Here is a 230,686-nt window from a genome sequence, read left to right on the forward strand (position 1 = left end):
GATGCCATATCTGAAATCTCTTGTATCGAGACCGTGATTTTCTCTAGTGCAGCCGTCGCATCATTGGCATCCTCCACACTCGATGACGCAAGATCACGACTTCTTGTCATAGACTCAACCGCTTCCGTACTGTTTTGCTGCAGACTTTCAATCATGTCTCTGATTTCAACCGTAGAGCTATGTGTGCGCTGTGAAAGCACTCGAACTTCATCGGCAACGACTGCAAAACCTCTCCCTTGCTCTCCAGCCCTTGCTGCTTCGATCGCTGCATTGAGAGCCAATAGATTAGTTTGCTCAGATATATTGCTTATGGTGGATATGATGGTATTGATGTCTTGTGCATTTTTCGCCAGATCGCCTACGGTTTTCGCCGCGTTATCAAGCTGTTGTGCAAGGTTAGTGATGGAGTCTTGGTTCCGCTCAATGACGCGCTTGCCTTCGTCACAGTGTTCTGTCGAACTCAATGCTGAGTTGGCTGTTTGTCTAGCGTTTGTCGCTACCTCTTCTGCCGCTGCGGACATTTCGTGAACGGCGGTCGCTATTTGTGAAACCTCATTTTGCTGCGCTGTGAGTGCATCACTTAGTTGAACGGCTAAATTGGTACTGACTTCGGATTGGCTACCTAGATTTTGCGATGATCCGGCAATACCATGGACTATCTCTTGCAGTTTACTGATGAATGCATTGACCTGGCTTGCCAATTGACCAATTTCATCCTTGGTTTTGACCTCGATGCGTTTGGTTAAATCGCCGTTCCCTTCGGCAAGGTCTTTCATGGACTCCGTTAGGCGTGTTAGAGGTAAAAGAGCTCGTTTCACAATTACGAGAGCGATCGTTGCAATGATTAACACTTGGATAATGCCCATGATGATGGACTGAGTGATTAGCTTGCTGTGAGCTGCGAACGCATGCTCTTTGTCGATTAAAACAGTGTAAAACCAGTCTGTATTCGCCACTCTTTTCGAAGTTAATAATACTTCTCTATTCGCGACTGTCGCTTCGACAAGTTCGTTGCTGCGCGCCAGTTCTTCTATTTTTTCTGCTGTGAGAGCAGGGGTAATGTTGTCAATGCTCTTCAATGTTAGGTTGTGATCTTGATGGGCTACGATCATTCCATTGCTATTGGTAATGAATGCCATAACCCCTTCTTCTTTTAGGTCAACAGCGTTGTTTACTAAAGAACTTATTTCCACATCGGCAGCGAGAACACCAGACGCTCCACCTACTGAAAAAGCTTTTGCAATCGTCACTACGAGTTGGTTTGATGATGCATCAATATACGGTTGTGTTAAGTGTGCCGTGCTCTTTTTCTTAGCGTCTATGTACCAAGGTCGCGTTCTAGGGTTGAAGCCTTCGGGTACATCAACCTTAGCGCCGAGTAGGTATCGACCATCATCTACGGCGGCATAGACGACTCTGAATTGGCCCGCTTTTGTGGTGATCGCCAAATAGGATTCTTCATTGTTCGGGTGCTTAAAAGCTTCGGTAGAAATGACGGCAATATTTATTTTATCGCTTATCCATTGCTCCATCCGGTTGGTATTGCTTTCTAAGACCGTATTGGCGTATTGATTTATTGAACGCGTTGTTTCTTCGGATATTTGATTGCCGGTAATGCTTGTCTGCATAGTCGTCATAATGGCGATTACCAGAATGAACGCGAAGGTGAGTTTTGCTTTTATTGATAGATCTGCCATGTGCCTCTGCTCGATATTTGTCATTGTGCTTAAATATACAAGACGACATTCTATTAAAGTGTGACTGATTAGTTGAATGCTTGAATGTCTAGATATTTGAATATTTGAAGAGTGATATCAGATGGGTGATGCTTGCCAGAGAAATCCATGGGTACACTATTTAAACGTTAGATAAGTAACCTTGAGTACCACATGAACAATGGTTTGTCCGGTAGGAAAGGCAACCTACCGGACAGCGCAGCATAGTATTATCACTATACTGCGACATTAGCTCCCCTATTCAAAGAACTTGAAGAACGGGGAAATAACCAACAATAGACCAAAGATAAGCACGCACTGAGCTTGCAGTCCTTTGAATTTATGAAGTTTCTGCACTCGGTAAACGAGATAGCATGGGATTAAGCACGATACAATCCCGTAGAGTGGACTAGCAATGTGGAAGAAGATAACCACAGAGAAGCCTAGCGATACCCAGAAAGTCAGTAGGAGAACGATAAATACATAGACGCTCACACCGAGCACCTTGTGGTTGATTCGCTCTTCTGGAATAAATCGCTGGATGATATTGACCAAAATACCTTTCACCGCTTCTTGGAAACCTAAGTAGATACCAAAGAATGCTGTAACCACCGCCGATACGTTCAACAGTACCGTCATAATGTGGACTAGCTCACCAGGAATAACTTTTGCTGCCATAGCAAGGGCGGAGATATTAAGGTTAAATGCCTCAAGTGCTTGTTCGTAGGTAATTGAAAGTGAGAATGAAAATGAGAAAAACAGGATAATACTTATTAGTGTAATATAAGCAATACGATGGACACGAATAGCTTTATAAGTAGCAATTTCCTTGTTCTCTTCTCTTTTTCTGTAGGCAATATTCATTGGGTTCAATATCTGAATAAATACCGCAGAGAAAAATGCAAATGGTATAGTTAACAATACGTCACGAGCAAAGTCACCAATTCCAGGGAATGCCTTAATGTTATTAAAGTCCCAATGAGGAATCATAATAACGCCAAGAAGTACAATAATGCTGACTTTAACCACTACTAATGGACCAGAAACTTTAAATAGTAGTTGCTCACCTCTGGATGCAACAAATATTAAAGCAGTCAGGACAATTAATGTGTAAGCGACGGAATCAGATAAGACGCTATCTGTTACCCCAAAAGTGTTTAAATAAGAGGCGCTATCATAAATAATTGCTGTGGAATAAATAAACATGCCATGAACAAGCATGATGAAATACAGTATCCCAAGCATCATCCCCCAGTTTTTCCCAAGATACTGGGAGATAATATTCGAGTAGTCCTCGCATATATCACTTTCGGATAACGTTTTCATGTATAAATTTTGCAACATGTAGGTCGCAGGGTAGGCAATTAAGAAAGCTGCAACAAAAACCCAGAGCCCTTTTAGCCCTATTTGCACTGGCACAACTACTGTGCCGGCACCAATAGCCATACCGATATTTAAGAGTATCCAGCCTAGGTCATAGGTGGTCAGGGGTGTTTTTTTGTATTGATGTTTATCTATTTCGTTTGTAGCTGTAATCGTGGACATGAACTACTCCGTATAAACAATATTAAAAAATTGTCTTTTTTATTTTTAGTATCCAGTTGTACCCCTATCAGGGACGAAATTCAGTAGTGTACCTACATCTGAATACACTAATAGGGGTACATGATTCAAAGTTAGAAAATAGCCTTTTTAAATGCTTGATCAAGGTCAGCAATAATATCTTCTGCATCTTCAAGACCGACAGAGATACGGATTAATCCGTCAGGAATGCCGGCTGCCATTCTTTGTTCTGGAGACATTGGAGAGTGAGTCATCGACGCTGGGTGTTGAATCAATGTTTCAGTGTCACCAAGACTTACGGCTAGTAAACAAAGCTCAACCGAATTCATGATGGTTTGACCTTCTTGTACTCCGCCATTGATTTCAAAACTGATCACGCCACCAAAATCTGACATCTGTTTTTTCGCCAATTCATGGCTTGGATGTGAAGGCAGACCAGGGTAGTTAACCTTTGTAACTGCTGGATGCTGTTCTAAGAACTCAGCAACTTTCATTGCATTTGAACAGTGACGATCCATACGTACTGCTAGTGTCTTCAAGCCGCGCAAGGTTAGCCATGCGTTGAACGGGCTGATAACGCCGCCAGTAATGTCTTTTACACCAACAAAGCGAGCTTGATTGATGAAATCTTGCTTACCAACAATGACACCAGCAACAACATCGCCGTGACCGTTGATGTATTTGGTTAAGCTGTGTACTACGATGTCAGCACCCAATTTTAGAGGGTTTTGGCAGTAAGGTGACATAAAGGTATTGTCAACCACCAACAAGGCACCATTGTCATGAGCTAGTTGAGCACATGCTTCAACATCCATAACTGCTAGTGTTGGGTTAGCCGGGGTCTCAATGTAAATAATTTTGGTATTTGGTTTAATTGCTTCTTTAATATTGTCGACATTTGATGCGTCAACGAAATCAACGTCAATACCAAATTTTGGCAGGCTGTGTGATAACAAAGCATGAGTACAGCCATAGATTGCGCCTGAAGAAACAATGTGATCGCCTTGTCCACATAGAGTCAATAGAGTAGTAGAAATAGCAGAAATGCCTGATGCGGTCGCAAGTGCAGCTTCACCACCTTCTAACACTGCAAGCTTTTCTTCTAATGCTGCTTGAGTCGGGTTGCCGATACGAGTGTAGATATAGCCAGGCTCTTCAAGTGCGAATCGTGCAGCACCTTGTTGAGCGCTTTCAAAAACAAACGTAGAAGTTTGAGTGATAGGGGTAGCAAGTGCACCAGTCGTTTCATCAGGGTGTTGACCAGCGTGGATGATTTTAGTGTTGTAGCCTTTATTTTGTAGGTTCATAGTTTTGTTTCCTATTAGTATATTAGTTTCTTAATTTCTTAATTAAATAAGTTATTATTCATCCATAATATAGCAAGGGGTGTGCCAACTTTTAAGTTATTGATTTGTAAGGGTTTGCGTTATTTTTTCTGTAAATATTAGCACCAAAAGTGGAAATAAAGTTGACAGGCTCTATCGAAAGAATGAGCTACATCACAATAAGGATTAGAGAGGGGGTTATTGCAAAATTTGACGGTGATCGAGTTTTACTGCTGCTTGCCGGTTAATGCTATTTGTCCACTGGATCGTTGGCATTAAATAGCCATAAAGGGTGTTGAATTTAGCAAAATTGATCGAGGGAATAGATGGCATGGAGTCTGTTATTGAATTGATGAAGCTGTCTTGATACACCGTGCTCAATAATAAGGTTATTGCTTTTGCCATAATGCCTACAGTAAGAGCGTATTTATAAGCTTCCTGAAAACTGCTACAGACAGGCTGATATCAATAGTAAACTCCAAAGTTTACTTTAGGTGGTTGACAAGATATTATGCCGATTATCTAAGTGAGAGTGCCTAAACTAATAACAATCCCTACCCGCCTCACTAAATACAGTGGTGCTTCATCACATTGATGAAGCTTGTATTAATCGTGGTCGATATTCCCCAGCCGATACCATTCACTGGGTGGAATTTGTGATCGCCACGCTCAACGAAAATAACTAATGAAATTACGTTCTTTGCTGCTTGCAACATCTTGTTTTTTTGCCGGTGCGGTAAATGCTGAGTCTTTTTCTTTACCCATTTGGAAAGAAGAAGCAGAGGCGCTGGGTTATGAGTTGCCAAAAGCGTTTGGTCTCAATTTAAGTTACATGAGTATGGAGCAAGGCATTGATGTTGAATCTATTGCTCTAAAAGGACTAAAGATTCCTGGTCTGAAGTTGGGTATGGAAGCTGAGCCGGGGAAACAAGTAACAGATGTAATGACTTTACGTGCCGATGTGTGGTTGTTTCCATTCCTCAATCTCTATGGTTTGGTGGGGAAATTGGATGGGTACTCAGAAACCGATGTGAATGTTAGCGCCAAACTAGGTTTTATTGGACCATTCACAGGCAAGATTGAGAACTTTCGCCTTGATCTCGACGGTGAGATTAAAGGCGCGGGTTTCGTTCTAGCGGGTGGTCATGAGCAGTGGTTTGGCTTAGTTGATGCCAGTTACACTCAAACTGAATTGACGGTCGTTGATGGTTCAATTGATGCCATTGTAGTCTCTCCTCGAGTGGGTTATGACTTCCATCGCAATGGCGTGCCGCTAAGGCTCTGGGTTGGGGCTATGTATCAAAGTGTTGAGCAAGAGCTTTCCGGTTCGATTGTTGACTTGGGATTGCCTCCTGCACTGAGTGGTTTGCTATCAGACGATGCCCGATTCGAAGTTAAACAAAGCTTAACTTCTGAATGGAATACCCTTGTGGGTATGCAGTACGAAATTAATAAAGATTGGTATTTGCTAGGTGAAATGGGCTTTGGTGAGCGTGAAAGCCTGTTCTTCTCTATTGATCGTCGTTTCTAAGGAGCTGTAACGATGAAATGGAAAAGTCCTGCAGTTGTGGCTGCACTACTCATATCTCCAACGGCACTCGCCCAAGAAGCGCCGTCGGGTTGGATGGACAATTTGTTAACTCAGTTGGGTTCAAGCGAAACTGTCGATGAATCCAAGTTGATCGATTGGGGTGTATTGCCGGGACCATTCGTGAATCCTGAGCAGGGCTTTGGTATTGGAGTCGCCGCCGTTGGTCTTTATACGCCGTATGATTGGCAAAAAGGCGATCCCTATTCAACGCTTACCGTCACTTCGTATGGGTCAACATCAGGCTCTTATGGACTTGGGGTGAATAACCGTACTTACCTAAATAGTGACAAAATACGCTTATTGGGTGAGGCGTGGATCAGCCACACACCAGGCTATTACTGGGGAATAGGTTCTGCTGCCGCGGAGAGTGAGCACAATAAAGTGCAGTATGAAGCACAGCGGTTACAGTTTAATCCGAAGATTGCTGTTGAAGTATTGCCAGATACCTATCTGAAATTTGGCTGGCAATGGCAATCTTATAGTGAAGTGAAGGGTGTAGATGGCGATAGAGTGCCATCTGAGATGCAAGATGCGACGGCAAGCGGCTCAGTTGTGGGTTTCGAGTACGATACGCGAGATTTTGAACCTAACCCAATGCAAGGTCAGTTTATTGATATTGAATGGGTAGCCAACCGAGAAAGTGTTGGCAGTGACAGCAACTATGACAATGTGGTCGCTAACATTCGGCATTATCAACCTTGGTCTAACAGCACCATCATCGCGATGGAAATATATTCACAATCGATTATTGGTGAGGCACCGTGGTTTGATTATGCTCAATTGGGTGACGACCAGCGCATGCGTGGTTATTACCAAGGGCAGTATCGCGATAAGCATCAACTTTCCACTCAAATTGAAATCCGTCATAGCCTATCTCATCGACACGGTGTGGTGGCATGGCTAGGTACAGGTAACGTGGCGCCTAGTTACGGTGAACTGTTTGAAAGTGATTGGTTACCGACAGTTGGGGTTGGTTATCGCTTCGCATTTAAAGCACGTATTAACGTGCGAGTTGATTTAGGTGTGGGTAAAGAGAGCACCGGTTTTTACTTCCAGATTAACGAAGCATTCTAGAGGTGCAGAGTGAAAAAGGCAGCACTGGTAATTCTGAGTTTGATGAGTGGGGTGGTGTATTCGCAGTCACTGAAAGCCCCTGTAGGTGTTAGACCATGCTGTGCATTTGGCATGGATTTAAAGGCGCAACTGGGGAGTGTCCCCGTGCCTTTTTTCTCAATTGAAAATGTCTTAGATGCCAATGGCTTGGGCGCTCATCATTACAACGATGGTAGTGAGTCCGTCTCTGGCAGTTTATTTGGCTTTAATGATGAAGCGAATGGCATTGTCTTTACCAGCAAAGGTGGCTTTATTGACACCGCCCATGTGCGCGACACGGCTGATTATACTTACTATCTTTTCCAGTTAAATCGTCAAAATCTAGGGACGAATACCGCAATAGAGTTGCCCGCAGAGCTTCGTATTCGCCGAGTTCAGTGGTTGGAAAATGATCAGCAACTGACTGAAGCTGAGCGGATACAGCGCAGTGCCAAATCCGCCGCTTTTACTGCTTATCGAATGGCGCAATGGCATGAAATAGCGCAATGGTTTGGCATGGTTTCTGTCAGTGGTTTTAAAGAGTATGCCTCGGCGTTTTCCTCTGAAGATCTCTATTCAAATATGCTCGGAGCCTTGCTTGCAGAGGCTATTTTGTTAGAACAACCTGATATATGCCAAGAGGGCTTTTCTAAAGCAATGGATGTATCTTTCCAACAAGCGCTCGATCAGTTAGAGGTTCAGCCACAAGCAGTAGCGCGAGCGAAGATGACACAATTGGATGGAAAATGGTGGGATAGCAGTCGTCGATTACCAGACAAATGGGTGGTGTTATTTCGTGACTATCATTTAGCGTTAAAACTAACGCCGCATTTTCCTGATTCAACGGCGATGCTAAGTATTGATGACCACTTTCTCAACCAGCAGAGTATTGAAGCTTGGGTAAGGTTAGAGCTTCACGCGGGCGATCAAGAGCGTTCATTTGCTAATCTGCCTGAGCCGCTAAGATCACTGCCAGTTTGGCGCGCTCAAGAGTTTCAACGACTAGCGGATTTTGCCCAAGCGTGGGATAAACGCACTCATCCTCACAATTAAAGCCCCCTTTTACTGGCATCAAGAAAAAGCCCTTAGCGTTAAACTAAGGGCTATTGAGAGTCCTACCGCGGTTTAAATCAATACCAATGTTCAAACTCAGCAATGCGCTTTTTACCTCTAAGCAGCAAAAAGTTTAAGAATCGACTCGGACTGGTGGTGATCACTAACTCAGGATCGATATCGTATTTATTGAGTAGTTCAACCGCGTGCCCAAGGTTAGCAATATCTTCACAGAAGTGGGCATCTGAACCTGTGGTGAAATAGACACCGATCTCTTTGCCAATTCGTACGATTTCATCGCAGTTAATATCACTGCCGATACGACTTCTTCCAGTTAAAGACGAATTGTTCACTTCAATGGCGACATTATGTTGTTTAGCGCAGCGCAATACCGTTTCGATATTGAACTTAAAATTTGGGTTACCTAAATGACCAAGTGCATCCACTTTGCCGCTTTTGATCACGTTAACGAGCGCTTCAGTGTGTTCTGCTTCAGTGCTTGGTTTAAAGACGGGCTCGTGGAAACTTGCCATTATCCAATCCAAATACTGATGAGATTCATCAAAAAGGTCGATTTCACCTTCGGTGTTTAGCGTATTCGCTTCCACACCACGAATAATGCCCACTTCGCTGATAAAACGTGGCAGGACAATTTGATTGTGGAAGAACCAGTAATGGGGCGCGCCGGGCATTTTAGGCGCGTGATCAGTGGTGCAAAGAAGTTTAAGCCCTTTACGTTGAGCTGCGGTCGCGTTTTCAATAATGGTGCTATAGGCATGCCCACTAGCAAGAGTATGGGTGTGAGTATCAACCACGATTTCCATCTTTCCCTCCGGAAAATGCAAGGCAACTGATCAAAATGGATGAGCAGACGTCGCTATAGCTCGCTATCAGTTGCTGAGAATAACTGATGAAATAATGTCCGTATTTTGCGACTTAACCTACACAGTTGCAAGCCATTCCCTTGATTCAAAAGAGGTCAATTGTTGAGGTGATCTATTCCTCTTTTAATTGACTTTCGATGGAGAAATTACCAGCGGATATTTTTGCTATCCAGCAGTGGAAAAAATTCTTACACTCGCGCCGTCTTTTTCGAACTGAGTTCGTCTTAGTAGAAAAGACGTCGATCAATATTGTGTGAATTGAACTAATGAAAAATACCCCAGAAGCTTTGGAACTCATAACTCCATTATTACCGCAGCAGGTGATTGAAGATGCCTGTGAGTGGGCGATTATGCATGGTGTGGCTTTTAAGCAAGCAGATAATAGCGCGAGGCACTGCCCTTTTAGTGTGGCACCAACAACGATCAAACGACCGATGTATCAGCATTTATTGAAGGTAACGCCACTGATCGCCAAATTAGTCAGTGAAGTGTCGGAAGATCATCGCTTCTTACAGCATTCATTGAATAAGATGTCGCAGGCTGATCCGTTTTTTAGTTTGTTAATGGCAATGCATAAACAAGTTCATGGGGATGATGAACAGAGATTGAAACCCGTTCGTCAGCCATTGTTATTGATGCGTACGGATTTTATGGATGACCGAGATCTTGGCGCAAAGGTGATTGAATTTAACGGCATTGCTGCGGGCATGGCTCCGTTTGGGCAGCGCGCGACTCAGCTGCATAGTTATTTGAAAGAGCAGTGGAGTGAGTATTATCAGCAATGGTCAGTTGAGCAAGCTGCAATACCAGCGGATAACCTAGGTATGGAGCAATTGGCTGTTGGTATTGCCACTGCGGCGAATAAGGTAAAACAACAGTTTGTTGATGGTGGCAAAGCGACATTTTTGATGGTGGTTCAGCCAAATGAAGACAACGTGTATGACCAGCACCTTTTAGAAGTTGAACTGCAAAGGTTAGGTATACGCACGGTAAGACGTACTTTTGCACAACTTAGTCATCAGCTTTCTAGTGGCAGCAATCAACGCCTTATGCTTGATGGTGTTGGTGCTATTGATGCGGTGTACTTACGCGCTGGTTATCAATATTCAGATTACTGCGCACCAGAGCTTAACGAAGCGGTTTGTTGCCATACATTGAGCCAAACTCGGGTATTTATAGAGCAACACTACGTTGCTATGAATGCGACTATTAGCCAGCAACTCGCAACCAGTAAAACGATGCAGATGGTCTTAACCATGTTGCCTGCGAAAGAGTACCTACGCTGGGGGCTTTCTCTTAAAGAAGCGGAGTTGGTGAAAAGCGTTTTGGCGGAAATGAAGCCTGTAAATGCTAACACGATTGAGTGGTTTAACCGTGAAGCTAATAAACGTGGCTGGGTATTAAAAAATCAAGGTGAGGGTGGCGGTCACTGCATTTTTGGTGAGGAAATCAGTGAAAAACTGCAAACGTTAGAGCCACAACAATACGATGCTTGGGCATTGATGCAGCGTTTGTATCCACATGAGCGAGAAAAGCCAACGGTAGCGATACGTGATGGGAAGCAAACCATAGTAGAAGATTTGATCAGTGAAGTCGGTCTGTTTACTGCTCATTACCAAGGTCAGCCGGTTACTGACTACGCTGGCTATGCAGGGTATTTGATTCGTAGTAAGCCTGCGAGTGAGAATGAAGGCGGCATCCACAGTGGCAAAGGTATACTAGATTCGCTGGTGCTGGTGGACTAGCGCGCGATACAAAAAACAATAAAAAGCCGAGTATTCGATTGTTAAATTAGAAGTGATCTCGGCTTTTTAGTATCTGCAAGTTATGTCAGAGAATTCAGGCTAAAGAGGGCGCGCGTCGCTCAATGATCCATGCGCGAATGTGGTCATACGCGTAGTTAAATACAAAGGCATAAATGGTGATAAAAATAGTGACGCCAACGTCCATGATTAACGCTTCCCACAAGCTTACGTTCAATATGTAGGCCATAACAGGAACGGTAACAAACAGTAAACCGGCTTCAAATAAAATGACGTGATTCACTCGTGTCATTAATGAACGTTTTTCTTTTTTCCCCGGTACAAACTTATCAAACACCCAGTTGAAAATAATATTCCAAATCATAGCGATAGTGGCAATGACTATCATTGTTCCTGATAGGTGGCTGACGTTGTGATCGGTAAAAGTGGCTAAGCCAATAATGGACAGTGATACCGCTAATACCTCAAAAGTGATGGCGTGAAATAGCCGTTCTAATCGACTCACAAACTTCCCCAGTTAATTGTTGTGTTGATTTTAGAGGCGGCGATTATGCGGATCTTAGAAGATAAAGAAAGTTAACAGCCATCACGTATCGTGATACCTTGCGCGTGTCCTTATCCGCTTGATAGCAACTATGTACAGTTTTGAGCAACTAAAAATCTTTACCACCGTGTGTGAATGCGGTTCGTTTTCAGCGGCAGCGCGTAAATTAGGTCGAGCCCAATCCGGTGTCAGTCAGTCTATTGCTAACCTTGAGTTGGCGATCAACCAAGAGTTGTTTACCCGAGATAAGAATCTCCCCAAATTAACGACAACGGGTCAGGCTTTGTTACCCATTGCAAAGTCTATTCTTAACCAGCAGCACTATTTTGACCAAAAGGTCGAATCGTTGGATAAATCGGTTGAGAATGAACTGTGTATTGCCATTGATGAATGCTTAGTCAGCGACGACTTACTGGTTGTGCTCTCTACTTTGGCTGAACAGTTTCCAGTGACCAATTTTGAGGTTATTACCGCTTCAACTTTTGATGTTGAAGAGCTCGTTCGTCTCAATAAAGCCCATGTCGGGATCATTTTTGCGGATGGTGAATTAAGAGAAGATATGGACTTTTTTACGCTTGGGCAGGTGCGGTTTTTGAACGTGGCATCGCCAGAGCATCCGTTAGCAATTTTAAACGTGGTGCGAGATACCGATCTGAAAGCGTACCGCCAAATTGTACATCGCAGTGCAACGCAAAAAGAACTGTGGTTTAGCTATGGCATTAGCTCAAAGTTTTGGTATGCCAACAGCCATCAAATGTTGGCAAAGTTAGCCTGTCAAAATATTGGGTGGGGGTTGATTCCAGATCAAATGGCGATGCCGTTAATCGAGCAAGGCAAGTTAGTACAACTGCCGGTTGCCCACGAGAAAGATGGTTGGCTTACCACGACAGGGTGCCTAGTTTCGCGTAGCCATTCCGCCGGTCCTGTGTTGGAAAGCCTATTGGAAGCGCTGCAAACAAGCCATTGATTTGCTAGCGTTATGGTTTAACGTCGCCCATAACATTGTTCATGGTGGGCGACGTAAAGCCGCGTGTTTGGGTTACTTAATCACCCCACAAACTACGCGTGGACCGCCGCCGCCAAGTGGCGCTGGGTGGTCTGAGTGGTTATCGCCACCGGCGTGAATCATTAAAGCACGACCATCGAGATCAGCGAGTTTTACTCTTGGTGCTAATACTGCTTGGCTCGCTGTACCATCAGCGTCGACAAACAGTGCTGGTAAATCTCCTAAGTGATTGTCATTACTCCATGGCATGCCATGCTTACCCGTATTTTCAGGGTCATAGTGCCCGCCAGCAGCGCCGCCAAGTACGTTTTTTTCGCCCTTCTTAGCGCTATCACATGAGGGATTTGTGTGAATATGAAACCCATGCAATCCGCTACTCAATCCTTTGAGTTGTGGGGTAAAAACAGTCCCATATTCGTTGGCTGTAATCGTTACTACACCAGCGGAGTTACCGCTGGCAAGGTCAATCATTTCTACTTTTAATTCGTCTGCTGCAACACAGCTTGAAGCCATACATACCGCTGCTATTAGTAATTTTTGTTTCATCGCTCTTTCCTTAGTTGATCGTCTATGCGTTACCAATGCATTTGCTAAGTATGGTGAGAAATGAATCTGCTGCCTGAGAATTGCCCCTTTTTCTCACTTATGAACTGACTCGTTCGCAGGCTTGCGTTCAATGAGTTTGTCATCTAATAAAAATAACCGTTGACCTGTCTATAGCTCTACAGTTTACGATATACCTAATTTCAAGCGATAGTTTCAATAGATCGTTTCAAGTGATCGTTTCAAATGAGTCGCTTGGCATTTTGTTTTTAAAGGGAGTCGTCATGTATCGAATATCGGAATTAGCTGAAGCGCTTGGCTTATCGCGTACGACATTGCTCTATTACGAGAAACTCGGTTTGATTTGCGGCGAGCGATTGAATAATGGCTACCGCAGTTACAGCGATATGGATTTGCAGCGCTTGCGACTCATACAACAACTGCAAAGTGGTGGATTAACGCTAAAAGAGTGCAAGGCTTGTCTTGAGGCCAAAGTAGAGAGGTCGTTGTTGGTTGAGCGGCTTGATCAGCTTGATCAAGAGATCGCGCAGAAACAGCAATCGCGTGATTTGTTGGCAGCACTATTGGGTGAAAAATCACTCAATGATTGGCATGAAATGTTAGATAGAGTTGCGCCAGATGCCCATATTGATTGGTTAATCAAACAAGGTTTTAGTGAGACTGACGCACAGAGATTACGGTGGTTATCTAAAGATATGAATACTCATGATGCCTACATGGCTGACTTTTATCGCATCTTCGATGTGCTCGAAAGGCGTGGTCCAGGTAGTGAAGCAGATACATTAGCGGCATTGGCAAAAGTGCCTCATGACGCGCGCAACATTCTAGAAATTGGCTGTGGATTAGGGATTGCAACTCGACTGTTAGCCGATCAGAGCAATGCACAGATCATTGCGATCGACAACGATGAAGACACCATTAAAGAGCTACAAGTGAACAATCAAGCTTATGCCGATAAAGTTCATTTTGAATGTGCCAGCATGACAGATTTGCCTTATGCCGCTAAGACGTTTGATTTGATTTGGTCGGAAGGCAGCGCTTATATCATGGGCGTGAATAACGCCTTTAAACAGTGGCGCTCATTATTGAGCGATGACGGAGTGCTGGTATTGAGTGATTTGGTTTGGACCACCAGTGAACCGAACGAAGTCAATCGAGCCTTTTGGGGTAGTGAATACCCCGATATGACTACCGTGGAGGCGCGTATAGCGCAAGCCAAAGCGGCAGGGTATCAAGTGATTGATACTTTCCCGATTAGTGACGATGCATGGGAGGCGTATTACCGTCCTCTTGCCGAGCAAGTCGCAGCGCTAAAAGAAGAGATGGTTAACTCACAAGCGATAAAAGATATCGAGCGAGAACTGCATGCGTATCAGCAGCGTGACCAGCAATTCGATTACCAAATGTTTATTTTAATCAAGGCTTAAGCAGTCGTTTAAGCAAAAAGTAAGAGTAGGAAATGATAAATAACATGAAATATTCCATTGTAGATTTATCTCAAAAAGACGCAATTAAAGCATTGTTTCTTAACACCTTTACCGAGTCGGAAAGTGTTGAGGAAGGTCAAATGGTTGGCAATCTAGCTTATGAGTTAGTGGATACAACTGCCAGTGATGATCTTTTAATTGTTGCCGCAAGCCAAGATGAAATTATGGTTGGGTGTGTCATTTTCAGTAAATTCACATTCACTGAAAACACGGTGAGCGCTTATATTCTGTCGCCAGCAGCGGTAGCTACGGCATCGCAAGGTCAAGGTGTGGGACAGCAGTTAATTCAATTTGGTTTAGACACGCTAAAACAAAACGGTGTTGAACTTGTTGTGACTTATGGCGACCCAAACTTCTATGCCAAAGTGGGATTTGCACAAATTACGGAAGATCAAGTTAAAGCGCCATTAGTATTAAGCTACCCTTTTGGATGGTTAGGTCAAAAACTGGATGGTTCTGAATTGGTTGCGATTGCGGGTGAAACAGCGTGTGTGGCAGCCCTTGATCATCAGAAATACTGGTAATACTTGCAGCGGGGTACCAAACCCTTGAAGAGTAGTGATTATTACGCATATTAATGTGACTAAAAATGAGTTAAGGATGGATAGATTCCATCCTTTTTTTATGCCTACGAGGCAAAGTGAAATTGACTTAAATCAAGCAAGTGACCGATCGATTTTTTGGTGGTTTTGTAAACAAAAAGTAACAACGCGCCGTTGAGTGTAGTAATGGTAGGGTGTTTAAATATTAATCAATTTTAACATCGATTATTACCATCAGCTCTATCGATTTTTTACATTTTAACCAGTTTAACGTTTGCTTTAGTTTGGCTTCCAGAGCGTTTCAAGTAAGAAAAACGCCACGTTAGTGAGGTTTGTTGAATCTCTGAGAGAGGAAGTCTCAATGAAAACCATAGTAGCAGTTTGTGTATTGTCGGCTCTTTCGTTTGGCGCGTATGCAGAACGTCAAAACCAAGAACCTATTAAAGTAATCGAGCCTATAACTGGCTTAGATGCTAAGAAAGTAGAACTGGGAAAAACCTTATGGTTTGAACCACGCCTTTCGGCATCAAACACCATTTCATGTAACTCTTGCCATAATATTGCCAAAGGTGGGGTTGATAACTTACCAACCTCAATTGGTCACAAGTGGGCGATTGGTCCTATCAACTCACCAACGGTATTTAACTCCGATCTCAACTTTGTTCAGTTTTGGAATGGACGAGCAAAAGATCTACAAGAGCAAGCCGCAGGGCCGATTGCTAACCCATTAGAGATGGCATTTACCCATGATCTTGCCATAGATACGCTTCAGTCTATCCCTCAATATCGTCAGTGGTTTAAAGACTCTTATGGTGTTGAAACCATTACGATTGATGAAGTAACTGACGCAATAGCGATCTTTGAGAAAACACTTCGTACCCCGAACGCTCCTTTTGATAAGTGGTTGAAAGGGGATGACACTGCGTTAACTGTCGCGCAAGTTGAAGGGTATAAACTGTTCAAAGATAAAGGATGTACCGCGTGTCATGCCGGTCCACTTGCTGGTGGACAGATGTACCAGAAAATGGGTTTGGTTAAGCCATTTGCCACCGATAACCCAGACATTGGGCGAAAAGCGATTACTGGCAATGATTTCGATAAGTTTGTCTTTAAAGTGCCAACACTGCGTAATATTGACCTGACTTATCCGTACTTCCATGACGGCTCAGTGTGGGATCTCGAAGAAGCCGTATCGATGATGGCAGATTTACAACTTGGGCAAAAACTCAGCAAAGAAGAGTCGGCGAAAATTACCGAGTTCTTACGCTCGTTAACCGGTGACTTGCCTGAAGTGACACTGCCTCACTTGCCGCCATCCAGTGTGGAAACGGCAAGACCCAATATTTAACGCGGTTAGATAGCCACACACCTTTAGATAACTATTCAACTTAAGGTCGTGGGGTTTACGAAGGAGCTCAATGAGCTCCTTTTTTTATCGAAAGTTAAACAGCTCGCTATGGAAGTTAGCAAGATTAAAGCGCTCACTTTTAAGTTGGTTCTTCAACGCCTCTCCAAACCCCGTTGGTCCGCAGAACCAAATGCTGGCGTTACTCAAGTCGCCTTTATGTTGCTTAATCTCATTGATAGTGAGAAAACTCACTAAGCGGTTATCGACCACATGGAACTCAATATTGGCTTGTGTTGCGGCTTGCTCAAATTCTCGAATCAAAGTTGGTGATGGCGCTTGGGTGCAGTAGTAAAAAGTCACTGGTGCATGTTCATTGCTTAACTTTAACTCCGCTAGACGGGCTTTGAAGGCTGCACAACCAATTCCCCCTGCGATCCATATCTGCTGTTTATTATCATCAAACTGAAAGTCACCATAAGGACCTTCGATTTCGACTGCGTCACCGACATTGAGCTGTTGGTGAAGGGTAGCGGTGAAGTCACCCAGTGCTTTGATGGTGAACTCAACCAACGACGCTTGGCTTGAAGAGGTGATGGTAAACGGGTGCGGCTCCTCTCCTGCGACTTTCAAAAAGGCAAACTGCCCAGCTTTATGTCCTTGCCAGCGTGGAAGATTGATTTGAACTTTAGTGGTTTGATTAAGCTCATCATACTCAATGCTTTTCACACTACCTTGGAAGGTTCTGCACTTACCAATCAGCCCCAAAAGACTCATAGCGGCGCTGATCACGCCAGCGATGGCTAAACACACGACCACAGGTGTGATTAAGTTATCCCAATAAGCGGGTTTAATCAGAACAACTGAATGATATGCGATCACCACAAAGATGAGTGCCATCAGTTTATGGGTAATACGAAATCGTTTGTACTTGATTGGTGCAAATAGGGCGATGAGTGTGAGTGCGATAAATAGGTACAGGCTTAACTCTCCCACGGATTCTGCACCACCTCGTAGGCTCATGACGATGGCTTGCAAAGAGTCCGCATCAAACTGAGGACGATTACGTCCAGCACGCTCTAGTATGCCAAGTTCAACCAACTTTTTCGGTACAATTGCTAGCAACCAATGCACTGCGCCAATCACGACACCATAGATTGCCGTCCATTTATGCAACCGATAGGATTTGTCGAGCCCAGCGGTGAGTCTTTCAATAAATGGTAGACGTAGTGCCAGTAACATTGTCACTGTTAACAGTAGTAGCGAGATGACGCCTGTCGCTTGGATGAGCGCACTGCGCCACTGCATGAAGTTGATGTAGCTAAAAAGGTTAGGCTCAGCGAGTAGCCAAATAAAGCTGCAAGCTGCCACCAAAAGTAAAATGTAACGATAGAGTCGGTTCATGGGTAAGCTCCTATAGAGCTTATACTTTACTCGCTGCTATGTAAGCTGCGGTCAAGGTAAGTAAAGCAGTGTAAAGGTGTTGTGCTTATCAAATGGAATTGACGTGTAACTTAATGACAAACAGACGATTCACACCGATGATAATCCGCGGCGAATTGCGATTTTTAGCTCGCATTCGTATTCAATTCGCATGCTGTTGCACGTAAAAAAGTGATCGTAATCAGATTATGATTATTTCAGGGCGCAGCGAAAGTGGTAAATAGGCAAGGTAAACGATTGCATGCCGAAATGGCATATTTAAATGTAAATAACATGATCGTTTGTTGTTTGTATTTGGGGTGCGAACTCAGCTTGAAATGATCTGATAATTACGTCGCACTTTCATTGTTACAATTCGCTTACCTTAATTACTATGTAATTTATCACTAACGTGCGCTAGTCACAGTTTTTGCCTGATGCAACAGTGAGTCATTGTATTGAGACTTACCATTCCCTCATCGATTCACCTTAACCCTACACATAACTAATACATAGCTAAAAGGATTGATGAAGATGAAAAAGGTCTTACTGAAAGCGGCAGCTTTAACGCTAGCGCTAAGCGCTGCAGGCGTACAAGCTAAAGATTATGAAATCGTCAACGTTGTCAAAGTATCTGGTATTCCTTGGTTTAACCAAATGAACAAAGGTATTGAGCAAGCTGCAACAGATTTCGGCGTTAACGCCCGCCAGCTTGGTCCTTCTACACCAGATCCAGCGCAACAAGTGAAAATCATTGAAGATTTAATCGCAAAAGGTGTGGATGCGATTACAGTAGTACCAAACGATGTAACGGTACTTGAGCCTGTGTTCAAGAAAGCTCGTGAGAAAGGCATCATTGTACTGACGCACGAATCTCCAGATGGTCATGGTGCAGATTGGGATATCGAAACGATTGATAACCAAGCGTACGCGAAAGCGACCATGGATGAGCTAGCGAAAAACATGGACGAGAAAGGCGGCTATGCCGTTTATGTTGGCTCGCTAACCGTACCACTACATAACAACTGGGCAAACCTTGCAATTGATTACCAAAAGAACACTTACCCAGATATGTATGAAGTGACAAGCCGTATGCCAGTTGCTGAAAGTATCGATCAATCTTACGCTGCGACCAATGACTTGATGAAAGCGCACTCAGATATGGCGGGTATCGTTTCTTACGGTTCACTAGGCGGTATTGGTGCGGGTGAAGCCATCAAGAAAAAACGTGCAAAAGATAAGATCAGCGTGGTTGGTATTATGATGCCAAGCCAAGCTGCACCTTACCTAATGCGCGGCGAAATTGACAAAGGCTTCCTATGGAACCCAGCAGATGCAGGCTACGCGATGGTTGCGGTAGCGAAGCAAATGCTTGAAGGTCAAGACGTCACTAAAGGTGTGAATGTTAAAGGTTTAGGTGATGCGGAAATTGATACTGAAAGCCGTGTTATCAAGTTCAACAAGATCCTTGAAGTTGATAAAACTAATGCTCGTGAGCTAGGTTTCTAAACAACGGTTCTGATCTCGTTCTAATTTGGGGCGGTGCAATGCCGCCCCCTGACTTCTGGAAATTCTCATGTCTGGTACTCCTTTTATTACACTCAAGCAAGTGTCAAAACACTTTGGCTCTGTGAAAGCACTGGATGGCATTAACCTCACTTTTAACCAAGGCGAAGTTCACTGTTTAGCCGGTAAGAACGGCTGTGGTAAAAGCACGCTATTTAAAGTGATCTCTGGTGTTCATGCTCCTGAGAAAGGTGCAGAAATCATTCTTGGTGGCAAAAGCTACCCTCGTTTAAACCCACAACAATCAATTGAGCACGGCATTCAGGTTATCTATCAAGATCTTTCGCTATTTCCCAACCTGACCGTTGCTGAAAACATTGCCATTCAAGATCATGTTGAATGGACGAAAGGGCTGGTCCAACAAAAACGCATCGAAGAGATCGCAATTAAAGCGATGGCGAAAGTGGGTGTGACATTGCCCCTAACCAAGCGTGTTGAGCAGCTTTCCATTGCAGAATGCCAATTAGTGGCGATATGCCGCGCTATGGCATCCGATGCCAAATTGATGATCATGGATGAGCCGACGGCATCACTGACTCGAACTGAAGTGAATCACTTAATCGAAGTGGTTGCTGATCTGAAATCAAAAGGCGTTACCGTGGTGTTTGTTAGCCACAAATTGGATGAAGTGATGGAGATCTCTGATCGCATTACAGTTATCCGCGATGGTCGCACCGTCGGCACCTATCAAGCCGATGAAGTTGATAGCGACGAGCTGGCATTTTTAATGACAGGGCAGCGTTTTGAGTTTACTCCGCTGGCACCTTATCAACAGCAAGGCGACGTAAAGCTAGAAGTTAAAAACCTGACCAAGCAAGGTCAGTTTAGTGATATTTCTTTCTCTGTACGCAAAGGCGAGATTGTTTCAATTACCGGTTTATTGGGTGCAGGGCGAACAGAATTGTGTATGGCATTGTTTGGTATGACCAAACCAGACAGTGGTGAGATCTTGGTCAACAACCAAGTGACTTCATTTTCCTCCAACCGTGATGCGATTGCCCAAGGTATTGGTTATGTCTCTGAAGACCGTATGTCGACAGGTCTGGTGATGGAACAAGCCATTCAAGACAACATTACCGCTTCCGTTCTAACGCGATTGAAAAAGCCATCAGGCTTGTTAGATCACCTTAAAGCTAACAAATTGGTGGCGACATTGATTTCGTCACTGTCGATCAAAGTTGCGGATCCAAAATTGCCAGTCACCAGCCTTTCTGGTGGTAACGCGCAGCGTATTTCGATTGCTAAGTGGATTGCCGCTGAACCTGAAGTGTTGATCCTTGATTCACCAACGGTAGGGGTTGATGTTGCCAACAAAGAGGCAATTTACAACATCGCCAAAGATCTCGCCGCACAAGGCATTGCCATCATCATGGTTAGCGATGAGATCCCAGAAGTGTTTTATAACAGTCACCGTGTGATTGTGATGAAAGAAGGACGTTTTACTCATGACTTCCAGCCAACTCACTCTTCAGAGCAAGAAATTATGGAGGCCGTCAATGCTTAATAAATTCAGTTGTTCTTTGTCTGCATTCGCAAAGCGACACGAGTTTTATCTTTCGATGATGATTGTTCTGATTGTAGGGGTATTGGCGTTCACATCAGAAGACTTTCTTACCTTAGGTAACATCTTCGATATGTCGGTTAGCTCGGCAATTCTCGGCATCATGGCGTGTGGTCTGTTTGTGGTGCTGATTGCTGGTGGGATTGATATTTCATTCCCAGCGACGGCAGCAATAGCGCAATACGTAGCCGCCACTTACATACTCAGTGTTGGTGGTAATTTTATGATTGCTTTTGGTATCGCCACTGTGGTCGGCATACTGCTTGGTATGATTAACGCGACATTAGTGTACAAACTGAAAGTGCCGGCAATCATCATTACTATCTCAACGCTAAACCTGTTTTTCGGCTTGCTGATTTACTTTAGCAATGGTGAGTGGCTGTATGGCTTCCCTGATTGGTTTATGGATGGGGTAGAGCTATTTACCTTCACTGGCAGTGATGGTTATGACTATGGCTTATCGCTGCCGATTCTAACGCTGTTTGCCATGATTGCGCTGACCTCGTTTTTGATGTCGAAAACACGTTTAGGTCGTCAGATCTACGCCGTTGGCGGTAACGCTGATGCCGCTAGCCGCATTGGTATTAACCTGTTTGGCATCAACCTATTTGTCTATGGCTACATGGGCGCATTAGCAGGCATTGCTTCGGTTGTGCAAACACAAATTACTCAGTCGGTTGCACCGAACTCTTTGATGGGTTTCGAGCTGACGGTATTAGCGGCAGTGGTATTAGGTGGCACCAGTATGACAGGGGGCAAAGGTACCTTGTTTGGTGTGGTGTTGGGTGTGATTTTACTGGCGATTGTCAAAAACGGTCTAACGCTACTGGGCGTGCCTTCATACTGGCACACGGTTGTGACTGGCTTGATCATTGTTTGCAGTATCAGCATGACCGCGATTAACGAGAAAAAACAAGCGGCGCAGGGGGCATAATGGAACAGGTACTTAATAGTTTGAAACTGCCTACCGACAAGAACATTCGTTATTTGTTGGTGATCTTAGTCGGCATTTTAGCCGTGATGGGATTCTCGAGCGGTCAGGCATTCTTCTCTATCGACAACTTACAGTCAATGTCATCACAAATGCCGCTACTGGGCTTATTAGCTTTAGCAATGGCAGTGTGTATGTTGACTGGCGGGATTAACCTCTCAATCATTGCCACCACGAACGCTTGTGGTTTGGTGATGGCGAGCATTATCACTATCGCGCCAGATAGTTCGGCAATGTTAGTGATGGCACTAGCGGGTGGTTTGGTTACTGCGGTGGTTATTGGGCTGCTTAATGGCGCGTTAATCGCTTATGTGGGCGTCTCTCCAATTCTTGCCACGCTAGGTATGATGACATTAATCAACGGTCTGAACGTGTTGATTTCTGGTGGTAGTGTTATCTCTGGTTTCCCAGAGGCGATTCTGGTTCTGGGCAACGGCTCACTGCTAGGCATTCCTATGCCGCTTATCTTGTTTGTTGGCTTTGCCATTGCGCTATGGGCACTACTAGAGCACACCAGCCTAGGTCGCACTATTTACTTGATGGGTTCCAATGAGAAGGCAACGCGCTTCTCCGGTATTAACACGCAAAAAGCCACGCTGTATGTCTACATTATCTCTTCAATGCTTTGTTGGGTTGCCGCGATTGTGATGATGGCGAAGTTTAACTCAGCCAAAGCGGGCTATGGCGAATCTTACTTGCTGATTGCGATTCTTGCGTCAGTGCTGGGCGGCATAAACCCTGATGGTGGCTTCGGGCGAATCGTTGGGATTGGATTAGCGCTGATTGTGTTACAGACCTTAGAAAGTGGTCTTAACTTGCTGGGAGTGAGCAGCTATCTCACTATGGCACTATGGGGTGCCATCTTGATCCTATTTATCTTCTTACAAAAAAATAAGGCTTAACGGGGTAGTATATGAGTATTTATTTTATCGGCGTTGATGTAGGTAGTGGCAGCGCACGTGCTGGGGTATTTGATGCTCTTGGGCGTAAAGTAGGCGAAGCCAAACGCGATACATTGATGTTTAAACCTCAAGCTGATTTCGTTGAGCAATCTTCAGATAACATTTGGCAGTGTGTTTGCCTTGCGGTAAAAGATGCCGTTTCACAAGCCAATATTGACCCTATTCAAGTTAAAGGCATCGGTTTTGATGCGACTTGTTCGTTGGTGGTTCTGGATAGAAACGGACAGCCACTCACCGTGAGCCCAACAGGGCGCAGTGAGCAAAATATCGTGATGTGGATGGATCACCGCGCGATTGATCAAGCGGATCGCATCAATAAAACTGAGCACCCTGTATTGGCGTATGTGGGTAACCGTATTTCCCCTGAAATGCAGACACCTAAGCTGTTGTGGTTAAAGCAGAACATGCCAAATACTTGGTCTAAAGCGGGCTACTTCTTTGACTTGCCTGATTTTCTGACTTGGAAAGCGACCTTTGATGCCAGCCGTTCACTTTGTTCAACCGTATGTAAGTGGACATACCTTGGTCATGAAAACAAATGGGATAAGAGCTTCTTTACCCTGATTGGTTTAGAAGACTTGCTAGAAGACAACGCCAAAACCATTGGTGACCGTATTCTTCCAATGGGGCAACCTGTGGGTGATGGTTTAACGGTTCATGCGGCAGACGATTTGGGCTTAATGCCGGGAACCGCAGTCGGTACCTCTATCATTGATGCGCACGCAGGTGGCATTGGTGTGTTAGGCGCTGCGGGTATGAGCGGAGAAAAAGCGGATTTCAATAAACGTTTGGCGCTGATTGGGGGGACTTCTTCTTGCCACATGGCGGCATCAAAAACGGCGCGTTTTATTGATGGTGTTTGGGGGGCTTATTACGGTGCCATGATCCCAGACTATTGGCTCAATGAAGGGGGTCAGTCGGCGACTGGTGCGTTGATCGACCATATCATCACTTCTCATCCTCTCTATGAAAGTGCCAAAGAGCAAGCGAGCAAGCTTGGGCAAACGGTGTATGAACTGCTAAACAATCGACTGTTGCAGTTGGCAGGCAGCAAAGAAGACATCGCATTTTTGACCAAAGATATTCACGTATTGCCTTACTTCCATGGCAACCGCTCGCCACGCGCTAACGCGCACTTAACCGGTACGATGACTGGGCTGAAAATGTCGAAAACCATGGATGATATGGCGCTGCAGTACTTAGCCACCATTCAAGGTATCGCCCTGGGTACGCGCCACATCATTGAAGTAATGAACGATGCGGGTTATGAAATTGATACCATCATGGCGTGTGGCGGCGGCACTAAGAATACGGTCTTCTTGCAAGAGCACGCCAATGCGACAAGCTGTGTGATTGTCTTACCTGAAGAGAGCGAAGCGGTGATCTTAGGCTCAGCAATGTTAGGCTCTGTAGCTGCTGGTTTCTACAGTGATATCCCTGATGCGATGAATGCCATGAGCCGCATCAGTAAGAGCGTGATGCCGCAAACCGAGAAGATTAAACATTTCTACGATGCGAAGTACAAAATCTTCCACAAGATGTACCAAGACGATGTTGAATACAAACGCCTGATGAAAGAGTTTTAACCTTGCTGTTTTGCTAACAGAATACAATCCACCCAAAGGCCTCAAATGAGGCCTTTGTTATTTTTCTCTTCATACTGTCTTCTCTGGAGGCCGTAATCGTTAGGATTTATTACTCGATAATTTCTATGCCAATATAGAGGTGAATTGAAATCATCGTTATTATCAATATCGCTTACGTGATTACCTCGTTAACACTATGCGCACCAACAATAAGTAGCTAAGTGAGGCTAATAGCAATGGCAAATATTGAATTTACGGTCGGTGATCTTGAAGACAAACTACAATCAGAATTGAGTGCAGGTTTTGAATCTCATAGTCAGAAACAAGTGGCTCCGCCGTACCATAAAGAGCGATTAAACTGGACGGTTAAAGATGACAGCGGCACCCTTATTGCTGCTCTTACTGCCGATTTATTGTGGGAATGGCTTTATATCGATGAGCTTTGGGTAGATGAAAGCTGCCGTGGCACAGGAATGGGTAAGCAATTAATGGCGAAAGCGGAAGAGTACGCTAGAGCGCAAAATTTATCAGGCTTATGGTTATGGACTCAGAGTTGGCAAGCGCCTGTATTCTACCAGCGTTTGGGATTTGAAGAGTTTACTCGTTTGGATAACTTCCCAACCGGGCATAGCCGAATTGGGTTGCGAAAATACCTGACTGAAATTGCATAGCAAATAGTGCAATTGGCATCACGCCTCTTGTTGTGAGGCGCTGATTTACGTTTTTGGTATTAGAGAATTTGGCACTCTTTCTCTTTGGTGATTTTAAAAGAAAATGAGTGCCATTAACGAATGAAGAATTAATCTTTTGTAGTCAAAGAGGCACCTTGGGTTTTAATCACCTCTTGATACCAGTAGAAGCTCTTCTTACGCATACGTGTTAAGTCACCGTTACCTTGATTGTCTCGGTCAACGTGGATAAAACCGTAGCGTTTGCTCATTTCTGCGGTAGAGTTTGCCACTAAGTCGATTGGTCCCCATGTGGTGTACCCCATCAGTTCTACGCCATCTTCAATCGCTTCGCGAGCTTGTACCAAATGGTCGTTCAAGTAAGAGATGCGGTAATCATCAATAATTTCGCCTTCAGCGGTGACTTCATCACGCGCTCCTAAGCCATTTTCAACAATAAATAGCGGCTTTTGGTAACGATCGTGCAGGAAGTTTAGCAAAATGCGCAGACCTTTCGGGTCAATCAACCAGCCCCATTGGCTCTTCTCAAGGTATGGGTTAGGGACACCTGCAACAATATTCCCCACTTCTTTTTCTTGCTCGCGCGCACTGGCACAGCCAGAAGCGTAGTAACTGAATGAGATAAAATCGACACTTGCTGCTGCTAGTGTTTCAACATCGCCTGGCTCCATTTCAACAGTGATGTTGTTATCACGGAAGTAACGCAGCATATAACCTGGGTAGCGCCCACGTGTTTGCACATCACCAAAGAATAGCCATTGATTGTTCTCGTGCATGGCTGCAATCACATCATCAGGGTGGCAAGTGTGTGGATAAGACAATGCGCCCAGCAGCATGTTACCAATCTTTGCATCAGGAATGATGTCATGACATAGCTGCACAGTTTGTGCACTGGCGACTAGCTGGTGGTGAATTGCTTGGAAAATGGCTTGTTCGCAGGCGTCTTCTTGTAAGCCGACACCCGTAAATGGCGCGTGCAGTGACATATTGATTTCATTGAAGGTCAGCCAAAGTTTGACGCTGTCTTTATAACGTTCAAACACGGTGCGAGCATAACGGGTAAAAAACTCAATTAGCTTGCGGCTGCCCCAGCCATTATAGTTCTCAACCAATGCATACGGCATTTCATAATGTGACAGCGTCACGAATGGTGTAATGTTATGTGCTGCTAACTCGGCGAAAATTTTATCGTAGTACTCTAGACCAGCTTGGTTTGGCTCTAGTTCATCGCCATTGGGGAAAATACGCGTCCATGCGATGGATAAGCGTAAACAGGTAAAGCCCATCTCTTTGAAGAGCGCAATATCTTCTGGGTAGCGGTGATAAAAATCGATGGCTAAATCTTTGATGCCTGGCGTGCGCTCTTCGCGAGTTTGATGCGGGCTTAAGATGCCGTTAGGCAACATATCAGAGGTTGATAACCCTTTGCCGTCTGTCGTATATGCCCCTTCTACTTGGTTGGCGGCAATAGCGCCGCCCCATAAAAAATCGTTTGGAAATGTTTTATTAGTCATTTGGAATTCCCGATTGGTTTTTAGCGAAAGTTACTGTGATTGTTCGTTGCGCTTTTCTTCAATACACTGAGCATAGCTGTTGGCTTTTAAGCCGTAGATCACTTGAACGTGGTGTTGGTCAATTCTCACCACACCAATGGCTCCACCTTGTTTTAGCGCTTTTTCATCAAGTAATGAAAGATCATTAAGCTCCAATCTCAATCGAGTCGCGCATGCTCCACAATCTTTAATATTGTGAAGTCCCCCCAACGCATGAATGATGGTTTCAACCTCCTGATCAAGATCAGGGTTTACACGCGTAAGTGCAGCAAATAAGCGGCGTAGCAAATTGAACATCTTGTCTTCTTCGTATTTATCTTTGAATCGTATTTGATTATGCGCCTCCTGCTGGTTAGATACAGTGCAAAATTGTGAGAAAGTGAGCTAGGGAGAAAATTGCTGTAACGACTGCTTATCTTGCGAACGCTTTGTTTACAAAGTATCAGGCAAGTTGGTTGTTCAAAACGGCGCTATAGTGTGATTAACCCCCTTGATGATATCGATAAAATGCTCGTGTTGAATTTTGCGATAGCAGGCTAATTAACTGTAATAAAATAGCTTTATTCTCTTGGTAATAATTTGCAGCCAGAACGGCACTGTAATGTTTGGCGTCGAGCCAGTAATAAGGATAGATATGTTTAAAACTAAGTTAGCACTATTGATTGGTTGCTTGTCTTTTGGCGTCAATGCCGCTGGGTTTGAAGCGGTTACGTTAGGAAGTAAAGGCGGCATCCAAGATGGCAACTTGACTGCCTTTATGCTTAAGAGCGATCAAGACTCAAACTACGTTTTGCTTGATGCGGGCTCGGTAGTGAATGGCTTAATTGTGGCTGACAAAGAGGGTGCGTTTGCTGATATTAAGCTACCTACTGAATCACCTTATACAAAGGTGGGCTATTTACTGAAAGAGAAAGTAAAAGGCTATTTTATTAGCCATGCGCACCTTGATCACGTTGCGGGGATGATCATCAGCTCTCCAGATGACAGCAACAAACCTATCTATGCCTTAGCGGCAACCAATGATGCCTTGATGAGTAACTACTTCAACTGGTCAGCATGGCCAAACTTCGGTAACGAAGGCAACGGTTTTAAACTCAACAAATACACCTATAACGATCTCGCGCCATCCCAATGGCATGCAGTAGCAGAGACAAGCATGCAGGTTATGGCTATGCCTCTAGCCCACTCAGGCGGTCAATCTACGGCATTTATTGTAAAAGACAGTGAAGGGGATGTGTTTGCTTATCTTGGTGATACAGGACCTGATGCAGTTGAGAAAAGTGATGCACTGGGTAACGTGTGGAAGACACTTGCGCCATTTGTGAAGCAAGGTCAGCTAAAAGGTATGGTGATTGAAGTGTCTTATACCAATGAAACGCCAGATAAAGCGTTGTTTGGGCACTTAACACCAAATTGGCTGATTAAAGAACTGACCGCATTAGAAACCCTAGCGGGCAAAGGCAGTTTAGATGATCTCGATGTTGTCGTAAGCCATATTAAATACAGCCTAAAGAAAGGCGAAGATCCACAAGTAGTGATTGAGCGTCAATTGGAGGCATCGAATACCTTAGGGGTTAATTTCTTGTTCCCAGAGCAAGGTGATACTCTAAACTTCTAACCATGCTTTTGGTTTGCGTTTTTTAGGCCCTGCGATTTCGCGGGGCTTTTGCTTGTGGTAGCGATTGTTTGTATTGCTTCAGTCACTCTTGAATTGGCAATACTGTTTTGGTGACATTCCCGTCCATTTCTTGAATATTCTATTAAAGTGCGCTTGATCGGAAAAGCCACAGACAAACCCTACCTCTGCAAAGCTCAAATATTCACTCATTAATAAATGGCTCGCATGATGAACTCTTACTTCCTGCAAGATTGCAGCAAACTTTGCGTTGTTAGCGTTGAGATAGCGTTGCATGCTTCGCGTGGATAGTGCCATAAATTTCGCGGTGTTGAGCATATTCGCTTCCAACAATCCTACGCTGTATATTGCTCGTTTGGTTTTATCAATGATGCCATCCGTAGATAAAGAGTCACTCTTGGGTATATCTTGAAGGGGGGGAGTTTTCGATGGAGGACTGTATGGGGACCAATGAACATACCACTCGCCAGTGGGCTCTATAGGCTCACAAGTTGTAAGGTCTGGATAGCTAAAAATTGGTTGTTGATTGCTCTCATTTGAACTAAGCGTTACGCGAGAACCTGTTATGTGATTTATTAGCCCGCATATCACACCTAAAATTGCCAAATCTTCCTCAACGGTTGGCATCGGATGTTTTCTAGATTTATGTGATATTCGTGCGAATGTTGGTTTTACGTCGCACTCGATATAGTGATTGCTGTGAATATACCTCTCAAGCCTTTGCCACTTTTTTAGAAACGAGTGGGGAGTACTCTGAGAAAGAAGTGCTTTACCGGTTGGAGTATCAACAAAGCCATCAATACCGACACTGCTTTTTAACAACGTCGTAAGCCCATAGTGAGTGCTAACAAATGAAACAAATTCCCGCTTTGTCTCTAAGGAGATGTGCACTTTATCATTAGAGTTAGTGGGAGAGCGTTGGGGAAGTGATAGCTTGTTTAAACCTGCCAACAGAATGTCCAACATGGTTCTACTTGCAAAGCCGGCGTTTCGATTTATTTCAGACATTTCTTCGCAGGTCCCTGAGAATGCTATCTAACTATCCCTCTCGTTGAAGTCAGCCGCTGCTCGTTGTAACTGCGTTTGCTTCTGAGAAATAGACTTAACGATTTTGCTACCAATCCATGGCAGTTTGACTAACCATTTTGGCGAACGAGAGACGACAAATACGACGCCACCAAACCATAGCAGTTTACCTAAAAATACGGTCACTACCACTAAGTAACTAGAAATGCCCGATAACAAGCTCAAAATGACCATACTTCGCGGGGGAGTAGGTAATAAAGACATGGCAGCCAGCGCGTATAGCCCATATTGGTTTGTGTAACCTTTTAGCGTCTCCCAGCTCTGGTAGGAACTCGACTCCTCTGCTGGAATCGCACTTTGTAGATAACTATCAAGCAAGGTAGAGATTAAGACTAAAATACTCGCGCCCATCGCCGCAGCAACAGCAAACATCAATGCAATAATCCATGCCTTTTTGGGATGAAGCCAAGCCAGTAAAATGACAGATGTTTGCGTAGGAAGGGCTGGTACAAAAAAATCACCGATAGAAATGCCAGCTAGAACATATACGGCTTTGGGCTTTCTTCCTTTTTTCATCACCCAATTGAGAACTCGATTTGTCACCGTTTGCTTTTGCTGCATTTCAATCACTCCTTTACACTTTCAGCATGATATTTTCGATAAAATTTGGTAAGACTCGCCTTGCTTGCATGACCAATTTCATCTTTCCTACATGGATTTCCTTTCTGCCGTTTAGTGCACCTTGAATAATTTCATCTGCGGCTTGTTCTGCGGATATTTTTCCTTTTCCACGTCCTTGAGTCATATCGGTATCGACTAACGGAAGTATCGCTTCACATACGTTTATGTCGCTGCCTTCGCGTTGTATTTGACCATTAAACGACTTACAAAATGCCCGTAAGCCTGCTTTATTGGCACAATAAATAGGGGAGCTTTGTTTTGGCGCAATTGCCAGCCCCGAGGTGACGTAAACCCAAGTACCTTTAGTACTTTCTACGTTACTAAACAAAAACTGCGTTAATTCAATGGGAGCGTTGAAGTTAATTTGGGTTTCGATTGCTACGCTTAAATCATCTTCAACGGGATCAAATAAGTTTCTCGCTTGTTGTACACCTGCGTTATGAATCACCATATCTAATGGTTCGGTGTTAATTGCTTCAGCCAGTTTCGCTATGCTTTTACTATCGGATAAGTCACAACAAATCCAACGAACGTTAGGGAAGTTGAGTTTTGCGGCACTAACCGATTTATCACTGCTTCCCGTTGAAATTACTGAATAGCCAAGAGAGTTACATTTAGAGACAAGGGCTTTACCTACACCTCGCGTGCCTCCGGTAATTAACACGGTTTTAGACATTGGCATACTCCTTGATAACAGATAAATCCATCGGGGTATCGAACGTTGCCAACCCGAGGTATTCGACATATTTCCCTTTACGGTTTCTATCTCGAGGCTCCAAAAGACCGTCTATTTTTTCCAGGTCGTGTGTTTCAGTGTTGAAGTGAAAATCGGTAGAACCAAATAGCATTTTCCAAAACCACTTTTTTGGCGTAACACTAATAACAAGTTTGTCTTTGAAATTTCGTTTTTGTAACGTTACTCCCGTATGGGCTTGCACTTTTAAAACGGTGTAGTCCAGTTCGACTTTTGTGCCGTTCATCAGTGCATCCCAATGTTTGGTAATTTCAAAAGGTACGCTTAGCAACGTGCATGGTGACGTAATGAAATTGAGGTTTTTCTCTTTTTCTCTATATTTGGTTTTATAACTGTTTAGTCTAGCATTGCCATGGTTGCTGTTTACTTGCAAACAACCTTCTTCACTCAAATCAGGATGATTCATAGAAGCAAATTGAAGACCATTTTTAGGGCACCACAACACTTCTTCTATGGCTATCTTGCGTTTGCCCGTTCCTTGCCAAATTCGCTTGGCTTTGAGAAAACCATTGTCTAACTTCTCTATGGTTAGACTGTATTCAAATAGCAACCTTGGATTAATGTGACGATTATTGGTCACTTCTGCATTGGCTTGTCCAATTTGAACCGCATTATTTTTTTCCATTTTTCCTCCTCACATCAGTCAGGTGTAATGTAGCGAGGATTAAACCGAAACTATTGAATATTTACGCCAATTGCCTTTATTCATAAGCCGTAATGGCAGGGAAGTAATCGCACTGGTTTCCCCTATATTTATTGAGGCTTGCGATAGATCTCTGGTTTCAACGAGTTTAAATGAGCCAGAACTTTTCGAGTAAAAGGCAAGATAGATCTATTCATCCATATGGCTTGTCTATGCGAAGAATGATAAGTTGATAATAATTATCATTGCTAATTGGTCCTATTATGGAAAAACCACTTTTAACAAGAACGGTCTATTTGCACTTAATTGTATCAGCGCTATTGAATAACCATTTAAAGGAGATCCAAGGCAATGTTGACGCTGAGGAGTTCGATGATTTTCGTCGAGTGACAGGAAAAATAATGGGGGAAATCTATACAAGCGTTTTAGCTAAAATTTGGAGTGAGCATAAAGAGCTTAACCCCACGCTCATGGGCGGTGACTTTGAGGTGGACAATAGTGTTCAAGAGAGAGCGATAGTCTTTGTTGAAGAGCTTTTAAATCATTTAGATGACTCTATCGGTCAGTGAGGTTGTCTATTGCGTCGCGACTCAGTAATGGTTGTCAGAACTTTGCTTTAATTGTGAGACTAAGGCACAGATTGCGAGTAAATAATGTGAAGACGAGGACATTGTTAAATATTTGCCAAAGCTAGAATGCTTCTGATTCATAACATGATGAGGAAGGATTATGTCTGGTTTTGGTCAGCATTTATTAATTGATGGCGCTGAGATTTACTACCAAGTGTCAGGCAATCCTGATGGTCAACCGTTAGTGATGTTACACGGCGGTTTGGGCAGTAGTGAAGATCTCGATGGGTTATTACGTTTTATACCGGAGTTATTTAAAGTTATCCGCATTGACTTGCGTGGTCATGGGCGCTCAACGTTAGGTGAACTACCGTTGAGTTACACTCGTTATCAACAAGATGTTGAAGCGATTCTCGATCATCTACAAGTCTACAAGTTTCATCTATTCGGCTTTAGCGACGGAGGCACGGTAGGTTACCGACTCGCGTCCATTTATGATTGCCGAATTTTGAGCTTAACGACATTAGGTGCGCAATGGCGCCTAGAGTATGACGACCCTTCGATTGAAATATATGAAAGTCTAACGGCTGAGTTTTGGCAGCAAGAGTTTGAAGAAGAAGTTGCTCGTTATCTAGAGATCAACCCAGAACCAGATTTTAATCTACTAGTTAATGAGGTGAAAGAGCTGTGGTTAGACACGTTAGATAGCGGTTATCCAGATGAACTGGTCGAAAAGATCAATTGTTCAACATTGATCATGCGCGGTGATAAAGACTTTTTATTCTCTCTATCAGAAGCTAAAGCGTTAACGGACAGAATTCCAGAATGTGAATTTTTGAACGTCCCTTTCTCTGAACATGAAGCGCATAAAGAGTACCCTGAAATTGTTGGTGAAGCTCTGCGACGTTTTCTACAGATCAATCATTAATGCTCAAACTTAGACGTAATAAAAAACCTCGCAATAGCGAGGTTTTTTATTACCGTAAGGGAAAGAAAATGGTTAAACGCGGTAGCGATCAATCTCCTCCTTTAAGGTTTCAGCTAAGTTCGCCAGCTCTAAGGTTGCCTCACCACTTTGTTCTGCACCGTCTGCAGTTTGGTTGGCTATCTCGCTGATTGATGAGATATTCGCGTTGATATCTTCGGTTACTAGGCTTTGCTCTTCTGCAGCAGTCGCAATTTGGGTATTCATCGCGGAAATTTGGTCAACACTGGCTTTGATCTGACCTAAAGCGATACCTGCTTCTTGAGCTTTTTCAACGGTTAGTGTTGCGCTCTCTGCTCCTTTTTCAAGTCTTAGTGTTGAATCTTTACTGCCGTCTTGTAGCCGTTGTATTGTGCCCATGATTTCTTTCGTTGAGGCTTGAGTACGGCTGGCAAGGGTTCTAACTTCATCAGCCACCACAGCAAACCCGCGACCCTGTTCACCAGCGCGCGCAGCCTCAATAGCGGCATTGAGCGCCAGCAAGTTTGTCTGCTCTGATATATCTTGAATCACATCCACCACCGCACCAATATCTTCAGAGTGCTTAGCTAAAGAGTGCATTGCTTCAACGGATTCTTGTAGGTCAGTTGAAAGATTTTCAATCATCTGAATACTTTCGCCCACAACGAGTTGCCCACTTGCTGCCGCCGCATCAGCTTGTTCTGATGCTTCCGCTGCTGAAGATGCGCTTTGGGCAACTTCGTGTACCGTGGCTGTAAACTCATTAATTGCTGCCGCAACTTGAGTGGTTTGCTCTTGCTGGCTAATAATATTTTGTCTTGCTTGAGTCGCAACAACAGAGTTCTCTTCTGACGCGCGAGCTAATTGGCTAATTGATTCTCGATTGGTTTGTATTACGTGCTGGAAGTCTTGCACAATGCGGTTTACCGAGTGTGCTATATGGGCAAACTCATCACTGCCTGATAGGTCGACTCGTTGAGTTAAATCCCCTTGTGCAATCTTCTCTGCACTATATTGAAGTAATTCGACGGCGTGGTTGACTCTACGCACAATGATCACCGCCACTGTGGTAATAGCGAAGAGTGAAAAGGCGGCAATCCCACTAAATACAATGATAAAGAGTTGGGTGTTTTGCTCGGCTAGGTCGAAGGTCTCTTTTCCTTCTTGTCGCTGCAAGTTTAAGAACGCTTCAGTGTGTTGGTAAGTTTGCGCAAATAGTGGATTGATCTCTTTAAGTAGTATCAGGTTCGCTTTACTGAAGTCCTGTTTTTGCAGCTCGGCAATAGCTGGGTTAAACCCTCGCTCGGTAATACTATCCAGCGTATTTGCAAGATTGTTCACCACCTCGGATTCTTGTTGATTAAGTGGTGATGCCATTAATTCTTCATCGACAATTCTATGTAAGTCGTTGAGAGAAGACTGTATTTGATTGATGTGGAATTGAATTGGATGATCGTGCATTTGAGCAAATTTTGAGGCAGGATCATGTTGGAATGCTAATAAGAGTGCACTGCGAGCGTTGCCTAACTCATCAAGGATGCGGCCTGTGCGAATGGTATGTTGCATACCTTGTTTATAAAGATCTTCTATGTAAGCCGAGCTGGTTTGCATTCCGGAGATCCCTTTGTACCCCAAGACCGCAAAAGCTACCGCCATAAATAGCACACAGATCTTTAATCGAATGCTGACGCTTTCTAGTTTAGACAACAAGCTAATAGATTGATTAGGTGGATTATCGTTATTCATGTTCACCTCATTTTATAACCGTGTTTTTTTAATATAAATGAGATGTGATAAAAACTCTCGATGTGAAATTGATGTGAATCAATATTTAAATTGATATGAAATTATTTGTAGTGAAAGTGTTATAAATATCTCTTTTATAAGAAAGAATATTGGAAAAACTTCGTAAAAAGTGGATAGACCAATGACTTAACGCTGCTGGCTTATCAATTAAGGGGGCGAAAATAGGTACCAATTGAAATCATGTTCTTAAAAAAAGCACCACTTATGTGGTGCTTTTTTGCGTTAATGAGCGGAGAAAGAGTTATTCCTCTGTGTGCTGCTCTTGCATGGCTTCAAAGCGTTTATTGCCATGTAGAGACTCAAAATCTTTTTCGTTAGCGATAAGGTCTCTGGTTGATGGGCTAACTTCAATCGCTCTCGCCAAATCATCAATCGCTTGCTCTTCAATGCCTAATCTTGCATAAGCACAGGCTCGCTGATAGAGGGCTGGTCCATTGGTTTCGTCTAAATCTAGTACGCGGTTACACAAGCTCAGCGCCCAGTTATATTCATTCGCCTCCATGGCGGCATCTGCTTTGTAGGTTAATGCTTCTAAATCGCCAGGTCGGATATGTAGAATTTCATCGTAAACCGCAATTTTTTGTTCTGGTGTTTGCACGCTTTGAGAGCGCAACCAAAGGTTATGGACTTCATTGATGATCTCAATTTCTTTGTTGTTCTCGCTAATGATGCGTGTTTTACGTTTTAGATCGCGTTCGAGGGCAACAAATTTTTCCTCGTATTCCAGTGCAATACCTTCTAAACGTTGGTCGGCCATCTCTTTGGTTTTGATTTTTAGCTCACGCAGAGACTGCCAGCCAACGAAGGCTATCAACGAGGCGACGCCAGCAATGATGTAGAAAAAGTAAGTCACCGTGACGTTGGCATAGTTCAAAGATTTATCGGCGACAGCAAGCTCACGGTCGGTAATATCAATCACTAACCTTCGTTCTAAATCTTGTTGTGATTCACGTAGCGACTTCAGTTCATCAAGGATGTAACGTTCCATCAGTGGGCGATCCAGTAAGTCAGATTCAGAGTATTTTTCTTCGGCAAAAGTTGAGAAACTAACGGCGGTAAGGAGGATCAACAAAAGTGAAGTGATAGAGCGCATTTGGCTTCCTTACTGTAAAAAATTTGTAGAAATTTATGGTTCTTTTTCACAGTAGCAGATCGCCTAACGATAACGCAAAGTACAAAGGGCTATTTAACTGATAAATTTACAGTTAGTTTAAATTTTCATCAGAGTAAATAGCGTTGTGAAAACTGTTTTGCTGGAATAGGGCGACTGAATAAGTACCCTTGAAGATAAGAGTAGTTATTTTGACAAAGTAACTCTTTTTGGTACTCCTCTTCTATCCCTTCTGCCACGACTGCGAGCCCAAGCTTTTCACAAATAGCCGCGGTTGCTTGGATAATCGCGAGTCCGCCTTCTTGGCTTGATTGTACGAAACTCTTGTCTAGCTTAACGACATCAATTGGCAGTTGTTGCAGTACGGATAATGATGAGTACCCGGTGCCGAAATCGTCGAGATAGATTTTGACACCAATCTGTGAAAGCTCACTAAGCCATTGCTTAACCTCTTCCATTTTGTACACCATGCATGACTCTGTCAGTTCTATTGCTATTTGTGAAGGCTTCACTTGATAGCGTTCAATTAGCTGCGCAAGACGGGTGCTAAATCCACTGTGTAATTGAATACGTGAGACGTTGATGCTCACGACAAACTCTTGATCATCACGAATTTGCCATTGGCTTAATTGCTCTAATGCGTGTTGGATAACCCAATCACCTAACGCCACAATTTGCCCTGAGTCTTCGGCAATGGGAATAAACTCCGCAGGGGGAATATTACCAAGCGTGTCATCGTGCCAACGCAGTAATGCTTCTGCTCCATACAGCTTGCCGCTCTGACAACAAAAAATGGGTTGGTAGTGCAAGCTGAACTGATCGGACTCTAAAGCTGTGGAGAGGTAGTGACGAATTTGTGATTTGCGACTGATCGCTTGGGCTAAATCGCTCGTGAAAACTTGGTAGCGGTTTTTACCTTGTTTCTTGGCTTTATGCATTGCGTAACCGGCATACTGAATCAAGGTTTCGACCGGCAATGGCTCTTGCGAATTGAAGGTCGTGCTCCCCAAACTGGCATTGACTGACACGGTAATGCCACTGCGTAATTGATAGGGCGCACGCAATAGCTGATTAATGTTCGCCAGTTTTTCGCACAGCGATTCTTGTACCGGTAGTAATGCTACAAACTCATCACCGCCAAAACGCGCCAACGCCAGAGCCTCAGGTAATGATTGCTGCAACCGACGTGCAACAGCAATTAATAATGTATCTCCCTGACCATGACCATAGGTATCGTTGATCATCTTAAATCCATCAAGATCGATAAACACCAAATGAAAACTGTGTTGGGTTTGCGTCCATGAGTTTGCTTGAGTGAGTAGCCCTCGGCGGTTATATAGTTCGGTTAAACAGTCATGGTTGGCCTCAAACTGTGCGGCGAGTATTTGTTTTTTCTGTTGGCTTATGTCGGTTAATTGCAGTAGCAACTGGTTTTTGTTTTTTACCCAATTGGCGATGATACGAAAATTGTAAGATTGGTCATTGATCGTTAAGTTGGTTTCTTTTTCAACTTCACCACGAACTTGTGCTTCGGTTAACCATTTGTCTGCCCGCTGTGGACTGCCTGTCAATGTGGATAGATGCGTCAGAGCGATAGGATAGAATTGCTGAAAGGCGTCGTTGGCGCTGAGTAGATAACCGGATTGATCAAAGAGTAGCGAAAGGTTAGACCCATCAGAAAAAGCCAGATTGCTGCGTAAATACGACTCTTCTGATAAGGCATGAACGAGCATGGCCAGTCGCCCTTCTTCGAGTTCGACACCTGAGAAATCACATAGGACACGCTTATGTATTTGCTTTGGGGTGATATTCCACCATTTACGAAAACACTCACCTAGCTCGAACTGTTTTCGGTAGGTGTCTAATGTAGTTTTGACCGCCTGTGACATGCCAGTTTTAAGATCGCGATTAAGCAACTCTGTGAGGGTTTCAGCTTCCCATAATAAAAGTGCGGCGGAGTTAGCCCAAAAAATACTTTGTTGGTCAAAATCATAAATCCAAATGGGGGTATGAATTTGTTCCAAAGCTTCAAACTGTTCCATCGTTACTCTCTATTTATGGCGAATGCCTACCGACTGCGTATGCTATTTAGCCAAGTGATTGGGTTCAATCTGAAATTCTGTAAAAGAGTAAAATGTCTCAATGGTGAGAAAGTTTGCCGAGCAGAGAGAATCTATATTGCGGTGAAGTATTGAATGGATTAAATGGAAAAGACCCTGAAATAGCAGGGTCTTAAGGTTATATGTTTGTCATGTCACTGTGTTTAGCTAGCTTACAGTACCTGTAGGACGTCTTCCATTGGTAGGCGGGCTTTCGGTTTGCCGTAGTTATAGTCTTCACCGTCTTGGTGGTAGCCGATTGCCAAAGCAACCTCACACACATACCCATCAAGTTCTTCTTTGAACAACTCACCAATCAGTTCAGGGTCGATACCTTCCATTGGTGTCGAATCAATACCAAGGCGAGCAAGAACATGCAGAGTGTTGCCGAGTGCTAGGTAAGTTTGCGAACGAGTCCAGTTACCGTTAAAGCCGTTTTCATCGGTGTTTGCTTCTGCGAACGAGTAGGCACCATCAAGCATGTTGTTATACATTTCTGCAGGAAGGTGACCAGAAGTCACTTCAGCATCCACGACTTTTTTGTATAGGTCTTTGGTGTAGTGTGGATTGTAAGCAAACAGTATGGTGTGTGACGCTTCTTTAGCATGAGGTTGGTTAAACTGATGCTTGTTGGCAAACGTATCATGAAAGCGTTGCTTAGCTTCGTCACTCTCAACCACAATAAATTTCCAAGGCTGTGAGTTGATTGAAGACGCTGATAGACGAATCGCTTGGTACAGCACATCAAGATCAGCTTGTGGGATACGTTTGTTAGCATCGTAGCGTTTTGCAGTGTAACGTGATTGTAAGTCAGCAATAATTGGATGTGTCATAGTCGTACCCTACTTAAATTCTATTCTTGTCGGCGGTTGCCGTGTCTACGAAGGGCATAATAGGGTTTTACTTCGGTGTGAAAAACCATCTCGCAATTGAAACATTATCAAAAAAATATTGATAATAGATCCGGTAGTGGGCTTATTCTGTCTCAGATATTAGTGATAAAAGGTCACCTAACATGATGACCTTTATAATGCATAACGCTTGGTTTGAATCAAAAAGCAGTTTTTTGTTTCGTTTACTGATTAGTGTCCCATCAGTTTTACTAATTTCTCGGCGGTGCTGACCGCTTGCTTTCGATTGGCAATGTTGAGTTTTTGGTACAAGTTGCGGATATGGGTTTTAATCGTCGTGCCTGCTACATCAAGCTCATGGGCGATTTGTTCGTTGGACAAGCCAGAATAAATCAAACCAAGCACTTGCCATTCACGCTGAGTTAGCGGGCTGTTACGTACCAGCTCTGGTATTTGGGGGTGGTGCACGAGTTGTTTAATGAAGTTCTCATCAAAGTGGGCTGAGCGAGTTCGATGAGTGGTGGTGATGGATTTGAGTAGCTGATTGGCACGAAAGCGAGTGAGTTCATCAAGCTCTGATTGAAATTCCGCACTTTGCAGTATCGGGGCGAGTTCATCGATATTGTAAAGATAATCCCCCAAGATTGCGGTTTGATTGGTGAGCATCAATGCTGTTTTCAAAGTTTGTTGAGCAATCGGTGAAGTCTGAGTCTGAATCGCCATTACCGATTGCATAATTGCATTTCGACTTGTATCAGCAATCAATTGATGGCTGGTTGCATCATCTTGTAACCGTTGCAGCGTTTGCGTGGCTTGTTGATATTGCCCCAAATAAAGTTGGGCACGGCAAATATTTCGCCATTGCATTTGCGAAAAGTGGTTACAAGCCTGTTCCGGTTGGGAGGCACCTTCCAACCAGAGTTGAATCGCGCTGTTGTTTTGTTTCGCTTGCCAATAAAGCAGTTGAGCAAGATAAGCGTGTGCGCACCAATCAATATGATAACTGGATTGAGCCAGTAGACATTCCACCTCGGCAATATACTTTGCTGTTCTGTCGACCTCTCCCCGGCAAAGTGCAATACGCGCTAACAAGGCGTAGCTATGTAATTGCAACGGCTCGCTTTGAAGGTTGAGTAGTTTTAGCGCTTGGTTCGCGCAAGCTTCTGCATCATCTAACCGGTTCCAACTAAAGAACAGTTGTGCTCGAATACGCAGTAAAAACTCATGCAAAGGGAGATGGTTGAGTTGTTGATCGTCGATCAATTTAAACCCACTTTCTTGAACATCAAATGCCGCTTGTAAATAGCCCTTAGCGGTCAGGATTTCGCTTTGTTGTAATATCGCCCACAGCGCATGCTGATGAACTTGATATTGGCGCGCCAATTTTTCGGTTTGCTGCATTAATGGCAGAGCGCGATCCAAATGCCCCAATACATGATTGACCTCCCCAATCACGGAAGTGGCAACAATGCGGCTATGGTAAGCCATACCATCAACTTGGCTTAATGCCAATTCGGCAAATTCTAGTGCTTGTAATGGCTGGTTTTTACTGATGGCGACTTGCGCTTTTAGCGCATTGAATTCCCCTTGTTCGCTATTGGTAAGCGCGACGTTAGCGTTTTCTGATTGCCACAGAATCTTATCGACATCTTGGTGGCGATGTTGGCTCTGAGCTAGCCAAGCGTGCAAGAGGCAAAGCGTTGGCTGCTGGAAAATGGTCTCGTCAGACAGTGTCGATAATGCGGCTTGTAAGCTGGCAGAGTCACCACTGTTAAATAGCGCCCAACCATGCTGGCATAAAATGTGAGCGGTTAACGCCTCATCGCGAGCGTGCTTGGCATGCCACAGTGCTTGGTGGGTATTGGACTGCTGTAACCATGCGTTGGCGGCTAATTGATGAAGCTCAGTGTGCTGGTGAGGTAAACGGGCATCGCGCTCATGGCTTAAGAATTCGGCAAATAGGCTGTGAAAACGAAACCAGTTGTAAACGCCAGGGATAGGGAAAATGAATAATCCATAGCGTTGTAATGACTCTATCTTACTCTGTGCATCGTTACGCTGTGTTACGACGCCTGCAATGGTGTGGTTAAATCGTTCGAGTACCGAGCATTGCAGCAAAAATTCTTGTGTATCGTTATCTAGCGCAGTAAAGACCTCCTCGATTAAATAGTCCCAGAGATGCGCTTGGTTTAATGGCTGAGTAGGTTGGTTGAAATCGTTGCCTGCCAGTGCTTGGTAACGCGTTTGCCAAGCAATCAGTTCAAGTGCCGATGGCCAGCCTTCAACATATTGATATAAACGCTCAATTTCATCGTTGTCGAGAGGTTGTTCAATGCGTTGTTGGAAAAATGTGGCGGCTTCATCTGCATCAAAAGCCAGTAGCCCTTGATCTATTTCTGTAATAAGACCGCGTACACGAAGGTTGGCAATTCCAAGCGGGAGAACTGAGCGACTGGTGATCACTAAGGTTAAATGGCTTGGTTGATGCTTTAGAAAATAGTGGATGGCTTGATGAATACCATCATCTTCAATGTGATGGTAATCGTCCAGTACCAGATAGCTTTGTTTATTGCTGTTGCTGATCTGTTTGAGTGCTTCGGTTAGCACGCTCATCATCGATGAGAAGGGTTGCTGCTGCGCGAGCTTGAGCGCCTCTTGGCATGCTTGCCCCGTTGCGTTGTTGAGTGCGGCGATAAAATAACAACAAAAGCGTGCTGGGTCGTTGTCGTTGCTATCGATGTTGTACCAGCCGAGGTTGGGTTTTTCTTGTAGCCATTGCGTGGCAACTGTTGTTTTACCATAGCCAGCCGGTGCTCGTAACAATACTAACTTTTGTCTCTCTGTCGCCGCTAATAAATGTGCAATTCGTGGGCGTTCAATAGCAGAAAGTGAAAACGTAGGGCAACTGAGTTTTGAAGGAATCCACATCCTGTTTGTATCCTTGTGCTCACAATGACAATAAGCTCACCGATAAACGTCAGCTTGTCCAATATCGCTCATGGTAAGTGAGAAGCGTGCTTCTGTGGATGAGGATGAGTCATATCTATGTTGATCTCACGCTCTTGAGCTGTCTACGCCTTAAAAATGTGATAGCAATCAATTTTATGCGTGTGTTGTGCAGGAAAATCCGCTTATTAGGTCGAATCGTTTCAATCTTCGTCTGCTCTCAGCCAGCAAAGTGTGATCTATTTTGCATAATTCAATTTATCACACGACAAGTTTGCTAGATATGTCGCCGAGATTGAGGTACGTCGTTGCGAGCTGATTGTGATCACTGTCGTTAAAGATGTACCTGAAAACCAAAGATAACTCGATCTGCGTCACGCATTTAGGGGGTAGGGGCAATCTACGCCTCTGTATCTCATCCTGTTAGAGGCTGAAGTAGGAGGATGCGTTGTTGCTGATGTCTTTGCACGATAGCCAATAGGGTAACTAGAAGAGATTTCATCGATGAAACCGACACAGCAAATTCAATTCGATAAAGCATCATTTCAAACCAGTGTTAAAAAGCACCTCAGCTCAACTTACGCCACCACGATAGAGAAAGCATCAAGCCGAGCTTGGTACTTGGCGATGGGGCGAGCATTAGCCGAATTAACGACTTTTGATCTATTGGAAACTGAACAAGATGAAAGGATCCGTAACGCCAAGAGTGTTAACTATTTATCTTTAGAGTTTTTGATTGGGCGCCTTACCGGTAATAACCTGATTAGTATTGGTCTGTATGAAGAAGTCACACAGGCAATGGGAGAGCTTGGTCAGAGCTTAACCGATCTACTTGAAGAAGAGCGAGACCCTTCACTCGGTAACGGTGGCTTAGGTCGACTGGCCGCGTGTTTTATGGATTCGCTGGCAGCGCAAGAGTTTCCTACTGTGGGCTACGGCTTGCACTATGAGTACGGGTTATTCAAGCAATCCTTTGAACAAGGGCATCAAAAAGAGGCGCCTGATGCATGGTGTGGTGTTGAAGGTTACCCATGGGAAATTGCCAGACCGGATCTCGCGCAAGAGATAGGTTTTTATGGGCATGTTGAAGTAGTCCAAGATAACGGTCGTGAGCTGCGTCGCTGGGTGCCAGGTATGGTTGTGAAAGCGATGCCTTGGGACATTCCAATCGTCGGTTATCAAAGTAATACCGTTTATCCTTTAAGACTTTGGGAATGCCAAGCCATCGCGCCTTTCTCATTGGAAAGCTTTAATAATGGTAACTATTTTGAAGCGCAGCACGCGCTGATTGATGCTGGTAACATCACCAAAGTTCTCTACCCAAATGATAACCATGAGAAAGGCAAAACACTGCGTCTGATGCAGCAGTATTTCCACAGTGCGGCCTCGGTGCGAGATATTTTGCGTCGCCATGAAGAGGCTGGACATACATTGGCATCGTTACCGAAGTACGAAACTATTCAACTTAACGACACGCACCCCACTATCGCTATTCCAGAGTTAATGCGCATTTTTGTTGATGAAAAAGGCATGGGTTGGGATGAAGCTTGGGTCATCTGTTCTAAGACGTTTGCCTATACCAATCACACCTTATTGCCTGAAGCGTTAGAAACGTGGAGTGAATCATTGATCCAGCGTTTGCTTCCTCGTCATATGGAAATCATTTATCAAATTAACCACCTGTTCTTAAAAGAAGTTCGTGCGAAATGGCCAGGTGATGTGTCTAAGCAGCGTAAGCTTTCCATCATTCAAGAAGGTTTCCACCGTATGGTGCGCATGGCGAACTTGTGTGTGGTTGGTTCATACGCGGTGAATGGTGTGGCAGCGCTGCACTCTGATTTGGTTAAGCGCGATTTGTTCCCAGAGTTCCATGAGTTATATCCAACTCGATTGCACAACGTCACCAATGGTGTGACACCTCGTCGCTGGTTGAAATTCTGTAATCCGGGTTTGAGCCAACTTATTACCGACAAAATTGGTAAGCAGTGGGCAGCCGATTTAGATCAACTCGAAGCGATTTCTCAGTTTGCGGATGATACGGAATTTCAGCAGCAGTTTATGGCGGTGAAAAAAGCCAATAAGCAACGTCTAGCCGATTGGGTACAAGACAATATGAATATCGAATTGGATACCAATGCGATATTTGACGTGCAAATTAAACGTCTGCATGAATATAAGCGTCAACACTTGAACATGTTGCACATCTTGTCGCTTTATCATCGTTTGCTCAATGACGCTGATTTTGACATGGTGCCAAGGGTGTTTATTTTTGCCGCTAAAGCTGCGCCGGGCTATCACTTAGCTAAAGAGATCATTTATGCGATCAACAAGATCGCTGAAAAGGTTAATAACGATCCCCGCATCAACAACAAACTCAAAGTCGTTTTCCTACCGGATTACCGCGTTAGTATGGCGGAGATCATCATTCCAGCGGCGGATGTGTCAGAGCAAATCTCAACCGCGGGTAAAGAAGCATCAGGCACGGGTAACATGAAAATGGCGCTCAATGGCGCACTGACCATAGGTACGATGGACGGCGCTAACGTTGAAATTCGTGAAGAAGTCGGAGATGAGAATATCTACATCTTTGGCTTAGAAGTGGATGAAGTTGAACGCTTACATGCGTCAGGTTACAACCCATACTTGTACTACAATGCCGACCCACTGCTAAAAGCCTCGCTTGAACTACTGGTGGGTGATGAGTTTACGCCGGGTGAAGTCGGTAAATTAAGATCGACATACGACAGCTTGCTAGACGGTGGTGACCCATATCTGGTGTTGGCTGATTTCGCCGCTTATGTGGAAGCGCATGAAGCGATTGACGCTCAGTATCGTGACCAACAAGGTTGGGCGAAGAAAGCCATTTTGAACACCGCGTTAGTGGGTAAGTTCAGTTCTGATCGAAGCATTCGAGATTACGTTAACAATATTTGGCAGCTAGAAAGCGTTAAGCGTTAATGTGAGCAGACCACTCATCCGGTGCTTGTCGCACTTGTTGGTGGTCTGAATCTACAACCGAGCCGAGTTTTCGGAGAGGGTTATGATAAATCAAACAGTATTAAAACAGGCTGCTGACGTTGCCAATATTGCTGATTCTTACATCAGCGCTTGGGGTGATGAAGCCAAGGTAGAGCAAGAGAGTATTCTGCATATACTCGCGTCATTAGGTTACAACACTGACAGTGATGAAGCGCTGCTGGCGAGTGCAGATAAGAAAGCGAAGCGTGATGTGCTTGCCCCAGTATTCGTATTGCGAGATGGTCAGCCAAATGAGATTGCATTGAATATTGGTGCGAGCATTCGAGAGAGTGATTTTAATTGGTCAATTCTTACCGAGCAGGGTGAGACAATCTCAGGATTAGTCACGGGAAACGTTGCGCGTGATGAGCGCCAAGAGGGTGGGGCTCTTGTGGTGGCACTGCCGAGTGATTTACCTTGGGGTTATCATCAATTATCGATTGAGAGAAAAAGGCGCAAAACACCGTATCGCGCTGGTTTGATTGTTACGCCGCAAACTTGCTTTAAGCAACCCGCGATGGAGCAGGGCAAGAAGATGTGGGGTCCAAGCATTCAGCTTTATACTCTTAAAAGTAGCCACAACTGGGGTATCGGAGATTTTGGTGATCTTAAGCAGCTGGTGGCGGAAATTGCTTCTCGCGGTGGTGACTTTGTTGGGCTTAACCCTATTCACTCATTGTTTCCAGCTAACCCAGAAGCGGCAAGCCCTTACAGCCCGTCTTCTCGTCGTTGGTTGAATATTCTATATATTGATGTGTGCTCTGTACCTGAGTTTGCTTTAAGCGCGGATGCGCAGCAAATAGTGGGTAGTGCTGAGTTTCAACAAAGGCTACAAAGTGCACGTGATGCCCATTGGGTTAACTACAGTGAAGTTGCCGCGCTTAAATTAAGTGTGCTACCGCTGTTGTTCCAAGAGTTTAAAGCCCGCCATTTGGATTGTGATAGTGAGCGCGCAAAGCAGTTTTTAGAATTTGTTGAGCAAGGTGGTGAAAGCTTGCTTCATCAGGCGGCTTTTGATGCATTGCATGCACAGTTGTATCAACAAGACTCATCCATGTGGGGTTGGCCGGTATTCCCTGAGGAGTACCGTAAGTTCAGTAACCAAGCGGTACAACAGTTTATAGCCAAGCAACGTGACCAAGTTCATCTGTATATGTATTTACAATGGATTGCTGATTGCCAAGTCAATGAAGCTCAAGTGCTTGCTGACAGTAAAGGTATGGCATTGGGTTTGTACCGAGATCTCGCCGTGGGCGTGGCGGACTCGGGTGCAGAAACCTGGGCTGACGAAGGCAATTTAGTACAAGATGTCAGTATTGGTGCACCGCCAGATATATTGGGTCCGCTTGGTCAAAACTGGGGGCTGCCACCACTTAACCCAGAAACACTACAAGCAACTGGTTATGACGCTTATATCAAGTTGTTGCGCGCCAACATGCAACATTGTGGCGCTTTGCGAATTGACCACGTTTTGGGTCTGCTGCGTTTGTGGTGGATTCCGAAAGGCGAGAACGCAACCCGTGGGGCATACGTTTACTACGCTGTCGATGAGATGCTGGCAATTTTGGCGTTAGAGTCACACCGTCATCAGTGCAGTGTGATCGGCGAGGATTTAGGTACCGTACCTGATGAAATCGTGGATAAATTGCGTGACGCTGGTGTTCACTCATACAAGGTATTCTTCTTCGAGACATCCAAGCAAGATGGTGGTTATTTGTCACCCGCGCACTACGCTAGCCAATCAATGGCAGCTTTATGTACCCATGATATGCCAACACTAAGAGGCTTCTGGCATTGCGATGATTTAAAAATGGGTAAAGAGCTGGGTTTGTACCCCAATGAAGAGCAATTGCTTGGTTTGTTTGATGATCGATTAAAGAGCAAACAAGGTATTTTGAACTCAGTGGCTTGGCATGGACTGCTTCCTGAAGGCGTTGGGCAAGATGCTTCATTGGTGCCTATGGATGCCTACCTAGCTGAAGCTTTGCAACTGCATGTTGCGGCTGGGTCATCCACCTTACTTAGTGTTCAGTTAGAAGATTGGTTAGAGATGGATCAACCGGTCAATATTCCGGGTACCGTCAATGAATACCCGAACTGGCGACGTAAGTTGTCTATGGATCTAGAGCATTTGTTTGGCTTAGATGCGGTGAATCGTATTGCCGACAGCTTGTCACAAATGAGGAGTAAAGCGTCATCGTGCTGAGTTTGCGCTACTGCACTTTGCCGTGAGCGCCATTCACGTTTGGTTTCGATTGCAGATTCATTACAACTAATGGATAGATAAGAAAAACTTTGATCTGTTCACTCACGAGCAGACTCAATTTAGATAGTATGTATATACTTGGGCATCGAAAGATGCTCAAGTGTATCAATATATTTTGACTCGCTGGACGGAATGACCATAGGCGAGTTTTTGCTTGTTAGTGTAGAGCTAGCGTTTGACTAGCAAGATGAAAGTTAGGTTAGGGAGAGAATAACTTGAACACCACTGTTGAAAAAAGAGCACAGGCTTATAACCAGCTTTCCGACGCTTCGTTTGCTGACCCATTTTCTTTCATTGGTCCTTATCTTGATCCTCAACACGGCTCATTAAGAGTGTGGATGCCGGGGGCGGATAAAGTTGAATTGTTGCTAGAGGGGGAATCGCCAATCCCTTTGACGCGTGAAGTTGAGGGCGGCTTTGTATTGGCTCAAAAGCGAGATTTACGCTATAGCCATTACCAGTTAGCCGTGGATTGGGCTGGGGTTGAGCAAACGATCGATGACCCATACCAATACCATACGATTTACGCGGAATACGATGATCTGCACACCCCTAAAAATATGTATCGTCATATGGGGGCGCAGTTCATTACCTTGGAGCGAGACGGAAAGTTAATTTCTGGCGTGCGCTTTCTCGTTTACGCACCACATGCTAGCGCTTGTAGCCTGATTGCTGATTTCAACCATTGGGACGGTCGACGTACGCCAATGCAGCGCTTAGATTACGGTATTTGGGGTATTTTCATTCCCAATTTAACCGAAGGTGTGCGTTACAAATTTGAGATGAAAGGCCCTAACGGTGAAAGCCTTGCGCACAAAGCCGATCCTTGGGGAAGCTTTGCCGAGCAACACCCATCCTTCTCATCGGTAACTTACGACCATGCTCGTTACCAATGGAAAGATTGCCAGTGGCAGCGACGAGCACTGAGCGATAAACGAAAACAAGCATTGTCCTTTTATGAATTGCACGCGGGCTCATGGCGACGAGATGAGCACGGACAATTTCTTAACTATCGTGACTTAGCTGAGCAACTGGTGCCTTATCTCGTTGATATGGGTTATACCCATGTTGAGTTGATGCCAGTTTCAGAGCACCCGTTTTATGGCTCATGGGGTTATCAACCTATCGGCTTATTTGCGCCAACCAGCCGTTTTGGTACGCCAGACGATTTTAAATATTTTGTTGATGTTTGCCACCAAGCTGGTATTGGTGTGGTCCTTGATTGGGTTCCGGCTCATTTCCCTTCGGATGACCATGGTCTTGCTAATTTTGATGGTACACCGTTATATCATGATCCTGATCCTCGCCGTGGTTGGCATCAAGATTGGAACTCTTACATCTATGATATGAGCCGCGAGCACGTGCGACGCTTCTTGGTATCGAATGCATTATATTGGTTTGATCTGTTCCATATAGATGGCATTCGCGTCGATGCGGTCGCTTCAATGCTCTACCTTGATTATTCACGTAGTCACGACCAATGGGTTCCAAATGTGGATGGCGGCAATGAAAATTACGATGCCATTGCGACGTTGAAGTGGATGAACGAAGAAGTGTACAAATACTTCCCTAATGCGATGACTATTGCGGAAGAATCCACGGCGTTTCCTGGTGTTTCAGCCCCGACTTATTTGGGCGGATTAGGTTTTGGCTTTAAATGGAATATGGGTTGGATGCATGACAGCCTGTCATACATAAAAGAAGATCCAGTTCATCGAAAATACCACCACGATACCATCACTTTCCCACTAATTTACGCCCACAGCGAAAACTATGTATTGTCACTGTCGCACGATGAAGTGGTGTACGGTAAAGGTTCCATTCACAACAAGATGCCGGGTGATGAGTGGCAGCAAACCGCGAATCTTAGAGCTTATTATGGCTATATGTATGGCCAGCCGGGCAAGAAGCTAAACTTTATGGGCGCTGAGTTGGGGCAAACCGCCGAATGGAACCATGACGATCAATTGCAATGGTTCTTACTGCAGTTTGAAAGGCATCAAGGTATTCAAAATCTCACTCGAGATTTGAATATGCTTTATCAGCAGCAACGAGCGCTGCATGAATTAGATTGTGATCCAAGCGGGTTTGAATGGCGCTTACAAGATGATGCTAATACCAGCATTTTAGCGCACGAGCGTATTAGCGAAGCGGGTGAGCGTATATTGGTCGTCAGCAATTTTACCCCTGTACCGCATAGCCATTTTCATCTTGGAGTTCCCCATGCTGGGCGTTATCAGCTGTTGCTGAACACCGATGCATCGAAATATGGTGGCAGTGAATTCAATGTGCTTGAGCACATAGATACGACGGCAACTGAGAGCCAAGGTTTAGCGCAGTCTTTAATGATGAGTCTACCGCCTCTGGCGACCTTATTTTACAAACTGAGTTAACGCCTCCCTTGTTATAGACAGAAGCTATTAACCTTAATGCCCCGCTTAACATAGTGGGGCATTTTTCTATTGCTTTCGCCATTTTCTCCTACACTGATGAAAAGGAGAAAAAACTATGATTACAGCACTTTATGCCTCTTTACTGGCACTGTTGATGATGTGGTTAGCCGTGCAAGTGATCAAGCAGCGGCACAAAAGCCGAGTTGCCTACGCCGATGGCGGGATTGATGAGCTTAAAATTGCCCGCAGCGCGCAAGGCAATGCGGCTGAATACATTCCTATCACTTTAATTCTATTAGCCCTGATAGAGCATAACGGCGCGAATGTTCTGTTGATTCATGGCTTAGGAATACTTTTCCTTGTCGGTCGAGTGATCCACGCCAAAGCTATACTCGCGGAAAATATAAAGGGGCGCGTAACTGGCATGAAACTCACGTTTGCGGTGATGTTTGCGCTGGTGGTACTTAACCTAATTTACCTACCGTTTGATAAGTTATGGTAGCGATGAAACGTTATTGGCCACCAGCATGGTTGCTGGTGTTAATTGGTTTAGTGCTCAATATATTGGCGATCTTGATGTCGAGTGTTGTTCTCGAAGATCTAGGCTCGAAAATGACGACTCTCAATGAGCGCAAACAAGACAACCTCTATTCGATTCAGTTGGCGTGGAATCGAGTCGAAACCCTAGAGCGAAAGAAGGAGTTCACGCTACTTTATTTGCAGCAGAACAATGTGCAAGATGAACGGCTGAAGGCATTAGATGTTGAGATAGGACAGCAATTAGCGGATTGGGTCGCAGCGCCTATTCCCGAGCTTGTTGCGGAAAACATAGCGCAGATTACCGGGTTGATTGAAAGCGCACAGCAAACACTGCGAAAACAGATAGACGACTTCTACTTGAACAACTTAACCATCAATGAGCAATTGGTTGGACTGAACGAAACCATTGCTTGGTACCGAAATATCAGCTTATTCTTACAAGTCTTTGGTTTGGCATTGATATTGGCGAGAGATTTAGAAGGTATACCAGTGGCTAAATGACTTACTGATAATGCAGCAAATAACTGAATTCCTATAATTGGGTCTAGGTAGTACAGCACCTGCATATTGAGGTGCTGTTATTATTAAGGGGAGTCAGTCTATTTCCAAGAAGTAGGATACTCAGGTAACTCTTGAGTTTTTTTATACGCTTTAGCGCGAATCTCTCGCTCTTTGGCAATCACTTCTTCTTTAGTACCAGAGATCCAGAATTGGATGAGCATAACACCAGCAGATGTCATATCACTCTCGGTCAGAACATCATTAGCTTGGCGAGTATGGCGAACGTAATCAATTTCACCCTGAGTATAGAGTTGTTCGATTAAGTCGTAGTCTAGAATATCTCCTGCGCGTCCAATTTCTTTTGCTGTCATAAGTACGATTAACGTGTATTTTCCAGCTTGACCGTTGCTCCATTTATTCCATGGCGTTTCATCGGTAATTGGCAAACCTGCAGCAAGTTTTAGATTATCGCCGAATAGGTTATTGCCAAACGAAAGCTCGTAATTGTAGTGATAGCTATGAGCTGCGCGAGGATTGATTTCAACAAACGCAATGTCACCATCAGGCATGATCCAGAACTCAATATTAAAGAACTGATTCACATACCCAAGCTCAACCAGACGACCCATATAGTCATCAACCCAGCTTCCGACTTGTTTTGCGACTTCAGGTCCAACTGAAATAGTGGGTGTGATATAGCCCAATGCTTGGTGATTATGGAAGTAAACTTCTTCGGTTAGGGCGTAGTGAACAACATTCCCTTCCCCATCAATATAGCCTTCATAGCAGTACTCAATCGCTTTAGTCATATCGACATAGTGTTCTGCAATGAAAGGAGGGATTATTTCAGGTAGATCGGCTTTATCAATACCATTCATAAAGTGAGAGTAATTGTCAGCAATGCCCTGTTGCAAGGCGGAATCTGCACGGTACTCATCAAGAATAGTAAATAGCTTCTCTTTACTATCAATTTTAAAAACGCCACGACCTAAAGATAGCGAGGTATTCTTTAACATGAATGGCCATTCTTTAATCTTGTCAGCAATTTCTTGGTTGGTTTCGGTAAGAGGATCAACCCAATCAAAATAGTTTGGGTTCGACTCTAACGTACGCATAAGGTACTTATTCATGCAGTAGAGAAATGCAAGACGCGAAGGCGCTTTCTGTCCTAGCCCTTCATTAATCAAAATATGACTGAATGCATCTTTTTGCGCAAACCCACCGACACTTTGAATATTTTCAGACTTACACTGCGCAATACTCTTTGCAATATCGCTTTCCCAGTTTTTTGGATCCAAAACAGTAATATCGGCAAATGACTTCATCTCCTCTAACGCATCTTTCATATATGGTTGTGGAGACAAAAAACCAAATTTAGGCTTATGCATAGTAATATCACCTCTATTTTCTGATTATAATTCGCGCAGCAATATACCATGCCGAAATAGAAATAATGGCTCGAGAAGCGAGTGTTATTGAGTATTTTGTAAAAATGAGATGATCGACGGAAGTAGCAAACCATGCACAGAGTCAAAACGCAGTTAATGGGTCATGCTTAGGGGCTTGATTCTTTGTAGAAAATAGCACCGCGGGAAGTTACCCCCCCGCGGTTAGAGTGGCTTGTTATTATCTAAACAGCCATCGGTTCAGTGGGGTTTTCTCGATGCCTTTGACAAGCAGTAGTGTGAGTAGGATGGTGCCTGATAATACTGCGGCATCTTTCGCAGGTCCTGTTAGTTGCAGTGCGCCAGTAACATTCATCATCACAATGATGATCGGCAGGTGTGCAACGTAGATTGGCAGTACCGATTTAGATAGGTTAGAAACCCATGGGGAGTTGCCAAGGTTTGGCTTTGCCAGTAGGAAAAGAAAGACACCGGTTCCCCAAAGCATCGTGCCGAACAGAAAGTCGTTGGAATTGAATGATTGCTCATACTCGACCAGCAAATAGGCTTCAGTAAAGTGTAGCGCCATACCAACTAACGCCATCAATGCGCCCTGCAATGCGGTTGCTTGAATATTCTTCTGGCGGATCATAAAGCCAATCGTAAACATCAAGGTACTGAAAAATGGTCCGTTGCGGGTAAAGAACGGTGTCCAAAGCTCAGTGATGTTTTGGTAGCTACCGGCTAACACGCCATAGACATACAGCACTATCGCGATTGGCAGCAGCAAGCGAACTTTATCTGCTTTGATCAGTACCGCGCTGATCAGCGCCGCAAACATTAATGCAGGAATAAACCATAAGTGTACTAAGCCGCCTTCAAGCATGGAATTAATCGGTGCTTGTGCTAAGTAACCCCAGTAGCCACTGCGTTCTACCAAGTAGCCTTCAGTCACTACGGTTTGCAAATTAAATGGCATTAGTAGGCAAATTACGCTCCAAACTAGGAACACGCGTATTAGTGGAGCGCAGTAGCTATTCAGTGTTTCCATTGGTGCGGCTGTTAACTTCGGTTGGATCAAATAACCGGAGATTAAGAAGAATAACGGCACGGCAAAACGGGTTGACTGGTTGAATATCAAACCGACCCATGGCGTATCTTGATAGAGAAAATAAGTGAGGAACATCTGGCAGTGCATTGCAACAACAACGAAAATTGCAATAAGACGCCCGAGTTCAATGCTGGTAATTTTTTGGGTTTGCATAACGACAACTTTAAATAATCAAATCGAGCCCAACCTAGCAGGAAAACGTTTAAATTCAATGGATATACGTCAATACACCAGGCAATTTTAAGCAAAATTTATTTATTTCGAGACGCAAATCAAGCTTGTAACTGGTCGGATCTTTGTCAAATTGATTGAAAAATAGAACGTTCGTGCTAAAACTTATGTAGTGTTCACTAATGGTAGTGCTATGAGTAAAGGGCGATTAACTCGTGAAGCCATATTAGCCACGGCATTTGAGCTTGCGAGTAAAAATGGTTTAGAGAGTTTGACGATAGGCGAATTGGCCAAGCAGTGCAGTATGTCTAAAAGTGGTCTGTTCGCTCATTTTAACTCTAAAGAGAACTTACAGCTGTCGGTGCTTGGACATGCTAATCATGTCTTTGCCGAGCGAGTGATAGAGCCCGCACGCAGTTTAGGTGATGAAAACATCATCGATAAATTCAAAGCTCTGTTGGACCACTGGTTGGGCTGGAATCATTCTTTCCAAGGTAGCTGCATGTTTTTAGATGCATGGAAAGAAACCAGCAGCAGTGAGCAAACCCTTATTCAGCAGCAGTTAAAAGCCACCATTTTAAAGTGGATTGATTACTTAACGATTCAATTACGTAAAGGGCGAGACAACCAACAATTCAGAGCCGATCTTGATTGTGAGCAAGCCGCTTTTGAACTTTATGGTCTTTACCTTAGTGCGCATCTGTTTTACTCACTACGTGGCGAACAGGCAAGTCAGGCGCATTTTTGGCAAGGAGTTGATCGCTTATTAGCGGATTGGACGACACCTTAATTTAATGGGTGAATGGCGACAATGTTATTCACTTTTTTTGCCAATTAAAAAGCACGGTCGTTCGTTTTTAGGGACCTTTATTTAGCGTCGCCATCGAACAGGCTGAGAAACAGACATAACCAATATGCAATCCGAGTTAAACAGGATATGTGTACCCTAAGGACAGGTACTATGAGTGAGAAGATTTATTTTAACACCTCGAACAAGTTCAGTTTTAAACGCAGCTTGATCAATATTTCTACCCGATTGCACCACACCATCGCACCTAAGCATGCTGAGAAGACCGCACGCAGTTTGCTGCTAACGCCAGTACGAACTCAGCCCAAAAACAGTCAGCCTCACGAGGTTATCAAAGGGAGTGTGGCATCAAAAGAGGGTAACTTAACCACTTATTCATTAGGTGCTGGTCCTGTATGGGTATTGACGCATGGTTGGTCAGGTACTGCGAGCCAATATTTTCCTTTGATGGAGCACATTGCGAGTCGAGGGTACACCGCTTTGGCTTATGACCACCCAGGGCACGGAGAGAGTGAAGGGGTTTATGGTCATATTCCGGCATTCGTGGCTGGCTTGGAAGCGATATTAGATAGTGTCGATGACGTCGCGGGTTTAGTGGGGCACAGTATGGGCACAGCTTCTGCTATTGAGTGCCACCATGCCAAACTAGCAGACAAACCGCTATTGCTGATTGCACCAGTATTGGATTACCTAGATAACCTATTTAGTAGCGTTGCTCGCTCAGGGTATTCAATGCGTTTGTTCAATGCTGTTGTCAAAGAGTTAGAAGATCACTATCGATACCCTATTCAATCGGTTGATCCCTACAATAAGTTGAAACTTCGTCAATCGCCAACCATCATTGTTCACGATGAAGCCGATAAATTTACTAAGTATTCGGTTTCACAAAGGGCGGCACAAGAGATGGAAAATGTGACGCTGGTTACAACTCATGGGCAAGGTCATGGGCGCGTTATGAAGTGCGATCAAGTGATGGATAGTTTTGATAAGTTAATAGATAAATCAAATTCTTAACATCTATAACCATTATTTTGAAGTGGTTAACAAATTCGCAAAACAAAATATTTCCTTAGAGGGTTATGTGGGATCATTTGCTATGCCTAAAGGCCCTCATAAGGAAAATAACAATGAATAGAAATGATAGTGTCCCCTTGCCCAACAATACCCGGGAGTGGTTAATCAACCGAAACAGCCTAATAATCCTCGCAGACGTTGCGTTGTTTATAACTCTCTACTTTACCCTACCTTTTGATCCTCAAGTGGTGCTGGGGATCAGCATGCTGGTTTTTGTTGCCATTCTTTGGCTTACCGAGGCTTTGCATGTCACGGTGACGGCTATCCTCGTACCCATTATGGCGGTGTTGTTTGGTGTGTTTAATACTCAAACAGCATTGAACAATTTCGCCAACTCAATAATTTTCTTATTCCTTGGTGGGTTTGCCTTAGCGGCAGCAATGCATCGACAAGGGCTTGATAAAGTTATCGCAGACAAAGTGTTGATCATTGCCAAAGGCAAAATGAGTGTAGCGGTATTCATGCTGTTTGGTGTGACGGCAATGCTCTCAATGTGGATCAGTAACACAGCTACCACGGCAATGATGTTGCCTTTGGTCTTAGGTGTTCTGAGTAAAGTAAATGAAGAAAGTGGCCATAAAACGTATGTATTTGTGCTACTGGGTATTGCTTACAGTGCCAGCCTTGGCGGTATTGCGACTATCGTTGGTAGCCCGCCAAACGCGATTGCTGCTGCTGAAGTGGGGCTCACTTTTACTGAATGGATGAGTTTTGGTTTGCCGACTGCGGCGATTCTATTGCCTTTAGCCATTGTGGTGTTATACGCCGTATTGAAACCCGATCTTCAAGGTGAGTTCGAACTTAACCATGAACCTGTTCAATGGGATAAAGGTAAAGTCGTTACATTGGCTATTTTTGCGGCGACAGTGTTCTTCTGGATTTTCAGTAAGCCAATTAATGCCATGCTGGGCGGTTACGCTAAGTTTGATACCATTGTTGCACTTGCGGCGATTGTCGCGGTTAACTTTGCTCGAGTCGTACACTGGAAAGACATTGAGAAAACGGCTGACTGGGGCGTATTGCTATTGTTTGGTGGCGGTATCTGTTTGAGTAATGTGCTCAAAGCGACGGGGACGAGTGTCTTCCTCGCGAATGGATTGAGTGATTTAATTGCTCACCTTGGCATTTTCTTTATCATCGCAGTGATTGCTGTATTTGTGGTGTTCTTAACGGAATTTGCCAGTAATACCGCCAGTGCCGCGCTACTGATACCCGTCTTTGCGACCGTGGCAGAAGCCTTTGGCATGTCGCCAGTAATTTTATCTGTGCTGATTGCCGTGGCTGCGTCGTGTGCCTTTATGCTTCCCGTAGCAACCCCGCCGAACGCAATAGTGTTTGGCTCAGGGCATGTGAAACAAAGCGAAATGATGCGTGTCGGCTTGGTGCTTAACGTTGTCTGTATTGGTGCGCTGACGATGATCGCAATGGTGTTGTGGGCATAGTTCCAACGCCACTAAGTTAGCCATCTGAAAACGCCCAGTTCATGTATTGAGAACTGGGCGTTTTGCTATCTGACCACTCGAGAAATGACCTTACTTAAGCGCTCGCTTGCCAAGCCATGACAATTTCATCGTGCTGGGTGTGTTCACAAACCCTACGTTCGATCTCTTGAAAACCTTGTTTTAGGTAAAACTGATGGGCGCGCTGATTTTCTGCGTATACCGCGAGTTGTAATGGGTTATGTAGTTGTTTCAGGCTGTCGAGTAATTGCTGACCAATACCTTGAGATTGTGCGTTTGGCGATACAAACAATGCAGGAATAAAGCCTTGGTAATAGGCAATAAAGCCTAAGATACAATCACCTTGCTCGTAGACCCAAGTGTTACTGTTGGGCAAGTAGATGTCATGCATCGCTTGTTTTTGGCTATACCAAAACTCTTGAGGGATAAAGTCGTGGGCGAGCACTGAAGTGCAATACCAAAGTTCGACAACTTGGTTAAGATCCTCTGCGCGTAATGGACGAATCATAATGTTCTGTTTACCTCGATAATTCGATAAGGCAGGGTTCGCTGAATTCCAAGTGCTCACACGCCTGCCAAATAATGACATGGGTGAAAGCACCTATTGCTCAAGTGAACTCGGGTTTACTCGTTCGTGTTAGAATGGTTACACGCGTTCACTTGGCGACTCCTTGGACTCTCAAGTGAGGTGAATATACAAGCAATGGCATGGTGGGGCAATGCCTACCGCTATGGATGGCGTTGATTGACGCGCAAAGTGAGGGATGGCGATAAGAGTGTGGTATCTTTAGTGGATACACGACTCAGAAGAACCTAATAATGAGTAGCGATATTCAAAGCACGATTGCCAGCTTCACATCGATAGAACAAGCTTTGGACTATTTTGAGATTGGCTACGATAGCCAATTTATTAATCAGTACCGAATAGAGTTGGTGAAGCGTTTTAATGGCTATCTAATTTTAGAAAAGCCTCAAGACTGGTTTGCTGCGCGCCGCGCATTAAAAAATGCTTACTGCAAAATTCAGCGTTCGCGTTTAGATAAGACGACTCGACAAGCGTGTCGTGGCTGTACGACGTGTCAAAGAAGATAGGTGTGGCAATAGCCTAAGCTAGAGCCACAAACCGAATTGGTATTTACTTCTCAGCGGCAATCACTGAAATCTCAACCAACAATTCTTCACGCGCCATACTTGCTTCAACACAAGCGCGCGCTGGTGCGTGACCTTCAGGAACCCATGCATCCCAAACCGCGTTCATTTCAGCAAAGTCTTTCATGTCTTTGATGTAGATGGTTGCTGACAGCATATGCTCACGTGAGCTACCTGCTTGCTCAAGCAGAGTGTCAACCTTGTCTAGCATGGTTTGAGTTTGTTCAGTAATACCGGTGTTCGCATCAGCAGCAACTTGACCACATAAGTAGATAGTACCGTTGTGTTTTACGATACGGCTCATACGTTGTTTGGTTTCTTGACGTTCAATCATTGTTAACTCTACTTCTTGATGGAGGTTATTCAGGCGGTAGGTTAATGAAATCCAAAATCTAATTCGAGTAGCTTATAGCGAAGAGGTGATCTCAACGTTGATATTGAAATTCCGACGTTGAATCAGATTGACATGTTTACGACAAAATGCGCACACAAGCCGGAGTGATGTTGGATAGAAATAAAAAAGCCCGTCATCGAGAGCGGCTCAATGACGGGCTAAATTTTGTGCGAATTTGTTTATTCAGCAGACTTTTTAGATGCCCAAACGTACAGCAGTTCGAGTGCAACAGTGGCACCGGCAAGCGCTGTCATATCAGCATGGTCATAAGCGGGAGACACTTCAACCACATCCATACCCACCACATTCATACCTGCAAAACCGCGTAGGATTTTAAGTACTTTGTCTGAGTTCAAACCACCACAGACTGGTGTGCCAGTGCCTGGTGCGAAAGCGGGGTCTAAACAATCAATATCAAACGTTACGTAAACCGGTTTATCACCGACAATGCTGCGCACTTTTTCAACAATATCGTTTGCCGACATGTCGTTTGCTTCCATCGCATTGATAACGTTAAAACCGTGATCTTGCTGCTCATATTCGGTACGAATACCGATTTGCACGGAATGCTTAGGCGAGATCAGACCTTCTTTTGGCGCATGGTAGAACATGGTGCCATGGTCGTACGCACTGCCATTTGCATAAGTATCCGTGTGTGCGTCAAAGTGAATCAACGCCATTTCACCGTGATGCTTAGCGTAAGCTCGTAGGATTGGCAGTGTGATGAAGTGATCACCACCTAGTGCCATCAGTGTTTTGCCATTTTTTAGTATTTCACCCGCCGCTTTTTCTAAACGGTAAGTAAAATCTTCTGCGTCACCACAGTCAAAGACGAGATCGCCAGCATCGATTACTTTAGCTCGGTCGAATACGTTGAAATCCCATGGGAATTTTTTTCCTTCCCATGCAAGGTTCACAGACGCACGACGAATTGCATCCGGTCCCATACGCGCACCAGGACGACCAGAAGTGGCCATATCTAGCGGCACACCCAGCACAACCACATCTGCATCACTGCCGATTGGGTTGCGTAGGTAAGGACGACGCATAAAACTCATCGAGTTCGAGTAAAGTGAATAATCAGTTTTGTTAAACAAATCATTCATTCAAAAATCCTCTAAGTAGGTGTACCCACACAGACCTTGTTCCAGTTCTTGCAGTACCTGTTGTTGTTCTTTTTGGTCAACCCGTTTGTTGACGAGCTCGCGATAATGCTCTCGAATGTTGTCTACGTCAATGTGTACGTAACGTAGCATGTCTTCAACAGAGTCGCCTTCATCGATTCGCTCAATAATGGCTTCACCTTGCTCGTTCACTGTTACTACAGCGCTGTGGGTGTCGCCAAACAGGTTGTGCATGTCACCAAGAATCTCTTGATAAGCGCCGACTAAGAAGAAGCCCATTAAGTATGGCTTGTCAGTGCTCCAAGCTGGAACAGGCAGCGTTGTTTCAATACCTTGACCTTCAACATACTGCTCAATGGCACCATCAGAGTCACAAGTGATATCAAGCATCACCGCGCGGCGATCTTCCAACTCGTCCAAGCCAGATAGAGGCAGAACAGGGAAAACTTGGTCAATACCCCATGCGTCAGGTAGTGACTGGAACAGTGAGAAGTTTACAAAGAACTTATCCGCTAAACGTTCGTTTAGCTCATCCAAAATTGGGCGGTGGAAACGGTTCTTGTTGCTCATTGCTCGGCTTAAGTCAAAGTAGATGCGTAGAGACATCTGCTCAGCCCATGCACGTTGCTGTAGGTTCAATACGCCGGTGGCAAACTGTGAGTGCACTTCAGCAAGGTCAGCTTGCGTATCGTTGTAGATTTCAATCAGTGCGCGAGCGTCGCTGCCATCAAGCAAGTTTTGCCAGTTGCGCCACATATTTTGCAATAGCGTTGGAGCATCGCTCTCTAGAGTCTCAATATTCTCTGGCTGATATGTCTCTGTACCGATAACGTTAGTGATCAGCATGGCATGGTGCGCGGTTAATGAGCGACCTGATTCAGAGATAATAACAGGCATTGGTTGACCGTACGCTTGGCAAACGTCACCAACGGTACTCACGATATTGCGTGCATACTCAATCAAGCCATAGTTCATTGAGTTCGACGATTGGCTACGCGTACCGTCGTAATCCACGGCAAGACCACCGCCAATATCGAAGAAGTCGATTTTGGCGCCCATCTCACGCAGTTCGCAGTAGAAGCGCGCAGATTCATTGACACCATTTCGGATATCGCGAATGTTGGCCATTTGGGAACCAAGATGGAAATGCACCAACTGCATCGCATCAAGTTGGTCTTCTTTCTTGAGGCGATCGATCACTGTGAGCACTTGTGATGCGGATAAACCGAACTTCGATTTTTCACCGCCACTGGCTTGCCATTTTCCGGCACCTTGTGAGGCAAGGCGAATACGAAGACCTAAACGGGGTTTCACGCCAAGGCTTTTCGCTTCTTTTAATACCAGATCAAGCTCAGACAGTTTTTCGAGAACGATGAAGACTTTATGACCAAGCTTTTCACCGATCAGTGCAAGACGGATGTATTCACGGTCTTTGTATCCGTTACAGACGATCACTGAACTCGCTTTTTGGGCCAGACCAAGTACCGCGAGTAGCTCGGGCTTACTGCCGGCTTCCAGGCCTAACTGCTTGGTTTCAAGGCTTGCTTGGCTGGCGAGGATCTCATCAACGACTTCTTTTTGCTGGTTTACTTTGATTGGATAAACCAACAAATATTTGTTCGGGTATTGGTACTCATCGATGGCTTGATTAAACGCATCACAAATTCCGTGCACACGTTGGTGCAGTATTTGAGGAAAGCGAACAAGCACAGGCAGGTTCAACTGCTTTTGTTCGAGTTGAGCAACAATGTTACTTAAAGGGATTTGGTGCGCTTTGTCATGGGTAGGGGATACATACACTTCACCTTGGTCATCGATGCCATAGAAACCTTGGCTCCAGTAGTGAACGTTGTAATCCGCGCGCACGCGGTCTAATTTGGATGTTTTTTCCACATCTATTCTCACGAAAATAGAGAGAAGAAAATGAATCAGATTGAGCTGATATCACACCTGACACGGGAACGTGTCCGCGCGCATTAACGGACAAATAGCACACAGAGTAAAACAAATAAATTTTGTTGTTTCGATTATGTTTTGTTGTTCAAAAAACAATCAAAATCAGAAGGGTTTTTGGGGCATTAAATCAGCCCTTTCTAAGACTAGGACGGAAAGGCTGTTGAACAAAAAAGAGGTTTGAGTGACGGCTTGAACGGGTAGGTAATTTATTGATAGAAGTAGCAAAAACAAAAACGCCCCCAAAGAGTAGGGGGCGTTTTAATGATTAGTCTTCTTCAACTAAGCTAGAATCATCAACGTAATCATCAGTTGCTTCCGGCTTGTTTCGACCGTTTAAGGTATGAAAACGTTTACGACCACGAGCTAACTGGACGTACTTTAGCCAAACGCGTTCTAGCTTGGTTTTTGCTTTACCTGGGTTCTCAATTACTTTGACGAAATGCTTCTCTTCAGCATTCTGCGGAGATAGTTCGCCATTCTCTAGACCAAGCATAGTGTCGCCGAAAATGGTTAGGATCTCTTCTTCTGCAAGAGTAAAGTCACCAGATTTAGCAAAACCACGTGGGAATTTAGTGTTGTCGTAAAAGCGTTTTTTGCCATGACGGAATTCAGTGTCAGACATTTCGATTAACCTCAAATGGTATGTTTTGGACGAAGACCAGTGCTATTGAGCCGCTAAATGCCAGTTCGCCCTAATCAGCATTGGTATATGGCGAAAATTAGGCGTAAAGTTGGAAAAAGAAAAACAAATTATTTCTATCGTTGCCATTAAATTATATTGTTAAATCCATGTAACACTTTGCGCATTCTCCCTTTATTTGTGGTGGATTTCCCTGTTAATCTTGCAGCGCTATTTTCTGAGGTATAACAATGGACGTAAAAGTCTTTAGAACGTTTTTAGAGTTGGCAAAAGTGCGCCATTTCGGTCGCGCTGCTGAAAATCTATATATAACCCAAGCTGCGGTAAGTGCACGAATCAAACAATTAGAAAGTCATTTTGACACTCAGCTATTTATTCGTGACCGTAACAACATAAAACTCACTTCGGCTGGAGAGAGATTAGTTAGTTATGCCGAAGTCATGGTGACGACATTGCAGCAAGCAAAGCTTGAGCTCTCTCTTGAGAGCGGCAAAAAACTACAACTGACAATGGGTGGTACCCCTAACGTATGGGACGCATACCTACAAAACTGCTTGATTGCGACCACTGAAGCCTTTGATGGTTATGGTTTTATTGCTGAAGTGATGGGCAGAGAAGCGTTAATACGTAGTTTGCAAGAACGTACGCTAGACATGTCGTTTGCTTTTGATCAGATTAAAGCGGATGAGCTTAACTGCAAAAAAGTGGCGGATGTAGTGCTGATGCTGGTATCGACAGAATTGCATTCTGTTGAGGATGTCTTTGCCGACAAGTACGTCTACGTAGATTGGGGGACGAAGTTTGTTTCTGAGCATGCTGAACGTCATGCAAAAATCCCGGCACCTTACTTAAGAACGTCTACTGCGCGCATCGCGCTCGACTTTATTCTTGAGAAAGGCGGCAGTGCGTACTTACCAGCTTCATTGGTGGAACCATTCTTAGCGTCTGGTCAGCTACACAAAGTCGCTGGCGTAGAAGATTGGTGTCGTCCTATCTACTTGAGTTATCGCAAAGCGAGCAGCGCGGTAGATGCTATTAAACAAGTTGAAGAACTGGTAAAAAGTATCGACCCTGTAACGGCGTATAGCATTAAGCAAGCTGCAGAAGCGTAATCGAAACCGATACAAACTTAATACAAATAAACCATCTCTAGTATTTGAGGTGGTTTTTTTATGCCTTCTTTATTTTACTGCGTGGTCTTTGAAACCATGGCTGATGAATAAAAAAACGGAATGGGCATGTGCCGCATTCCGTTAAGACTAAGGACTGAAATTTGAAAGCAGGGATTAGTCTAAAAATTAAATCAGTTCAACCAGCTCTTTAAGTGCTTGATCTCGGCTAGTTTGTGCGGGTTCATCACCCATGTTAAGTGCTTCAGCGTAAACATAATTCACATCGGTAATGCCGATAAAACCAAGCATGGTGCTCACATAACTCTCAATCGAGTTACGAGGGCTATCTTTATGCATGCCGCCTCGAGTGGTCACCACCGTCACTTTTTTATTCTCAATCAAACCGACCGGACCATTTTCTGTGTAGGTAAAAGTTACGCCAGCGCGGGCGATAATATCGAACCAGTTTTTAAGCTGAGTCGGTACCATAAAGTTGTACATCGGTGCTGCAATGATGATTTGATCAGCGGCTTTTAGTTCATCGATCAGTTGGTTAGACAGGTCAAGAATCGCCTTAAGTTCCGGCGCTAGGTCATCTCCATTACTACGCAGTGCAGTCGCCACATTCATATCCAAAACAGGGATAGGGTTGATGGCCAAATCACGTTCTATCAGGTTTGACTTCCCTGCTAAAGCAGCATCAATCAGTTGGTTAGATTGAGAATATTCGCCAAGAATGCTTGATTTAAGTACTAAGGTTGTCATGTGGATGCTCCAAATTTTTGAACTTGTCGTTAATTTATGTAACGTAGTTTAAGTGACGATTGAACGTTAAAAAATCCGTTAGCTTAGATGAAGGTATTCAAAAAATTTGAACAAGATGAATACCTTCACCAAATCTAAGGTTTGTTTGTCGTAAAAAACAGTGCGTACAGAGCTGGAATAACAAACAACATTCAGCTTCCCCCCACATTAATTGAAATATTACGGGCGTACTGACCGTCGAGTTGCGTGAGCAATTGGTTAGAGAGTTCGACAGGGCTCACACTATCGTCGCTGATTTGAGCTGTCACCGTCACCTCGCGCTCGCCATCGTAATGTTTAATTAGTCGAGGCGCTTCAATGTTTTCAACGGTAGCTAAGCGGCTAAGTGGTACATGTCTGCCATCAAGGGTGTAGATTTTTGTGGTATTGAGCGTTTTAAGCGCCCGAAAGTTCTTGTCCAAAATCAGACGTATATCGACTTCTTGATCGCCAAGCCAAGTGGATGTCACCGTATCACCTTTAAACGCAACCAGTGATTTGCAAGAGCGGCTCGTTGTGGGCGAAGAGCTGGATATCAGTACTTTTGAACGAAAAACCGCAGCAAACGTGACGCTAAATTCACATCTAGTTCCAGAGACTACTATCAATATGCCTCCGGCTGTATCGGCGATGATCTTAAACAATTTATTGAGCAATGCGGTGCGGTTTACTCAGCAAGGGCATATTGATGTGTCGGTTTCTACTAACACGATACGTATTGTCGATACTGGTGTGGAGTATTCCACTCAGACAGAATCGGAACATGGGCTCGGCTTACTGATTGTGGAGCGCTTGTGCAACGGCTACGGCTGGTCAGTCTCTATCGGTGATAATCCTCACCGCACAGGTTGCTTGGTCGAGTTAACACGCTAAAGGCTCATTAGGCTTTCAATAGACTCTTCAAGGGAGAGGTTTTTATACGAGCTGATCCCTTTGCCATCTGTGGTATCAATAAACACACTCTCAATATTTGACGGACCATGGTATTCAATAATACCCAGAGATTGTTCAACGGTTTTACAAATGAGAGTTGATTCGTCGCTCAGCGTGATGGTGCAAGAATGTAAGTTCATAGCCAACGTCCTTTTGTATGTTATGTTTTTCACTCTAATGTAGGGATCCATCCCCTAAACAAAGCTAGTCAACGTTTTTTCAATAAGCAATACGGTTTAGAAAATTTGACACAAACCTATTCTTTAGTATTAAGTTCCGAAAATGGCGAATATAACCTCCTAATCACGTTACACTGAAGATAAGTATCGAGTAAGGAGGTGATATGTCACCGACACCTGAGCAGTATCAACTTGCTCGGCAGGCGCGGGATGCCCGTTTTGATGGGCGATTTTTTGTTGCCGTGAAGACCACTAAAATATTTTGCCGACCTATTTGCCCTGCCAACCTCCCAAAGGAGGAGAATGTCGAATATTTTACCGATGCAGCATTAGCCTTGCAGGCTGGTTATCGTCCATGTTTGCGTTGTCGCCCTGACAGTGCACCAAATTCTTGGGCGTGGCGAGGTACTCAAACCACCTATGAACGGGCGATGAGGTTTATTGAGCAGGGGGAATTACAACGTACTTCACTCGTGCAGTTATCGGAACGTCTAGGAATTAGTGACCGTTATCTTCGTCAGTTGTTTGAAAAGAATTTAGGTATGTCACCTAAGCAGTACGATTTGTATCACAAGTTAATGTTTGCAAAACAGTTACTGCATTCTAGTAGCATGAGTATGACTGATATCGGTTTTGCAAGCGGCTTTAATAGTACTCGTCGCTTTAATGATGCTTTTAAAAAAGCGCTAAATTTAACCCCAAGTGAGCTTAAACGAGACGCGAGTAGTGTAATGAATCATCAACTTATTGAACTCAGCTACCGAGGTGGCTATGACTGGCAATACACACTCGATTTTTATCGTTTAAGATCGATAAAAGGGTTAGAGATCATCGATGACAATAGTTACCAAAGATATGTCTCGATTGATGATACTCAAGCGTGGTTTAAAGTTGTATTTGGAACTAAGCCAAATAAAGTCTTACTGGAGTTTGAGCTTGAGGATGTCTCACAACTGAAGAAGCTTGTTGTGCAAGTGAGAAGGATGTTCGACCTTGATGTGGATATTGAATTTGTTGAGCAGCATCTAGAAGCGATACAGCCTGGTGTAGTGATTCGCTCTGGGATTCGAATGCCGGGAGTATGGAGCGCATGGGAGGCTGGCGTGCGTGCAATATTAGGGCAGCAAGTCTCAATAAAAGCGGCGATAAATCAGCTCAATTTGCTCGTTTCGACACTGCAAGGCGAGAATGTCAGTCATTTCCCGACACCACAAGAGTTAGTCAATACTGATTTGAGCTTTTTGAAAATGCCGCAAAGTCGTAAAGAAACGCTGAGACGCTTTGCACAGTTGATCGCCTCAGAGCCTGAAGCGGACTTTGCGCAGTGGCTGGCGTTAAAAGGTATTGGTCCTTGGACTATTAACTATGCAGCGTTGCGTGGTCTCTCTGAACCAGACCGCTTTTTAGAGGGGGATTTGGTGGTGAAAAAAGCACGGCAACACTTTACTCAGTTGACGGCGCAAAATGTGTCGCCATTTGGCAGTTACGCCACTTTTCATTTATGGAGTCATGCGGGATGAAACGCTTTTCTATTATCGACACCCCACTTGGAAAAATGACTTTGCAAGCGAATGATGTTGGCTTGCTTGGTGCTTGGTTTGAAACGCAAACTACTCAACCTGAGTATTTAGGCGAGCGCGATGATCAATTTGAAATACTCATGGCGGCGAAAGTACAGCTAGACGAGTATTTCAACGGTATTCGTGACCGATTTGATTTACCGCTGGCTGCCATAGGAACCCCATTTCAAACTCAAGTGTGGCAGGCGTTGACGACCATTCCGTTTGGTGAAACTTGGACTTATCAGCAACTGGCTGACGCCATTAACAATCCAAAAGCAGTACGTGCGGTCGGCTTAGCCAATGGCAAAAACCCGATTTCAGTGATTGTGCCTTGCCATAGAGTGATTGGCAAAAATGGTAAGTTAACTGGTTATGCTGGCGGTGTAGAGCGTAAAGCGGCTCTGCTGAAACTAGAGAATATCGATATTCAATGAGTTAAAGTTAGCTTTCTTTGGTCGTTGGATGATAGTCCGCGGGATTAAAAAGGGGTTGTTTGGGCATAAAATAGCCACATGCTTCACGGGTAGCGAGGGTGGGCTGCTGCCATGCCCCACAAAGATCTTTTTCGTTCTCACGCGCGCGAGTAAATTGACGGCAATGCCCACACTTAAACACATTTGAATCCTTTCAATGTCTATGAGCAGAAAGTGTAATGGCACTAGCCGCGAATTGATTTGATCTATGTTGTTAACTCAGCGTATTGCTCGAACATTGTGAGGTAAGAGTGATGTTCCAGATCTTGTTCGCCTAAACCAAAATTAGCCGCCAGAGATTGCAGCTCTGAGCGATATTGCTCAAGCGCACCTTCGTTATCGGTCATGATGGCAAATTCGGCGAAATCACCAATCCCTGCGAGGTGGTCAAGTGTGATATGGAACTGGTTAACAAAGTAGATGCTGCGCACTTTTCGGGTGGTTAACCTGACTTGATAACCCATGTTTTCCAACATACTTTTTGCGCTGTCGGACTTGGTAATATCCGTTGCTTCACAGCGGTCTGCTTCTGGACCTTTAACTATCCATAGCTTAATCCCTGAAGGTTCCATCTCTCGTATCGAAACAGTCTTGTTCTGCTGCTTTAAGCTCAGGTCCGGCGTATCAAAATACCAATCGGTTTCTGAGTTATCTTCCAACATCACTTGATGCTCAATCGTGTTAAGGACGCGTAAAAACGCGTCCTTACAGCTCACTCGATATTTGAGTTCGACTTCGTACTTGCCTTTAAAGTGTTCGTGGCTCATTAAGCTTCGTTATCACTGCGTTTGTGTTTTGGCACGTAGTTTAAGATTGAAATCGGTACAGGTTTGCGTGGCGCAAAACCTTCAACTTCACGGCGTTCGATCAGGTGACCCAGTCGGCTTTCAATCATGCATAGGTTTTTGAAGTTATCTTTCGATACAAATGAGATCGCTTCACCGCTTGCATCCGCACGACCAGTACGACCGATACGGTGTACATATTCGTCAGCAGGGAAAGGAAGATCGTAGTTGATCACACGTGTTAAGCCGTGAATATCAATACCACGCGCACCGACACCAGTGGCGATCATGTATTTGATTTTGCCTGCTTTGAAGTCTTCCAATAGTTGTGAACGAATCGCTTGGCTACGACCACTGTGGAAAGCTTCTGCCATGATGCCGCGTTTTTCTAGCTGTTGAGCCAGTTTTGCTGCGCCATGTTTAGTTTCAATAAAGATCAGTGCTTGATCCCAATCGTTCTCTTTTATCAGGTGGCTCAATAGCGATGATTTCATATCTTTATCAACGGTAATCAGCCATTGTTCGATGTTCTTTTTCGAAGCTTGGTTTGCCGCAATTGAGATCTCGTATGGGTTGTGAACCGCTGTTTTAGCCAGATCGCGCACTTTGTTTGAGAGTGTAGCCGAGAACAGCAAGTGCTGAATATCAGTTGGGAGGCGATCTAGGATCTTATTGATGTCTTCAATAAAGCCCATATCTAACATGCGGTCTGCTTCATCAAGCACAAGCACTTCAACTTCTTCGAAGTGAACGGCATGCTTGCCATATAGGTCCAGCAAACGACCTGGGGTTGCTACAAGCACGTCGACACCGTCGATCAACGCTTGCTTCTGCGGTTTTTCATCCACACCACCGTAAATTGCCAGTGACGTCAATTTTAGGTTTTGGCTGTAGTGACGTACTTTCTCTTCAACTTGAATCGCAAGTTCACGAGTTGGCGCTAAAATAAGAGCACGAATGCGCTTTTTACGCTGAGTTTCACCTTGGCTAAGCTTTTCTAGAATTGGCAACACAAAACCGGCAGTTTTACCTGTACCTGTTTGCGCTGCGGCAAGTAGGTCTTGCCCTTGTAGAATCACAGGAATGGCTTGAGTTTGGATATTAGTCGGCTTGGTGTAACCAAGCTGGTCAATCGCGTCTGTGATAGGTTGGCTTAAGCCGAGTTTTGCAAATGGCATGGGTTTACTCTGTATTGAAAAGGCGCAGGAGCTGAGATGACAGCTCCTTATATTATGCAGAGTTTACCATGAAGTTGGTCTACATGAAGCGCTAGCTGTTTTCTTTGTTGTATTTGTCCTTCATCCCTTTGGATTTGTCGGGGCGTTTATCTTTCATCATCTCTTGTTTATTGTGCTGTTTGTCTTTCATTTTGTCCTTCAATTCGTCACATTTTCCGTGTTGTTGTCCTTGTTCAGAGCAGTGATAATCTAAGTCATTTTTGCCTTTGTTTTTCTTTACACGATCTTTGTTTTCTTTCATTAATTGCTGCTGTTTATCCATCATTTTATCTTTGGATTCGTCAAGCATTTTGGGGTTATGTTTTGCATGGTTATCGGCGTGTGCCAAAGGGGAAAGAAGCAACAGACTCAGTAGCGCAATAAATGTGGGAATTCGATTCATAGCTGACCTCTTAGAATTACACAGGTCTATTGAGTATTGTCGAAGTTAGCGGTTTTGTCCTGATTAAGCTGGGAGGGTAGCTGCTGGCTAGGTAAATACTAACCAGCAGAATCATAGATTAGAGCGGGATACGTCTAAAATAGACCGTTATTAAGCCATAGGTGAGTCATGATACTTGCGGCGTAGCCTAAACCAATGACTGGTGCCCATTTTAAATGCCCAAAGAAGGTATATTTGCCGTGAGCAGCGCCCATTAGTGCAACCCCCGCAGCGGAACCAATAGAGAGTAGGCTACCACCCACACCGGCGGTTAAAGTCACCAATAGCCAGTTGCCCATCGACATTTCAGGTTGCATGGTCAATACGGCAAACATCACTGGGATGTTATCGACGATGGCGGAAAGAATCCCCACCATGACATTGGCCCAAACTGGATCCCATTGGTAATACATGATCTCAGATACCATGTTTAGGTAGCCAATTAAGCTCAGCCCGCCAACACACATCACGACCCCGTAGAAGAACAGCAGTGTATCCCACTCGGCATGAGAGACTCGGCGGAATACATCAAATGGTACCACGGAACCTAAGCGCTTGAGAGCAAGATCATCTCGGTTGGCAATGGCTACTTGGGCTTTACGGGCTAACGAACGCTTAAGCGTAATGCGCAGGAAAAAGCCAAAGAATTGAAGATAAGCTAAGCCCATCATCATGCCGATTACTGGTGGGAAATGCAGTACCGCATGGAAGGCAACGGCTGTTGCAATAGTCAAAATAAACAGTCCAACAATACGCAAAGCGCCACGTTTCAGCTCAACGTGAACATGTGCCACATTGGGTTTCGCGTTAGGTATGAACATCGACATTATGACCGCTGGCACAATGTAACTGACTACCGAAGGCGTAAATAACGGCATAAATTCAGAGAATGAAACATGCCCCGCTTGCCATACCATCAATGTCGTAATATCGCCAAACGGGCTAAATGCACCGCCGGCGTTGGCTGCTACAACGATGTTAATACAGGCAAGGTTGATAAAGCGCGTATTATCCCCACCGACTTTCATTACAACGGCACACATCAATAACGCCGTGGTTAGGTTATCTGCGATTGGGGAAATAAAGAAAGCGAGTATACCAGTAAGCCAAAACAACGCTTTGAAGTTGAAGCCTTTACCTACCATCCATGCTTGTAGGGCATCAAATAATCTGCGTTCTTCCATCGCGCTGATGTAGGTCATTGCGACAAGGAGGAAGAGTAATAGCTCAGCATACTCAAGTAAGTTGTGCTCGAGGGCAACTTTCGCTATGTCGATTTGCCCTTGCTGGGAATAAACATACCCGACCATTGCCCAGATTATCCCGGCTGCGAGCAGCACGGGTTTGGACTTACGTAATTGCAGATACTCTTCGAGCATTACTAAGGTGTAAGCAAGACCAAAGATAAGTAGAGCAGCGTAGCCGACAGTAGAATGGGTAAGATCGAGAGGGGTGACATCGCTGCTAGCCGCAAAAGCGGAATAGGGCAAAAATATTAGACCGAAAAAAATGGCCCATAGACTTTTCATTACTTCAACTCCTTGAAAATTTGAAAAATTAAAAATTGTTCCAGCGCTCAAACCCAAGATTATTGATGCAGTCTCACTGCTTGCTGCACGCGTATTATTATCGGTCAGTCTGATTAAGCATTGTTATTTAGGCATTAATGGGTTCGACGCGAATTAAGAAACTGGCGACATTCTAGAGACCTTTTACAAATTTGTTTGTGAGGTAGGTGGAATAAGACTGAATCATTCTGATTATTAACAAATGTTAACAATTATATGAATATTTGTGATGTGCAATGTTATTGGCTGTGAGTGGAGCTATAAGCTATTTATGCTACTTATCACAAAATAAGATTCTAATTTGTATTGAGTGAGCAGATTTAGTGTCGTATTGATGCGGATCAGATTTCTAGCACGGGAATTACCACAAAATCCGTGAGAATTACAAATCTACGCTGAAATTGAAGTGCTTTTATAGAATAAGTTAACAGCAGAAGATGTGTAGCAGTCATGGTCTATTTATAATAATAAGGTGTAAAAATGTCTGGTTCTAACCAAATTGAACGAAAGGTGACGTGGGGGGGCTACGTTGCGTTGGCTTTTGCTGTCGTGTTTTTCTCGGGCTTAATGCAATCTAGTGAGTGGTATGGCGTGTTTGATTTCACCACGCTAAATGGCTCATTCGGTAAAGTCGCTCATGGTGTACAGGAAACTGCCGAGGGTGTTGAAGCGGTAACGACATCATTCCGTGGTAAAGGTGGTAGTGGTGCTCGTGATGGTTTCATTTTTGCATTGACTCTAATTCCAACCGTGATGTTTGCTCTAGGTGTGATTAATGTTCTTGAGCATTACGGTGCTCTTGATGCGGCGCGTAAACTGCTTTCTCCTCTTCTTCGTCCGCTAATGGGTATTCCTGGTAGTTCAGGTCTTGCACTTATTGCATCACTACAAAGTACTGATGCCGGTGCGGCTATGACACGTCAGTTAAAAGATGAAGGTCGTTTAACTAAGCGTGAAACTGACGTATTCACAATGTTCCAGTTCACCGCAGGTGCTGCAATTGTTAACTTCTTCTCGTCAGGTGCAGTGCTATTCACTTTAACACTGGCTGATGGTTCCCTAGCCGTGTCATCTTCAATTGGTCTGGCTGTTGCTGTGATGTTCTTCTTTAAGTTTGTGGGCGCTAACTTATTCCGCGTTTACTTAAATATCACCGAAGGTAAAGAAGACAAAAACGAAGAACAAGGTTTACAACAGGAGACGGCAAAATGAGCGAAGTTAAAGCGAAAAAACCTATGGTGACAGACATTTTCGTTGAAGGTGCGAAGAAAGGTTGGGTCATTGCAACGACTTCTACAGTACCGAACGTATTGATGGCGTTTGTTATCATCAAAGCATTGCAAATTACGGGTGCTCTTGATCTTATGGGTACTGTTTTTGCCCCAATCATGGCGGTATTTGGTCTTCCTGGTGAAGCAGCAGCAGTATTGATCGGCGCGTGGATGTCGATGGGTGGTGCGGTTGGTGTGGTTATCACTCTATTTGACCAAGGCATTCTAAACGGCGCTCACATTGCTATTCTTGCTCCTGCTATTTACCTAATGGGCTCTCAAGTACAGTACATGGGTCGTATCATGGGTCCTATCGGCACAGAAGGTCGTTACCTTCCGGTGATGATCGCTATTTCTGTACTAAATGCGTTTGGTGCAATGCTAGTTATGAACCTTTTTGTGTAAGGACAGGCGATGAACTTTTCACTTAACGAATATCTAGAAGAGCTGCGTCCACTGATTGATGTGGATTGCGGCACTTACACTCTAGAAGGCATTGAATACATTGCTGCCCAGTTTGAAGCAAAATTTTCGCAAATGCCGGGTTGGACAGTTAAGCGTGTTGACTGTGGTAAAGCGGGTGTTGGTTTAGAGATCCGTAACAAGCCAGAAGCGGACGTGATTGATGTGATGCTGATTGGTCATATGGATACCGTTTTCCCTGTTGGAACCGCAGCTGCACGTCCAATGACAACGGACGCCGATAAAGCATACGGTCCGGGTGTATCAGATATGAAGTCTGGCTTGCTAAACATTGTTTACACTATGCGCAATCTGGACCAAGCGGTTCTTGATAAGCTGTCTATTTGCATTTGTATGAACCCAGACGAAGAAACAGGCTCACTTGATTCTGTGGATTGGATTCAATCAGTGGCAAAAGATGCACGTAATGTTTTAGTAGCAGAAGCGGCGCGCGCTGATGGTGGTTTAGTTAAAGCTCGTAAAGGTTTAGCTGGCTACAAGCTTTGCTTTAAAGGCATTGCTGCGCATGCGGGCAATGATCCTGAGAATGGTCGCAGTGCGATTACTGAAATGGCAAACTGGATTCTTGCTATTAATGCAATGACCAACTTTGAGTCTGGTACAACGCTAAATGTTGGTGTGGTTTCTGGTGGTGCGGGTGCCAATATTGTTCCTGAATATGCTCAAGCGGTAGTTGATGTACGCTTCTGGAACAATGACGAGTATGACGAAGTCGATGCTAAGTTGAAAGCGATGCTGGAAACGCCGTTCGTTGACGGTGTGACCATTGAGCTAGAGCGTGAAGCTTATAAACCATCGATGGTAGCAAATGAGCAAACTCAAGCCTTGATGAGCTTGGTTGAAGAGTCAGCGGCTGAGCTTGATATTGCGATCAACTGGAAAGAAGTGGGTGGCGGTTCAGACGCTAACAACACCGCGATTTTGGGTGTACCAACGCTTGATGGTTTTGGTCCTATTGGTGCGGGATTCCACAGTGATCAAGAGTACCTACAATTGGATTCAATTGAGCCCCGTATCCGTATGTTGATACGTGTGCTTGAGAAAATCGCGCAATAAAATTTAGTCACAGTTCCCCTTAATATCAGATCCCCAGACTTAGGTTTGGGGATTTTTTTTATCTGTAAATACAGAAAATCACGAGTTTAACCGTGGATGAATGCAGAGCCCTAAATGATCATCGTAAAGCGGAGTTATTTTGGAGAACTCTTTAGAATTATGACGCTAAGTACCCCAGGCATGCCCGGGAGAATTTACGAACTAAAAGGAAGCGAATTTATCTGTGATGAAGCACTGCACTTTACAGTATGCAACATGTTTTTTATGGCGATTCTCATGTATAAGACTAACCAGCGTATTAATTAATAGCATGTAATTTAATCATTTGGCTAAGTTTATGAATTTTATAAAGAAGGCAATTTCGATTTTTTCAGCAGTTTTTTTAATACTGCTGACTCTATATGTTTTATCTGATGAATATGGGGTTGAGTCCACACGCAACGAAAATGCGTTGCCAACATCGCTAGAGCGCTACTTGCCTATTTTGCTTCAACATCGTGCCACGGAAGCGATTCAAGAACTGCCGACCTATTTATCTGAGCCTGATTTACAGGCTTGGCTCGCTTCCAGTCATCGCGAGACTCGTTTGTTGAGTCATTGGATACTTGCAAATGAGGCTCTGAGGCAGAGCGAGTTTGAACGAGCGGAAGAGCATGCCCTTAGCGCTGTGAGTTTATTAAATGATGAGACTTCTATCGAATTGAGAGCAAAGCTTTATTTCAATTTGAGTTTAGCGCAAATAAAGCAGAATAAGGTTGAGGCATCGACTAATAGTTTTGAACAAGTTGCGTCTTTATTTGAAAAATATAATGGCTCGCACAATGAAATTTTTATCACCTATTTTATGAAACGTGCCTTTGAGTTGTCACATCAAGAAAGTAGTAGCGATGAATTGGTGATCTTTTGGGAAGATATATACCAGAAGGCATCGGCAATAGAATATCAAAGGATTGATGACATTTACTATTATCTTGGTACTGCCTATTGGAATGCTCGTCAGTTTGTAAAAGGGACTAACCTAAAAGTGAAGGCTATTGAAGTCAGCTTAGAGCGCAATGATGATGATCAAATACAGTTTATGATGACCGATGTTGGCATTGATTATTTGTTTAATGGTAACTATCACCAAGCGATAAAACAATTCAATAAAGTTATTGAATACAATCAAAAAAGCGATAAAGAAAACCCTGAAAGATTGCACTATATACTAATCAAACTGTATGCGGCATATACTGAAGCTGGCGATATTTTTAAAGCTGGCGAAGTCCTTATCGAGGCTGAAACACAACTCAAGAAAATAGAAACTCCTAGCGTTCAGCAGCATTACCAAACTTATCTTTATGCAATGCAAGCTGACTATGCACGACGCATTGGTGATGCTGGCGAAGCACTGCGACTAATAAAACTCGCTAAGGAAAGGCACGAAGGGGAGTACCACGCGAGGGTATATCAGTTTGATGTCACATTAGACATGATTTTTGGGGATGTCTATTATCTCAGACAAGATTTTGATGAAGCGGTTAAATATCATCAATCAGCAGAGAGCAAAATTATAATTCGTGATTTGTATTATTTGGAAGCCAGTATTCATCGTAAACTTTACCAAGATTATCTAGCTCAGAAAAAATTAGCGTTGGCGTTACGACACTTAGAAGAAGAGAGTAAATTACAGCGTCAGCAGAAGTTGGATATAAACGAACAATATTCGCAATACATCTATAGTCAGTTTGAAAGTAAGAAGCAACAGGGTCGTATCGCTGAGTTAGAATATAGTACAGAGCGTTCAAAATGGATGTTCACCTTTTTGGCGGTTGTTCTGTTAACTCTTATCCTTTTTGTTTGGATGCTAAAGTCAAAAAATAGAAAGATTACTCAGTTAAACGCTTTGTTGACGACCTTGAGTACAACGGATGGTCTTACATCAATATCAAATCGTAGGGCATTCGATGAATATCTTAGAGTATGGAATTCGCCGCCAATATCCATTCAGATGCGAGCAATATTCATGCTCGATATTGATAGCTTTAAGAGATATAACGATTTCTATGGGCATGCGGCTGGTGATCATGTCATTAAGGCTGTCGCTAAGGCCATTAAGGAGCAGTGTCGACAACATGATTTTGTTGCGCGTTATGGTGGTGAAGAGTTTGTCGTATTGATGAGTGACACTACTCCGGAAATGGCTTTGGCGTTGGCGAGTCAAATTCAAACATCCATTGATGCGCTTAATATGCCTCATGCCAAATCTGCAATTAGTCACAAGGTGACTTTGAGTATAGGTGTTTTGACTTGTCCAAAAGGCGTCGATAGTGATGCTCATGAGCTGATGAAACTTACAGATAGTGCTCTGTACCAAGCAAAATCACAGGGACGAAATCAAATCTGTCATATTCCGTATGATGTATAGATATTAAACTGATTTCCACTGCATCAGACTAAACCCCCAGACTTAGGTTTGGGGATTTTTTTATCTGTCGACAAAGTCTCAGCACCAAATATGATGATGTCACTTATTGCATGATTTACTGCATCATACATGGAAACAACCAGCGTTAATTTTGTGTTCATCTTAGCTGTTTTACTATGTGAGATATAAAGCTATCTCTCAATTCCCATCTCGTGCGAGAAAGGGGGATTAGAGAGTGATTACGTATCATGAGGAGCTAACGATGACTTCGTTAATTCAAAATAATGCCGCTGTATTAAGCACAATTTCTCAGCCAAACCTAGAGGCAGAGTTAACGCAATTAGAAGCGGCGCCAGATGAGCGAACCTTTTGGCGTAAGATGACCCAGTCAGCCAAGAAAGTGGGTGAAGATATAGCGGTTATGGGGATCAAGTCTTGGTTAGCCGTTGTCGACTCCAATACATCAGTTCGTCATAAAGCCGTTCTTGGTGGTGCATTGGCGTACTTTGTTTTGCCAACCGACATGGTGCCAGATGTGATGGCAGGTGTGGGCTTTACTGATGATATGGCGGCACTAACTCTAGCGGCAAACTCAGTTGGTAGTGCCATTACCGAGCAGCATGAACAAAAAGCGCGTGAGAAGTGGCACTCGATGACAGAGTAATGATTAGCAGATTTGTCGAAGGCTAAAATAAAAATCCACCTTATCAAAGGTGGATTTTTATTTAATGAACAAGCAGGCTAGGTGAGTACCTTAAGCATCAGCGCGCTTTAGATGCACTTCTTCTTCCGCCACTCCAGCTTCAGGATCATTAAACTTGGCTTCGTCTAGCGCACCTTCAGATTTTGCGACAATAATAGTGACAGCGCTGTCGCCAGTGATGTTCACGGCAGTTCGAATCATATCCAACAGTCGGTCTACACCCATAATAAGTGCAATACCTTCAAGAGGGAGCCCTACTTGGTTAAGAACCATGGCTAACATCACCAATCCAACTCCCGGAACACCGGCAGTGCCAATAGAGGCAAGCGTCGCTGTCATGATCACCATCAGGTAATCCGTCATGGTTAGATCTATGTTGAATGCTTGAGCAATAAAGGCCGTCGCGACGCCTTGCATGATCGCCGTGCCATCCATGTTCACTGTTGCCCCAAGTGGAACAGTGAATGATGAGATGCGGTTATCAACCCCCATGCGATGTTTGGCTGTTTCCATCGTTACTGGAATTGTTGCATTAGAGGAAGCGGTTGAGAAGGCGAACATAATCGCATCTTCCATTTTGCGTAGGAAGGTAATTGGGCTTAGACCTGTAAAGCCTTTCAACATCACGCTGTAGGTGACCAAACCATGTAGGAGCAGTGTCCCTGCCAGCACTAAGAAGTACTCTGCTAAGTTAATGATGGCGCCCAGACCGATGTCGGTAAAGAGTTTTGCCATTAAGAAGAACACGCCAAATGGTGCGAGATTCATCAAAATAGCAACCAACTTCATGATCACTTCGTTAAGATCGGCGAAGAAATCGGCAATGCGTTCGCCCGGTTTACCTGCCGCACTTATTGCAACACCGAACAGCACCGCAAATACAATCACTTGCAGTGTCTTCCCTTCAGCCATCGCACTTATTGGATTGGTCGGGAACATATCTATGATCACTTGACCTAAAGAGGGAGCTTGCGCTGAGCTAAATGTTCCAGCGGCGGTTAGGTCTGCGCCTGCACCTGGTTGGAATAGAGTACCCATGGTGAGCGCGAGTGTGATCGCGACTGCCGTGGTTGTGATATAGAAAGCAAGGGTTTTGCCGCCCATACGACCTAAGGTGGAAAGGTCTTTGAGAGAGCTGGTTCCGCAAACTAGTGAAACGAACACTAGTGGCACAACAAGCATCTTTAAGCTGGCAACGAAAATTTTACCGCCAACTTCAAATAATCCATTTACTACGTATTCGTCAACAAATCCATTATCTGCAAATAAGGCTCTAATCGCAAAGCCTGTCAAGATACCCGCTACCATGCCTAGAATGACACGACCGGTTAGCGACATCGGTTTCTTGGTATTCATTTTGAACACTCCTTATAGTGATTGCCCATCAATGGACAGGGGCGGGAGATTAGCAGTGGATTTGCCGGATCAAAAAGTAAAATGGTTAGATTTGAGTTGCTAACGTGATCTAAATCACGCTTAAAGTGTGATTCATTGTAGAGATATGTGTATTTATATTGATAAATTCATCAAAATCATGTGTATATATGCTTATTGTGATGTGTTTTGTTGCCCTTATTTTTTCAATTCGTTGCCTGCTTTGAGCTATTAGAGGCGAATTAACATCAATTAGGTTGGGTCGATGACGTTGGAGTGAGGTTATAGTGCTGGTATATAAATACCTGTCGCTCTCATGTGGAATTCTATTTTGCTAGAGTTCCATGTCTAATTTGGAAATTTGTCGCTACAATACGCTCACGCCAAGAAAGAGAGATTAAGATGAAAATTTGGGTTGATGCGGATGCTTGTCCGGTTGTAATTCGTGACATTTTGTATAGAGCTGCGCAGCGTACTGGAGTAGAGGTAACGTTAGTTGCCAATCAATTTATTCGCACGCCAGCGGCGAGCAATATCACCATGGTTCAAGTTGAGGCTGGTTTTGATGTCGCAGACAATGAAATTGTTAGACGCTCTCAAACCGGGGATTTGGTCATTACCAGTGATATTCCACTTGCAGATGAAGTGATCACCAAAGGTGGGCATGCGCTTAGCTCTCGCGGCGAGTTGTTTACCAAAGAGAACATAAAATCGCGTCTAAATATTCGTGATTTTATGGAAACGATGCGTAGCAGTGGTATCCAAACCGGTGGACCAGCGCCTTTGAATCAAAACGATCGTCAACAGTTCGCTAACCAACTAGATAAATGGCTAGTGCAATGGCAACGATCTCAAAAGTAATATTCATTTTACTACATCGATCAATTTTCTAATTCAATCAAAACGTTATGGTGACCAGCTTGTCCAATAAGAGCTGTCACCATGAGTACCATCGCAACAAACCAATCTGAGTTATATCACGCCATACACGATAATTTCGCCAAACTGTTAGCTGACTATCAACGCATTTCAGCAGAGATGTCCCGTGATTGCGGGGTTGAAGGTCATATTAAAAACACCAAGATTTCTGCATCTGATACGCTGGCATACTTGATTGGTTGGGGGCAACTGGTTTTACAGTGGCATCATTATCGTAGCCAAGGTTTGCATGTTGATATGCCTAAAACCGGTTTCAAATGGAACCAACTTGGTATGCTGGCGCTGCATTTCTATCGTCAATATCGAACTTGGCAATACAAAGACTTATTGGCTGAGTGGGAGAAGACAACGACGCAGATTTTGCACTTGGTTGGCTCACTTGATGATGAAACTCTGTATGGAAAAAGTTGGTACGATAAATGGACGCTAGGACGGATGATTCAGTTCAATAGCGCCTCGCCGATGAGAAGCACACGCACCAAAGTTCGCCGCTTTATGCGCCAACAGCAAATTATTTGAGAATAAGTCACATTTCGTTTTAAATGTCGTAGCGACGTCCTTCCGTTGGATCTATTCTTCGCCAATTAGAATAAAAAACAAGCAATGTGGCATCTTGTAATTTGCAATTCCAAGGAGCGTGAAATGGAAAATAAGTGGGAAGAGTTCGCCAAAAATTTTGAAGACAACAATAACTACGTCGTTGGAATTAAAGATATTAATCGAGTGAAGCAGCGCTTAGAGCAGCACAGTAAACTCGGATCTTTGCTTGAGCTTGGTTGTGGCAATGGGACTTATACCGCCAGTTTAATAGATGCCGCGAAAAGCATTGTGGCAACGGATTTGTCTCAACCTATGCTGGAAGTGACCAAAATACGTTTTGAGCATGAACCGAAAGTGTTGGTGGAACAAGCCGATTGTTTTTCTCTTCGTTATAAAGACGCCAGTTTTGATACGGTATTTATGGCCAACCTGTTACATGTCATTCCGCAACCGCTCAATGCATTACAAGAGTGCATGCGTGTACTTAAACCCGGAGGTCAGCTGATTGTCGTCAGTTTTACCCTGCATGACATGAGCTTTTGTAATAAGTTGGCGCTAAAATACCGCTATCTTCGTAAATATGGCGCGAAATCTGGCAATAGTACGTTGATGACTCCTGTGCTCGCTCATGAATTGGCCGCCAGCGCCGGATTCCAAAACGTCACTACAGAGATGCTAGGCAAAAGAGTCAAGGCTGTGTATCTAAATGGTAGCAAAGGAGAACGAGTATAGATTCTTTTCTTTTTCGAAACTGCCTGAGTAGTACTACTGTACCAAAAATATGAAATAGGCTAGAATTTGGCACTATTTATCTTGTACTTGGCTGATTGGTTTGTATGAGTGTTGTTCAATGAACGGCGTGTAACTTAATCTATTGCTGTGAATATTTAGTTTGTGGTTTACAGGTGTTGGATAGTCGTTGGTTGATTTCTGCTAGTTTTTTAAGTTGTATGTATGTTACTAAAAGTTAAATCATTTTTCTTTGAAAATAAAATTATAGCGATATCGATTTTTTTGTTTTCATTTTTAATAACCACTTCTGAGATTTTAATAAGAGACTATTATGGTATCGCTCAATTACCAAATGTGATAGTTCCATTTTTCTATAATTTATTACTTGGTGTAATTCTGCTTACGGCCAGTTCATCGATTGTAGCACTAATTTATGTGATTTTTATTGTTACAATATTTGCTATTCAATATTCAAATATTGGTTATTTTGGATATTGGATTTCGCCAATGGATATTTGGCTTTTGTTTGAAAAAATGACGGAAGTTGTTCAAGCTGGCGTTAGTGTTATAAGTCATAGTTATGTTGTTTTGGCTATGATATTTTTAGTTTCTTCTTCAACAATTTTGATGCTTGTTCTGAGGCGGATATTACACAATAAATATAAATCAGTTAGTGTTATCGGATTGGTAGTATTACTATTTTATCCAGTAAAAATGACTATCGATAAAGACGTCGAACTGGGTCGTCTACCAAAAATATCCCATTCAGTTGTAAAGACATCAATTTATACGATGGGTTATTTTGTTGGACACACTTTTCCTGAAGAAGTATTAGGTCTTTCTTCTGTACCTTCGGTCAAGCGTGACGAGCCAATAAAATTGAGAGATCCAATATCAGATAATATTATATTGTTGATGGGAGAAAGTTTATCTTCTTCATTTATGAGCGTTTATGGCTTTCAAAAGCCGACAACTCCATGGCTGGAACAACAAAAGCAGCAAGGAAAAGGTTTTTTTAGTGAGGGGTTTTCTGGGGGGCTGTTTACTGATGTCAGTGTACCATATTTTTTTAATATGATCGAAAAACCGAACGCTTTGCAACAAATATCTAGCGGAGATACTAATATTTTCCGTCTCGCGAAGGAGCAGGGGTATGAAACATATTTTTACTCGAGTCAGATGAGTTCAGGTTTGGCATTGGTTTCTTCATTAGGGACATCTTGGATTGATCATTATGCAGATGCAGAATCTATAACAGGAGATAGGAATAAAGCTGTAGATGACAGTCAGTTGATCACATGGTTGAAGGAAGTAAACACTGGATCTAAGAAATTCATTGTGTTAAACCCTAGTGGTTCTCATGAGCCTTATATACTTAGGTCTCCCCAGGAAATGAAAGTATTTGGTCAAGACTCAATTCAGAACGAATATTATAACAGTGTTTACTACACAGATTATTTGATACGAGAATTACAGCGTGAGACTTCATTATTTCCTGGTTCGTGGACATTTATTCTTACATCAGATCATGGACAAAATATAACGGGACGTACAGCAGGTAAAGGTAGTTTTGATTTTGTCAGCAATTATTTGGTTCCAATATATATTGATTCAAATAGTGAGGAAGTTATGCATCTTACACGTTCAAGATTAGGGTCATGTAACATCAGTTTTCAAGTACAGCTATCTTCTTTAGTTGCTGAGTTCATAGGTTATGAAAACGAATTTACTAGTTGTGATCAGGGTTTTGTCTCTGGTAAACGTCGCACGGGTAATTCTGGTTATATGCAGCTAACAAAAGAAACAGATGGCAGTGGATACAATTCAAAAATGATTTTCCATTAGAATCTGATGCGCTAACGGCTTACAGACAAAAAATGCACACTTTTTGGTGTGTATTTTTTTGTCTCAACGAGTACCTATAGGGTTAGACGCTTTTTTTCATAGAAAGCACATCACGCAAGTTGAGCGCCATTAGTGTGAGATTGACTGCGCCAGCGATCAACTCGATTGCTTGAATCGTGTAAAACGTGCTGCCAAAGTCACCTTGGCTGGAAAGTGAATTTAAATACAGTGCGGCAGGTAGCAAAATCACTAAACCGTTAATGGCAATGATCGGCATGCGTTTTTTCTTTCTGCCAATAGGACCGACGCCCATTTTAGCGTGAGGTGCCATCTTAGCGCCCGTTGCACCGGTAATTGCCATTAGAGGAATTAATCCCCAAACTGCGTATGAAATGACGCTCTTTACCGTCGCCACAGCTTGTTGACTGGCAAACAATTCACTGATCAATGTCGAGGTGAAAAAGCATGCGATGGTTAAAAAAGCGAGTATTGCGCAGGTGCGATGTACAACTTTAATGGTCTTTTTCATCATCTTTACTCCTGATTACCAGCGTGAACGGTAGTTTCTGTGGCAACTACGACAGGTGTCTTGTGCGGAATCGATAGCCTCTTCAGCCATTGATGGGTTTTGTTGTTCGCTTGCTTGGTACAATTCAATAAAGCCTTGATCCATTTTAGTCATTAATTGTTGGAACTGTTCAGGGTCTTGCCAGATTTTTTCGCTGGCTTTGCTACCAGTTTGGCTACCTTCAGGGAAACTGTGTTTTAGCGTCTCACTTGCCGATTGCAGCTTCGTAGCAATTGCTGTTAGTTCGCTCCAGTTGGTCTCTTTACCGTCGAGCGTATCTTCTGCCTTCTCGAGTTGTTGCTCAATATTGCTAAAGGCTTGTTGACGGCTTTCAATAATCGTAGAGCTGTTATTCGCCCACGCAAAGCAAGGCAATAGAAGACCCAATAAGTAAAGTTTGTTTTTCATTGTATTCATTCTCTGATCATGTGATTTGTAATTAATTTACACAACAATAGTTGCGTGCGCAATGGTTGTTGTGTAAATTAATTTAAGAACAAAGAGGAGACGTCGATGGAATGAGTCTTAACTTATTGAATTTGGCTTATTTGTAGGTAGAGAATGAAAGTTAAAGTTTGGGATATTGCTACACGTGTTTATCACTGGGTACAGGCTGCACTGTTTATCGCACTGCTAATGAGTGGCAATTCAGGCAGTGGTCCCCATGTGCAATTAGGTCTAGCCTTATTCGTGTTGGTGATATGGCGCTTGATGTGGGGAATCATTGGTAGTGAGACGAGCCGTTTTAGTAGCTTTGTCACCTCTCCACTGAAAACTTGGCGTTATATTACAGGTAAGACGAAAGCAAAATTGGGTCACAACCCGTTAGGTGCATGGATGGTTGTCATGCTGATTGTTGGATTATTGGTTCAGTGCATCTCAGGTTTAGCGCTGTCAGGTCTGCTAGACAATTTACCTTTGGCGAGTATATGGTTAACTGATGACGTTTTTTCTTTATTAGAACAAGCTCATATCGTGTTAGCTAAGCTTCTACCTTTGTTGGTCGTTTGCCATCTTATTGCGATCTTGGTGTATAAACTTCGCGGTAAGGCATTGCTAAAAGCGATGTTTACGGGTGTGCAAATAATGGATGAACCCGTGCTTGCGCCTAATTTTGTACGCCAGCGTTATGCTTTTTTGCTGCTAGTTGTTGCGACATCAGTTACCATGGCAATAGTTGCATTTTCAATATTCTAATTAATGGTCTAATCAATGAGTAATAAATTTGATCGACAATCGAGCTTCGGCTGGATGGTTAATGTGGTTGCCAATAAGGCTGAGAAGTTGTTCGAAGCTGAATTAAAGAAACATGGTCTAACAGTTGCGTTGTGGCCAACTATGATGTGTTTGTGGGAAGAGGAGGGTGTTACTCAGCGAGATATTGCTGAAAAGTCTAAAGTAGAAAACTCCACCACAACACGGACTTTAGATAAATTGGAGAAGTTGGGGCTAGTTGAAAGACGCGATGATCCCAATAGTCGCCGCTCTTATCGCATTTATCTTACAGAGCAGGGGAAAGCGATCAAAGAAACTCTAATCCCAATCCCTGTGGCTGTTAATCAACAAGTACTCAGCAGTCTTAATGAACAAGAGCAAAAACAGATCATCGCACTATTGCAGAAAATGGTTGCCGCGATTTAATCACCATTTATCTTTAAAGCTATATCATTATTGACTAAGTCTTTGAATACTGGTTGAGTTGCTAGCGCATCGAGGCTTACAGTTTTGAGGTGTTTAGCGAAAGGAGAGTTATGCATGAACGCATTAATTGGCTGTTGCGCACATCTCTCAAATATCGCACTGTGGCGAAAGGCGATGTAATCAAGCGCGCAATGTAAATACAAAGTCGCTAATGTTGGTTGCATCGCTAAGTGCCTATACTGTCCATCGAGTTGCTGGTTTAGCTTAAGCAATGCTAACTCTAAGCCTTGGACCGCTCGGGAACTTAACTCGTTAGGCTGCTCAATAAATCGCCCTAGAGCGACAGACTTAAACCCAACCTCCATCAACGTCTTGCTTAACCCCATTAAAGACGCTTCAACTTCATTTTCTAATTGCGGTAATTGAATTGTTTCAGGCTTGAATTTCGCCACTAAGAAATGGCATATAGCGAAACTTTCGACCACATTAGTACCGTTTTCAAGTTCCAAAGCCGGGATCATGCAAAAGGCGTTAACCTGTTTTAATTCTGCTGGAGAACTCCAAGGGTCGACCCACACCAGTTGGAAATCCGAATTCCCAGTTATCACAGCAGTGATCAATGCGACGCGCGAGAATGGTGACGTTTCATTTAGGTAGAGGTTCATTAACACTCCTTGTTCTGATGGTTGTGATTCGATTGGCTGAACTTGATACACAATAGTGCCACTATTAGCGCGGCGCTGCTGAAAGCAAACAGTGGTTGGTAGCTATTCATGCTGGGAGCTAAGCCGGCATAGAGGTAACCAAACCCACCTTGTGAGAGAGCAAAAGCCATGGTTAACATCCCCCAAGCTTTGGTATTAAGCTCATAGCCGACACATTCGAGCGAGTAGGCAGAGATGAGTGCAACGGTTCCCGTTGTAAATAATCCAACTATAAGAGATGAGAGCGCCAAAGCAGTGCTGTGCGTTGACACTAATGGCATGATTACACCAATTGATTTTAATAAAAAAGCCCAGCAAAGCGCTGATTTCAAGTTGAATTTGTCACCTAGCACACCAGCTAATAGTGGTCCTAACGCAGCACCAATACCAAAGATTGCCCACATAAAACCACCGAAAGCCAATGATTTCCCAAGATCGCGAACAATAAAGTCGACCCAAAATAAGGTATGCGGTAGGTAACCCAGCGCATCCAGCGAATAGGCAATCACTAACATTAGTAGCGTCGATTTTTTCGCGCTCGACAGTGTGGACAATTTGGCACTCGAAGTCGCGTAATCGGCTTTGAGATCGCTTATCGACCAGGTTCTCCAACTGAGCGCACTGGCGAGCAAAGTGATGAGCCCCAAAACCAACCAAGCCGCAGAGATACTGGTTGAAATAATCAAGGGTAGTAATGTACCAGCAAGCATGACGCCTAAGCCAACACCAGAAAAGATGATGCCACTCACGCGAGCTTTCATTTCAGGTCGATGCAGTCGAACAATAAGAGGTGGGGCAAGTATCATTAACATTGCACCAGTGGTTCCTGCAATGGCTCGAAGTACAAAATAGTAGCTAAAGGGCGCATCTTGAATGGCGCAACCTAAGAAGCTAAAACTGCTGAGTAGCATTGCAATGCGAACTAAAAAGACAACATTAAGATATTTGGTGAGGTAGCTACTGGCGGGAGCGCCAAGGATATAGCCAAACAGAGTGGCGGCACCAAGATATGAAGCTTCACTGGCATCAAACCACCCCGCATGAATTAGTGCCGGCATCATGGCGATATAGGCAAAGCGACCAATACCCACCCCAACCAATGTGGCGCTCATTCCAGCTAAAGAGTAAGGGTTGATTAAATTTGAATGTGTGTGAGAGGTTGCTGAGCTTAGCACGAAAATTCCTTATTCCATCGAGTCGTTTGCCTCATTCTGATGACAAACGAACAGCAATTTTCTCATCTATGGTGCTTTGCTGCAGTTAGCCTTTAGTCCAAGTTTTTTTAAAGCCATGTGATATCGATTGTTCAGCTACGTTGTTATGGTCGTAAAAAAGCAACCACGAAACGGGGCGTGTGGTTGCTTTGGCTAAGAAGAATTTGAGGGCTATAACTTTGAATAAAATGCTGAGATGTCTTCAATATCTTGGTCTGTTAGTGCGGCGACCATTGCATTCATGGTGGGGTCCTTTCGGCTGCCATCTTTAAACGCTTTGATTTGCTTAACCAGATAGCCTTTTTTCTGCCCTGCTAGGTTTGGGTATAACTCAGTCGGGGAGATGCCATTTGCACCATGGCAAGCTGTACAGGTGACGGCTTTGGCTTTGCCTGCTTCGCTATCTCCTGCGATGGCATAGCCTGAAGCTGCGACGGCTAGGATACTACCTACGATTATAAAACCTACTGCTCGCTTCATCTTCATCCTCCTTTTGACGAATAGACATTGCGTGATCAAACTAGAAAATGAGCGCCAGAGTCCCTACTCTCTGGCGCTCCGCGGTCAAACGATATTACGTGGAGCGAACGAGAAAGCTCTAAACTCGTTCTTGTATTTCGATTCACCGAGTTTCTTAATGTTGGCGACCCCCATCTTGAAGTTGTAGTTACCTGATATTTGGTCAACGACACGTGTGGTGAGTGAGTTAGATGGTTGACGCATATCGATCATGTTGGCGTACAAGCAGCCTTTCTTAACCGCTGGAGTGACAATTGCCACTGCCGTTACGGCGGCTTTATCCAGTTTGATATGACCATTCTCCATTAATTTACTGAACTGGAAGTCATCACCGTGAACACCCAAAATTGTATCTTTGAAGTTGGCGACTCGATCGGAATACATCATCACTTGGTCACCCGATTCAATGCCACGTTTCTTAGCATCATCAGGATGGATCTCTACCCAGTTTTCAGGCCAGCGCTGGATCACGTAAGCTCTGCGTTCTACATCATCAAAACCAGATTGCCAGATCTCATTGATTCGACCGTTAGAGAACCAAAGCTCATCTTCTTTTGGTTGTAGCCACTCATAGAAGTCACTAAACAGATCCCACGGGTGTTTTTGCAGGTTCACTTTACCGGTTTGGCTATTAAAGTGAGTCAGCTGTTTTTTCAGTACATTGGCGCCTTGAGGACCGTCTGTCAGACCTTTTTCTGCCAGCTCTGCTTCAGTCATTTCGGTATCGTGTAAACGCTTAGTACCGACTAGTTTTTTGGTGTCATAGTTGTAAAAGACGGGACCTTGAATGCCGTCTGTACCATATTCACGCAGTTTTTCGTGCAGCGTTTTGCCTTCTTCATGCGCCGCGACTTTAATCATGTGGAAATCTTTGCGGCTGCCACGACTAAAGCGCGATGCTTCTTCGGCGACTTGGTTGGAGTTATCCCAATCAAATCCGTCATAACCCATACGCGTAGCGAGTTGGCTAATGATCCACCAATCCGGTTGTGCATGCCCAGGGGCATCGGCAAATTTTTGATATAAGCGTAGGCGGCGCTCGCCATTGGCACGCATAAAGTCCACCTCTCCCCAAGTCGCAGCAGGGAAGACAATATCAGCAAACTTGGCGCCAATAGGGTCGCGTAGGTAGATATCTTGGTTGATGACGACCATGCCACCAGAGTCGGCACGTTTTTTCAGCGTATCGATGATCTCTTGTTTGTCATAGCTAAAGACTTGGTGAGGGTTAGCAACGGTCAGTTCCCAGAACTTTTTCTGCAAGCCTTGGCTACCACACATCGCTTGAATCCATGTAGTGCCAATAACATGAGAAAAACGAGTATGACCAGAGTAGAGATAGCGGTCTGTATCAATAGAGCGGCGACGGCGACCCGGAACTTTCTCGGGTGATTTATTGCGAGGCAGTTTACCGCCAGACTGACCACCTCGTTGGTGACCGCCAAAGCGCCCAACGACTTGACCTTCACGACCGCCAGCACCCACAATGGTTGCCAGTGAAGAAATCGCGTTGGTGTTACCGGTATTGTTTGACCAGTAGAAGCCTTTCTCAATACCAATCGAGGTTTTTGGTCTGACACCATTGACTGGTTTAGCGAGCATTTCCGCCGCTTTGTAAATCTTAGCCACATCAATACCAGCCACTTTGGCTGCGTACTCTGGGTCGTACTCTTTTTGCGCTAGGTTCCACTCTTTGTAGCCAGCAAAACCATTGGTTTGGAATTTGCCCCATGTGGTTCGCCACTGCCAAGGGGTGTTACGTGTGCCTTGTCCAAAGCCCGAGCTTGATTCCCATTTGTTATTGACCCAGTTTTGGATCCATTCGCTGTCTTCCCAACCATTTTCTAGAATCACTCGAATAATGGCGCCAACCACAAGGTTGTCTGAGCCGGGATTTAGATCGATATGCAAACCGCCTTGGTCTTTAAGCCAAGCGATGCCTGCGGTTTCTCGCGGGTTGAGCATGACTGTTTTCATACCATTTCGAACGGCGGGCATGATGAACTGAGTGAAGATAATGGTCTTTGTTTCGTATGGGTCGGTACCACAGATCATCAATGTATCGGCCGCGCCCCAATCATCATAACTTGGACCAAAGTTATCAAACCCTGCATCTCTAAAGCCCGGCGTCGAAGTAACGTCCGATGGGGTGTCATGGAAGGTAAAATTGGCCGTGTTGACATGACGAAGCGCGTATTTGGTAATCGCGTAGGTATTCTCAATGTATTGGTATGAGAATGTTTTCACCCCATAAGCATTAGCGCCATGGGTGTCGATAACATGTCGACCCACTTGAGCGGCAATATCTAATGCAAAGTCCCAAGGAACAGGTTGTAAGCTACCACCAATACGTACTAAGGGTTGGGTTAAACGGTCGCGAGTTCCTGTGGCGGGGTTGTAGAGTTTTTGAGCCAACAAGCCCCCGCGCATTGAAGAGTCGCCAGTTTTATTCACGGCGGTCGTGTCTTTATCTGGCACGACAACAATGTTATGTGGCTTACCATTGTGCATTACAACATTGTGCTGTGCAGGTGCTACCCAAGACTGGAGTGGTGCACTTGGAAAATCGATACCAAATGCGTTTTCACTGGCTTTTAACCCCCCATTGGCTTGCTCTAATGGCCAGCGATACACTTTGTAGCCACAGGCGACAATACAGTAGTCACATGCAGTGGTAATGACCTCAGCATTTTTGGGTGGCAGTGGCGCATGATCTTCTGGAATATAAAAATTAGTGGTCATGTTACGCCTCCTGCATCGCGATAATATTGTCGGTACGACCAAACAGTAATCCCATCACACCTACGGCATAGATTTCATCGCCTTCTAGCTCTAACAAGATTTGCGGTAGGCTCTCGTACGCTTGGCCAGAGACAATGATGCCATGGCGGCGCATATCAAAAGTGGAAAGGTGGAATGGGCATTGCCCGAGCACTCGGTGTTCACCGACTACTTTGTACGCTCCATTCATAGGTCCACCTTGGTGGGTGCACATTAAAGAGAAGCCAACCACATCTTGTTTTGGTCCTAAGCCACCACCTGCGGGTACCCCCATTCTGACTAAAATACCTTGCGTGTTTGGACCGTCGTCTGGGTAGTTGAAGTAGAGTGGCTCGTTGAGTTTTAACGCACTCAGCTTGCCGAGTAGCTTACGTGGGTAGCCGACAACACGGGCTTTGGCTTCAACGGCTTGCGCCGTACCCGGGAACATGGTTATCGACATCACACTTGCTGCCCCTGCCGCTGCACCGGTATACATCAGGAACTGACGACGGGAAATCATGCACTTGTTGTGCTCTTTAGCGCTTTCTTGCTTGTTTGATTTATCTGTATTCGAGATCATTTCTTCACCTCCGCCAGCTCTTCCTCACTGAATAGTGGCTGATATTCAGGCAGGGTCGGATAATCCATTGTGATTCGCTCTCCTGAGAAAGCATCTAAGAACGCCAAAAGGTCTTGTTTCTCTTCTGCTGATAAGCCAATCGGTTTGATCAACGGGCTTTTCGTTTGCGGGAAGTCTGTGGTGCGACCATCGGCGGCAATACCACCTCGGTCATAGAAATCGACCACATCTGCCAGCGTTGCGAGCGTACCGTTGTGCATATATGGCGCGGTGTACTTGGTGTAACGAATGCTTGGTGTGCGGAATTTCCCTTTCATTGACTTTAATTTTCCACGGAAGTAAACACCGGGATCGGCTTTGGTTTCGCGATACATTTTTTCAGTTGAGCCTTTGGCGTAAAGCTCATAGCGGAAGGTGATTTGTGCCATTGGGTCATTTTCCCATCGCTTGTTGGTTGGCACACCCACGTTATAGTTTTTCTGATCTGAAGCGAGAGCCCCATTGTGACAAGCGATACAGCTGGCTTTGCCTTCAAACAGTTGCTTACCACGTAACTGCTGTTTGGTTAGCGCCGATTTGTCCCCCAGTAAGTACTGGTCGAGTGGTGTATCGGTTTGCACTAAAGTACGCTCAAAGGCTGCAATGGCTTTCCACGCATTACTCACTTTCGGGTAGTTGTCGCCAAACACATTGTTAAAGCGCTCGACATAATCAGGCACAAGAGCAAGGCGAGCTTCCATTAGGTCATCTTCACCATTACCAGCGACGCCACCTTTGGCTGCACTCTTCGCTTGCCCTTCTAAAGATTTGGAAGAGCCAGCCCAGAACAACTTTTGATAGTAAGCAGAGTTAATAATGGTTTGGCTGTTTCGCCAGTGCACCGTACCGGGATAACCTAAGGACAAGTCCGCAGGGAAGTCCCAGCCTAGCGCAGGGTTGTGACAAGCAGAGCAAGGTGTCGAGGTGTCACCGCCCAAGCGACCATCAAAAAATAGCAATTTACCAAGTTCGACTTTTTCCGGCGTGGTTGGGTTATCTGCAGGTGTAGGCACTTTGCCTAGGGGCGCCAGCGATGGGTAGCTAACACCGTTCAGCTCAATACTAGCTAGACTGGCTGCGACTTGATCGGCAGTTAATGTCTGTTTCTCGTCTTGTTGAGCACATGCAGGCAAGGTGGTGAGAGTCGTTGCCATCGCTGCAATTGCAGACAAGGTGATTGTTTTAAATTTCATCTCGTCCTCCTTAATTCTTCGCATTGCGCCAATCAGGGATCAGCTGGTAGTTGTAATCACTCTCTAACCAAACATGCTTCTCACTGGTGAGTGGATCGCTGGATAGGGACTCAAGGAAGGCAACGAGTTGTGCTTGCTCTTTCGCGGTGAGATTAAGCGGCTGAAGGCGGGTGTCTTTATTGCTGTCCTCGCCACCCCCTAGGTTGTAGAACGCCACTACCTCTTCCAATGTTGCAATCATACCGTTGTGCATATACGGCGCGGTTTGCTTAAGCTCGCGCAGAGTTGGCGTCATAAACTTTCCTTTATCGCTACCGTCTGCTTTGTGGGTTTGAACATGAGCACCAACATCGCGTTTGAGGTTCATGTAGTTTTCATTGCCCATAAACATGTTGAAGGCAATAAAGGTTTGATGACGCATTGGGTCGAGGAAAATATCTAAGTTTTCAGGTACACCGGTATTGTAGGGCTGACCATCACTGAAAAGAGGACCGTTATGACAAGATGCACAACCAGCTTTGCCTTTAAATAGCTTGAAACCTTGTTTCGCATCGGCAGAAAGCTGCTGCTTATCAAAAGGAGTTTGGTTCGAAGTGAGGGTTTTGAGGTACTCAGGAATAGCTTTACGCACGCTACCATTGGAAGGTTCGCCATAGCCCGCCTCTTTAAACATCTTCACGTAAGTCGGATCTTGTTTTAAACGCTCTTGCATTAAGCGCATATCCATATTCATCAACCAATCTTCGGTGATGTTTTCACGTGTAACGTCATTGAGGTTGGTGCCGATACGTCCATCATGGAACCACACTTTTTTATAAACCGTGTTGATTAGGGTTGGTACGTTTCGAAACCCTTTGCTTCCGGTATAAGCAGGTCCTAGCTCGTCAGGGTGAGCAAAGCCATTTTTGGGTTGGTGGCACGAGGCACAGGAAAGTGCGGTATTGCCCGACAAGCGGGTATCGAAGAATAGGCGTTTTCCCAGTTCTGCTTTGGCAGTATCCACTTTTAGCTCAGGTAGTGGTCCAAACGTCGCATCTTCCGCTTGGCTCATGGCACTAAAAGTGAAACCGACTGTTGCAGCAAGGATTAGCATCTTTTTCATTATTATGCTCCTTAGCTTCCAGCTAGTTCTGCGTTTGTTCATCTATTCAATCAATTACGCAGTCGTTTTTATCTTTTGTTAACAGTGCACAAACCATTCCAAGTTAAATTTTAAATTTTTATTCTTTATATTCAGTTGGTTACGTTTAAGTTTGAGCGAGATCTCAAGCGGAAAATTGAACGAATCGTTCAATTAAATTGGTGAGGGATTAACGATTCGTTTAATTCCCCCGTTGATTGAGTGAGTCAGGAGAGTGTTTTGTCATTAAGGTGTTGATATGTATCGGATTATTGTTTTTGTTTAGTTAGGCATGGAAACTGCTTAATTGCTAAAAGAAGATAGAGAGTATTGAAATACGAACATGCCGACGGTCCTCGCTTATGTATCTAAAGCGGAGGAGACAAGATGATTCGGCTCAATGGGGAACTATGTATGCACAATGACACGATCAACAAAGCATCAACTTCAAATATGATCATTCAACAAAGTAAGCAGCTACTCATTGAACAGTTAGAACAAGGTGATGAAGCCATGCGTTGTTACAGCGCTAAGGCGATTGCGAAAAGTGGCGTGATAGAAGCTGAATCCGCATTGAATCAATGCCTTTACCATGAAGATCCTGATGTGGTTGTTGATGCTTCTGAAGCCCTAGCGGCATTGAAGCGAGGTGATTTTAAAAGTTTGTCTGATGTTGCTCAATATCATCCTGAGGGTGATGCAAGGCTAGCGGCTTTGAATGCCCTCGCTTGCGCGTTACATCAACCTGAGGTAGAGCCTCTTTTTCTGGCATTGGCGCAAGGCAGGGATGAAAGTGATGCTTGGGGTATCAGTAGTGATTGGGATGATTGGTGGGACATCCAGTTGTTTGTAATCAAAACGCTGGTGGAAGACCCCAAGCTAGAGTATGTCGAGGTTTTCCTCTCTGTTTTAGAACAAGATCCTGAACCGGAGCTAGAGGCATTGTTATATCGTGGAATAGCGATACTTGACCCTGACTGGGTCATTGACCGTTTGTCTCAAGTTAGGGGGGAAGCCAACCGTCTCGCTCGACGTAAGCTATTAAAAGGATTGCAAGCGAGCCAAGCTGAGGTCGCGACCGTCTTCTTGTTTAAACACTTAGCCGACGAAGATGTATTGTGCCGACGTTATGCAATAGAAAGCTTGGGCACGAGAAACGCGCACCAGTATTTTTGGGATATTGCCAAACGGCTACAAGATAGCGAGCCGAGCGTACAGCAAGCCGCTATTGCGGTGCTGGAACAATTAGCGAGTGCTGGTGAAGTAGATAAGCCAAGGCTATTGAGCTATTTAGCCACTTGCCCGACTTCAGCAAAGGCAAGGTTAACTCAATTACTCGATTCACAGTCACTTAGTCGTGAGGAGGTTAAAACGCTCCTTGCCGCAATCACTGAGTCAGAGCCGGAAGCCTTACTTGCTGCACTTCTACTCATTAAAGCAACACCGATAGGTGAGCCAGAGCACATGCGAGTTGGTGAGTTGGTTCATGCGGCATTGGCAAATACAGATCTTGCCCCTCATCATCAGATACGCTTAATTCGGGCGATTGAATATTTTGATGGATTAGTAGTACCGCTATTTACTCTGCTTGAGCAGCGTATTTCTGAGATTGATCATAAATCTCAGCAGCCTCGATTCGACACGAGTATACGCCAAGCGTGTTTTGATGTGATTAGCCACAGCGAACAACCAGCCTGCCAACATTTACTGCGCACCACCTTGTTTGGTCTAAATGCCTACCCAGATACAATAGAAGTTGAGCAAGTACCAGTAGAAGAAGAACCTCAAGAAGTAAATGAGATGCTGGAGTTGCTTGAACAGCACCAAGTACCAGAGCAATTGGAAGTGGAAAAACCGATGTTGTCGACGGTTGAGGCGATCACTCAGTCGAACCTATCCGCTATGCTTGGCGTGAATACAGAGCAAGATGATCAACAGACAACCATAGTGGAAATGGTGAATGAGTTAGACGCTGAATTTGATCAATTTGCTGAGGTAGTTAAAGCCAATTTTGACAGTGCAGATAACTTGAATATGAACCGCCGTAAGATCGCGACGTTACCAGAGTTTGACAATAAAGTGCTGGCGATTAGAGCATTAGGGCAATCAACTCACCCTCAAGCGGATCAGTGGTTGATAGAGGCGTTACTTGATGCCAACGAACAGGAGTTGAGTGAGATCTTTAGTGCGCTGACATTGCAGAAAAAACGCGATCCGAAGCAGTCCCACGTAGACAGCGCCATCGGGCGGGCGGGGCGAACATTAGTCGAAGGAGACACAGTGACACAGCAAAGTGCGTTGCACTATTTGTCTGAGATTTCGCCAACAAAAGCAGTGCCAATGGCAATTGAAGCCCTGAGCAGCCCGAGTGAACATATTCGTCTAAATGGCTTGTTTACCATAGCAGCGCATATACCAAAGTTAACTCAGCAATTAAAGCCGCTGGTACGACAAGCGGTGGATAAATCCCTTCATGACTCAGCTTCTGGGGTTCGAAAACAAGCGTTGAAAATGGCGTGTATTTTGAGAGAGGAAAAGGAAAGTATTTCTGATTTGATTGAATTAGTTCTGGATGACGACGAGTGCCACCCTATCGCTTACCCGCTATTTGAACCGATGAAATTAGCAGTGCTTGAAGCGATTAATCTTCGTTTTAATCAGTTAACGGAATCTCAAAAACCGAATGCAATTAAGCTGATTGGTGGGGTGTTGTAGCGCTCAAAATTGGGTCGCCAACAAGACTAATGTCGCTTTTTTCCTTACCCTTATTACTGACCTGGTTAAGGGATAAGCTAGGAAATATGTCGTCATGAGAAGTACAACTGAGTTACCTAGAAAGAAGGCGCTACTGTTAGAGTGGGCTCTGTGGGCGATACCAGCCTACTTAGCCTTAGGTGTGTGGATGAATTTGCACTACTTGCTCAGTGTGGATAACGACAAGCAGTACGCTTTGCACAATGAGAGGGTCATCGTCGACTTAATTGAAGAAGTGCTAGGGGAGACCCTAGTTCGGATGTCGGCGGATGCGAAAAACTTAGCTTACGTTACCAGCAATATCGTCTCTCAACCGCAGAACCCATACCACAATCTTAAAGCTTACTTTGTTCAACTCAGCACGAATAATCATAGTTATGATCAAATCCGGTTTATAGACACACAAGGCGCTGAGCGTTTAAGAGTCAACAATCGCAATGGTGTGGTCAGTGTTGTTCCTCAAGATAAATTGCAAAACAAAGCGCATCGATACTATTGGCAACATTCTAATAGGCTAACGGAAGGTCATGTTTATATTTCACCGTTGGATCTCAATGTTGAAGGCGGCGAAATTCAGCAGCCAATAAACCCCACCATACGTGTAGGAACGCCAGTTTTTGATGCTATCGGTAATCGAGTTGGGGTAATTTTGCTTAATTACAAAGGCAACCAGCTTATTAATAAGTTGCTCACCGTTGCTCCGAGCTTTACCAACCATATCTATCTCTATAACCCGCAAGGTATTGCTGTTATTCATCCTTCTGATGCGGGGGGGAGTAACTTTGCAATTAGCCCTGATCGTGGTATTCCAAACAATGTGCTTAATGACATAAAAACCAGCGATGAGGGACAGCATCTGATCGGGCAAAGTTACTATACCTTTGCCAAAATTAAAGCGCCCAATAATGGTAATTGGACCATCGTCTCCGCCTTTCCTCTTGAGCGTTTTAACTTATCTCGGCAAGCCTTTCATCATGAATATACCTTATTGTATGGCTTGCTGTTTGCCATGCTGACTTTTGCGTCGGTGGTGTTTGCTCGCTACCGTGTGCAAACCCGTGAGTTACGCCATCAACAACGTTATGAGCAGCAATTTCGCCATACCTTAGAAAATATTCAATTAGCCGCGGTGAGCATTAACCAGCAAGGTAACATTACCTTTTGTAATGATTTCTTTTTGAATATGGTCGGCTATCAAGCGGAGGAAGTGATTGGACAAGCTTGGGTAGAGTGTTTTATACCGAAAGAGTTGCACCAACAAGCCCAAGAGGCATTACACGAGGCGATCAGGCAGCAGACACATCAGCCTCATAGTGAAAGTGTTGTGATGAGCAAAACCGGTGAGATTCATTTGGTCTCATGGACATCCACATTTACCCAGTCGAACGATCAAGCAGTTGCGCTCACTTTAATTGGTGAAGACATTACCGAACAAAAAATGGCTCAAGATCAATTACAACGGTTAAGCCACGCGGTTGAGAGTAGCCAGAATTCGGTAATGATTACCGATTTAGATGGACAAATTGTGTATGTGAATCCGGTATTTTGTGAGTTGACGGGTTATAACCGAGAGGATGTGCTGGGGAAAACACCGCGTTTTTTACAATCGGGTGAAACCAAGCAGCAAGATTACGACCAGCTTTGGCAAACCATACAAAAAGGCGAAGAGTGGCGAGGTGAGTTCCACAATCGTAAGAAATCGGGTGAGTTATTTTGGGAGCGAGCACGAATATCACCCGTAAAAGACATCGAAGGGCGCTCTTTGTATTACGTGGCCGTTAAGCAAGACATCAGTGAAGAGAAGCGTTTAGCACAAGAAGTCGACAAGCAAACTCGCGAGCGGATCCATCATGAGAAGCTTGCTGCGGTGGGGAAAGTTGTCAATATGATTGCTCATGATCTGCGCAACCCTCTAAGCTCTATCAAAATGGTTTTACAATTGCAGTCACGCAGCAACCCAAGTGAGATGTTTGATATTTCATTGGAGCAAGTGCGGTATATGGAAGCGATTTTGGAGGAGTTATTAGCCTATTCTCGCCCTGATCAACTCTCGCCAGAGTGGATTGATCTTAACAAGTTGCTTGAGACACTCATTGCCGGGCAACAAAAACTGGCTAAGCAGTCTGAGGTTCGCATGGAGTTGCATTTACAACCTCATTTACCGACTGTCTATGCCGATGCCACTAAGCTCCGCCAAGCATTACAGAATATTTTGCTGAACGCGATGCAAGCGGCGAAAAGTAGTTCGCAACCGGTGGTGAAAATTTCGTCTAATATCATGATCACAGAATCAGAGACGCAACTGCTTATCAATATAGAAAATAATGGACAATCGATAGACCCATGCATGGCTGAAAAAGTGTTTGAACCATTTTTTACGACGAAAGCAAAAGGAACAGGGCTAGGTCTTGCGATTGCGAAGCGAAACATTGACGCTCACCAAGGATATATCAAACTTATTCCTCAGGTTGAGGGTACCTTGGCGACGATTAGAATTCCTACCTCTTCGGTTGGTTTAACTATCTCGCCAGATAAAACAATGACAGAAACAGGAAGTCTTTCTCTATGAGTAAGTTGTTAATTGTCGACGATGACGCAGGGATCAGCCGTACGCTCCAACTTCATTATCAGTCGCAGGAATTTGAAGTATCAACGGCCAATTGCGTTGATGCCGGAGTAGAGATAGCACACACATTTCAACCTGACGTCATCGTGCTTGATATACGCATGGAAGGTAAGTCGGGCATTGAAGGTATTGTTGATTTCAAAGCGGTCTCGCCTCAATCACGCATCATTATGATCACCGCTTATCACGATATGGACAGTACGATTAGTGCCATGCAAGAGGGCGCTGATGAGTATATCCATAAGCCAATAGATATCGATGAGTTAGACCAAGCAATTGAGAAAGCGCTGCAATACCATGCTTCGACGCATCAAGATGTGGTGGCTATTCCGGATAGCTTTGGTCGGTCGATGGTAGGCTCTTCGCATGCGATGAAAGAGATATACAAAACCATTGGTCGTATCGCGTTGACCAATGCTTCAGTGATGATCACTGGGGAGTCGGGTACGGGCAAAGAGATGGTGGCACGCGCCATTCATAATGCTGGACGCCGAGAAGGCTCGCCTTTTGTCGCGATTAACTGCGCCGCATTGGTGGAGAACTTGCTTGAATCAGAGATGTTTGGGCATAAAAAAGGTGCGTTTACCGGAGCCATCGCTGATCAGCAAGGAAAGTTTGAGTTGGCGTGCCAAGGTACATTGTTTTTAGACGAAGTTGGTGAATTATCACCACAAATACAAGCGAAATTACTGCGAGTACTACAAGAAAAAGAATTCACACCGCTGGGTGGGAAACGCTCGATTAAAACGTCAGCACGCATTATTTCAGCCACCAATATTGAGTTTGAACAAGCACTAGAGGATAAGACATTTCGTGAGGATCTGTTTTATCGACTGCAAGTGGTTAAGATTCACATTCCTCCTCTCAGAGAACGCCAAGAGGACTTAGAAGCACTGATTCCTGCTTTGCTGGCAAGAGCGAACAAAGAGCTTGGTACTCATGTTTCGAAAGTGGCAATGGATGCGATGGAATTGCTCTGCGCTTACCCTTGGCCGGGCAATGTCCGTGAGCTGGAAAATACGTTAACTAAAGCTGTCGCACTGTGCCCTGGTGATATATTAACGTCCGATTTATTTGACGATTTACGCGTTGATCGAAATGACTCGATAAGTTTGGAACCACAGACAGACCTGAGTTTACAAGATATGGAATATCGCCATGTTTTGCAGATACTAGAGTCGGTTGGCGGTCACAAAGGTAAGGCTTGTGAAGTGTTGAAGATCAGCCGTCCCCGTTTACAACGTATCTTAGAAAGTGGCGTCGCCCATTAACGGTAATTATTCTGACTTAATCGCGAATACGACCTCGAAGGGATTTGGTTTGGCTCTTTATCCCTTTGGCTTTTAATCGGCGTTCTTTGGAACCTCGAGTTGGACGAGTTTCTCTACGTGCTTTTTGTACTACCATTGCTGCGCGAATCATTTCGGCTAAGCGATTGAGTGCATCTTCTCTGTTCTGCTCTTGAGTGCGGAATTGCTGCGCTTTGATGGTAATCACTCCCTCTTTGGAGATACGTGAGTCGCTACGCGCCATTAAGCGTTCTTTGTAAATGTCAGGAAGTGTCGAATGCGGAATACTAAATTGTAGGTGGATGGCACTCGAGACTTTATTGACGTTTTGCCCACCCGCCCCTTGCGCGCGGATTGCCGTCAATTGAATTTCCCAGTCATTAAGAGAGACATTGTTTGAGATTATAAGCATAACAGTTTGAATCTTTCGGTGAGAGTTAGCAGCCACGGAGTGTGGCTGCTAGTGAGTTTACATCATTGCGACTAGATAAGGGTAGCGGAGGTTTGATTGCCCATCGCGATCAGCCTATCGAGAACACGTTCACCATCGGCTCGTAGCCCATTGTGCTCATACTCGTTGGTGATCCATGCTTTGGCGTTCGGAATGATGGCTAGCGTTTCACGGCTATAGTCCATTTCGACAAACATATCATCCGCATAAACTGCGCAGCTTACAGGGACTTTGTTGTGTGACAGTTGAATCGCATCATATAAGCTGTTCCAATCGGTTTTACTCGCCAACATTTCAGCCGCTTGTTGCAATGGCTGCAGGTTTTTGTATTGCTCAAACATCCAAGGGAAAACCATTTCGCCTGTAAAAAGAAATGGCTGACCTTTCTGATAATTAAACTCAGGGTACTGGCTACGCACTCGGTGAGCACTCCAATTGGATGCAAAGCCTTGGCAGTAAATAGACTCATGTAAGATGGCATAGATAGGATTGGTTTGAAAACCTTGCTCAGCCAGCATTGCATTGAGGAATTCATAACGGAGCTGTAGCTGACCATTAATCTCTACAAACGCGTTTTCCAACCAGTAGTAGATGGTTAGAAAGCTACCACTCATGCCAAAGTTAATGCCGATTTGTTGGAATTGCTCTACGGTAAAGCGTTGCCCATTTGGCAAATACTCTTCGTTATCTAATAGGTGGTCGGCAATGGCTTGGCATAAAGCCTGTGCTTTTGGAAATTGAGCAAAAAACGCGTGGTTTTTTGTTTGGGTTCGCTTAAATGTCGCGTGGTAAACGTCATCGGCATGGCGTGAAATAGAAGGTACGCCGCCAGTGATGTAGCTGCGCGATAAGCTATCTGGAAACATCGACAAGTAAGTGAGTGAGCAAAAACCGCCAAAGCTTTGTCCAAGTGTTGCCCATTTTTCTACCCCAAATTGTTCACGAATAAACTCTGCATCACGCACAATGTTATCCGCTCGAAAGTGGGTGAGGTAATTCGCTTGTTGCTCGGCTGACAAATGAGCAAGCGTTTGATGGCTGATCACCGAGCTATTGCCGGTGCCACGCTGATCGAGCAGCAGCACTCGGTATTCTTGCAGTGCACGTTTTACCCAACCGCTGTTGCCACTCGGTCTTAACGCAGGAAATCCAGGACCACCTTGAAAGAAAATAAGCCAAGGTTTTTGACTCTGTTGATCACCAACAAGGCGTACTTCACGGGCAAATATTGTTAGCTCTCCAGCACTTTCGTCGCTGTAATCAAGCGGAACAGAAAAATAGTGTGGAAGATAATGTAATCCATCATCAATGAATGCATGAGCGTGTTGCATGGTTTCATCCTAAAAAAGCGCGGTATCGACAAACGTGTACCGCCAATAATTATCTACGTACTAATGGTAGGTGATTGATTGATGTATTGATATGGAGTTTGTCCGGTTTGTTGTTTAAAAAAGGCAATAAAGGCACTGTCGCTGGAAAATTCCAGTAAGTGCGCCACATCAGCCACGCTCAACCTTAAAGAGAGCTTTTCAATCGATTTAAGTAAGCGCCATTGTTGACGCCATGCTTGGTAGGGCATGCCAGTTTCTCGGTTAAATATCCGGCTAATGGTTTTGCTACTCGCTGCCACTTGTTCACTTAATTGGTTAAGTGGCGGGGCAATTGCGTCATGTTCCAGAACGGGCGATTGTAACAAATCAGAAACCTGACAGTGACTCAGGCATGAAATAGTCTACATTTTAAGTTGTTACGTAATTGTTATTTGCTTTATAGTGGTGGTTAGATAGGTTGTCTGTTTGCAAAGGAGTACATTGATGGTTGATATTACAGGGTATCACCGAGGGTCGATTCAAAAGCGAACTGATTGGAATAACCAAGTGTTTAGCTTAAGAGTTACCGGGGCGCCTTTGCAGTTTAAAGCAGGACAGTTTACAAAACTGGCACTACTCGATGAAAACAGCAATGTTATTTCTCGTGCCTATTCTTTAGTTAATGCGCCTTTAACCACCTCAGATATGCTGGAGTTTTTAATTGTCGCCGATCCTGACGGGGCGCTAAGTCCAAAGTTGCAGCAGTTACAGGTAGGGGAAGGTATTTACGTTTCTCAAAGTGCTCATGGCGATTTAACGTTTGAAACAATTCCTAAGCAGAGTGAAACGCTATGGTTGCTGTCTACTGGGACAGGCATAGGACCATTTTTGTCACTGTTAGATGATATTAGTTTTCGACCTAGCAATGAGAAAATTGTTCTTGTCCATGGGGTGAGGCAAGAATCGGATTTGGTTTATCGTTATTTGATTGATCAGCTTATACAAGAATATCAAGGACGCTTAGTCTATCAACCGGTTGTTTCACGTGAGAATGTCGAGGGTATGCTGCATGGGCGTATTACAGATCTGATTCATAGTGGTCAACTGATGGATCAATGTGAAGCTCAGTTTTCCGCTGAGAGCAGCTTTGTGATGCTCTGTGGTAATCCAAATATGATCAAAGAGACAACGCACTTGCTGCTTGATGCTGGGCTCTCCAAACATCGAAGTGCCCAACCCGGTAATATTATATTTGAAAGGTATTGGTAGCCTAAGTCTTATTGATCATAGGGCACTTGGTCTAGCGCCCAAAATTCAAGTGTATGCACCACATCACCACAGCGACCTTTGAGGATTTGATAGCTAGGTTTATAGCTATCGCCCAAATAGGTCGTGCGAATGAGCTCCCCTGTCTTTAGGTCAACTTGCGATACAACTCTGCCCTTAAAGTTTTGAAATAGTGCAAATTGGTCACTTTGATAGACTTTCTGTCCTCGATAAAACAAAAAAGTATCCCTTGTGTCCAAAAGCTGGCATTTCAATGGCAAAGAATCGGGGCCTGTTGAACTTGGTGATATTGTTAGAAGTAACACTGAAAAAATTAAACTATTCATTACCAACTCCCATACGTGAGTCACGCTGATATTAAGTATAGGAGCCATATTCCAACTAGGAATAAACTTATTTGGTTGAAAACGGGTTGATGGAGTTAAAAATGGTCCGTTCGATTTCCATTCAATGAGAATTCCCCTAGTTGTTCAGCTCGTGGTTGTGAATATTTACACGTTACTCTGTGGGAACAAAAACAATGGAGTGACGTGAAGATGAATTTAATCGTCAATGTGCAAAAAGGGGTCCGTAAAGTGGGCTTTGAGATGGCGACGCGACAAGCTTGGAAGTGCGGTGTAAAAGCTAATTTAGTTAATCGAGTGATAGGTGTGGCTAAAGGGCAAGTCGTTTGTGTTGTTGAAGGCGTTCGAGCGGAGCTTTCGACACCTTTGAATAACCCTCTTCATGATGATGATAAGCAAGGGCGTTACATGTTCATTGGTGGTGTGTGCTGGGAGCCGAATTCATTGCTAGCTCCGGGATTCCCTGAGTTTATGTTTATGCATATGCGTAATTTAGGACACAAGCATAAATACATGACGGATGATGAGCTATTTTTCAACTTAGCTTAAAAATTGAATATAAAAAAGGAGGCGATCGCCTCCTTTTTCAATACGGTAGTTCTAATTAGAAACCGATAATGTTCTGCGCTTCAAGCTCAGTAAAGTATTTTACTGTTTTTACTTTCAACTCTTGAGTTGATGGCTCGTCACACACGATAACAGCTTTAGGGTGAAGTTGAAGTGCTGAAACCGTCCACAGGTGGTTTACGCTACCTTCAACTGCCGCTTCAAGTGCGAGTGCTTTGTTGTGACCTGTTACTAGGATCATCACTTCTTCTGAATCTAGTAGAGTACCCACACCAATCGTTAGAGCGTATTTAGGTACTTGGTTGATGTCGCCATCGAAGAAACGAGAGTTTGCGATACGAGTATCTTCAGTCAGTGTCTTAATACGCGTACGTGAAGAAAGAGAAGATGCAGGCTCATTGAAAGCAATGTGACCATCGTTACCTACGCCACCCATAAATAGGTTGATTCGACCGTAAGACTTGATTTTGTCTTCGTAGCGTTGACATTCCGCTTCGTGCTCAGGAGCATTACCGTCCAGTAGGTTGATATTTTCTTCTTGAATATCAATGTGATTAAAGAAGTTGTTGTACATAAATGAACGGTATGATTCTGGGTGATCAGCAGGGATGCCAATGTATTCATCCATGTTAAACGTTACAACATGCTTAAAGCTCACTTCGCCAGCTTTGTGCATTTCAATCAGCGCGTTGTATGTAGCAAGTGGCGTACCACCAGTAGGTAGACCAAGCACAAATGGGCGCTCTGCAGTTGGTTTAAAATCGTTAATGCGTTTAACGATGTGTGCTGCTGCCCATTTACCTACTTGTGCTGCTTGTTGAAGCGGGATAAGTCTCATTTTTTGCCCCTGATAATTAGAATTCGATATGCCGTACACATTATTTCGCATTATAAAATAAGTGATTTAGTTGTTCTATTGTTTTCGGTCAATTTTTGTTGTTTCTTTTAAAAATGAGCCTGTTTATCAAAAGGTATACGTTTGCTTGTTGTTTTTGTGTAACGAAAAGTTTAACTGTGGTATTGATTTTTTACTAGGCGAACTATCAATAGCCATGGCATTAATGACAAAAAGTTAAGAGGCAATCCCCCAGAAAAAGGGTATCTATGTCGCTAATTATTGGGAGTTGTCATATCCTAGAGGCACCTGATGGCATTTGACTGTTTTTAGGTGTAATCGCTCAAATATTTCTTCAATCAGCCGATATTTGGATAAGTAACTTAGGTTCAACACGACGTGTGAAGTTAAATAATGACTATAATGGGAATCGCCATTGGTGCGACCGGACTACTTCTACTGCTGCTCTTTGTTTGGATGTTGGCTATTTCGATGCGCCAGAAGCGTATCGAAAATGAACGACGTCAAAGAGTGCATATCTATCGTAAGGCGATGGAACGTAACCGAAAACAAGAGCAAGAAGAGCGTGTTCAAAAGGCTGAAGCAGGTGACATCACCATGATCCTTTACCTCGCGAAAGAGGAAGAGCGAACCAACCTGCGTAAAGCTTCTTATTGGTATCACAAAGCCGCTAATCTCGATAATGTCACCGGAATGTATGGCATAGTGCGTATCAGCGAACGAATGAAAGATGACATGGTACTGCGTGAGCAGGCTAAATTTTGGCGTACGGCTATTTCTGCGGTTGAGGGAAATTTACAAGCTAAATATGAGACGGCGGAAGCACTCTTTTTTGGTCGAGGAGTAGAGCAAAATATTGAGAAAGCCTACCGTTTCATGGAAGAATCGGCAAAGATGCAGTATGTACCTGCGATGCTATTTTTAGGCGATTGGTTCATAAGCCACAATAACCCTGAACCGTCGCCGAGCACGTCGTTTGAGTGGTATAAACAAGCGACAAAACATAAAAGTAACGAAGGTCGGATGAAGCTAGGCATGAGTTACATTAACGGTATTGGTGTCGCAGTTGATTTTTATCATGGTTGTTACTGGCTCGAAAGAGCGGGTGAGAAAGGGTATACCCCGGCAATGCTGAAAGCCGGTGAGGTTTGGCTTGAGTCAGGCGGGCAAGGTAAGTTTATTGCTTATATTTGGTTTTTTCTGGCTGGGCAGTTGGGAAATGAAGAAGCTCGCATGCTGCGAGATAAAGTCTCGCTTACGATTAGCGTTGATACTGTCGTGGGTATGCAAGCTTTAGCAAAGCCGATGCTTAAACGTATCCGAGAAAATAAAGTGGGCAAGCATGCCCTGATTAAAGCACTAAATAGTCTATATAAACGTGAATTGGATTATCTATCGTATGACTTTCAACCCAGTAACCTTAAGTTAGATGCGGCGAAAAATGATTCGTTGAATGAAGAAACAGTGGAAGAATTACTGAATGAGAGCGAACTTGATATTGCCGCGGAAGAGGTAAATGAAAGTAAGTCCAAAAATCTAGACTTTACTGTTTCACAAATGGATCAATCTCATCGATAACTTTGTTAAAAAGAAAGGCTGCCTAAAATGGCAGCCTTTTTTACGTCTTATTTTGTAGCCTGCTTCATTTTACTGAGGTCGGTTCTGCTTTTGTTTTTGCTTACAAACCGCAGCAGTAAAGATAACATCTGTTGAGCTGTTCAATGCGGTTTCAGCCGAGTCTTGAACCACACCAATAATGAAACCAACAGCAACCACTTGCATTGCAATCTCGTTAGGGATGCCAAATAGCCCACAAGCTAGTGGGATAAGTAATAGCGAACCACCCGCAACACCCGATGCGCCACAAGCAGAAACAGCGGCAACAATACTCAGTAGCACAGCCGTCAGTAGATCGACCTCAATACCCATGGTATGAACAGCGGCAAGTGTTAGTACGGTAATGGTGATTGCAGCACCAGCCATGTTGATGGTTGCCCCTAGCGGAATCGAAACAGAGTACGTATCTTCATCTAACTTTAGCTTCTCGCATAGCGCCATGTTGACTGGAATGTTTGCAGCACTTGAACGAGTAAAGAATGCTGTGACGCCGCTTTCTCGTAAGCATTGAAATACCAATGGATACGGGTTCTCACGCGTTTTTACAAATACGATCAGTGGGTTGACGAAGAGTGCGATGATCGCCATAGCGCCTAGCAGTACAAACAATAGATGTAGATAACCCGCTAATGCAGAGAAACCGGTGGTTGCTAAGGTTGAAGCTACCAGACCAAAAATGCCAAATGGAGCCAAGCGGATGATAAAGCGCACGATTTGAGAGATGCCATGGCTTAAATCTTCAAAGAGCGCTTTGGTTGATGCCGATGCATGGTGCAAAGCTAAGCCAAGGGCAACGGCCCAGGCGAGAATACCAATATAGTTGGCATTCTTAAGTGCATTAATTGGGTTATCAACCAACTGGAAAAGTAAGGTATTGAGTACTTCAGCAATGCCTTGTGGAGGGGTTGCCCCTTCAGCACCTGATACCAGAGTTAAAGTGGTTGGGAAAAGGAAACTCATGGTCACTGCGGTCAAAGCCGCTGTAAAGGTACCAAATAGATACAATACGACGATTGGTCGCATGTATGTGTGTTGGTTTTTCTTTTGGTTGGCAATTGATGCTGCAACTAGGATGAAAACTAAAATTGGAGCGACAGCTTTTAGTGCGCCTACAAATAGAGCACCAAGCAATCCAACGCTTTCCGCCTGTTGTGGGGCAATCATTGATAGCGCGATACCTAAGATAATACCGGCTAAGATTTGTAGTACTAGGTTGCCCCGTGCAAGCCGAGCTAGAAAAGAGTTATGAAGCATAATAAATCCTGCATTTTGCTAATATTCTTATTGGAGTTTCTTCTACGAAATGACGTAAGGGGAGTAATACTATCCTTCTGAGATATTGTGTCTAGGAGTAATTAAAGAATAGAGGTTAATATTATAGTTATCATAAATAGCTATATATAATTTTGATTAATAGCGGTATTTTATAGATAAAAAAAGGGGCAAATGCCCCTTGTTGAGTATGCAATTAAGCCGTTTTAATAGCCTTTTTTTCTCGTACGGCTTTCGCTTTGTCCTGATCGGCAATGCTTGGCAAACTGTTTGTCTTTGGCTCTTCTCTCGGCGAGTGAGGCGCTATTCCACTCTTGCTCTCGCATTAACTTCAGATAGTTGTTCACCCGTCTTTCGTCTATATCACCTTTATCTAACGCTTGAACAACCGCACAACCGGGTTCGTTTTCATGCTTACAATCACTAAAGCGACATTGGTTTACTAAATTTTGCACATCACTGAATGTCTGCTCAACACCTTCCGCGCAATCGTGAATTTGCAGTTCTCGCATTCCAGGGGTGTCGATTAAAACACCACCAGATTGAAGAGGGTGTAGTGAACGGCTAGTGGTTGTATGGCGTCCTTTGCTATCGTCTTCGCGGATACCACCTGTGATTTGAGTGTAATCACCAAGAAGGGTGTTGACCAAGGTTGATTTGCCAACGCCAGAAGAACCCATAAAAGCCACGGTTTTGCCTTGTTTGCACCAACTGAGCAAATGCTGACATTGCTCAGCGTCGAGCGCGTTAAGCGTTTCTATGAATAACATAGCGTCAAGCGCTTGGACTTGGGCTCGCTTCTCTTCAGTGTCAGTACAAAGGTCAGCTTTGGTTAAAATGATCACTGGCTCTACGTCGGCGTCATAAGCTATCGATAGGTAACGCTCGATTCGATTAAGATTAAAATCGTCATTCAATGAACAGACAATAAACAGGGTGCTGACGTTCGCGGCAATAAGCTGTTCAGCCACCTTGCTCCCCGCTGCTTTTCGACTAAACAGAGATTGTCTATCTAGCAAACGCAGAAACTGACCTTGTTCATTAAGGACTAACCAGTCACCAACTGTCATATCTGGCAAGTCTTTGTGCATGGAGAGTGTCAATTCACCTGATTCAGATAGCAAAGTGTAACCACTGCGGTGATGTTCACTAATACGAGCTATTTGGTGATGTTCAAGGTCATCGAGAGTGAGCTGTTGATGGAATAGGTTATTCCAACCAAGTTGAGTTAGCGTAGTGGTAGAGCTGGCATTTGAATTCATTTAAATCCCAAAGCGTGTATTTAGTATGGCGATTCTTGTTTTTCGGTCAATATGACCTCAGTAACCCGCATCTGCTGGTGGTTAAAAGTATAGATTAGCGCTTGTTAACCGCCATCAGATGATTCGTCGCTATAATCATATAGTAAAGCCATTTTTAATGATTTCGCCTAGCGAGCATAACAAAAGAGGAGGGCATTCGCCCTCCTCTTTCTCACATGATAATAATCAGTGGTGGTGCTTCATTCCGCTCATGACTTTTTTGATAGGGGCTTGGAATGTCTGCGTTTCACCATTGGCAAAAGTCACTTCAACTTCTATTTCCTCGCCTTCAACTAGCGGTTTAGCCAGCTCAAACAACATAATATGCAGGCTACCTGGCTTCAGAGAAATGTGGCTTTGCGCTGGTAACTCAATCTTTTCGATTTGACGCATTTTCATCACTTCGCCTTGCATAATGACATCGTGTAATTCGACCTTTCCAGCTGCTGGAGTTGAGGCTGAGACGATTGCTCGATCGTTGTCACTATGGTTCATTATATCGACAAAAACGGCGCTAGTGGCTGCGTTGGGTGGTGTTGCTCTTGCGTAAGGGTTTTGCAACATCATGTCCGCTGCATTTGCGAGAGGGCTTAAAAGTAGCGTAGCCAAGAGTAAAGGCTTCAATTTCATAGTCATTCCTTTGGATTCGTTTCTTGGAGTTGTTTAATTGCTGCCACAATTGGGGCAGGATTAAGAGTGTGTGGCACTTTAGTAATTAACTGCCCATCTGGCTGCAGAAAATAAAAATAGGAATTATGGTCAATCGTGTATTTGAGCTGAGAATCTTTAAGTTCTGTTTTTTTGAATACCACCCCATAGCGCTCTGCGATAGGTTGCGTGACAGCTAAAGGTGCAGATAAGCCTTCGATGGTTGAATGGAAGTATTGCGCGTACTGGTGCGCTTTGTCGGCATCGTCACGTTCTGGATCCAATGTGATGAAGACTGGTCGAATGGATGCGAGGCTTTTTTCATCCAGTTCCTTTAACGCCGCAGACAGCATTGCAAGCGAGGTAGGACAAACGTCGGGGCAATGAGTAAACCCGAAATAGGCAATACGTACACGTTGATCGTTTAGATCATAGAGGTCAACAACTTGATTATTTTCGCCAGCAAACGTTGCGACTGTCTGCGCTTCAACTGCTGGCGTCTTCTCTGCTGAACTTTCGAGGAACAGTTTTAAACCGTAGCCTAACGTGAATGCAACTACTAGAATTAATGACCAATTCTTGCTCATCTTGCCATCCTTATCGCGACATCAATTGACTGTTTTCCATTGCTGAGTTTTCCTACCCAGGTCATGGCTTCCATCGTACATGCGGGTAATAGGACATCGCCTTGGTATTGACCATTACTGATTTGATCAATGGCAAAGCGCGCGGTACCCATCTCCATTTCGTATCCTTCCAATGTGAGGTGAAGTGAATCTGCCTCTGAATGTGGCCACTCGACGCTAACTTGAATAGGTAATAATGGTTGGGCTGTATCTCGATTGAGTGTGACTAAAACCCCTTCTTTTTCGCATGCTTTTGTTGAGAGTTGGCAATGCTCGGCAATTGAAGGTTTTGAAGAGTTTAACCATGACATTACATCGTCAGCGAAAAATCCCGCAACGAGCGCGATGATGACAAAGAAAGCTTTGATAGATGTAGACATAAAATGCAAACAACAATTTAAAGAAACAGCATGTTATCACAATCATAACAATGGGTTTGTTCGTGATAACAAATCTGTGTTGAGCATCATGCTAGTCACAACTGAAACGAGACAACAAGAGTACTAATTTGCAGTGATAACAATTAAGTGGGGCGTTGGGTATGTGAGGAAAACGTTGAGTTTGCGTACGGGCAGCGAATGGATCGTACCCGTTTGAAACAACCAGTGCATTGATGCTCTTTAACTTTGATCGCTTCGGTGGATGGCGTAGATGGCGTGATCGAGAATGTGCTCTCCAACTTTTTCACTATTGGATATGACCCCTTCAAGTATCATCCCTGAACGCTCAGCAACCGCTCGGCTTGACCAATTATCGACAGCAGCGGAAAGCTCTACTTTCTCCAACTGATACTTGGTAAAGGCTAAGTCGATTAGCTTTCTAACGATTCGGGTCATAATGCCTTTTCCAGTGTGCTCCTGCGACAGCCAGTAGCCAATTTTCACCCGCTTCAGATCATGGTTTATATCGTTGAGGCTGCAGTTACCGACGATCTTGTTTTGATAGATAATGGCACAGGTGAGGGATTTCCCTTCGGCATAGTCTTCAAGAGAACGCTGAATAAACAGCCGAAAATCTTGTTCGGATTGACAATATGGTGGCCAGGTTAACCATTGCGAGAGGTAATCTAATTGAGTGTAAACTAATTCACTATATTCACGCGCAAAAGACTCTTCTAGCAATGCTAACTCTATCTCATCGTCAACGTGAAGTGTAAATAGATTCTCTGCCACCATACTGTTTCTCTTCCCTATTGTTGATTGACGTATTGCTTAAATTTATTGCGTGTCTCTTGATCCGCTTTTTGGTACCAAAAATGAAGCATTTCTTCGGCTGTGCTACTGTCAACTTTCGCATCTGTAACTGCGCTCGTGGCGGTCATTTGCATTGTTGCAGTGGCGACGGTTGTGCTTGTAAGAGCCGCAACGCCATTGGTACGGTTGTACTCTTCAGATTCGATTATATAGTTACGGCCCAGTTGTAAGCCATCACGATGAAGAGCATCTTGAGCGATCTCAATCGATTGCCCTTGTTGGTTAACTAACTTAACTTGCCAATCACCAATGTGTTTTTCTGCGTCTCTTTCGTTACGAAACTCAGGCAATTCAAAAGTAAGGTCTTGGTTTTCTGCAGTGAATTTAGCGATCACCGCTTGGCTTTCAACAATCACACGGTCGCTGCCTTTGGAGAAATAAGGCAGATAGCGAACCACTATTTGATTCTCGCCGTCTTCTAATGTGAGGGTTTTGTCTGAACTAAATAACCCGCCCTCTAGCGCCGGCTTTTCTGCGTTAACAGCAAGTAGCTGAACATTATCTGGAATTTCGATATTTACTTCAGCGTGCGCTGCACCAATAAAACAGAGCCCAGCGAAGAGTGTTGTAATAGTTTTCATTAATAGTCCTTATAAAGCAGCAAATGTTGCTAGGTAGACAAGTTAGAAGGTTAAATACGAATGTCTGTCTGCCTAGTAAGTAAAATTCCATCGAAACGTCATCGTTGAATGCAGTTAGATGAGCGGAATCTACTCTTGTTAAAATGACGAGGTTCATTTTAGACACAAAAAGCTAACTTGCTTTGACAACAGGTCGAAATAGTGGGGAATGTCACGTATGAATAGAGCAAAGTTTTAAGCGGGTATCGATGAAATTAAAAACGACCCTTTGTTGGGTCGTTTGTATATTACTGTTAGCAATGATTGTGCTTTGATTGATAAGTTAAGTGTTAACGGCTCTTACTTTACCTTTCATCAAATTGTTCAATACCTCAGCTTTTGGTCCATCGGCAATAATGGTGCCTTTTTCCATCACAATAACGCGATCAACCACATCAAGCATGGAAGTTTTATGAGTAATGAGAATAAGCGTTTCGTTCTTTTTCAGCTGTGCTAATTGCTGCTTAATGTGCATTTCAGAACGGTTATCCATTGAACTGGTTGGCTCATCCATCAATAGCACCGGAGGGCGTCCAAGAATGGCACGAGCAATAGAAACCGCTTGGCGTTGTCCACCTGACAGTAGTTGCCCACCTTCTCCGACTTGTCGCTCTAGACCTGCAGGGTCTTGTTGGGTAAAGACGGTCACCCCTGCGCGGTTGGCTGCATCCATCACGTCGCGGTCATCGGCTAGCGGGCGACCAAGGGTAATATTGTCACGAATTGAGCCGTAAAAAAGATGATAATCTTGAGGTACACAGCCGATGTTACGTCGTATATCAATATGATGCAGTTGATCGATGTCGGTATCATCAATACGCACATGACCTTCGGTTGGTCGATACAAGCCTAATATCAAGCGTTCTAGGGTCGTTTTTCCTGAACCTATTCGTCCGATGATCGCGACTTTTTCACCTGGGTTAACCGTAAGGCTTAAATTACGAATCGATGCGATGGGAGAATCAGGGTAATGAAAAGTGACATTATCCAATTCAATTTTGCCATGAACAATAGGGCGATGAATGTAGCGTTTACCTTCTTCTTGTTCATCAGGCATTGCCATCACTTGCTCGATTATCGTCATAGAGGACTTAGCTTGGTTGTAGCGTGCCGAGAGCACCGAAAGCTGTACCATTGGACCAATCGCTCGACCACTTAACATGGTTGCGGCAATTAACCCACCCATGGTGAGGTTGCCATCTGCAATGAGATAGACACCAAAAATGATCATACCGATATTTGAAGATTGCTGAACAAACCCGGCGACATTTTGAATACTGTCGGTGATACGACGGCTTTTGATGTTCCAGTTTGCCATGTGTGCAACCGCTTCTTCCCAACGATATTGGAATTGGCTTTGTGCACCAAACAGTTTTACGGTTTCTAATCCGGCTAAGCTCTCAATTAAGTTGGCGTATTTTTGCGAGGCGAGGCGAGAGCCTTCTTCGATCGCGCGTCGTAGTGGTCCCTGAATCAACAGCGAATAGATGATAAGGATGACGACACCAGTGATAGGTACGAAGACCAAATGCCCAGCCATTAGCCAAATCAGCACGAGGAACAAGACGGCAAAAGGTAAGTCGATCAGTGAGCCGATTGTCGCTGAGGTGAAAAACTCACGAATGGACTCAAACTCTTGTAGATGACGGGCAAACGCGCCAACAGAGGGTGGTCGGGACTCCATTCGAATGCCCAACACTTTACTAAACAGCTTTGATGAGATGAGGATATCGGATTTTTTACCTGCAACATCGATAAAGTAACTGCGCATCAGCTTGAGCACTAAGTCAAACAGGAAGATGACAAAGATACCGCTTGCCAGTACCCATAGCGTTTCAAACGCAAGGTTAGGTACCACTTTGTCGTACACCAAACGAGTAAACATTGGCGCTGCAATCGCGAAGAGGTTGATCAAAATTGAGGCGATAAAAACGTCGCGATAGATATTTCTTGATTGCCATAATGTCCCCCAAAACCAGTGACCCTCTTTGGTTTTGAGTATTTCAGGGGAGCGCTCATCGTAACGGAATTGTTTTTTTACTAAGAAGTAGCGACCAGTATAGAGTTGCTGTAACTCCTCCATTGGAATGGAGATCGGCACCAAACCTGACTCGCCAGTGACGATTTCCGCTTCATTATTATCAGGGTTAATGCTGTTCAATACACACGCATCGCCCCCTTTAAGAAGGAGAACGACGGGAAGAACAAGTTTAGATATCGCAGAGAGTTCAGTTCGGTTCTCTTTGGCGACCAAACCTGCACGCTCGGCTGAACGTGGAAACAGGAATGGCGTCAGTTTACCTTCTGACAGGGGTAACCCATTAATCAGTGCTTCTGGTGAATTCGCTAGACCGTAATAACGGCTGATGTAAATTAACGAATTAAGTAGTGGGTCTTGCATACTAACTGCCTTTTGCGATCTATTTGTCGACAATGAAGCCTTGGAAGACATCGATAAAGTGTTCAGACAAAAAGTCTAACTGTGTCTGAGTTTCTACCCGAGAGGCTATGGTCTTAATACCTAAGTTGTGGGCAGTTCGAGAAATAGAAGTCAAAGTGAACTTTTGCTTCTCATCTTCTAGATGGTGCGTATAGAGATAATCGAGCTTAACGTAAGCGGGGCGGAATTCATTGAGATAGTCGAGAGACTGGAAGTTTCGACCATAGTTATCCACACCAAAATCAGCACCTGCACTACGAATAGCGTTACAAAACAGTGCGGTATGATGAGGTGAATGAACAAAACAGTTTTCGGGGATCTCAAAATGAATCCGACTAGCAACGTCTTTGTATTTACTCAGTTGCTGACTCACCCAACGAATAAAGCTTGGCTGAGAAATACTGGTTTGTGCAATATTGACGGCAATCGGCGCATCAACATCGGTCTCTTCGTGTTTCAGCTTACTGAGTACTGATGCAATCACATACTGATCGAAAATATGGCTGACGTTCAACTGCTCAAGTGCAAACAGATATTGATTGGCACTGTATCGCTTATCACCAGTTTCAATCGCACTAAACATTTCGTAGTGGTATGTATTGCCTGAGCTGCTATTTGCTGGCTGCATGCGGAAGCTGAACCAATCATTGCTGATTGCTTCTTCAACCAACAATTTCCACTGCTGTTTGCCCATCAAGGTTCGAGAGTCTTGGCTGGTGATGTAGCCGAAAGTCAAATCGAGATTCGAGCTTGCGTCAGCCAGTGCGTTATCGAGCAAGGTTAAAATGTCTGAGACAGAGCTGTTGGCTGAGTTATGTACCACACCAAGAGCCGCATTTGCTTTTGCCATTCCGGTTGGGTCAGCATCAAGATCTTGCACATAAGTGACAATGCTCTCTGATAGCAACTTCAACTCGCTTTCGTCCATATTTGGCATAATAAAGCCAAATTCATCGGAAGAAATTCGCGCAAGAATGATGCCATCTGAATTGAGTGCGACTTTAAGGTGGTCTGCAAGGTCTCGGACCATATGGTCACCCGCTTCGTAACCTTTGTCATCATAGAGATCTTTAATGAAACTCGCTTCGAGTAATGCCACACCACCGTAGCCGCCTTCGCTTAGCCAAGCGTTTAGCTGGCTCATGTAGTAAGCGCGGTTACCTAAACCCGAAACAGGGTCGATGTAGGCTCGTTCACGAAGCTGTTGTGCTTCTCTGGCTTGCGCTTTGAAAGACTCTTCCAGCTGAGCAGACATACTGTTGATACCTTCAACGACACTGATCAGATCGGTTGTTTTTGGCAGTGGTAGTGGGTTACCAAACTGGTTACGTGCGACTTGCTTCATTTTTTCTACAATCAAATTGAGAGGTTTAAGCGCGCGTTTAAGCAAGAACGAGATGGCAAAGAGACCAATTAATAACACGATGCAAAAAGCGATGACCAGATCTTCAAACGCTTTCCACAACTGGAAATAAGCGCCACCAGGATGACTGACAATTTCAACTTCAGCTAACTGCATCCAGCCACTGGTCACGACTCGGCTATCATGAATCGGCTCGAATAAATTAAGATTAACAAACCATGCTGGGACGTTGTTGGGTTTTACCGGATAGGAACGAAGAATTTCTTCTCCACTATCGAGAAAAATCAATCTCACTACGGAGTAACTACTGCCGTCAAATAGAGCATTGATAACGGATTCAACCGCGACGGTGTCTTTGTCTTGTAGGTAAGGCGCGAGGGCAAGACCAACGGTGTTGATCGTGTTGTTGACCTCCGAGCGTTGCTGTTGCTCAAGGAAGTTTCGAGTGGTGTTGAACTCGATAACAGACACTGAAATCAACAGCATCATAATGACTGCGATCATCCCTGCGACAAGTTGTTTATGTAGTGTCATATTAGCTACTCATCGTAATTTACAATTGGTTTGCGTAATTGGAGCGATTTTTCACGGGCGCGGAGATCATTCCATAAACTTAAGCGTGAGGACTTTCCGGCCAGTTGCCCATTTTTCGATTTCATTAACCAAAGATTACTACCGTTAAAACTGTAGATTGGTAGCAAGTCACGTCTTTTCGTGGCTGTTGTGATTTCTGGGTTAATATTATCAAGAATCAATGGTTCCGCACTTGGGCTTGAATAATAGGCAAGAACCATATGAAATTGATTTAAACTCAATGCTTTAACATACACTAAGCGTAGTTTTTTATCTGAGACTCCAAGCTCAAGCAATGAAAAGTACTTTGCGATTGTAAAGTCTTCACAGTCACCGGCATTGCTGCCCAAAAACTCCAGTGGAGTTGCCCAATAGTCGTTTTTTCCCCATAGACGATCATCATTAACGAAGTTCAATTGGTTAAAAAACTGATTCACCTGTACCAGTTGCTCTCTTTCTGACAAGCTGCGATACACCTGCATTTCAGTGCGCCAAGTGGTAACTCGCCGACCGGCTCGTTCACCATATATTTGGGTTACGTTTTCAACCAGCCTCAGTTCGGAGCGGTTTAAGGCTTGTGATGTCGTTGCGCTCAACAACACTATGGTTGCAGCAATTGCTTTTATCGCCTTTGTCTTGGTGGTTGTTCCCAAGCGTTGCAACTCTATTTACCTCTACTCTTTTAAAGCATTAGTTTTGGCACTCAAAATTGGCTTCAATAGGTAGTCCATAACCGTGCGTTTGCCGGTAATGATATCTACTGAAGCTGTCATGCCAGGAATAATGGGCAGAGATTCATCTTTGTTGAGAGACGTTTCATTGGTACGAACACGAACCAGATAGAAGCTATTGCCTTCCTCGTCGGTTGTTGTATCTGCGCTGATATGTTCTAGAGTACCTTCCAAACCGCCATACTTGGTAAAATCATAGGCACTGAATTTGACGATGGCTGAAAGCTCTGGTCGTAAGAACGCAATATCTTGTGGGGCGATTTTTGCTTCAACCAATAGTGTATCTTCACTTGGGACTATCTCTACGATATCCATACCCGGTTGAATAACACCGCCAACGGTATTGATATTCAATGTTTTCACCGTACCAGTCACCGGAGATATTACAACGGTTCGATTCACTCGGTCTTGTAAGCCAACTGTTGACTCAGACATCGCTGAGAGTCGATCTTGCGCTTCATTGAGTTTCTCTTGCTGCGCAGAACGAAATTTTTGCGCAGCATCGATGCGACTTAACATCGATTCTTGAATAGCAGAGCGTAAGACGGGGACTTTCAGCTCACTTGAGGTCATTTCACGGCGAGTATCGTTTACTTGCCTTTGCAGCTTAAGTAACTCGATGCGCGGCACCACCCCTTCTTCCGCGAGAGGTCTCGTTATCTCAAGTTCCTTGCGAGCAAAGCTGTAACTCTCTCGTAAGTTTCTCACGCGAGCCTGAATTTCAATTAGGTCTTGTTGCTTTTGCTTTACCTGTTGGTCAATAACGGAAAGCTGGTTTCGCAGTTCATTCAGGTCTTGGCGGTATTCTGCCTTTTGTCGCGCAACGAGTCTTGGTCGCTTCTCTTCAAAATCCTCTGGGTAGAAGAGGTTGTCGTAATTTATTTTGACGTTGTCATTCCATGTCTTTGTATTAAAGTCTTCATTAATTTCGACGCTGGCTAACGAAGCAGAAAGCTGAATTACATTGGCGGTGAGGTTGGCGACTTGTTGTTCACGCTCACGAAAGTCAGATCGAAAACGGGTGTCATCAATCAATAGCAGTTGCTGTCCTTTCTCGACAGATTCCCCTTCGTGGACCAAAATCTCTTTAACCAAACCGCCTTCTAAGTTTTGAATAACTTGTACTTGCGATGAAGGTACGACTTTACCTTGTCCTACGGTCACTTTATCGATTTCTGCCCATGATGCCCAAGCAATAGCGATAATGAAGAAAAGCAACATCAACCAAAGCATGATACGAGCGCTACTTGGCGTGTTGAGAAGTAGGGCGGCAGTTTTGTCATCTACGTAATCCAACTCGTCTGAATTTAGACGGTTGTAATTGCTTTTACTCATAAATAGTCCCTGACGTTGATGACAGCATTTTGGTTGATTTTATTCCCTTCGAGAGCAATTGTTAAGAACTTGATATAAATGAGCGGTCTATAAATCGAGAATTAAGTAAACTAAAGGGTGATCCAGTTGGGATTTACTAACTTAAGTCTAGCTTCTGTTCCCGTGCAGCACTTGAGTTATCAATAATATGAGCGCACAATCACGAAAAAATGTTCAGGAGTGAATATGGAACTTGAAGATATTCGACGCGAGTACATTAAAGGTGGATTGCGTCGCAAAGATTTATTGAATGATCCAATAGACCAATTCAACTTATGGTTGCAGCAAGCCATTGACGCAAAAATGATGGATCCTACCGCGATGACGGTGGCAACAGTTGATGAAACAGGTCAACCTTATCAGCGTATCGTACTTTTAAAGCATTGCGACCAAGACGGGTTTGTTTTTTACACTAACCTTGGCAGCCGCAAGGCTCAGCATGTCGAGCATAATGCAAAAGTGAGCCTGCATTTCCCGTGGCACAACCTTGAGCGTCAGGTGAACATCATTGGTGTCGCAGAGAAGCTGTCTACGGTTGAAAACATGAAGTATTTCGCTTCTCGACCAAAAGAGAGCCAAATTGCAGCGTTAGCAAGTAAGCAAAGTAGCCGTATTTCAGCACGTGGCGTGTTAGAAGGTAAATTCTTGGAGTTGAAGCAAAAATTTGCCAAAGGTGAAATCCCTGTACCGTCATTCTGGGGGGGATACCGCATTAGACCAACCAGCATTGAATTCTGGCAAGGAGGAGAACATCGATTACATGATAGATTCCTCTACTCTCATGAAGAGAACCAGTGGGATATTGACCGTCTCGCACCATAAAAAAACGCCGCTACTAAGCGGCGTTTTCACTATATAAAGCAACGGAAAGCTGCGTTTTGAGTAATGTCTGCGGTATGCAGGAGCCATAGCCTCGCTCTAAAGCTAAGTCGAGTAGATGGGCTTTGCTATGAGCGCAGAACTTTGTGCGTAATCGCGCAACATATCCTTCAAACGTCTTAATCGAAATTCCCATCGCAGCAGCGATAAAAGTGGGCTTTTTCCCATAAAGTAATAGAAACAACACTTCTTGCTCACGAGGGGTCAAATTTTCACGCTCTTTCGATGATGCTTCCCATTTGGTTTCTTTCAAACCTGAGAAAATACCCGTCGCTCGGCAAACCCAATGTCCCACTTCTAGAATAGCGGTTTCAGTTAAGTCCTGACCATAGAAAATAGAGCCTTGTACGTTGCCCTCTGAGTCGTACCATGGTTTTTTGCTAAATATATGTGCGCGCCAACTGCCATCAGGATAGGGATGAATATCAAGCACTTTTAAAGAGCATTGGTTTTCAATTACAAACTTGTCTTGCTCACGAAAATCGCGGGCACAGTTTGCGGTTTGGCAGGGTATTTGATGATCGGAAAGTCCTTTCACTTGTTCTGCTGATTGTAAGCCAACGAGTTGGGCATAAGCATTATTTGCGTAAACAAAGACAGAGTTTAAATCTTTGCATCCCCAATAGCCTGGTAACTGGTTGACCAGCGAATCAAAATTAATATTCACTGACGTTGCCTAGAATTCTTGTATATGAGACTTATGACGAAATGGTATGTCATTCTAGTAGATGAGGGAATAAAAAAAGCCAGACATCTCACAATATCTGGCAAATACAAGAATAATTCTTGTCGACGTGTAGAAGAGGTTCTACCACTCAGCGAGGGTAAGCTGAGCAATAGAGGTATCAATAATAAATTATTGATACCGAGATCACGTGTTTACCACTTGACCTCGAGGTGTAATTTATCGCGAGGACTGAGATCGAGGAAGGGGGGAAATCCCCCCTTCGATTTGTAAATGTGATCCAGCGCTAGTTTATAGTTCTAACAATACGGAAGCCAACGTAGTTAGCCGCACTTGCAGAGGAGAGGTACAAACGTTCGTGGGCGACGGCTTTCGCCGGAGAAAAGTTCCACGCCCCGCCTTTTGCAATGCCTTGAGGGTTATTGGTCCATTGCCAAATATTTCCGACGGCATCGTATATACCAAGAGGGTTAGCTTTAAAGGCATCGACTGGCGCTGTACTGCTGTTTGCCCATGGTGAGCTACTCCATCCGGTATTTGCGTCTCCAGTAACAAAGTGATTGCCCCACCAGTAATCGGCTTGGCTACCAGCTCGGGCTGCAATTTCCCACTCATCTTCACTTGGTAATCGATATTGGAAACCGGTTTGTGAACTCAGCCATTTTGCATAAGCATTAGCGTCGTTTCGGCTGACACAGACAACAGGAGAGTTTGAGGACTGTTTAAAGCCAGGATTACGCCAGTAGCTCTTTTCAACAGCAGTAACTTCGCCATTCTCCATTGCGGTACAGGTGTTTTTCATCTCTGCATCGGTTTGGTAATCCGTTTGGCGCACAAAGTGGTCAAATTGACTAACCGTGACAGGGGTTGCTCCAATTCCGAAAGCATGATCAAGGAAGAATTGATTAGAGGCATTTTCACCAAGCATATATTCGCCAGGAACAATAGCGACCAACTGCGGCGCTTTGATGCTACTACCGATTAAGTCCGCAAACTTATCCCCGGCTTTAAGTTCGTTGGCTTTTTGTTTCAGTCTTGCTCTAAAGCTGCGGTCTGAATTGAGCGCAAGGTTTTGCTCAAAAGTACGATAGCCTTCTTTTTTAACCACTAAATGGTGTTGTCCAATTGGCAGCATAATCTCGACAGGCGTACTGCCGTAAGACACGCCATCAACAAACACTTGGTCATTGTACTGATTAGAACGAACATCCAGCGTTACCCAAGCAATTTCTTGTTCATCTTGAAATTGTTGTCCAGAGACATAGCCTGGCTTGAAGCAATACTGCTTATCAACACCAAGCAGTGAACACGCGGCACTTTCATTTGGGCGAGCTTCAAGAGAGACGTCAAGCATGGTTCGATAACGTTCACCGTCGTAAAAGCCGGAGCTATTTGCTTTGTGGCGTAGTACATGGATATTAAGTGCCGCTTTATGAACATTGGCTTGGACGATTTCCGATTCTGTGGTTTGTTCAATCAGCAAGGCTTGGAATGTTTTTACCGCTTTCTGAAGTGCGAGGTCACGTGTCTGTGTATCACATTGAGCAAGAGTCATGTCTGACTGACAACGGTTAGTGAAGCTAACACTGACTTCCTGTTCAGGCGTAAGTTCAGCTTTGAGCCTTTCGACTCGTGCACGAATCTTGCTCTCATCAAATTGGGCAATATCTTTTTCAATCGCGCTGACTTTTGCGTTATAGGTGATAAGAAGCTGCTTCGCTTCTTCCACTTTTTGCTCGCTATTAAGCCGCTCATTTTGATTCTGTTTGAGGTCTTTCCAGACATCTTGGTAGGCAGCTTGTGTTGCAGCGAGGTCGACACTAGGGTCGTCAATCATGCGTTGATAATCAGTTTCTAGCTGAGTTTTGGCCGTTTGGAATTTCTCGTTAAGAGCTTTTCCTTGTTGCTGAATTTGCGTTAACTCTTGTTGATACTGAGAAACAGTGGCTTGCTGTTCTTTACGAGTTTGCTGAGCGTCTTTAAGTTCTGCATGCTTCGAAAACAGCTGATCTTCAATGACAATCACCGTATTAACAGGGCTTTCAGCCAATGCATAACTGCTTAACAGGCATGGAGACAGTGCCAGAAAAAGAGTCGAGAAACGTGTTAGCATCGTCGTATTTCTATCTTATATTAAATCTATTTTGCTATTCTAAACGAAAACGCCACTTTGTCTTAAGTTATCGTTATATAACTTAGAAGCAAAATGGCGCTTTCGTTCATCTTTGTGAATTGGCTCGTTTTTATTGTAAAGAACTAGTTACGTTAGCTTTGTTCTTTAGAACGAAGTTTTACCCACACAGTGTCATTATGGCTGACGGTAACTTCACGGTTGTACGTTTGGTAGCCGTCTTTGGAAACCGTTACTTTATGTAGCCCTTTTGGTAGCAATACTTCAACTGGAGTGCTGCCATACTTGATACCGTTGATGATGACGCTATCGTTGTACTGGTCAGAACGAACCGTCATGCTGATCCAGTTTTTGTCTTGCTGTTTCTTCTGCGCAAAAGTGTCGTTCTTTAAACAGTAACGAGAAGAGACATTCAACATTTTACAGGCAGCAGTCGCTTCTGGTTTTGCTTGAAGTTGTGCTTGTAATTCAGTGAAGTAACTGTTGTTGCCTTCAAAACCAGCGCGAATAATTTGGCTCTCTTGAACGTGAACATTCAACTGAACACCATTCGCATTCTGTTTAGCTAAGGTTGACTCTGTCAGTTTTTCCATTAGCTGAGCTTTAAATGCTTTAACGGCTTTTTGCTTGGTCAATTGTTGACCTTGGCTCGTACACTCGCCCAAAGTCATCGTTGCTGAACAATTCGTTTTGAAGCTAGTTTGCATCACATCGCCTTCACTTAGCTCTGCAGCTAGGCGCTTGACGCGTGCTTCAACTTTTTGTTCTTCAAGGTATGAAAATTCAGAGCTCAAACGGGCCTGTTTTTGCTTGATTTGAGAAAGGCGAACTTCACTTTCTGTTGTCAATTGCTGGTTTTCAAGCAAGGTCGTCTGATTATCTTTCACCGCTGACCATGAATCTTGGTAAGCCTTTTGAAAGCTCATCAAATCGATATCAGGGTCTTCAAGCAAACGGCTATATTGTTTATCTAAAGCAGATTTGGCGCGATTACGTTTAGCGTTTAATTCTTGCTCATCACGTTTTAGCTTTGCGTTTTCATTTTGCAGTTGCTGAAAGCGTTGAGCTTCAGAATCGTATTCTGCAGCCGTGGTGCTTAATTCTGACTCTTTATTGCTCAATTTTTCATCGATGACAGCAACAGGGTCAGCGGAAGCTTCTTCTGCAGCTATCGAAGTCGATAGCCAAAATGGGCTTAGCGCGAGCAAAAGCGCTGGGATGCGACGTGTGATCATAAGTCTCTACAAAAATTACGTATTAATTCACTGAATATTATAAATATTTAAGACATTGCTTTGACAGTCCGTTGATTCACGGTTGTACACCAAGTGTCTTGCATATCCTTTGGGCACTTACAGCCGATAGACTAACATAAGTTTATAAAAATAAACCTAAAGTGCTACTCATTATTTTGTGCAGTTCACGGAAATAAGCAAGAAAAGATTAAAATTACACAATACGTTAATGTTGTAGAAGTGACATTGACCGTAATTTATGTGCACTTGATCATTCTTCCGAGGCGAAAATTTGTGCAACTGTGTGAAATTATAGCGAAAATTTATTCGCTATAATGACTGTTAAGCAATGGGATAATTTATTCAGAATTTGCTGTAATTATTATACCATCGACCTCTACAACAAGCCTTAGTAGTGCCAACCTATGAGCGACCAACACAAAACACCCACATCATTGAATATTATATTACCTAAGCCAGCTGAATTGGTGACGCTACCTTCCTATATGGATTGCCATGACCATCATTACACCCAGATTGTGATTGGACTAAAAGGGCAGGCTGAATTTGAGGTAAACGGCTGTGGTAGTTTGGTCGGCCCAGGGCAAGGTTGTGTTGTGACATCCGGTTCCGGACATGCGTTTGGCGGCGTTGTAGAACAATCGGATATATTAGTGCTCAATATGCCGTTACCTAGTCAAGCAGAACCCTTGATGTTGCAGCGTCTCAATGATCTAAATCAGTCTGAAGTGTATTTTCAGCTTGATGTTCAAATCCAGCGACTGATTCATATGTTGGTGACGGAAATGCAAGCTAGTCCTGATGATTTATTGTTGAGTCGTGCATGCAACGACACCGTAATGGCGCTACTTCAGCGTCATACCTCAACGTTACAACTGAGCCGCAAAGAATCTCGTTTTGATCTTGATGCGATTGATCGTTATATAGAACAACATCTCACCAAGAAGATTTCGGTCGCTCAATTGGCTGGCAGTGTCTTCTTAGGCGAAAGCCAATTTCATAGCTTGTTTAAAGATCAGCTTGGGATCACTCCTCACCAATATGTGCTGACCAAACGTATTGATATGGCAAAACAATTAATTGAGCAACGTAATTTGACCTTAGGTCAAATCGCAGAACTGACTGGTTTTTCTGGGCAAAGCACGTTCGCCCATGCTTTTTCTCGCCTTCAAGGTATCTCCCCATCGCAGTATAAGAAACGAATTGGTTAATTTGTAAGATTAAAATGACCAAATATTTTGCCTAATTGGGTGTGATCGTGTTTTTGTTTTGTTACATAACGAAGTTTTAAGCAAATTATTCGGAGTTTTTGACAAGTATTCGCAACAGCCTCACAATACACTGCTCGCCATTGTAGTAAATCTGCTTAATGGAAAGCAGGTGTGAGATTGAGGAATACGTATGTTTACAGCAACAGATGTGTTGAACGCTGAATTTATTGAGCAGCCGCTTGATGAGTTGTGGGCGTTGATCTCGCCACTTTATATGGTGGACGAATCACAATGGTTAGAGCAGCTTTTACCTCTTGCAATGGTGAGTAAAGAGGAGAAAGCACAAACCGCGCTCAAAACCACTCAACTTATCAAAGCCATTCGTGCCGATAAAAAATCGATTCAGATGATCGATGCATTGCTTCTTGAGTACAGCTTAGATACCCAAGAAGGTATTTTGTTGATGTGTTTAGCAGAAGCATTAATGCGCATTCCAGATTCTGGCACCGCTGATGCGTTAATTCGCGACAAACTTAGCGTTGCCGATTGGAAATCACACCTTAAAAATTCAGATTCAGTCTTTGTTAATGCGTCTACTTGGGGCTTGATGCTAACCGGCAAAGTGGTTGGATTAGCCGATACGCAAGAACCAAGCCCAGGACAAGCGGTTAACCGTTTGGTGAACAAGCTTTCCGAGCCAGTGATCCGCCAAGCCATGAACCAAGCGATGAAAATCATGGGGCACCAGTTTGTGCTTGGACGCAGCATCCAAGAAGCACAAAAGAATGGACGCGCGATGCGTGACAAAGGGTTTACTTACTCTTATGACATGCTTGGTGAAGCAGCGCTGACCGCAGGTGATGCTAACAAATACTTTAAAGATTACTTAATGGCGATTGAATCGGTTGGACGAGATGCAAGTGCATCGAACGCGAGCCCTGCGCCATCGGTCTCCATCAAATTGTCGGCTCTTCACCCTCGCTATGAAGTCGCGAACGAACAGCGAGTCATGACCGAACTGCATGATTCCTTGCTTCAATTGTTGGTGCGCGCCAAAGAGATGGACGTCGCGATTACCATTGATGCTGAAGAAGCTGACCGCCTTGAACTTTCATTGAAGCTATTTGCGAAGTTATATCAACACCCTTCGGTAAAAGGTTGGGGCAAGTTTGGCTTGGTTATTCAAACTTATTCCAAACGCGCTTTACCCGTTTTGGTCTGGCTAAATCGTTTAGCTCAGCTGCAAGGGGATGTTATTCCACTGCGCCTAGTGAAAGGTGCGTATTGGGATAGTGAGATCAAGTGGTCACAGCAAGCGGGATATAGCAATTACCCAGTTTATACTCGAAAAGAATCGACTGACGTAGCGTACTTAGCCTGTGCTCGTTTCCTTTTGAGTGAGGGGGTGCATGGCAATATTTACCCTCAGTTTGCTAGCCACAATGCTCAGACAGTCACTTCGATTGCACAAATGGCAACGCATAGTGATTATGAGTTCCAACGTTTATACGGCATGGGCGAGTCTTTGTATAACCATGTGATGGAGACTTACCAGCAACCGGTGAGAATTTATGCTCCAGTTGGCAGCCATAAAGATCTGTTACCTTACTTGGTTCGCCGATTGCTTGAGAATGGCGCCAATAGTTCATTTGTTCATCGTTTAGTTGATGCACGCTGCCCAGTAGAAAGCCTGACAACCCATCCGGTTGATGCTCTGTTGGCGTTTGAAAGCTTCAATAATCGCTCAATTCCACTACCGCCAAGCATCTTTCCAGAAAGAAAGAATGCCATTGGTGTCAATGTTGATATCGAGAGTGAAAATGCACCATTGGAAGCTGAAGTATCACGTTGGATGGAACATCTGTGGACGGCAGCTCCAATCATTAACGGACAAGCGATTTCCGAAAGCATGATCAAGGATGATGCTGATAAAGTATTCGTCACTGCCCCTTACGACCGTCAAATCGAGGTGGGAAGTGTGCTCTTCGCAAACCTTGATCATGTTTCCCAAGCTATTACTAACGCAGAGCATGCTTTTGCCGATTGGAATCAATTGCCCTTTGATCAACGTGCTGCACCACTGAATACGCTGGCAGAGCTACTTGAAACCAATTTGGCTGAATTGGTGGCACTATGTCACAAAGAAGCGGGCAAGACGATTCATGATGCCATTGATGAAGTTCGTGAGGCTGTTGATTTTTGTCGATTCTATGCCAAACAGGAGAACGCTCTAGCCCCAGTTACTCTACAAGGGTTTGATGGTCAGCAAAGAACGATTCATCGCGAAGGACGCGGCGTGTTTGTGTGCATTAGCCCATGGAACTTCCCTTTGGCCATTTTCCTTGGTCAGATTACCGCGGCGTTGGTGTCAGGTAATACGGTTGTTGCAAAACCGGCAGAACAAACCAGCCTTATTGCGGCTCGCGCGGTTGAGTTGATGCTTGAAGCGGGCTTCCCTGCTGGTGTCATTCAACTATTGACGGGACGTGGTGCGCAAATCGGTGCGGCGCTCACGACTCACCCTGCAATTTCAGGTGTGGCGTTTACCGGCTCAACTCAAACTGCTCAACGTATTAACCAATCTTTGGCAGCTCGCGATGCGAACCCTGTGCCGCTAATTGCCGAAACGGGCGGGCAAAACGCGATGATTGTTGATAGCACTGCTTTACCAGAGCAGGTAGTACGTGACGTGATTCGCTCGGCATTTGCTTCGGCTGGTCAGCGCTGTAGTGCGCTACGAGTCTTGTATGTTCAAGAAGACATTGCCGACCGAATTATTACTCTGATTCATGGCGCAATGGAGCAACTTTCCATTGGTTTGCCCTATCTCCATTCAACGGATGTCGGCCCGGTTATTGATCAACAAGCCAAACAGAAACTGCTTAAACATATTGAGGTTATGGCAGAGCAATTCAAAACCGTTAACCAGTTAACACTCGGTGAAGAGTGCGAACACGGTGACTTTGTACCGCCTTGTGCGTTTGAAATAGATGATATTCGTTCGTTGGGTGAAGAACAGTTTGGTCCGATTCTACATATTGTGCGTTACAAGGCGCGCGATCTTGCCGATGTTATTGCGCATATCAATCAGACGGGTTACGGCTTGACGTTAGGTATTCACAGCCGAAATGAAACCACTTACCGCTGGATCGAGAAACATGTACGTGTGGGGAATAGCTACATCAACCGTGACCAAGTAGGGGCGGTAGTAGGTGTTCAACCATTTGGTGGTCAGGGTCTATCGGGTACAGGACCAAAAGCGGGTGGTCCACACTACCTGTTCCGCTTTACTCAATCAGTAACAAGCCAATAAGAGCAAGGAGATAAAAATGGTTCATCATGTTGTGAGTTTTACCAACGCCTTCTCTGCTTGGGAGAACTGGAACTTAACTGACTTTGACTCAAAAAGTGGTGCGTTATTGTCATTAAAAAATGCCTTAGCATTAACACAGCCTCAGTATGCTGAAGTGGTGGCTTTTCACTTAGAACAAGCATCCAGTTTACTGTCATTTACGCACGAGTTGGTTGGTCCAACGGGAGAGAGTAATGAGCTTTACACCGCAGGACGAGGCGTTTGTCTAATTGCGGTTGAAGAAGTGAGTGAGTCAGCAAGGATGGCGACATTAGCACAGTGCACCGCTGCGCTGGTGGCTGGCAATAGTGTTGTCATTTGCAGTGACGATAGCGACTTTACACAAGAATTAGAGGCGGCTTATCAACAGTCATCTCTACCCATGAATCTGCTTCACTTTGCCTCGTTCGATGCCGTTAATCAGGTACTTGAATCTGATGTGAGAGTGTTGGGATTTGTTGGTTCACAAAACGGGGAGAGAAATCTGAACCGTCAGTTAGCATCACGCCAAGGCGCGATTGTTAACTTGGTATCGGAGACAGATTTGGTCACATTGAGCGTGGCTCATGATCCCCATCTTTCGCTTCGGTTTATTACTGAGCGAACCAGAACAATAAATATAACTGCTGTGGGCGGTAACGCGACGTTGTTAGGTGCATCGGACCCTCATTAATCTGAGGTAAAGAAGCCGATACCAACCTAAACAGGCACGAATAATCAGATGCTTATTTAGGTTGGTCTATTGTCAGCGTGCTCACAAATCCATTGATTGAGGTGCCATGGAGGACACGTTAGTTAATGGAATTTCTAAAAATATGAGGAAAATCAAATGGGAAATAGCTTCGCTATTACAACCACGTTTATTGCTTACTTAATTCTTATGTTAGCAATTGGCGTGATTGCATATCAACGAACGAAGAACTCAACAGACTACTTTCTAGGTGGGCGCTCTCTAGGTCCGTGGCCTGCAGCACTCTCTGCGGGTGCTTCAGATATGAGTGGTTGGTTACTGTTAGGTCTACCAGGTTATGCTTACGCTGCAGGTATTGAAGCGTTCTGGCTAGCTGGTGGTCTACTGGTCGGTACTTGGGCTAACTGGTTAATCAACGCCAAGCGTCTACGTACATACAGTATCACGACTGATGCATTGACGATTCCGGAGTTCTTCTCACGTCGTTTTAATGACAATTCGAAAATGATTCAGACCATCTCGGCGTTCTTCATTCTTCTGTTCTTCCTTTTCTACACGAGTTCTGGTTTGGTTGCAGGCGGCAAATTGTTTGAGACTGTGTTCGGTTTGGACTACACCGTAGCCGTTATTATCGGTACCATTTGTGTTGTATCGTACACGATGTTTGGTGGCTTCCTTGCGGTGTCTTGGACGGATTTGGTTCAAGGTTTGCTGATGGCAGCTGCATTGATGATAGTACCGATTGCAGCAATGCAAGGTGATTTTGGCGACCTATCAAGCAAGCTAGAAGCGATAAATCCACAGCTGTTAACACTATGGAATGACTCTAAAGGTGAGCCACTTTCTGCTGTTGCGATTATCTCATTAGTGGCTTGGGGCTTAGGTTACTTTGGTCAGCCACATATTCTGGCGCGTTTTAAAGCAACTCGTAGCAATAAAGATCTTACAACCGCTCGTCGTATTGCCGTTGTATGGACTGGTTTGTCGATGGTTGGCGCGTTGCTAGTGGGTCTTGTTGGTTTGATTTATGTGACGAATAGCGGTGGTGTTTCACTGGATGATGGTGAAAAAATCTTCATGCTGTTGGTGAACGCGATGTTCCACCCAGTGGTTGCTGGTATTTTACTGGCGGCTATTCTAGCGGCAATTATGAGTACTGCCGATTCACAACTACTGGTTTCTTCTTCAGCGCTAGCGGAAGACTTCTATAAGCAGGTCTACAAGAAAGATGCGACGACAGAAGAAGTTGTAACGGTAGGTCGTGTTGCAGTTGTTGCTATTTCTATCGTTGCGTTGTTCTTGGCAATGACACCAGATAGCACCGTACTTGGTCTTGTTTCATACGCATGGGCTGGTTTTGGTGCTGCGTTTGGTCCAGCGATGGTTCTTAGCCTTTACTGGTCTCGTATGAATCGTAATGGTGCGTTAGCGGGTATCATTGTCGGTGGTGTGACTATCGTTGTTTGGAAACAACTTTCTGGTGGTCTATTTGACATGTATGAGATAGTTCCGGGAATCATTTTCTCTGCCTTAGCGATTGTTGTGGTTAGTTTGATAACGGGTGAGCCGGATGAAACGGTTAAAGCGCAACATGAGAAATTCAAAAAACAGCTAGTAGAATTGGAATAATCCTCACATTAAATTTGCGAGTCAACTCAGCCCTGCATAGCAGGGCTGAGTTGCTTTTCCACTCTCTAAATCTTTCTGCGTCACACTTTTTCAAGAAAAACTTCATTAATTGGAACTAGAAGTCTATAAATGGGTCAACTTCATGGACGATTGAATTCACCGGGAGAAATGGAAATGCCTCATGTTTACTGCGATTGCTGCCACAAAGTCACTGCGCACAAAGTTGTGTTAAAGCGCTGTGAGAACTCAAACATTTCATTTTTGCGTTCATTGGTTTGCTTTTTCGCAACGGTTCTTCAAGGCGATCACTACGTAAAAATGGAGAAACAATATTTTTGCCGTGGTTGTAACCGCCAAAATGAATTCTCGCCAGCATCCGCTTCAATGGCAAATATTAAGACCGCTTAACAAATTCTTACCGAAGCTTGTTTTTAAAATAGAGGCATCTGTGATTATATTGTTCTGCTAATGTTGCGTTAATGGAATTAATTAAAGCGGTGCATCATGGAATTAGATCGGATAGATCGTGAAATATTGCGTATTCTTCATGCTCATGGGCGTCTACCTATTGTAGAGCTTGCCAAACGAGTTAATTTAACTACTTCTCCTTGTTCAGACCGTGTAAAACGTTTGGAAAAAGAGCGCTTCATTACAGGCTATCATGCAGAGCTTAACTCAGAGAAGTTAGGGTTTGATGTGCAAGTCTTCATTCATATTCGACTCGATCAAACGTGTTTTTCAGTGTTTGAAAAGTTTGCCCAAGCGGTGAATCAACTACCTGAAGTCGAGGAGTGCTATTCTCTTTCGGGTGACTTTGACACCATGATTAAAGTGCGAGTAAAGAGTATGAAAGAGTATCAATACTTTATGTCGAAAAAACTCGGTAGTTTGCCAGGGGTAATTCAATCACGCAGTGAGGTGGTGATTGAAGAGCACAAGTCGAGCAATGGTGTGAGCGCAGAATTGATTTAGTGGAAGGTAGAGATAGAGGCGAACGAAAAGAAGTTCGCCTATTTAACAGTGACTAACTGCTATGCGCAACTCGCCTTTGTACTAGGTTAGGCAACAAAAGATGAGACAACACCGATCAAGCCACCAAACACGCCACCCCAGACAACAAGCCAGCCAAGATGTTCTTTAATCATCTTTTGCACCATCTCTTTAACGATTTGAGGGGTTAACTCGTTTAAGCGTTGGTCGATGATGTTTTCAATATTGGTTTTGATTTCATCCATCATCGCGGGGGCTTCGAATTGTGCTTTCAACGCTTCTTTTACCGTCTCACTTTGGCTGATCTCGACCACTGACTGCTGCATTTTTTCAACGAATGGTTGCTTAAGTGGTTGCAAAGCTTCTGTACCACCAAGCATCGCCAACATGCCACCAAATGATGAGTTGGCAATCACTTCAACCAATGAGTCAAAGGTTGGGTTGAAATCGACTTTCTCAATCACAGGCTCTAGGTTTAGCGTTTTTCCGCCCACCATCTCTTGGCTTAGAAACTTATCGATATTAGTGTCATTGAAGAACTGATCCATCATCAAGCTCTTGATGGCAATTTTAAATTCTTCAAAGCGCGCGGGAATAATACCTGATCCGTATAAACCGGGTACTTTTTCAAACAACATGTGCACAGCAAGCCAGTTGGTAATCGCGCCAGAGAAAGCGAATAGACCCGCATAGAAAGCCAATTGGTTGTCATAGACATGCCCGCCAGCAAGCAGTGCTAGCGCAATAATATTAGTGAGTAAGCTTTTGTTCATTGATGCATACAGGTGATTCTAAGATGCGGGGAGTATAACCAAGAGTTCGGTTGGCAAAAAGCCCTCAGTGCGAGGGCTTGGTAATATTATGCGCTTTTTGGCTCATCTTGTTGTGCACCAAGGAAACCGCCAGTTTGATGCGCCCATAATTGTGCGTATATGCCATGGTTTTCAAGCAGTTCATGGTGTGAACCTTGCTCAACAATTTTGCCTTGGTCAATCACGATTAAACGATCCATTGCTGCAATGGTCGACAAGCGGTGGGCGATAGCAATCACAGTTTTACCTTCCATCAACTCATAGAGGCTCTCTTGAATAGCCGCTTCAACTTCTGAATCAAGTGCTGAGGTGGCTTCATCTAGAACCAACAAAGGAGCATCTTTCAACAGTACACGAGAGATGGCGACTCGCTGACGTTGACCGCCAGAGAGTTTTACGCCGCGCTCACCCACTTGAGCATCATAGCCAGTGTTGCCGAAAGGGTCATTCAAGGTTTCAATGAACTCGTGAGCGTGGGCTTGCGCGGTAGCACGTAGCAACTCTTCTTCGCTGGCATCAGGTTTACCGTAGAGGATATTTTCTCTAATTGAACGGTGAAGCAGTGAAGTGTCTTGTGTGACCATACCAATATTGCTGCGCAGAGACTCTTGCGTGACATCAGAGATTACCTGGCCATCAATCTTGATCTTGCCTTGCTCAACGTCGTGAAAACGTAGCAATAAGTTCACCAATGTTGATTTGCCAGCACCTGAGCGTCCAACTAAGCCCACTTTTTCACCCGGTTTTATGTGTAAGTTTAGGTTGCTGATCACGCCTTTTTCTTTGTCACCATAGTGGAAGCTAACGTCTTCAAATTCGATACTGCCTTGAGTGACTACCAACGGTTTAGCGCTTTGCTTATCTTGGATATCGATAGGTTTTGAAAGGGTTTTCATTCCATCGACAACCGTACCCATATTTTCAAATAGAGCACCAACTTCCCACATGATCCACATCGACATACCGTTGATCCGCAGCGCAAGGCTGATGGCAATAGCGATAGAGCCGATGGTGATGGCGTTGTCCATCCACAAATAGATAGAAAGTGCACCAATAGAGAAGACTAATAAGTAGTTGGTGATCTCGACTGCCACATCAAAGCCTGTGACTAAGCGCATTTGGCGGTATACCGTCTGCAGGAACCCTTGCATTCCTTCTTCTGCGTATTCTGTTTCACGCTGGCTATGAGAGAACAGCTTAACGGTTGAGATATTGGTATAACTGTCGACGATACGCCCTGTCATGAGGGAACGCGCATCTGCTTGCTCTGTCGCCACTTGTTTGAGTTTCGGTACGAAATAAATTTGGATGGTGATGTAAGCGGCTAGCCAAACTAGCATTGGGATCATTAATCGCCAGTCAGCCTGTGCCAACAGAACGATCATGCTGGTGAAATAGACAGAGACATAGACAAACACATCCATACTCTTCATTACGGTTTCACGCACAGCAAGGGAGGTTTGCATTACCTTAGTGGCAACACGACCTGCAAAGTCATCTTGATAAAAATTCACGCTTTGCTTGAGCAAATAACGGTGTGCTAACCAACGGATAGACATTGGATAGTTGCCTAGCAGAGTCTGGTGAACAAGTAGCGAGTAGCCCACCACCATGACCGGCATGACAATCAGCAGTAATACGCCGTAAAAGATGAGGTCAGCTTGGTTATCTTGCAAAAAGGTCTCTGGATTGCTGTTTGAAAGCCAGTCAACCAAATTACCCATGGCACCAAATAACGTAACTTCGACGATAGCAACGATAGTTGCCATGATCGACATGATGATAAGGGGAACCTCAAAGCCACGTGTGTAGTAGCGGCAGAAGGCAATGATTCCTTGTGGAGGTTGGTTTGGCTCGTGTTCGGGGAAGGGTTTAGTAAAACCTTCAAATTTCTTAAACATACATCGTCCTAAAGCGTAACGGCAGGGCTCTAATCGAAGGGGAGTTACGCATGGTATTGAATACCGCTATGTTAGCGTGTTCACAACAAAATTGTAACTATCCAGGTGTAAACCTCGAGGGATGTATAAGCAAAAAAGCATTTAGAGTACGAATGACAATAAAATATCTGGTTTTATCTCGTAATTGCCGTTCAGATCCCTTTTATAGGACTTAATTTACTTAAAAGTCAGTAATTTTTTTGATAGTTTTGCATTTACAATCATCTAATAATAACAGCAAATGGAGTTTGTAAAGATGTTACAAAAGCAAACCCTAGTAGATATATCTGATTCTTCCCCTACAAAACATAATGCAAACTGTGTGGTGATGGTGCCACCAAAAGAATTTGGTTTTAACCCTGAAACAGCTAAGGACAATGAGTTTCAACAAGGCTCGGCATTAGATGCCGAAACGTTGCGTGATAAAGCAATGACCGAGTTTGAAACCATGGTATCGCAGCTTAGAAATGCGGGTATTCAAGTGATCGTACTTGATTACACTATTGGCGATGAACCAACACCGGATGCCGTATTCCCGAATAATTGGTTTAGCACAACCGCAAAAGGGGAGTTATTCACTTTCCCTATGGCTTGTGAGAATCGTCGCCGAGAAGTTAGGCTAGAAGAATTACGTGAAGCGTTAGAAATGTCAGGTAGACATATTGATGCTGAACACTCTTTTGAGCACAACTTGGATCAAGATGCTTACCTAGAAAGTACCGGTGTGATGATTTTTGATCACACCAATAGAACAGTTTATGCGGCGCTCTCGCAGCGTTGTGACCGAGATGTTTTAGAGCAATTTGCACAGCATGCTGGTTACTCGAGAGTGGTCTCTTTTCAAACCTCATTACCATCGGGTAAACCGATTTATCACACTAATGTAATGCTTGCGATTGGCGAGCGTTTTTGTGTGATATGCGATGAAGTGATCCCACAGTATGAACGCACTTTTGTGGTCAAGTCTCTTGCTAAAGACAAGCAGATTATTTCGATTACGCTTGAGCAGATGAATGCGATGTGTGGCAACGTGCTGCAGTTAGAGTCAGTCAACGGCGAGAAATTGATTGCCATGTCTCAGACTGCGTTCGATGCATTTACACCGGCGCAGCGCACTCAGTTAGCCAGTCATGGCAAGTTACTACCGATTGATGTGAGTACCATCGAATCAGTGGGTGGCGGCAGCGTAAGGTGCATGTTGGGCGAAGTGTTTCTACCCGCGCGGTCACGCTATCTATAAAAAAAGGGTCAGCAAAGCTGACCCTTTTTCGTTCTGGTGTAAGTGCGAGAGCAGCTTAATTTGAACGTTGTGCGTATTTTTCTAAACCGAGCACTAACGCAATCGCCACCAACATCATGACAATCGCCATGCATAGTTGAGAGGATTGATTGAAGATATGTTCGTAATCAAACGGTGACAGGTTGTGTTGTATTAACGGTACTTGCTCACCTTTAGAATTTACTCGCCAAGTGATGGTCTCTTTCCACGGCCAGATTTTAGGCAGAGTGCCAATCATCAAACCAGTTAAGAACATTAATGTGGCGTCACGAAAGCGCTTGAGCAGCCAAGATAGCACATGCGAGAAGCTTAACAGTCCAAGTACACAGCCAGTTAAAAACAGCGCTAAAATACCAATATCGAACGATTTCACAGCGGCAAGAACCGGCGTGTACATACCAATGAGCAGTAAAATAAAACTGCCTGAGATGCCTGGTAGAATCATTGCGCAGATGGCGATTGCCCCCGCAATCACGACATTAATACTGGTGGGCTCCATCTGCAGCGGTTTCAGGACTGTGATGCAGTAAGCAAACGCAATACCAATCAACAAAAACGTCCAGCGGCTAATGGTTTTCTGTTCGACTTGTTTAAGGATATGGAATACCGACACTAAGATCAGCCCAAAGAAAAAGGACCAAATTGGGATTGGGTGGGTGGCAAGTAACCATGAAATCAGTTTGGCCAGCGTGGCAATACTGGTAAATACTCCACCAAATAGCGATATAAGGAACCAACCATTGATATGGTTAAAGGCAGCCTTGAATCCTTCACGTTTCCAAATGCCAAGTACGCTTGGGTTTATGCGGCGAATACTTTCAAGAAGTGTATCGTAGATGCCTGTAATAAAGGCAATAGTTCCCCCTGACACTCCGGGAACAACATCGGCAGCGCCCATGGCGATGCCTTTAAAAAAAGTGCTTAAGTAATTCATTCTATTTTAAAACGATTTTTGATGGGCAGAGTATACCCATATTGATGTCAAAAAAGTATGAAAACAGAGTAGTAAACCGCTCTGAAATTGAGAATGCCTGAAAGGTATTTATTGAAGAGAGAGCTTACTGCCATCAAATTTAAGATTGGCCAGTAGTGATTTTGCTACCTTCTTTCCGTCATCGTCGAACATTACGCCGTAGCGACGTTTTTGTGACGCTTGTTTAACGTTACAAATTCTGCCCGTTAGTGGTTCAAATTTATGCGGTGCGTTTGATGACGATCGAATATGTAACTCAATATCTTCGCCTGCGTTAAACGGTCGAGTGAGTGATGGGGTGACATATAAACAGCCACTCTTCGATAGATCTTTGATTTCGCATTCAATTCGGTGATTAGTACTGTGTACTTTTGCCGCTAAGTTTACTTCATAGCGTGGTTCATTTCGCAGTGGCGAGGTTTGCATGGTTTGAGGTATCGACATCGCCACCATAGCGATTGGCGTTCGAATGATATGAAGAATCTGGCTACGAAAGGTGAGAATAGCGCCTTCTCCACGCGGGGAGATTGCTCGGATTGTTGCCCAGAATCCTTCTTGAAAAAATGCGAGTAACTTATCTTCAGATAACTTTGGCAGTTCCACTAAAATCATATGATTAGAATGAGTGCCAATTAAGTTACTTTTTGCTCGAAAACTGGTTCCTACAGGCGTCACAATACCAATATTCAATTCTCGACCGTGATCGAGCATTGCGAGACCATCAACACTCGTAATGGTTGCTGGTGTTCGAGAGTCATTACTATGTTGCTGAGCTGTTGCTTCAGTGGTTGTCCCAGTTTGGGTCTTCATTTAGCCACCATCATCCCGTTGGTATTATTTGTAGTTCTATATGGCTATCTAACCGTTTAATTAAATAGCCAAAGGGAATATGAGTTCAATTCTATTTAGCCTTGGCTCTGAGTTCAAACTACAATTTATATATATGTTTGAGTTGGTTGCCAATTTATAAGTGAATATTATGTATGAAGTTACATTTGATCAAGCAGATCAAGAGTTTCGTGTGTTATTAGAACGAGAATTATACGCGATTGTGAAGTTCGAACGACAAGACAACGTTTTTGTTATCACTTCAACGAAAGTACCGGACTCTCTACAAGGTAAGGGGTACGGTAAGTTGATGATGGAGCAAGTCTTGCCAGAAATTGAAACCATGGGCGGCAAAATTATTGCTAAATGTAGCTTTGTTGTCAGTTATCTTGAAAGAAACCCGCAATGGCAGCATTTGCTCGTTTAACTTTGTTGTAAATTGGCGCAGAGTTTGACTGCTTGCTGATAACTTCTGCGCCTATTGGTTAGCGCTTAATGCGCGCCATATAGTATGTGTTTATATACTCACCATCTCTAAACACGGAGCATTCTGCTTCGCCTTCAACCACAAAACCAAATTTTTTGTAGCATGCGATGGCTGTTTGATTATCGCAATTGACTTCAATTTGAATACGCTTGATTTGCAGCCAGTTGTCGGCAAGGTCCAACACACTTTCGATTAGTTTAGAGCCAACACCTAACCCATGATAGTTATCATGAACCCCTAAACCAAAGGTGCCACAGTGAAGAAGGCGAGGTCTTTGTAGGTGTTCAAAGCCAATATTACCGATGACTTTGCCATCAATTTCGGCGACAAAACTGTAAATATGTTCTGGTTTATTTTCTAAGCGCTGTCGCCACATGGCTTCACTAGGGAGTGGCAGTTGCAGAGTCTCTCGATGAGCTTTTGGCTGAGCATACAGTTCAGCAAGTGCTTTTGCATCCGTGATTTGAGTTGGTCGAACGACGATTTCCATAATTATCTCCACAACTTAGCTTCTTTTATTTTGTATATCATGGAGGCATGCGAATTTGAAGCTCTGTATAAAAAGTAAATATGTTTGAGTTCATATTCATCACTGCGTAATTTTGAGAGGCTTTTTATAAGGAATCTTTGATGAACCACACTTCTTCGTGGAAAACTCCACATAACTTTTTAATTGTCATCTCAATAATTGTTCCTATCGCCTTCTCCAGTTGGATGGCACTACTCAATAATTTTGTGATCGAAAAAGCGAACTTTGATGGTGCTGATATCGGTCTGTTGCAGAGTGTTAGGGAAATACCGGGATTTCTAGCATTTACCGTTATTTTTGTATTGATGTTCATTCGTGAGCAAAAATTCATGTTGCTCTCTTTGGGCATGCTAACGTTAGGCACTGCGATTACGGGCTTTTTCCCATCGGTGATGGGGTTATTGCTCACCACATTATTAATGTCGACAGGTTTTCATTATTTTGAAACGCTCAAGCAGTCACTTGCTCTACAGTGGCTAACGAAAGAAGAAGCGCCTGAGGCACTTGGCAAGTTTGTCTCTATCGGTGCGCTTGCTTCGTTGCTGACATACGGCGCGCTGTGGGTCTGCTTAGAAGTATTGCAACTGGAGTTTAAATGGATTTACTTACTGTTTGGTGGTGTTGGTTTTGCTTTATTGCTTTGGATAGCCATTGCTTTTCCTCAGTTTGACGCGAATGTGACTCAGAATAAAAACCTCGTACTCCGCAAGCGGTATTGGTTGTATTACGCATTAACCTTTATGAGCGGTGCTCGTCGTCAGATCTTTACTGTTTTTGCGGGTTTTTTAATGGTGGAGCGTTTCGGCTACTCTGCTGGCGATATCACTTTACTGTTCTTAGCTAACTACGGTTTTAATTTCTTGTTTGCCAAAAAAATCGGTCGATTTATTGGTAAAGTTGGCGAGCGTAAGGCGTTGGCGTTTGAGTATATTGGTTTGATCTTTGTCTTTGTTGGCTATGCGTTTGTTGAAACGGCAGAGTGGGCCGCGGCGCTTTACATTGTTGATCACCTCTTCTTTGCATTAGCGCTGGCGATCAAAACCTATTTACAGAAAATAGCGGATCCGGCTGACATGGCGTCGACGGCGGGTGTCTCTTTCACCATCAACCATATTGCGGCTGTCGTTATTCCGGTGACCTTTGGTTTGATTTGGTTAGTTTCACCTTCAGCGGTGTTCTTTATTGGCGCAGCAATGGCTATGGTATCTTTGCTGTTGTCATTGAATATTCCAGCAAAACCGGCAGCAGGCAATGAAGTAAGAATTCTAAAATGGAGCTAAGCATAGCCACGATAAGCAGTTTGGTTTAGATAGCAAAAGAGGCTCAATAGAGCCTCTTTTTTATGGTCGCTAAACAAGGTTTAGAATGGGTACCAGAATAGCTGTGTTTCCATATAACGTTTGACCAATGCCGCAATAACGATAACCGTGATTAACGCTAACGTAGATTTGTCTAATGAGGTTAACGGGCGCATGCTGTACCACGTACGACCTTTATGGCGACCGAAGCCACGTAAGATCATTGCATTTGAAATTTCATCAGCGCGGTCTAAGCTAGAAAAAATCAGTGGACCGAGGATTTTTGCCACGTTCTGGATACGAGTAAACAGTGGTGCGTTTTTGGATAAATCCAAGCCGCGCGCTTGCTGAGCATGCATAATATTGACGAAATCTTTCTTAACTTCAGGCAAGTAGCGCAAAGTCAGACTAACCGCGTAAGCAATTTTATAAGGTACGCCAATACGGTTAAGGCTCGCGGCAAATTCGGTTGGGTGAGTGGTGAATACAAACACTAACGCGATAGGGAACATGCTGAAGTACTTCAGAGTCACCGTTACAAGGTAGAACAGCGTTTCCTGAGTAATTGAGTAGTTGCCTGGCAGCGTGAGTAATACAGTTGTCGAGCCTAAATACTCAGTACCTTGTTGAGGCGCGAGTAAGAACATAAACAGTGCATTCATCATCAGTACGCTGACCGTACCAATTAACAATGGTTTGTATACTGAAACTGGCACTTTGGTCATTTTCAATAGCAATAGACCAACTGCGATAAGTACGCTGATTAATCGTAGGTCAAACGTTGTGAGTACTACCGTCACCCACGCCATGAAAAGAACGAACTTAGTGATACCGTTCAATTTATGCAGTGGTGATTGGGTATCAACATAGCTGATACCAAACTTCATTTTTGAACTATTCATGCGGCAGGTTTCTCAATAGCAATGAACGCTTGCATAAACTGGTTTTTATCCTCGATCTCTAGCTTTTCTGCTAAATCGTATAGGCTGGTTGTGGTTAAGTTGGCTTGCTCTAGCAGCTCAGGTTCGCTGAACACTTGTGTCATTGGTTTGTCGGCAATAAGTTTGCTGTCTGCAATCACAATTGAGCGGGTAGTGTATTCCAGAACTAGGTGCATATCATGTGAGATGATCACCACCGTGATACCGAAATCACGATTGAGCTTTTTCACGAATGCCAGCATCGAGGTGTAGTTGCGGTAATCTTGCCCTGCGGTTGGCTCATCAAGAATGAGTAATTTAGGCTCTAGAACCAGAATAGAAGCGATAGTGACACGCTTTTTCTGACCGTAGCTGAGTGCTTCAATTGGCCAGTGGCGATACTTGCTTAAGCCACACAGTTCAAGAACATGTTCTACTTTTGAGGTAATTTCGTTTTCAGTTAGCCCTTTGTTTCTTAGACCAAAAGCGATTTCATCAAAAATCATATGATGCGAGATCATATGATTAGGGTTTTGCATCACTACGCCGATTTTTTGGCTACGCTCAAAAATACTCAGAGAGGCGATGTCTTGTCCATCAAAGGTAATGTTACCCGCATCAGGTTCAATGACGCCCATCACGAGTTTGGTAATGGTTGATTTGCCTGAACCATTTTTACCAAGAATAGAAACAAACTCACCTGGCATCACATCAAATGACACCGACTCAAGCGCATTGCGCTCACCGTCGTAAGAGTAGGTGAGATCAGCGACTTGAAGCAACGGTGCGATTCTAGCGTCGCTTTCCTGTCTCTCTGGATCTCGCAGCCATGATTGAAATGCTGGTTTGTAGTGCGCTACTGACAAGTTAGCCAATGATGATGGTTTATTTTCAAGAGCGATTGAGCAATTTGCCGCTTTTAATGCTGACAAGTACAAAGGCTCTCGAATACCGTGCGTGGCAAGTAACGGTGATGTTAGTAACTCATCTGGCGTCATGTCTGCGACAATTTCGCCTTGCTCCATCAAAATAATGCGGTCAACTGAGCGATGCAAAACATCTTCCAAGCGGTGCTCAATGATCACGATAGTTTTGTTGGTGCGCTGATGTAAGTCATCAATGATTTCTATTGTTTTTCGACCAGTCTTTGGGTCAAGCGCGGCGAGAGGCTCGTCAAATAATAGAATGTCGACGTCATCGACCAAAATGCCAGCTAAAGAAACACGTTGCTTTTGACCACCAGAAAGATCGTGTGGTGAGCGTTCAAGCATATCTTCTAGCTCAACCATTTTTGCGGTTGCTTTAACCAATGGGTACATATCGATATTGGAGACCAGTTGGTTTTCCAAAGCAAAAGCGATGTCTTCACCAATGCTTAAGCCGACAAACTGACTATCAGTATCCTGCAATACTGTGCCAACTTGCTCGGTATAAGCATGGAGGTCGAGATCAGTCGAAAGCGTACCGCCAATGCTCAATGAGCCAGTGATTTCGCCTTCAATTGAATGGGGGATCAAGCCATTTAAACACTGCCCAAGGGTAGATTTACCACTACCACTTGGACCGATAATGACGATTTTCTCTCCTGTCTCTATCCTTAGATTGATATTTTTTAGTGTCGGTTTGTCCAGCGACTTATATCTAAAAGAGAAGTTAGAAAACTCGATTGTCATTACCTGTTAAGCCTCAGTTAGGTTGCGGCTCATTGCATTTCGTTTTGCTACGTTCTTCAAAATAAAGAAACCAACAATAGCGATAAGTACAGTATTACCTGCGGCAATGATGGTTAGCTGCGTAAACACTTTCGTAAACGGTTCGGCATACAAAATGGTATCTAGGAAGGCTGAGCAACCGTACCCAAGTACGTTACCGATGAAGGCAAGAATAACGAACAGTACAAAGTCTTTATTGTTAAAGATACCTTTACTCAAGTTGTCTTTGGTCATTGATGAATAGAAACCAATCGTTAAGCCGACGATACCAGAGCCAAGAACCCAAGTAAGCCAAACGCCCCAACCTGCAAATAGGTCAGTAACCCAGTGACCGATAAAACCAACTAAAAAGCCTACCAACGGACCAAAAAGAACAGAGAAAAGTGCAAGTACTGCCATAGCCGGTTTTAGTGTGGTGTTAGCAAAGACGGGAATGCCAAACATTGGTAAGCCACCAATGCCATAAAGAGCAGCGCCAATAGCAATAACAACAACGGTTTTAGCTGAAAGATTCATAGATAACCAGTGTCCTGAAATAGAAAATGATCGGTGACAAGCTTCGATTCGAAGTGTAGTTGAGAGTTATGTCACATTAATTCGCGGGATTATACAGATTTATTTAAGTAATGGAAAGCTAACTGTCTAGACGTCTAAATTATACTTTTTCCGATTTATTACTTGGAAGAAAGAGTGAAAAATAGAGGGAGAGGTAAGAGAGTTTGTCCTCGTGTTGTTGGTTTTATGTTATGGGCTTAGTGGGAATCGTTACTATGGAAAAGCCTCGGCTTAAATGGTCGGGGATAAAAATAAACCACTGCATAGCAGTGGTTTATTATAAGTCGCTGTGGTAACAATCTAGGTAGCGTTTTCAATCAATGATCGAGATAAAGGTAGTTTTGCCAACTCTTCATTCGAATCAGCACTTTACGCATGATTGATACATGGCTGAAACTGTCTGAGTAGACGGCGACTTCTACAGCAGTCCCCATTGGCAGTTGGTATTCCTCAAGATCATCGTTCACTTTTAGTTTGACCAAAACACGACCATTGGTTCGTAGTGCATCAGTGCCTAACAACGCACCGCGTGCTTGGAATTGGCTTTCACCGATAGCTGGAATCACATCAACCACTTCGCCCTTAAACACCTTGCCAGGTAGTGCGCGGAAAATGAACTCAGCTTCAAAACCACTTTTTAGACGCTGCAATGAATTTTGTCTAAATGCCGCGGTATAAACCAGCTCCTCTGTATGAACAAACGTCATCACTGGAGCTAATGGTAATGGGACGGCCATTACCCCGGGACGCAGGGCCAACTGGGTTGCGAAACCATCGGTTGGTGCATAGACAGTTGTTTGTTGCAAGTTGAACTCTGCCTTACGTAGATCGGCCAATAGGCGAGCGACGGTGGTGTTTTCGCCGCCGATTTCAGAATCGAGTGCGATTTGTGCTTGCTCAATATTGGTGTTGGCTACATCGACAGTGGCTTGCGCAGCCTTATAAGCTTGGCGGCGAGTATCAAGTTGCTGTGCGGTGAACGCACCTTTGTCGAAGCCTCGTTGGTAGCGATTAAACTCTCGTTTCGCTTTATCTCGCTCAGCAACGGCTTTTGCTAATGCGCCTTCTTTCTCTTGCAATTGCGCTTCCAACCCGAGCGCCCCTTGGCTAGCTTCTTTAACTTGCGCTTTGAGTTTGTCGACTTCGGCTTGGTAGGGAACTGGGTCAATTTGGAAAAGTACATCACCTTGTTCGAGAGGTTGGTTTGGCTCTACAGGCACTTCAATGACGCGTCCACGAACCCCTGAAACAATCGGTGTCGTGGTAAATACCTGGTTGCCAATCTGTGTGTAGGGATGGTTGTAGTTCATTAGCAAAATCAACGTGCCTATTAACACGATGCCACCAAGGACGGCGGTTGGAACAGTCCATTTATTTAGTGGAATTTTGAATACTTTAAAAATGGCGATGCAAAGCGCGGCATAGGTGAGAATGAGTAATAAATCCATACTACAACTCCTCTTTATTATTAGTCACCGAAGCAGAGTTTGGTGTGGACGCTTTGTGTTGGTCAAGCTGTTGTTGCTGCTCAAGAGTCTGTTGCTTAAGAGTGGAAACATCGTGTTGTAGTGTTTCAACGTGGTCAATCAATTGCTCTAAGCGATGATGAAGATCATGCTGCTCTTCTTCGAGGCGATGGAACCCCCAACCGCGCTCTTTCCGCCATAGGGTTGCCCATATCCAAAGAAAAGGCCAAAGTACATGAAGAGTAAATAAACTCACCCACCCGGCGTAGTGGATAGCGTCTTGGTGAGGGTGCTCTCGGCTTTTGGCTATTTCATAGGGAATATCGTGAATCGCGATAACGCCGTAAAATAAAACTAGCGCGACAAAAACCAGTAGACCTAAAGCGAAGTAATCGAGAAACATACAACCGTCCTTGTTGGTTATTTTCTTTTGAGTATAGGAATAACCTTTAAACAATAACGGTAAATTGCAAAATTGTTAAGAAAAAGAACGCTCTATTCACAACATACTTGGTTTCGACCATTTGCTTTGGCGCGATATAACGCCTTATCTGCTCGATAGAAAGTTCGTTGGGTATTTTCGCCTTCACGATGCAGTGTGACACCGACACTGACAGTGAGCCCCCGCTCACCTAGAATTTCTTGCCAATTGTACTGATAAATGCGGTGGCGGTAGTTTTCAGCGTGCATTTCAGCTTGCTCAAGTGCTGCACGTTCCAAGATCACCAGAAACTCTTCCCCCCCGAAACGGACGCATGAGGCACCTCTGAATCGGAAGTAATTCGACAACTCGGCTGAAACATTCACTATCGCTTTGTCACCGACTAAGTGGCTCAACTCATCATTGATTGACTTAAAATGGTCGATATCGACAACAAGCAGTGCGAATGGTGTGTCGTGTAGTAGTAAATCCTTTAACTTTACATCAAGCCAGCGACGGTTATGCAGCCCTGTTAATGGGTCAGTAAACACATCTTGCTGAAGTTGCGCTACGGTATGCTTTTGGTTTTCTGTGGTTTCTTTTAGTTCTTTGTTCTCTATTTCAGAAAGAATCAGCTTGAGCTGCAATTCAAAGCGGGACAAACGACGTAGTTGTGTTGACCCTAACTCTGAAATGGGCACTTTTCGCATTAAGTCACTTTCGATGCGATAAGCGCTGTGCTGATAGCTTAGCGCTTTTTGGTAATTTTCTTGCTTCTCACAGACTGAAGCGAGCGCATTCGACAATTTGAGATTGAGAATGGGTGATGCTTCTTTCTGTATTCTTACATGCGCGCTTTCTAATACCCAATTTGCCAAGTGTATCTTCTCAGCATCGTTTAAGCAGCAACCTAACTCCATGCGAATCATATTTGAAAGCCAGTTAGAGTTAACGTTGCCCGCGGCGTACTTTACATGCCCAAGGCATCGCATTGCGTCGTCGAGTTGCCCACGTTGGCGAAGCAGTCTTGCTTGATACAGAAGTATTTGCCCAGACAGGACCTTATCACTGACAAGAATGCTCAGTTCTTCGCATTCTGAAATCAACTCTTGGGCGCTTTTGGTGCGCTTAAGATCGATCAAACAAGCAAGCTTGTAGAGCTTGTAGCGTAAACGTAGAGAACGGCTACTAATGGCATGATCAATACTATCGATTTTCTGATAGTAACGAAGTGCCCGAGCATGATCACCATACGCATCGCAAAGGTTACCCATGCCTATGACCGCTTTTACGTAAGCATCAATATGGCTGGTTTCGACTGCAATTGAAGAGGAGGCAATATATTCGGCTAACGCTGCAGTAAAATCGCCTTGGTCGACAAGTCGGTCTGCCAAATAGCCACGAACTTCAAGAATGAGCTTGGCATCGTTAGGAAGCGCGAGCAGTTCTAGCGCAGCGCGCAGCTCGTCAATGCCTTGTTGAAACTGTCTTAGTGATGTTCTGAACTCAGCACTAATCACATAGGATTGCGCTTTTTCTTGAGGGGTTGTTGCTACGTGTTTGCGAACATGGCTCCAGAACACGAGTGCTTCTTCTCCCATCATCGAAGACGCATCAAGACCAGCATCAGAGATTTTTTTTAAAAATGCTTCCATTATAATTCTTCCTCTAGAGTCATGCTCTCTAACTCAAAGCCCTGTGGTTCTTGTTGTTCTAGTTGCTCAAGAGTAAATGGGAAGGTCAATATGTCATACAGTTTAACGGTAGGTGGCACTTTTTCTGCTCCACGTCTTTGCCATGGGTAGATTTCAACCATCTTTGACAGAACGTCGTGGATTGTTGATGCCTGTTCATCTTTTTCCGCAATCAATACGCCTAAACGCTCTGGGCTTAGACGAGCGAGCAAGTCACTTTGGTTGCATAGGGTATGCGCCAACTCCATGCAAATATCGAGGCACTGATTGTTATTATGGTGAAGAACGATCACGGAGTAATTGGATTGTTTAAGCTGGGTTTTGAAAAGAATCAGTTGTTCCCACCAATAGTTTTCTGATACCGCTTGGCTCATATGCTTGTTCGGGTCGTATTCATGTTGACCTCGAATTCTGTTGATCAACTTTAATGCACGCGTTTCTAATATGCGCTTTGAGGCACGGGCTTTATCGTTGCCTTCGCGAGCCGTTTGTTCCCGGAGCATATTGGTAGAATGGGCACGATACTTTTTAAAAGCATCTAAAGCGATTTTATAGTCACCCACTTCTTCTGCTACGCGGGATTGTTGATAATAGATTTGGGAAAGTAGTTCACCGTCATCAAAGCTAGTAGCGGCACTTTCGGCAACATGTAACAGCTCGGCAGATTTTGCCGGTTGTTTGCGCAGCAACGCAACTCTGGCTCGGCTGACAAAAGAGTGTGCTCTCATCCAAACAAGGTCATTTTGCTCAACAAGTTTTTGTGCTTTTTGGGTGGCTTGATCGGCATCGTCAAGTCGCTCAAGCCCCAACAGCGCCAGTCCACGAAAGTCCCATATTTCCGCATGCCATGTTGAGTCATGATGATGTTGAAGTGCTTCTTCGGCACCATCTAAAATAGAGAGCATCTCAATGTAATTGCCCAATAGATAGTTATCCCAAGAGAGCAAAATGCGAGCTTTGCCTTCCAGCCAATCAATGCGCATGTTATTGGCTACTTTTACCGCAAGTTCATGGGTTTTTTGTGCCAATGAGTAATCGCCTAGAACACGCCAAACGTTACCTAAACCAATCAGTGATTCAATTTGAATTTCGACATGATCAACTAAAGCGGATTGTTCTAATGATTTAATCCAGAATTGTTGTGCTGAATAGTATTTTGCTTGTCCCCAATACTGAAGAGCATGGACGTGTAGTATTTCTGGCAGGGCATCATCGTTCTCAACTTGGCTGAGTTTATTAAAAGCTTCGCGAATCCTTTTTAAACCTTTGCGGTAATCCATCAATGACCAGTGGCATCGAGAAATTATTACAAGGCTATCAATAACACCCTCAGGATAAAGTATCTGGTTTGCTTTTACTGCACAGAGCTCTGCCGCTTTCAGTACCTCAGCAGGTTCTGTCTCTATGCGTTGTCTCAGTCTATCCAGTTCATTTGTGAGCAAGTGCTGGCTTTTATCCAATGACCTCGTCCTTCACAGCAATATTCGTTAATCGATACATGTGTCGATTCATGCTTTCGCATTATAAAAAAAGTACACTTTTATGTGCCATAAAAAGTGTTATCTCTGCGACAGTTTGATGGCGGACGTCACATTAATGACATTTATGAAAGCAGTTCACGCAATGCCATAGGGTTAGAGGTTAAACCAAGCGATTGTGCCGCTGTAACGCCAGACTTATTTTGATAGCACAAATTATGCCATGCTCTGAAAATATCGAGTACAGGAAGTAGTCCTGCGGGGCGCAGTTTGCGACGAGGCTCATTAATAAAACTTTGGAAAAGAAGCTGGAATCGAGATTGATAGAACGCTGTACTTTCTATCGAAGCTGTTTGCAACCAAAGTTTAGGGTCATTGCGGTCTCCCGCTAAATAACAGATCCCTTTGGCATAGTCATTATTCTCAGCTATTGCCCAGCGGTCTCGCCACCAACCCATATGGACTATATCGATTTTATTCAGTGGCAAGTTTGTTCCCCATTTGCCATCGACGTACATCAGATCGACGGTTTTTGCCTTTATGCGCGGCAAACTCACGCTCAGGGCTGCTGAACGAAGTAATGGATCTTGTGGTAAGTACACCGTTACGCGTTTGTCATCAGGGCAGAGGCTTAGCACATGAAGAAAATGCGCGTACGAGGTGTAAGGTGGGCGTATTAATGCCCCCTTTGAAGGGTAATGGAAGTAGGTCAAATTCCCCATAGGGTCTTCGACGTTACCTCGTGCCAGAATCGCTTGGTACTGCTGATCAATACGCTCACGAAGATCGGTGGCCAGTGGCGCTTGAGGCTGGCTAGCTTCAGTGCTGTAATCGTATGGAACAAAGCGAGCAGGAGTGGTAAATGGGTTATGATCTGACTCGCCCGTAGGCTCTTCATTGGCAGAGTAGTTGACGTTTTGACATAGAATATAACCGGACTTTGCATCGCCCGTGGCAAGCCAGAACACGCCATTATTGCTTTTAGGCTGCAACGCAACGTAATGGGAAGCAAGTTCAAACTGGTCGGCGTGAGTAACCCAACGAGCGTCAAACATCGCTAACTTGCGTCGACAACGGCTGGCAATATGTTCGATATGGTCGTAAAAGGTTTTGGGATTGATATCGAGCTTACGGCAAATCTCTCTGACTGAATAACCAGTAAACAGTAGAGCAAGCAAGTTTTCTTGGAATGTCAGTTTGTTGTTGGCACCAGACCATTTATCAACAAATGTTAACTGACATGATTTACAGCGATATCTTTGGCGGTCACCACTATAACCAAAGGCATGGTATAGGTGTTTATGAGTATGGATGGATAAGCCGAAATGCTCGCACGCTTCGTTGCGGCAAGCTGGTAAACCAGTGCAGTGATAACTTCTTAATCGTTGAAGTTCATTGAGAACTTCTTGATTGTTAAGTAAGGGGGGGAAAGCACCACACTCGCGGCAAACCATTGCAGGTCGTTTAGGGTTAGCATGCTGCACAACGTAACGCTGTGCCTCACTCATTCCAAAGTTGTCACACGCCAATGTTTTACAAAAGTTGAGCTGTAACCCGTTCGCTTCCTTTGGCAAATCGCCAGACGCCACAATCGCCCCCTCAGGGTAATTAGGTTTGCCAGCGGAAGGCTGGCAAATAAAAGTTAAACATTAATCGCGGTTTCTAACGCGACTTTCATCATGTCATTGAATGATTTTTGACGATCTTCAGAGCTCAATTTCTCGCCGCGAATGATATGGTCCGATACGGTTAGAATCGTTAGGGCTTTTGCACCTAAATCTGCGGCCACACCATAAATGCCTGCTGCTTCCATATCTACACCTAGGATGCCCAATTTTTCCATTTTTTCAAAAATGTCAGCTTCAGGTGTGTAGAACAAATCAGCAGAGAATACGTTACCCACTTTTACCGGTACGTTTTGTTGGCGAGCCTGAGTGACCGCTTCTTCCAATAGACCGAAATCAGCAATCGCAGCAAAATCATGATTGTTGAAACGGATGCGGTTTACTTTTGAGTCAGTAGAAGCGCCCATGCCAATCACAACATCCATTAGTTTTACATCGTCACGAACAGCGCCACAGCTGCCCACGCGAATAACATTTTTAACGCCATACTCGGCAATCAATTCATGCACATAAATACAACATGAAGGGATACCCATACCGTGTCCCATGACTGAAACGCGCTTACCTTTGTAAGTTCCTGTGTAACCGAACATATTTCGAACATCACATACTTGCTCAACATCTTCTAAGAAGGTCTCTGCAATGTACTTGGCTCTTAGCGGGTCGCCTGGCATTAAAACAGTTTCTGCGAAATCACCAGGGTTAGCGTTGATATGTGGGGTTGCCATAGTTTTGCTCCGAAGGTCAAAGGAGTACAACAGATAATAACTAATACTGTTGAACTCTGAAATGTCTGTTGAGGCAATATTAGCCAGTTAAAAGCTCCCTCCATGAGAGTTTCATCACAAAAAATAGTATGCGGAGGAAATATTGATCTGTTGATAACTAATTTTGTTGAAAGTAATGAGGCAATCGATTGAGAAGGTTGTTTCGCTCAAGCAGTGATCGGGAATGGGTACAACAAACGTACAAATTATACGAAATTAATTTTTGTATAACTCAATCGAGTTGTGCTAATAATTATACATGGATATTTTTTGTATAAGATTAATCGTCCGATATTCGAGGGAATGGTCATGGCAGCAAACATTAAAGTAGGTATCAGCGCATGTGTTCTTGGTGAACGTGTTCGTTTTGACTCGGGTCATAAACTTAGTCGCTTTGTGACGAATGAATTGAGTAAGCATTTTGAATTTGTTTCTGTCTGCCCTGAGGTGGAGTCGGGTATGCCAGTTCCACGACCAACCATTCGTTTAATTTCTGATAAAGAGCGTATCGCTTTAGTCGAAAGCAAAGATCAAAGCCAGAACCATACGCAGTCTATGTTAGATTTTTCCGCCACGCGCATTAAGCAACTCAGCAAGCAAGACTTATGTGGTTACATTGTTTGCGCCAAGTCACCGACGTGCGGTATGGAAAGAGTCAAAGTGTACGGTAGTAACATGGCTGAAAAAAATGGCATAGGGCTGTATACCAACGAATTAATGCAGCAGATGCCATGGCTGCCAATTGAAGAGGACGGTCGTTTAAACGACCCAGTTCTTAAAGAAAACTTTGTTACTCGGGTGTTTTGTCTCGATGACTTTTATCAGTCGATGCAAGGCGAACCGACAGCCGGAAAAATTGTTGCTTTTCACTCTCGCTACAAATTGACATTGATGGCGCATCATCCGCAATCCTATAAGTTACTGGGGAAACTAGTCGCCAATATAGCCCATTACGATATTGATGATTTTTATCAGTTATATAGAAACGGGTTAATGCAGGCGATGGCGATAAGAGCCAGCAGAAAAAATAACACCAATGTGTTGATGCACATTCAGGGATACTTTAAGCGTGATTTGAAACGTCAAGAAAAAGCAGAGCTATGTAATGTGATTGATAGTTATCGTCAAGGTGTCTTACCGCTACTGGCTCCAATGACGTTACTCAAGCATCATATGAATCGTTATCCTGATGACTATCTACAGAGTCAAAAATTTCTAAACCCTTACCCTGAGGAGCTACGTTTACGTTATGGGCTGTGAAGAAAAACGATACGCCATTCGAGAAGTGTCAGAATTGACAGGCGTAAAGCCGGTCACACTAAGGGCATGGCAGCGTCGATATAACATCATTCAACCGCTACGCACTGAAAAGGGGCATCGTCTTTATACCCAGCAGCATATCGAACAGATAAAAACCATCCAAGGCTGGTTGGAAAAAGGTGTTGCGATTGGCAAGGTAAAAGCGCTACTCGAAAGTGATTACGATCTGGTCGATGACGACATCAGTGATGACGAACAGCTACTTGAAGTGGAACTAATGCTGGTGGCATTAACGGAGTTGAATAAAAACAAAGCGGATTCTGTTTTAACGCAAGTGTTTAAAGAGTACCCGCTGGCATTGGTTCAAAGACGCTTTATTGACCCTATTTATGGTGCGATTAAGCAGGTTAAGCGCGCTCAACAGACTTTGCTACTTGGTATGTTTCAATCGCTTCTATTATTTAGGATTTCTGCCATTTTGGAAGCAGAAAACAAAGTTGCTCGTTCTGGGAAGTGTTTGCTGATCAGTTATGACGAATTGGGTTCGATTAAGATGCATTTTTGGGCGCTAAACTTGGCTGAAAAAGGGCACAACATCAGTATTATTGAGGCGGTTGACGATGCCTCTGCTTTGGTTGGGAACTCAGCGCTAGAGAAGTATGCATCAATATCATTTTTTGCATCACAAGCCCCCTCTCAAGGGCAGCTACCAGTGATAGAAAAACTAAGATGCCACTATGGTGAGGCGTGCTTGCTGAACCCATTGCTTGGCTCATTGATGCAAGTAAAAGGATAAGGGTATGCACATAGTCTGGTTGCGACGGGATCTAAGAGTTGAAGACAACACGGCATTGCACCATGCTATTACAGGTGGTGAGCCTGTTGTCGCCGTCTATATCGCCACCCCAGTCACATGGCAGCAGCATCACCTGGCACCCATACAAGCTGATCTCATTTATCGACGTCTGTTTGAGTTACAAGCGGACTTAGCCAAATTAAATATTCCACTGTTATATCAACAAGTAGAAACTTTTACTGACAGTGTTTACTGGCTGGTAAAGCTCGCTGCTGATTTAAATGCCAGTAAAATACTCTTGAATAAAGAATATGAGTGGAACGAACGTTGCCGAGATCAATTACTGACACAACAGGCAAAGTGTGAGGTAGTTAGTTTTGATGATAAATGCTTATTGGCACCGGGGAAGGTGCTCAATCAGCAAGGCGATTATTTCAAAATATTTACACCATTTAAGAGAGCTTGCTTAGCTCAGTTACAGCAGACTAGAGAAATTGCCAAGCTGCAAAGTGCGAAGCCGTTGGGCAGATCCGATAATCTGCCTTTTCAATTTAATGATTCTGCAGTTTTTTCCTATTCGCGGCAGAGCAGTGATGACTATTGCGTTTCCACTAAAGCGATACGCCAGAAGCTGAGAGCCTTTTGCGCTGAATCAGTTGATGGCTATCAAACTTCGCGCGATATCCCTTCGATAGACGGTACAAGTGGTCTTTCGCCTTATTTGGCGATAGGGGCGTTGTCGGTAAGACAGTGCTTGGCTCGTTTACAGTATGGGCAAGGTTTTCCACTTGAGCTTGGGAGAGAAACTTGGCTCAGTGAACTTATTTGGCGCGACTTTTATCAGCACTTGCTCCATTTTGAGCCAAAATTATCGAAAGGGACGAATTTTGTCGCTTGGACACAGAAGGTCACTTGGCAGAACAACCTTGAGCTATTAATGGCTTGGCAGCAAGGTAGAACGGGTTACCCCATCGTTGATGCGGCAATGCGGCAATTAAACAGCACGGGGTGGATGCACAATCGGTTACGCATGATCGTAGCGAGTTTTCTAACCAAAGATCTGCACATTCATTGGCATGAAGGAGAGAAGTACTTTATGCAGACGTTGATTGATGGTGACTACGCCGCGAATAATGGTGGGTGGCAGTGGTGTGCCTCAACCGGCTGTGATGGTCAGCCATACTTTCGAATTTTTAACCCGACCACTCAGGGAGAAAAGTTTGACGCCAACGGTGAGTTTGTTCGCCGATGGATTCCAGAGTTAGCACAAGTCCCTAATAAGTACCTTCATCAACCTTGGCGCTGGGAGAATGTAAATACCTTGTCATATCCCAAACCAATAGTTGATCACAAAACCGAAAGAGCGCTAACCTTACGTTTCTTTCAAGATGCTAAGGATTGTTTGTAATGCTGCGTAAGCTGCTCATTTTATGTAGTTGTTTTAGCGCCACTGTGTGGGCTACAAGTTATCAATTGCCGCCAGAAGGCAGCAATATTGTGGGCAGAATGCAATTTCACCAAATCAAAGAAGGTGAAAGTTTAGCGGATATCGCCAAGCAGTATGATGTGGGGTTCCTCAGCCTAATGGCGTCGAACCAAGGCGTCGACCCATTTTTGCCTTCTGAAGGCTATGTATTGAGCATTCCGACTCAAGTTATTTTGCCGAATGTTGAACGTGAAGGGGTGGTGATTAACCTAGCAGAACTGCGGTTGTACTACTTTGAACCTAACAGTGACATTGTGCATGTCTTTCCTGTTGGGATTGGAAGAATTGGGCGTGACACACCTGAGATGGTGACAAAAATCAGCCAGAAACGCCCTAACCCAACGTGGACTCCTCCGAAATCAATTCGTAAAGAATACGCCGCCAAGGGTATTGAATTACCTGCGGTTGTTCCAGCTGGGCCTGAAAACCCATTGGGTGAATATGCACTGAGACTAGCCCATGGTGCGGGTGATTACTTGATACACGGTACCAATAAAGATTTTGGTATTGGCATGCGTGTTAGTGCCGGGTGCATTCGAATGAATCCTAAAGATATTGAATGGCTATTTGGACAAGTGGATCTTGGCGTGAAAGTCACCGTGATTAATGAACCGGTGAAGATTAGTTTAGAGCCCGACAGAAGTGTCTACCTTGAAGCACATGAGCCATTAACTCGTAGTGATGGTAGTAAGAAAGTTCTGGGTGTGCCTCAAGAATTAGTGTGGTGGTTGCAAGCAATGAATAAATCAGATGCCAAAGCGCGCGCCGCTATTCTGGCGCAAAATGGTGTTCCGGTTGAAATAGTTGAGCCTCAAAGCTTTGAGCAAGAGATACGGTATCGTAAGTAGCGGTTTGCCCCCTTATTCGAAGGAAAGTACACTTTTGTAAACTTACCGCTACGCTTCGGCGTGGCGGTTTTTTTTGATATGAGTCGACTTTTTGCTCCGCTAACGCCATTTTATGGCACGGAAAAAAGACCTATATACCCAACGTTTAATGTGATTGGGTGTAACCCTTTACTTTTATAGGGTATATCAAGCAAAGGAAAGCTAATGGATACGGAACACTCTCTATTTGAAAATTTATTCGCGTTACTTTTAGGTAGTGCATTGGTTTCATTAGGGGTCATTTTCTTCAACCAAGTGGGGTTGTTGACAGGGGGAACTGCTGGTCTGGCGATCTTCATTACTAAAGTATCTAACTTTAGCTTTGGACAAGTATTCTTTGCCCTTAACTTACCTTTTTATTGCCTCTCAGCCACTCGTATGGGCTGGCGCTTTACCATCAATACTTTTGTTGCCGTGGTGATTGTTTCTCTCGCAGTGGACTACTTGCATCACGTTATCCAGCTAAAAGATATACATCCAATTTACGCCGCATTTATTGGTGGTGGCTTGATCGGCATCGGGCTACTTGTCATCTTCCGCCATCGAATGAGCTTAGGTGGCTTCAATATCTTGGCGTTGTTTCTTCAAGAACGTTTTGGTATTCGAGCAGGCAAAGTTCAAATGGCGCTAGACTGCACCATCGTTGTAATGTCGCTATTCATTGTACACTGGTGGCTAATCGCGTTGTCTGTGCTGGGGGCTATTGTGACGAACTTGATTTTAGCGATGAACCATAAACCGGGAAGATACCAGCCCAAAGCAGGCAAATGTAGCGGATAAAAAAGCGCCCATATGATAAGCAAACATATGGGCGAAAATATGGGCAACAATTTGAAATTGTTTAATTGGAGATGTTGGTAACATCCGTATTCAAACTGTTAAAGCATTCTCGATCTTATGAATGATTCGCTCAGTATGACCAACGAGCGTAACTTAACACTTTTGTTACGAATCTTTAATTAATAATTTTACAAAGATAAATTCCATTATTGCAACATAGAGAGATTCATCTCTATATCCCCGTCCTTTCTCACCTTTAAACCCGTTCGGTCACTAAATATTCTTATTCTAACCTCATGATAATACTGTAAATAGTGGCTATTGATGGGTTGTCTGCGTAATTTTCCTACCAACTATTAATTTGCAACCTCACCTTTGTTACTGCATCAATAAAAAACAAAATAATCCTTTCATAAAAACCGTATGAGCAACTAAATCGATACGAATAACATACGTAACACGCGCTGTTTTGAGGATTTGCGTAACAATATGGCGTGACACGTAGCGAGCAAGAGTCAGTTGTTGCCGAGTTTGTTTGCGTATTGAGTGGGTAATGAAAGCGAGTCGTTATGTGAGACGAACATTAGGGGATTGCGCAATTAGATAGAATGGAATTTATATGTGGTGTACAGCGGTATTAATATAAGGGGTGCAGTGGTTGGTAACTAGAGAGAAGTGAAGAGTGTTGTTTGGTTTAGCAGTCAATTAGAGGGGGGGTAGGGCGTTATTGGATTTATTTTATTATTAAGAGTGGAATGGTATTCCGCTCCTCCTTGAGCTTGCAGATCACTTCATGCTTTTAGCTGCATGTTCAATTTGCTTAGGTGACATACCAACGGCAATTGCGCCGGTAGCAAACGCTTTAATGGTTTGCTCTTGAGTCACATCTGCCTTGGCTGTTTTGTCATTTTTATCACTGCTAATATCATTACTTGCTGTCGCCGCATGAGCGCCAAAAGCCGATACTGAGAACAGAGACAAAGCAATAACAATTGCCATTTTCATAGTTAAACCTCTTCATTAAATTATTGTCATCGTCGACGAATGACTATTTTTTTATTGAATGGCTTGCTGAATCTGGCTCGGCGACATGCCAATGCTAATCGCGCCAGTAGCAAAGCCTTTGATTGCTCGTTCTGCTGATACATTCGCGGATGTTGAGTGCGCTGCAAAAGCAGAAACAGAGAAAATAGTTAACGCAATAATCAGTGTCTTTTTCATAATTCTTACTCGTTTTTGTTTTATTTTTGGAATCATTAATTGAGCGGACAGTGCTTATTTGATCGCTTTTTGAATTTGCTTTGGTGACATACCAATGCTAATTGCTCCAGTCGCAACACCTTTAATAGCCTGCTCTGCAGTTACATTTGCCGTTGCAGTATGTGCTGCGAAAGCAGAAACAGAGAAGATAGATAGAGCGATAATTAGTACATTTTTCATAATTCTTACCTTTTCCTTTGCAGTGGTGTATTGATTGTTTGAGCTAAATTTCGATATTACTTAATTGCTTTTTGAATTTGCTTTGCTGACATACCGAAGCTGATAGCGCCAGTTGCAACACCTTTAATAGCTTGCTCTGTAGAAACGCTCGTTGTTGCAGTGTGTGCAGCAAAAGCAGAAACAGAGAAGATAGATAGAGCGATAATTAGTGCATTTTTCATAATTGTTACCTTTTCCTTTTCAGAGTTGTATTAATGGTTTGAACTGACTTACTTTATTAGTTAACTGCTTTTTCAATTTGGCTTGCTGACATGCCCATGCTGATTGCGCCGTTTGCGATGCCTTTGATTACTGCTTCAGTTTGGCTTGTTTGCGTATTTACTTTACCTGCAGTCAAACCTGCGTGAGCGCCAAATGCTGCAACTGAAAGAACTGATAGAGTGATGATTAGAGCTTTTTTCATGATGTTTTCCTTTTTTCTTCGTTAATTAATTATTTTTTGTTTGAGCTGACTTTACTTATTAGCTGATTGCTTTTTCGATTTGGTTTGCTGACATACCAAAGCTGATTGCGCCGTTACCGATAGCTTTTACAGCTAGTTCTGTTTGGTATGTTTCAACGCCTTGGTTGTTTGCTGTCAAACCTGCGTGAGCGCCGAAAGCTGCTACAGAAAGAATTGTTAGTGTGATTGCTAGTGCGTTTTTCATAATTTGAACTCCTTCATGTTTATTGAGTGTTTGCGGTAGGTGCCGCTCTATGGGGGTGATAATAGTGAGACTTGGCTCACGTTTACAGGAAATGTGGAGTTTCCATTTTGGAAATTACCGTGCCTAAGCTCACACATTGAGCGCTAAGAGTGATTTTTGCTCAATTTGATGTAGGTCAAAGCAGGCATAAAAAAACGCCTCATTAACAAATGAGGCGTTTATTATGTGATGACTGTTTTTAATTAATTTATATTAATTAGTCACTTAGCTCTCTAAGGACTCGTTCGCCAACATTAAATAACCACTCTTTTTGTGGGTCCTTTTGTTTGGCTCGATGAAAACTCATTACACAATGAAGGTTTAGATTTGTGAGCGGTAGCGCAATACTGCGACAGTTTTTTGGTATCACTCGAGACATTGTAAAAGAGAAATGATCCGAATTGGTGACGATATTTTCGATGGTTAGCGTGTTTTCTACCTCGACGTCAGCGGTAATTCTGTGCCCTAAGCTTGCAAGCCTCTCAAATAATGGGTAACGCACATCATGCCAACCGGGATTACGCGTGATGACGAAAGGGTAGTGCTTGAGTTCTTCAAAGCTATGGGCTGGGTGCTCTTCTCTAACATAAAAAGCGGGAGATATATTACATAGCGCTTTTTGCTGAATGACTTGTGGTAGTGTTTCATCGTAAATACCAAACAGTACCGAATTCTCACCTTCAATAAGTCGTGTGCGAGCTTCTAAGTTCCATTGGCGCATCGAAAATTTTGCATTTGGTGCTTCTTTACGCAAGGCAAGGTAAAGCTTATCGCCAAAGTTGTCCCAAAATAGCGCGTGTCCATAAAGAATGATCTCTTGTTTCAGCGTTTGCGGATCAAAATCGGTGTGCTGAATAGAGTCAAATGTGGCAAGAATAGTTTCAAGGTGGCCAATATTGGTCTCAATGAACGTTGTTGGCTCAAAACCATAGCGAGTTTGAACAAAGAGTGGATCTTCAAAGTGAACTTTGAGCTTTGATAAGATCTTACTGATCGCACTTGAGGTTTTGCCTAATGATTCTGCAACAAGCTTTACGTTTCGCAGTTCATGCATTCTTACCAATACAATAATGCTTTGGATATCTAAATTGTTCCCCATACCTACTGCTCTGAATCAATTTGACCAAACCGGAATATAAATAAAGATGCACTATAAACTCAATGACATATCTCAAGAATATGAGACTAACACGACAATATCGCGAATTAGATAGGGCTATTGGTGGTTTAGGCTAGGTTGAAGATACGGCAAGGTCTCTTTTAATGCGATGATCCGTCGTGTTGATGAAACACCCAAACCAACGAAGAGCGATACCATTGACAGTTTAATCGTAGTGTTAACCTGTCAATACGGCGCAGATGATGATGTTGAAACATCAAGCTTGTACGTATTGGCGCCAATAGTGATACAAAGATTCAATATCGTTTGAGCAAAGGTGCGGCATAGCTTGCTTGATCTGTTCATCAGACCAATTCCACCACTGCATTTCTACCAGTTTCTCAATTTGTTCTGCGGCGAAACGAAAGCGAATGTGCTTTGCGGGATTTGAGCCAACGATAGAATATGGGGCGACGTCTCTGGTGACCACTGCGCGGCTCGCAATTACGGCGCCATCTCCAACAGTCACGCCTGCCATGATCATTGCTTCAGAACCAATCCAGACATCATTACCAATGACAGTATCGCCAGCACGCTCAAACGCATCTTTGGCACCCTCGAAACTTGGCTTATTTTGGTAGTAAAACGGAAAGGTTGAGACCCAATCATGGCGATGCCCTTGATTACCCGCCATGATAAACGCAGCCCCTGAACCGATAGAGCAGTAGTGACCGATGATTAGCTTGTCAACATCATCACGGTCAGGGAGTAGGTAACGGGCGCAATCATCAAAGCTATGCTGGTGGTAGTAACCGGAGTAATAGCTGTGTTTACCAACAATGATATTAGGATTGGTGACTTGTTCTTGGAGTGATTTGCCCACAAACGGGCTATCAAAATAATTGGTCATAAAGAAGCGTTTCTTACGATAGTTTCATTCTATTAATAGCTTGTGAGTATAGCTAACTCACCGATAGGATTCCGCTTTTAATTCGTTTTCTAAATTGAACTCAGAGTAAAAGGCGCTGCAATAACAACAGCGCCCGATAGGATTTAGTCGAGGGATTTTTTAAAGCGTTTTGATGCCACCACCAAACCAAGGATGGTAAAACCTGCAAGCCATAAGGTGTCTCGCCAAAGATCGAGTAGATCGGCGCCGCGTAATACAATGCCTCTGATCAAGCGCATAAAGTGTGTTGCGGGCAATACTTCAGATATCCATTGCGCCGCAACCGGCATAGCTTCATAAGGAAACATAAAGCCAGATAACAAGATTGAAGGTAGCAATATGAACACCGTCATTTGCATGGCTTGTAACTGGGTAATCGCAATGGTGGAAATCACTAAGCCGAGGGTTAAACTTGCCGAGATAAACAGTAATGTGCCAAGCAAAATTTGGCTTAGTGCGCCATTGATTGGTACACCAAAAATAAAATGCCCCAGTCCAAGAATGATCACCACTTGAATCAAGCCAACAAAAATGTACGGTACTATTTTCGCGACCATCAACTCCATTGAATGAATAGGAGTGGTGATCAGGAGTTCTAAATTGCCTCGCTCACGCTCGCGTACGATAGCGGCACTGGTAAACAAAATCATCGTCATAGTTAAAATGACCCCAAGCAGACCGGGAACAATGTTTACCGCAGAGCGTTGGCTTGGGTTATAAAATAAGGCGACTTCAAAGGTTTTCTGGATTTGTGGTTTGATCTCAAAATCAAAATCGGTCAATGGCATATTTTGCAGTGCTTTAATCGCACCGCTTATCATGGTGTCTGAGCCATCAACAATCCACTGTCCAAGTACTCGACCTTGTGCCATTCGCTGGGTCAAATCGGCAGGTAAAATGAGAGCCGCTCGTACAATGCCGTCTTGAATGGCTTGCTCCGCCTCTTGGGGCGTTGCATAGCGTTGTGTGATTTCGACTACTTGAGTCACTCTCACCGATTCGGTTAACACTCGCCCTGCGGCGCTTTGGCTTTGGTCCACCACCGCAACAGGAATATCGCGCACATCAGTGTTGATGGCAAAACCAAACAACAATAATTGAATTAATGGGATCATTACCACCATACCAAAGGTGATCCGGTCTCGAGAAAGCTGACGGATCTCTTTGAACATAATGGCTTTCATGCGAGCAAGAGACTTGATCATTGTCGTCCCTCCCCAGTTACCGTGACAAAGACATCTTCTAAGCTAGGACGGGCGATATTCATCTCTGAGTTTGCGATCTCGGGAAACTGTTGACGTAACCACTGCATCGGATTGTCGACATGATTGTGGATCAGCACGCGTAGGCGGATGCCAAGTTGGGCAGCAGAGCGTACTTCGTTACGTAACAGCAATTTTTCTTTTAGCGCCCGTAATGCAGGGGCTTTTACTTCAACAATGTTGACGCCCATCTGTGCCATCAATCGCTCAGGCTCGCCATCAGCGCGAATCAACCCTGACTCCATAATAGCTAGACGATGGCATCTCTCTGCCTCATCCATGTAGTGTGTCGTGACCAAAATTGTGGTGCCTTGATCACTCAAATCAAACAGTTGTTCCCAAAACTCACGACGGTTTTCCGGGTCAACCGCCGAGGTGGGTTCATCAAGAAACAGTAGTTCAGGGTTATGCATGGTGGCAGCGGCAAGAGACAAGCGTTGTTTTTGTCCACCACTCATCCCACCAACGCGTTGTTTTCGGCGTTGATCAAGACCATAAGTGCTCAACTGTTGATCAAGTCGTTGCCGAAGTTCGGGATTGGTCATGCCAAATATTTGACCAATAAACTGCAAGTTTTCTTCAACGGTCAGGTCATCATAAAGGGAAAACTTTTGCGTCATATAGCCGATCTTTAGCCGCAGCAATTCTGATTGCTTGGGGATCTTTAGCCCAAGCACATCCACCTCACCAGAGGTTGGGCTGAGTAGCCCAGTTAGCACGCGGATGGTGGTTGATTTGCCACACCCATTTGGACCAAGGAAGCCATAGATGCTGCCTTTCTTCACGTTTAGGTTGATCCCTTCAATGGCAGTGAAGTCACCAAATTTTTTTACGACGTTACTGGCTTGGATGGCAAATTCCGACATGCTTACTCCTCTCCTAGCGCAACTTGCGCTGATAACCCTGAAGGGAGTTCGACAGCGTTATCACTTAAATCGACCTCGGCGAGATACATCAGCCGTGAGCGCTCTTCTTCTGTTAGCGCGTAGTAAGGAGTAAAAGAGGGTTCTGTCGCAACCCAACGCACCGTGCCATCATAAGGTTGTTCTACTCCGTCAACGAAGACGTGTACTTTTTTTCCAGGGACGAACGTCACGCGATAGTCTGCCGGTACATAGACACGAGCATAAGGGATTTGGCTTGCTTGAACCACTGCCACAATGCCGTTGACGGGGACACGTTCGCCTAGGTTATAAGGTAGGTTGTCTAACACGCCATCACGAGTCGCAACAATGGTCAGTTCATCCAACTTTTGCTGTTGCAATACCACATCGGCTTGAACCGCCGCTAGCGCCGCTCTTGCTTGTTCAATATCTTCTAAACGCGAACCAGCAGTGAGTTTGCTAAATTCCTCATTAGCGGAGTCGAGTTCTGCACGCGCAGAGTCACGAGCAGCCAGTGCGGTATCTTTGTCAGATTGGCTGATGAGTTTTTTACGCACCAATTCGGCTTTTCGTCGGTAGTTTTTTTGTGCTTCGGTCAGTTGTGCTTGGCTGCGGACAACTCGAGCTTGCGCTGCGGCTATGTCTTCTGGTCTCTCGCCGTTTGTGAGCTTCAGCAGGTAGGCGTCAGCTTTGGCTTGCTCTGCAATCGCATGAGCGAGAACAGCCATTTGGTTCTTGGTGTCTAAACGGACCAACACATCGCCTTGTTTTACCAGGCTACCTTCTTTTACCGGTAATTGACGGATAATTTCATTGGCGGTGGCAGAGAAGGTGACGCGATCTCGCTCTAAAGTACCTAATGCTTTCTGTTTTTCTATAGGAGAACATGCCACAAGCATCGTGAACAGTAGGGTGCTTAATAGAATTCTTTTCATGCACTAAGTCTCTTAACGAGTTGGTTTATTGGCAGCTTAGTTGAAAACGTAAGCTCTGGGTGTGATCAAGTAACTAACTTAGCTATAGAGTAATCCTATTCTTAACACTAAGAAAAGAAACATAATTCCTCAAATATTCATCAAGTGATGAATATAGTCAAATCGTCTTGAGATGCGAGGTTAAGTTTGGCTAGTTGGATGTCGCTTATTCGGATTTAGAACCGAGGAGAATGAGAGGTGTGGTTACGATTTTAAGATAATACGTTTGAACCCCTGAGAGAGCAGAGGTCCAAACCAATAATGGCTATGACTTTAGCTTGTGCAGAACATCAGCCAGTGACGGTTTAATAGCGTGACCTAGTGCGATGATTTCGTCGCTAGGCTCCACTAAATCAGGAATTTGGAAAGTCTGCATTCCGGCAGAAACCGCAGCAAGTACACCGTTGTTAGAATCTTCAAACGCTAGGCAATTACTTGGCTCGATACCAAGTCGACTTGCGGCGAGTAGATAGATCTCAGGATTTGGCTTACCGTGTTCAACCTCGCAACCGCAGGTGAGGTTATCAAAGTAGCCACTAATACCCGCAAGATCCAATTTGATTTTGGCCAACTCTTTGCGCGTTGATGTCGCGACACAAGTGGGGATATTGTTCTCTTTGAGCCATTGTAGTAGCTCAATGACACCGTCTTTTAAATCAATCGCTTGATGATGCGTAATCGCATCATAATTTTGCTTCCACTCTTGGTGTAGCTTTGGCAAATCATCACCATAAGCATTGCGAAGGATGACCTCTATACCTGCCGAATTTCGACCGATGATAGACAAGTAAGCGTCTTTGTGAAAAGGAAGGCTTAATGTTTCGCAGGCTTGCTGGAAAATACGCATACATAAGCGTTCAGTATCCAGTAGCAAACCATCCATATCAAATATTGCGGCTTTATAGTTCATAGGGGTAATAAACATCGGAAAATTAGATTCTCATTCTGACATAGAAGTGTTCACTAACTGAATGAAAATTTGAAAAAAAGCGTTAGAGAAAATGCTCAGTTTGGTACACTCATTTTGACAATATAAATCGGAGTTAAACATGGAAAGTAAAACAGTTGCTTTTATTGGCTTAGGGGTAATGGGATACCCAATGGCAGGCTACTTGCGTAAAGCAGGCTATACAACACGAGTCTATAACCGTACTTATTCAAAAGCAGAGCAGTGGCAAGCAGAATTTCAGGGTATCGCGTGCCAAACACCAAAGCAGGCAGCAGAAGGTAGCGATATTGTTTTCGTCTGTGTGGGTAATGACAATGATGTACGCAGTGTTGTGTACGGTGAAGACGGAGTGTTAGCAGGTTTAAAAGCGGGCGCGATTCTTGTTGATCATACGACGACTTCTGCCAACCTCGCGGTTGAACTTGCTGAAGCGGCGAAGAAACAAAACCATGAATTTATTGATGCTCCGGTTTCGGGTGGGCAAGCAGGCGCAGAAAATGGCGTGTTAACCATTATGTGTGGTGGTGAACAAGCAACATTTGATCTCGTTGCACCTGTTATGGATGTGTACGCCAAACAAATCACTTTATTAGGCAAAAATGGGCAAGGTCAGCGTTGTAAAATGGTGAATCAAATTTGCATTGCAGGGGTTTTGCAAGGTTTGAGCGAAGCTATTCTACTGGCGCAGAAATCAGGTTTAGATATTGAACAAGTGGTTGAAACCCTTAAGCACGGCGCTGCGGGTTCATGGCAAATGGAAAACCGCGCTGTGACGATGGCGCAAGACAAATTTGATTTCGGTTTTGCCATTGATTGGATGCGAAAAGATCTTGGTTTTTGCCTGGAAGAAGCAGAGCGTGTTGGTTTAGATCTGCCGTTGACGAAAAATGTCGATCAACAATATGAGCAACTGCAGCAGCAGGGTTTGGGGCGAATGGATACCTCTGTGCTAATCAAAGCGTGTGCGAATAAGTAAGCCCAGTGACTGGGTAACACTACAGGTGATTCAATCACCGTCAGCGCGAAAGGTTTACTCCGGAATGTGAATGTTCAACGGAGTAAACCTTGGGCAACATCAATGGGTCATTTCTTTTTTATCGAACTGGGGCAAGAACTGCAGCCAGAGCCGCAACCATTCTTCTTACGAAATAGCTTGTGATAAATATAATACGCAGTACCAGCAACAATGAGCGTGGTCAGGGTGATGTCCCAAAAACTAAATGCTTGTTCGTACATGTCGTTACCTTATATTTTTGATTGGGATTTCATCAGGTAGCATTTTCCGCTTTAACCAATCTTTGCAGCCAAGCAGCACCAGCAGTATCAGCGCGCTAAAGTACGCCAATGACATCAACTCTATACCGGCTAAGTTAAAGCGGCTACCAATGGAATAAATCATTGTTGCCACTGTAAAACCGATCAAAGTTGGTAGAAATATCGACAGCAGCATCCATTTGTATTCGCCCGTCTGTACCTTAATGATCATCACAGTCGCAAGGCATGGCGGGTAAAGAATAAAGAATAGGATCAATGCGACCGCCGCGATTTCACCGTGTGCGGCGAATTCAGTTGAGTCACTCATGCGTTGTTCAAGCTTTTGATTGCTCTCTTCATCTTGTTGGAACAGTACCCCCAGTGTCGCCACGCTACTTTCACGAGCGGCAAACGAAGAGAACAGTGCAACGTTGATCTTCCAATCGAATCCAGCGTATTGAGTGACGGGCTCTAATGAACGCCCAAAGCTACCCAATAAAGAGGCTTCTAGGCGTACTTCTTTCATTTCTCGACGTATTTTCTTTCGTGCAGAAGAGAGCTTGCGCAGTGCACGACTGACGGTTTTGGCGTCTTTATCACCTTTAGGTGGGGCTATCACCGTATAAAATTCGCTGTTACGGGTTTTAAACTTCTCTCCAACTTTCTTCGATGCCGCTGCGCCTTTCGCATTGAGTTTCGCGCGTTTGAAGTCAGTATAAAAATTGACTAAAGCGGGCAGGGATCTGTCGTCAAAGGCATTGGCATAGCGGGTTTTGCTAATCGCCTTTTCAAATTTAACTACCGCGTGTTCTGCACTTTTTTGGAACTCTTGTTGCTGTGCTTCAGGCACACCTGGGAATTGAAGTAGGGCGAAAATCACTGTGGAAACGGCAATAACAATGGTGCCCACTTTGCGAATGTATACCCATGTTCGTTCCAATGAACGGGTGACGACACTGCGGACAGTTGGAATGTTGTAACGCGGGAGTTCCATAACGAATGGCGCTGTTTCTGTTTTTCGCAACACGGTTTTGGTGAGCAACTTGGCCACTAACAGCGCAGATATAATGCTAATTGTCGAGATATAGAAGGTCATTAAAGACTTGTCTTCGACAAAGAAAATACTGAGTAGCAAGGTGTAGAGTGGAATTTTTGCCAAGCAGTTCATATAGGGGATAGTTAGTATCGTGGCTAGCCTTGCTCGGTTGTCTGGTATCCCTTTTGTCGCCATTACTCCCGGTACAGCGCAGCCTCCGGCGAAAACCCCCGCGAGGATCATCGGCAGCGTACTTTGCCCATGAAGACCGAATTTGTGCAGCACTTTATCTGAGATAAACGCAATACGCGCCATATAACCGGAGTCTTCTAAAATGGCGATCAAAGCAAACAAAATTAGGAAGATGGGAATGTAGTTCAGCAATGTGTTGGCGGAGTCTACGATCCAAAGCCCTAAAGAGCGAACGTAAGGATCATACAAAAAGCCTGCATCGGGTAATAAATTGGCGATGATTTCACGTAACGAAGCCAAATACGGCCACCAATAGTTGGTTAATTCATACCCATAGACGATGGAGCTTTGATAGATGAAAAAGACAGTAGCAATTAAAAAGAGTGGGGCGCCAAATCGGTTTAGTACCACACGGTCGAGCTTATCTGTGAAGGAGACCTTACTAGTATCTTGATGCGTAAACACAACACATTGGGCTAATAGCTCGGAGACTGCTATCTGACGTTGCGCGACGATGTAATCGTTGACTTCGATGTTGAGCGTTTGCTTTACACAATTTTGCTGCGCGGCAATAAATTCTCGGATCTCTTCCACAGACTGAGCTGGCAGCGATGATGCCATCCACTCTAATGTTTGCTGATCATTTTCCAATAATCGCAAGGCTAACCAGCGTAAAGCGGGTGCGTTCTCGATGTGTCGCTTCTCTAACTGCTCTTCAAGCTGCGAAATGGTCTCTTCTAGCATCGGGTAGGCAATGTTAAAGCGGCTGGGCGCCGCGCTATCAATAGCAAGAGCTATCTTCTCAACCCCTTTACCTAAGCGACCAACACATTCTACGGCTGGCACATTCAGTTTCTCGGCAAGTTTGGCAGTATCTATCTGGATGCCTTCTTTTTTTGCCACATCCATCATGTTCAGTACCACAGCGACTGGAAGCTCTAGTTCCAACAATTGCAGAGTGAGGTGTAAGGAACGAGCAATGTTTGCTGCGTCCATAACGTTAATCACAACGTCGGCATTCTCTTCCCTCAATGCTTTTCGCGCAACGCGCTCCTCCAGGGAATAGCTTGTTAGGCTATAAGTTCCGGGAAGATCAACCAGCTGATAAGCGCCATTTTGATTGGAAAAGTAGCCGGTTTTTTTGTCAACCGTGACACCGGGATAGTTGGCAACATGCTGCCTAGCACCAGTAAGCATGTTGAATATGGTTGATTTTCCAGCGTTCTGCTGTCCGGCGAGCAGGATTTTCTTACGTTGCATCATTGCGTTCCTGAGTAGCTCATTGCTTCTGGCTATGTTTGTTTTGTTGCTTTGTTATTTGTTGACGTCAATCGTGACGGTTTCAGCTTCTGTTTTGCGAATCACCACATTTGTTAAGCCAACTTTTATCTCTATTGGGTCGCCCATTGGAGCATAACGAATCAGTTCGACTTCCATTTCAGGCATCAAGCCTAAATCTAATAAGCGCTGTCTAATCGCTCCCTGTGCATGGTGGGAGACAATTATCCCTTTGGTTCCAGGGAGTATTTTGCTGAGGGAGGTTCTCATATTCAAAGACCAGACGAATAAATATTGGTCAACATGCTACTACCCACAAAGCGGTAGAAGAAGTGATAATAGAAATGATTATCATTAAGATGATTTAGATCAATATAAATGCAGATGATAATAACTATCACTTTCAATCAACTAACTGATTGATTAGGCTGCTTTTTAAACGCGTCTGCCCGTCTTTGGATAGATGTACTTGAGAATTAGCAAAATTGGACAGGAAACCACAATGAAAAAAATGACATTGAGTTTGGTGCTAGGTGCACTGTTACCGGGTATGGCGATGGCACATACCCCTTTATGTTCATGTTATGACTTTGGGGACAACACCATTTTGTGTGAAGGCGGATTCTCTGACGGATCTTCGGCCGCTGGCGTGGAAATGCTAGTGCTGGATGCGAACGGAAAAGAGCTGATCAAAAGCGAAATGAATGAAGATGGTGAGTTCGAATTCCAAAAGCCATCCGTTGATTACAAAGTTCTATTTAAAGCAGGTCCTGGCCATTCAATCGAGATTGAAGGCAAGGATATCGTTGAATAATTAAATCTTTTTAGGGAAATAGAAATGAAGAAAATAGCATTAGTCGCCGGTGCAGTCGCACTTACTCTTTCAGCCGCTTCTCAGGCTCACTTTCAACTGATGTATACACCCACATCACAGTTAGAGAAACCGACGACTTTAGACATGAAGCTGGTGTTTGGTCACCCAATGGAGAATGGTCATGTCATGGATATGGGGCAACCTGAACAGTTCTTTGTGATGTTTAAAGATAAGAAGAGTGATCTTCTTAAAGACCTGAAAAAGATTACTTGGAGTGGTCACGACAACAAAGCCGCTGCTTATCAAATTGAGTACAAAGCACGTCGTAATGGTGATTACATCTTTGGTCTTGTACCGGCACCTTATTATGAAGGTGGTGAAGACATTTATATTCAGCAGATCACCAAGCGCTATATCAACAAAGGTGGCTTACCAACAGGTTGGGATGCGCCAGTTGGTTTAAAAACAGAGATCGTGCCTAAGAACAAGCCGTATCAGATCTTTGCTGGCAGCACGTTTACTGGTCAACTGTTATCGGAAGGTAAACCAAAAGCGGGTGTTGAGTGTGAAATAGAATTTATCAATACGGACATTGATACTAAAGCGAATGCCTTCGGCCAGGATAAACATCGTGCAACACCAGCGTCTGCTATTGTTGCAGTGACAGATGAGCAAGGTATGTTCACTTTTGGTATTCCTACTGCGGGTAAATGGGGCTTAGCTTGTCTAGGTTCTGGCCCTGATACTGAATTTAAGGGTAAAGAGCTATCTCAGGACGCGGTCCTATGGATAGAGGCTCAAAACCTGTAACGACTCACGCCAATAAAAAAATCCGATATCAATGATATCGGATTTATCTATGAGCTCATAAGTGAGTTCACTGCATTCCAGTTGCTACCGCAACTCAAACGTAGTTGAACATTAGGCGGTCTTACTTAGTGTAAGATTGCGCAATGTTGTCGATACGTTCGTTAGCGCGTGCTGCTTCTTCTTGTGCTGCCATCGCTGCGCTACCAGATTTTTGTACATCAGAATTTAGAGCTTGTACGTCTTGGCTAAGCTGACTTACTTGGTTGCTTAGTTCGTCAAGTTTTGCAGTTGTTGCTTCGTCTGGACCTGATGCACAACCAGCTAGTAGAAGAACTGAAGTCGCTGCAGCTGCGATAAACATTTTGTTCATGGATGAACTCCTTGCATTTGTAAGTATCATTAATGTCCTATACCTATAAATGTATAGCAACAAACATAGTGTAGCTCTAATTATCTAATTTAACAGTCTAAAAAAGTCAAAATAATCCAAGAATTTAGCCTCTATTCGTACGACTGATACAAAAACGTACTAAAATTACAAGTTACTGTTCACGATTTCGTCAAGTGACTGTGCGAATATTTTCTGTGATCTCTATCCCTATAGTCAGCTTCGATGTATCATTACCTGTTATTTTTTAATTGATGGCAACGAAAGCATGTTTGCCAAATAATACCTGCCCTGGAGAAGACTTTGCAGTTTAAAGATTTAGGCCTAGATAATCGCTTATTAAAGACCTTGAACCACTATGCCTTTAAGAAGCCGACCGACATTCAAAGACAAGCGATCCCTGTTGCGATCGCGGGTAAAGATTTGTTGGCGTCATCAAAAACAGGTTCGGGTAAGACCTTAGCGTTTGTGTTACCGATGTTGCATAAATCACTTAAGAGCAAAGCTTTCTCGGCAAAAGACCCTCGTGGTTTGATTTTGGCACCAACGCGTGAGTTGGCGAAACAGGTATATGGTGAGCTACGCGCAATGCTAGGTGGCTTGAGCTACGACGCGACATTGGTCGTGGGTGGTGAGAACTTCAACGACCAACAAAAAGCGTTACGCCGTTACCCTAAATTTATCGTGGCAACGCCAGGACGTTTAGCGGATCACCTTGAGCATAAATCTCTTTTCCTTGATGGCTTAGAAACGCTGATCTTGGATGAAGCTGACCGTATGTTGGATCTGGGCTTTGCACCAGAACTTCGCCGCATTCATAAAGCAGCGAAACACCGTCGTCGTCAAACCTTGATGTTCTCAGCCACGCTTGATCACGCAGAAATGAATGAGATTGCGGCAGAGATGCAAGACTCACCAAAGCGCATTGCGATTGGTGTGGGCAACCAGGAACACCAAGACATCACGCAAAAATTCTACCTTTGTGATCACCTTGATCACAAAGAAGCGATTTTAGACCGCGTATTAGAAGAAGCGAACTATCGTCAGTTGATCATCTTCACTGCCACGCGTGCCGATACCGAGCGTCTAACGGTGAAGTTGAACGAGCAAAAGCTAAAAGCTGTCGCACTAAGTGGTGGCTTAACTCAAACGCAACGTAACACCATTATGAGCCAGTTTGAGCGTGCAGTATTTAAGATCCTTGTGACGACAGATATTGCCTCTCGTGGTTTGGACATTGCCAACGTAACGCACGTGGTTAACTTTGATATGCCAAAGCATACCGAAGAATACGTACACCGCGTCGGTCGTACTGGTCGCGCGGGTAACAAAGGTGACGCTGTGTCTCTTGTTGGTCCAAAAGACTGGGATAGCTTTAAACGCGTTGAAGCTTTCTTGCAACAAGACTTAGCTTTCTCAACCTTGGAAGGTTTGAAAGGTAAGTTTAAGGGTATTAAGCCACCGAAACCGGCTGCGCCAAAAGGTAAGACGGATTACCGTAAGAAAGGCAATAACCAAGCGAAGAAAACGGCGAAGAAACCTGTTAAGCGTGATAAGAGCTTCTACCAACACGTTGCTGTGGGTGACACTGTCTTTATTCCAAAGAAGAAAGTCGCGCCTAAGGTTGATGACGAGTAAATAGATACTTGTAAGTAATGAAAGGTCACCGTTGGTGGCCTTTTTTATACCCCGAACAACGAGATCATGCGAATCATTGATTTTGCAGAATAAAAAAAAGCACCGCATTGCGGTGCTTTTTGCTTATGACTTATTTCTATTGCCAAACTACTTCAAACTTACGCTTGGATAGCTGGTTTTTGCGTTGCTGTTTCAGCTTGAGTTTCCTGTTCAGTCTCAAGACCTAGCAGCTTATCTTGCTCAAGTTGGTGAGCCATGATTGAGTTGTAGTTCAGTTTTAGGTATTGCAGAGTTTTCACTGCAGCAACAAAGAACACAGGTACAATCAACACGATAATCAGTACTGGGAACGCTTTTAGAATGTTCAGGTCTGCATTAATCAATAGGAAGATGATTGGCAGTGCAGTCAATAGTAGACACCAGAACAGACGGAACATTGGGTTTACGTTCGCTTCGTCATCCAGTTGTTTTGTTGCGATGCCCGCTAGAGAGTAAGAAGTACCATCTAGCGTTGTTACTGTGAACAGAATCATCGTCACTAGGTAAATCGCAGTTAGAACCATTGGGATAGACGTTGAGTTAAAGATCTGTTTTACCAGTTCAGTCGGTTGACCTTCGCCAATCAGTTTAACGCCATCGATAACACCAGTGTTGATCAGATCCATAGAGAACGTACCACACACACCAAAGATAACCGCAGAACCCATTGTGCCGCCGATAACTAGGATTAGGATAACGTCACGTAGCTTTTGACCTTGGATGATCTTAGTGATGAATACGCCCACACCAGGAGAGTAAGAGATCCAGTTCGCTAGGAAGAACACAGTCCAGTATTGAGGGAACAGTGTTGTACCGTATGGGTCAGTGTTAGTGCTCATACGGATGTATTCCGAAAGCATCACACCAATACCGTTGGTTAGGTTGTTCATGATCAGTGCTGAAGGACCGATGATGAAGATAATGCCTACAAACGCCGCACAGATGTAGATTGTTGCGCTTGATAGACGAGCCATACCTTTTTCGATACCGATGTATGAACTCATAGAGAAGATCACAGACAGACCTAGGATAACGCCAATACCCAACATCAAGTTATCTGGAATGCCAGTTAAGCTTGCTAGGTTTGATGAGATCATTGGAATACCAAGACCCAGAGTTAGTGCTGTTGCTGCTAGCGTCGTGATGATGAACAGTAGGTCGATGAACTTCTGCGCCCAACCTGGTAGGCGGTCATTAAATAGTGCATTGATAACACCACTTAGGCTCATGCGACGGCTGCCTTTTAGGTAGAATACAACCGCAAATGGGATTGCAACGATTAGGTAGATAAACCAGCCAGCCGCGCCCCAGTGGAACATGTTGTACGCTGAAGCGTATTCCATTGCCATTGCTTTGTCAGTGATACCAAATTGTGGGTCCATGAAGTAGTAAACTGCTTCAATAAAGCCCCAGTACATGGTACTTGCACCCATACCAGCAGACAGTGCCATTGCAAAAAGCTGGAATTTAGTGAATTTTGGTTTGCTATCACCCATACGGATATCACCGTATTTAGAGAAAGCGAGGAACAGTAGTGCGCCGGTGGCAAAGATGGTGTACCAAAGGAAACCAGAACCGAAGTTAATTACGGTAAAGTCTAGCATGCTACCCATAGAGCTTTTTACTGCGTCTGGGTAAACTACTGCAAGAATACCTAGTAGCAGTACAAATCCAAAACTGCCGAAGGTAAGTTTCCAGTCGATTTCTGAAGTATTCAATTTCATTGTGTGACTTTCCAATATTGTCTAATTTTACGAATACTCGGACGGACAACTGACATCGTTTTGTCTTCCCTCCCGTTCTTTATTAAGCAGAACGTGAAGGGAAGCGCAATGTAGGAAGAGGTGTCAGCCTTTGCTGTCTCTGTATTTAATTATTGTTGTTCTTGCGACATACGATTATTCAAAAACGTAAGATGCCACAGACATTTCTTTCACTTTGTCCCAATCCATCTCGATACCTAGACCGTTACCTTCAGGAGCGTGTACAAAGCCGTCTTTGTCTGTACGAATGACTGTTTTTGACGCTAGTTCGAAATCGTCGTATGGGTAGAATTGTTCGAAGAACTTACAGTTGTTGTGTGCAAGTGCTACGTGCAGGTTTGCTGCTTGAGTCAAGGTGTAACCCATTGACTGGATTTCAAGGTTCTTAGAGAAACCTTCAGCAATGTGGAAACACTTGTTCAGTGGTGTAATACCGCCACACACAGTTGCATCTTGGCGTACGTCTGACCACATCTCTTTAGACAGTGCGTAAGTGACTTCTTGAAGCGTTAGTAGGCAGTTACCGTGGCTTGAAATTTCAAGGTCAGTATTCTTCACTAGGCGCTTGTAAGTGTTGTAGTCGTAGTCAGAAACAGGAGCTTCTAACCATTCCCAGTTGTAACCTTCTAGACGACGAGCCATTGCCATTGCTTGCTCTGGCGTGTAGAACGTTGCAGTATCAAGCATGAAGCGGATACCAGTTTCACCGTAGCGAGCTTGAACTGCGTCTACTAGAGCAACGTCTTTCTCGTACACACAGTAGCAGTGAAGTTTGATTGCTTTAAAGCCGTGTGCAACACAGTCGTCTAGGTACGGGAAGTACTCTTCAACAGTGTCAAACATTGGTGTAGAAGCGTAAGACAACATCTTGTTGCGTGCGCCACCTAGAAGCAAATAAAGAGGCATGCCCGCTTTTTTCGCTTTGATATCCCAAGCTGCGATATCGATAGGCGATTTCGCCGGAAGACCGCCCCAAGTACAACGAGATTGCAGCCAGTTGTACAGCTCTTGAGTTGCAAGAGGGTTTTTACCAATTAGACCAGGAACAACAGTACGAAGTGATTCAATGATACAACGGTCGAAATCGTTCTCTGTGTAGCTGATTGTCGCGCCTGCACCTTCAGTACCATCATCACAGATAATACGTACGATGTTGTTGGTGTATAGTAGTGGCTCTTGGTTATCAGCCCATGGCACCGGTGCCGCTTCGCGGTCTGCTACTGCGTATAGTTCAACGCGTTTAATTTTTACATCATTCATAGTCTTAATCCTTACAGGCGTGAGCCGTTTTCAATCATGGCGGCGCGAATCTTCGCAACATCTAGGTCACGAATTGCCGAATCTGTATCAATTGCTTGTACTGCTGCAATACCAGCAGCGTGCCCCAATTCAAAACACTGAGCGGTTACGCGAGCCGAAGCTAAAGCTTCGTGTTCAGCGCTCAAACAGCGACCAGCGACGATGATGTTTTCGCCAATAACTGGTACCAGTGTGTGGAATGGAATGTCGTAGTAATCGTTCAGTAGCCAATGCAGTTTTGGTTTATCACCAGAGTGCAGTTCAATTGGCCAAGGCGTGCGGCAAATGCCATCTTCGCGCTTACGACAGTTCACTACGTCTTCGTTTGTTAGTGTCTCAACACCAACGATTGAGCGTGTTTGACGAATACCAACTTCAACGCCAGTATCGACCACAAATGCGTCTTCACAACCCGGAACAAACTTGTTTAGGAAGCGAGCGTATTCACGTACTTGGCGACGGCCAAATACTTCAGCTTCTGTGAAATCTTCAGGGTCAATCACGTTCAGAATGCGACCATCTTGGCCGGCTAAACGTGTTGCGTTCACCATCAACTCGTTTGCGCGAGTGGTTGGGAAGATCCAGATTTTGTGACGAGGCAGTTCGTAATCACCACTTGCATTGGCTGCAAGGATGTTCTCAGTCACTTTTGGTGGACAGATAGTGTCTTCACCGTAGTACTCAAGGTATTTATCCATGTCCACACCGCCGAAACGGAAGAACATAGTTGGGTTTTGGATACGACCGTTGTCACCAAAGTAGTAATCCATACCAGCACGAGCAACCACAGCCGCATCACCAGATGCGTCGACGATCATCTTGCTTAGGATGATGCTTTGACCGGCGTTAGATTCAATCACCACACCTTTAAATGCATCTCCATCCATGATTACGCCAGTCACTGCAGTGTGGAATAGCGTCTTTACATTCGCTGCTTCAAGGAAGTCATCAGCAACTTCACGCCATACTAGCGGGTCGTGCGTTACAGTGAATGTTTTACCGTAAATTTGCGGTGCAGTAACGCCACCTTTGTTCTCTAGTGCTTGACGAAAACGCTCAGTAAAACCGTACACCACCTGCTCAGGTTGTGCGTTTTCTTCGTCTGTTGCCATGTACATGCCACAGATTGTGCCAGACAAGCCAGCTACCGCAGCACCGCCACAAAAGCCGTACTTTTCAATTAGCCAAGTTTTTTTACCAAGGCGACCAGCGCTTTCCGCTGCTGCAACACCTGCAGGACCACCACCGATGACCAACACCTCTACTTCTGCTAACACAGGTAGATCCGGTGTGCTCTCATAACGACGGATAATGTTCCAAGATTTCATTCTTACCTCACTAATAGATAACTGATGTTCATCTGATATATCAGTTGTATGTTTTAAATATATTCCTAAATTCTTTTCTGGTACAATGAGATTCTTCCTTAACGTGATATTGCTCACTAAAAGATTTTATAAAGGGATTGAACCTACATGAGCGTTAACGCAATCAATAAGACCGAGGTTGCATACAGCAAGCTTGAGAAAATGATCATCTTCCGCGAATTAGAACCAGGGAGCATGGTGAGTGAAAAGCAGTTATCTGAAGAGTTGGATTTAGGGCGAACACCCGTTCGTGAAGCTCTGCAAAGGCTCGCGTATGAATGCATGGTGGAAATTCATCCGCGAAGAGGCATTCAAATACCGATCATATCGGTAGAAAGCCAACTGAAGATCTTAGAAGTTCGCCGAGATATTGAAGCGTTATGTGTTAATTACGCCGCCTCACGCGCCAGTGTAGATGAGAAGCAACAGATGCTTACTCTAGCCGAGCAACTAGAAGTCTGTGCAGAGAATGGTGATGACCAACTCTACGCGTCGCTACTAAAAGATATTCATGATGTGCTTGTTAAAGCGGCAAGCAATGAGTACCTACAATTGGCAATGGCACCATTGCAGGGGCTATCACGTCGTTTCTGGTTTGCTTTTAAGAATATGGATTCTGACTTAGTTGAAGCCTCATCTTTACATGCGGCGGTACTAAGAGCAGTCAGCCATACTGATGCTGAAGAAGCGGTTGCGGCTTCTCATCGCTTGAATGATTACCTAACTGACGTGGCGTACCGATCTATCAAACCGCGCAAGTGATCCGTTAATCTAATATTTGGATAGGATCGTTAGAGACTAAAAAGGCTGCCAATTGGCAGCCTTTTGTCTATTCGCTATTTGAACAAATTGTCACTTAGAAAATCAAGTGAGCCACACCAGCAATGACAGGCAGTGTGATTAGAGTACGCAGAATGAAGATAGCGAACAGTTCAAAAATGTTCACAGGGATACGGCTACCGAGTAGTAGAGCGCCCACTTCAGACATGTAAATAAGCTGAGTAACTGACATAGCTGCAATAACAAAGCGCGTCATTTCACTGTCGATAGAAGCAGCAAGGATAGATGGGATAAACATATCCGCAAAACCAACTACGATGGTTTTAGATGCTTCAGCCGCTTCAGGCACCCCTAATAGTTCAAGGTATGGGATGAATGGTTGACCTAAGAAAGTAAATACTGACGTGTATTCAGCAATCACCAACGCAACCGTACCTAAGCCCATCACAACCGGTAGTACACCAAACACCATATCAACGGCGTTGTGAACACCTTCCATCAAAATCGTTTTAACGGATTTCACCTTGCCTGCTTTTGCTAGGGCAAGTTCCATACCCCACGTAAAGCTTGAATGCCCCATTGGGATTGCATCCGCATCTTTCGCTGGCTTAGTGCCGTCGATAAAGGTATCACGCTTGTAGCTTAGAGGTGGTAGGCGAGGGATGATAATTGCCGCAACAAAACCGGCTAAACAAACGGCGCCATAGAATGGCAGGAACATATGTTCAAGTTCAACTTGAGCGATTACAACCAAACTAAAGGTGATCGAAACCGCCGAGAAAGTCGTACCCACAACCGCCGCTTCACGTTCAGTGTAGAATTTGTTTTCGTATTGCTTGCTGGTAAGCAAGATACCAACACTGCCGTCACCTAACCAAGAAGCCATACAGTCAATCGCGCTGCGGCCAGGTAGGTTAAAGATAGGGCGCATCACTTTCGCCAATAGGGTACCGAATAGCTCTAAAAGACCAAAATTTAAAAGTAGCGGCAGCAGAAGACCAGCAAAAATAAACACTGAGAACAGCGTAGGTAACAGACCTTCCAATACCAAGCCACCAGTATTGCCTTCCCAAATAGCTTTTGGACCAATTTGAAAGTAAGTCATCACTACCGCAATACCACCAATAACACGCACAGCTAACCAAAGCGGTGATGGGTTGAAAAGCCCGTTAAGAAAGTCATTGTTGGCAATAAAGCTTGGGTTTTTAATTCGGAACAGTAGCGAAGCGGCAGCCATAAAAGCGACAATAACCGTCACAATGCTGACCAGTGAATCGCCAAAGAGTGCTTGAATAGACTTAGCCAATACCGCAACTGGAATGGTGATGTCACCGTTATAGCTAATAGGCGCCATAAACAAGAACACACCAATCAAAGAAGGAATTAAGAAGATCCAGAAGTGTGATTTTGGTTTGCTTTGCCCGGTTGCTTGAGTTTTGTTTGTCATCGCGTTTCTCATGTTACAACTAGTCAATAATAGCCAAGCTCCTTGGCATAGTTATTCACTAAACATCCGTATTTAATCAGTTTAGCGAAGACTACTGTTTTTCAGTGATGATCGCAATACTATTCAATAAATATCGCTATTTATTCATCATAAAATCACGCAGCCTGTATGAATTATAGGCAGGTGTATTGTGAATGTTGTTTTTGTTGTATTGAGGTGAATTTAAGCGAAGGGTGCCTTACTATCTTTTATCGCGAGAAACGTACAGATAAAACCAGTAAACCAGCGCTAAGATAAGGGCGAGGGAAATAGGGGCCATCAATGACGCAATTGCATAGATTCCATACAGTTTTGCACCAATAACACCGCCAAATAAAAAACCACTAAAGATGAATAGGAACAGTTTTGCTTTGCGGTAGTCGAACCGCTCACCACGTAAGCGTGCCCCTATCATGATGCCGAGGTCAGTGATGATCCCTGTCATGTGCGTGGTTCGTACAACAGCACCACTGAACGTCGTGATCATCGCATTTTGCAAGCCACAAGCCGCAGAAGCAAAATATTGCCCGGAGGTAATGTTTTTGTCGAGTAATAGGTAAGCGGTGAAGAGTAAACCAGCTTCAATACAGAGTGCCACCCCATAGCGACGCCCCAGTTTTAATGCCGTGCATTCGAAAAATACGCCGGCAAGCGCTGCACCCATCAAAAAACTCAGTAGGATCATTAACAGATGGCTAGTCATGCCATCAAGAGATTCAATGCTCGTTCCTAAAAGAGTGACCGTGCCAGAGATATGCGAAACCGCTTGATGTTGAAAACCAAGCAAACCGATCGCATTTACAATTCCTGCAAGTAGGGCAAGAAGGAACGCTCCGTATTCCACCCAACGAGGTAGTCGAGAAATCACTGAATTACTCCCAAAAAATAGGGGGTCGATTATAGCGCTGCGCAGGGCAACTCGAAAGGGGTAACGGCATTAAAATGCCTACGGAATTTGTTCTACTTGGCAGTCAAACTTGACCCAATTGTGTTTGTGTTGCTCATAAACCGAAAAGCTAGGTTGAGGAAGATCTTGGCTGGCAAAAATACCAACAGGGATAATAGTGAACTCAGGGTATAGAGATAACGTCAACATGACCGTTGTGCCACAACTCGGGCAAAACGAGTAATTGACATGATTACCTGAGTCACTTATGCGTGAGTACTCGGTAAGCTCGCCATTGTAAGAGACTTGTTCACGAGTGAATCTCGCTTGCACACCAAATACGCTTCCCGTTCTCTTTTGGCAGGCAAAGCAATGGCAAATAGCCGTTCTAATTGGCTCGCCGCGGCAGATGATATTAACTTGTCCACAGCCACATTCGGCGGTGCGAATTTTATGAGTTTGTTTCATTATCAATCCTTGAGATAACTTCAGTGCACTGATATGTTTATTGGCATTGAATCAGTACACTTTCTAAGTCAATTATGAAAAAACGTCGGTTACCTATCCCATTAATTCTATTGATTCCAATCGTACTATTGATCGTGGTTGTGATTGCAGGTGTTTATCGTTTCAGTATTGATGATGAAGATATTCTTGCCAAATTTCCAGCGACAAATCAAGTTATTGATCCGGTTGTTGAGAAAGTATTTGATATTCGGTCACCTAACCCATGGACGATAGATGTGCCCGATAGCCATGCATTTGCGTTTATTGATACTTTTGAACAATCTCAGCAGTTGGCGATAGGCTCATATGATGATGGGGCTGAGCGCGGACAAGTCACGGTGAGCACCAAATGGTTAACCTTTGTTGATACAAACCAATATGTTTCGGTGATGACGGTATCGAATCAAGGTTCGGGCGTATTCTACTATTTAGCGACCTTCCGATATGACGTTCAACGAAAAAGAATGGTACTCGCTAACTCATTATTGATTGGTGACCGTATTTTGATTGACCAACTGCAATTCCAAGAATCTCAATTAACACTCAACTATCAGCAACATGGTGAAAATCAGGCGATGGCAGAGCAACCGAGTGAGTCTCGCGTAGCACAAGTAACGGTTAATCGAGATTTGACACTTTTGTTGCACAATAAATAAACGGTTGTTTGTGTGATATAGATTGCCTATATTGAATCGCGTTATTTTTCTTGTTGTTGATGGAGTAATAAATGATAAATAAGCGATTTTTTAAAACCAAGGATGAAGTCGAAGTCACTTTTGAGTTCCCTCAAGAGTCTGTAAGCAGCAGTGTGGCCTTAGTGGCTGATTTTCTTGATTGGCAGCCTACTTTGATGAAGAAAGTAGCAAAAACCAAATCTTTTAAGTTCAAAACTCGGCTGCCGAAAGACCAACAATTTGAGTTTCGTTATCTCGTTGATAACGAACGTTGGATTAATGATCCTTCTGCTGACCAATACAAAGCAAATGGCTTTGGTGAAGACAACGGTTTAGTTAATACATATTAATAATAAATTCAGATAGTTGGTATTCACTTACTGTCTAGGTTGTTTGATATAAGGCGCGTATAGCGCCTTATTTATCGATTTAACTTATTGATATTAAAAATTAAATATTTTCAAGTAGCCACAAATTGACCACATACCGTTAAATACTAAAAAGCCCACAGATTTGTGGGTTTTTTTTGGGTGCTGATTGTGCATTTTTTACGAATTGTAACTGATGGTTATAGAATGCTGTTGGACTGACGATGTTGTTGCGACAGAACTATTTATTTGCATCATGATCATTACTTACTGTTCATATAGGCATGACGTACAGCTCATTAAACGACATCTCGAAGTATAATTTCTCTAAGTTTATGAATCTTAGTTGCATATAGATATGAAGCATTGCATGATCTTCATAGTAAAGATGCCTGAATGACGCTTAATTAGTGTTAGCAGTACAAGGAGACTCATGAGTATATTAAAAAATGCAGTAGATTCAATTGCTATTGGGTTAGAAGATTTTGAATCAACAGACGACCGTAGAATAGTATCTGCAACTAGAAATATATTTGCTGGAATATTGCTTTTGTTTAAGCATCGGCTTTGCGAGCTTAGTCCTGATAACTCTGATGAAGTTTTAATCAAACAGAAAATATTGCCAGAAATGGATGCAACTGGCGCTGTAAACTGGATAGGTAAAGGCAAAAAAACGGTTGATGTCCAAAACATTAGGGAGAGATTTAAGTCCCTTGGTATTGAAGTCGATTGGAATCGGTTAGAAAGGATTAACAAATATAGAAACGATATTGAGCATTACTATAGCGCAATGAACCACGAATCAGTTCAACAACTGATTTCTGATTCTTTTGTCATCATCCGAAACTTCATTGCTGAACAGTTACATGCTGACCCCAAAGAACTGTTGGGTGAAGAGTATTGGAAAGTAATGGTTGAGGTAAACGAAGTTTACGAACAAGAAAAGGCAGCGTGTGAGATATCTTTAGAAACGCTGAACTACGCTTCAAATACCATCTTAGATGCTTTCAAAAAATATCAGTGTCAAGAATGTGGTTCTGGGTTGATTGAAGCAAATGAAGCCGGTGTTGATGCGTTGGAAGCAAACTTTAGTTGTCGTTCGTGCGACCATTCTGCGCAGTATGAAGAACTGGTTGGCAATGTTCTAGCAGAGCATTTTTCGGCTGATTTTTATTTAGCTCATACAGATGGTAATGATGTTCCTATGATAGATTGTCCGTCATGCTATCAAGGCGATTACTTGATAGAAGAGGGTGTCTGCTCTATGTGCGACTTTACTGCTGCAGCGTCTTGTATGCGTTGTGGAGGCAATATCCCACCAGAAGAAATTTCTGAATCTGATATATGTGGTTATTGCTCGTACATGGCAGAAAAGATCATGCGCGAGTAGTACTGCTAACAAAGCATTTAAGAGTGATTCGCAACGCTTGGCGTTTTCGCTTCGCTCAAGTATAGCCAAGCGTCGCTCACACCTTAATGCGGCGTTATAAATCACACCTATAGAGAGGCAAGTATGTGTAAATCGAATGAAGAAAAAGAAAGTAAAGAATCTAACAATGAACCTGATTTGGATGTAAGCGCACCAGATTTGTCGTATAGCCTAGAAGATCTTAGTGATGAATAAGTGGTTTGAAAGCAGTCCTCACGAATTGAAGCAGCCCCTAGAAAAGTTAGTTAATCTAGCTGGTGACCACTGGCCAGATGATAAATGGGTATTTTTATATTCGTATGCAAGAAAATCATTAGATGAAGAAATTGAGCGGTTTCAGAGGATAGATGACAAGTCTGTAAAATTGCTCTCGTCTGTATCTGTAATTATCACTATTTTTGTCGCTCTATTTAAGTGGGTTATTGAAGATAGCAATACTGATTTTTCACTCTACGTTTACGTTGTAGGTATAGCATTATTCGGTGCTTTGGGAGTGTCTTGGTTCTTTTTCTTTAACGCGCTTAAACTACAGCTAACACCTCGGATGCCACTTGATGACAAGATATTTTCTCTTGTTAAAAATAAAAATATGGCAACGATCCATGTGGCTCTATATAAAAGCTGTCAAAATGCAGTAGAAATAAGTAGAGAAAACGTAGAGAAAAAAGCCAAAAAATTACAGCATGGCTACACAGCAACATCATTTTCAGCTTTATTCTTAGTCGCTTTTATTGCAATGGTGTCATACGAATCGAGTGTTTCTAAGAACAATCAATATATTAAAAAGGAGTGCATTATAATGCCCGACAATGAAGAATCTAAACCATATCAAATCCCATCTTCAAATGAACCAGATCTCGATGTTACCGCACCAGACTTGCAGTTGGTGACGAACAGCGATGATACTCCTTTAGATACGAAAGGAACTATCATTTTAGAATCTGACGACTAGTGATTTATAACAAAGCATTTAAGAGCGAAACCCAACGCTTGGCATTTTTCATTCCATCGTTGGGTTTCGTGTTTACGGTGGTATGGTTAAGTGTCGTGGTAGCGTCGCTCACACCTTCATGCGGCGTTAGCTGTATAGTGAAGTAAGTCAATGATTCCCAATATGAAACAATGTACTATGCGCACAATAATTCTCACTTTTAAGAAGTTGCATGCAGTATCAAGAAGTAAGTCAGCGCATTTATTACTCCAATAAAGAATACGTACCTGTTGGTGAAATTGCGCGTTCACTTATTGCATTCGAAAGCCTAGTAAAACAAGCACCGGAAGTGCTTGAAGCTCTTTTCCCTGATGCGAAAGTTATCGATATCGAAGTCTTTATTAAAGAGCTTCGCTCAGACAGTATATGGGAAGATTTAGTTGTAAAATTGATATTTGGAAATCAGCAAAGGTTTGATGAGTGCATTGAGAATACGAGGCAAAAACTAGGTATAGAACAAATCATGAATAAAAATCCTAATTTCTTGTCAGCAGTGCTTGTGGCAATGATTCTCGCTGGAGGTGCATACTATTTAGGGAAGTCATCAACCTCGTCAGATAAAGAAGCTAAAGCGACTATAGAGGCAAATAATAACACTATTATTAAAATAGGCGCTGGTATGGTAGACATGTCAGCCGAGGAGTTTACTAATATTGTTATTTCTGCGATTAAAGATAAAGAGAAGTTAGCTGAAAACTCGTTAAATGTAGTTAAACCAGCGAAACTAGACCCTAATGCTACGATTACATTCAACGAAGACCCACATATCAAAATTTCTAATGCGTCAGTTCGAGCAATGCCAGAGTACAAGTCTAAGCCGGAAATTGCAGAAGATGTTATAGAGGATTTTCATGATGTTCGGCTTGAAATCCGAGCTATTGATTTAGACTCAACTAAAAGAGGTTGGGCTGTCGTCGCCCCTTCTCTGCATAAAAGACGAGTTAAGTTGCAGCTCGATCCAACAATTAAGCCTATGGATCTTAAAAATAAGTTATCTATTAACGGTCACATTACAGGTGTCTGGGGTGCTGATAATCAAGGTATTAAGGTTCCGAAGCTAATATTTCTGCGCGAAATCCTTGATTAAAGTATTGCGCGAAAATACAGCTAACAAGCTTTTAAGAGGGATTCGTAACGCGTGGCATTTTTACTACGCGTTGATTTTAGTGTTTAAGGTGGTATACAGCGGCTTTTGTATTGCGCTGCTCACTTCCTAACAGGGCGTTATGCTATTGGTCTAGTTTCAAATATATAGGAATGGATATGGAAGGAATTTTTGGTGGTGTAGTTTCAGGTTTACTTACATCACTCGCTGTAGGTGTCTTTTTAATATGGAAAGGCGATTCTTTAGTTAGATCACTGAGAAATATGCCAAATGGTTGGAAGGCAAAGTTCCTTACTACCGTTTACCTTAAGTCAATTAGACAAGGGCAGTACAGTTACGCTCATAGTCAGTTTACAGCGTTTACCTCAGTTATTTACTTAGGCTTTTTAGCTTTTGCTATTGTGGCATACTTTAAGTTGGAAACGATTAGAGATAACCTTGAGCTAGGTGCTGGAAGTTTAGAAAACGCCGTTGAAGAAACAACGAGTGTATCATTCTTCACTGACTACGGTGGTGTGATTATTTTGATTTATGTATTTTTTACTGCCTACGTTTTTTTACGACATTTTTATAAATCATTAGTTGATGCTACTTCTCCTGTTTGTGCAAAAGAATTTGATCTTTTAGATCGAGCGGTTCAAAAATGTGGTAGCCAAGACCAATACATAAAATTTTTGAACTTAAGAGCTAGTTGTAACTCAAGGGAAGAAGTTCTTGAGTGGTTAAAGTATGGAAATAGCTGTATTGGTGCAGTTCAGCTTATTAATATAGAAGAAATTATTCAATCAATCTCTCTAGATGATAACTTTGGAGTGGTAACCTTTCCTAGTGTAATAAAGTAACATACTGAGTGTTATACCTCACAAAGAAAAAGGGACTTTCGATGTTTAAAATCGAGATTAAGTGTCCGATTGTTAGGATATGACTCCGAACGATGAAGATGCTTTTGTTGCTATGTCTCAAGATGCTAAAGATCAGCGTTTCTATGAAGAAAGCGATAGTGACCCTAATAAATACTGAGAGTTAACAACTTTGTTTATCGCTCAGGCTTCAGAGATATCAAGAAAATCATACCGATTAGCTGTTGAGTGGTAAGTTCATTGGGACTGTTTGTTTACGTCTAGAGGATAATCAGCAGGCTTCAAGGGGATGTGCATTTTCCAGAGTCTCTCAAGGTAATAGGTTAAGTCATGAAGCCACCTTGGCTCTGGCAGATTTTGGTTTTTCGGAGTTGGGGGTTCATCGCATTTATGCGGAGACAATCAGCAAAAACTTACCTGCTATTAAGCTCTGTAAGTCCCTGGGCATGCGCCAAGGAGCTCATTTTAGAGAGCATCGTTTTTTCAAAGAACGGTGGTTTGATTCAATTTTGGTGTTTACTGCACAATGGTTTAGGTAAGGTAGTTGGCGTTGTTTACCCCTTAACGTGGCGTTAGGGCTCAATTAAAAAATTAACATAATAAAACTACGAGAGGTTTAGAGGTTGTTAGACAGTATTTTTAACTTTTTTAATCAAGGCTGGGTTGGTTCTTTAATTGGCTTGTTAGGTATAATTTTGGGTATTGTCGGGATTTTTTCTTATAAAATATCAAAAAGTGCTGCTAAGCCAGCCTATCAAAAAACATCGCTTCGCCTTCTCGGGCGAGAAGAAGATAATCTTCCTGACGATGTGACGGTGACTTATAAAGGTCTTGAAGTTCAGCGCTTAACTAAAACAACTCTAGTCGTATGGAATAATGGTACGGAAGTGCTAGATGGCGACGCTATTTTGCAAAGAGATCCTTTACGGTTGGAGTTTGAAGACGGTACAAATATATTGAGTTACAAGATATTGAAAAGTAATAGGACAACTAACGAATTCACTCTTAATAAGTGTGAGCAAAACGAAAATCGACTAGTAGTTAACTTTTTGTACTTGGATCCTAATGATGGGGTGACAATAGAAATTCTCCATGATAGTAAAGCCCGTTATCCTAAGTTCAAAGGTACCATTAAAGGGCACCCTAAATGTTTTGAAGATCTTGGTGGAGTTGTATTTTTTGGTCGTAAAATAACCAGAAAGAGTGGTCCGCTTGGTTTGATTTATTCGAATTTCAAACTTTTTATGCTTATACCTATTTTAATGGGTATAGGTGCTGTTCTATTGGGTACTCAGCCAGAGTTCCTTATGGGCTTATTGGGTAAGAAAGGGGGCGATTCTTCAGTAGGTACAAAGTGGGAAATGGTTATCGTTGGTTTTTTATATATCATATTGCCTGCAGTTTTATTGTTGATGACTCGAGCCAAATATCCTAAGTCACTAAAACCAATCGACATTGATCCATAACAAACTTTTAAGACAGATTCTCAGCGCTTGGCAATTTCGGCTTAGGTCAGCTTTATTGCTAAATGTGGCAAGGTGGTCGTGTTGTTCACCACTTAACGCGGCGCTAGCAGTACAATCGAGTTATTCATAATGAAAGTATTTGAAAATCAATTAGAACAATTTTTCAGTCACCCCAAAAATACCACTCGTAGAGAGGCATTGTTACTTAACCGACTTTCATACGATGTTCAGTTAGCTGCTGCTCTTAATAATTATTACCTAAAGGTTTATATTTCTGATGTTGATGATAATGGTTATGACGTAATCTTCGATTCCGAGATGGTGACGAGAAAACTGCAAATCAAGTCGGTTATGAGTACTAGTTCTACTGACTCATGGTATATATCTAAGGGGTTAATAAAACCATCTATGGAAAGTACAAGGAAGATGGGTGTTTGGTCTCATATTGATGTTGAGGGGATTGAGGGTGGAGTTGTTATTCAACAGGTACAGCTACAAAATGAATCTATAGACATAAAGTATTTTTATACTGACATTTGGCTATTGACCGCTAATGCGTGGGGGCTTATTGGTTCCGAGAGCCAGAATAGAGCCGCGTTCAAATTTCTTCGATCGCTTTCAGGTTTTGATTATCACGAAAAACAACGAATCCCATTATCCTTATTTTTCGAACCCCGCGATGTCGAGTGTTTGATAGGGGTAATGGGCTTTAGTACTCGCTATAACTACCCACAGCACCGTTACTTAATGCGCGAGCGTCATAAAGGAAATTTTGGTTCTAAAGAGCAAATAGACATTCGGATTCAAAATGAGCTATCGAAGTTCGGTATAATGTACAGCTAATAGAGACTATGGCGTCAATAGTCTCTTGTTAGGTGCATCCAACATATAGCCATCTCTTAGGATTGAATTTAGGATAATAACTATCTTTTGAGGCAGGGAATTATCGCTACTTTTTTAGGTTTTCCGAAGGTTAAGAGTCGTTGGCATATATTCATTATAATATTGAAAGATTGCTCTCTGTCTTAAAGTAAAATGATACATATAAAACAGGTATGTTGAGTTTTATCGTTTTAATATTTATCGGCTAATGATTCTTATAGAACTAATTACTCCTTCAAATCCATCTGCATTCTGAGAACCACCATCTCGAGTATAATAATCGCCAGTATAGTTTGTTCCAACATAGAAACGAACTCTCCAACCTCTTGGGATAGAGAAGGAGCGTAGTTGGTTATCAAATTTAAACACATTAAGGTCTGGGATATCGTTTTCAATAAATAGGTAACGACCTGTCATTTGTCTATTCTGATATATCACGGCTCCTTGATTGGTTATTTTGGAATGTGAGTCTTGATAGCTATTTGAAACTTTACAAGTCGCATCTTTCGAGCGACAGAACATACTCCCTTCACCGTAAGAATTTTCGCATTGTTCTCGAACATTACGCTTTGCTGACTTTTCACTTCGTCCAGCCTCAACAAATGTATCGGTAAACGGCTTTAATGTACAAATATATGTAATTTCTTGGGCGAAAGTGAACGGTGAAATTGAAAGCCCAATAAAAATAGAACAAATGATAAATTTTAACTTAGTAAGCATCGCTAATCCTTTTGAAGGCGTTAGTTAGTTCATGAATATAATTATATACAGACAGTATCTGTATTATACATGCCCCATTAAGTTAGAGTGAGAAGCATGTGAATGTGCAATAAGATGCAATGATTGGTTAAAAGTAAAGCTGTTTTTTATTGTCGTAATGATAACTAATTCGATTTGGAGGTTGAAACAATTGGTTACAAAATGACTAATCGATAACGATTATCACTATCGATTAGTTACGATGTAACAAATTTTATTAAAATACTTTCAAGAAATTAAGGTTTTTTTATGCGTATAGCTTTGCTTGCTTTATTGATACCCCTAGCACCATCTTTTGCTTTTGCTGATATCCATCCTTATGCTGGGGTTAACTTAGGGATCGGTGGTATCGAGGGAATGGATATCGAATACAATGATTTGAATTACAGTCAAGAATCAGGGAAGTTTTCTTGGGGAGTCAATTCAGGTTTTCTACTAGATTCCAATATTAGTGACAAATTTCAGTATGGTGCAGAAATCAGTTACACATCTTATGCAACCAATAAAAATGAAATAGAAGGGATTTCATTTGATTATGATGGATATAACATTGCGTTAATGGGTGTTGCCAGATACCAACTCTTCGAATCTTGGAGTGTTATGAGCAAGTTAGGCTTAGCGCATACAGTGCAAGAGGTCGGGATTAAGGTACATCGCAGAAACGAAAGTAGAACAGTAAGTGAATCCGAAATATTGCCTAAAATTGGAATAGAGCTGGCATATAATGCGACTGAAAACTTGGACATTTTATTTGGGATTGACCATATTTTCGGTGATGAAATTAAGACCTTTAAAAGAGGTAGTGATTTAAATGAGCAGGGTTTACTTAAGAACTCATCAGATGTTGCGTCGGTTAGTACTATGTACTTAGGACTTAAATATAATTTCTGATTGCTAAGAGAGGCGCTTAGGAATATTTGTTATTTTCTAAGTGCTTTTCTGCAGCGTTGTTCATCGTGCTTCTGTTCTTAATACAAATAAACGAAAGCTTGTTGGTGGTACAGAAATTGCCCTTCCGATTCACATGTAAACAGAGGGGGAGCTTGTGAAGAGCAATCTTTAAACGCGATAGACCGAAATTCCTTTTTCAATCAACACTTCCTATATCATTATCCCATGTTCATGCGTCGCAACTTCTTAATCATTTGCAAGAACATGTCCCGCTGTCTTTTTTTAAATAACAAACCCTCAGTAACTCATCATCATGTCACCCACATTAACATTCAAGTTTACGCCTTTATCACTGTTCGCTTTATCTACGGCGACAGGCTTATCTGATTTGATAGTCAGCGCCACTTCGGCATGACTATTGATTGATTGCGAAGTTAATGGTGTCATCTGCTTGGCTTGCATCATACTTGTGTTGTTTGGTGTAGCTGTTGTTTGGGATGTATTCGTTTGCCTACTTAATGACTCGCTTGTCGTGACGCCAAGCTCAACATTCTTATTTTTGATATCACTGATTTTAGCGGACATGTCATCCGCTTTTTTAATTGAGTCATCATCGCCAAATCCAAAGAATCCGCTTATACCATCCATGATAGAACCGAGCCCCACAAATTTATCAATCAAGTAAGTGATGGCAACCGTAGCAGCCGCTACACCTGCCACTATCAAGCCGATAGGGTTGGCGAACATGATGGCGTTTAACGCGATAAAGCCAATCTTGAGTAGCGCTATGGTCGCCATGATCCCCTTGAAGTTTTCACTCAAAAAGAGAATGCCACCACCTAGCGCTTTAAAAGCAGCAAAGACACCAGTGACCACTGTTCGTAGTTTTTCAATTGCCTCAGAGCGCCACGTCATGTTTTTCATCTTTTCAGCGATGTCACCAAAGATAGCTGAAAGCTCTTTCATTACAGGTGTGAGCACGCTGAATTTTAGCGACTCAATAATGGCGCCAACCTTTTTAAACGTACTCTCAAACTCCTGCGCTGAATCGATCGACTCTTGAGAGACAGGTCCGCCGGTATCATTGAGCTGCTGCTTGGCCTGGTTTAACCCATCTGTGCCGGACTTCAATAGCCCGAGCATTTTCTCACTGTCACCCCCAAAGAACTCATCCGCCATGAAGTTCTGCTTGGCGACATCTTTTTCGTTGGCGATCTCTCTAATAAGTACCTGGTAAGCTTCGGCGGAGTCCGCCGCGTTCATTAAGTCTTTGTAAGCTTGTCGGTTGCCGGTGTCTTTGAAGTAATCATTCATTGCGCCAGATTTGAGGGTTTTCATTTCACCCCAACGTAGGCTCATCTCTTTAATGGCGGCGTCCATATCTTCACTTTCGGCGCCTGCCATTTTAGCCTGCAGTCGCATAGCTTGAAGCTCTTCAACGGGCATGCTGACATCTTTAGCCGCTCTTGATAGCTCGTTAATTTGACTCGCCGTATCTGAAATGATTAGCCCAATTCCCGCCATTGAACCGAGCGTAGCGCCGCCAACCATCGCGCCGTTTTTCGCAGTTTCAATTGAAGGCATTTTTATCGCTTTGTTGACCTTCTGAAAGGGCGCCATGATCGACTGCATTTTCTTGTATTTCTTGCTGACGCCATCAATCTTCTTTGTGTGCTTATCAAAGCTTCTTGATAGACGAGAAAACTCATCCTCGAGCTTGCCAACATTAACGCCGGCTTTTTTCATGCCCTGGCTCACCTTGGTTAAGCGCTGATTGTGTTCATTGCTGGCGTCAGTCAAGCGAGTGACGGTTTCGGTTTGTTTGGCAATTTGATTGGTTAAAGCAGCGCTGGGTTTATTGGCGGCGGTCGCTTTGGTTTTTAGAGTGTCGAGCGCTTGCGATTGTTTGAGTATTTTCTTGCTGAGCGCTTCGTTAGCGCCGCCAGATGCGTTGGCTTTTTCTTTTAGGGCGGCGAGTAGGGCGGATTGCTCGGCGAGTTCGGCATTGAGCTATACTCCTGCTTGCGCGGCGGCTTTTTCTTTGGCTTGCAGTGCTTCCAGCTTTTCGGTGGCTTCATTTAAGCTCAGGGTGTTCTTATCGGCTTCTTTGCTCATCAGGCGGTAGGCATCGATAAGATGCAGCGCGGCGCTGTCATCCGATTGCGCTTTTTTGATGTCAGCAATCTTCTTGGCGTAGCGATCGGAATCGCTCGTCATGACCTTGAGTGGCTCTTTGGTTTTATTGATGATGTCCATCACCACTGATAGGCTCATTTTCATCTGTCTGTCCTTCTTATACAAAAAAGGAGAGCACTCAGCTCTCCCTTTGGTGGCGAACTCGCGCCTTTTCTCGAAACATAATCAAATCATCGATGCTATAGCTAGATATAATTGCGCTATCTAACCGTTTGATTGGTAGCGTAATTCATTGATAAACAAGAGGCGCACTTGACCCGTATAGCACCTTTTTTGATCGCAAAGTGGCTTCGATGGGGTGACAAATTGGCAATAAATACGTAATCTTATAGCCGTTTTTTAAGTGTGGGAATGATGTTTTGCACACTTACATAGATAAGAATTCAAATATTTATAAGGTCAAATTGTGCCAGTAACAGCAATAAAAGCACGCGTTGTCGAAATGTCGAAACGTAAAAAATTGATGCTTTTGAGTTTGCCTATCATGGCGGTTATCGTCATGGCGTCAATTGGCAGCCAATCACCGACAATTCGTACTATTGATCTTTCTCTTCCTGAGTCTGTGCTTGTAAATGCTCTGCTGGGAGAGACGATTGAAAGTACGGATATGCCTGATTATGAATACCAAATTCGTACTGGTGACAACTTAAGCTCTATCTTCGAACAACTGGGCTTTGGTTATAGTGACCTGATGAAAATCATGGAAACGGATTTGAACTATCTTGCACTAGATACCATTAAGCCGGGTAACACCCTTCGATTTTGGCGTGATGAAGAGACGAACTCTTTAAGCAAAATGGAATTAGAGTTCAGTTTAGTTGAGCGCGCGGTTTATACCCGCAACCCTGATGGCGACTATTCATTTACCGATGTGAAAATTCCCGGTGTGTGGAAAGAGTACGCCATGGTGGGTGAGATCAACGGTAGTTTTTCAACGTCAGTAAACCGATTAGGTCTTGGTATTTCCGAAGTTGAGCAGATTGTTAGCTTGCTCAAAGACAAGATTAACTTCTCACGAGATCTTCGTGCAGGGGACAAGTTTGAAGTGGTGCAGTCTCGTCAGTATGTTGATGACCAGCTCACTGGTAACCGAGAGATTCAAGCGATTAAGATCTTTAACCGTGGCGGTGAATTTACAGCGTATCTTCATTCAGATGGTCAATATTACGATAAGAATGGTGAAAGCCTTCAACGCGCATTCCAGCGCGAGCCGATCAAAGGTAAGTACCGTTTAAGTTCTCACTTCAACCCACATCGCAAGCACCCTGTGACAGGGCGTGTGTCACCACATAATGGTACCGATTGGGCGGTTCCTGTTGGTACTCCGATCGTTTCAACCGGCGATGGTGTGGTTATTATGACCCGTAAGCACCCTTATGCGGGAAACTATGTGGTGATTCAACATGGCAGCACTTACAAAACACGTTATCTGCACCTAAGCAAGATTTTGGTGCGTAAAGGGCAAAAAGTTACCCGTGGTCAGCGCATCGGTTTGTCGGGTAAATCTGGTCGTGTTACAGGACCTCACATTCATTATGAATTGATTGCCCGTGGTAGACCAGTCAATGCCATGAAAGCCAATATACCTATGGCAAATTCGGTTTCTAAGAAAGAGATGGCGAGCTTTAAAGCAAGACGTGATGAACTGGATAACATGCTTCACCAACAAGAGTTAAAGTTGGCGAAACAACCCAAGAATGACGCTGCGAGTTAGTCCATACTTAGGGCAATAGAAGCGAAAAGGCGAGCATTTATGCTCGCCTTTGTTATTTAGGGCGCTGTTAACTTAATCGAATTGAACTAGAGAGTCTGATCCTAAATCGGCAATGGTTTTTGCTCCGGTCAATGTCATCGCAACACGCATTTCCTTGTCGTATAGATCCAATAAGTTTTCCACGCCAGCTTGTCCTTGCGCAGCCAAGGCATAAACAAATGAACGTCCAAGTAAGGTGCAGTCAGCACCCAGCGCCAACATACGCACAACATCAAGCCCGGTGCGAATACCTGAATCAACCAATATTTTTAAATCCCCCTTCACCGCATCGGCAATATTTGGCAGTGCTTTGGCGGTGGAGAGTACGCCATCAAGTTGGCGACCACCATGGTTAGAAACAATAATGCCATCTGCGCCAAAGCGAACCGCATCTTTGGCATCCTCTGTATCAAGAATACCTTTAATCACCATTGGACCGCCCCAGAAATCGCGAATCCATTCCAAGTCTTTCCAGCTAATGGAAGGGTCAAAGTTAGTGCCTAACCAGCCAATGTAGTCTTCCAGCTTAGTGGGTTCACCTCGGTAGGTTGAAATATTGCCTAGGTCGTGTGGTTTGCCCATCACTCCAACATCTAAAGCCCAGCTTGGGTGTAGCATTGACTGAAACACACGACGCATCGCCGCATTGGGACCACTCATTCCTGAGTGCATATCTCGATAGCGGGCACCAGGCACTGGCATGTCAACGGTAAAGACTAATGTGGTCACGCCGGCGGCTTTCGCGCGTTCTAATACGTTGCGCATAAACCCACGGTCTTTCAGAACATAAAGTTGAAACCACATAGGGCGCTCAATCGCCGGGGCAACTTCCTCAATAGGGCATACCGAAACCGTAGACATGGTGAAAGGAATGCCTTTCTTTTCCGCAGCTTTTGCGGCTTGAACTTCACCTCGACGGGCATACATCCCTGTCAGTCCTACTGGTGCTAGCGCGATAGGCATGGCTAACTTTTCACCAAATAGTTCGGTTTCAAGGCTCAGATCTTCCATGTTTTTCAGTACGCGCTGGCGTAATGCAACGTCGGATAGGTCATCAGTGTTGCGTTTAAGAGTTTGCTCGTTGTATGAGCCACCATCAATGTAGTGGAATAGGAACGGAGGCAACTTCGCTTTTGCTGCTGCACGGTAATCGGTTGAGGCTGAAATAATCATCACTTTAGTCCTGTTTGGTTCGGTTTGGCATTATCAACGCCAAAGGGACCTTGTTATTGTCATGTAGGGTGCAGAGGTAAGTACTTGCTATCACTAAGATTAATGTATTTCAATCTTAGCTATAATGTTGATGTTACATAATTGTTATTGATAAATAAATGAAGTTAATGAAATTGATTGGTTCTAAAAATGACAAAATAGAGATGAGAAGGCAGATAAGTCAGAGAGTCATCACCCGATAACGAGTGTTGCAGGTTTGAAGATATTTCACTTACCCCCTACTTTATGGTTATAGCGTACGCCCTTTTGATTTGTTTTAATTCGAATGACACTGACTTTCATTCAATGGATTCGATAAGGTTAGGAAAAATGGTCGAAAAAACAATTGCTATAGTAGGGGCTGGAATTATAGGAATCACAACAGCCTATTTGCTAAAGAGAGCAGGCTATCGCGTAATCTTAATCGATGCCGAGGACGGACCAGCTCTAAAGACTAGCTATGCAAACGGATGCCAACTGAGTTACTCGTATATTGACGCGATGTCATCACCAAGCCTGATTAAGAAAATGCCGAAGATCATGGCTGGAATGGATCCTGCCTTTCGTATTAAGTTTTCACCGGATCCTAGCCTTGTTAGTTGGGGGAGTAAGTTTTTATTAAATGGTCAGGCTCATAAAGAAGAATTTAATACGCAGACCCTTTTGAGATTGTCCCTTCATTCAAGAGATGTTCTTCGTTCAGTGTTAGCGGATTCTAACGTTGAGTTTGAACATCGGGTTTCAGGAAAATTACTGATTTACACTAACCAAGAAGATCTAGATAAAGCGGCTAAACGTGTTAGACAAAAGGATGAGTGGGGATGCAAGCAAGAGATTCTGAGTCAAAAGCAATGCTTAGATTTAGAACCCAGTTTACGGCAATTGTCCCAACCGATAGTGGGCGGCATCTATTCAGCTATTGATGAAGTTGGAAATCCTCACCGTTTATCCAACGAACTTCTTAAAATAATGAAACAAGAACAGGGTTTTGAAGCCCGTTTCAATTGTCGCGTAAATCGATTTGTAAAAAACGGTCAGTCAATCCAGTATCTCGAAACTTCCGATGGTGTTATCCACGCCGATGCTTATGTGCTGGCAACAGGACCAGAAAGCCTAAACTTGGTAAAAGAGATTGGGCTTAAGCTTCCTATTTATCCTATTAAAGGCTACAGCATTACCGTTCCGGCAACGGAATTTGCCCCTGAAATTTGCGTCACTGATGTGGATAACAAAGTGGTTGTTAGCCGCGTTGGCGATAAGCTACGGATAGCAGGCTGCGCCGACATTGTTGGTTACAAGAGCCATATAGATGAAAGCCGAATTGAACATTTGCTCAATGTTTGTAAGAACAACTTTCCCAAAGCGGGAGATTACAGCGACATAAAACATACTTGGGCAGGTATTCGCCCTGTGACCCCCAGTAGCGTACCTATCATAGGTAAAGCCGGTGTGGACAACCTTTTCTTCAATATTGGTCATGGAACGCTGGGTTGGACATTGGCACTAGGTTCGGCCTCACTACTGACAGCTATCATTAACCAGCAAGAGACGCCAATAGATACCATTGGAATGAGACCGGTGGATCATGGTATTTGCTAATTTGATTCAGCAAATATAAGCAATATTAAAACGATCAATATCGTATATGTTGGTTGATACCAATTCGAGTTCGTTAGTGATCAGAAAATCGTCTTCTTTCTGTTGTGAGCATAGAATGCCACACTGATCGCAATGAACAAAAACGAGAAGTAATAGACGAATGAGGACAGCGACGCGATAAAGTCGATGTGTTTCGCTATCTGTTCTTCTGTGTAGTTTTGAGAGAGCAATTTATAATAGAAGGCGTATAAAATACCTATTAGCCCGTACCCAAGATTGAACATTAATCCTTTAAAGCTCAGTACTGTAGCCCTATTGTGTGACTCGGTTTTTTTATTCAGGTGATAACTAATGAATATGTTCATTGTCATTATAATGAAGATCAGCAGCAATGCGGGTATGACACCGTAAATAGACCATCCTAAACTAATCCAATAATAGGCTGCTATCGTCGCTAGCCCCATCACAGCAATAAAAGGTTTAGGTGCCATGCTTTCTGCTAAGCGACGACTTTGTCCTGCTAGTATAATCTTGAGTAGACTTATTCCAGCGCCGATAAAACCAAAATAGATGATCGGTATGTCAATGGCGCGAAAATACTGGCTGTTCATGGTTAAAAACATACGCGAAGTGTGCTCGAACAAACTGTAATAGAGCAAGATGAACAGAACATAAGGCGTGGCAAGCACCCATTTACCTGTATCTAGGGTCAACTTTAGACTCGATATGGTGGTTGCCCATTTGGTGCTATTTGGCGGTAATACCTTTTTCGCTTCCCTCATGCTAAGCGCAGAGTAAATGGCAAGCATCGCGACAATTAAAGTAGCAAAAACAGGAATACGCATAATGTCTTGCGTCTTTTGTGGTACTTCTAGCCCCAGAAAATGATAGACGGAAGCCATAAAGTTAACGTCATACATAGCAGCACCGACGAGGGTGACAAAGATTCCGACACTAGAGGAGATTCGCAGTTGGAGTTGTAAAACTCGCGGCCATGCCTCTTCTTTGCCTTGTTCTTTTAGAGTGTCATAAGCTAGTGCTTCATCGGCACCGCTTGCCAAAGCCATCGCTAAGCCACTTAATATTCGATTAATTAAAAATACCCAAAAGACCAAGGTGGGATTCCCCGTGGGAACCACGGCAATCATCGCGATTTCAATGAACATGACAACGGAAGATAATACCACGAGTTTCTTTCGGCCTAGCGTATCCGCAAATGCACCCGATGGGACTTCGGAAAGAACAATGGTCGCTGCCCAAACTACGTTTAGCATGGCAAATTGAGAGAGTGTTAAGCCATAATCTAAATAGAGCAACGTGAATACGGGATAATAAAAGCGCGCAAAGTAACTGCTTCTGAACATCAAGAAGTAACGGACGTTACGTATATGCAGGATTTCTTTAAGCGTCATGAAATATTCAGTATTTTAAGTGGTATAAGATATTGTATAGATCTTTATCGGTTTATTAGTAAAGATTTGGTTTTAGATAGCATGAGATTACGATAAAAAGCTATCAATTTCTGTTTGATCGAGTCCATCTACCTTTTGTTCTCTCCAATGGGTTAGCCGCTTTTTGCAGGGGGGGCTCTTACCCTAGTGTGTATTGCACCAATACTGATTATGTACGAATCTGCCGTAATGGATCTGATATGACAGATGACGAGATTAAGCATTGTAATGTAGGAGATGAGGTTTGGTATAGCGTTTGGGATGGGTGAGCTAATGAGCATATTCACGCCCGACTTACATTTAACCGTTGGTGTGATGAAATGATTGAAGATCTAAGTACGACGTTCTTTTAGGTGATATTAAGTAGAAATAGATTACCTTTTTTTCTCATTGTTGATTGAGCAACGTGCCCTAATTTAGGTTGTGTAAATAAAGAGCGTGGAAACTGTCGTTTTTTTTCAATCTTAGCTTAAGCCTTTCTATTACTATTTGTGGCATCGAAAGCGAGAAACTCCTTAGGAAATGCGTTTTCACTTTCACATTGATTAATGGAAATTAGGAAAAGCGATGTTAGAAATTAAACCAGTCGAATCCTTAGAAGAAATCAGCCACCTAAAGCAAGAGTATTTTGCTCAATCTACATCTCCACTCGATGGTATGTGGCACTTTGGCTTTGTACCTATGTCTGCCCATTTCGGGTTTTATGAGCAAGAAACATTAGTTGGATATTGCTGTGTTAACTGCGAGGGCTACATACTGCAGTTTTATTTAACGACTGATGTTAAGACAGACGCAAAAGAGCTGTTCACTCTAATTACCGAGCAAAATAGTGCGGTTATTGGCAATGTAACGGGTGCCTTTGTGAGTACCGCTGAGCCGCAGTATTTGTCACTCTGTTTGGATAATTCGTCAGCATATAAAGTAAATGCGTTGATGTATAAGCAAGAGAAGCTCACTACTAAAAGCGGTGCTCCAGAGTTAGAGTTGCAGCTCGCAGGCTTAGAACAACTAAATGCTTTTGTGGAGTTTGCCGTTACTAACATTGGTGCACCTAAGCAGTGGTTATTGAGTTACTTTGGTAACCTTATTAACCGTAAAGAACTATTCGGTTACTGGAAAGAAGGCAAATTATTAGCGTCAGGTGAATGCCGTCTGTTTGATGAATACCAGACAGATTTTGCAGATTTAGGCATGATTGTCGCTGAATCAGAGCGAGGTCAAGGGATTGCGACTCAAGTACTTCACCGTTTAGTTAGCTTAGCCAATCAGCGTGGCTTAACCCCAATTTGCTCTACTGAAAGTGGCAATGTGGGTGCACAAAAAGCGATTAAACGTGCAGGCTTAGAGCCACTAAATCGTATCATTCAGATTGAATTTGACCGCAAGTAGATAGTCAACCCTTGCTACTCTTTAGTCTTGCTAATTTTTAGTAAGGGTTATTTGTGATTGTGGTGACTTAACTTATAGTGAGAGTTAACTCTTACAAGCGAGCGGAACTGGCTATGATTCATTGGCTACAGTCACCAAAGTCCTCTAAAGTTGCTAAGTATGTTGAACGCTATTGGCTGATTGAAAAGCAACAGGACTCGGAGGCGTATCAATACCCTAAGCTCAACCCTGATCCTTGTGCTCATTTGATCATTTCACCGCCTTGTCAGCGCTATCACTACGATCTTAATCCCGGTATTGCCACTGGTGAAGGAAGCCACTGGCTATACCCACATCAGCAAACATTTGAGTTAGACCACTCTGAGTCTTTTGTACATCTCGGAATAAAGTTCCACGTAGGCGCTCTATATTGCCTGCCAAAGTTTTCAGAAAACCCACTGGCACTCGATAAGGTTGAGCCGGCTAAAGATTCAATGTTGTTCAAGCATTTGGGTATAAATGAAAGCGCATTAATTGAATTGGCTCAAACTAACCCACAACATTGCGCTGAACAGCTCGACGCGGTGCTCACCCCATGGCTAGAGCATAGTGTTGAAGATCAGCACAGCCAAATAACCCGCAAGGCGCTGCAATACCTCGACCAAACAGCCATCTCAGCCCTAGGAGAACAGCTTTACTGTTCACAGCGAACCTTGGAAAGAAGCTTTCAGCGCGTTACAAGGTTAACACTTAAACAGTGTCAATCGATGAATAGGCTAGAAGCGATGTTGGAGTACCTCTATCAACGGGACTCAGCAGAGCTTGATTGGGTCGAGATAGCGTTCAAATTTGGCTTTAGTGACCAACCTCACTTGATCCGCTACCTGAAAAAGCAGCTAGGTTTTACCCCTAAAACCTATGAAAAAGAGCGAGGGCTAACCATTGATGCCTATGGTGGGGTGAGCTCTACCTCTCGTTGAAGTTGTCACCATCACGGACTTAATCTTTAGATGTGAGAATGGCGCTTTGGCAATTTAGCCCCAATATTTCAACCAATGCGTGTCTTTTTGTGTATTAGTTGATGAGAAGAATCAGCATCGAATAAGAATCGTAGCTACACTTCCAAGTTCTTCTTTTGCAGCTTTCTTTGCAAGGTTCGGCGGTGTATTCCAAGTTGGCGTGCGGTGGCTGAAATATTACCGTCGTTATTCGATAAAACTTGGTTAATGTGCTCCCAAGCAAGTTGGTCTGGACTCATGGTTTTGAGAGTGAGTGCTTCTAAATTGATTTCACCCATTAAGGCTTTGAGTAGGGTATTTGAATCGACAGGTTTGGCTAGGTAATCATCAGCGCCTCGTCGCATTGCCTCAACGGCAGATGCAATGCTCGCAAAGCCCGTTAATAGAATGATTTTTGCCATGGGCAAAGAAGCTCGTAATGGCACGATTAAATCTAAACCACTCTCGTTCGCGAGCTTTAGGTCTAATAAGATATGTGTGGGTTGCCACAGCATTGCTTTGTGTAAGGCAAGGTCGGCATGGTTAATGGTTTCACAACTAAACCCGTGTCGCCTCATTCTGCAAGCGATGATATCGGCATAAGCTGAATCGTCTTCGATAATTAGCAGCTTCATGGGTGAGTTACCTGTCATTTTTGAATTTTAAAGCCACTGTGGTGATGCAGCCAGCTTCAGGGTGGTTTTTCACTTGCAGAGTGCCTTCTAATCTTTCTATGGTCATATTGGAGAGTAGGGCGGCAATGCCTAATCCTTTGTCACTATCAATCAATTCATAACCAAGATCAGCAAAGTCATTGTCGTTTAGTCCTTTGCCATAATCTCGCAATTCCATGACCCATTCTTCATTGTTGATAAAGCAAGTTAATTCCAGCAAATTCTTGCTGTTGTGCTGATTGGAGTTAACCGCATTTTGTAATAGGTTCACTAAGGCTGGTATCAGCATTTCATCAGACCAAATATACCCATCGCAACTATCGCAATTGATTTTTAATTGTTGGTCAGGGAAGTACAACAGGGCAGAGTCTTGTAGTTTGGCGACTAACTGTTTGGTGGCGACCCAATCAACATGACCTTCGCGAATAAGGCTGATTTGTTTGCGAAAATCATCGAGGTGTTGGGTACAAGCTTTTAGTGATGCCTGACCATTTTTAATTAAAGGGTTGTCAGGGGCATCTTCTTGCAACTCTTCGTATAATAATTGTACGGTAGCGAGTGGGGTGGCGATGTTATGTGTTACCTGCGCTGAAGCAATACTAATAGCCAGTATTTGCTCTTGCCTTAGTTGTTGCTCCCGTTGGGCGGCAATAAATTGCTCGCGCCTAGTTACCATCTTTGCCATTGAACTCACCACTAGGGCGATAAGCGTGGTCGATAGAATAAAGTTAATCCACATACCATGATAATGACTCGCCATATCCATGTGGTGTGCCATGTCATTGGACATATTCAAAATTAATAGGCTGTATGAACAAATTGCAGCTAGGGTAAAGCCTGCGCAGTAAACCCAACTAAGGCTAATACTGGAAAAGACCACAGGGATTAATAGCGCGGTCACGAATGCATTGGTTGCCCCACCATTAAAGGCGAGCAGTAAACTCATCGTCAGTAAATCTATCGCAATTTGCAGTGCCAGCACTCTTGGAGAAGGGCGTTTCTGTTTTGCTATAAGCGCAATGCTTATTAGGTGAATCAAACTCGCAGCAACTAATACGGCAAAGCTGACACTAATCAACTCAAAACGTACAAAACTAAAAATCGCTATCAACCACAAGGTTCGACAAAGCAATAGAATTCGTAATGGCGTTAGTTGGTCGCTAAGAGTGGCGATAGCTTTATTCACAATACCCATCATTTAACATGTAAAAATAGAGTTATTAACTTAACAGTCACATTATTATTTGCATAGGAAAACAATTAGTTATCCATGGTTTCACCCTAAAACACGTGCTTGAGATCACGGCTTGGTGCGACCAATTGTCACACCTTTATCTTTCGTGATTGGTAATTAACAACTGGGCAGTAACATTATCGAAACAATAAATGACACTCGAGATGTTAAAAATGAATAAAAACAAGATAACTTCAGCCCTCTTTTTACCTGCTCTTATTTGGATGCCTTCTACCATGGCATCAGAATGCGCAGGCGAAAAATGCAATGAACACATGATAGTGATGGCCGACCTCGCCGAGGACGGATTGATCACCATTACGGACCCTAAGTTACCTCGGCAACCTCTACCTTCATTTGACGGCTCCGGCTATTTAAAAACGATTCCTGGCTTTAGTGTGACAAGAAAAGGTGGTGCGGGCGGTGACATAAGCCTTCGCGGGCTTGCGGGTTCTCGCATCAGCATCATCAATGATGGTCAGCAGCTAGCAGGCACCTGTGGCGGCCGAATGGATCCTCCTACCAACTATATTAGCCCTGAAACCTATGACCAAGTCACCGTGATTAAAGGACCACAGACGGTTCGATACGGTCCAATGGGTTCTGCAGGAACGGTTTTATTTGAGCGCGACCATATTGGCTTTACTCAGCCTAGCGTTGAAGGACGAGCGAGCATAACCGCAGGCAGTTTTGGGCGACAAGATTACCTCTCAGAGCTTAAAGCGGGTAATGAGGATTATTATTGGAGTTTAGATATTAACGGCTCTAAAAGTGATAACTTTGAAGATGGTGGCGGTCAAGAGATACAGTCACGCTATGATCGCCAAAATATTAATACTGCCGTCGGTTTTACCCCAAGCTCTGACAGCTTAATTGAAGTGAGTTATGGACGCTCAAGCGGAGAGGCTGAATATGCTGACCGACTCAATAAAGCGCGCACGATTGACAATGAAAACTGGTCTTTGATTGCGGAAAAAGAGTTTGATTACCAAGTGTTGCGTGAGCTGAAATTCCAAGGTTATTGGAATGAAAACGATCACATCATGGATCAGTTTGACCGCCCGATTGATATCAGTGCACCTCTGCCGTTTGGTGCTAACCCTCGTCGTACTACTTTTGGTGGTTATGTTTGGGCTGAATTAGATCTCTCTAATGACTCAACTGCGCTAGTCGGTATTGACCATATCAACCAAGTGCAAGATATGAGAGGTGGAACCAGCTTAGACCAGCTGCTAGCGGCAAGCTACCAAGATATCTTTAGCCAGCAAAATTGGGGGCTTTTCGTTGAACTAGAAAATGCTTTCACACAAGGAACACTCTACAGCGGGCTACGTTACGATAACTGGCAAACAGAGTTAATGGGAAGCTGGGCAAGTAGTAGCAAAGAAAATCAACGTGATGACGATTTCTTCAGTGGATTTGTTCGCTATGAGCACCAAGTCGGCGCCCATCAGCTCTATGCTGGTGTTGGTCATTCTGAACGTATCCCTGACTACTGGGAAACAATGAAAGCAGGCAAAATGTTGACATTGGATTCCGAAAAAACCGATCAATTAGACATCGGTTGGAGTTACTCAAGCTTTGCGACACTGTCTGCTTCTTTATTCTATGCCAAGCTGAGCGATTACATCCTTATAGATACGCAATCTATGCCTAATGCCCGTAATATCGATGCCACTTTATATGGTGGTGAAGCTTCTATTGAATATGCTTTAACTCAACGCTTGTCCACTACAGCTACCGTTGCTTACAGCCATGGTGACAATGATACCGACAACGTACCATTAGGGCAGGTTTCACCATTAGAAGGGCGCTTAATGGTGAACTACGAATACAACAATTGGTCGTTTGGTAGTTTGTGGCGCATCGTCGCGAAACAAGATCGTGTTGCGATTGGGCAAGGCAATATTGTCGGGCAAGACCTAGGTGAGAATGCGGGCTTTGGAATATTGTCGCTAAATGGTGCGTATCAATATGACGACCAACTACAACTTAGCTTTGGCATCGACAACTTATTTGATAAAGAATATTCCGAGCATATTAGCAAAATTGGCAGTGGTAACGACGCGCTTCCTATCGAAGATAGAACTATGAAAGTCAATGAGCCCGGACGAACGCTATGGGCAAAGTTGGATTTCCAGTTCTAATCATCAGCTAACTTCTACCCCGACATTCTGCACCAACGTTTTATGGCAAAGATGTCACTTACCATGTTTGAGCTAGAGCTAACCCTCTAGCTCATTTTGTTTCAATTAAGCAGACCCAATCTACTTTCTTGCAATAACTCATGGATTCATCATAGTCCGAGGACATCTCATTCTGCTGGTGGTTATCTATACTTAATTTAGGTGGTCAGAAGATAAGGTGGCTACATATGGACTTTACAGACAAAATCCGTTTACGCGGTAAAGCTGAAGAAGATCTATTCTTCGCGAAATTAGATCGCGAGCTCATCCAAGCTATGCATGAAAAACAGCAACATGAAGAAGAGTTGCTGAAATCAGCAGAGCAAGACGACCCTAAATCAGCAACCTCATTGAATAATAAATAGTTTTCATACTGATTGTATAGTCGTGGATTGGATGTATTAATTACAGTTGCATCTGCTTTTCAATTTGAACGGTGGCTGTCTTCTTCGTTATTATCCTCCTTGATACCGTTAGATGGGGCGTTAGAATAAATTCCCCCCCTTGTGAACTTTACGGTTTAGTACCCAATAGTACGCTGTATTTCCAGTCTGGTTACACTTTGAACCATATTCTCCCTCTCTTTAGTTGTGCCTCCCTTCACGTAGTTGTTAATTAATTTGGTGGCGTTGTGAATAAATGTGATGCGCATCGTGGTAAACGATTGCTTGTTACCGGTAACATGATATTAAAGTTACCGGTAACATAATAATTTCAGCCGGCACTGAATCGGAGAGTCATTCCGAATAGATAGGACAAACCGAAACAAAACAAAGGATACCTCTACTATGAAAGCAACAACTAAAACCCTGATTGCTGCCTCAATAACCAGTCTATTTTCGGTATCTGCCTTAGCTGCAGATTTTAATTTAAAGATTCAATCTTCTGATCCGTCAGGCGATCTCAATTACAAAGTTCAGCAAAGCTGGGCTGAACGTGTTGAAACAATGTCCGATGGACGTATTGAGATCGACTTACTTCCAGTGGGTGCCGTAGTTAAGCATACCGAGACTCTGGGTGCGATCAAAATGGGTATCCTTGACGGTCAAGTTACGGCAACAGGTTACTTCTCAGGTAAAGACCCTGCCTTTGGTCTAATTGGTAACATGGTTGGTGCTTGGTCAGATACGACTCAGTTGCTGCAATATATGAACTATGGCGGCGGTAATGAGTTGATGACTGAGCTATACGCCCCATACGGTGTTAAGTTTGTTGGTGCATCGACCACAGGTGTTGAATCGTTTATTTCTAAAAAGCCGATTGATGGTGTTGATGACCTGAAAGGTCTTAAGTTGCGAGCGCCAGAAGGGCTAGTGCAACAAGTATTTGCGGCAGCGGGGGCTACTCCAGTAAATCTACCGGGTTCAGAAGTGTTTACCGGATTAAGTAAAGGCGTTATTGATGCTGCGGACTACACGGTATTTTCCACCAACCAAAAAGCGGGCATGAACGATATCGCGACTCACCCAGTTCAACCGGGTTTCCATTCTTTGCCTCTGATTGATATCTCTATCTCACAAAAAAAGTGGGACAAAATGCCAGTGGATCTACAAACCATTTTGCAAACATCAGTGCGTGATTTCTCTTATGACATGACCACTCAGCTTAAAGTAGCGGATATGGCTGCGGTAAAAGAGGCGCAAGCAAACCCAGACATCACTATTCATAACTGGTCTGATGAAGAGCGTAAGAAATTCCGTGAAATTGCTAAAACGCAATGGAAGGTATTTGCCGAACGTTCACCTAATGCACAGAAAGTGTATGACTCAGTAACCAACTTCTTAGAAACTAACGGTCTTCTATAAGCCCAATTAAATAGTTTCGCTTCTCTTAGGAGGGCAACGCCCTCCTTATTTTTGGGAATTTTTTATGACTGACCATACTCCCCGAGCATCCAGTGAACCAGAAGAACAGCCAAGGAACATTCTTGATAGGGCTATCATCAAAATAAGCAATCTATTGAGCTGGCTTTTCATTGCAACCGCGTTTATCTCATTTTATGAAGTGGTCATGCGCTATGTATTTGATGCACCGACAACTTGGGTGCATGAAACCGCATCATTCATTGGTGGTTCACTGTTCGTCATTGGTGGCATTTACGCGTTTGCCGCAAATAAACATGTTCGTGTGGTACTTATTTACGACGCAGTTTCAAATCAAACTCGTAAATACCTCAACATCATCCATCATGTGGTTGGTTTAGCCTTCGCTTGTATGTTGGCTTATGCCTCATATTCCGTCGCTCATGAATCTTGGTTTTCGCCTTGGGGGGAGCTACGACTTGAGACTTCGGGTTCGGTATTGAATGCGCCTTACCCCGCGCTGCTCAAAGGTCTAATTTTTGTTGTTCTATGTATTCTCGTTATCCAGTTTGTATTGCACCTAATCCAAGAGATTATCGGGCTAAGGAAGAATGACGATGTTTGATTTATCTTCTATTGGTTTGGCATGGGGCAGTGGCCTTATGCTCGTCATGATGATTAGCTTGCTACTAACGGGTATGCAGCTTGCCTTTGTGACCTGTTTTGTTGCTATCTTCTTTACCCTGTTCTGGTTTGGTCCAGAGGCGCTGCCGCTTATTGCCAGCCGAACTTATAGCTTTGCTTCTGGTTATGTGTTTCTCGCGGTACCGATGTTTGTTTTGATGGCAGCGTTGCTTGACCGTTCTGGTATCGCCAAAGATTTGTTCGATGCAATGAAGTCACTGGGGCGCAAAGTGCGCGGTGGCGTGGCTGTACAGACACTTCTTGTCGCGGTGTTATTAGCGTCTATGTCCGGTGTTATAGGTGGTGAGACGGTACTGTTGGGTATTTTGGCATTGCCGCAAATGTTGCGTCTGGGGTATGACCGAAAACTGGCGATTGGTACCACTTGTGCGGGCGGTGCTTTGGGTACGATGCTCCCGCCGAGTATTGTGTTAATTATTTATGGTATGACGGCGAGTGTTTCCATTGGCGATCTATTCAAAGCCTCGTTCTTACCAGCATTTATTCTCGCGGGTTGTTATATCGGCTACGTGCTGATTCGTTGCAAACTTAACCCGTCATTAGCACCAATACCAAGTGATAACGGCGAAGAAGATGAACCGCAGGTGAGCTACTTCAAAGCGCTCTTTTTCCCACTTCTTTCGGTTGCCGTTGTGCTAGGTAGTATTTACACCGGTGTTGCTTCTGTAACTGAAGCATCAGCACTTGGTGTGATTGGCATTATGATCTCAGCCATTATTCGTGGTGAGATGAATTACAACATGCTCAAAGAGAGTGCCATTGCCACAATGAGAACCTGTGGCATGATCATGTGGATTGGTATTGGTGCAACCGCGTTAGTGGGTATCTACAACCTTATGGGCGGTATCGACTTTGTTGAGATGGTTATTCTAAACCTAAGTGGTGGCAGTGCTATTGGTACTCTACTCATCATGATGCTGATTCTACTTGTACTAGGTATGTTCTTAGATTGGGTTGGTGTAGCACTGCTGACCATGCCGATTTTCGTTCCTATTATCACCGGTCTTGGGTTTGATCCTGTTTGGTTTGGTGTTGTGTTCTGTCTCAACATGCAAGTCTCGTTTCTTTCACCACCATTTGGTCCGGCAGCCTTTTATCTCAAGTCGGTTGCGCCGAAAGATATTACGCTTGGTGAAATCTTTATTTCATTGTTGCCATTTATTGCATTGCAGGTATTTGTGCTCAGCCTTGTGATTATGTTCCCGCAATTAGCGATGTGGTGGCAATAGCCACCGCGAAAAAAGAATTAAATGTAACCCTATTGGAAATCACAGCCTTCAGTGAACAAAGAAGGCTAAGGATAGTACTGTCCAATGAAAAGAAAAAAAATACTAGTAATGGGTGTATCGGGCTGTGGAAAAAGCTTGATTGGTCGTGAAATTGCACAAGCCTTGCAGTTACCTTTTTTTGATGGGGATGATTACCACCCCATCACCAATGTGGAAAAGATGCGCCAAGGTATTCCGTTGAACGACGATGATCGTAGCGGTTGGTTAGATACCCTCAATCGTATCTACTGCGAAAACGATGCGGCGGTCATAGCGTGTTCAGCACTGAAACCTGAGTATCGAGATCGACTGCAGGCCAACAATCAGGAATTACTGATTGTCTACCTCAAAGGGGATTTCGATACGATTTGGTCGCGTCATCAACAGCGATCTAATCACTATTTTAATGGTGAGCGAATGCTACGTAGTCAATTTGAAGCGTTGGTAGAACCTACAACTGATGAAGCATTTCATATCGATATTGCTTATCCAGTTGAAGTCGTGCTCAACCAGGCTTTGATTGCGATTGAAGGGTTGGAATTATGAACCAAGCAAAGATAGCAATGATTGGCTTAGGGGTGATGGGAAAAAGCATGGTGCTTAACCTACTCGACAGAGGTTTTAATGTTGCCGGCTATGACATTAACTTGGACAACCGAAACCGAGCCAATCAAGAAGCCAAGTCACTGGCAAAACTGCACGGTAAAGGACTTTTTGTTACGTTGGGTTCACTCACTCAGCTACTCGCCAGCCTTGAAACTCCTCGTATAATTGCACTGTCAGTGCCCGCCGGAGAAGTTGTTGATAGTGTTATTGAAGAATTGATTGAGGCGGGTCTAGAAGCTCAAGATATTGTGATAGATACAGGCAATAGTTTATGGACGGATAGTGAACGTCGTGAGCGTCAATATCAAGGAAAGCTACGTTTTTTCAGCACTGCGGTGTCTGGTGGTGAGGTAGGGGCACGCATTGGTCCTTCTTTGATGGCAAGTGGCGATGAAAGCGCATGGCAATATGTTAAACCGTTTTGGTTAGCGATTGCTGCAAAAGTAGATAGCCAAGGCATGCCTGTTGGTCAGTTTGAACAAGGGGAACCTTGTGCCGCCTACCTTGGTCCTGCTGGTGCTGGACACTACGTGAAAATGGTCCACAACGGCATCGAATATGCCGATATGCAGTTGATCTGTGAAGCGTATCATTTTATGTCTGAAGTACTTCAGCTTACCCCAGTTCAAATCGGTCAGGTGTTTTCGCGTTGGAATCAGGGAGCACTCAATAGCTACTTGATGGAAATAAGCGCTGAGATATTGCAAGCGTCAGACCCTGTGAGCGGTAAACCTTTTGTCGATGTTGTGCTTGATAAGGCGGAACAAAAAGGAACAGGGTTATGGAGCTCGGTCAATGCCCTACAAATGGGAGTGCCAGCGCCGACAATAGCTCAAGCTGTTTTTGCGAGAGCACAGAGCGGACAAAAGGCGATGCGATTACGTGCGGCGAGAGCATTCAAACAACAGCGAAACCATGCCGATAACATTGATTTAGAAACCGCTTTGAGCAACCTTCATGACACTCTGTTTTGTGCCAAGTTGACGGTTTATGCGCAAGGCTTTGATCTAATGAAAACGACCTCTGATACAGAAGGGTGGGCGCTTGATTTTGCGAACATTGCCAAAATTTGGCGAGCAGGGTGCATCATTCGCGCTAACTTCTTACAAGACATTACACAAGCTTACGAGGCTAATCCTGAGTTGGAAAACTTACTGTTGGCAGAACGCTTTATTGAGCAGATTGAGTTGAAATCGTCTGGATGGCGAGCTTCAACAGTGCAAGCCGTTTTGCATGGTGTACCGATGCCCGCGGTTACTTCAACGCTCAGCTATTTTGACTCATTGTGTTGTGAAGTGCTGCCTGCTAATTTGTTGCAAGCTCAACGTGACTACTTTGGTGCTCATAGCTATTCAAGAGTTGATGATATCGAACAGCATAGATACCACCTAACTTGGAGTGATGAAAAAATAATTCAAGTTCGAGTATAAAATTGAGCGCAGATCAAAATGTGGGCGCTTTTTGTTACCTGTACCAATGAAAATACGTTATAGACAGGTACAATGTTATCACTATCACAAAAATCGAATAATAAGATATCGTCATGGCTAATAAGAATAAAAGACCGACCTTACAAGATATAGCTGATCGAGTCGGTGTCACTAAAATGACCGTGAGTCGCTGTTTACGCGATCCTTCTCAAGTATCCAAACTGCTTCAAGAGAAAATTAGCCAAGCGGTTGAAGACTTGGGTTATATCCCTAATCGAGCGCCAGATATTTTATCGAATGCCAAGTCAAATGCGATTGGTGTATTGGTGCCTTCCCTCACCAACCAAGTCTTCGCTGAAGTGATTCGAGGCATTGAATCGGTAACAACACCCGCCGGGTATCAAACCATGATCGCCCACTACAGTTACAGCACTGAATTGGAAGAGCAAAGTATTGCCTCGCTGCTTTCTTACAATGTTGATGCGATTATTTTGTCAGAAAATATCCATACCGATAGAGCACGTAAAATGCTTCAGACAGCAGCCATTCCCGTTGTCGAAATTATGGATAGTTATTCTCAGCCTATTGAGCAAGCGGTCGGTTTCGATAATGCTCAAGCTTCGCAAGATATGACTCTCGCATTACTAAAGAAAGGGCGTAAGCGCATTGCTTATTTTGCTGCTCGTATGGATGAACGTACTCGCTTAAAGATGCAAGGGTATCGTCGAGCGGTAGAGAAAGTAGGGCAAGATCCAATCAGTTTACAAACCGAAGAGGCCTCATCATTTACCTTGGGTGCGACACTACTTGATCAAATGTTAGAGCATTACCCTGATGTGGATGGCATCGTTTGCACCAATGATGATTTGGCTATTGGTGCTTTGTATGAGTGTCAACGTCGAGGCATTCGTGTTCCTGAACAGATAGCGATTGCCGGTTTTCATGGTCATGATATTAGCCAAGTCATTATCCCTAAATTGGCGACGGTAGTGACGCCGCGTGAAGAGATTGGTCGTGTGGCTGCAGAGCAATTAATCGAGCGATTAAGAGGCTGTGAGAGCTGGGAAAAGACCATCGATCTTGGTTATAAAATTGAATATGGCGAAAGCATATAATCACTCTTTTACTAAAAAAGAGATGATACTTCTCCACTTTCGCTGGTGTGCTTTGTATATCAAATGCATTGATATTTGATTATTACATTTGTGTAATAGTGATTAATAGTTCCGACTATTATCAATGCTTGTTTGATAATCGATAATGATCTCCTAGTCATTCATTACGTTTGGAGACCATTATGTCTAATGGATTTACCAGAGATGGTGGCGTTCAAGAACAAATTGATGCCACTGTTGTTGATGCAATTAATCGTGCTCGCGCGCATCTCCATAAAGAATATAACGACACTGATTTTTGCTTAGAGTGTGGAGAGCTAATCCCACATGCACGCCGACAAATCATACCGGGTGTCGAATTCTGTATAGCGTGTCAGGAGAAAGAAGATGCTCGTAATAAGGCTATCAGTAGCTTTAATCGAAGAGCGAGTAAAGATAGCCAATTGCGCTAATCTACCGCCATAACTCTTTGTTTAGATCATGGTTCTCAATCCAAACTGACTCTTCTCGGGCTTTCAAGTACAGTTGTAAACCGTTATACGACGCAAATGCAGCTGCACCACCTAGAGTTTGGAATTGGTCAAAGTAGTCATCCTCTAAGTCGCATAACTCTGCAAGTGTATAAACGTCTTTTTCCAGTGCCCACTGAATGGCAAAAGCAGGGGCTATGGTGCCAGAAACAGCAACATCGACAATGGATTGATGCGCACTCTTACGATGGTGTTGTTCGAAAGCCGCTTCGAGTTTTTCGGCTTCTTGGGTGGTAATTTCATCAATGATTTGGGCTCGTCGAGCGTTGGAAATGCGTTTATTGAGCTTTGCTATTTTCAACGCATGGTCAAATCGGCTTGGTGTCATAATATCAATAAGCTGAGTGAGCAGTTCTCTATCTACATCAATCGCATTCACAAAGAAATCAATACAGCTGTTTAATGACGAATAGTGGGTGCCGTTAAATTCAAATCCCACCGTGTCATCAATGCTGTTTAATGGCAGGTCGTCAACACTGACTAACCAGCCTTGAAATGCCACTCGTTGTTTGGCTATTTGATACATTTGCCAAGCACTTTTTCCAAAGCCGCCCAAGATAGCGCCTGAGAAATCACTGTCGATCAACTCTTGCTCTGTCCAGTTCTCACCGATAGCCAAGTGCTTTGTGTATTTAGAGATGAGTGCTTGTTTAATACAACTACGCAGTGCCCAAATCGAAGTTAAGTCGCTAGGGTATTTGAATGATTGGCATTCATTGCAAGCTGGTATGGTTAATAAAATATGTTCTAAATAGACGCAGGACTCCACATCTCGAGGGAAATGGAGGTTGGTGGACGAAGGCTCACCACAAAACCAGCAGGTATGGCGGTTATTAAAAGGGACATCTATCGATGTATAGGTGTGAGCTGGCATAGGTCTTTTTCTAAATATCTTGGCAAGTGCCAGATTCTATTCTATTTATGGTTTTCATTATACTCTCAGCGGATAATGAGCGGTATCACACCTACCTCAACCTACTTGGCTTGCTGTATATTTATATTGTTGCATATTTGTTACTCTTCTTTGTCGTTTAAAACAGTAAAATGCTTTGCGCGGAATGAACAGACAGGGTTTTTCTCTCATTCTGTTTACTCGTTATTAATAAGACTAGAAGGAAGTCACCATGAAATGGATAACAAGCATAATGGCACTTTTGATTGCACCAGTTAGCGCCGCTCAACAGGAAACCGATATTTTAGGGGTTAAACTGCAAATGACCCCTAATGAAGTTATTCAGTTTGTTGGTGTTGGCGAACACTCGAAAGTGACCGTTGGCAATATAAATAATCCAACGCCAACGGATTTTGAACAAGAAGCAGAAAAAATAGCCGTTCAATATGAGCAGCAATTTAATGATGCAGATGCTAATGAGTTGGACAAATTAATTGAGCAAGTTAAAACACTAAGGTTAAGCAATCAAATAAAAGAAATTTCATGCTCTGAGAAAGCTTGTGATACACCATTTATGAAAAAGCACAATATCATATGGTTCATTGCAAGGTTTAGCGATGATGGTGTGCTGGGAAGCCTATCTATTCGTCAAAATGTCACTTCACTAACGGCTGATACTCAAGATAAATTAGAGAAAAAGTATCAACCGGAAGAGGTTTGGGGTGACATATCAGAGCACCGTTCAGCAAGTCTAAATCGACTATCAAAGTACGATGAAAATTTAACCATTAAACTGAAAAACTATTCTAGCGAAAAGCTTATCGAATATAAGCTATATAACGACAGCTTGTTTGATAATGTCGCGAAGAAAGAGCAGCGATTAGTTGACGAGTTCAAAAAGAGTTTATAGCGAGTTTACCCATATCGAAGTGATTAGGAATTGTAATTTTCCGCCTATCTACATTTGATCATATTGAAGGAGCTATTTTATCAAGGGCTCCTTTCATGTTTTTGTGGTTAAGGTTTCCTCAATTCATCCAAAGATTGAAAAGGATGCTCCTATTATTGATTGAAGGGCGCATGGAATAATGACATGCTAAATTATCAATACGTTATGCACTAATGATGGCGTTGATTTTAATAACTGGGGAAACAACTCAAGATGCTAAGATACATTCAACGACGCCGAATTAAGAAGGTCATTAAGTTACTTTCTGCTAAGTTGGTGAAGGGTTATGGCAGCCGAGAATTCTTTTCTTTGGGGCAACTTGAAGCGAGCAGTATCAAGTTGAGTAAACGTCAGCAGCAAATTGCTTTAGCGCTGTATGCTGACCCTCTCGAATTGAATGTTGAAGATCGTTTAGTGATTAAAGCTCTGCGCGGTGACATATCGAATGACTATTTTGGTGGGGAGGACTACACCGCACAAGATGTACTCAGCTTACTTAGTGCTGGTGGGTGGAAGGGCGGTCGTAATGACGATGATATGTCCAACCGTTTTGGGATGCATAGCCGGTATTGAATTACCACTTGATTGCTTTGGGTTTTAAGCCACATTTCTTTGGTTAAATTACTTCTATACTAATGTCGAATCAGACTGAAGAAGGAATACAGATGCTAAATGAAAACCACGCTTTTATCTTAGATTTTCCTGAACTTAAATTAGACATTGTGCAGCTCAACCACGATGATCCAACATTCAAAGCCGACCTTCAGCAATACCACCAATTGGATTATGATATTCGACAGTTAGAGATATCAGGCAGTCCAATTGATGATGCCAACATGAATGCACTAAAGCTTAAACGTGTTGAACTAAAAGATATGCTACATAAACAGTTAACCGAGCATCATGAGCAGGCAAGTAAACAGCCGCTTTAAATATGCAAGCATAGGCGATTCATAATTTCTATTGGAGTAAGCAGGGCGAATCGCGCTAGTTTGAATTGCACTTTTTCTATCTTTGAGTCAGCGAGATATACGCTGACTCATCTCAACTCTTCTTACAACCATACATGCTGTCAAAGTTAGGTATGTTTTTCTCCCAAATTGGCACATCTTCACCAATGATCGACTTCAGAACATCTATAAACAGTTTGGTTTTAATCGGGGCGTCTCGATGTGGGTAAACAGCATAGAATGTCCCAAAATCCTCAAGCTTTAAATGGGTCATAATGGGTATTAACTTACCATTAATAATTTCATCTTGGATCATCTGAGCGGTTACAACCGCGAGCGTGTTACCCGCTAATGCACTTTTTACCACCATCTCAACATCATTCACTTTGTATGAACTATTGAGTTGAAAGTGGTGCTCATTATCGTGCTCATCTAGATAACCAAATTTGTCGATCAACAATCCAGGCGTTGAGTAAATCGTCGCTGGGAGTGATTGTAGCTTTTCAATTGTATCAATCTTGCCGTGTTGTTGAATAAAGTCAGGCGTCGCGACAATGAGTATTCGGTTTCGGGCAATTTTCCGGCTAATGAGACTCGAGTTTTTGGGCTTACCGATACGGAAACCAATATCAAACCCCTCTTGTACGATATCGACAACTCTATCTTCTAATCTGAGCTCGCACTGAACGTCAGGATATTGCGTTTGAAAAACGGAGATAGCCTCTTGCACATACTGGCGACCAAACATCATTGAACTGGTAATTCTCAATATTCCTCTGGGTTCAGAGTGATAATTTTGTGCCAAACGCTGAGTATTACTGAGTAGTTCACGTAACAGTTTTGCTTGATTAACCATTTCATTGCCTGCCGCAGTCAACGACAAAGAGCGTGTGGTGCGATTGAGTAAGCGAACTCCTAGCTCTTTTTCGAGCCGACTGATCTGTTTGGATATCACAGAGCGGTCGACGTTCTTCTGTTCAGCCACATTGGTAAAAGAGCCCAGCTCTGTGACTTCAAGTAGCAGAAGTAAGCGGGTAGAGAAGTCCATGTAAACCTCGACAGATAATCCGTAATTTTATTGGTGCTACTGTAGCATCAATGTTGTGCTAATAGTGGCATTTTTCGTATCTAATTGAGACGCTATAGTGATTGCACTTACAGAGAGGTAACTCATTTAAAGTGGCTACACTTTATGAGTCAACGACCAAATTAGAGGCAATGCATGATGAAAAAACTATCAATCACTCAACAAAATGGTATCGCAACTGTGGCTATTAATAACCCACCGGTGAATGTGCTAACGATTGATTTAATTAATGAAATTAATGAGTTGGTTCTTTCACTCAAAGATGACCGCGAGACAAAAGTGGTGGTATTTAAGTCATTGCATGAGTCTTTCTTTTTGGCGCATCTCGACCTTAACGTGATAAACGGAACACAAGGTGGTCAAGCAGCTTCCATTGAGTTCAACCACATGATCGAAAACATTAAGGCAATGAAACAAGTCTCTGTCGCAGTAGTCGATGGTGTGGCTCGCGGTGGCGGTGATGAGTTTGTAATGGCATGTGATCTTGCTTACGCGACCGAAAATGCAGCATTTGCTCAACCAGAAATCCACGTGAACATCCCAACAGGTGGTCAAGGGGCTGTGCAATATGCAAGAAGAATGGGCAAGAACAAAGCACTGCAAGCCCTGCTACTGGGCAATGATTTCACAGCGCAAGAGGCTGAACAGTTGAATATCATCACCAAATTCGTGCCAAAAGCTGAGATGGACGCTTTCTTAGGGATGACATTAGGTGTGATTAGTGGGCTAGAAGTACGAGATATCGTTATGTACAAAGAGATTATTGCGACTTCGATTATAGACGAAGATGCGGGAGCCGAGTTGGAGCTTCGTTATTTCTTAGAGCGCGCAAAAGAGCAAAAAACGGCGGCGATCATTGCGGCATTTCTCAACAATGGTGGGCAAACCGAACGCGAAGCAAAAGATATGCAAGGTATTTTCTCTGATACCGCGGCTGAATTGTCGAAATAGCGTTAAGTTCGACCTCAACAGAATAGCCGTCAATAAGGCGGCTTTTTTTATGCCATTGTTTTGATGCCACTAAGAGGGTGATTAATGAGATACGAAGGTGATATTTACCGTCCGCCACCGGAAGCTGATGCCTATATTTTGCAATGCACTATCGGTTGTTCTTATAACAAGTGTACTTATTGTTCGATGTACAAAAATGTCCGATACCGAGCTCGACCATTAGACGAATTAAAAGAAGATATTCGGATGGCAAAGGCGGCATTTGGTGACAAAGTTGAAAAAGTATTCTTAAGTGATGGTGATGCGATCTCATTGCCAACAGAGATGCTACTAGAGATCTTGGCTGAGTTATATGCAGCGTTTCCTAAACTAACGCATGTCAGCACTTATGCAGGACCACAAAGTACGCTTGATAAATCATTGGATGAATTTATACAGCTCAGAAAAGCGGGGCTAAGCATGACTTACCTTGGTGTTGAATCTGGTTCCGATGAGGTGTTAAAGGCAGTACGTAAAGGGGTGACGGCTGATGAAATGCTCACTGCGGGCAAAAATATCGTCGACTCAGGTATTAAACTGGTCGCGATGGTGATGATCGGTTTGGGAGGAAGCGGCGAGCAGTCTCAGCAACATGCAGAGCGTACCGCCCAGTTGATAAATCAGATGAATCCTTACTTGCTGGGTTTACTGACGACGGTTCCAATAGAAGGAACCGCGCTGTTTAGGCAAGTTGTGAAAGGGGAATTCAAACTCCTCAACCCATATGAAGTACTGGAAGAGATTAAAACCTTGCTAGAAAGTTTGCAGCGAGAAGATTTATTGATAGACAGCACTCATGGGTCTAATTTATTGCCGATGAAAGGCACATTGCAGCAAGTTAAGGTGGATGTATTCGATCACATTGATCATCTGTTGCGAGACAAAGACAGCAATTTGATTGGTAAAGCCTACCTAGGTCGATTTTAATACTTTAAAGAACAAAGCGTACAGTGGCTGCGACGAAGGCGTGGTCACTGGCTTGCTTATCTGTTGCGTAAATTGGGTTGATAAGGTGTTGGTTTAAAACCTGATAAGCCGCGACGTCAGCCAAAGAGTATTGCGAATCCGCTTGGAACTCCTGCGAGAGTAAGATGTAGTCTAATACATTGCCTTTGGCGAAGTGATAATGTGTTGGGGCGCGCACGAGTTCGGGTTGGTTTGCACTAAAGATGCACCAACTATCTGCCAGTTTGAGCCGAGCCGAATCATGATTCGATTCACTGGTGAGTAAGCCAGTAATATCACTACTTAAAGGTTGGTTCATGTCACCCATGAGTACGGTTGGAATTGGATGACGCGCATATTGTTCTTCCATAAACACACGTAACATGACTGCTTCCCACGCTCTTTGTTGGCTTGATAACCATCGACCAATAAGGGGATTAGCATAGTCTGGGTTGTGACTTTCAGTCGCTCTTTGCGATTTTAAATGGCAAACGTAAACCGCCACTTCGCCAATCTCAGGCACATCAACCACGGTATATAGAGGTTTTCGGCTAAATTGAGGAGGCGAGGTTTGATAATTTTCGGCGATAGAATCTAAAGGAAATGCCGCTTCGATGTGGGTTATTGGGTACTTTGAGGCTAAGGCAACCACAGGTTGGGAATAGATATAGTCGCTCTCGATATGAGGGTGATCCACGCTGGCAAAGTAGGGATAACCCATTGTCTCAAATAGCTCACGTGCCGCATCAATACTAAAGACTTCTTGGATACCGACAACATCTGCGTCTAGCTTCTGGATTTGATTTTGCGTCCATAGGCACTTTTCTCGCCACGCATCACTTTCATAAATATTTTCAAAATCATAAAACGCTCCGGGTGGTTTAATGAAGTTGAATAAGTTAGCGGTAGCAAAGGTGAGTGCTTTGTCTGTAATCAATGATTAGACCTTGTTGGCAGCGAAGAAGCAGTTAGTTTAAACAAAAGTGAGGCAACTTGCTCGGTAAGATTGTGCAGAGAAGGTCATTGCGATGAAGAATAAGAAACGCTATGTACTGATAGTTTAGAGACCTAAGACACAAGGTGCTTTTATATTACAGCTTAAGCGGCTTATTTCTGTCAGAATAGATTCATACTCTTACTGCACAGGTATCACTATGATTGATTTTAAGAACTCATCAGTATTTAAGTTAAAGCCGATTGAAACCGAAAAGGCCAGAGACGATTTTCATAAATTTTTAATTGATGGTGAGCATATTTTTGCTGCGTTTAAAACGGTTCGTGATCAAGTTATCTTCACCAATAAACGGGTGATTGCTGCGAACGTGCAAGGTATTACTGGCTCAAAGGTAGACTACACGTCACTGCCTTACAGTAAGATTAATGCGTTCTCGGTTGAAACATCAGGCACGTTTGATCTGGACTGTGAAATTGAGTTGTATTTGAGTGAAGTAGGGCAAGTGCGCTTTGAGATCAAAGGGTCATTCGATATTGTCCAGTTTAACCGCATTATCAGCGAATACGTGCTCGGGTAACAACAGCGAGAACTTGAAGGTGTATGCTTTAAAGTAGAAGATTAAGCCGCGCACTGTTTATCCGATTAGCCAAGTAAGGTTTACCGTCTTACTTGGCTTTTTAATGCATAATTAAAGCAAAATGGGGTGAATGATGGTGAACTGCTGGTTACGCCACACAAATACCATACTTTGGCAACACATCTCGAATCAGCTCCAGTCGGTAAGTCTTCAACGCGTCATGAAAGTGTTTCCAGTCTGAATCTAAAAACTCAGGGGTAAATTCATAAGTGACTTGGTTGTCATAGCCATAGTTAGGCTTACCTCGCGCTATCTCTTTCCAGCTTTTACTGCCAGAAGTATGGAACTCTAACTCGACGGGTTCGAAGCCAAAAAAGCCTTGTGATAGTCGCAACAACCATTGCTGGTGGCGCACATCACCATCTTCATCACGTATTTCAGTAAATGCTTTTCGAAGCAATATTTGTTGCTCTTGCGTTAGGCTTGGTTGGGCACCGAGATTCATCGTCAGGTCACCATCGCGATAGCAGAGTAAGGCTTGAAACATCGCATTGGAGGCGCGAATAAAGTCTTCCTCATTGTTTCTTTCAATATCTTCACCTAAGCCGTTAGTGTAGTGCCAAGTGGCATAGGGTTGGTCAGGAAAAGAGAGAGCACCACCGTGACCTAGAGGGAGTGTATTTGAAAGCCCCCAACTGGCAACCGTTGTCATTACTCGGTCGAGTAAATCATGCTCAGGTGACGTTAAGTCTTCCACGCGATTGACGGCGTGAGAAACCCCAGCAAATCCTTGGTGCGCAAATGTGTCGGCATAAACATGCATGGCAATCCCTAAAAGGTGCAAGCCATATTCTTGCTCTTTGTGTTGTACCACCATTTTTAACATATCGCGCGCGACTGTGCTGTCAGGTTTGCATATCAAACGTTGGATGAAAGAGCCGTGAGGTACTTCACCTGCAGGTAAGTTTTGATTACCGGGTAAAAAGTGAAATGGGATCCAGGCTAAATGGTTGGCAAGTTGTTGAGTGTTGCGATAATCCAACATTTTATGTGCTGACGAGATGCGATTAAACATAGCCCCATTACTAAACTTCACCGGATTTGGGTTAGTTGCTTCATCGACATATTGAGCACAATACGCGAGCTTATCGGCTTGGGAATGTGGATAGCCAGCGTAACGAGCTATGACGTAGGTAAGAGTGTGGTGCCCATCAATTTGCATGTTTAGCTCCCTTTAAACGATTTGACAATATCGCCTCAAAACGGTCAGTGCAAAAATTAACCAGTGATGCAGTTCATCTCCGATATGACACGCTTTAACTAGTAATGAAAACCGAGAAAATAGCTTTGTATGCAAATCTGTGGCTAGGGCAGTGTAATGATGAGAATAGGATGAAAGAGAGTGGGAGATGCTGCTGCCTTCATCAAGTAACCGCTTAAGCTGTACAGCAACAGCAACAGCGAAGCGAGAACGAACGGTGATGTATCGGTTACAAAGTCAGTTGATATTGGCGTGGCGTTAAACCAAATTGTTCTTTAAAACGCTGGGTAAAGCGCGCTTCTGATTGATAGCCACATGCTAAGGCCGCATCAAGCTGCGTAAAGTGGTTCTGTAATAAGCTCAGCGCGTGAGTCATTCGGATCTCGGTCAATACGGAACGAAAGCTAGCACCTTCTGCTGCGAGTTTGCGTGTTAGCGTGGCACGACTCATGGCAAGGTGGTTCGCCGCTATCTCGATTTTGTGGTCGTCTCCCGGTGCGGAGCTCAGATAATTCGCCAACTTGTCACGGACTTGCTGTTGCGTGCTTGGGAAGAGCTTTGCGAGTGCGCCTGCATTGTTAAGCTCTGCGTACAAGCCGAATAAAAACTGCTGCTGAGTTTCTTGAGTTAAGCCATGATTTGCCATATCACTAATGAGGTTAAAGCAATATTCGAGTGATGGCGTGGTTTTTATCTGTGGGCTAGAAGATTGCGTCGCTACTTGGTTAATTTCCCATTCTTGTGGTGGGTGTTGAGAAAACACCAACGCACGTGAATAAAACTGTTGTTGCTCAGGAGCATTGATAAACGTCAGGTATTGCCCTGCAGGCACCAGTAACCAATTTGAGCGGTTAAACTCATAGCTTTGTTCATGCCACCACAGTTTTTTATAGCCTTGTTTAACCCAAATGATGGTCGGGGCATGAATAAACACATTGGTTAAAGGCTGATTGCGTTTGCCTTTGTAATTGACGGTATGGACCAGTTGTTTATTCATGCTCACCCTTCGTATCGTTTATTCGTTTACATAAGTTGCTGTCAGCGTTGCTTTATCAAGCGCTGATGAGTTCAACATAAAGCCGATCAAGGCATTTGAAGCACCTTCTGGAATCGCGAGTTTTTCCGTTGGCATTGCCCATACGGTGAACTGGTAACGGTGCATGCCTGCGCCTTTTGGTGGGCAAACGCCGCCAAATCCACTTAGACCGTAGTCATTTTTCATCTCTTTCGCTTTGAAAGAATTGCCTGATGCGCCTTGCTCTACCGAGTTCACTGACGCTGGGATATCAACGGATACCCAATGCCACCAGCCACTGCCTGTTGGTGCATCTGGATCAAAGGCGGTAATGGCGAAACTTTTCGTTCCTTGAGGCGCATCTGACCAACTAAGTTGTGGTGATTTGTTGTCACCGGTGCAACCAAAACTATTAAATGCAAAGGTGTCTGCCATGCGAGAACCTTCTTGAATATCTTGGCTGGTCAGCGTCATTGCTGAGCTAGCAAATGAAGTTAGAAGTAATAGTGGAACTAATAGAGTGCGTTTCATCATGCTTTCCTTTTGTTTGTTTACGGGATCAATGATAGAAACAATTGTCACTAAATGTTATTACATAAAAACTCAAAAATACATTATTTTAGCTAGTAGTGAGCTTTTTGGTTTGTTTTGTTTGTGAAAGCAAAAGGCTAACACTGGGGAAGAGTGCTAGCCTTTTTAGTATTGCGTTATGGTGGCTAAAATAAAAATGATTCATTTTAGCTATGTGGTTTGAGCGTTTTGCCTTAACTCATCGAATACTCTGGATAATCCACTAAGCCTTTCTCATTGCCGCCAAATAGGGTGGCAGGGTCGTGCGCAGTGAGTGGGTAGCCATGTTGAATACGATTTGGTAAGTCTGGGTTGGCAATGAATGGTCGACCAAACCCCACCATGTCAGCCAAACCGCTATCAAGCGCTTGCGCGGCTTTTTCGGTGTTGTAACGGCCAGCATAAATAATCACGCCTTGGTAGGCATCTCGCACGGCTTGTTTAAACTCAGTTGGCGTATCGGGCGCGTCATCCCAATCCACTTCCGCAATGTGCATGTAAACAACGCCTAGCTTATTCAGTAGCTTCGCCGCTGCTGTGTAGGTTTCTACTGGGGTTTTATCGACTGTACCGTTGAGTGACGTGAATGGGGCAAGGCGTACTCCAACTCGGTTTGTGCCAATCGCTTCGGTCATTGCTTCAACCACCTCAGCGAGAAAACGTAGACGGTTTTCAATACTGCCGCCATATTCGTCGGTACGGTGGTTCGCTTCGGAGTCGATAAACTGGTTGATTAGGTAGCCATTCGCAGCGTGCAGCTCAATACCATCAAAACCGGCTTCAATGGCGTTTAGCGCCGCTTGGCGGTACTCGGCAACCACATGTTGAATATCTTCTTTGCTCATTGCACGAGGCTCGACAACGTCAACAAAGCCCGGTTCGTCAGTGCCGTTATCAATAAATACTTTTACGTTTTCAGCTTTTAGCGCAGAAGAGGAAATAGGTTGCTCACCGCCAATATTGTCTGGGTGAGTAACACGCCCAACATGCCAGAGCTGTGCAAAGATAGCCCCGCCTTTTTCATGTACCGCATCGGTCACCAGTTTCCAACCCGCAATTTGTTCTTGGCTGTATATGCCAGGAGTCCATGCGTAGCCCTGACCCATTGGTGAGATTTGAGTGCCCTCTGCCACAATCAAACCAGCACTGGCTCGCTGTGCGTAATAAGTTGCCATTATTTCATTCGCGGCGTTGCCGGGTTGGCTCGCGCGTGAACGCGTCATTGGTGGCATAACAATGCGGTTTGCCAGTGTTAAGTTACCAAGTTGAATTGTTTGGAATATTGTCTCTTTCATCACTAAACCTCTTATTCACTGGTTCACTACGCTCCGTTTGGCAGAGCAACAAGTGAAACTAAAAACTCAATCTGATCCCACACTAAAAGGTCTTAACCAAAGAATGAAATTATCGTTCATTATCAATTTAATAATTTTTTGTTATAGGGTGGGCTTGTGTATGGGGGGAGGGAAGCAAAATGGATATTAATGGTATTAAAAAGCCGCACCTGATTAAGCAGATACGGCTTTGTATATTTATTTTCGCAGGTGTGGCTGTTTTAGCTCGCATGCCCCATTGCTGAAAACGGCGTACCAGCCTTACGTTTTCTTGGTGCCAGCGCCATGATGATGCCGAAGCAAGCACCTTGGGTGATCATCGCAGTACCGCCGTAGCTAATAAATGGTAACGGGCTACCCATTACTGGTAGCAAGCCACTGACCATGCCCATATTGATAAAAGCATAGAGCATAAAGCTTAGTGACAATGCTCCAATGACTAGCCGTGAGTAGGCTGAGTCACTTTGGCTCGCGAGCCACAGAGTACGTGCGGCAATAAACAAGTAAGTGGTGATTAATACCACACTACCCATATAACCCCACTCTTCGGCAAAAGTAGAGAAGATAAAATCGGTATGACTTTCTGGAATAAACCCAAGCTGACCTTGAGTGGCATTCATGTAGCCTTTACCACGCATACCACCAGAGCCGATAGCAACTAACGATTGAATGATCTGATAGCCCGCGCCTAATGGATCGGATTCAGGATTCAAAAACTGGGTGACGCGCATCTTTTGGTACTCTTCCATAAAGAAGAACCACAATACGGGGACGGCGGTTGCTACAGTGCCTACGACAGAGGCGATGATTTTCCAACTCATGCCACCAAGAAACAACACAAACAATGAGTAAATAACGGTGAATATGGCACCATCTAGATCGGGTTGTATGGCAATAAGACCTGCGGGAATAGCGGTTAATCCTAGGCAAAGCAGAATCTTGCGAAATGTCGGAGCGCCGGGGTCTTTGGCTATCATCCAAGCTGTCATCATTGGAATCGCCACTTTAACCAGCTCTGACGGCTGAAAGCGAATAGGTCCTAATGCCAGCCAACGCTTTGAACCGTTAGTAGCATCACCTGCAATGACAACCGCAAGTAATAGTGTGACGGCAAGGCCAAATAGAGGCGGCGCGATATCACACAATTTTTTTGCTGGCACAGCGGAGAGCACCACTAAAGCGGTAATGGCAATGGCTGCACGAGCTAAATGACGTTGTAAAATTGGCTCGCTAAAGCCACTAGCGCTCCATACGCTAACACTACCAGCCATGATCAAAAAGCAGATCGCAGCGAGCAATGGGTAATCTAATTGAGGGCGAAAACGCAACACGGGCGGTATGTTCAAAAGAGTTCGAGAAGCGAAATTTAATCCTGTTCGAAGAGAAAAACAACAAACAATTTGTCGGGGAAATGTAAGTTTTCACCTTTCATTAGCAATATAGTATTCGAAACCCGTTTTTTGGGGCTTTAAAAGCGGCAAAAGCGAAGCAAATAGAGGGTAGGTTTATTAAGTTTTAACATTATGTTAGTGAAAAAAAGCCGCTTACAGAGGGTTTAAGAGTAAGCGGCTATACCAATGGCAAGGTTAAATCATGATGCCTTGATTACTGTTGAACAACCTTAGGCAACAGGAACACACCGTTAGGGTTGATGGTTAAGTAGGCATGGTCAGCGTAGCTGGCATCAAATTGAGATGAGTTAAGTTGTAATAGCAATTCATGCCCTTGCCATTGCACAACGACCTCATACATAGATCCCATGTAAGCAATGCTGGTAACCTGGCATTGTTGACAAGGTTCACCATCTTCAGCCAACAAAATCGCTTCAGGGCGAACACCAATTTCGTACTCACCGGCATCAATACCAGCAACGTTATCTTTTGCCGCTTTTAGCAGGTAGCCGTGAATGTCAATCTGTTCACCATCAAAGTGACCCGTGAACATATTTGCTTCACCCATAAAGTTAGCCATAAACATCGACGCAGGATGTTGGTATAACTCTGTTGGTGTGCCTTGCTGCATGATGTCACCATCTTTCATTACAATAACCGTATCAGAAACCGCAAAGGCTTCGGCTTGGTCATGCGTTACGTACAGCGAGGTAATATTGAAGCGTTGTTGCAGTTCACGAATCGTTTCACGCATATTACGGCGTAAGTTGGCATCGAGGTTACTTAACGGCTCATCAAACAGCAGAACCTTAGGTTTCAAAACGAGAGCGCGAGCCAATGCCACACGTTGCTGCTGACCACCAGAAATCTGGTCGACATAGCGTTCGCCAAAACCTTCTAAATCAACCAGCTTTAGCGCATCATCCACACGCTGGTTAATTTCAGCTTTATCCATACCCAACATTTTCAAGCCATAGCCCACGTTGCCCGCTAACGACATGTGAGGGAACAAAGCGTATGACTGAAACACCATACAAATATCACGGTGTTGGATTGAGGTATTGGTGACATCTTCGCCATCAATGAAGATCTGACCGCTAGACGGTTTTTCAAGCCCTGCCACCAAACGCAGCACGGTTGTTTTACCACAGCCCGAAGGACCTAATAGTGTGACTAGCGAGCCTTTTTTAATCTCAAGGTCTAGATTGCCGATAACGGTCTTATCACCAAAGCGCTTGCAGACATTTTTAAGGACTACAAAGTTTTCATTTTCCATGAGTTATTTCTCCAATTACTACTCTTGGTTATTGGCTTTGGAACGCGAGACGCGCGCTTCACCGACAAGAAAATCAAAAATTAAGATAATGGCTAACATCACTACAATCAGGATTGAGCCATAAGCGATAGCGACACCATATTCGCCATCTTCAACACGGTTTAGAATGTACGAAGTTGCCACTCGAGTTTCAGGTGTAACCAAGAAAATGATCGCACTTACAGTAGTCATTGCACGTACAAAGCTGAATACCAAGGTCGATAAAATCGCCGGGCGTAGCAGGGGCAGCAGAATGTGCGTAATGGTTTTGAGTGAGTTGGCTCTTAAGCTCAACGACGCTTCATCTAACGCTTTATCTAGTTGTCCTAGACCTGCAATACCTGAACGAATACCTACAGGGACATTTCGCATCACCATTGAAATAACCACAATGGCTGCCGTACCTGTGAGGTAAATTGGCGCATCGTTAAACGCTAAGATGTATGACACACCAGCAACCGTGCCTGGTACGGCAAAACAGAGCATAGTGGCAAACTCAATCACTTTTTTGCCGTGGAACTGTTGGCGAACAACGATATAAGCAATCAACAAACCGAAGAAGGCAGTGAGAGGTGCGGCTACACCTGCGTAAATCATGGTGGTGATCAGTGATGGCCAAGCGCCTTCGCTAAAACCGTTACCAAATAGGTTTAGGTAGTTAGCGAACGTTAGGCTGTAATCGACACCCCAGTTAACGGTAAAGCTACCGAAGAAAATGCTTCCGTATAGCAGTACGTTAAACGCCATCCAGAAGTACAAGAGAGCAGAGACACCATGCTTCAATGAAGGTGGTAGAGGCTGAACATCACCACGGTAAGATTTACCAGAGATGGTTACGTACGAGCGTTTACCAATCCACAAATACTGCACGACAAAGATCGCCAGTGAGAACAAGAGTAAAACCGCGCCCAACGTACTTGCTGATGCGTAATCAAGCTGTGCGCCCGCAATGTAGAAGTAGATCTGCGTAGCGAGTACGTCAAAGCTACCACCAAGAACTAACGGGTTACTAAAGTCAGCCAGAGATTGAACGAAAATGATCAAGAAGCTGTTGGCTAACGCTGGCTTAAGCAGCGGCATAACGATTTTGAAGAATGTCTGGTAGCGATTGGCACGCAGGGTGTAAGACGCTTCTTCTAGTGATGGATGCAGTGACTTCATTGCACCATCCAAAATCATGAAAGACATTGGCGCAAAAGCAAGAACTTGAGCTAGCCAAATACCAGTAAAACCATATAACCAGTTGGTTTGCTGTAGTCCGAACCAATCAACCATTAATTCAGTAATGTAACCAGAACGACCCAGCATTAACGTAACGCCTAAGCCGACAACAAACGGTGGCGTGACGATAGGTAAAATGGAGAAAATACGCGCAATAAACGCACTTCTTTCTGCTATACGCGTGGTGTAAATGGCGAAGATCAAACCGAAGAACGTTGCACCAATACCAACCGCGACCCCTAACCCAACAGAGTTAAAAATGATCTGGATGATATGCGAGTGACTGAGTATTTCTAAAAATTGCCAAGCAACAAAATTACCCATCTCATCTTGAAACATAGGTACAAAGATGGCGAAGCTTGGATAGATAATAAAGACAGTAATGAGTAGAACAATACTGATCAGAGAGCCAATGACAAAAACATCACCGCCTAGAAATTCTAAGCGAGCGAAGGCTAACGTCATCACAGCACCGAGCGTGAGGAATAGCGCGATGGTCGCATAACCCATACCTTGCTCGGTATACCAAGATGAGGCAACCACAAACAGCATACAAAATGCAGAATAACCGATATCAAATTGATGACGCTTTTTGGCGTATTTGTTTTGTGCTTTTAACGGACGCACCAATAAAACGGCAGGTAAGGCGAACCATAACCACGAAATATTAAAATTGCTCCAACCCATTGCGGCGCGAAACTCATCAGATGTTGAGTCAAGTAAGCCGTAGTCAAGAGCAAAAACGGGAAGAAGGATGAAAGCTACTACTAAGCTCACTACCCAGTAAAACACTGGATCGCGCTTAGTAGATTCTGGGCTAATGTGCGCGGTGAGTTCGTTCATAATAATTACCTAGATTCATGAGCGAGGAGGGTGATGACGAGTGCCATCACCCAAACAGTTGGATTATTTACCCATCTTGACGACGTTAACCCACTTGTTGATCAAGCGTTTACGTTCGTCTGAAGAGCCGTATTTATCCATGTCGTAGTTGATGAGTTCTAGTGTTTTTGGATCCAGCGCATTCGGTGACTGTTCCGCTGTTGTATTGGTTAAGATTTGGAATGATTTACCTTTCTTCCAAGCCGTTTCTTGACCTTCTTTAGACAATACGAAGTCTAAGAATTTTTGAGCATTTTCTAGGTTACGCGCACCTTTGATGATACTTACGCCACCAATCTCGTAGCCAGTACCTTCACAAGGTGAGATCAGCTCAAGAGGTGCTCCTTTAGATTGCTCTAGAGAGTAGTCATGTAAGAAACCAATACCGATAGCGATTTCGCCACGAGCAGAGTTGCGAGATGGAGTTACACCAGATTTAGTGTATTGAGAAACGTTTTTGTCTAGCTCTTTAAAGTATTTGAATGCTTTGTCTTCGTCCCAAAGCTGAATAAAGGTAGCTAGAGCAGTGTACGCAGTACCTGAGCTTTGAGGATCTGAAATTTGGATTTCACCAGCGTATTCAGGCTTAGTTAGGTCGCTCCAGCAGCGAGGGATTTCTAGCCCTTTTTCTGCAAGGCGGTCTTTGTTAACACCAAAACCTAAAATACCCATGTAAACCGCTGATGAGTAGTTACCTTTGCGTTTCGCAGGGTCTTTGAAGTCATCCATGATGAATTCAAGTTGAGGAGATTGGTAAGCTTGCAGTAGATCCATCTCACCACCTTGAGATTGAGGATCAAGTGTGCCGCCGTACCAAACGTCTGCACGTGGGTTCTTTTTCTCAGCGTCAATTTTCGCCAAAGTACTGCCTGAACCATTACGAACAAACGATGTTTTTACATCGTATTTTTCTGAGAAAGCTTTTGTTGCTGCTTCACACATCGCGTTAGTCGCACTACAGTAAACGACCAAACGACCTTCAGCCATTGCTTGAGGTGCAGCCATTGTAGCGGCACCCAAGATGCAAGCTGAGAGTAAGCTGCGTTTTGTTCTAACTTTCATGGTATATCCTCTTGTTGTTTCCAACTGTAGGGTTGGTAAGTCCTTGCGGTATAAAACAACGAGAGGGAACTTATAAAGTTAGGTTATGGCTATCCCTGCCCGTTGTTGAGCTTTAACAAAGGGCAGGATTAATAGCCCTATCAATGCTGCTGAGAGCGTGATAACACTGAAAAATCCTTCCCAGTTAAACTGGTCGATAATAAGTGCGAGAGGGTATCCCGCCAGCGCCGCGCCGATGTAAGCAAATAAGCCAACAAAGCCTGTCGCTGTGCCTGCTGCGTCTTTGTGCGAACACTCTGCAGCGGCCATTCCTATCATCATCTGTGGGCCAAAGACGAAAAATCCAATGGCAAAAAAACAGCCCGACAGAATAATGAAATTGTCCAGTGGGGTGAGCCATAGAGCGGCTACCGAGAGAAAGATCCCCAAAGCGAACAACAAAATCATTGGTGCGCGGTTGCCGTGGAAAAACTTATCCGATCCCCAGCCTCCAAATAGTGAGCCGAGAAATCCACCCACTTCAAACATTGCTACTGCACCATTTGCGCTTAACAGTTCATACTCGTGGCGCTGTGTGAGGTATAAGTTGCCCCAATCGTTTATGGCGATGCGAACCACGTAAACCAGCAAATAGGAGCTGCATAACAGCCAGATGTATTTATTACCCAGTACATATGTTTTGACGATTTGCCAAAACGCTAACCCTTGACCTTCAGCCTCGTGGACTTTTTCTAATTGGTCATTGCGCCATTCGCCTACCGTTGGCAACCCCATTGAGCTGGGTTTATCTCTAAGGCGAAAGCAGAGTATGACACCGACAACGATTGCTAAAATTCCTGGCAAGATGAACCCAAAACGCCATCCCCAGGTCATTGCAGCAAAACCAATACTTATTGGTATCAAAGCGCCACTCAAGTTGTGGCAAGTGTTCCAAATTGACCACCAAAATCCGCGCTCAGAGCGTGAGTACCAACTGGTCAACAACTTGGCACATGGCGGCCATCCCCATCCTTGAAAAAATGCGTTTAGAGTCCACAACAAGGCAAACGCAAACAGGGACGAACTTAAACCAAAAGCAATGTTGATAATGCCGGTAAAAATCAGCCCAAGCCCCATAAAGTAAGCAGGCTTGGTCTGGTCACTTACCATACCTGAGAGAAACTTTGACACGCCATAAGTGATGTAAAACAGCGTCCCCAAAATACCAATATCTGATGTCTGTAAACCTAAGTCGCTGATCATGCTAGGCATCGCAAAATTCAGGCTTTTGCGAGTGAAATAGAAAACGCCATAACCGAGATACATCACCATCATTAAATGAAGGCGCCAGTAACGATAGATTTCATCAGTTTGCTTTGGGTCTGTAGGTGCTGTTAACACGGGCTCCTCTCCTTGGCACGAAAGAATGGTAACCAACTCATAACTGGAATGAATTGGACGGTTTTATATATCACTAGGAAATTTTCCTAGATTGGCAGGGGTGTTTTGTGTTTTGTGGGTAAGTTAACAATTATTCGGCTGCCCAGGTGGTTAGAGTGAATCGTAATGGTGCCACCGAGAGCACTAATTCGTTCTTCAATTCCTCTTAACCCTTGACCACGTAAACGCCAGTTTTGTGGCAAGCCTACGCCGTTGTCACGCAGCTCTAAACTGAAGCGGTCACCAGGGACTAGTGATAGCTGAACCTGTGTGGCTTTTGAATGCTTGCAGGTGTTGTTCAGCAGTTCTTGCACTATTCGGTATAGCGTTACTGCCGTGATGTCATCGAGTCGCTCTGCGAAAATACCGAAGTTGAGGCTAAAATCGATATCACGCTCGGTAAACTTCATTTCTGCGACTAACTGCCGAATGGCGCTTTCCAGCCCGAGTTCGTCCAGTGCATGAGGGCGAAGCTGTTTAAGCAGTTGTTTGGTGGAGCTATGAATGCGCAGTGCCAGTTCGTTGGTGGTATCGGCAATATTGATTTGCTGTTCATCTTTGGCTAAACGTTTGGTCAACATGGCTTGGATCTGAATAGCGGTAATATTTTGTCCAATTTCATCGTGGAGCTCTCGGGCAACGGATTTTCGAATATCCTCTTCTACATGCACAAGCTGCCTAGCGAGCTGCTGTTTGTTTGCTAACTCTCGTTCTAAATCGAGGTTAGCCTGATGCAGCTTTTGTGCAAGGAAGTATTGGCGACTAATAGCAATACCTAACCCCAGCCCAATGAGTGCTTGGGTTGAAATAAAGGTTTGCAGCTCTAAATCACTGTCAAACGATCCCGTTACTTGGCGTGCGGTCGCCAGTAAAATACTGTTCATTACACTGGCAAGTACACCACCTTGCCAGCCATAGCGATACGCCATGAAGATATTAGGCAACAAAAAGATCAGCAGTGCCAATGGCTTCATTTGATCGAGTAGGGTGAGCTCGGTCACCAAACCAATCGCAAAGAAGAGCAGGCACCACACCAATGCAGAGCCACGTAACGTCACTTCTTGGTGGATCAATGTTGGTGTGAGAGGTTGCCAAACTTGACGCAGTAAATAGTCATAGACGAGATAGAAAAACGGAGCCAACAAGATGCCGCCAGTCAACGCTGCTATGCCGCCTTGAAGTGCATACAGTGAATTCAAACCGACGGGTTTGGTTAAAAACAGCAACGTTAAGCCGCAGATAATGGCATAACTAACCGCAAGCCCAGATAAGGCAAGTAGACGCTGCCAATAGATTTTTAATGGTCGCCATATACGCTGAAAAACAACAGCAGTCGCGTGATTGAAACAGGCAAATAGCACCAATAAATAGCTGTAAAACGGTTCAGACGTGAGCTGAATTAACCCGCAAATCAAGAGTATTTCGGCAATGGTAAACCATGGCCACAATTTTCGAGTGGTGAGTGTATAGACAGCGAGTTTAAAACCGGTGGGTAGCAATAGCCCTGCCAGCAAAACATCGGGTGCGAGATAGAGGCTAATATTCCATAGGCAAAACCAGCTTATAACGTAGCCGACGATAGCAAAAGTATAACTAAAGCCATGAGTCAGGATCAGCTTGGGAATATGTCGCCGCCGCGCAAGTTCACTCATACCGTCTCTTCGCCAAGCAATTTATGCTGCAGAGCAAAACGGATCAGATCAACGTTGTTGGACAGATTGAGCTTGCTGAG

General features: G+C 43.8%; 211 protein-coding genes and 3 pseudogenes (2 of these 214 cut by a window edge). 96 read left to right on the top strand and 118 right to left on the bottom strand.

Translation table 11 applies throughout. The features are described from left to right. The 3 genes from H2O73_RS02930 to megL form a co-directional block, all read right to left on the bottom strand. Positions 1-1,697, bottom strand: partial view of a methyl-accepting chemotaxis protein gene (locus H2O73_RS02930; RefSeq protein ID WP_182106344.1) — the 5' portion only. 184 nt of this gene lie to the left of the window's left edge; 1,697 of the gene's 1,881 nt are visible here — the first part of the coding sequence; it begins with the start codon at positions 1,695-1,697; its stop codon lies off the left edge, out of view. A 276-nt stretch (positions 1,698-1,973) separates the two neighbouring features. Beyond that, positions 1,974-3,260 carry an SLC5/6 family protein gene (locus H2O73_RS02935; protein ID WP_182106346.1) on the bottom strand — a complete coding sequence of 429 codons (1,287 nt, stop codon included), beginning with the start codon at positions 3,258-3,260 and terminating at the stop codon, positions 1,974-1,976. Between the two features lie 131 nt (positions 3,261-3,391). Further along, positions 3,392-4,585, bottom strand: a complete 1,194-nt coding sequence (gene megL / locus H2O73_RS02940) for a methionine gamma-lyase (RefSeq protein WP_182106348.1) — start codon at positions 4,583-4,585, stop codon at positions 3,392-3,394. A gap of 703 nt (positions 4,586-5,288) precedes the next feature. Here megL and H2O73_RS02945 point away from each other — a divergent pair. From H2O73_RS02945 to H2O73_RS02955, 3 genes are read left to right on the top strand one after another with little or no spacing between them, the layout of a single operon-like run. Then, the gene (locus H2O73_RS02945) at positions 5,289-6,134 is read left to right on the top strand and encodes a TonB-dependent receptor (protein WP_182106350.1); all 846 of its coding nucleotides are present in this window, start codon (positions 5,289-5,291) and stop codon (positions 6,132-6,134) included. A gap of 12 nt (positions 6,135-6,146) precedes the next feature. Continuing rightward, positions 6,147-7,268 (top strand): BamA/TamA family outer membrane protein, encoded by a 1,122-nt coding sequence (locus H2O73_RS02950; protein WP_182106352.1) that lies wholly within the window; start codon positions 6,147-6,149, stop codon positions 7,266-7,268. A gap of 9 nt (positions 7,269-7,277) precedes the next feature. Then, positions 7,278-8,339, top strand: a complete 1,062-nt coding sequence (locus H2O73_RS02955; RefSeq protein WP_182106354.1) for a DUF4056 domain-containing protein — start codon at positions 7,278-7,280, stop codon at positions 8,337-8,339. A gap of 77 nt (positions 8,340-8,416) precedes the next feature. On the opposite strand, the gene H2O73_RS02960 is transcribed toward H2O73_RS02955, so the two are convergent. After that, positions 8,417-9,163: a phosphatase gene (locus H2O73_RS02960; protein WP_182106356.1), complete on the bottom strand. Its 747-nt coding sequence runs from the start codon at positions 9,161-9,163 to the stop codon at positions 8,417-8,419. Positions 9,164-9,489: 326 nt separating this feature from the next. Here H2O73_RS02960 and H2O73_RS02965 point away from each other — a divergent pair, with 326 nt between their 5' ends. Next, the gene (locus H2O73_RS02965) at positions 9,490-10,968 is read left to right on the top strand and encodes a glutathione synthase (RefSeq protein ID WP_182106358.1); all 1,479 of its coding nucleotides are present in this window, start codon (positions 9,490-9,492) and stop codon (positions 10,966-10,968) included. 94 nt (positions 10,969-11,062) lie between these two features. Here H2O73_RS02965 and H2O73_RS02970 read toward each other — a convergent pair whose 3' ends face one another. Then, the gene (locus H2O73_RS02970; RefSeq protein ID WP_182106360.1) at positions 11,063-11,491 is read right to left on the bottom strand and encodes a PACE efflux transporter; all 429 of its coding nucleotides are present in this window, start codon (positions 11,489-11,491) and stop codon (positions 11,063-11,065) included. Between the two features lie 130 nt (positions 11,492-11,621). Here H2O73_RS02970 and H2O73_RS02975 point away from each other — a divergent pair, with 130 nt between their 5' ends. Continuing rightward, positions 11,622-12,497 carry a LysR family transcriptional regulator gene (locus H2O73_RS02975; RefSeq protein WP_182106362.1) on the top strand — a complete coding sequence of 292 codons (876 nt, stop codon included), beginning with the start codon at positions 11,622-11,624 and terminating at the stop codon, positions 12,495-12,497. Positions 12,498-12,569: 72 nt separating this feature from the next. Here the strand turns inward: H2O73_RS02975 and sodC are convergent, their stop codons facing one another. Beyond that, positions 12,570-13,082, bottom strand: coding sequence for a superoxide dismutase family protein (gene sodC, locus H2O73_RS02980; RefSeq protein WP_182106364.1), 513 nt, complete (start codon positions 13,080-13,082; stop codon positions 12,570-12,572). A 281-nt stretch (positions 13,083-13,363) separates the two neighbouring features. Here sodC and H2O73_RS02985 point away from each other — a divergent pair, with 281 nt between their 5' ends. From H2O73_RS02985 to H2O73_RS02995, 3 genes are all read left to right on the top strand, one after another. After that, positions 13,364-14,527, top strand: a complete 1,164-nt coding sequence (locus tag H2O73_RS02985; RefSeq protein ID WP_182106366.1) for a MerR family transcriptional regulator — start codon at positions 13,364-13,366, stop codon at positions 14,525-14,527. A gap of 44 nt (positions 14,528-14,571) precedes the next feature. After that, the gene (locus H2O73_RS02990; protein WP_182106368.1) at positions 14,572-15,111 is read left to right on the top strand and encodes a GNAT family N-acetyltransferase; all 540 of its coding nucleotides are present in this window, start codon (positions 14,572-14,574) and stop codon (positions 15,109-15,111) included. Between the two features lie 379 nt (positions 15,112-15,490). Then, positions 15,491-16,477 carry a cytochrome-c peroxidase gene (locus H2O73_RS02995; RefSeq protein ID WP_182106370.1) on the top strand — a complete coding sequence of 329 codons (987 nt, stop codon included), beginning with the start codon at positions 15,491-15,493 and terminating at the stop codon, positions 16,475-16,477. 84 nt (positions 16,478-16,561) lie between these two features. Here the strand turns inward: H2O73_RS02995 and H2O73_RS03000 are convergent, their stop codons facing one another. Then, positions 16,562-17,878, bottom strand: a complete 1,317-nt coding sequence (locus tag H2O73_RS03000; RefSeq protein ID WP_182106372.1) for a ferredoxin reductase family protein — start codon at positions 17,876-17,878, stop codon at positions 16,562-16,564. 552 nt (positions 17,879-18,430) lie between these two features. Between H2O73_RS03000 and H2O73_RS03005 the strand changes: the two genes are divergently transcribed. From H2O73_RS03005 to H2O73_RS03030, 6 genes are all read left to right on the top strand, one after another. Then, a complete protein-coding gene (locus H2O73_RS03005; RefSeq protein WP_182106374.1) occupies positions 18,431-19,405 on the top strand; it encodes an autoinducer 2 ABC transporter substrate-binding protein in 975 nt (324 codons plus the stop codon). Between the two features lie 67 nt (positions 19,406-19,472). Further along, the gene (locus H2O73_RS03010) at positions 19,473-20,966 is read left to right on the top strand and encodes a sugar ABC transporter ATP-binding protein (protein ID WP_182106376.1); all 1,494 of its coding nucleotides are present in this window, start codon (positions 19,473-19,475) and stop codon (positions 20,964-20,966) included. After that, positions 20,959-21,957, top strand: a complete 999-nt coding sequence (locus tag H2O73_RS03015) for an ABC transporter permease (protein ID WP_182106378.1) — start codon at positions 20,959-20,961, stop codon at positions 21,955-21,957. Before H2O73_RS03010 ends, H2O73_RS03015 begins: the two co-directional genes overlap by 8 nt. Next, positions 21,957-22,916 (top strand): ABC transporter permease, encoded by a 960-nt coding sequence (locus tag H2O73_RS03020; RefSeq protein ID WP_182106380.1) that lies wholly within the window; start codon positions 21,957-21,959, stop codon positions 22,914-22,916. The genes H2O73_RS03015 and H2O73_RS03020 overlap by 1 nt, the downstream gene beginning before the upstream one ends. A gap of 11 nt (positions 22,917-22,927) precedes the next feature. After that, positions 22,928-24,562, top strand: coding sequence for an FGGY-family carbohydrate kinase (locus tag H2O73_RS03025; protein WP_182106382.1), 1,635 nt, complete (start codon positions 22,928-22,930; stop codon positions 24,560-24,562). 236 nt (positions 24,563-24,798) lie between these two features. Next, the gene (locus tag H2O73_RS03030; protein ID WP_182106384.1) at positions 24,799-25,233 is read left to right on the top strand and encodes a GNAT family N-acetyltransferase; all 435 of its coding nucleotides are present in this window, start codon (positions 24,799-24,801) and stop codon (positions 25,231-25,233) included. Between the two features lie 128 nt (positions 25,234-25,361). Here H2O73_RS03030 and H2O73_RS03035 read toward each other — a convergent pair whose 3' ends face one another. Both H2O73_RS03035 and H2O73_RS03040 read right to left on the bottom strand, forming a co-directional pair. Continuing rightward, the gene (locus tag H2O73_RS03035; protein WP_182106386.1) at positions 25,362-26,765 is read right to left on the bottom strand and encodes a glycoside hydrolase family 1 protein; all 1,404 of its coding nucleotides are present in this window, start codon (positions 26,763-26,765) and stop codon (positions 25,362-25,364) included. A gap of 30 nt (positions 26,766-26,795) precedes the next feature. Further along, a complete protein-coding gene (locus H2O73_RS03040) occupies positions 26,796-27,101 on the bottom strand; it encodes a PTS sugar transporter subunit IIB (RefSeq protein ID WP_182106388.1) in 306 nt (101 codons plus the stop codon). Between the two features lie 337 nt (positions 27,102-27,438). Here H2O73_RS03040 and H2O73_RS03045 point away from each other — a divergent pair, with 337 nt between their 5' ends. Beyond that, entirely contained in the window at positions 27,439-28,422 is a 984-nt protein-coding gene (locus H2O73_RS03045; protein WP_182106390.1) for an MBL fold metallo-hydrolase, read from the top strand. A gap of 78 nt (positions 28,423-28,500) precedes the next feature. Here H2O73_RS03045 and H2O73_RS03050 read toward each other — a convergent pair whose 3' ends face one another. From H2O73_RS03050 to H2O73_RS03065, 4 genes are read right to left on the bottom strand one after another with little or no spacing between them, the layout of a single operon-like run. Then, positions 28,501-29,448, bottom strand: coding sequence for a helix-turn-helix domain-containing protein (locus H2O73_RS03050; protein WP_182106392.1), 948 nt, complete (start codon positions 29,446-29,448; stop codon positions 28,501-28,503). Positions 29,449-29,475: 27 nt separating this feature from the next. Beyond that, positions 29,476-30,087, bottom strand: coding sequence for a hypothetical protein (locus H2O73_RS03055; RefSeq protein ID WP_182106394.1), 612 nt, complete (start codon positions 30,085-30,087; stop codon positions 29,476-29,478). A gap of 13 nt (positions 30,088-30,100) precedes the next feature. Beyond that, complete coding sequence (locus H2O73_RS03060) at positions 30,101-30,823, bottom strand: SDR family NAD(P)-dependent oxidoreductase (protein ID WP_182106396.1); 723 nt, start codon at positions 30,821-30,823, stop codon at positions 30,101-30,103. Next, the gene (locus tag H2O73_RS03065; protein ID WP_182106398.1) at positions 30,816-31,526 is read right to left on the bottom strand and encodes a hypothetical protein; all 711 of its coding nucleotides are present in this window, start codon (positions 31,524-31,526) and stop codon (positions 30,816-30,818) included. Before H2O73_RS03065 ends, H2O73_RS03060 begins: the two co-directional genes overlap by 8 nt. Positions 31,527-31,807: 281 nt before the next feature. Here H2O73_RS03065 and H2O73_RS03070 point away from each other — a divergent pair, with 281 nt between their 5' ends. Beyond that, positions 31,808-32,113, top strand: a complete 306-nt coding sequence (locus H2O73_RS03070; protein ID WP_182106400.1) for a hypothetical protein — start codon at positions 31,808-31,810, stop codon at positions 32,111-32,113. A 160-nt stretch (positions 32,114-32,273) separates the two neighbouring features. After that, positions 32,274-33,041 carry an alpha/beta fold hydrolase gene (locus tag H2O73_RS03075; protein ID WP_182106402.1) on the top strand — a complete coding sequence of 256 codons (768 nt, stop codon included), beginning with the start codon at positions 32,274-32,276 and terminating at the stop codon, positions 33,039-33,041. Positions 33,042-33,113: 72 nt separating this feature from the next. Here H2O73_RS03075 and H2O73_RS03080 read toward each other — a convergent pair whose 3' ends face one another. The 5 genes from H2O73_RS03080 to malT form a co-directional block, all read right to left on the bottom strand. Beyond that, complete coding sequence (locus H2O73_RS03080; RefSeq protein WP_182106404.1) at positions 33,114-34,805, bottom strand: methyl-accepting chemotaxis protein; 1,692 nt, start codon at positions 34,803-34,805, stop codon at positions 33,114-33,116. 301 nt (positions 34,806-35,106) lie between these two features. Next, a complete protein-coding gene (locus tag H2O73_RS03085) occupies positions 35,107-35,958 on the bottom strand; it encodes a tetratricopeptide repeat protein (protein WP_182106406.1) in 852 nt (283 codons plus the stop codon). 128 nt (positions 35,959-36,086) lie between these two features. After that, a complete protein-coding gene (locus H2O73_RS03090; RefSeq protein ID WP_182106408.1) occupies positions 36,087-38,018 on the bottom strand; it encodes a putative bifunctional diguanylate cyclase/phosphodiesterase in 1,932 nt (643 codons plus the stop codon). A gap of 230 nt (positions 38,019-38,248) precedes the next feature. Then, a complete protein-coding gene (locus H2O73_RS03095; protein ID WP_182106409.1) occupies positions 38,249-38,908 on the bottom strand; it encodes an NAD(P)H-dependent oxidoreductase in 660 nt (219 codons plus the stop codon). Between the two features lie 249 nt (positions 38,909-39,157). After that, positions 39,158-41,854, bottom strand: coding sequence for an HTH-type transcriptional regulator MalT (malT, locus tag H2O73_RS03100; protein WP_182106411.1), 2,697 nt, complete (start codon positions 41,852-41,854; stop codon positions 39,158-39,160). 522 nt (positions 41,855-42,376) lie between these two features. On the opposite strand from malT, the gene H2O73_RS03105 reads away from it, so the two are divergent. The 5 genes from H2O73_RS03105 to H2O73_RS03125 all read left to right on the top strand — a co-directional run bounded on the left by H2O73_RS03105 (position 42,377) and on the right by H2O73_RS03125 (position 50,590). After that, positions 42,377-44,830 carry a glycogen/starch/alpha-glucan phosphorylase gene (locus tag H2O73_RS03105; RefSeq protein ID WP_182106413.1) on the top strand — a complete coding sequence of 818 codons (2,454 nt, stop codon included), beginning with the start codon at positions 42,377-42,379 and terminating at the stop codon, positions 44,828-44,830. An 82-nt stretch (positions 44,831-44,912) separates the two neighbouring features. Continuing rightward, complete coding sequence (gene malQ, locus H2O73_RS03110) at positions 44,913-47,096, top strand: 4-alpha-glucanotransferase (RefSeq protein ID WP_182106415.1); 2,184 nt, start codon at positions 44,913-44,915, stop codon at positions 47,094-47,096. A gap of 275 nt (positions 47,097-47,371) precedes the next feature. Beyond that, positions 47,372-49,549, top strand: a complete 2,178-nt coding sequence (glgB, locus tag H2O73_RS03115) for a 1,4-alpha-glucan branching protein GlgB (protein WP_182106417.1) — start codon at positions 47,372-47,374, stop codon at positions 49,547-49,549. A 115-nt stretch (positions 49,550-49,664) separates the two neighbouring features. Further along, positions 49,665-50,051 (top strand): MAPEG family protein, encoded by a 387-nt coding sequence (locus H2O73_RS03120; protein WP_182106418.1) that lies wholly within the window; start codon positions 49,665-49,667, stop codon positions 50,049-50,051. Then, a complete protein-coding gene (locus H2O73_RS03125) occupies positions 50,045-50,590 on the top strand; it encodes a DNA mismatch repair protein (RefSeq protein WP_438696032.1) in 546 nt (181 codons plus the stop codon). The genes H2O73_RS03120 and H2O73_RS03125 overlap by 7 nt, the downstream gene beginning before the upstream one ends. A 98-nt stretch (positions 50,591-50,688) precedes the next feature. Here the strand turns inward: H2O73_RS03125 and H2O73_RS03130 are convergent, their stop codons facing one another. Together H2O73_RS03130 and H2O73_RS03135 are read right to left on the bottom strand one after the other, a co-directional pair. Continuing rightward, the gene (locus tag H2O73_RS03130; RefSeq protein ID WP_182106420.1) at positions 50,689-51,978 is read right to left on the bottom strand and encodes an ATP-grasp domain-containing protein; all 1,290 of its coding nucleotides are present in this window, start codon (positions 51,976-51,978) and stop codon (positions 50,689-50,691) included. A gap of 238 nt (positions 51,979-52,216) precedes the next feature. Continuing rightward, the gene (locus H2O73_RS03135) at positions 52,217-53,239 is read right to left on the bottom strand and encodes an acyltransferase (RefSeq protein WP_182106422.1); all 1,023 of its coding nucleotides are present in this window, start codon (positions 53,237-53,239) and stop codon (positions 52,217-52,219) included. Between the two features lie 211 nt (positions 53,240-53,450). Here H2O73_RS03135 and H2O73_RS03140 point away from each other — a divergent pair, with 211 nt between their 5' ends. The 3 genes from H2O73_RS03140 (at position 53,451) to H2O73_RS03150 (ending at position 56,581) form a co-directional block, all read left to right on the top strand. Further along, a complete protein-coding gene (locus tag H2O73_RS03140) occupies positions 53,451-54,047 on the top strand; it encodes a TetR/AcrR family transcriptional regulator (RefSeq protein WP_182106424.1) in 597 nt (198 codons plus the stop codon). Between the two features lie 171 nt (positions 54,048-54,218). After that, entirely contained in the window at positions 54,219-55,079 is an 861-nt protein-coding gene (locus tag H2O73_RS03145) for an alpha/beta fold hydrolase (RefSeq protein WP_182106426.1), read from the top strand. 113 nt (positions 55,080-55,192) lie between these two features. Next, a complete protein-coding gene (locus H2O73_RS03150; protein ID WP_182106428.1) occupies positions 55,193-56,581 on the top strand; it encodes an SLC13 family permease in 1,389 nt (462 codons plus the stop codon). Positions 56,582-56,675: 94 nt separating this feature from the next. Here the strand turns inward: H2O73_RS03150 and H2O73_RS03155 are convergent, their stop codons facing one another. Beyond that, positions 56,676-57,188: an N-acetyltransferase gene (locus tag H2O73_RS03155; protein ID WP_220457444.1), complete on the bottom strand. Its 513-nt coding sequence runs from the start codon at positions 57,186-57,188 to the stop codon at positions 56,676-56,678. A gap of 230 nt (positions 57,189-57,418) precedes the next feature. Here H2O73_RS03155 and H2O73_RS03160 point away from each other — a divergent pair, with 230 nt between their 5' ends. Then, positions 57,419-57,691 carry a nitrogenase-stabilizing/protective protein NifW gene (locus H2O73_RS03160; RefSeq protein ID WP_220457445.1) on the top strand — a complete coding sequence of 91 codons (273 nt, stop codon included), beginning with the start codon at positions 57,419-57,421 and terminating at the stop codon, positions 57,689-57,691. A gap of 43 nt (positions 57,692-57,734) precedes the next feature. Here the strand turns inward: H2O73_RS03160 and H2O73_RS03165 are convergent, their stop codons facing one another. From H2O73_RS03165 to H2O73_RS03180, 4 genes are all read right to left on the bottom strand, one after another. Further along, the gene (locus H2O73_RS03165) at positions 57,735-58,082 is read right to left on the bottom strand and encodes a RidA family protein (protein ID WP_182106430.1); all 348 of its coding nucleotides are present in this window, start codon (positions 58,080-58,082) and stop codon (positions 57,735-57,737) included. A gap of 239 nt (positions 58,083-58,321) precedes the next feature. Further along, entirely contained in the window at positions 58,322-59,248 is a 927-nt protein-coding gene (speB, locus tag H2O73_RS03170) for an agmatinase (RefSeq protein WP_182106432.1), read from the bottom strand. Continuing rightward, positions 59,249-61,159 (bottom strand): arginine decarboxylase, encoded by a 1,911-nt coding sequence (gene speA, locus H2O73_RS03175; protein WP_368737143.1) that lies wholly within the window; start codon positions 61,157-61,159, stop codon positions 59,249-59,251. Positions 61,160-61,487: 328 nt separating this feature from the next. Beyond that, a complete protein-coding gene (locus H2O73_RS03180; protein ID WP_182106436.1) occupies positions 61,488-61,844 on the bottom strand; it encodes a MaoP family protein in 357 nt (118 codons plus the stop codon). 248 nt (positions 61,845-62,092) lie between these two features. Here H2O73_RS03180 and H2O73_RS03185 point away from each other — a divergent pair, with 248 nt between their 5' ends. Beyond that, complete coding sequence (locus tag H2O73_RS03185; RefSeq protein WP_182106438.1) at positions 62,093-62,974, top strand: LysR family transcriptional regulator; 882 nt, start codon at positions 62,093-62,095, stop codon at positions 62,972-62,974. Positions 62,975-63,160: 186 nt separating this feature from the next. On the opposite strand, the gene H2O73_RS03190 is transcribed toward H2O73_RS03185, so the two are convergent. Together H2O73_RS03190 and H2O73_RS03195 are read right to left on the bottom strand one after the other, a co-directional pair. Beyond that, a complete protein-coding gene (locus tag H2O73_RS03190) occupies positions 63,161-63,739 on the bottom strand; it encodes an FMN-dependent NADH-azoreductase (protein WP_182106439.1) in 579 nt (192 codons plus the stop codon). A 197-nt stretch (positions 63,740-63,936) separates the two neighbouring features. Beyond that, positions 63,937-64,269: pseudogene (locus H2O73_RS03195) on the bottom strand (efflux RND transporter permease subunit); the annotation flags it as partial. 139 nt (positions 64,270-64,408) lie between these two features. Between H2O73_RS03195 and H2O73_RS03200 the strand changes: the two are divergent. After that, positions 64,409-64,651, top strand: a complete 243-nt coding sequence (locus H2O73_RS03200) for a sensor histidine kinase (RefSeq protein WP_246335841.1) — start codon at positions 64,409-64,411, stop codon at positions 64,649-64,651. Here H2O73_RS03200 and H2O73_RS03205 read toward each other — a convergent pair. Continuing rightward, the gene (locus H2O73_RS03205) at positions 64,648-64,851 is read right to left on the bottom strand and encodes a hypothetical protein (protein ID WP_182106443.1); all 204 of its coding nucleotides are present in this window, start codon (positions 64,849-64,851) and stop codon (positions 64,648-64,650) included. The two genes, H2O73_RS03200 and H2O73_RS03205, sit on opposite strands and share 4 nt — an antisense overlap. A 203-nt stretch (positions 64,852-65,054) precedes the next feature. On the opposite strand from H2O73_RS03205, the gene H2O73_RS03210 reads away from it, so the two are divergent. Together H2O73_RS03210 and H2O73_RS03215 are read left to right on the top strand one after the other, a co-directional pair. Beyond that, positions 65,055-66,410: a DNA-3-methyladenine glycosylase 2 family protein gene (locus H2O73_RS03210; protein ID WP_182106445.1), complete on the top strand. Its 1,356-nt coding sequence runs from the start codon at positions 65,055-65,057 to the stop codon at positions 66,408-66,410. Continuing rightward, positions 66,407-66,886, top strand: coding sequence for a methylated-DNA--[protein]-cysteine S-methyltransferase (locus H2O73_RS03215; protein WP_182106447.1), 480 nt, complete (start codon positions 66,407-66,409; stop codon positions 66,884-66,886). The genes H2O73_RS03210 and H2O73_RS03215 overlap by 4 nt, the downstream gene beginning before the upstream one ends. 245 nt (positions 66,887-67,131) lie before the next feature. Here H2O73_RS03215 and cyaB read toward each other — a convergent pair whose 3' ends face one another. The 4 genes from cyaB to nhaD form a co-directional block, all read right to left on the bottom strand. After that, positions 67,132-67,692, bottom strand: a complete 561-nt coding sequence (gene cyaB, locus H2O73_RS03220) for a class IV adenylate cyclase (RefSeq protein ID WP_182106449.1) — start codon at positions 67,690-67,692, stop codon at positions 67,132-67,134. After that, positions 67,692-68,888 carry a DEAD/DEAH box helicase gene (locus H2O73_RS03225; RefSeq protein ID WP_182106451.1) on the bottom strand — a complete coding sequence of 399 codons (1,197 nt, stop codon included), beginning with the start codon at positions 68,886-68,888 and terminating at the stop codon, positions 67,692-67,694. Before H2O73_RS03225 ends, cyaB begins: the two co-directional genes overlap by 1 nt. A gap of 91 nt (positions 68,889-68,979) precedes the next feature. Continuing rightward, entirely contained in the window at positions 68,980-69,330 is a 351-nt protein-coding gene (locus tag H2O73_RS03230; RefSeq protein ID WP_182106453.1) for a hypothetical protein, read from the bottom strand. 134 nt (positions 69,331-69,464) lie between these two features. Further along, positions 69,465-70,898: a sodium:proton antiporter NhaD gene (gene nhaD, locus H2O73_RS03235; protein WP_182106455.1), complete on the bottom strand. Its 1,434-nt coding sequence runs from the start codon at positions 70,896-70,898 to the stop codon at positions 69,465-69,467. Positions 70,899-71,417: 519 nt separating this feature from the next. Between nhaD and H2O73_RS03240 the strand changes: the two genes are divergently transcribed. The 5 genes from H2O73_RS03240 (at position 71,418) to H2O73_RS03260 (ending at position 76,818) form a co-directional block, all read left to right on the top strand. Further along, complete coding sequence (locus tag H2O73_RS03240; protein ID WP_182106457.1) at positions 71,418-72,149, top strand: nucleoside recognition domain-containing protein; 732 nt, start codon at positions 71,418-71,420, stop codon at positions 72,147-72,149. Continuing rightward, positions 72,146-72,613, top strand: a complete 468-nt coding sequence (locus tag H2O73_RS03245) for a YjiG family protein (RefSeq protein WP_182106459.1) — start codon at positions 72,146-72,148, stop codon at positions 72,611-72,613. Before H2O73_RS03240 ends, H2O73_RS03245 begins: the two co-directional genes overlap by 4 nt. 9 nt (positions 72,614-72,622) lie before the next feature. After that, positions 72,623-73,747, top strand: a complete 1,125-nt coding sequence (locus tag H2O73_RS03250) for a M20 family metallopeptidase (protein ID WP_182106461.1) — start codon at positions 72,623-72,625, stop codon at positions 73,745-73,747. A 337-nt stretch (positions 73,748-74,084) separates the two neighbouring features. After that, positions 74,085-76,154, top strand: a complete 2,070-nt coding sequence (locus tag H2O73_RS03255; RefSeq protein WP_182106463.1) for a GGDEF domain-containing protein — start codon at positions 74,085-74,087, stop codon at positions 76,152-76,154. Positions 76,155-76,416: 262 nt separating this feature from the next. Next, a complete protein-coding gene (locus H2O73_RS03260; protein WP_182106465.1) occupies positions 76,417-76,818 on the top strand; it encodes a YkvA family protein in 402 nt (133 codons plus the stop codon). A 90-nt stretch (positions 76,819-76,908) separates the two neighbouring features. Here H2O73_RS03260 and H2O73_RS03265 read toward each other — a convergent pair whose 3' ends face one another. Further along, entirely contained in the window at positions 76,909-78,213 is a 1,305-nt protein-coding gene (locus H2O73_RS03265) for a dicarboxylate/amino acid:cation symporter (RefSeq protein ID WP_182106467.1), read from the bottom strand. A gap of 420 nt (positions 78,214-78,633) precedes the next feature. On the opposite strand from H2O73_RS03265, the gene H2O73_RS03270 reads away from it, so the two are divergent. The 4 genes from H2O73_RS03270 to H2O73_RS03285 all read left to right on the top strand — a co-directional run bounded on the left by H2O73_RS03270 (position 78,634) and on the right by H2O73_RS03285 (position 82,287). Then, positions 78,634-79,092, top strand: a complete 459-nt coding sequence (locus H2O73_RS03270) for a YaiI/YqxD family protein (RefSeq protein WP_182106469.1) — start codon at positions 78,634-78,636, stop codon at positions 79,090-79,092. Between the two features lie 81 nt (positions 79,093-79,173). Next, positions 79,174-79,689 (top strand): ClbS/DfsB family four-helix bundle protein, encoded by a 516-nt coding sequence (locus tag H2O73_RS03275; RefSeq protein ID WP_182106471.1) that lies wholly within the window; start codon positions 79,174-79,176, stop codon positions 79,687-79,689. Positions 79,690-79,773: 84 nt separating this feature from the next. Next, positions 79,774-80,442 carry a class I SAM-dependent methyltransferase gene (locus H2O73_RS03280; protein ID WP_368737144.1) on the top strand — a complete coding sequence of 223 codons (669 nt, stop codon included), beginning with the start codon at positions 79,774-79,776 and terminating at the stop codon, positions 80,440-80,442. A 222-nt stretch (positions 80,443-80,664) separates the two neighbouring features. Beyond that, positions 80,665-82,287: a sulfatase-like hydrolase/transferase gene (locus tag H2O73_RS03285; RefSeq protein ID WP_182106475.1), complete on the top strand. Its 1,623-nt coding sequence runs from the start codon at positions 80,665-80,667 to the stop codon at positions 82,285-82,287. Positions 82,288-82,369: 82 nt separating this feature from the next. Here the strand turns inward: H2O73_RS03285 and H2O73_RS03290 are convergent, their stop codons facing one another. Both H2O73_RS03290 and H2O73_RS03295 read right to left on the bottom strand, forming a co-directional pair. Further along, positions 82,370-82,816, bottom strand: a complete 447-nt coding sequence (locus tag H2O73_RS03290; protein WP_182106940.1) for a hypothetical protein — start codon at positions 82,814-82,816, stop codon at positions 82,370-82,372. A 15-nt stretch (positions 82,817-82,831) separates the two neighbouring features. Beyond that, positions 82,832-83,263 carry a c-type cytochrome gene (locus H2O73_RS03295; RefSeq protein WP_182106477.1) on the bottom strand — a complete coding sequence of 144 codons (432 nt, stop codon included), beginning with the start codon at positions 83,261-83,263 and terminating at the stop codon, positions 82,832-82,834. Positions 83,264-83,416: 153 nt separating this feature from the next. On the opposite strand from H2O73_RS03295, the gene H2O73_RS03300 reads away from it, so the two are divergent. Then, positions 83,417-84,052 carry a cytochrome b/b6 domain-containing protein gene (locus H2O73_RS03300; protein ID WP_182106479.1) on the top strand — a complete coding sequence of 212 codons (636 nt, stop codon included), beginning with the start codon at positions 83,417-83,419 and terminating at the stop codon, positions 84,050-84,052. A 15-nt stretch (positions 84,053-84,067) separates the two neighbouring features. Further along, on the top strand, positions 84,068-84,496 hold the full coding sequence (locus H2O73_RS03305; protein ID WP_182106481.1) for a MarR family winged helix-turn-helix transcriptional regulator: 429 nt from the start codon (positions 84,068-84,070) through the stop codon (positions 84,494-84,496). Here H2O73_RS03305 and H2O73_RS03310 read toward each other — a convergent pair. The 7 genes from H2O73_RS03310 to H2O73_RS03340 all read right to left on the bottom strand — a co-directional run bounded on the left by H2O73_RS03310 (position 84,493) and on the right by H2O73_RS03340 (position 92,559). Beyond that, positions 84,493-85,161 carry a glutathione S-transferase N-terminal domain-containing protein gene (locus H2O73_RS03310; protein ID WP_182106483.1) on the bottom strand — a complete coding sequence of 223 codons (669 nt, stop codon included), beginning with the start codon at positions 85,159-85,161 and terminating at the stop codon, positions 84,493-84,495. The two genes, H2O73_RS03305 and H2O73_RS03310, sit on opposite strands and share 4 nt — an antisense overlap. Further along, positions 85,161-86,312 (bottom strand): YbfB/YjiJ family MFS transporter, encoded by a 1,152-nt coding sequence (locus tag H2O73_RS03315; RefSeq protein WP_182106942.1) that lies wholly within the window; start codon positions 86,310-86,312, stop codon positions 85,161-85,163. The genes H2O73_RS03310 and H2O73_RS03315 overlap by 1 nt, the downstream gene beginning before the upstream one ends. A gap of 273 nt (positions 86,313-86,585) precedes the next feature. After that, positions 86,586-86,894, bottom strand: coding sequence for a c-type cytochrome (locus tag H2O73_RS03320; protein WP_182106485.1), 309 nt, complete (start codon positions 86,892-86,894; stop codon positions 86,586-86,588). An 84-nt stretch (positions 86,895-86,978) separates the two neighbouring features. Further along, positions 86,979-89,675, bottom strand: coding sequence for an arsenate reductase (azurin) large subunit (locus tag H2O73_RS03325; RefSeq protein ID WP_182106487.1), 2,697 nt, complete (start codon positions 89,673-89,675; stop codon positions 86,979-86,981). A 1-nt stretch (position 89,676) separates the two neighbouring features. Further along, on the bottom strand, positions 89,677-90,276 hold the full coding sequence (locus H2O73_RS03330; protein ID WP_182106490.1) for an arsenate reductase (azurin) small subunit: 600 nt from the start codon (positions 90,274-90,276) through the stop codon (positions 89,677-89,679). Then, positions 90,273-91,508 (bottom strand): cytochrome-c peroxidase, encoded by a 1,236-nt coding sequence (locus H2O73_RS03335; RefSeq protein WP_182106493.1) that lies wholly within the window; start codon positions 91,506-91,508, stop codon positions 90,273-90,275. Before H2O73_RS03335 ends, H2O73_RS03330 begins: the two co-directional genes overlap by 4 nt. 10 nt (positions 91,509-91,518) lie before the next feature. Then, positions 91,519-92,559 carry a cytochrome-c peroxidase gene (locus tag H2O73_RS03340; protein ID WP_246335842.1) on the bottom strand — a complete coding sequence of 347 codons (1,041 nt, stop codon included), beginning with the start codon at positions 92,557-92,559 and terminating at the stop codon, positions 91,519-91,521. A gap of 456 nt (positions 92,560-93,015) precedes the next feature. Here H2O73_RS03340 and H2O73_RS03345 point away from each other — a divergent pair, with 456 nt between their 5' ends. From H2O73_RS03345 to H2O73_RS03355, 3 genes are all read left to right on the top strand, one after another. Continuing rightward, positions 93,016-95,343 (top strand): HEAT repeat domain-containing protein, encoded by a 2,328-nt coding sequence (locus H2O73_RS03345; RefSeq protein WP_182106497.1) that lies wholly within the window; start codon positions 93,016-93,018, stop codon positions 95,341-95,343. Between the two features lie 94 nt (positions 95,344-95,437). Further along, positions 95,438-97,951: a PAS domain S-box protein gene (locus H2O73_RS03350; RefSeq protein ID WP_182106499.1), complete on the top strand. Its 2,514-nt coding sequence runs from the start codon at positions 95,438-95,440 to the stop codon at positions 97,949-97,951. After that, a complete protein-coding gene (locus H2O73_RS03355; RefSeq protein ID WP_182106501.1) occupies positions 97,948-99,279 on the top strand; it encodes a sigma-54-dependent transcriptional regulator in 1,332 nt (443 codons plus the stop codon). Before H2O73_RS03350 ends, H2O73_RS03355 begins: the two co-directional genes overlap by 4 nt. A 16-nt stretch (positions 99,280-99,295) precedes the next feature. On the opposite strand, the gene arfB is transcribed toward H2O73_RS03355, so the two are convergent. From arfB to H2O73_RS03370, 3 genes and pseudogenes are all read right to left on the bottom strand, one after another. After that, entirely contained in the window at positions 99,296-99,709 is a 414-nt protein-coding gene (arfB, locus tag H2O73_RS03360) for an alternative ribosome rescue aminoacyl-tRNA hydrolase ArfB (protein WP_182106503.1), read from the bottom strand. Between the two features lie 71 nt (positions 99,710-99,780). Further along, positions 99,781-101,079 carry an alpha/beta fold hydrolase gene (locus H2O73_RS03365; protein ID WP_182106505.1) on the bottom strand — a complete coding sequence of 433 codons (1,299 nt, stop codon included), beginning with the start codon at positions 101,077-101,079 and terminating at the stop codon, positions 99,781-99,783. 53 nt (positions 101,080-101,132) lie between these two features. Next, positions 101,133-101,417 (bottom strand): annotated as a pseudogene (locus H2O73_RS03370) (helix-turn-helix domain-containing protein); the annotation flags it as partial. 145 nt (positions 101,418-101,562) lie between these two features. Between H2O73_RS03370 and H2O73_RS03375 the strand changes: the two are divergent. After that, positions 101,563-102,327, top strand: a complete 765-nt coding sequence (locus H2O73_RS03375; RefSeq protein ID WP_182106507.1) for a ferredoxin--NADP reductase — start codon at positions 101,563-101,565, stop codon at positions 102,325-102,327. Positions 102,328-102,335: 8 nt separating this feature from the next. Here H2O73_RS03375 and H2O73_RS03380 read toward each other — a convergent pair whose 3' ends face one another. Then, entirely contained in the window at positions 102,336-102,671 is a 336-nt protein-coding gene (locus H2O73_RS03380; RefSeq protein ID WP_182106509.1) for a hypothetical protein, read from the bottom strand. Between the two features lie 210 nt (positions 102,672-102,881). Between H2O73_RS03380 and H2O73_RS03385 the strand changes: the two genes are divergently transcribed. Continuing rightward, a complete protein-coding gene (locus H2O73_RS03385; protein WP_182106946.1) occupies positions 102,882-103,238 on the top strand; it encodes an acyl-CoA synthetase in 357 nt (118 codons plus the stop codon). A gap of 55 nt (positions 103,239-103,293) precedes the next feature. On the opposite strand, the gene nagB is transcribed toward H2O73_RS03385, so the two are convergent. Next, positions 103,294-104,094: a glucosamine-6-phosphate deaminase gene (nagB, locus tag H2O73_RS03390; RefSeq protein WP_182106511.1), complete on the bottom strand. Its 801-nt coding sequence runs from the start codon at positions 104,092-104,094 to the stop codon at positions 103,294-103,296. Between the two features lie 411 nt (positions 104,095-104,505). On the opposite strand from nagB, the gene H2O73_RS03395 reads away from it, so the two are divergent. Beyond that, positions 104,506-105,690 (top strand): tetratricopeptide repeat protein, encoded by a 1,185-nt coding sequence (locus H2O73_RS03395; RefSeq protein ID WP_182106513.1) that lies wholly within the window; start codon positions 104,506-104,508, stop codon positions 105,688-105,690. A gap of 69 nt (positions 105,691-105,759) precedes the next feature. Here H2O73_RS03395 and sstT read toward each other — a convergent pair whose 3' ends face one another. From sstT to H2O73_RS03450, 11 genes are all read right to left on the bottom strand, one after another. Continuing rightward, positions 105,760-106,983: a serine/threonine transporter SstT gene (gene sstT, locus H2O73_RS03400; RefSeq protein ID WP_182106515.1), complete on the bottom strand. Its 1,224-nt coding sequence runs from the start codon at positions 106,981-106,983 to the stop codon at positions 105,760-105,762. Between the two features lie 224 nt (positions 106,984-107,207). Continuing rightward, positions 107,208-108,263 carry a ribosome small subunit-dependent GTPase A gene (rsgA, locus tag H2O73_RS03405; RefSeq protein WP_182106517.1) on the bottom strand — a complete coding sequence of 352 codons (1,056 nt, stop codon included), beginning with the start codon at positions 108,261-108,263 and terminating at the stop codon, positions 107,208-107,210. 225 nt (positions 108,264-108,488) lie between these two features. Continuing rightward, positions 108,489-108,932 (bottom strand): copper chaperone PCu(A)C, encoded by a 444-nt coding sequence (locus tag H2O73_RS03410; RefSeq protein ID WP_182106519.1) that lies wholly within the window; start codon positions 108,930-108,932, stop codon positions 108,489-108,491. A gap of 2 nt (positions 108,933-108,934) precedes the next feature. After that, the gene (locus H2O73_RS03415) at positions 108,935-109,537 is read right to left on the bottom strand and encodes an SCO family protein (protein WP_182106521.1); all 603 of its coding nucleotides are present in this window, start codon (positions 109,535-109,537) and stop codon (positions 108,935-108,937) included. After that, complete coding sequence (locus H2O73_RS03420) at positions 109,534-109,956, bottom strand: hypothetical protein (RefSeq protein WP_182106523.1); 423 nt, start codon at positions 109,954-109,956, stop codon at positions 109,534-109,536. The genes H2O73_RS03415 and H2O73_RS03420 overlap by 4 nt, the downstream gene beginning before the upstream one ends. 240 nt (positions 109,957-110,196) lie before the next feature. Beyond that, a complete protein-coding gene (locus H2O73_RS03425; protein WP_182106525.1) occupies positions 110,197-110,751 on the bottom strand; it encodes a GNAT family N-acetyltransferase in 555 nt (184 codons plus the stop codon). A gap of 14 nt (positions 110,752-110,765) precedes the next feature. Continuing rightward, complete coding sequence (locus H2O73_RS03430; RefSeq protein WP_182106527.1) at positions 110,766-111,410, bottom strand: DUF2057 family protein; 645 nt, start codon at positions 111,408-111,410, stop codon at positions 110,766-110,768. 322 nt (positions 111,411-111,732) lie between these two features. Then, the gene (locus tag H2O73_RS03435) at positions 111,733-113,850 is read right to left on the bottom strand and encodes a type I secretion system permease/ATPase (protein WP_182106529.1); all 2,118 of its coding nucleotides are present in this window, start codon (positions 113,848-113,850) and stop codon (positions 111,733-111,735) included. Between the two features lie 19 nt (positions 113,851-113,869). Continuing rightward, the gene (locus H2O73_RS03440; protein WP_182106531.1) at positions 113,870-115,786 is read right to left on the bottom strand and encodes a bifunctional diguanylate cyclase/phosphodiesterase; all 1,917 of its coding nucleotides are present in this window, start codon (positions 115,784-115,786) and stop codon (positions 113,870-113,872) included. Between the two features lie 5 nt (positions 115,787-115,791). Continuing rightward, positions 115,792-116,451, bottom strand: a complete 660-nt coding sequence (locus H2O73_RS03445) for a transglutaminase-like cysteine peptidase (protein WP_182106948.1) — start codon at positions 116,449-116,451, stop codon at positions 115,792-115,794. A 48-nt stretch (positions 116,452-116,499) separates the two neighbouring features. Continuing rightward, a complete protein-coding gene (locus tag H2O73_RS03450; protein ID WP_182106533.1) occupies positions 116,500-117,891 on the bottom strand; it encodes an HlyD family type I secretion periplasmic adaptor subunit in 1,392 nt (463 codons plus the stop codon). A 225-nt stretch (positions 117,892-118,116) separates the two neighbouring features. On the opposite strand from H2O73_RS03450, the gene pdxH reads away from it, so the two are divergent. Continuing rightward, a complete protein-coding gene (pdxH, locus tag H2O73_RS03455) occupies positions 118,117-118,752 on the top strand; it encodes a pyridoxamine 5'-phosphate oxidase (RefSeq protein ID WP_182106535.1) in 636 nt (211 codons plus the stop codon). 13 nt (positions 118,753-118,765) lie between these two features. Here the strand turns inward: pdxH and H2O73_RS03460 are convergent, their stop codons facing one another. The 3 genes from H2O73_RS03460 to H2O73_RS03470 form a co-directional block, all read right to left on the bottom strand. Then, the gene (locus tag H2O73_RS03460) at positions 118,766-119,476 is read right to left on the bottom strand and encodes a helix-turn-helix transcriptional regulator (protein ID WP_182106537.1); all 711 of its coding nucleotides are present in this window, start codon (positions 119,474-119,476) and stop codon (positions 118,766-118,768) included. 304 nt (positions 119,477-119,780) lie between these two features. Further along, a complete protein-coding gene (locus H2O73_RS03465; protein WP_182106547.1) occupies positions 119,781-121,607 on the bottom strand; it encodes an SUMF1/EgtB/PvdO family nonheme iron enzyme in 1,827 nt (608 codons plus the stop codon). Positions 121,608-121,759: 152 nt separating this feature from the next. Then, positions 121,760-122,860, bottom strand: a complete 1,101-nt coding sequence (locus tag H2O73_RS03470) for a PEGA domain-containing protein (protein WP_182106549.1) — start codon at positions 122,858-122,860, stop codon at positions 121,760-121,762. Positions 122,861-123,285: 425 nt separating this feature from the next. On the opposite strand from H2O73_RS03470, the gene H2O73_RS03475 reads away from it, so the two are divergent. The 6 genes from H2O73_RS03475 (at position 123,286) to H2O73_RS03500 (ending at position 130,736) form a co-directional block, all read left to right on the top strand. After that, complete coding sequence (locus H2O73_RS03475; RefSeq protein WP_182106551.1) at positions 123,286-124,092, top strand: AraC family transcriptional regulator; 807 nt, start codon at positions 123,286-123,288, stop codon at positions 124,090-124,092. A 190-nt stretch (positions 124,093-124,282) separates the two neighbouring features. Further along, the gene (gene putA / locus H2O73_RS03480; protein ID WP_182106553.1) at positions 124,283-127,405 is read left to right on the top strand and encodes a bifunctional proline dehydrogenase/L-glutamate gamma-semialdehyde dehydrogenase PutA; all 3,123 of its coding nucleotides are present in this window, start codon (positions 124,283-124,285) and stop codon (positions 127,403-127,405) included. Positions 127,406-127,421: 16 nt separating this feature from the next. Further along, positions 127,422-128,117, top strand: a complete 696-nt coding sequence (locus tag H2O73_RS03485; protein ID WP_182106555.1) for a 1-pyrroline-5-carboxylate dehydrogenase — start codon at positions 127,422-127,424, stop codon at positions 128,115-128,117. A gap of 156 nt (positions 128,118-128,273) precedes the next feature. Next, positions 128,274-129,764 carry a sodium/proline symporter PutP gene (gene putP / locus H2O73_RS03490; RefSeq protein ID WP_182106557.1) on the top strand — a complete coding sequence of 497 codons (1,491 nt, stop codon included), beginning with the start codon at positions 128,274-128,276 and terminating at the stop codon, positions 129,762-129,764. A 129-nt stretch (positions 129,765-129,893) separates the two neighbouring features. Beyond that, on the top strand, positions 129,894-130,172 hold the full coding sequence (locus H2O73_RS03495) for a hypothetical protein (RefSeq protein ID WP_438696033.1): 279 nt from the start codon (positions 129,894-129,896) through the stop codon (positions 130,170-130,172). Between the two features lie 96 nt (positions 130,173-130,268). Beyond that, on the top strand, positions 130,269-130,736 hold the full coding sequence (locus H2O73_RS03500; protein ID WP_182106559.1) for an Lrp/AsnC family transcriptional regulator: 468 nt from the start codon (positions 130,269-130,271) through the stop codon (positions 130,734-130,736). Between the two features lie 86 nt (positions 130,737-130,822). Here the strand turns inward: H2O73_RS03500 and H2O73_RS03505 are convergent, their stop codons facing one another. Both H2O73_RS03505 and H2O73_RS03510 read right to left on the bottom strand, forming a co-directional pair. Then, complete coding sequence (locus H2O73_RS03505; protein WP_182106561.1) at positions 130,823-131,527, bottom strand: DUF445 domain-containing protein; 705 nt, start codon at positions 131,525-131,527, stop codon at positions 130,823-130,825. 86 nt (positions 131,528-131,613) lie between these two features. Then, the gene (locus tag H2O73_RS03510) at positions 131,614-133,467 is read right to left on the bottom strand and encodes an ABC transporter ATP-binding protein (protein ID WP_182106563.1); all 1,854 of its coding nucleotides are present in this window, start codon (positions 133,465-133,467) and stop codon (positions 131,614-131,616) included. A 295-nt stretch (positions 133,468-133,762) separates the two neighbouring features. Between H2O73_RS03510 and H2O73_RS03515 the strand changes: the two genes are divergently transcribed. Continuing rightward, positions 133,763-134,746 (top strand): arginine deiminase-related protein, encoded by a 984-nt coding sequence (locus tag H2O73_RS03515; RefSeq protein WP_182106564.1) that lies wholly within the window; start codon positions 133,763-133,765, stop codon positions 134,744-134,746. Between the two features lie 55 nt (positions 134,747-134,801). On the opposite strand, the gene H2O73_RS03520 is transcribed toward H2O73_RS03515, so the two are convergent. Next, a complete protein-coding gene (locus tag H2O73_RS03520) occupies positions 134,802-135,719 on the bottom strand; it encodes a polyprenyl-phosphate transporter (protein ID WP_182106566.1) in 918 nt (305 codons plus the stop codon). Positions 135,720-135,827: 108 nt separating this feature from the next. Beyond that, positions 135,828-136,568, bottom strand: coding sequence for a PilZ domain-containing protein (locus tag H2O73_RS03525; RefSeq protein WP_182106568.1), 741 nt, complete (start codon positions 136,566-136,568; stop codon positions 135,828-135,830). 166 nt (positions 136,569-136,734) lie between these two features. On the opposite strand from H2O73_RS03525, the gene H2O73_RS03530 reads away from it, so the two are divergent. Next, entirely contained in the window at positions 136,735-137,013 is a 279-nt protein-coding gene (locus H2O73_RS03530; RefSeq protein ID WP_182106952.1) for a GNAT family N-acetyltransferase, read from the top strand. A gap of 58 nt (positions 137,014-137,071) precedes the next feature. Here H2O73_RS03530 and H2O73_RS03535 read toward each other — a convergent pair whose 3' ends face one another. Beyond that, positions 137,072-137,563, bottom strand: a complete 492-nt coding sequence (locus H2O73_RS03535) for a GNAT family N-acetyltransferase (protein ID WP_182106570.1) — start codon at positions 137,561-137,563, stop codon at positions 137,072-137,074. Positions 137,564-137,703: 140 nt separating this feature from the next. On the opposite strand from H2O73_RS03535, the gene H2O73_RS03540 reads away from it, so the two are divergent. After that, a complete protein-coding gene (locus tag H2O73_RS03540; RefSeq protein ID WP_182106572.1) occupies positions 137,704-138,882 on the top strand; it encodes an MFS transporter in 1,179 nt (392 codons plus the stop codon). Positions 138,883-138,962: 80 nt separating this feature from the next. Here H2O73_RS03540 and H2O73_RS03545 read toward each other — a convergent pair whose 3' ends face one another. The 9 genes from H2O73_RS03545 to deoD form a co-directional block, all read right to left on the bottom strand. Then, positions 138,963-139,802 (bottom strand): energy-coupling factor transporter transmembrane component T family protein, encoded by an 840-nt coding sequence (locus H2O73_RS03545; RefSeq protein WP_182106574.1) that lies wholly within the window; start codon positions 139,800-139,802, stop codon positions 138,963-138,965. Continuing rightward, positions 139,799-141,493, bottom strand: coding sequence for an ABC transporter ATP-binding protein (locus H2O73_RS03550; RefSeq protein WP_182106576.1), 1,695 nt, complete (start codon positions 141,491-141,493; stop codon positions 139,799-139,801). Before H2O73_RS03550 ends, H2O73_RS03545 begins: the two co-directional genes overlap by 4 nt. A 6-nt stretch (positions 141,494-141,499) precedes the next feature. Continuing rightward, positions 141,500-142,048, bottom strand: a complete 549-nt coding sequence (locus H2O73_RS03555) for an ECF-type riboflavin transporter substrate-binding protein (RefSeq protein WP_182106578.1) — start codon at positions 142,046-142,048, stop codon at positions 141,500-141,502. A 356-nt stretch (positions 142,049-142,404) separates the two neighbouring features. Then, positions 142,405-143,535 carry an HlyD family secretion protein gene (locus H2O73_RS03560; RefSeq protein WP_182106580.1) on the bottom strand — a complete coding sequence of 377 codons (1,131 nt, stop codon included), beginning with the start codon at positions 143,533-143,535 and terminating at the stop codon, positions 142,405-142,407. Between the two features lies 1 nt (position 143,536). Beyond that, positions 143,537-143,956, bottom strand: coding sequence for a DUF3302 domain-containing protein (locus tag H2O73_RS03565; RefSeq protein WP_182106582.1), 420 nt, complete (start codon positions 143,954-143,956; stop codon positions 143,537-143,539). A gap of 92 nt (positions 143,957-144,048) precedes the next feature. Then, positions 144,049-145,629 carry a GGDEF domain-containing protein gene (locus H2O73_RS03570; RefSeq protein WP_182106584.1) on the bottom strand — a complete coding sequence of 527 codons (1,581 nt, stop codon included), beginning with the start codon at positions 145,627-145,629 and terminating at the stop codon, positions 144,049-144,051. Then, the gene (locus H2O73_RS03575; protein WP_182106586.1) at positions 145,629-147,128 is read right to left on the bottom strand and encodes a tetratricopeptide repeat protein; all 1,500 of its coding nucleotides are present in this window, start codon (positions 147,126-147,128) and stop codon (positions 145,629-145,631) included. Before H2O73_RS03575 ends, H2O73_RS03570 begins: the two co-directional genes overlap by 1 nt. Before the next feature lie 143 nt (positions 147,129-147,271). Further along, positions 147,272-148,735, bottom strand: coding sequence for an IS1 family transposase (locus H2O73_RS03580; protein WP_182106588.1), 1,464 nt, complete (start codon positions 148,733-148,735; stop codon positions 147,272-147,274). A gap of 53 nt (positions 148,736-148,788) precedes the next feature. Then, a complete protein-coding gene (deoD, locus tag H2O73_RS03585) occupies positions 148,789-149,499 on the bottom strand; it encodes a purine-nucleoside phosphorylase (protein WP_182106590.1) in 711 nt (236 codons plus the stop codon). A gap of 348 nt (positions 149,500-149,847) precedes the next feature. On the opposite strand from deoD, the gene H2O73_RS03590 reads away from it, so the two are divergent. From H2O73_RS03590 to H2O73_RS03610, 5 genes are all read left to right on the top strand, one after another. Beyond that, positions 149,848-150,798, top strand: coding sequence for a YbgA family protein (locus tag H2O73_RS03590; RefSeq protein ID WP_182106592.1), 951 nt, complete (start codon positions 149,848-149,850; stop codon positions 150,796-150,798). Further along, on the top strand, positions 150,788-151,594 hold the full coding sequence (locus tag H2O73_RS03595) for a MerR family transcriptional regulator (protein WP_182106594.1): 807 nt from the start codon (positions 150,788-150,790) through the stop codon (positions 151,592-151,594). The genes H2O73_RS03590 and H2O73_RS03595 overlap by 11 nt, the downstream gene beginning before the upstream one ends. 4 nt (positions 151,595-151,598) lie before the next feature. Next, entirely contained in the window at positions 151,599-153,002 is a 1,404-nt protein-coding gene (gene phrB, locus H2O73_RS03600) for a deoxyribodipyrimidine photo-lyase (protein WP_182106596.1), read from the top strand. Then, positions 153,002-153,928 (top strand): L,D-transpeptidase family protein, encoded by a 927-nt coding sequence (locus H2O73_RS03605; RefSeq protein WP_182106598.1) that lies wholly within the window; start codon positions 153,002-153,004, stop codon positions 153,926-153,928. The genes phrB and H2O73_RS03605 overlap by 1 nt, the downstream gene beginning before the upstream one ends. Positions 153,929-154,132: 204 nt before the next feature. Continuing rightward, positions 154,133-154,747, top strand: a complete 615-nt coding sequence (locus H2O73_RS03610) for a DUF6198 family protein (RefSeq protein ID WP_182106600.1) — start codon at positions 154,133-154,135, stop codon at positions 154,745-154,747. Between the two features lie 786 nt (positions 154,748-155,533). Here H2O73_RS03610 and H2O73_RS03615 read toward each other — a convergent pair. From H2O73_RS03615 to H2O73_RS03670, 12 genes are all read right to left on the bottom strand, one after another. Further along, positions 155,534-155,752, bottom strand: coding sequence for a hypothetical protein (locus tag H2O73_RS03615; RefSeq protein WP_182106602.1), 219 nt, complete (start codon positions 155,750-155,752; stop codon positions 155,534-155,536). Positions 155,753-155,803: 51 nt separating this feature from the next. Then, positions 155,804-155,968 carry a hypothetical protein gene (locus H2O73_RS03620; protein ID WP_182106604.1) on the bottom strand — a complete coding sequence of 55 codons (165 nt, stop codon included), beginning with the start codon at positions 155,966-155,968 and terminating at the stop codon, positions 155,804-155,806. Positions 155,969-156,022: 54 nt separating this feature from the next. Then, complete coding sequence (locus H2O73_RS03625) at positions 156,023-156,187, bottom strand: hypothetical protein (RefSeq protein ID WP_182106606.1); 165 nt, start codon at positions 156,185-156,187, stop codon at positions 156,023-156,025. Between the two features lie 56 nt (positions 156,188-156,243). Beyond that, positions 156,244-156,408, bottom strand: a complete 165-nt coding sequence (locus H2O73_RS03630) for a hypothetical protein (RefSeq protein WP_182106608.1) — start codon at positions 156,406-156,408, stop codon at positions 156,244-156,246. A gap of 56 nt (positions 156,409-156,464) precedes the next feature. Next, positions 156,465-156,650 carry a hypothetical protein gene (locus H2O73_RS03635; RefSeq protein ID WP_182106610.1) on the bottom strand — a complete coding sequence of 62 codons (186 nt, stop codon included), beginning with the start codon at positions 156,648-156,650 and terminating at the stop codon, positions 156,465-156,467. A gap of 58 nt (positions 156,651-156,708) precedes the next feature. Then, positions 156,709-156,894: a hypothetical protein gene (locus H2O73_RS03640; protein ID WP_182106612.1), complete on the bottom strand. Its 186-nt coding sequence runs from the start codon at positions 156,892-156,894 to the stop codon at positions 156,709-156,711. Positions 156,895-157,150: 256 nt separating this feature from the next. After that, entirely contained in the window at positions 157,151-158,032 is an 882-nt protein-coding gene (locus tag H2O73_RS03645) for a LysR family transcriptional regulator (RefSeq protein WP_182106613.1), read from the bottom strand. 277 nt (positions 158,033-158,309) lie between these two features. Continuing rightward, positions 158,310-158,942: a type B chloramphenicol O-acetyltransferase gene (catB, locus tag H2O73_RS03650; protein ID WP_182106615.1), complete on the bottom strand. Its 633-nt coding sequence runs from the start codon at positions 158,940-158,942 to the stop codon at positions 158,310-158,312. Positions 158,943-159,085: 143 nt separating this feature from the next. Continuing rightward, positions 159,086-160,186 (bottom strand): ABC transporter permease, encoded by a 1,101-nt coding sequence (locus H2O73_RS03655; RefSeq protein WP_182106617.1) that lies wholly within the window; start codon positions 160,184-160,186, stop codon positions 159,086-159,088. Next, the gene (locus tag H2O73_RS03660; protein ID WP_182106619.1) at positions 160,183-161,109 is read right to left on the bottom strand and encodes an ABC transporter ATP-binding protein; all 927 of its coding nucleotides are present in this window, start codon (positions 161,107-161,109) and stop codon (positions 160,183-160,185) included. The genes H2O73_RS03655 and H2O73_RS03660 overlap by 4 nt, the downstream gene beginning before the upstream one ends. Before the next feature lie 2 nt (positions 161,110-161,111). Continuing rightward, on the bottom strand, positions 161,112-162,062 hold the full coding sequence (locus H2O73_RS03665; protein WP_182106621.1) for an HlyD family secretion protein: 951 nt from the start codon (positions 162,060-162,062) through the stop codon (positions 161,112-161,114). 304 nt (positions 162,063-162,366) lie between these two features. Continuing rightward, positions 162,367-163,011: an HAD family hydrolase gene (locus H2O73_RS03670; protein ID WP_182106954.1), complete on the bottom strand. Its 645-nt coding sequence runs from the start codon at positions 163,009-163,011 to the stop codon at positions 162,367-162,369. Positions 163,012-163,150: 139 nt separating this feature from the next. Between H2O73_RS03670 and H2O73_RS03675 the strand changes: the two genes are divergently transcribed. Then, complete coding sequence (locus H2O73_RS03675) at positions 163,151-164,026, top strand: NAD(P)-dependent oxidoreductase (RefSeq protein ID WP_182106623.1); 876 nt, start codon at positions 163,151-163,153, stop codon at positions 164,024-164,026. Between the two features lie 107 nt (positions 164,027-164,133). Here the strand turns inward: H2O73_RS03675 and H2O73_RS22255 are convergent, their stop codons facing one another. The 3 genes from H2O73_RS22255 to H2O73_RS03690 are packed head-to-tail and all read right to left on the bottom strand — an operon-like array spanning position 164,134 to position 167,080. Next, positions 164,134-164,286 (bottom strand): FeoB-associated Cys-rich membrane protein, encoded by a 153-nt coding sequence (locus H2O73_RS22255; protein ID WP_182106625.1) that lies wholly within the window; start codon positions 164,284-164,286, stop codon positions 164,134-164,136. Between the two features lie 4 nt (positions 164,287-164,290). Next, on the bottom strand, positions 164,291-166,795 hold the full coding sequence (gene feoB, locus H2O73_RS03685; RefSeq protein ID WP_246335827.1) for a ferrous iron transport protein B: 2,505 nt from the start codon (positions 166,793-166,795) through the stop codon (positions 164,291-164,293). Between the two features lie 51 nt (positions 166,796-166,846). Further along, positions 166,847-167,080 (bottom strand): FeoA family protein, encoded by a 234-nt coding sequence (locus tag H2O73_RS03690; RefSeq protein ID WP_182106627.1) that lies wholly within the window; start codon positions 167,078-167,080, stop codon positions 166,847-166,849. 232 nt (positions 167,081-167,312) lie between these two features. Between H2O73_RS03690 and H2O73_RS03695 the strand changes: the two genes are divergently transcribed. Next, on the top strand, positions 167,313-167,624 hold the full coding sequence (locus tag H2O73_RS03695) for a hypothetical protein (protein WP_182106629.1): 312 nt from the start codon (positions 167,313-167,315) through the stop codon (positions 167,622-167,624). Positions 167,625-167,648: 24 nt separating this feature from the next. Continuing rightward, on the top strand, positions 167,649-168,434 hold the full coding sequence (locus H2O73_RS03700) for a DUF4198 domain-containing protein (protein ID WP_182106631.1): 786 nt from the start codon (positions 167,649-167,651) through the stop codon (positions 168,432-168,434). Positions 168,435-168,555: 121 nt separating this feature from the next. On the opposite strand, the gene H2O73_RS03705 is transcribed toward H2O73_RS03700, so the two are convergent. Further along, on the bottom strand, positions 168,556-168,804 hold the full coding sequence (locus tag H2O73_RS03705) for an Lpp/OprI family alanine-zipper lipoprotein (protein ID WP_182106633.1): 249 nt from the start codon (positions 168,802-168,804) through the stop codon (positions 168,556-168,558). Between the two features lie 321 nt (positions 168,805-169,125). Here H2O73_RS03705 and H2O73_RS03710 point away from each other — a divergent pair, with 321 nt between their 5' ends. Then, complete coding sequence (locus tag H2O73_RS03710) at positions 169,126-170,460, top strand: DEAD/DEAH box helicase (RefSeq protein ID WP_182106635.1); 1,335 nt, start codon at positions 169,126-169,128, stop codon at positions 170,458-170,460. Positions 170,461-170,618: 158 nt separating this feature from the next. On the opposite strand, the gene H2O73_RS03715 is transcribed toward H2O73_RS03710, so the two are convergent. The 3 genes from H2O73_RS03715 to H2O73_RS03725 form a co-directional block, all read right to left on the bottom strand. Then, positions 170,619-172,223: a BCCT family transporter gene (locus H2O73_RS03715; RefSeq protein ID WP_182106637.1), complete on the bottom strand. Its 1,605-nt coding sequence runs from the start codon at positions 172,221-172,223 to the stop codon at positions 170,619-170,621. Positions 172,224-172,397: 174 nt separating this feature from the next. Further along, positions 172,398-173,522, bottom strand: a complete 1,125-nt coding sequence (locus H2O73_RS03720; protein WP_182106639.1) for a mandelate racemase/muconate lactonizing enzyme family protein — start codon at positions 173,520-173,522, stop codon at positions 172,398-172,400. A gap of 11 nt (positions 173,523-173,533) precedes the next feature. Continuing rightward, positions 173,534-174,889, bottom strand: a complete 1,356-nt coding sequence (locus tag H2O73_RS03725) for an FAD-dependent oxidoreductase (protein ID WP_182106642.1) — start codon at positions 174,887-174,889, stop codon at positions 173,534-173,536. Positions 174,890-175,036: 147 nt separating this feature from the next. On the opposite strand from H2O73_RS03725, the gene H2O73_RS03730 reads away from it, so the two are divergent. Then, a complete protein-coding gene (locus tag H2O73_RS03730; RefSeq protein ID WP_182106644.1) occupies positions 175,037-175,690 on the top strand; it encodes a GntR family transcriptional regulator in 654 nt (217 codons plus the stop codon). A gap of 94 nt (positions 175,691-175,784) precedes the next feature. On the opposite strand, the gene H2O73_RS03735 is transcribed toward H2O73_RS03730, so the two are convergent. From H2O73_RS03735 to H2O73_RS03745, 3 genes are all read right to left on the bottom strand, one after another. Then, on the bottom strand, positions 175,785-177,155 hold the full coding sequence (locus tag H2O73_RS03735; protein ID WP_182106646.1) for a YjiH family protein: 1,371 nt from the start codon (positions 177,153-177,155) through the stop codon (positions 175,785-175,787). A 241-nt stretch (positions 177,156-177,396) separates the two neighbouring features. Next, positions 177,397-178,062: a YoaK family protein gene (locus H2O73_RS03740; RefSeq protein ID WP_182106648.1), complete on the bottom strand. Its 666-nt coding sequence runs from the start codon at positions 178,060-178,062 to the stop codon at positions 177,397-177,399. A gap of 78 nt (positions 178,063-178,140) precedes the next feature. Next, the gene (locus tag H2O73_RS03745; protein WP_182106650.1) at positions 178,141-178,548 is read right to left on the bottom strand and encodes a GFA family protein; all 408 of its coding nucleotides are present in this window, start codon (positions 178,546-178,548) and stop codon (positions 178,141-178,143) included. Between the two features lie 74 nt (positions 178,549-178,622). Between H2O73_RS03745 and H2O73_RS03750 the strand changes: the two genes are divergently transcribed. The 9 genes and pseudogenes from H2O73_RS03750 to H2O73_RS03795 all read left to right on the top strand — a co-directional run bounded on the left by H2O73_RS03750 (position 178,623) and on the right by H2O73_RS03795 (position 186,323). Further along, a complete protein-coding gene (locus H2O73_RS03750) occupies positions 178,623-179,243 on the top strand; it encodes a hypothetical protein (RefSeq protein ID WP_182106652.1) in 621 nt (206 codons plus the stop codon). A gap of 71 nt (positions 179,244-179,314) precedes the next feature. Beyond that, on the top strand, positions 179,315-179,611 hold the full coding sequence (locus tag H2O73_RS03755; protein WP_182106654.1) for an isoamylase early set domain-containing protein: 297 nt from the start codon (positions 179,315-179,317) through the stop codon (positions 179,609-179,611). 451 nt (positions 179,612-180,062) lie between these two features. Continuing rightward, a complete protein-coding gene (locus H2O73_RS03760; RefSeq protein WP_182106656.1) occupies positions 180,063-181,019 on the top strand; it encodes a hypothetical protein in 957 nt (318 codons plus the stop codon). 226 nt (positions 181,020-181,245) lie between these two features. Continuing rightward, on the top strand, positions 181,246-182,010 hold the full coding sequence (locus H2O73_RS03765) for a hypothetical protein (protein ID WP_182106658.1): 765 nt from the start codon (positions 181,246-181,248) through the stop codon (positions 182,008-182,010). A 211-nt stretch (positions 182,011-182,221) separates the two neighbouring features. Further along, positions 182,222-183,136, top strand: a complete 915-nt coding sequence (locus H2O73_RS03770) for a hypothetical protein (protein ID WP_182106660.1) — start codon at positions 182,222-182,224, stop codon at positions 183,134-183,136. A 176-nt stretch (positions 183,137-183,312) separates the two neighbouring features. Then, positions 183,313-183,996, top strand: coding sequence for a hypothetical protein (locus H2O73_RS03780; RefSeq protein ID WP_182106662.1), 684 nt, complete (start codon positions 183,313-183,315; stop codon positions 183,994-183,996). A gap of 41 nt (positions 183,997-184,037) precedes the next feature. Beyond that, positions 184,038-184,553, top strand: a pseudogene (locus H2O73_RS03785) (GNAT family N-acetyltransferase). A gap of 84 nt (positions 184,554-184,637) precedes the next feature. Beyond that, the gene (locus H2O73_RS03790; RefSeq protein WP_182106664.1) at positions 184,638-185,480 is read left to right on the top strand and encodes a hypothetical protein; all 843 of its coding nucleotides are present in this window, start codon (positions 184,638-184,640) and stop codon (positions 185,478-185,480) included. 129 nt (positions 185,481-185,609) lie between these two features. Continuing rightward, positions 185,610-186,323 (top strand): hypothetical protein, encoded by a 714-nt coding sequence (locus H2O73_RS03795; protein ID WP_182106666.1) that lies wholly within the window; start codon positions 185,610-185,612, stop codon positions 186,321-186,323. Between the two features lie 237 nt (positions 186,324-186,560). Here the strand turns inward: H2O73_RS03795 and H2O73_RS03800 are convergent, their stop codons facing one another. Continuing rightward, entirely contained in the window at positions 186,561-187,082 is a 522-nt protein-coding gene (locus tag H2O73_RS03800; protein WP_182106668.1) for a beta/gamma crystallin family protein, read from the bottom strand. A 288-nt stretch (positions 187,083-187,370) separates the two neighbouring features. Between H2O73_RS03800 and H2O73_RS03805 the strand changes: the two genes are divergently transcribed. Beyond that, positions 187,371-188,012: an outer membrane beta-barrel protein gene (locus tag H2O73_RS03805; RefSeq protein WP_182106670.1), complete on the top strand. Its 642-nt coding sequence runs from the start codon at positions 187,371-187,373 to the stop codon at positions 188,010-188,012. Positions 188,013-188,309: 297 nt separating this feature from the next. On the opposite strand, the gene H2O73_RS03810 is transcribed toward H2O73_RS03805, so the two are convergent. Continuing rightward, complete coding sequence (locus tag H2O73_RS03810) at positions 188,310-189,758, bottom strand: phage tail tape measure protein (RefSeq protein WP_182106673.1); 1,449 nt, start codon at positions 189,756-189,758, stop codon at positions 188,310-188,312. Between the two features lie 264 nt (positions 189,759-190,022). After that, positions 190,023-190,292: a hypothetical protein gene (locus H2O73_RS03815; protein WP_182106675.1), complete on the bottom strand. Its 270-nt coding sequence runs from the start codon at positions 190,290-190,292 to the stop codon at positions 190,023-190,025. 319 nt (positions 190,293-190,611) lie between these two features. On the opposite strand from H2O73_RS03815, the gene shyA reads away from it, so the two are divergent. Next, complete coding sequence (gene shyA, locus H2O73_RS03820; protein ID WP_368737148.1) at positions 190,612-191,922, top strand: peptidoglycan DD-endopeptidase ShyA; 1,311 nt, start codon at positions 190,612-190,614, stop codon at positions 191,920-191,922. A 72-nt stretch (positions 191,923-191,994) separates the two neighbouring features. Here the strand turns inward: shyA and lldD are convergent, their stop codons facing one another. After that, positions 191,995-193,134: an FMN-dependent L-lactate dehydrogenase LldD gene (lldD, locus tag H2O73_RS03825; RefSeq protein WP_182106684.1), complete on the bottom strand. Its 1,140-nt coding sequence runs from the start codon at positions 193,132-193,134 to the stop codon at positions 191,995-191,997. A 369-nt stretch (positions 193,135-193,503) separates the two neighbouring features. On the opposite strand from lldD, the gene H2O73_RS03830 reads away from it, so the two are divergent. Continuing rightward, complete coding sequence (locus H2O73_RS03830) at positions 193,504-194,772, top strand: D-amino acid dehydrogenase (protein WP_182106686.1); 1,269 nt, start codon at positions 193,504-193,506, stop codon at positions 194,770-194,772. Between the two features lie 80 nt (positions 194,773-194,852). Here the strand turns inward: H2O73_RS03830 and H2O73_RS03835 are convergent, their stop codons facing one another. Beyond that, a complete protein-coding gene (locus H2O73_RS03835) occupies positions 194,853-196,184 on the bottom strand; it encodes an MFS transporter (RefSeq protein WP_182106688.1) in 1,332 nt (443 codons plus the stop codon). 606 nt (positions 196,185-196,790) lie between these two features. Here H2O73_RS03835 and H2O73_RS03840 point away from each other — a divergent pair. Next, the gene (locus tag H2O73_RS03840) at positions 196,791-197,612 is read left to right on the top strand and encodes a GNAT family N-acetyltransferase (protein ID WP_182106690.1); all 822 of its coding nucleotides are present in this window, start codon (positions 196,791-196,793) and stop codon (positions 197,610-197,612) included. Between the two features lie 113 nt (positions 197,613-197,725). Continuing rightward, complete coding sequence (locus tag H2O73_RS03845; protein WP_182106692.1) at positions 197,726-198,571, top strand: helix-turn-helix domain-containing protein; 846 nt, start codon at positions 197,726-197,728, stop codon at positions 198,569-198,571. Between the two features lie 134 nt (positions 198,572-198,705). Here the strand turns inward: H2O73_RS03845 and H2O73_RS03850 are convergent, their stop codons facing one another. Further along, complete coding sequence (locus H2O73_RS03850) at positions 198,706-199,224, bottom strand: response regulator transcription factor (RefSeq protein WP_182106694.1); 519 nt, start codon at positions 199,222-199,224, stop codon at positions 198,706-198,708. Positions 199,225-199,231: 7 nt separating this feature from the next. Further along, complete coding sequence (locus tag H2O73_RS03855; RefSeq protein WP_182106696.1) at positions 199,232-200,449, bottom strand: ATP-binding protein; 1,218 nt, start codon at positions 200,447-200,449, stop codon at positions 199,232-199,234. A gap of 284 nt (positions 200,450-200,733) precedes the next feature. Between H2O73_RS03855 and H2O73_RS03860 the strand changes: the two genes are divergently transcribed. The 9 genes from H2O73_RS03860 to H2O73_RS03900 all read left to right on the top strand — a co-directional run bounded on the left by H2O73_RS03860 (position 200,734) and on the right by H2O73_RS03900 (position 210,061). Beyond that, entirely contained in the window at positions 200,734-202,644 is a 1,911-nt protein-coding gene (locus tag H2O73_RS03860; protein ID WP_246335830.1) for a TonB-dependent copper receptor, read from the top strand. Between the two features lie 227 nt (positions 202,645-202,871). Beyond that, the gene (locus tag H2O73_RS03865; protein WP_182106700.1) at positions 202,872-203,048 is read left to right on the top strand and encodes a hypothetical protein; all 177 of its coding nucleotides are present in this window, start codon (positions 202,872-202,874) and stop codon (positions 203,046-203,048) included. 423 nt (positions 203,049-203,471) lie between these two features. Next, positions 203,472-204,488 (top strand): TRAP transporter substrate-binding protein, encoded by a 1,017-nt coding sequence (locus H2O73_RS03870; protein ID WP_182106702.1) that lies wholly within the window; start codon positions 203,472-203,474, stop codon positions 204,486-204,488. Positions 204,489-204,552: 64 nt separating this feature from the next. Beyond that, a complete protein-coding gene (locus H2O73_RS03875; protein ID WP_182106704.1) occupies positions 204,553-205,110 on the top strand; it encodes a TRAP transporter small permease subunit in 558 nt (185 codons plus the stop codon). Next, the gene (locus H2O73_RS03880) at positions 205,103-206,419 is read left to right on the top strand and encodes a TRAP transporter large permease (RefSeq protein WP_182106707.1); all 1,317 of its coding nucleotides are present in this window, start codon (positions 205,103-205,105) and stop codon (positions 206,417-206,419) included. The genes H2O73_RS03875 and H2O73_RS03880 overlap by 8 nt, the downstream gene beginning before the upstream one ends. Positions 206,420-206,503: 84 nt before the next feature. Then, a complete protein-coding gene (locus H2O73_RS03885) occupies positions 206,504-207,004 on the top strand; it encodes a gluconokinase (RefSeq protein WP_182106709.1) in 501 nt (166 codons plus the stop codon). Further along, positions 207,001-208,494 carry an NADP-dependent phosphogluconate dehydrogenase gene (gene gnd / locus H2O73_RS03890; RefSeq protein WP_182106711.1) on the top strand — a complete coding sequence of 498 codons (1,494 nt, stop codon included), beginning with the start codon at positions 207,001-207,003 and terminating at the stop codon, positions 208,492-208,494. The genes H2O73_RS03885 and gnd overlap by 4 nt, the downstream gene beginning before the upstream one ends. 113 nt (positions 208,495-208,607) lie before the next feature. Beyond that, entirely contained in the window at positions 208,608-209,609 is a 1,002-nt protein-coding gene (gene gntR / locus H2O73_RS03895; protein ID WP_182106713.1) for a gluconate operon transcriptional repressor GntR, read from the top strand. 182 nt (positions 209,610-209,791) lie between these two features. Continuing rightward, positions 209,792-210,061 (top strand): DksA/TraR family C4-type zinc finger protein, encoded by a 270-nt coding sequence (locus H2O73_RS03900; protein WP_182106715.1) that lies wholly within the window; start codon positions 209,792-209,794, stop codon positions 210,059-210,061. Position 210,062: 1 nt separating this feature from the next. Here the strand turns inward: H2O73_RS03900 and H2O73_RS03905 are convergent, their stop codons facing one another. Beyond that, positions 210,063-211,013 (bottom strand): hypothetical protein, encoded by a 951-nt coding sequence (locus H2O73_RS03905; protein ID WP_182106717.1) that lies wholly within the window; start codon positions 211,011-211,013, stop codon positions 210,063-210,065. A gap of 250 nt (positions 211,014-211,263) precedes the next feature. Between H2O73_RS03905 and H2O73_RS03910 the strand changes: the two genes are divergently transcribed. The 3 genes from H2O73_RS03910 to H2O73_RS03920 all read left to right on the top strand — a co-directional run bounded on the left by H2O73_RS03910 (position 211,264) and on the right by H2O73_RS03920 (position 212,912). Then, positions 211,264-211,941 (top strand): hypothetical protein, encoded by a 678-nt coding sequence (locus H2O73_RS03910; protein WP_182106719.1) that lies wholly within the window; start codon positions 211,264-211,266, stop codon positions 211,939-211,941. Between the two features lie 252 nt (positions 211,942-212,193). Then, a complete protein-coding gene (locus tag H2O73_RS03915; protein ID WP_182106721.1) occupies positions 212,194-212,553 on the top strand; it encodes a DUF6559 family protein in 360 nt (119 codons plus the stop codon). 92 nt (positions 212,554-212,645) lie between these two features. Then, positions 212,646-212,912, top strand: a complete 267-nt coding sequence (locus tag H2O73_RS03920) for an HP1242/YdcH family protein (protein ID WP_182106723.1) — start codon at positions 212,646-212,648, stop codon at positions 212,910-212,912. A 112-nt stretch (positions 212,913-213,024) separates the two neighbouring features. On the opposite strand, the gene H2O73_RS03925 is transcribed toward H2O73_RS03920, so the two are convergent. After that, a complete protein-coding gene (locus H2O73_RS03925; protein ID WP_182106725.1) occupies positions 213,025-213,978 on the bottom strand; it encodes a LysR family transcriptional regulator in 954 nt (317 codons plus the stop codon). Positions 213,979-214,155: 177 nt separating this feature from the next. On the opposite strand from H2O73_RS03925, the gene H2O73_RS03930 reads away from it, so the two are divergent. Continuing rightward, the gene (locus H2O73_RS03930) at positions 214,156-214,968 is read left to right on the top strand and encodes an enoyl-CoA hydratase/isomerase family protein (protein WP_182106963.1); all 813 of its coding nucleotides are present in this window, start codon (positions 214,156-214,158) and stop codon (positions 214,966-214,968) included. A gap of 84 nt (positions 214,969-215,052) precedes the next feature. Then, entirely contained in the window at positions 215,053-215,934 is an 882-nt protein-coding gene (locus H2O73_RS03935; protein WP_182106727.1) for a B12-binding domain-containing radical SAM protein, read from the top strand. 4 nt (positions 215,935-215,938) lie between these two features. Here H2O73_RS03935 and H2O73_RS03940 read toward each other — a convergent pair whose 3' ends face one another. Further along, positions 215,939-216,889, bottom strand: coding sequence for an endonuclease/exonuclease/phosphatase family protein (locus H2O73_RS03940; RefSeq protein ID WP_182106729.1), 951 nt, complete (start codon positions 216,887-216,889; stop codon positions 215,939-215,941). A gap of 217 nt (positions 216,890-217,106) precedes the next feature. Between H2O73_RS03940 and H2O73_RS03945 the strand changes: the two genes are divergently transcribed. Further along, on the top strand, positions 217,107-217,484 hold the full coding sequence (locus H2O73_RS03945; protein WP_182106731.1) for a PH domain-containing protein: 378 nt from the start codon (positions 217,107-217,109) through the stop codon (positions 217,482-217,484). Between the two features lie 148 nt (positions 217,485-217,632). On the opposite strand, the gene H2O73_RS03950 is transcribed toward H2O73_RS03945, so the two are convergent. From H2O73_RS03950 to H2O73_RS04000, 11 genes are all read right to left on the bottom strand, one after another. Continuing rightward, the gene (locus H2O73_RS03950) at positions 217,633-218,706 is read right to left on the bottom strand and encodes a DUF6765 family protein (protein ID WP_182106733.1); all 1,074 of its coding nucleotides are present in this window, start codon (positions 218,704-218,706) and stop codon (positions 217,633-217,635) included. A gap of 268 nt (positions 218,707-218,974) precedes the next feature. Then, on the bottom strand, positions 218,975-219,742 hold the full coding sequence (locus H2O73_RS03955) for a helix-turn-helix transcriptional regulator (protein ID WP_182106735.1): 768 nt from the start codon (positions 219,740-219,742) through the stop codon (positions 218,975-218,977). 18 nt (positions 219,743-219,760) lie between these two features. Continuing rightward, positions 219,761-220,291: a YbhB/YbcL family Raf kinase inhibitor-like protein gene (locus H2O73_RS03960; RefSeq protein ID WP_182106737.1), complete on the bottom strand. Its 531-nt coding sequence runs from the start codon at positions 220,289-220,291 to the stop codon at positions 219,761-219,763. Between the two features lie 233 nt (positions 220,292-220,524). Further along, the gene (locus tag H2O73_RS03965; RefSeq protein WP_182106739.1) at positions 220,525-221,625 is read right to left on the bottom strand and encodes an alkene reductase; all 1,101 of its coding nucleotides are present in this window, start codon (positions 221,623-221,625) and stop codon (positions 220,525-220,527) included. A gap of 260 nt (positions 221,626-221,885) precedes the next feature. Further along, positions 221,886-222,995 carry a rod shape-determining protein RodA gene (gene rodA, locus H2O73_RS03970; RefSeq protein WP_182106965.1) on the bottom strand — a complete coding sequence of 370 codons (1,110 nt, stop codon included), beginning with the start codon at positions 222,993-222,995 and terminating at the stop codon, positions 221,886-221,888. A 274-nt stretch (positions 222,996-223,269) separates the two neighbouring features. Then, positions 223,270-224,331 carry a ferric ABC transporter ATP-binding protein gene (gene fbpC / locus H2O73_RS03975; protein ID WP_182106741.1) on the bottom strand — a complete coding sequence of 354 codons (1,062 nt, stop codon included), beginning with the start codon at positions 224,329-224,331 and terminating at the stop codon, positions 223,270-223,272. Between the two features lie 18 nt (positions 224,332-224,349). Beyond that, a complete protein-coding gene (locus H2O73_RS03980) occupies positions 224,350-226,434 on the bottom strand; it encodes an ABC transporter permease (protein ID WP_182106743.1) in 2,085 nt (694 codons plus the stop codon). Positions 226,435-226,497: 63 nt separating this feature from the next. Continuing rightward, the gene (locus tag H2O73_RS03985; protein ID WP_182106745.1) at positions 226,498-227,535 is read right to left on the bottom strand and encodes an ABC transporter substrate-binding protein; all 1,038 of its coding nucleotides are present in this window, start codon (positions 227,533-227,535) and stop codon (positions 226,498-226,500) included. A gap of 78 nt (positions 227,536-227,613) precedes the next feature. Then, positions 227,614-228,915 (bottom strand): MFS transporter family glucose-6-phosphate receptor UhpC, encoded by a 1,302-nt coding sequence (gene uhpC / locus H2O73_RS03990; protein ID WP_182106747.1) that lies wholly within the window; start codon positions 228,913-228,915, stop codon positions 227,614-227,616. An 86-nt stretch (positions 228,916-229,001) separates the two neighbouring features. Then, on the bottom strand, positions 229,002-230,606 hold the full coding sequence (gene uhpB, locus H2O73_RS03995; RefSeq protein ID WP_182106749.1) for a signal transduction histidine-protein kinase/phosphatase UhpB: 1,605 nt from the start codon (positions 230,604-230,606) through the stop codon (positions 229,002-229,004). Next, on the bottom strand, positions 230,603-230,686 hold the end of the coding sequence (locus H2O73_RS04000; RefSeq protein ID WP_182106751.1) for a response regulator. Its footprint extends 552 nt past the window's final position; only the last 84 of its 636 coding nucleotides appear in the window; its start codon lies beyond the right edge, outside the window; its stop codon occupies positions 230,603-230,605. The genes uhpB and H2O73_RS04000 overlap by 4 nt, the downstream gene beginning before the upstream one ends.

Source organism: Vibrio marinisediminis, from assembly GCF_014050145.1.
Taxonomy (GTDB): Bacteria; Pseudomonadota; Gammaproteobacteria; order Enterobacterales; family Vibrionaceae; genus Vibrio; species Vibrio marinisediminis.

Coding starts and splice junctions, on each gene's coding strand:
- H2O73_RS02935 (WP_182106346.1), bottom strand. CDS start 3,260: ATGTCCACGATTACAGCTACAAACGAAATAGATAAACATCAATACAAA.
- megL (WP_182106348.1), bottom strand. CDS start 4,585: ATGAACCTACAAAATAAAGGCTACAACACTAAAATCATCCACGCTGGT.
- H2O73_RS02945 (WP_182106350.1), top strand. CDS start 5,289: ATGAAATTACGTTCTTTGCTGCTTGCAACATCTTGTTTTTTTGCCGGT.
- H2O73_RS02950 (WP_182106352.1), top strand. CDS start 6,147: ATGAAATGGAAAAGTCCTGCAGTTGTGGCTGCACTACTCATATCTCCA.
- H2O73_RS02960 (WP_182106356.1), bottom strand. CDS start 9,163: ATGGAAATCGTGGTTGATACTCACACCCATACTCTTGCTAGTGGGCAT.
- H2O73_RS02965 (WP_182106358.1), top strand. CDS start 9,490: ATGAAAAATACCCCAGAAGCTTTGGAACTCATAACTCCATTATTACCG.
- H2O73_RS02975 (WP_182106362.1), top strand. CDS start 11,622: ATGTACAGTTTTGAGCAACTAAAAATCTTTACCACCGTGTGTGAATGC.
- sodC (WP_182106364.1), bottom strand. CDS start 13,082: ATGAAACAAAAATTACTAATAGCAGCGGTATGTATGGCTTCAAGCTGT.
- H2O73_RS02985 (WP_182106366.1), top strand. CDS start 13,364: ATGTATCGAATATCGGAATTAGCTGAAGCGCTTGGCTTATCGCGTACG.
- H2O73_RS02990 (WP_182106368.1), top strand. CDS start 14,572: ATGAAATATTCCATTGTAGATTTATCTCAAAAAGACGCAATTAAAGCA.
- H2O73_RS02995 (WP_182106370.1), top strand. CDS start 15,491: ATGAAAACCATAGTAGCAGTTTGTGTATTGTCGGCTCTTTCGTTTGGC.
- H2O73_RS03000 (WP_182106372.1), bottom strand. CDS start 17,878: ATGAACCGACTCTATCGTTACATTTTACTTTTGGTGGCAGCTTGCAGC.
- H2O73_RS03005 (WP_182106374.1), top strand. CDS start 18,431: ATGAAAAAGGTCTTACTGAAAGCGGCAGCTTTAACGCTAGCGCTAAGC.
- H2O73_RS03010 (WP_182106376.1), top strand. CDS start 19,473: ATGTCTGGTACTCCTTTTATTACACTCAAGCAAGTGTCAAAACACTTT.
- H2O73_RS03015 (WP_182106378.1), top strand. CDS start 20,959: ATGCTTAATAAATTCAGTTGTTCTTTGTCTGCATTCGCAAAGCGACAC.
- H2O73_RS03020 (WP_182106380.1), top strand. CDS start 21,957: ATGGAACAGGTACTTAATAGTTTGAAACTGCCTACCGACAAGAACATT.
- H2O73_RS03025 (WP_182106382.1), top strand. CDS start 22,928: ATGAGTATTTATTTTATCGGCGTTGATGTAGGTAGTGGCAGCGCACGT.
- H2O73_RS03030 (WP_182106384.1), top strand. CDS start 24,799: ATGGCAAATATTGAATTTACGGTCGGTGATCTTGAAGACAAACTACAA.
- H2O73_RS03035 (WP_182106386.1), bottom strand. CDS start 26,765: ATGACTAATAAAACATTTCCAAACGATTTTTTATGGGGCGGCGCTATT.
- H2O73_RS03040 (WP_182106388.1), bottom strand. CDS start 27,101: ATGTTCAATTTGCTACGCCGCTTATTTGCTGCACTTACGCGTGTAAAC.
- H2O73_RS03045 (WP_182106390.1), top strand. CDS start 27,439: ATGTTTAAAACTAAGTTAGCACTATTGATTGGTTGCTTGTCTTTTGGC.
- H2O73_RS03050 (WP_182106392.1), bottom strand. CDS start 29,448: ATGTCTGAAATAAATCGAAACGCCGGCTTTGCAAGTAGAACCATGTTG.
- H2O73_RS03055 (WP_182106394.1), bottom strand. CDS start 30,087: ATGCAGCAAAAGCAAACGGTGACAAATCGAGTTCTCAATTGGGTGATG.
- H2O73_RS03060 (WP_182106396.1), bottom strand. CDS start 30,823: ATGTCTAAAACCGTGTTAATTACCGGAGGCACGCGAGGTGTAGGTAAA.
- H2O73_RS03065 (WP_182106398.1), bottom strand. CDS start 31,526: ATGGAAAAAAATAATGCGGTTCAAATTGGACAAGCCAATGCAGAAGTG.
- H2O73_RS03070 (WP_182106400.1), top strand. CDS start 31,808: ATGGAAAAACCACTTTTAACAAGAACGGTCTATTTGCACTTAATTGTA.
- H2O73_RS03075 (WP_182106402.1), top strand. CDS start 32,274: ATGTCTGGTTTTGGTCAGCATTTATTAATTGATGGCGCTGAGATTTAC.
- H2O73_RS03080 (WP_182106404.1), bottom strand. CDS start 34,805: ATGAATAACGATAATCCACCTAATCAATCTATTAGCTTGTTGTCTAAA.
- H2O73_RS03085 (WP_182106406.1), bottom strand. CDS start 35,958: ATGCGCTCTATCACTTCACTTTTGTTGATCCTCCTTACCGCCGTTAGT.
- H2O73_RS03090 (WP_182106408.1), bottom strand. CDS start 38,018: ATGGAACAGTTTGAAGCTTTGGAACAAATTCATACCCCCATTTGGATT.
- H2O73_RS03095 (WP_182106409.1), bottom strand. CDS start 38,908: ATGACACATCCAATTATTGCTGACTTACAATCACGTTACACTGCAAAA.
- malT (WP_182106411.1), bottom strand. CDS start 41,854: ATGTGGATTCCTTCAAAACTCAGTTGCCCTACGTTTTCACTTTCTGCT.
- H2O73_RS03105 (WP_182106413.1), top strand. CDS start 42,377: ATGAAACCGACACAGCAAATTCAATTCGATAAAGCATCATTTCAAACC.
- malQ (WP_182106415.1), top strand. CDS start 44,913: ATGATAAATCAAACAGTATTAAAACAGGCTGCTGACGTTGCCAATATT.
- H2O73_RS03120 (WP_182106418.1), top strand. CDS start 49,665: ATGATTACAGCACTTTATGCCTCTTTACTGGCACTGTTGATGATGTGG.
- H2O73_RS03125 (WP_438696032.1), top strand. CDS start 50,045: ATGGTAGCGATGAAACGTTATTGGCCACCAGCATGGTTGCTGGTGTTA.
- H2O73_RS03130 (WP_182106420.1), bottom strand. CDS start 51,978: ATGCATAAGCCTAAATTTGGTTTTTTGTCTCCACAACCATATATGAAA.
- H2O73_RS03135 (WP_182106422.1), bottom strand. CDS start 53,239: ATGCAAACCCAAAAAATTACCAGCATTGAACTCGGGCGTCTTATTGCA.
- H2O73_RS03140 (WP_182106424.1), top strand. CDS start 53,451: ATGAGTAAAGGGCGATTAACTCGTGAAGCCATATTAGCCACGGCATTT.
- H2O73_RS03145 (WP_182106426.1), top strand. CDS start 54,219: ATGAGTGAGAAGATTTATTTTAACACCTCGAACAAGTTCAGTTTTAAA.
- H2O73_RS03150 (WP_182106428.1), top strand. CDS start 55,193: ATGAATAGAAATGATAGTGTCCCCTTGCCCAACAATACCCGGGAGTGG.
- H2O73_RS03155 (WP_220457444.1), bottom strand. CDS start 57,188: ATGTCATTATTTGGCAGGCGTGTGAGCACTTGGAATTCAGCGAACCCT.
- H2O73_RS03160 (WP_220457445.1), top strand. CDS start 57,419: ATGAGTAGCGATATTCAAAGCACGATTGCCAGCTTCACATCGATAGAA.
- H2O73_RS03165 (WP_182106430.1), bottom strand. CDS start 58,082: ATGATTGAACGTCAAGAAACCAAACAACGTATGAGCCGTATCGTAAAA.
- speB (WP_182106432.1), bottom strand. CDS start 59,248: ATGAATGATTTGTTTAACAAAACTGATTATTCACTTTACTCGAACTCG.
- H2O73_RS03180 (WP_182106436.1), bottom strand. CDS start 61,844: ATGTCTGACACTGAATTCCGTCATGGCAAAAAACGCTTTTACGACAAC.
- H2O73_RS03185 (WP_182106438.1), top strand. CDS start 62,093: ATGGACGTAAAAGTCTTTAGAACGTTTTTAGAGTTGGCAAAAGTGCGC.
- H2O73_RS03190 (WP_182106439.1), bottom strand. CDS start 63,739: ATGACAACCTTAGTACTTAAATCAAGCATTCTTGGCGAATATTCTCAA.
- H2O73_RS03200 (WP_246335841.1), top strand. CDS start 64,409: ATGATCTTAAACAATTTATTGAGCAATGCGGTGCGGTTTACTCAGCAA.
- H2O73_RS03205 (WP_182106443.1), bottom strand. CDS start 64,851: ATGAACTTACATTCTTGCACCATCACGCTGAGCGACGAATCAACTCTC.
- H2O73_RS03210 (WP_182106445.1), top strand. CDS start 65,055: ATGTCACCGACACCTGAGCAGTATCAACTTGCTCGGCAGGCGCGGGAT.
- H2O73_RS03215 (WP_182106447.1), top strand. CDS start 66,407: ATGAAACGCTTTTCTATTATCGACACCCCACTTGGAAAAATGACTTTG.
- cyaB (WP_182106449.1), bottom strand. CDS start 67,692: ATGAGCCACGAACACTTTAAAGGCAAGTACGAAGTCGAACTCAAATAT.
- H2O73_RS03225 (WP_182106451.1), bottom strand. CDS start 68,888: ATGCCATTTGCAAAACTCGGCTTAAGCCAACCTATCACAGACGCGATT.
- H2O73_RS03230 (WP_182106453.1), bottom strand. CDS start 69,330: ATGAATCGAATTCCCACATTTATTGCGCTACTGAGTCTGTTGCTTCTT.
- nhaD (WP_182106455.1), bottom strand. CDS start 70,898: ATGAAAAGTCTATGGGCCATTTTTTTCGGTCTAATATTTTTGCCCTAT.
- H2O73_RS03240 (WP_182106457.1), top strand. CDS start 71,418: ATGTCTGGTTCTAACCAAATTGAACGAAAGGTGACGTGGGGGGGCTAC.
- H2O73_RS03245 (WP_182106459.1), top strand. CDS start 72,146: ATGAGCGAAGTTAAAGCGAAAAAACCTATGGTGACAGACATTTTCGTT.
- H2O73_RS03250 (WP_182106461.1), top strand. CDS start 72,623: ATGAACTTTTCACTTAACGAATATCTAGAAGAGCTGCGTCCACTGATT.
- H2O73_RS03255 (WP_182106463.1), top strand. CDS start 74,085: ATGAATTTTATAAAGAAGGCAATTTCGATTTTTTCAGCAGTTTTTTTA.
- H2O73_RS03260 (WP_182106465.1), top strand. CDS start 76,417: ATGACTTCGTTAATTCAAAATAATGCCGCTGTATTAAGCACAATTTCT.
- H2O73_RS03265 (WP_182106467.1), bottom strand. CDS start 78,213: ATGAATACCAAGAAACCGATGTCGCTAACCGGTCGTGTCATTCTAGGC.
- H2O73_RS03270 (WP_182106469.1), top strand. CDS start 78,634: ATGAAAATTTGGGTTGATGCGGATGCTTGTCCGGTTGTAATTCGTGAC.
- H2O73_RS03275 (WP_182106471.1), top strand. CDS start 79,174: ATGAGTACCATCGCAACAAACCAATCTGAGTTATATCACGCCATACAC.
- H2O73_RS03280 (WP_368737144.1), top strand. CDS start 79,774: ATGTGGCATCTTGTAATTTGCAATTCCAAGGAGCGTGAAATGGAAAAT.
- H2O73_RS03285 (WP_182106475.1), top strand. CDS start 80,665: ATGTTACTAAAAGTTAAATCATTTTTCTTTGAAAATAAAATTATAGCG.
- H2O73_RS03290 (WP_182106940.1), bottom strand. CDS start 82,816: ATGAAAAAGACCATTAAAGTTGTACATCGCACCTGCGCAATACTCGCT.
- H2O73_RS03295 (WP_182106477.1), bottom strand. CDS start 83,263: ATGAAAAACAAACTTTACTTATTGGGTCTTCTATTGCCTTGCTTTGCG.
- H2O73_RS03300 (WP_182106479.1), top strand. CDS start 83,417: ATGAAAGTTAAAGTTTGGGATATTGCTACACGTGTTTATCACTGGGTA.
- H2O73_RS03305 (WP_182106481.1), top strand. CDS start 84,068: ATGAGTAATAAATTTGATCGACAATCGAGCTTCGGCTGGATGGTTAAT.
- H2O73_RS03310 (WP_182106483.1), bottom strand. CDS start 85,161: ATGAACCTCTACCTAAATGAAACGTCACCATTCTCGCGCGTCGCATTG.
- H2O73_RS03315 (WP_182106942.1), bottom strand. CDS start 86,312: ATGAGCGCCACATTGGTTGGGGTGGGTATTGGTCGCTTTGCCTATATC.
- H2O73_RS03320 (WP_182106485.1), bottom strand. CDS start 86,894: ATGAAGCGAGCAGTAGGTTTTATAATCGTAGGTAGTATCCTAGCCGTC.
- H2O73_RS03325 (WP_182106487.1), bottom strand. CDS start 89,675: ATGACCACTAATTTTTATATTCCAGAAGATCATGCGCCACTGCCACCC.
- H2O73_RS03330 (WP_182106490.1), bottom strand. CDS start 90,276: ATGATCTCGAATACAGATAAATCAAACAAGCAAGAAAGCGCTAAAGAG.
- H2O73_RS03335 (WP_182106493.1), bottom strand. CDS start 91,508: ATGAAATTTAAAACAATCACCTTGTCTGCAATTGCAGCGATGGCAACG.
- H2O73_RS03340 (WP_246335842.1), bottom strand. CDS start 92,559: ATGAGCCAAGCGGAAGATGCGACGTTTGGACCACTACCTGAGCTAAAA.
- H2O73_RS03345 (WP_182106497.1), top strand. CDS start 93,016: ATGATTCGGCTCAATGGGGAACTATGTATGCACAATGACACGATCAAC.
- H2O73_RS03350 (WP_182106499.1), top strand. CDS start 95,438: ATGAGAAGTACAACTGAGTTACCTAGAAAGAAGGCGCTACTGTTAGAG.
- H2O73_RS03355 (WP_182106501.1), top strand. CDS start 97,948: ATGAGTAAGTTGTTAATTGTCGACGATGACGCAGGGATCAGCCGTACG.
- arfB (WP_182106503.1), bottom strand. CDS start 99,709: ATGCTTATAATCTCAAACAATGTCTCTCTTAATGACTGGGAAATTCAA.
- H2O73_RS03365 (WP_182106505.1), bottom strand. CDS start 101,079: ATGCAACACGCTCATGCATTCATTGATGATGGATTACATTATCTTCCA.
- H2O73_RS03375 (WP_182106507.1), top strand. CDS start 101,563: ATGGTTGATATTACAGGGTATCACCGAGGGTCGATTCAAAAGCGAACT.
- H2O73_RS03380 (WP_182106509.1), bottom strand. CDS start 102,671: ATGAATAGTTTAATTTTTTCAGTGTTACTTCTAACAATATCACCAAGT.
- H2O73_RS03385 (WP_182106946.1), top strand. CDS start 102,882: ATGAATTTAATCGTCAATGTGCAAAAAGGGGTCCGTAAAGTGGGCTTT.
- nagB (WP_182106511.1), bottom strand. CDS start 104,094: ATGAGACTTATCCCGCTTCAACAAGCAGCACAAGTAGGTAAATGGGCA.
- H2O73_RS03395 (WP_182106513.1), top strand. CDS start 104,506: ATGACTATAATGGGAATCGCCATTGGTGCGACCGGACTACTTCTACTG.
- sstT (WP_182106515.1), bottom strand. CDS start 106,983: ATGCTTCATAACTCTTTTCTAGCTCGGCTTGCACGGGGCAACCTAGTA.
- rsgA (WP_182106517.1), bottom strand. CDS start 108,263: ATGAATTCAAATGCCAGCTCTACCACTACGCTAACTCAACTTGGTTGG.
- H2O73_RS03410 (WP_182106519.1), bottom strand. CDS start 108,932: ATGAAATTGAAGCCTTTACTCTTGGCTACGCTACTTTTAAGCCCTCTC.
- H2O73_RS03415 (WP_182106521.1), bottom strand. CDS start 109,537: ATGAGCAAGAATTGGTCATTAATTCTAGTAGTTGCATTCACGTTAGGC.
- H2O73_RS03420 (WP_182106523.1), bottom strand. CDS start 109,956: ATGTCTACATCTATCAAAGCTTTCTTTGTCATCATCGCGCTCGTTGCG.
- H2O73_RS03425 (WP_182106525.1), bottom strand. CDS start 110,751: ATGGTGGCAGAGAATCTATTTACACTTCACGTTGACGATGAGATAGAG.
- H2O73_RS03430 (WP_182106527.1), bottom strand. CDS start 111,410: ATGAAAACTATTACAACACTCTTCGCTGGGCTCTGTTTTATTGGTGCA.
- H2O73_RS03435 (WP_182106529.1), bottom strand. CDS start 113,850: ATGCAAGACCCACTACTTAATTCGTTAATTTACATCAGCCGTTATTAC.
- H2O73_RS03440 (WP_182106531.1), bottom strand. CDS start 115,786: ATGACACTACATAAACAACTTGTCGCAGGGATGATCGCAGTCATTATG.
- H2O73_RS03450 (WP_182106533.1), bottom strand. CDS start 117,891: ATGAGTAAAAGCAATTACAACCGTCTAAATTCAGACGAGTTGGATTAC.
- pdxH (WP_182106535.1), top strand. CDS start 118,117: ATGGAACTTGAAGATATTCGACGCGAGTACATTAAAGGTGGATTGCGT.
- H2O73_RS03465 (WP_182106547.1), bottom strand. CDS start 121,607: ATGCTAACACGTTTCTCGACTCTTTTTCTGGCACTGTCTCCATGCCTG.
- H2O73_RS03470 (WP_182106549.1), bottom strand. CDS start 122,860: ATGATCACACGTCGCATCCCAGCGCTTTTGCTCGCGCTAAGCCCATTT.
- H2O73_RS03475 (WP_182106551.1), top strand. CDS start 123,286: ATGAGCGACCAACACAAAACACCCACATCATTGAATATTATATTACCT.
- putA (WP_182106553.1), top strand. CDS start 124,283: ATGTTTACAGCAACAGATGTGTTGAACGCTGAATTTATTGAGCAGCCG.
- H2O73_RS03485 (WP_182106555.1), top strand. CDS start 127,422: ATGGTTCATCATGTTGTGAGTTTTACCAACGCCTTCTCTGCTTGGGAG.
- putP (WP_182106557.1), top strand. CDS start 128,274: ATGGGAAATAGCTTCGCTATTACAACCACGTTTATTGCTTACTTAATT.
- H2O73_RS03495 (WP_438696033.1), top strand. CDS start 129,894: ATGGGTCAACTTCATGGACGATTGAATTCACCGGGAGAAATGGAAATG.
- H2O73_RS03500 (WP_182106559.1), top strand. CDS start 130,269: ATGGAATTAGATCGGATAGATCGTGAAATATTGCGTATTCTTCATGCT.
- H2O73_RS03505 (WP_182106561.1), bottom strand. CDS start 131,527: ATGAACAAAAGCTTACTCACTAATATTATTGCGCTAGCACTGCTTGCT.
- H2O73_RS03510 (WP_182106563.1), bottom strand. CDS start 133,467: ATGTTTAAGAAATTTGAAGGTTTTACTAAACCCTTCCCCGAACACGAG.
- H2O73_RS03515 (WP_182106564.1), top strand. CDS start 133,763: ATGTTACAAAAGCAAACCCTAGTAGATATATCTGATTCTTCCCCTACA.
- H2O73_RS03520 (WP_182106566.1), bottom strand. CDS start 135,719: ATGAATTACTTAAGCACTTTTTTTAAAGGCATCGCCATGGGCGCTGCC.
- H2O73_RS03525 (WP_182106568.1), bottom strand. CDS start 136,568: ATGAAGACCCAAACTGGGACAACCACTGAAGCAACAGCTCAGCAACAT.
- H2O73_RS03535 (WP_182106570.1), bottom strand. CDS start 137,563: ATGGAAATCGTCGTTCGACCAACTCAAATCACGGATGCAAAAGCACTT.
- H2O73_RS03540 (WP_182106572.1), top strand. CDS start 137,704: ATGAACCACACTTCTTCGTGGAAAACTCCACATAACTTTTTAATTGTC.
- H2O73_RS03545 (WP_182106574.1), bottom strand. CDS start 139,802: ATGAATAGTTCAAAAATGAAGTTTGGTATCAGCTATGTTGATACCCAA.
- H2O73_RS03550 (WP_182106576.1), bottom strand. CDS start 141,493: ATGACAATCGAGTTTTCTAACTTCTCTTTTAGATATAAGTCGCTGGAC.
- H2O73_RS03555 (WP_182106578.1), bottom strand. CDS start 142,048: ATGAATCTTTCAGCTAAAACCGTTGTTGTTATTGCTATTGGCGCTGCT.
- H2O73_RS03560 (WP_182106580.1), bottom strand. CDS start 143,535: ATGGATTTATTACTCATTCTCACCTATGCCGCGCTTTGCATCGCCATT.
- H2O73_RS03565 (WP_182106582.1), bottom strand. CDS start 143,956: ATGTTTCTCGATTACTTCGCTTTAGGTCTACTGGTTTTTGTCGCGCTA.
- H2O73_RS03570 (WP_182106584.1), bottom strand. CDS start 145,629: ATGGAAGCATTTTTAAAAAAAATCTCTGATGCTGGTCTTGATGCGTCT.
- deoD (WP_182106590.1), bottom strand. CDS start 149,499: ATGGCAACCCCACATATCAACGCTAACCCTGGTGATTTCGCAGAAACT.
- H2O73_RS03590 (WP_182106592.1), top strand. CDS start 149,848: ATGGCAGCAAACATTAAAGTAGGTATCAGCGCATGTGTTCTTGGTGAA.
- H2O73_RS03595 (WP_182106594.1), top strand. CDS start 150,788: ATGGGCTGTGAAGAAAAACGATACGCCATTCGAGAAGTGTCAGAATTG.
- phrB (WP_182106596.1), top strand. CDS start 151,599: ATGCACATAGTCTGGTTGCGACGGGATCTAAGAGTTGAAGACAACACG.
- H2O73_RS03605 (WP_182106598.1), top strand. CDS start 153,002: ATGCTGCGTAAGCTGCTCATTTTATGTAGTTGTTTTAGCGCCACTGTG.
- H2O73_RS03610 (WP_182106600.1), top strand. CDS start 154,133: ATGGATACGGAACACTCTCTATTTGAAAATTTATTCGCGTTACTTTTA.
- H2O73_RS03615 (WP_182106602.1), bottom strand. CDS start 155,752: ATGAAAATGGCAATTGTTATTGCTTTGTCTCTGTTCTCAGTATCGGCT.
- H2O73_RS03620 (WP_182106604.1), bottom strand. CDS start 155,968: ATGAAAAAGACACTGATTATTGCGTTAACTATTTTCTCTGTTTCTGCT.
- H2O73_RS03625 (WP_182106606.1), bottom strand. CDS start 156,187: ATGAAAAATGTACTAATTATCGCTCTATCTATCTTCTCTGTTTCTGCT.
- H2O73_RS03630 (WP_182106608.1), bottom strand. CDS start 156,408: ATGAAAAATGCACTAATTATCGCTCTATCTATCTTCTCTGTTTCTGCT.
- H2O73_RS03635 (WP_182106610.1), bottom strand. CDS start 156,650: ATGAAAAAAGCTCTAATCATCACTCTATCAGTTCTTTCAGTTGCAGCA.
- H2O73_RS03640 (WP_182106612.1), bottom strand. CDS start 156,894: ATGAAAAACGCACTAGCAATCACACTAACAATTCTTTCTGTAGCAGCT.
- H2O73_RS03645 (WP_182106613.1), bottom strand. CDS start 158,032: ATGGGGAACAATTTAGATATCCAAAGCATTATTGTATTGGTAAGAATG.
- catB (WP_182106615.1), bottom strand. CDS start 158,942: ATGACCAATTATTTTGATAGCCCGTTTGTGGGCAAATCACTCCAAGAA.
- H2O73_RS03655 (WP_182106617.1), bottom strand. CDS start 160,186: ATGATCAAGTCTCTTGCTCGCATGAAAGCCATTATGTTCAAAGAGATC.
- H2O73_RS03660 (WP_182106619.1), bottom strand. CDS start 161,109: ATGTCGGAATTTGCCATCCAAGCCAGTAACGTCGTAAAAAAATTTGGT.
- H2O73_RS03665 (WP_182106621.1), bottom strand. CDS start 162,062: ATGAAAAGAATTCTATTAAGCACCCTACTGTTCACGATGCTTGTGGCA.
- H2O73_RS03670 (WP_182106954.1), bottom strand. CDS start 163,011: ATGAACTATAAAGCCGCAATATTTGATATGGATGGTTTGCTACTGGAT.
- H2O73_RS03675 (WP_182106623.1), top strand. CDS start 163,151: ATGGAAAGTAAAACAGTTGCTTTTATTGGCTTAGGGGTAATGGGATAC.
- H2O73_RS22255 (WP_182106625.1), bottom strand. CDS start 164,286: ATGTACGAACAAGCATTTAGTTTTTGGGACATCACCCTGACCACGCTC.
- feoB (WP_246335827.1), bottom strand. CDS start 166,795: ATGATGCAACGTAAGAAAATCCTGCTCGCCGGACAGCAGAACGCTGGA.
- H2O73_RS03690 (WP_182106627.1), bottom strand. CDS start 167,080: ATGAGAACCTCCCTCAGCAAAATACTCCCTGGAACCAAAGGGATAATT.
- H2O73_RS03695 (WP_182106629.1), top strand. CDS start 167,313: ATGAAAAAAATGACATTGAGTTTGGTGCTAGGTGCACTGTTACCGGGT.
- H2O73_RS03700 (WP_182106631.1), top strand. CDS start 167,649: ATGAAGAAAATAGCATTAGTCGCCGGTGCAGTCGCACTTACTCTTTCA.
- H2O73_RS03705 (WP_182106633.1), bottom strand. CDS start 168,804: ATGAACAAAATGTTTATCGCAGCTGCAGCGACTTCAGTTCTTCTACTA.
- H2O73_RS03715 (WP_182106637.1), bottom strand. CDS start 172,223: ATGAAATTGAATACTTCAGAAATCGACTGGAAACTTACCTTCGGCAGT.
- H2O73_RS03720 (WP_182106639.1), bottom strand. CDS start 173,522: ATGAATGATGTAAAAATTAAACGCGTTGAACTATACGCAGTAGCAGAC.
- H2O73_RS03725 (WP_182106642.1), bottom strand. CDS start 174,889: ATGAAATCTTGGAACATTATCCGTCGTTATGAGAGCACACCGGATCTA.
- H2O73_RS03730 (WP_182106644.1), top strand. CDS start 175,037: ATGAGCGTTAACGCAATCAATAAGACCGAGGTTGCATACAGCAAGCTT.
- H2O73_RS03735 (WP_182106646.1), bottom strand. CDS start 177,155: ATGACAAACAAAACTCAAGCAACCGGGCAAAGCAAACCAAAATCACAC.
- H2O73_RS03745 (WP_182106650.1), bottom strand. CDS start 178,548: ATGAAACAAACTCATAAAATTCGCACCGCCGAATGTGGCTGTGGACAA.
- H2O73_RS03750 (WP_182106652.1), top strand. CDS start 178,623: ATGAAAAAACGTCGGTTACCTATCCCATTAATTCTATTGATTCCAATC.
- H2O73_RS03755 (WP_182106654.1), top strand. CDS start 179,315: ATGATAAATAAGCGATTTTTTAAAACCAAGGATGAAGTCGAAGTCACT.
- H2O73_RS03760 (WP_182106656.1), top strand. CDS start 180,063: ATGAGTATATTAAAAAATGCAGTAGATTCAATTGCTATTGGGTTAGAA.
- H2O73_RS03765 (WP_182106658.1), top strand. CDS start 181,246: ATGAATAAGTGGTTTGAAAGCAGTCCTCACGAATTGAAGCAGCCCCTA.
- H2O73_RS03770 (WP_182106660.1), top strand. CDS start 182,222: ATGCAGTATCAAGAAGTAAGTCAGCGCATTTATTACTCCAATAAAGAA.
- H2O73_RS03780 (WP_182106662.1), top strand. CDS start 183,313: ATGGAAGGAATTTTTGGTGGTGTAGTTTCAGGTTTACTTACATCACTC.
- H2O73_RS03795 (WP_182106666.1), top strand. CDS start 185,610: ATGAAAGTATTTGAAAATCAATTAGAACAATTTTTCAGTCACCCCAAA.
- H2O73_RS03800 (WP_182106668.1), bottom strand. CDS start 187,082: ATGCTTACTAAGTTAAAATTTATCATTTGTTCTATTTTTATTGGGCTT.
- H2O73_RS03805 (WP_182106670.1), top strand. CDS start 187,371: ATGCGTATAGCTTTGCTTGCTTTATTGATACCCCTAGCACCATCTTTT.
- H2O73_RS03810 (WP_182106673.1), bottom strand. CDS start 189,758: ATGAAAAAAGCCGGCGTTAATGTTGGCAAGCTCGAGGATGAGTTTTCT.
- H2O73_RS03815 (WP_182106675.1), bottom strand. CDS start 190,292: ATGAAAATGAGCCTATCAGTGGTGATGGACATCATCAATAAAACCAAA.
- lldD (WP_182106684.1), bottom strand. CDS start 193,134: ATGATTATTTCAGCCTCAACCGATTACCGTGCAGCAGCAAAAGCGAAG.
- H2O73_RS03830 (WP_182106686.1), top strand. CDS start 193,504: ATGGTCGAAAAAACAATTGCTATAGTAGGGGCTGGAATTATAGGAATC.
- H2O73_RS03835 (WP_182106688.1), bottom strand. CDS start 196,184: ATGACGCTTAAAGAAATCCTGCATATACGTAACGTCCGTTACTTCTTG.
- H2O73_RS03840 (WP_182106690.1), top strand. CDS start 196,791: ATGTTAGAAATTAAACCAGTCGAATCCTTAGAAGAAATCAGCCACCTA.
- H2O73_RS03845 (WP_182106692.1), top strand. CDS start 197,726: ATGATTCATTGGCTACAGTCACCAAAGTCCTCTAAAGTTGCTAAGTAT.
- H2O73_RS03850 (WP_182106694.1), bottom strand. CDS start 199,224: ATGAAGCTGCTAATTATCGAAGACGATTCAGCTTATGCCGATATCATC.
- H2O73_RS03860 (WP_246335830.1), top strand. CDS start 200,734: ATGGCATCAGAATGCGCAGGCGAAAAATGCAATGAACACATGATAGTG.
- H2O73_RS03865 (WP_182106700.1), top strand. CDS start 202,872: ATGGACTTTACAGACAAAATCCGTTTACGCGGTAAAGCTGAAGAAGAT.
- H2O73_RS03870 (WP_182106702.1), top strand. CDS start 203,472: ATGAAAGCAACAACTAAAACCCTGATTGCTGCCTCAATAACCAGTCTA.
- H2O73_RS03875 (WP_182106704.1), top strand. CDS start 204,553: ATGACTGACCATACTCCCCGAGCATCCAGTGAACCAGAAGAACAGCCA.
- H2O73_RS03880 (WP_182106707.1), top strand. CDS start 205,103: ATGTTTGATTTATCTTCTATTGGTTTGGCATGGGGCAGTGGCCTTATG.
- H2O73_RS03885 (WP_182106709.1), top strand. CDS start 206,504: ATGAAAAGAAAAAAAATACTAGTAATGGGTGTATCGGGCTGTGGAAAA.
- gnd (WP_182106711.1), top strand. CDS start 207,001: ATGAACCAAGCAAAGATAGCAATGATTGGCTTAGGGGTGATGGGAAAA.
- gntR (WP_182106713.1), top strand. CDS start 208,608: ATGGCTAATAAGAATAAAAGACCGACCTTACAAGATATAGCTGATCGA.
- H2O73_RS03900 (WP_182106715.1), top strand. CDS start 209,792: ATGTCTAATGGATTTACCAGAGATGGTGGCGTTCAAGAACAAATTGAT.
- H2O73_RS03905 (WP_182106717.1), bottom strand. CDS start 211,013: ATGCCAGCTCACACCTATACATCGATAGATGTCCCTTTTAATAACCGC.
- H2O73_RS03910 (WP_182106719.1), top strand. CDS start 211,264: ATGAAATGGATAACAAGCATAATGGCACTTTTGATTGCACCAGTTAGC.
- H2O73_RS03915 (WP_182106721.1), top strand. CDS start 212,194: ATGCTAAGATACATTCAACGACGCCGAATTAAGAAGGTCATTAAGTTA.
- H2O73_RS03920 (WP_182106723.1), top strand. CDS start 212,646: ATGCTAAATGAAAACCACGCTTTTATCTTAGATTTTCCTGAACTTAAA.
- H2O73_RS03925 (WP_182106725.1), bottom strand. CDS start 213,978: ATGGACTTCTCTACCCGCTTACTTCTGCTACTTGAAGTCACAGAGCTG.
- H2O73_RS03930 (WP_182106963.1), top strand. CDS start 214,156: ATGAAAAAACTATCAATCACTCAACAAAATGGTATCGCAACTGTGGCT.
- H2O73_RS03935 (WP_182106727.1), top strand. CDS start 215,053: ATGAGATACGAAGGTGATATTTACCGTCCGCCACCGGAAGCTGATGCC.
- H2O73_RS03945 (WP_182106731.1), top strand. CDS start 217,107: ATGATTGATTTTAAGAACTCATCAGTATTTAAGTTAAAGCCGATTGAA.
- H2O73_RS03950 (WP_182106733.1), bottom strand. CDS start 218,706: ATGCAAATTGATGGGCACCACACTCTTACCTACGTCATAGCTCGTTAC.
- H2O73_RS03955 (WP_182106735.1), bottom strand. CDS start 219,742: ATGAATAAACAACTGGTCCATACCGTCAATTACAAAGGCAAACGCAAT.
- H2O73_RS03960 (WP_182106737.1), bottom strand. CDS start 220,291: ATGAAACGCACTCTATTAGTTCCACTATTACTTCTAACTTCATTTGCT.
- H2O73_RS03965 (WP_182106739.1), bottom strand. CDS start 221,625: ATGAAAGAGACAATATTCCAAACAATTCAACTTGGTAACTTAACACTG.
- fbpC (WP_182106741.1), bottom strand. CDS start 224,331: ATGGAAAATGAAAACTTTGTAGTCCTTAAAAATGTCTGCAAGCGCTTT.
- H2O73_RS03980 (WP_182106743.1), bottom strand. CDS start 226,434: ATGAACGAACTCACCGCGCACATTAGCCCAGAATCTACTAAGCGCGAT.
- H2O73_RS03985 (WP_182106745.1), bottom strand. CDS start 227,535: ATGAAAGTTAGAACAAAACGCAGCTTACTCTCAGCTTGCATCTTGGGT.
- uhpB (WP_182106749.1), bottom strand. CDS start 230,606: ATGAGTGAACTTGCGCGGCGGCGACATATTCCCAAGCTGATCCTGACT.